Below are 230,686 nucleotides of genomic sequence, written 5' to 3'. Positions count from 1 at the left end.
AAGGTGGAAGTGGGCGGCGCGGTCGAATCCAGCGCCGAGGCGCAGGGGCCGATTGCAGCGGTCGCTCCGCTGATGCTGTTTGCGATGGCGACGATCCTGATGATCCAGCTGCAAAGCTTCAGCCGCCTCTTTCTGGTGTTCGCCGTCGCGCCGACGGCCCTGATCGGCGTGGTCGCGGCGCTGCTGCTGAGCAATTCCCCTATGGGCTTCGTCGCGATCCTCGGCGTGCTTGCGCTCATCGGCATCCTGATCCGCAACTCCGTCATCCTGGTCGTCCAGATCGAACATCTGCGCAGTGAAGGAATGGCGCCCTGGCAAGCGGTCATCGAGGCCACCGAACACCGCATGCGGCCGATCATGCTGACGGCCGCGGCAGCCACGCTGGCGCTGATCCCGATCTCGCGCGAGATCTTCTGGGGCCCTATGGCCTACGCCATGATGGGCGGCATCGTCGTCGGAACCGCGCTCACCCTGCTGTTCCTGCCTGCGCTCTACGTCGCGTGGTTCAGGATCCCGAGGGATAAAGGCGGTGAGGCCGCTGCCGTGGCAGACGCGTGAGCACGGGCTTCGACATCAATCGCATGCGGCCGCCGTGGCGGCCGCTGCAGGTCCTGGCTTCCAAGGAGAGAACTGGATGACGGAACAGCGTTTGAACGAGTTTCCGATGGGGGCTAAGGCGATGCTGGTCGCGATTGGCCTGGCGATGCTCGCCGGTTGCGCCACGAGGCCGTCGGCTGGTGTGTTGAAGCCGGTCCATCTGCCGGTTCATCTCAATGCATCCGATGAAGCCGCCTCGAACCACGTAAACGTGCTCGCTGCGACAAACAGGAACCCCGACACCGCGCGCGGCGGGTTCGGGAGCGCCTGGGCTGACAATCTCACCTACGAGCAATATGCGTTTTCGGTCCCTCCCAACCGGAAGGACACCGCGATCACATATCCGACCTCGAGGCCGGATCCCGAACGCCAATTTGCCGTCATCAGGCGCAAGCAGCTTCCAAGGGACGCATTCGTAGAGGAGGCCCTCCGCTCCACGCAGTCAGATGGCACCGTCGGCATCTTCGTCCATGGCTACAATTATAGTTATCAAGAGGCGTTGTTCCGCACCGCGCAGATCGCCGCGGACGCCAATATTCCGGGCTCTCCTATTCTGTTTTCGTGGCCTTCGGCCGCCGCCGTCGCCGGCTATGTCGCCGACCGCGATGCGGCGCTGTCCTCGCGCAGCGACCTCGACTCGCTTGTCACCTCGCTCTCGGCTTCAGGAAAGGTGAAACGCATCATCCTTTTCGGACATAGCATGGGCGGATTCCTGGTCATGGAGACCGTGCGCCAGCTCAAACTGCAGCATCGCGACGACGTCATCGGTAAACTGGCGGTGATCCTGGCCGCCCCTGACATCGACGTCGATGTTTTCCGGTCCCAGCTGAAGGATATCGGGCGAATGCCGGTCCCGATATCTCTTCTCGTTTCGAAGGACGATCGGGCGCTGGTGGCCTCGAGCTTCATAGCGGGAGAGCGGGCGCGCGTCGGACGCCTCGATATCGACGATCCCGTCATCAGGGAGGCTGCCTTAAAGGAAAGGCTTCGGGTCATCGATATCACGTCGATCCAGGCGTCCGACGGGTTAGGGCACGACCGCTACGCATCGCTTGCCAAGTTCGGCGCCCAGCTTGCCTCCTTCGAAAGTGGGAGACGGTCGAGCGCCGGCGACGTTGGCGCCTATGTCTTCGATGCCGCCGGCGCCGCAGTCGCAAGTCCGTTTCGCCTGGCCGGACGTGTCGTCGGCTCGCAATGATGAGAACTGGTGTCTCAGGAGGCGTCCGTGGCTAATCCTGAGGCATCGTCAAGAGATGTGTATAATGTGACTATTAAATTGTCAGCTGCACAAATGAAGAGCAGACTTCCGCCTGTGGTCGATTTGGCCTCAGGGATAGGGGAGGGCATTCATGAGCGTACGAAATCCATCTCCCTCGTTATACAACGAGGATCTTGCACCCGCCGAGGAGCGCAAATGGGGTGCATTCAGCATCTTTAACGTCTGGACATCGGACGTCCACAGCCTGTGGGGCTACTATCTGGCGGCGAGCCTGTTCCTGCTGTGTGGCAGCTTCGTCAATTTCGTCATCGCCATCGGCATCGGATCTCTGGTCATCTTCATTCTGATGAGCCTGGTCGGCAATGCCGGCGTGCGCACCGGTGTACCCTTTCCGGTTCTGGCGCGCGCCTCCTTCGGCACGTTCGGGGCGAACGTGCCGGCACTGGTCCGGGCTGTGGTCGCCTGCTTCTGGTATGGGGCGCAGACCGCCGCCGCATCCGGCGCCATCGTTGCCTTGCTGATCCGCAACGACAGCCTGCTTGCCTTTCACCAGAACAGCCACTTCCTCGGCCACTCGACGCTCGAGGTCATCTGCTACGTCATCGTCTGGGCGCTGCAGCTGCTGATCATTCAGCGCGGGATGGAAACGGTTCGCAAGTTCCAGGATTGGGCCGGTCCGGCCGTCTGGATCATGATGCTGGTGCTCGCGGTCTATCTGGTCGCCAAATCAGGCACCTTCTCCTTCGGGTCCGAAATCCCGCGCGACGTGCTGATCGAAAGGACCAAGGATGCGGGCGTGCCGGGTGAGCCTGGTTCGATTGCAGCGCTAGCTGCCGTGGCCGCCACCTGGATCACCTATTTCGCAGCGCTCTACCTGAACTTCTGCGATTTCTCGCGCTACGCAACGAGCGAGAAGGCGCTCAAAAAGGGTAACCTCTGGGGGCTGCCGATCAACCTCCTGGCGTTCTGCCTCGTCGCAGGTGTGACGACCACCGCCGCCTTCACCGTCTACGGAGAGGTGCTGCTGCATCCGGAACAGATATCGTCGAAATTCGACAGCTGGTTCCTGGCGCTGCTGGCCGCGCTGACATTCGCGATCGCAACGCTCGGCATCAACGTCGTGGCGAACTTCGTGTCGCCGGCCTTCGACTTCGCCAATGTCTTCCCGCGCCAGATCAACTTCAAGCGCGGGGGATATATCGCCGCTCTGATCGCTCTCGTGCTTTACCCGTTTGCTCCCTGGGAGACGGGTGCGGCGCATTTCGTCAATTTCATCGGATCGACGATGGGGCCGATCTTCGGCATCATGATGGTGGATTACTATCTCATCCGGAGAAGCCAGCTGAACGTCGAGGCGCTCTATCATGAGAATGGCGAGTTCCGGTTCCAGAACGGATGGCACGGCAATGCCTTCATCGCATTTGCGGTGGGCGTGCTGTTCTCCTCGATCCTGCCGACCTTCACCACCATCCTGCCGGACTGGTGGGGAACCTACGGCTGGTTCTTCGGCGTCGCCATCGGCGGGGCGATCTATTTCGTGTTGAGAATGGGCGCGCGGCGCAATCCGGCCTTCGCGTCGTGACCGAATAAAAGGCGCCCGGCAATCGCCGGGCGCCTTTTCATGTCTGGTTTTTTGCTGTCGCCTGTTTCAACGGCGAGCGGCAACCGCATGCACGGCTGCACGAGCCGCGGGCTGCGCCATCGTTCTCGCCGTCGAGCGAAGGGCTGAGGAATGGCTGGAGGCCACATCATCGAGCTTGAACTGGGCGATGAGTTCGCGAAGCTTCTGGGCTTCCTGGGCGAGCGAATCGGATGCCGCCGTCGACTGTTGCACCATGGTTGCGTTCTGTTGCGTGGTCTGGTCCATCCGGTTGACCGCGACGTTGACTTCGCTGAGGCCGATGGACTGCTCCTTCGCTGAGGTGGCGATCGAATCCATATGGTGATTGATCTGGGTGATGAAGCCGCCGATGGTCTTCAAGGCCTGGCCGGTATCGCGCACCAGCTTGACGCCGCCTTCGACCTCCTTCGAGGAGTTCTGGATCAGGCCCTTGATTTCCTTGGCAGCACTTGCCGAGCGCTGGGCGAGTTCGCGGACTTCCTGGGCGACAACGGCGAAGCCCTTGCCGGCCTCGCCGGCTCTTGCTGCTTCCACACCGGCATTCAGGGCGAGAAGGTTGGTCTGGAATGCAATTTCGTCGATGACGCTGATGATATTGGAAATCTGCTGCGACGAGGTCTCGATGCGTTCCATCGCCTCTTCGGCGTGGGAAACGACCTCAGCGGAGACCCCGGCGCTGCGATTCGCCTCCGTGGCCACCGTGCGCGTCTCCTCGGTTCGCTTACTGGAGTTCGATACGTTCGCCGTGATCTCCTCCAGCGCGGCTGCCGTCTCTTCGAGCGAGGCTGCTTGCTGCTCCGTGCGCTTTGCAAGATCGCTCGCCCCGGAAGAAATTTCCCGCGTGCCTTCGTCGATCGTGCCGATGCTGTCGGAAATTGCTCTCAGCGTCGCGCCAAGCTGGTTGACGGACTGGTTGAAGTCATGGCGAAGCGCCTCGAAGTCGGGGGCGAAGGTGTCGTTGAGCTGGAAGGCGAGGTCGCCTGCTGCCAGCCGCTTCAAACCGGCGGCGAGACCCGAGGTAGCAATGCGCAGCCGTTCCGAGGCGTCAGCTTCCGCCTGCTGCTGAGCGGCAAGGCGATCGGCTTCCGCCCTGTTGCGATTTTCGTCGGCTTCGATTGCCATCCGCTTGTTGGTGATCGCTGCCTGGCGAAAAATCTCTACCGCTCCCGCCATCGATCCGATTTCGTCGGCGCGGTCGGCAAACGGAATCTCTGAACCGGTGTCTCCCTCGGCCAGCCGCCGCATCGAGGCGGTGATGCCGGTAATCGGATTGGCGATGCCAGTCAGTACGAAGGCGACTGCGCCAAGAACGAGCAATCCCGCAAAGCCGATCGCGGCAAGCAGGTAGAATTCTATGGAATCGAAGGCTTCCTTGCTAAGCTCGGCAGCCTTGTTGCTGCCACTGACGTCCAATTGGACCAGGGTCGCCGTGGCTTCCTTGAGCTTATCCGAATAAGAGCGCATCTCGCCGCCCAGATATTGCCCGGCTTCTTCGGTCTTGTTGGCGCGGGAAAGTGCGAGCAGTTGCGAGCTGCTGGCGATGTAGCCTCCAACGCTCTCCTTGATCGTCTTGATCAGTTCGCGCTCGTGGTCGGACGACGCCAGCGGAAGATAGGCGTCCACCGATTTGCCAACTGTATCCTCGGCGACTTTAATGGCCTCTTCGCGCGTTTTCTTTTCCGCATCCGACTGCGCGATGATGTGATCACGATAGGCGAGGCGCAAATTCGTCATGGCGAGATTGATCGCCTGCGACGCCTGCACGCTCGGCAGCCAATGGGTCGCAATTTCCTCGGTGGAGCCGTTCGTCTTTCGAAGACCGTCGACCGCAAGATAAGCGACAAGCCCGAAAAGAAGAGCTGTACCGCTGAAAATCAACAGCAAACTCGATTTTATGTTTGGACGACGCATTGAAAGTCCCCATCGAACATCCGGTTTCGTACCGGATTGGCCAAGGACTTTTGTATCGAAAAGAATTTAACGATTTGTTCCATATGTAAAAACGCCGTTTACCAGTTTTCCGGAAAACTGCCGCCGCCTTCGGGCTCCGGCTCCCTCAACAGCCGCAAAATGCCTATCGATGCTGCGTCAGGGATGAGAGGAGCCAGATATGATGAAGCGCATATTTTCCGTCCTTCTTGCATTGATCCTTCCGGTGCAGGCAGCCGTTTCGCAACCCGCTGACGAGGCCGGGGCGCGCAAAGCCCGGTCTATCGCCCAGCTTCAGTCGGAAGGCGTGCCGACCATCGATCATCTGCCGACCATCGAGCCCGAAAGCGAGAGCACTCGCCGAGATACAAAGGCTGTCGTTCAGCGCACGATTGCGCTTGCGATCGTTGCCGTGAAAGGCGAGACCGGCGACCACGAAATGGGTCAGGCTCTCATCCGCCAGTTCGACGCGACAAGTTTTCTCACCCCGAAGGAACGGGCCTTCATGGACGATCCCGATCCCTCGGATCAGGACCGGACCAACTTCACCTGGCGTTACGAGGGTGTGCACGTCATGTTATGGGCGCTCGGGATCACCTCTGAGCTTGAACGCCCCGACCATATTTGCGACGTGCCATTCATTGCCAACACGCTTCGTGAACTAGGGACGGACGGCTTGATGCGTCGTGGCAAGCTTCGTCCGCAGAAAGAACTGCTCGACGCCGCCGACCTCATTTACCGCTACGATTGGGCCGCAGTGAACGCGCGGCTGAAGGGCGAAGAGCCCCCTGCCGGATTGGACAAGGGCGTGGTTTATGAACGGCATTATGCCCTCAACTGGCTGACCGGCTACATGGATCAGGATTGGGACGATATTTCCACGGACACATGACGCCGGCCGGCGCCTGGCCACGACGAAGGCGCCTGGTCAGATCCACACCGACGCGGATGATGCATGTTTTACGAAATAGCATTATGATCGGCTGAGCGCCTGACTGGCGGAGGGGCTGGCCGCGGATATGTGATCCGTGCGGAATGGAGGACGGCAGGATTTGGAACGGCTAAAGGATCTTGACGGTATTTCCGCGCGAGCAGGTGGCGGTTCTACATCGCCTCCGATTGAACGGCCTGGCGTGGTGGCTGCAGCCGTTTACCAGCATGGGCAACGCATTCGCGACATCAGGATAGAAGAGGCCGGCGAATGGCGAAGCCGGGAGAATGCCATCGTCTGGATCGGTCTGCACGAGCCGGATGAAGTGTTGCTGCACCAAGTCCAGGCCGAGTTCAATCTCCATCCGCTGGCGATCGAGGATGCAGCGCAGCCCCACCAGCGCCCGAAGCTGGAGATTTATGGGGACGCGATGTTCATCGTCGCCCGGACCGCCCATATGAAGGATGACGAAATCATCTTCGGCGAAACGCACCTGTTCGTCGGTCGCGGTTATGTCGTCTCCGTTCGCCACGGGGACTCGTCCTCCTACCTGGCGGTGCGGCAGCGATGCGAGGCGACGCCAGCCGCACTTGCCCATGGCGAGAATTATATCCTCTACTCCATCCTTGATTTCATCGTCGACAACTATATGCCGGTGATCGAGGTCGTGCAGGAGGAGGTCGAAAAGCTCGAGGATCTGGTGCTGCGCGAACAGCTGGCAAAATCCGATATCGAGCGGCTTTACCTGTTGCGGCGCAAGCTGCTGCGGCTGCGCAATGCCGTGGTGCCGCTGGTAGACGTCTGTCGGCGATACGAGCACATCGATCTTCCCGGCATGGATCCGACGCTCCAGTCGCTGTTTCGCGATGTGACGGATCACGTGCGCCGGGTTCAGGAAGATATCGATGCGCTGCGCGAGGTTCTCGCCTTCGCCTTCGAGGCCAGCGTGATGATTGGCCAGACGGAGCAGACGGCGATCGCCCGCAAGCTTGCCGCCTGGGCGGCGATCCTCGCCGTTCCCACCGCGATCGCCGGCATCTACGGGATGAATTTCAGCGATATGCCGGAACTGAAAACCCAGTATGGCTATTTCGTCGTGCTAGGCGTCATCGCCTTCTTGTGCCTGTTCCTCTTCGGTTTCTTCCGTCGGAAGAATTGGCTCTAGATATGTGACGTAGAGGGCACGGACGGGTTATGCGGGGAACCGGTTGGCGAAGGCGCGTCAGCAGAGGGTCTTCAGCAGTCGATCCCGATAGCTTCTGACATAGTCGATATCGCGCAGATACAGTCGGGCGTCTCCAGCATTCACGTCTTCCGTGAATGTCGCATCTCCGGCCGCGGCGCTTGCCAGCATGAAATCGACGAGCGCCTGAAGCCGCCGGCAGATCATCTCCGGGAGCTGGAGCCGGTCTTCCATCGTCGCCCCATATGCCGTGCAGAAGATTTCCGCCCGCCGTAACTGATCGTCGAGGCCGAAGGTCACATCAGGATTGGCGGGATCGGATAGAGGCGCCCAGCGGTAAACCGAATAGGCCAGATCCCATATGCGCGGCGCGGGATGGGCGGTGTCGAAATCGATGATCCCGACAGCCGTATGACCTGCAGTGGCGACGTTATAGGGCGCGTAATCTCCGTGGCATACGATCTCGTACGGTTCCTGCGGCGGCAACATCCATGTCTGGACCTCGCGATCCGATTCCAGAAAACCTTGAGACGCTGAATGAAATTCACGCAGAAGATTGGCTGCGGAAAGAAGCATGCGCTCCGATCCGACAAACTGGTCGCTCAAGTCTTCGCAGACGCGCCCGGTGACGTAACTGACCACTTCCTGGTTCCCGGTTATTTCAATGGGATCAGGCGCTCCCGAAAAGCCTCTGCTCCTCAGATGGCGCAAAAACCGGTGCGCGGTCGGCGTCCACGCGCCGGAAGGCCTGATCACGGTGTTGCCGTCACGCCAGATCTGCCCGGCTCGTCCGCCCTCCAACAGTTTCATTTTCCGGTCTCCAGACGTCCGCTAAGCGAATTTCAGTTTTCGAGATGGGCCTGAACCGTCGCGCCAAGGTTTGTCTTATGGCAGTTCCGGTAGAACGCCACCACGTCGGAAGGCATTCCGTCGGGGATGGGGACGAAGTCTTCAAGCCGCAGGCCGCTTGAACTGGCGAGCTGCGGATCGGCCAGCTGGCTCTCGCTCAAACTGCCGACGCGATCGGCCAGGGCTTGGAAATAGGCGAGGTTCTCATCCACCGCCGAAGGGGAGTACGTCCGGCCATGCGCTGGGATGATCAGTCTTGCATACAGGTCACGTATCCGCTCGAGCGAGGAACGGATAAGGCGGAGATCATCAGCACTTTTGCTCCAGACTTCGGGAACGGGATACTCCACCGCGTCGACGGCCAGGCAGATGCGAAGTTCGGGAATCCATACGGCGATATGGTCGGGCGTGTGTCCCGGCGTATGAATGAGTTCCAGCGTCAGATCGCCGCCGTTGAGGGTCATCGAGCCTGTGAACGTGATATCGGGACCGATGAGGTCGACATTCCGAAACCTCGAATCCTGGCTTGCCTTGTCCCTCAGGACCTCGCGTGCGGAAGGGTCGCGTAAACGGTCGAGCGCGGCGGCATGCGCGATAATCGGAGCGCGCCCCGCAATGGCGGCATTTCCCCAGAAATGATCCCAATCCATGTGCGAATTGATGACGATCAGCGGGCGAACTTTCATCTGTTCCTCGAGCAGGTCCAGCGCCGTCAGGCAGAGTTCCGGCGTTCCGAGCGTATCGATCAGCACATTGAACCTTTCGGTCCGGACAAACACGGCATCAACCTCATCCCCCGCCCTGACGATCACGATTCGATCATCGAGTTCGGGATATGAACACAATTCCACCGATGGATTCACGTCTGGTTGCCTCTATCTCAAACACAGCGATTTCATTCGGATACATCAAGTCTCGTTGGGGCGCCCGATCTTTCAGAACGGTGCGGGGCGGCGGAGGGGCTTCCCGTCTAATTTGGCTTCCGCTCTACCGGAACATGTACATCCCAACGTCTCATCACGCTGTTCGGCACTGCGACCGTGCATATCACCATCACGCTCAGTTTCGAGCGGCCAAGGCTCTTCGGCGTCCACTGTGTTTCGAGCGGGACCGCACATCGGGGAACCAGCGTCTTCAGGTTGGGCTCCAGCACGTCCCATTGCTCCTGCCCCTTGGCGTTCTCGTGCGAAATGAAGCGCCTGGCCTCCTCGCGGATTTCGAACAGGCCATGCGTGTGCTCCGTGGAACGATCGGTCTCGATGCTCCAGGAGGCCAGGCACAACGCGCATGCCGACAAGGCGGCGCTGAGGAGTATCGATCGAAGCAATGGTGCGCCGTCAGCAGCCAAGTGGGTCACCCTCCCGGGAAGTGAAAGACTACCCATACGGCACCAACCTTCAAGGTCTCTCTGCAGAGCGAGGGCCCGGGAACGCCTCTCATCGATCCCGCGCCAATACGGCCGACGATGTCCGGCGCATCGCGAATTGGCAGTTTCGGTGGAACAACCTCCGCCAAGAAAAGTTTGCCTCTAAAGCAACTCGAGGCGGCGGACGATGTCATTCTCTGCAAACCAGGGTGTGTTGAGCACCCCACCCCGGATCTATTATGTCAATCCACTCCTTCTTCAGGGTATCGATGCGTGGCGCGAGGTTTTCGACCATGCGGCGGATACGGGTTTCGACCGCGTGCTGACGGCGCCTCTTTTCGATAGGGGCGGGGAGCGCAGCGTCTTTGCCTCCCAGGATCTGAATCTCCTCGATCCTCAACTGTCGCTCGGAAGCGCAGTCAAGTATGGGGTGGGACGCCTGGCAGAGGCCGCCCGCAAGAGCGGCGTCGCCTTGATGATGGACCTGATGCTCGACGGTAAGGCTCAGGATCCCAAGGCGGGCTTTCACCCTGTCGATCCGAGGCGCTCGCCGTTGGACCCGGCGGAACCCATGACTGCGATGAGGGCGGAGTCTCAATCCAGGCTGTTGGAAGAATGGACCGAACGGCTGCGAGGATTGACCGGCCTCGGCATCTCCGGCTACCGGGTGCTCGGGATCGATCGCATTGCGCCGGCGGCTTTCAAATCGCTGATTTCGGCGGTGCGCGAGAAGGCGGACGCACAATTCCTCGCCTGGACGCCCGGCACTGATTTTGGCGCCAGGGCCGCGGTCAAGGATACAGGCTTCGACGGATGTTTTTCATCGATGGCCTGGTGGGATTTTGATGAGAGATGGTTCATCGAAGAACACCGCGTCCAGGCGCAGCTTGGCTGGCAGATCGCCTTTCCGGAGCCGCCCTTCGCCAGGAGGATCGCTCACGGAACCGAGAGTCGCGAAATCCTCGAACGGCGCGCCATAAGGGCGCTGCGCCTGGCTGCCTCACTCGGCGGCGGCCTGATGGTTCCGATGGGCTTCGAATATGGCGCAGCCGCGCCGCTCGATCCGACCCATGGGAATGGAGCCGGCTTGCGGGGGCTGCGCCATGATCTGGCTTTCGATATTTCCTCCGAAATTCGCCTTGCGAATACCGAGATCGGCAAGAAACGCCATGCGCCGGCCCCATCGCTTCGGCTCATCCGCAACGCCAACGGACCGGTCTCCGCGCTGCTGCAGGCTGAGGTGGAAGACCTTCGTAGCACTGAGAATGTGCGGTTCATCCTGCTCAACAGGGACCTTCGGAAAAGTGCGCCCGCTCCGGTGACCGCACTGCGCGAAGCGGCCTCCGGTTTCCTTCCCGCCGCAGCCGACGGCACGGCTCTGCGGCTGCGGGCAGGGGAGACCCTGGTGGTCGAAGGCCAGGCGCCAGCACCGATCACATCCCGGCCGATCCTCGACGTCGCGCAGGCGATAGCATCACCGCGGCTCGCCATCGAAAATATCCTGCCGCGGGTCGACAACGGGCGCTTTCCCGTGAAGCGGGTGGTCGGCGACATCGTCACCGTCGAGGCGGATATATTCGCCGACGGCCACGACCCGATCGCCGCGGTCCTGCTCTGGCGGCCGCTCGATGCGACGGACTGGAATGAGACGGAGATGCAATTGGTCGAAAACGACCGCTGGCGCGCCGAATTCCTGCTGGAACGCATCGGACGTTATGAGTTTGCCGTCGAGGCATGGAAGAACCCGTTTGCGAGCTTCCGCTACGAGTTGACAAAGAAGAACGATGCCAGGCTGGATCTGAAACTCGAACTCCAGGAGGGGATAAAGCTCGTCCGCTCGGCTGAGGTGCATGCAGGCGCAACGCTCAATGCTGAATTGAAAGCCCTCGGCGACAGTCTCGAAAATGCTTCGGATGCCGAGCGCGCGGCGATCCTGCTCGATGCCGGAACATCCGAATTGATGAACAAGGTGGACAGGCGGCCATTTCGGCTTCGCTCGACGGCAAGCGCCGTCGATGCCGAACGCAAGGAGGCTGCCTTTGCCAGCTGGTACCAGATCTTCCCGCGCTCGCAGAGCGGCGATCCGGACCGACACGGCACTTTCGACGACGTCATCCCGCGACTGCCCACCATTCGCGACATGGGCTTCGACGTGCTCTATTTCCCGCCGATTCATCCGATCGGTTCAACCAACCGGAAAGGCCGCAACAACAGCCTGAAAGCCGCGCCCGGCGACCCCGGAAGCCCCTATGCCATCGGCTCCGAGGATGGCGGCCATGACGCCATCCATCCCGAGCTCGGCGAGTTCGAGGATTTCCGCCGGCTGGTCGAGGCGGCAGGCCGGTATGGCCTGGAGATCGCTCTCGACCTCGCGATCCAGGCGTCGCCGGATCACCCCTGGTTGAAGGAGCATCCCGGCTGGTTCGACTGGCGTCCCGACGGCACGATCAAATATGCCGAAAACCCGCCGAAGAAATACGAGGACATCGTCAACGTCGATTTCTACACGAAAGATGCCCTGCCTTCGCTGTGGGTGGAGCTCAGAGATGTCGTGCAGCTTTGGGTGGACCAGGGCGTCAAGCTGTTTCGCGTCGACAATCCGCACACAAAGCCCTTTCCGTTCTGGGAATGGCTGATCGGCGATATCAGGGCCCGTCATCCCGACGTCGTCTTCCTGTCGGAAGCCTTCACCAAGCCGAAGGTGATGTACCGGCTGGCAAAGATCGGCTTCTCCCAGTCCTACACCTACTTCACCTGGCGCAATGCCAAATGGGAACTCGAGCAATATATGCGAGAGCTGACCGAGACGGCGCCGAAAGAATTCTTCCGCCCGCATTTCTTCGTCAACACCCATGATATCAATCCGGATTTCCTGCAGAACGCGCCGCGCCCGGCCTTCCTGATCCGAGCTGCACTTGCCGCCACCCTTTCGGGATTGTGGGGCGTCTATAACGGTTTCGAACTTTGCGAGGGGCGTCCTGATGCCAAGCGCAAGGAATATGCCGACAGCGAGAAGTACGAGATTCGCGCCTGGGACTACGACCGGCCGGGCAATATCATTGCCGAAATCAGGACGCTCAACCGCATCCGGACCGAAAACACCGCGCTGCATTCGCATCTCGGGCTGACGCTGCTGAACGCGCGAAATGACAATATCCTGTTTTTCGAGAAGGCAAGCCGCGCCCGCGACAACGTCCTGCTGATCGCCATCAGCCTCGACCCCCACAATTTCCAGCAAAGCGACGTCGAGCTGCCGCTCTGGCACTGGTCGCTCGGAGACGGCGGCACGCTGGATGCCGAAGATCTGATCGGCGGGCATCGTTTCAAGTGGACCGGCAAATGGCAGAGCATCGGGCTCAATCCTGAGGTCCTGCCCTATGCGATCTGGCGTATTCGCTCAAGGGAGGCATGAATGGACACGATGAATGCAGATAGCGCGCCGCAGCCGCTCTGGTACAAGGATGCGATCATCTACCAGCTGCACATCAAGTCGTTCTACGATGCCAATGGCGACGGGGTCGGCGACTTCGCCGGCCTGCACCAGAAGCTCGATCACATCGCAGCCCTCGGCGTCAACGCCATCTGGCTCCTGCCCTTCTTTCCCTCTCCGCGTCGCGACGATGGCTACGACATAGCCGACTACGGCAATGTCAGCCCCGATTATGGGACGATGGAGGATTTCCGCGCCTTCGTCGACGCTGCTCACCAGCGCAATATCCGCGTCATCATCGAGCTCGTCATCAACCACACCTCCGATCAGCATCCCTGGTTCCAGCGCGCCCGCCAGGCGCCGGCAGGATCGCCGGAGCGCGACTTCTACGTCTGGTCTGATACCGATCAGAAATTTCCGGAAACGCGCATCATTTTCATCGATACGGAAAAATCCAACTGGACATGGGACGCGGTCGCCGGCGCCTATTACTGGCACCGCTTCTATTCCCATCAACCCGACCTGAATTTCGACAGCCCTCTTGTCATGGAGGAATTGCTGAGGGTGATGCGCTTCTGGCTGGAAACCGGCATCGACGGGTTTCGTCTCGATGCGATCCCCTACCTCGTTGAGCGCGAGGGGACGATCAACGAAAACCTGCCGGAAACCCACGTGATCCTCAAACGCATACGCGCCGCGCTCGATGCCACTCATCCCGGCGTGATGCTGCTTGCCGAGGCCAATCAATGGCCGGAAGATACGCGCGAATATTTCGGAGAGGGTGACGAATGCCACATGGCCTTCCACTTCCCGCTGATGCCGCGCATGTATATGGCGATCGCCAAGGAGGACCGGTTTCCGATCACCGACATCCTGCGCCAGACGCCGGAGATTCCAGACAACTGCCAATGGGCGATCTTCCTTCGCAACCACGACGAGCTGACGCTCGAAATGGTGACCGACGCCGAGCGGGATTATCTCTGGGAGACCTATGCATCCGACAAACGCGCCCGCATCAATCTCGGCATAAGGCGGCGCCTGGCGCCATTGATGGAGCGCGACCGCCGGCGGATCGAGCTGATGAACGCGCTTCTTCTCTCGATGCCGGGAACGCCGGTGATCTATTACGGTGACGAGATCGGCATGGGCGACAATATCTATCTCGGCGACCGGGATGGGGTGAGGACGCCGATGCAATGGTCTCCGGACCGCAATGGCGGTTTCTCCAGGGCAGATCCGGCGCGTCTCGTCCTGCCGCCCGTCGCCGACCCGCAATACGGTTTCGAGGCCGTCAACGTCGAGGCGCAGAGCACGGACGCGCATTCGCTGCTCAACTGGACGCGCAGAATGTTGGCGTTGCGCGGCAGGCATCCCGCCTTCGGACGTGGCACGCTGCGGTTCCTTTCACCGGAAAACCGCAAGATCCTTGCCTATCTCAGGGAGTATGAAGGCGAGGTCTTGCTTTGTGTTGCAAGTCTGTCGCGGCTGCCCCAGGCCGTCGAACTCGACTTGTCGAGCTTCGAGGGGCGCATTCCCATTGAACTGACCGGCATGTCGCCGTTTCCGCCGATCGGCCAGTTGACCTATCTGCTGACCTTGCCGCCCTACGGTTTCTTCTGGTTCCAACTGACGGCTGATGCCGACCCGCCGGCGTGGCGCACCGCACCGCCGGAACAGCTTCCCGATCTATTGACGATGGTCATCCGGCGTAGCCTGCTCGACCTCGTGGATGAACCGGGTCATGCACGCATCCTGAGCGGCGAAATCCTGCCCGCCTATCTCTCCAAGCGGCGATGGTTCGGGGCAAAGGACCAGGCAGTTCAGGCCGCTCGACTGATCTCCGCGACACCAATCCCATTCGCCGACGGCGTCGTTCTCGGCGAATTGGAGGTCGTGCTGCCGAACCACAGCGAATCCTACCAACTGCCGCTCGCGGTCGCCTGGGACGATGCGCACCCTTCCGCGCTTGCCCAGCAGCTTGCGCTTGGAAGGATTCGCCAAGGTAGACGCGTCGGTTTCCTCACAGACGGATTTGCCGTGGAGGCAATGGCGCGCGGCGTTCTGCAAGGACTTCGCGACCGCTCGCGCACCACCGGCCGAACCGGCACGCTCGAATTCCTTGGGACAGAACTGCTCGACAGTCTCGATATTTCAAGCGAGCTGCCGGTGCATTGGCTATCGGCTGAACAGTCCAACAGCTCGCTGCTCGTCGGCGACGTAGCGATGATCAAACTGATCAGACACATCTTCCCGGGCATCCATCCGGAAGTCGAGATGACGCGCTATCTCACCCGCGCCGGCTACGACCATACGGCGCCGCTGCTCGGCGAGGTCGCGCATACCGATTCCAGCGGACGCCGTTCCACCTTGATCATCGTCCAGGGCGCGATCCGCAATCAGGGCGACGCCTGGAACTGGATGCTGAACAATCTACGCCGTGGGGCCGACGAACTTGTGCTGAACGATCCGGCGGTCCAACCAGACGACGACGTCTTCCGGTCGCTGATCAGTTTCGTCGCGATGGTGGGTCTCAGGCTCGGCGAATTGCATGTCGTGCTCGCTGCGAAGACCGGGGACGAGGCCTTCAGCCCGGTGGTATCAGGCGACAGCGAGGTCGAGGCCATGAGGAAGGCCGTTGCCGGGGAGGTCGCCTACGCCATGTCGAAGCTCGAGGAACGCGACGAGAATGCCGACCCCGCAATCGACCTGCTCGCAGCACCGCTTCTCGAGCGTCGTTCCGAACTCGCAGAGCTCGCCGGGAGGCTGGCGGAGAGCTCGCGCCATACGCTGATGACACGCACGCATGGCGACTTCCATCTTGGCCAGATCCTCGTCAGCGAGGGTGATGCCGTCATCATCGACTTCGAGGGCGAACCTGCGAAAAACCTGGCCGAGCGCCGCGCCAAGACGAACCCGCTGCGTGATGTCGCCGGGCTTTTGAGATCGCTGAGCTACCTCGTGGCCACCGCCCAGCTCGATAACGACGCGGTCATCGAACACGAGAACGAAGTCCGCCGCGAGGCGATCGCCCGCTTCGGGCGCCATGCCGAGGAGGCCTTTCTCGATGCCTATTCGCAGGCGGTTTCCGTATCGAAGGAGCTTGACATGCCACCCCATCAAAGACGCAGGGTTCTCGATGCCTTTCTTCTCGAAAAGGCCGCCTACGAGATTGCCTATGAAGCCCGCAACAGGCCGAAATGGCTTCCGATCCCGCTATCCGGCCTTACCGAAATCGTATCGCGACTGGCGGGAGTCAAGGCATGAATGTTGAGCGCTCGGAACTCCTGGCGGGCATCGGACAGGATGCGCTATTGGCCTTGATCGAGGGGCGCCACGGCGATCCCTTTTCGATCCTCGGTCCCCACCAAAGCGGCGGCATGACGATCGTGCGGGTATATCTGCCCGGCGCCGAAGCGGTCGATCTCATCGATGCGACGAGCGGCCGGGTGGTGGCGCCGTTCAGCATCGCCCACCCGTCCGGCCTGTTTGCGGCAGCGGCGGCCTCGAGGACGGGATACCGGCTGCGGATCACATGGCCGGATGCAATCCAAATCACCGAGGACCCCTACAGTTTCGGCCTGCTGCTCGGAGAGCTCGACCTCCATCTGATATCGGAGGGTACCCACTACAGTCTGAGCCGGACACTCGGCGCGGTTGATATGTCGATCGAGGGGATACCGGGCGTTCGTTTCGCCGTGTGGGCTCCGAATGCGCGCCGCGTCTCGGTTGTCGGCGACTTCAACGCCTGGGACGGGCGGCGCAATCCGATGCGGCTGAGACAGTCGGCGGGCGTCTGGGAGCTGTTCGTTCCCCGGCTGGCCCCCGGCGAAAGATATAAGTTCGAGATCGTCGATGCTGAGGGGACCTGTTTGCCGCAGAAGGCCGATCCGGTCGCGAGGGCAAGCGAGGCGGCTCCGTCCACCGCCTCCATCGTCGCATCGTCGACGCCGTTTCGATGGACCGATGACGGCTGGATGAAGGGCCGGTCCCGTCAAGACAGGCTGGAGGGCGCGTTCTCCATCTATGAGGTGCACGCCGGCTCCTGGCTTCGCGACCAAAAGGACGGCAACAGGTCGCTCGACTGGGTTGAACTCAGCCAGCGGCTGGTTCCCTATGCCAGCGACATGGGCTTTACTCATATCGAGCTGCTGCCGATCATGGAGCATCCGTTCGGTGGGTCCTGGGGCTATCAGCCACTCGGGCTGTTTGCCCCGACCGGCCGATATGGGACGCCTGAGGATTTCGCCTATTTCATCGACCGGTGCCATGGTGCCGGGCTCGGTGTCATCCTCGACTGGGTGCCGGCCCATTTTCCCACAGACGTCTGGGGGCTCGCCCGCTTCGACGGCAGCGCGCTCTACGAGCACGAAGATCCGCGCGAAGGCTTTCACCGCGACTGGAACACGCTGATCTACAATCTCGGCCGCAACGAGGTGAAAGGGTTCCTGATCGCCAGCGCGCTGGAATGGCTAGAGCGCTACCATATCGACGGTTTGCGGGTCGACGCCGTGGCCTCGATGCTTTACCGCGACTATAGCCGCAACGAGGGAGAATGGATTCCCAACCAATATGGCGGTCGCGAGAACCTGGAAGCGGTCGAATTCTTCAAGCACCTGAACAGCATCATTCACGAGCGCTGCCCGCACGCGATGACGATCGCCGAGGAATCGACGGCCTGGCCCGGGGTGACGAAGCCGCCCGAGCAGGGGGGGCTGGGGTTCGATATCAAGTGGAACATGGGCTGGATGCATGACAGCCTGAGCTACATCGAGAAGGATCCGATTTACCGGAGCTACGCCCATGGCACGATGACCTTCGGCATGCTCTATGCCTATTCCGAGCGCTTCATTCTGCCGATTTCACATGACGAGGTCGTCTACGGAAAGGGCTCGCTGCTGACGAAGATGCCGGGCGACGAATGGCAAAAATTCGCCAATCTGCGCAGCTATCTCGCCTTCATGTGGGGTCATCCCGGCAAGAAGCTCTTGTTCATGGGGAGCGAAGTCGCCCAGCCGGGCGAGTGGAACCATGATGGTTCGGTGACCTGGGATGTGCTGGACCGGCCTCAGCATGTGGGGGTTCAGCGGCTGGTGAGGGATCTGAACAGCCTTTACGGGCAAGAGCCGGCATTGCAATTCGGCGACTTTCATCCCGAGGGCTTCGAATGGGCAGCAGCCGACGACGCCGTCAATTCCGTCCTCGGGATGCTGCGTTATGCACCCGATCGCGCTTCGTCGATCCTGGTCATGTCGAATTTCACGCCGGTGCCGCGTTACGGCTACAGGGTCGGGGTGCCCAGCGACGGTGTGTGGATCGAGAAGATGACGACGGATGCACGGGAATATGGCGGCTCGGGCCTTGTCAACGGCGCGGTGTCGACCGAACCGGTGCCCGCCCACGGCAGGCCCGTCTCCCTGTCGCTGACGCTGCCGCCGCTATCGACGATCTTTCTGCAGGGGCCGTCGCCTTGAGCGGCTTCAGCCCTTGCCGCTTCATTCGGTGTGTGGAGCCGGATGAATGAAAGGCCAAGGGCTCGCCTCGGATCCCTTCTCGATGGGAACCTCGATGAGAACGGGTTCATCGAGAGATAGGGCTTTCTCAAGCGCGTCTTTCAATTCGCCAGGGCTCGTCACCTTGAATGCGCGAATGCCGAAGCTCTCGCCCAGCGCGACAAAGTCTGGGTTGGTGAGTTCAGAGCCAAGATAACGGCCTTTATACGCCTGCTTCTGGTCACGCAGCACGTTGCCATAGGCCGAATTGTTGAAGACGATGGCGATGACATTGATCTTATGCTGGACGGCGGTGGCAAGTTCCTGAACGCCGAACATGAAGCCGCCATCGCCGGAAACAGAAACCACTGCCTTGTCGGGATTGGCTATTTTCACGCCCAAGGCCGTGTTGAAGCCGAAACCCAGATTGTCCTGATAACCGCATGTGACGTACTGACGAGGGGCATAGACCGGGAATGCAAATCGGGCGGTAAAGCCCATCTGGCAGATTTCCTCGACGAAGAAGCCGTCCCTCGGGAGAGCTTCGCGGATGGCATCGAGATAGGCGAGCTGCGGCTGCACTGCCGAGAAGCGAGACCTAGCCTGTTTGTTGAGCTCGGCAAATTCGCGCGTGCGATCCGTGCGGCTGGAACCTGCCAGGGCATCGAGAAGAGCCTGCGTTCCAGCTTTGGCATCGGCGACCACCCCAATGTTCGGCTTGAGACGGACCATCTCGGTCGGATCGATATCGATGCGGATCACCTTGAGATGCTTGGGAAGCCACTTCCACCGCATGAATTGCAATTCGAGGCGGCTACCCACGCCGATCAGAACATCGGTGTTCTTCCAATATTCGTAGGCGGCGACGAAATTCAGGTAGTTCGGGTGATCGTCGGCGACGATGCCCTTGCCGGAGCGATGGGACGTGACGGGTGACTGCAGCAATTCCGCAAGAGCAGCGATCTCCGCTCCAGCATCCACCGCGCCACCACCAATCATGATCATCGGATTCCTGGCGCCTGATATCAGTGCCGCCGCGGCAGCGATCTCATCAGGGTTCACGGCCGGATGAGACGCTGTCATGCCGACCGGCAGATCGATTTCGGGGCCGGATTGCCCAAACACGTCCCAAGGGGTTTCGACCGCTCCCGGACCCTGGCGGCCGGAGAGCATTTTGGCGACGATCTCGGCCATGACAGGACCGGTTTCGGACTGGTGATTGATCCGCTCCGCCGTCTTTGTGATTCCGCGCATCGTGGCGAGTTGATCCGGCAATTCGTGCAACTGCCCTCTGCCTTGACCGATCAGGTGGGACATGATGTTGCCGGTGATGCACAGCACCGGGGCATTGGCGCCGTAAGCGGTGCAGAGAGCCGCACCGGAATTGAGGACGCCTGGGCCCGGAACGACAGTATAGGCGCCGATCTGGCCGGTGGATTTGGCATAGCCATAGGCCATGTAACCGGCGCCCTGCTCGTGCCTGGTGTGAATGAACCGAATTTTGTCACCGGCACCGTATAGGGCATCGTTAAAATCATACATGTGGGCGCCCGGGATGCCGAATACGGTATCGATCCCATGGGCGACGAGGGAACGGGTCATCGCCTGACCGGTCGTTTCTTTCCTGCTCATCCGAAGGCTCCAATTTCTTGAATTCGGTCAGGCGACCGTCGGCAATTTCAGGCAGCCTTCGGCTCTGAGCGCCGCGACGATGGCGTCGGCGTCGGTGGGTTGCATGCCGGCAAGGTTCATACGCCCGGAATCCGCCATGTAGATGCCGTGGCTCATTCTGAGCGCCACTGCCGTTTCCCTGGACACGGAGAGATTGGAGAACAGACCGCGTTGCCGGCTTATGAAGGCCAGATCAGGGGAGGCGGCGGCCAGCGCCGCACGATTGCCGTTGACGCGCAGGCACATCTCTTCAAGCTCAGCGTGCCACATGGCCGACATCTCTTCGCTCTCGAGAATGGTCCTGACGATCGCGGCTCCATGATCGGGCGGCATGGACCAGTTCACGCGGGCAAGTGCCGCCATGTTGCTTTCGACCTTCCCGATGTCATCGACATTGCGGGTCATGACATAGAGCGCTCCGACGCGCTCGCGATAGAGGCCGAAATTCTTGTCGCAGGAATAGGCGATCAGCGCCTCATCGACCACGTCGAGGATCATGCGCGTCGGCGCGGCGTCCTGTTCGAGACCGTCACCAAGGCCCTGATAGGCGAGGTCGATGAACGGCACCAGCCTATGCGTAACAAGAAGCTCGGTGATCCGCCGCCACTGTTCCATGGTAAAATCGATACCGGTCGGATTATGGCAACAACCGTGAAGGAGCACGACGTCGCCTTCCCGAGCAGAAGACAAGGCGTCGACCACGCTTTCGAATTTAACTTGCTGCGACATCAGGTCAACGAAAGCGTACTCCTTTACCGGCAGGCGCGCCGAGCTAAAGATCGGCGCATGATTTGGCCAGCTTGGTGTTCCGAGCAGAACCTTCGCCGATGGATTTGCCGCTTGGATGAGCTCAGCACCGAGACGCAGGGCGCCGCTTCCACCGGGTGTCTGAATGCCGACAAGGCGTTGAGTAAACTTTGGCGATTTTCCGAAGATGATGGGTTGCAGGAGGCGCACGAATTGCAGATCACCTTCCGGGCCAAGATATTTCTTGCTGTCCTGGGTCTCCAGGAGAAACTGCTCCGCTGCCTTCACGGCACGCATCACCGGCGTGCGTCCCATAGTGTCACGATAAACGCCGACGCCGAGGTCGATCTTGCCGGGGCGATCGTCGGCCTGGAAGACCTTGATGAGTGCAAGCAGGCTGTCGGCTGGCCGGCTGTTCAGTTTGTCAAACACAAGTCCACCTCGTTTTCGTAACTCTAAGTCGGAGACTAACGGAGCTTTCGCGGCGAATTTCTGCGATTATCTCCCCGTGACGGCGCATCCATGCAGACAATCGGCGCAACATGGCTATGATGTGCAGAAATTCTCCGTCTCGGTGTGGTCATGCTTGATCAGTTCGATATCAAATTGCTCGCCGCTCTCCAGCAAAACAGCGAGGTGACGCAGAGCGAACTGTCTCAGAAGGTCAATCTCTCCGCGACCCAATGTGCGCGCCGATTGGAAAGGCTGCGCAATGAGAAATATATCCAGAGCGTCGTGGCCATCCTCAATCCCGTGAAACTGGGTTTCACCGTCGTTGCTCATACTCTTGTCAGCTTGAGAGCACATACCGAAGGCGGAAACGAGCAGCTTCATCGCTTTATCGAGACCGCGCCGGAGATTCTGGAGTGCTATTCGCAGACCGGCGACGCCGACTTTCTGATGAAGGTCATGACGCGTGACCTCGAACATCTCAGCCAGTTTCTCGAAAGAATGATCCGGGTCACCGACAATCTGGCGTCGGTCAAGTCAAGCATCGTCCTCAAGACACTGAAAAAGACGACCGCTTTGCCTCTGCAGATCGTGACGTGAGAGCCGCTCTCACCTGAGATAATGGATATGCGGGCGCGAGTGATAGGGTGAGGCTTCGATGCGGGCTTCGACGGAGAAGACGTCCCGCAGAAGGTCTTCGCTCAACACATCCTGCGGCGCGCCGGAGGCGACGATCCTGCCCTGCTGCATGATGATCAGCTGGTCGCAGAACATGGCGGCATGGTTGAGATCGTGCAGGGCGACGATGCTGGTGATCGGCAGACCGGAGACGAGCCGCATCAGGCCGATCTGGTGCTGGATATCGAGATGGTTCGTGGGCTCGTCGAGGATCAGTTCCTGGGGCGACTGAGCGAGCGCCCTTGCGATATGGGTGCGCTGCTTTTCGCCGCCCGACAGGCTCTGCCAGCGATCGTCGCGCTTCTCCGCCATGCCGGCGCGCGCGAGCGCACTTTCGACCGCTTCTTCGTCGACCTTCGTCCAGCCTGAAAACATCGATCGGTGCGGGAACCGGCCGAGCTTGACGACGTCAACGACCTTCAGATTGGCATTTGTCGTGGCGTGCTGCTCGACGAAGGCGATCCGCCGGGCGATCGAGCGGCGGCTGATCGTGCCGATGTCGCTCCGGTCGAGCGTAACGCGGCCGGAATGCGGCCGCTTCAGGCCGGCGAGGAGACGCAGGAGCGAGGTCTTGCCCGAGCCGTTCGGCCCGAGCAGGCCGAGCATCTTGCCCGGCGGCGCGTCCAGGGAAACGCCGTCGAGGATGGTCTTCCTGCCAATCTTCCAGATGAGGTTGTCGGCCTTGATGCTCATGATGCGCGCTGGAACCGGTAGAGGATGATCGAGAAGAAGGGGACGCCCACCAGCGCCGTGACGACGCCGATCGGCAGGATCTGGTTCGGAATGAGGGCGCGCGCGGCGATGTCGGCGAGCACCATGAAGATCGCCCCTGTTATGGCGCAAGCCGGCAGGAGGCGGACATGCAGCGGCCCGACGACAAAGCGGGCGACATGCGGCACGACAAGGCCGACGAAGCCGATCGATCCCACCATGCTGACGATGGTCGCCGTCATCATTGCCGTCAGCGCAAAGAGCGCCATCCGCGCGCGGCCGACATTGACGCCGAGCGAGGATGCCGCCTCGTCACCGAAAGCGAAGGCGTCGAGCACGCGCGCGTAAAACAGGCAGCCGACAAGGCCGATGCCGACAACGATAGAAACCAGCGCAAATTCCGGCCAGCGCACGCCGCCGAAGCTGCCGAGCAGCCAGAACATGACGTCGCGGGCCTGCTGCGCATTGGCCGATGTCGTGACGATATAGGACGTTGTGGCATTGAATAGCTGCGATGCGGCGACACCGGCGAGGATGGTGCGATCCGCTCCGCCGCGCGTGCCGTTCGACAGGAGGGCGACGAAGAAGAAGGCTGCGAAGGCGCCGGCAAAGGCGCCGGCGGAAAGCGAGACTGCGCCAGCGCCGACGCCTAAGATGACGATCGCGACGGCGCCGGAAGAGGCGCCAGCCGAGATGCCGAGAACATAGGGTTCGGCAAGCGGATTGCGCAGCAGCGACTGCATGATCGCGCCCGACAGCGCAAGGCCCGCGCCGCAGAAGGCGGCAACGAGCGCTCGGCTGAGACGATAATCCCAGATGACAGTCTCATGGATGCGGTTCAGTTCGACCGCGGTCCATCCCAGCCGGTTGGTGACGGCCGAAAACGTGGTTGCAAGCGGGATCGGCAGGTCGCCGATCCCGACGCTGACGCCAATGGCGACGGCGATGAGGCAGAAAGAGGCCAGTAGCAGTGCGAGGACGGCTCCCAGCTGCCGGAGGATACGGCCCGCTTCCGTCACTTCAACAGACCGAGAGCCTTCAGTTGGCCAGCCACCTGCTCGGCGCCGTAGACCGTGCGGACGGTCGGGTTCATGGCCTGGCCGTCCATGATCACGATCGCCTTGTTCTTGACGGCAGGGATCTGGCTGACGGCCGGATCGGTGTTCAGGAAATTGATCTTGGCCTCCGGCTTGTCGAGCTCCCAACGGTTACGGTCGAGACTGGCGACGACAACGACGTCGGGATTGGAGGCGATGATGCCTTCCCAGCCGAGCGTCGGCCATTCCGCTTCCGCTGATATCGCGTTGTGACCGCCGAGCAGATCGGCGATGAAGCCGGACGCGCTGTTCTTGCCGCCGAGATAGGCGTCAGCCGACGGGCTGGGGCTGGAGAACCAGAAGACGTAGGAAAGGTTCTTGCCGTCCTTTGAAACGCTGGAGCGAAGCTTGGCTTCGCGCGCCTTGAAGTCGGCGATCAGCGCCTGGCCGCGATCGGCGACGTCGAAAATCTCAGAGAGTTCGTCGATCTCCTTGTAAAGAAGATCCATATTCCACAGCTCGGCGCGGCTGCCGTACTGGTCCTTGACGTCCTTGGTGCTGAGGCAGGTGCTGGGAGAAAGATAGGTCGCGACGCCGACCTTGTCGAAATCCTCGCGCTTGGCGACCTTGCTGTTCGGCCCGACCAGGCTCGGCAGAGCCGCCGCCACGAAGTCGGGATTTTCGGCGAGGATCGATTCGAAGGTCGGCATCTCGACGGTCAGAAGCTTGACCTTGGCATTGGCTTCCGCGAGCTGCGGCAGAACTTTGCTCGGCCAGAAGGCCGTGCCGGCCATCTTGTTCTGAAGGCCGAGCAGCAGCAGGATTTCAGCGCTGTTCTGGCCGAGGCCGATCGCCCGTTCGGGCGCCTTCTGGAAAGTCACCTGCGCGCCGCAGTTTTCCAGGGTCAGCGGGTAGGTCGTCGAACCGGCCAAAGATGGATTTGCGGCAAGGCCGATCATGGTTGAGAGGCCGCAGGCGGCCAGAAGCGATTTGAGGCTGGTCACGAAGAAATTCCCGATGCGTGAGTATATGCGGCCGGGGTATAGCCTCAGGAATAGGCGGAAAACAAGACGAAATAAATCAACTTATCGCAAAATTGATAGCGCATTGCTGCGGGGCAATGTGCCATCGCCGTCGAACTGCAGCCGCGTTCGCCGTCTAAACGGGGCCGACCGGTGACAGCGACTTGCCGTAGACCTCGAGGATCGCGGCAATCTCCTTGAGGATACCGGAGAGCGGAAGCGTGCCCTTTCTGTCGAACGTCATGTCGCTGCGTTCGAAAAGGGCGAGGCAGATCTCGCCCGAATCATGGCGCGATTGGTAGGCGAGGCCATCCGGCCGGTCGGCATGGTCCCAAAGCGCGTCGGTCCAAAGGCCGCATGGTCCGTAGGGGCCGGTGGAGATGGCATTATCAGTGCCGAGGGCCTGCAGGCCGGTTCCGCGCATGCGCACGATCCTCAGCGGTCTGATACAGCTGAGCTCGCTGATGGCGCGGGTGGTGATTTCGGTCATGGACACCATCAACCGCTGGGGATTGCGCAGGATCGTTTCCGCAAGCGCTCCCGTGCGGCTCATCCCGACATAGAGAATTCCGAAACGTCCGCTGGCGCTGTCGAAGCGATTGGTGGCGGCAATCCCGGGGCCGGGTCCAAAGAAGATGGGATCGAGATGCGTCCGATGGACCCTATGGAGGACCTGCCCGGCCGGAATGAGGTCGATCGGCAATGACGAATGGGCGAGCCAAGGGGGCGGGGGCAGGGCAGCTCCCGACGGCCCTCTGCCTGCATTCGCCGGCATCAGGCAAAGCCGTCGGAGGTTTCAATCCGGATCAGACGCTGGACTGCTTCACGATCGCCGTCGCGCAGCGCCTGCAGAGCTGTCCGACCACCGAGAACCGTATCGGAAGCAAGCAGAAAATCCAATGCGATCCAGGGACCGGCGGCGGCAAAGCCACGCACGACATCGGAAATCCCTGCAATCACCTCACCTTCAACCAACTGGCAGAGCGGATAGCGCCAGTCGCTGCCCTCGCGCACGGCAAGCAGCGTGCCGGCTCGCCGCCTCTTATCGACGGCCTGTCTGCTGATACCGAGGATCCGTCCGGCGTCCTCGGCCGACATCGTCCCGCCGGCCCGTTCGACGAGATTTTGCCGATGCTCGACGTTGCGAGCCAATGCCGGAACCAGCGGATCGAGATCGTTTATCGCCGCGCCCACCATATCCGAGCGGCTGAGAAGCTGTGCCAACGATCCGGCGTCGGTCGGGGCTGAAAGCGCGTCGGCCAGATCCTTTGCCGGCACATTTGCAGAAATGCGCTCGAGCGCCGACGTCGCGCGTCGCAGAAACGCGGTCCTGATGGAATTCGGCTCGTCCTGTGCGGCGGGAGTGGAGACGTGGCGGGCCATGGAGCGGCTCCTTGGTTGACAAGGTATTTATACGGCTCATGCTGATATGAAGTCAACCACATGTGTAGAGGCCAAGCGCACCAATCGGCTTCCCAAAACCCCGATTGCCCGGGAGGGAACATACCGGTTTTCGTCAGCGAAGCCTTCGAAAATGTTCAGGTCATCTTTCCCACGAGCTTGGCATAGTCCGAAAACGTCAACCGTTCGCCTCTCCTGCCTGCCTCTTCGGCAAGCTGCAGCACGCGGATGGGGAACAGGATCGCGGCGCGGTTGGCATCCGACAGTTCATGGTCGTCGTCATCCTCGACTGCCTTCTTGGCTTTCGAGAGCGCGGCATTGAGTTCCCCGCTGGTCAGCAGTTCCTTCTCGACGATTGCATCACATATCGACGCCATTGCCATGATGAGGCCCTTGAGTTGAAGGTTGGCCGTATTCATGAGAACTCCAGGGGAACGAGGGACCTATGATGGTGACGCGCCAGCGCCTCGCCGATTGCGTCGGTAATTGCTACGTCAGTCCGATTGAACCGGCCGGATCGTGTCGACGGCGACCGCACCGTCGAGGATCCCGCGCGTAACATCGCGCCTGTTCCGCTCGATCTCAATGACGGTGTAAAGCTTGTCGTCGCGAAAGGCGCTGGCATTGACCGTCGTGACATCCTCGGCGGGAGCCGCGTCCACTTCCATGAAGTCAAGCTCACGAGCCGCAGCGACGATCCTGGCGTCGCCGGCCGTTCTGGCGGCGACGACGACGGTACCATGTCCGGGGGAGTTGTCCCATCTCGGATCGCCGGGTGCCGCGATCGGCTCCAACCGGTAGATGTTGAGCATCTCGCCGCCAGCGTCGGGCGACGATTGCGCAGCCGCATCCTCGATCTGCGCCTGGCTCTCGACAGACTTCCCGAAGGTGGTCTGGCTGGTCGCGTTGTTGATCTCTTCCTTGCCTGTCCTTGAGACGTTCGACATATCGCTCTCCATTGTCAGGACGGAAACGACAGCCGGCAGGCAAGTGTTCCCCCACGCACGAAAAACCGCAAATTCCACCGAGACGATGTCCGGCGAGCACTTTGGATATCTGCAACTATCAGGCTCATTTTCGGCGCTGAATCATGTTAGTATGGACACGGGACGGCCATACCATTTTCCTAGTCGAGCACTAAATTACCAGTCGTCGAAGAGGGGGATTCTCGTGAACAACCAAACCAGCGAATTCGCGCGCGACAATGCCGCGGCAGGCAACGTCAATGGTCAGGACCACAAAGCAATGGCGTTGGACGAGGCCAGTGCGCTTCTGGAGGTGCTGGTCGCGGTAAGACGGGGCGATTTTTCGGTGCGGATGCGGTCGGATCTGACCGGTGTCACCGGCAAGGTCGCCGACGCTCTCAATGACATCATCGCCGCCAATCAGCGCATGGCCCAGCAGCTCGAGCATGTCGGGCAGGTGGTCGGCCGGGACGGGCGAACGAGCACGCGCGTGCGCTTCGGCCTGTCGGACGGCTCCTGGTCCGAAATGGAAGGATCGATCAACGGTCTGATCGACGATCTCCTGTGGCCGACGACGGCCGTGACCCGGACAATCACCGCGGTCGCCAAGGGTGATCTTCTGCAGACCGTGCCGCTCGATGTCGACGGGCGGGCGCTCAAAGGTGAGTTCCTGCGCTCGGCCGATATCGTCAATACGATGATCAAGCAGCTGAGCGTCTTCACATCGGAAGTGACGCGCGTCGCACGCGAGGTCGGCACGGACGGAAAACTCGGCGGCCAGGCGCAGGTGCCGGAGGTGACGGGTGTCTGGAAGGATCTCACCGAAAGCGTGAACTCGATGGCGTCGAACCTGACGGCGCAGGTGCGCAACATCGCGGAAGTGACGATCGCCGTTGCGAATGGCGATCTTTCCAAGAAGATCACCGTCGACGTGCGCGGCGAGATCCTGCAGCTGAAGGAGGCGATCAACACCATGGTCGACCAGCTCAGGTCCTTCGCCTCGGAAGTGACGCGCGTCGCCCGCGAGGTCGGCACCGAGGGCAAGCTGGGCGGCCAGGCGCTGGTGCCGGGCGTCGCCGGAACCTGGAAGGACCTGACCGATTCCGTCAACGCCATGTGCGGCAACCTGACCGCCCAGGTCCGCAACATTGCTCAGGTGACCACGGCCGTGGCGCGCGGCGACCTGTCGCGCAAGATCACTGTCGACGTTTCCGGCGAAATCCTGGAGCTCAAGGAAACCATCAACACGATGGTCGACCAGCTCAACGGGTTTGCGGGCGAGGTGACGCGCGTGGCGCGTGAAGTCGGCACCGAAGGTCGGCTCGGCGGACAGGCGCAAGTGCCCGGCGTCGCCGGCACCTGGAAGGACTTGACCGACAACGTCAATTCCATGGCCTCGAACCTCACTGCGCAGGTGCGCAACATCGCCGAGGTCTCGACTGCGATCGCCAATGGCGACCTGTCGAAGAAGATCACGGTCACGGTGTCGGGGGAAATCCTCGAGCTGAAGGAGACGATCAACACGATGGTCGATCAGCTGAACGCTTTTGCGTCGGAAGTGACCCGTGTGGCCCGCGAAGTGGGCACGGAGGGCCGGCTTGGCGGCCAGGCCAATGTGCGCGGCGTCGCCGGCACCTGGAAGGATCTTACCGAGAACGTCAACTCGATGGGCGGCAACCTGACGGCGCAGGTGCGCAATATCGCGGAGGTCTCGACTGCCATCGCCAACGGCGACCTGTCGAAGAAGATCACCGTCGACGTGAAGGGAGAGATCCTCGAATTGAAGGAAACCATCAATACGATGGTCGACCAGTTGAACGCCTTTGCGTCGGAAGTGACCCGCGTCGCCCGCGAAGTGGGCACGGAGGGCCGGCTCGGCGGACAGGCCAATGTGCGCGGCGTCGCCGGCACCTGGAAGGACCTGACAGACAGCGTCAATTCCATGGCTTCCAACCTCACCGGGCAGGTGCGCAACATCGCCGAAGTCGCGACCGCCGTCGCCCAGGGAGACCTGTCCAAGAAGATCACCGTCACCGTGTCGGGCGAAATCCTCGAACTGAAGGAGACCATCAACACGATGGTCGATCAGCTCAACGGCTTTGCCGGCGAGGTGACGCGTGTGGCGCGCGAGGTCGGCACGGAAGGGCGGCTCGGCGGCCAGGCGAACGTGCTCGGCGTCGCCGGCACCTGGAAGGATCTGACGGACAGCGTCAATTCCATGGCGGGCAATCTGACGGCGCAGGTGCGCAACATCGCCGAAGTCTCGACTGCGATTGCCAATGGCGACCTGTCGAAGAAGATCACGGTGTCGGTCTCGGGTGAAATCCTTGAGCTCAAGGAAACGCTGAACACCATGGTCGATCAGCTGAACCGCTTCGCTTCCGAAGTCACGCGCGTTGCCCGCGAGGTTGGCACCGAGGGCAAGCTCGGTGGCCAGGCGCAGGTGCCGGGTGTCGCCGGTACCTGGAAGGACCTCACCGAAAACGTCAACTCCATGGCCTCCAACCTTACCGGCCAGGTTCGCAACATCGCCGAAGTCACGACGGCCGTGGCGCGCGGCGACCTGTCGCGCAAGATCACTGTCGACGTGAAGGGGGAAATCCTCGAACTGAAGAACACCATCAATACGATGGTCGATCAGCTCAACGCTTTTGCCGGCGAAGTGACGCGTGTCGCCCGCGAAGTCGGCACCGAAGGCAAGCTCGGCGGCCAGGCGCAGGTGCCCGGCGTCGCCGGCACCTGGAAGGACCTGACGGACAGCGTCAACTCAATGGCGGGCAATCTGACGGCGCAGGTGCGCAACATCGCCGAGGTGGCCACCGCCATCGCCAATGGCGACCTGTCGCGCAAGATCACGGTCGACGTGCGCGGCGAAATCCTGCTCCTGAAGGATACGCTGAATACCATGGTCGATCAGCTTCGCTCTTTTGCCGGCGAAGTGACGCGTGTCGCCCGCGAAGTCGGCACCGATGGCAGGCTGGGCGGCCAGGCCGTCGTTCCCGGTGTCGCCGGCACCTGGAAGGACCTGACCGACAACGTCAACCTGCTCGCCGCCAATCTGACGACCCAGGTTCGAAACATCGCCGAAGTCACGACGGCCGTGGCGCGCGGCGACCTGTCGCGCAAGATCACCGTCGACGTGAAGGGGGAAATCCTCGAACTGAAGAACACCATCAACACGATGGTGGATCAGCTCAACGCCTTCGCCGGCGAAGTCACGCGTGTGGCCCGCGAAGTCGGCACCGAAGGCAAGCTCGGCGGCCAGGCGCAGGTGCCGGGCGTCGCCGGCACCTGGAAAGACTTGACCGACACCGTCAACGTCATGGCCGCCAACCTGACCGAGCAGGTCCGCGGCATCGTCAAGGTGGTGACGGCGGTGGCAAACGGCGACCTCGAGCAAAATCTCACCGTCGCATCCAAGGGCGAGGTGGCAGCCCTTGCCGAGACCATCAACAACATGACCAACACGCTTGCGACCTTTGCCGATCAGGTGACCACGGTTGCGCGTGAGGTGGGCGTGGAAGGCCGTCTCGGCGGTCAGGCGAATGTTCCCGGCACCGCGGGAACCTGGAAGGACTTGACCGGCAACGTCAACCTGCTGGCAGCCAATCTGACGACGCAGGTGCGCGCCATCGCCGAGGTGGCGACCGCCGTCACCAAGGGTGACCTGACGCGCTCGATCAAGGTCGACGCGCGCGGCGAAGTGGCCGAGCTCAAGGACAACATCAACACGATGATCGACAACCTCAGGCTCACCACCGAGCGCAACACCGAGCAGGACTGGCTGAAGACCAACCTGGCGCGCTTCACCAACATGCTGCAGGGGCAGCGCGACCTGACGCTGGTCGGCAAGATGCTGCTGTCGGAGCTGGCGCCTCTGGTCAGTGCCCATCAAGGGGTCATCTACCAGGTGGATGCCGACGAGCGGCAGCCGGTATTGTCGCTGCTCTCCACCTATGCGCAAGGCGGCGAGGCCGCGCACCCGGCACGTCTCGAGTTCGGCCAGGGACTTGTCGGCCAGTGCGCCAGCGACGCTCGCCGCATCCTGGTCACCGACCTTCCCGACAATGTCGTTCCGATAAGCTCCGGCGTGTTCACGACCTTGCCGAGAAGCGCCATCGTGCTGCCGGTGCATTTCGAGGGGCAGGTGAAAGCCGTGATCGAGCTGGCCTCCGCCGGCGAATTCACCGAGTTGCAGCTGTCGTTCCTCGACCAGCTGACGACATCGATCGGCATCGTCCTCAACTCGATCGAAGCGACCATGCAGACCGAAGGCCTGCTCAAGCAATCCCAGCAGCTTGCCGCCGAGCTTCAGACGCAGCAGCGCGAGCTGCAGCAGACCAACGAGCAGCTCGGGCAGAAGGCGCAGCAGCTGGAGGAACGCAACGTCGAAGTCGAGGCGAAGAACCAGGAGATCGAGCAGGCCCGGCGCGCGCTGGAGGAAAAGGCAACCGAGCTGGCGCTGACATCGAAATACAAATCCGAATTCCTCGCCAACATGTCGCATGAGCTGCGCACGCCGTTGAACTCGATCCTCATCCTCGGCCAGCAGCTGGGAGAAAATCCGGATGGCAACCTGTCGGGCAAACAGGTCGAGTTCGCCAAGACGATCCACGGCGCGGGAACCGATCTGTTGAACCTCATCAGCGACATCCTCGACCTGTCGAAGATCGAGTCCGGAACGGTCTCGGTCGATGCCGAGGAGATTTTTGTCAGCAACCTGCTCGAGATGATGGCGCGGCCATTCCGGCACGAGGCCGAAAACCGGAACCTGTCGTTCTCGGTCGACGTCGGCGCCGATGTTGCCAAGAGCCTCATCACGGATTCGAAGCGACTGCAGCAGATCCTCAAGAACCTGCTGTCGAATGCCTTCAAGTTCACCGCGCAGGGCGGCGTGACGCTTCGCGTCGCCTCGGCAACGACCGGCTGGTCGTCCGATCACCCCTCGTTGAAGCATGCGCCTTCGGTCATCGCCTTCGAAGTCGTCGACACCGGTATCGGCATACCCCCGGAAAAACAGCGCATCATTTTCGAGGCGTTCCAACAGGCGGATGCCTCGACAAGCCGCAAATACGGCGGAACCGGCCTCGGCTTAGCGATCAGCCGCGAACTGGCAAACCTCTTGGGCGGCGAGATCCAGCTGCGCAGCACCCCCGGTGTTGGCAGCACCTTCGTTCTCTACCTGCCTCTGACTTATGTGGGCGCCGGCGCGGTTGCGCCGAAGTCGGTTCCGCCGGCAAATGTCGTGGAATTTGCCGAAGCGGCAGCAAACCGCCGTGCCGACAAGCCAACCGAACATGTCGAAGACGATCGCCACCAGATAACGGCCGGCGACTCGGTGCTGCTCGTCGTCGAGGACGACGCGCATTACGCCCGCGTCCTGGTGGATCTCGCCCGCGACAACGGATTCAAGGTTCTGGTGGCGATGCGCGGCAGCGATGCTCTCGCACTCGCGCAGGACTACAGGCCGGCGGCGATCTCGCTCGACATCTTCCTGCCCGACATGCTCGGCTGGACGGTGCTGAGCCAGCTCAAGCAGAATCCGCAGACGCGGCATATTCCGGTCCAGATCATCAGCCTCGACGAGGATCGCCAGCATGGGCTGACCCGTGGCGCCTTCGCTTTCATGAGTAAGCCGACGACGCCGGAGGGCCTCGGCAAGGCGCTGTCGCGATTGAAGGCCTATGCGCAGCCGCGTCGCAAGCATCTGCTGCTCGTGGAAGACAACGAGGCCGAGCGTTTGAGCGTCACCGCCCTTCTCGGACACGACGACATCGATATCACCAGCGTCGGCTCAGGATCGGAGGCTCTCGCCGCCCTTCGGCAGAATGCCGCCGACTGCGTGGTGCTCGACCTTTCCTTGCCCGATATGTCCGGCTTCGAAGTGCTGGAGCAAATACGCGACGACGCCGAGATCGGCGAGGTGCCGGTGGTCGTGTTCACCGGCCGGGAGCTTTCCGCTGAGGAAGACGCGACGCTGCACAGCATGGCCCGGAGCGTCGTGGTGAAAGGGGTCGAGTCGCCCGAGCGTCTGCTGGATGAGACGGCCCTGTTTCTGCACCGGGTGGTCGCCGACCTGCCGGCAGCAAAGCAGGCGACGCTGCAGGACCTGCATAGCTCGGACGAGGATCTGGTCGGCGAGACCGTGCTGCTCGTCGACGACGACGCCCGTAACATCTTCGCGCTGAGCAGCGTCCTCGAACGCCGGGGAATGAAGGTCCTGACCGCGACGACCGGCAGCGAGGCCATTGACGTCATCAACAACGAACCCTCGGTCGCGATCGTGCTGATGGACATCATGATGCCCGGAATGGACGGCTACGAGACGATGCAGGTCATCCGTTCGGAGCCCCGGTTCCGGCGGCTGCCGATCCTGGCGCTGACGGCCAAAGCGATGAAGGGCGACCGCGAGAAATGCCTGGAGGCGGGCGCATCCGACTACCTGGCAAAGCCGGTCAATACCGAACGGCTTCTGTCGGCTCTTCGCATGTGGCTGCATCGCTGAGGACCTGGCCATGAACCCCGTCAACATCCTTCTCGTCGACGACCAACCGGCAAAGCTCCTGAGTTACGAGGTCATTCTCGAAGAGCTCCAGGAAAACCTCATCAAGGCGCAATCCGCTCGCGAAGCCTTCGAGCACCTGTTGCGCACCGAAATCGCGGTGATCCTCGTCGATGTCTGCATGCCCGAACAGGACGGGTTCGAGCTCGTCAGCATGATCCGGCAGCATCCGCGCTATCAGAACACGCCGATCATCTTCGTTTCCGCCGTCATGCTGGCGGAACCCGACCGGCTGCGCGGTTATGCGGTGGGCGCGGTCGACTATGTCTCCGTTCCGATCGTCCCCGAGGTGCTCAGAGCCAAGGTGCGGGTCTTTGCCGATCTCTACCGGAAGACGAGGGAACTCGAACGCCTGAACGCCGAGCTGGAGGCCCGCGTTCACCAGCGCACCGCCGAGCTCGAGGCCTCGGCAGCGCAGTTGCGTGAGCTCAACGAGGAACTCGAACACCGGATCGATCAACGAACGCGGGAGCGCGAAGAGGCGCTCGCACAGCTGTTCGAGGCGCAGAAGCTCGACACGATCGGCCACCTGACGGGTGGTGTGGCTCACGACTTCAATAACCTGCTGATGGCAGTTCTCGGCAGCCTGAACCTTCTGAAGAAACGGCTTCCGGCCGATGAACGCAGCGAACGCCTGGTGACGAATGCGATTCAGGCGGCCGAGCGCGGTACCGCGCTGACCCAGCGCCTGCTTGCCTTCGCGCGCCGCCAGGAGCTGAAGCCACAGGCGGTCGACTTCCTCCGGCTGTTCGAAAACGTCGAGGATCTTCTCGCCAAGGCGGTGGGGCCGCGCATCGAAATCCACAAGAGCATCCCGGCGGATCTCGCACCTCTTCTGGTCGACAGCAACCAGTTGGAACTGGCGCTGCTCAACCTGTTCGTCAATGCCCGGGATGCGCTCGAAAGCGGCGGAGCCGTGACGGTGGCCGCGGCGGCAGCCGAAGAAGCCCTGCCGGCCAGCCTCGCAGGTGGAAATTACATCAGGATATCGGTGTCGGACGATGGCGAGGGGATGGACGAGGCAACGGTCTCGCGTGCCGCCGAACCGTTTTTCACCACCAAAGGGGTCGGCAAGGGCACCGGTCTCGGCCTGTCTATGGTGCATGGCCTGGCAGCACAATCCGGCGGCTCGATCCAGATATCGAGCGCCAGGGGCAAGGGCACGACCGTTTCCCTGTGGCTGCCCGTTGCCGAGACATTCGTCAAGGTGCAGCCGGCCGTCGAGCCTCCGGCGACGGAGCCTTTAAAACCGGCGTCGCGGCCGCTCGCCATTCTCGTCGTCGACGACGACGCCCTTGTCAGGACGGGAACCGTAGCGATGCTGGAGGATCTGGGGCATCTGCCGCAAGAGGCGTCTTCCGCTTCCCAGGCTTTGGAATTTTTTGCTGACGGACAGGGTTGTGATCTGGTCATCACCGATCATGCCATGCCGGGCATGACCGGCGCGGAGCTTGCGCGTCACCTTCGCTCCTCCTTTCCAGGCCTGCCCATCATCCTTGCCTCGGGCTATGCCGAGTTTTCCGAAGACCATGGCCTCGGCCGGATGCTGCGGATGAAGAAGCCGTTCACGCAGGAACAGCTTCAGGCGGCCATGGATCAGGCGCTCTCGGGCAAAGTCGCGGCGGCCTGACGATCAAAGCGTAAACATGCCGAGCGGCCATCCTGGTGACAGCGGCCGCTTTCGTGCGTCCGCTTGCGGACGAAACTTTTTGCTCCCGCAAAAGTTACCCAAATCGCATCCCAATTTCATCGAAGGCTTTCCCTTGACCAAAATGACGTTCGGCCCCGCATTCACCGAAGAGGGCATTCTGTTTCGCCTCTGGGCTCCCTTGCATGAAAGCGTGTCTCTGAAGCTGGAAGGTGCTCCCCCGCGCCCAATGCAGGCGGCTGGGGACGGTTGGCACCGCCGTACGGTCGCGCAAGCCCATGCCGGTACGCTTTATCGCTTTGTCCTGCCGGACGGTTCCGAAGTTCCTGATCCCGCCTCGCGGTTCCAGCCACAGGATGTGCACGGGCCGAGCGAAGTGGTCGACCTTTCCACCTATCGCTGGACGACGAGCGACTGGACGGGTCGGCCCTGGGAAGAGATGGTCATCTACGAGATGCATATCGGCTGCTTCACGCCGGAGGGCACTTTCAAGGCCGCGATCGAGCGGCTCGACCATCTGCAAGCGCTGGGCGTTACAGCGCTGCAGATCATGCCGCTTAGTGAATTTCCTGGCCGTTACAGCTGGGGCTATGACGGTGTGCTGCCCTACGCTCCGGACAGCAGCTACGGCCGGCCGGAAGATTTCATGGCGCTGGTGGACGCGGCGCATGAGCGCGGCATCTCGGTTTTCCTGGACGTGGTCTACAATCACTTCGGGCCGGACGGCAATTACATCCCCGCCTATGCGCCGCTCTTTACCGAGCACCACAAGACGCCCTGGGGCAACGGCGTCAATTACGACGGCGATGGATCGGAGATGATCCGCGAATTCATCATCCAGAACGCCATCTACTGGATCACCGAGTTCAGGCTAGACGGTTTCCGCTTCGATGCGGTCCACGCTATCAAGGATGACAGCGCCGAGCATCTGCTTCACGCACTTGCCCGCCGCGTCCGGGCCGCGGCGGGCAGTCGGCATGTTCACCTGATCGTCGAAAACGAGGAGAACGACAGCGACCTGCTGAAGCGTGACGAAAACGGGGAGGCGAGGCTGTTCACCGCCCAGTGGAACGATGACGTGCACCATGTGCTGCATATCACTGCTACGGGCGAAACCTTCGGCTACTATGCCGACTACGCCGGTGACGCCGGCAAGCTCGGCAGGGCGCTGGCGGAAGGTTTCGTGTTTCAGGGTGAACACATGCCCTACCGCGGCGGAAGCCGCGGCAGGCCGAGCGGCCACTTGCCGCCCACCGCTTTTATCTCCTTCATCCAGAACCATGACCAGATCGGCAACAGGGCGCTGGGGGACCGGGTCCTGGCTTCAAGCCCGGCTGATGTCGTCAAGGCTGTCGCTGCGATCTACCTGTTGGCGCCCGAGATCCCGATGTTGTTCATGGGCGAGGAATGGGGCGCCAAAGAACCTTTTCCCTTCTTCTGCGATTTCGACGAGGACCTGAACGAGAAGGTCAGGAAAGGCCGTCGTGAGGAGCTCTCCCGTCTGCCGGGCTTCGACGCAGACGACCTTCTCGACCCGACGGCGCCATCGACCTTCGCGGCTGCCAAGCTGGACTGGTCGAAACTCGCCTCCTCCGATGTCCTCGATTTTTACAGGACGCTTCTCGACCTCCGACACCGACGGATCGTGCCATCGCTGAAAGGCGCCGGCGCCGGAAACGCGGTCTATCGCTCGGCAGGAAGCGCGCTCGCGGTGGATTGGACCCTGGCGCAAAACCGACGTCTTCATCTGCGCGCCAACCTCGGCACCGAGGCGGCTACGCTCGTCTCGCAGCAGGACGATGGCGAGACGATCTTCGGTCTCGGCGGCAGCGATGGCGACAATCTCGCGCCCTGGACGGTGATCTGGAAAATCAGCGAGGCGTGACGGCGTGCTGACAGGAAGGCGATCGAACGATGAAATCCGCTGAGCTCGACAAGCTCGCCCGCCGGCACGGCATCAGCCCGACCAGGCCCAGCCCCGACAATCGGGAGGTGGCGATATCAGGCGAGACCAAGCGCAAGATCCTCTCGGCATTGAAGATCGACGTGCCGGGAGCGGCCGATCACGAGACCGGCACGCCGCGGCGGGAGCCCAAGCCGGCGGCTGAGAAGATTGCCACGTCATTTCTGCCGGATTTCCTTTCCGGCACGCGGGTATGGGGTGTGAGTCTACAGCTTTACGAACTCCGTTCGGCACGCAACTGGGGCATAGGAGACTTCGAGGATCTGGCCGATATGGCGGATCTCTTGGGTTCACTGGGCGCCGATTTCATCGGCCTCACCCCGCTTCACGCGCCATTTCTCGCCGATCCCGAGCGTTGCAGCCCCTATGAGCCCTCGAGCCGCCAGCATCTCAACCCGCTCTATATCGCGGTCGACCGGTTGCCGGGTTTTGTCTCTAGTCCGGAACTCGAACGGCAATTGGCAAGCCTTCGCCAAACCAATCTCGTCGATTACGCCGGCGTCGCACAGATCAAGCTTAGGGTCCTGCGCGATCTCTGGCCGGCCTGGCGACAGCGCAGCGTGATTGACGAGGCCTATGATCCGGCCGATTTCGATGCCTTCATCACGCAAGGCGGTAACAGCCTGCGGCTGCACGCGCTTTTCGAATGCCTCTCATTTTCCATGGTCGAGCGCGGGGCAGGCGCCGGCTGGCAACGGTGGCCGGCCGATTTCCAACGCTTCGACAGCGCCGCTGTCGCCGAATTTGAGCGCGGACACGCGGAGGATGTCCGCTTCCATATGTGGCTGCAGTGGCTCGCTCACCAGCAGCTGATGCAGGCGGCGGACCGGGCTGGGAAGGCCGGTCTGCGGATCGGGCTCTATCTCGATCTTGCCGTCGGGGAGGCGGTCGATGGCTCGGCGACATGGAGCGAGCCGGATATCTATGTCTCCAAGGCCACGATCGGCAGCCCTCCCGATCCCTTCGCCGTCGACGGGCAGGACTGGCACCTTGCCGGATACCTGCCTTCCGCGATCGCCGCAGGCGAGATGTCTCCTTTCCGGCGCATGGTAAGCACTGCCATGCGATATGCGGGCGCCATCCGCATCGACCACGCCGCAGCGCTTCGCCGCCTCTTCCTGGTGCCACTGGGCAGCAGGCCGGACGGCGGCGCCTATGTCCGCTATCCCAAGGATCGGCTGCTGCAGATCCTTGCCGAAGCGTCCGCCGAGCATCGGTGCCTCGTCATCGGAGAAGACCTGGGACTGATCCCCAAGGGATTGCAGGACGATCTGGCAGCGGCCCACATTCTCTCCTACCGCATCCTATCCTATGAACAGGACGAGAAGGGCTTCAAGCCGGCGGACGTCTATCCCGTCCTGGCTTTGGCCTGCATTTCGACGCACGACCACCAGACCCTTGCTGGCTGGTGGCGCGGCGCCGACATTCAGGCCCGGTGCGACCACGGCATCGTGCCGCCCGATCTCACCGAAAGACATCTCGAAGACCGCAAGCGCGAGCGGAGGAACCTGAAGACGGCGCTCAAGGCTGCCGGCCTCGACCTGCCGGCCCGGCTTTCCCAAGCGAGGGCAAGCGACGAGACGCTGAGGGAACTGACGGTCGGCGCCTACCGCTTCATCGCCAGGACCCCGTCGCTTCTCGCCGTGGTCCGTCTTGCCGATCTCACCGACGAGAAAAGACCGACCAATGTTCCGGGCACCAGCGACAGCTATCCGAACTGGAAGCCGAAGCTATCGGTTTTGCTCACGGATCTGGTGTCGAGCCCGCTGCTTAAGGGCGTGACGGCGGCAATGCGGGAGGAGAGGCCGCGGGCGTGACTAAGGCCGGGCGAGCCGTCAATTTCGTCCTTGTCGTTCGATCGGGTCCGCCGCGCGTATGGAAATCGATCAGGGAGGGAACGAATAGGAAGCCGGCGAATTTTGAAGGAACAAGGACAGGCATTGCCGAGATGAGGACCCGTCCGCTTTCGCCGCGTCAGATGCGGCGACTATATTGATGGAAAAAGACCATGACGACCGCATTCATCCTTATCGCATTGGCTCTGATCATCTACGCCGGCCCGACGCTGCTGTTCATCTGCGTCGGATATGCCGACTATATGCTGGAGCGGCGAAGGCATATGGTGGCTCTGAAGCACGCCGTGAAGCGTCGCAGCGACGAGTTTTAGCGCAATTCGCGGGAAAGCCGCTTCGCACCTCTCCTTGAATTGCTCGAGGCGGTGGACACCTTCGCCGGCCTTGGACGTTACCCGGCTTTCCCAGAGAAATGGATCCAGAGGCGGGTCGGCAAAATCCGCCTCTGGCAACCGGCGTTGATGAAGCGCCTCTCCGAATGGTTAGTCGTTCGCCGTGACCTTGACGCCGAGCACGGAAGGAATGGTGTTCGGTGCACCCATGGCCGCGCCGATGATCATCGGGACGGGAACCGGCTTTTCCGGTGCGGCGCTGATCGTCAGGCTTTTCGGTCCGTCGAGATAGGTGTTGACGGCAGCCGACACCTGGTTTTGCAGCTCGGGCATGTTGAGCTGCGCCATCATCATCGGCACGAGACCTTTCAGCGATTGCGCCAACTGGTCGCCCGTGACGCCCTGCTGCGAGCCGGCATAATCGAGTGCCTTCTTGGTGATCGAGGCATCGTCGAAGCGGATCGAGGCGCTGTTGATCGTCAGCTGCTGCATCAGCCCCAGCATCGCAAGGCCTACGGCCTGATTGGCCTCTTCCTTGTTCGGATTGGCCTCGGCGGTCTTCACCGCCTCCTGCAGCGACTTGATGAAGCCCAGCGTGTAACCGGAGAAGTCGACGGCGAAATTCAGCCGGCCGATATTCTTGAAGTCGAAAGCATATTCGTCGACAGCGACCTTGCCGCTTTCGATTTCCCAGATGCCCTTCATCGTCACCGTGCCGTCGAGCGTGGTCAGGCCCAGTTTCTCGATAGCCTCCTTCGCGTTCGCATCCTCGACTTGCGACAGGTCGGCCTTGAGGCCGGCGACATTGGCGTCATAGGAAAAGCCGCCATCCTGGCGTCCCAGGTTCGACTCGATGCTCTCGATCGCAAGCACGTCCTTGCCCTTGATGTTGAGAGCGATCGGTCCGGTGCTGACGGTTTCATAGAGGAGGATGTCGTTCAGCGTATCGCCCGTTGCATTGGCGGGAATCGTGAGGCCGGTGATCTGGATCTCGTTTGCGGAAAAGCGTCCTTCCTCCTGGCTGATGTCGATATCCGGGAAGGAGACGGTCTTGGCGTGATAGCCACCGCCTTCGATTTCCTCAACACCCTCGAAGGTGAGATCGCCGATCTTCAAAGTGTCGCCGGGTAGGCTCGAAGATCCCACCTGGACACCGGTCGCCGTTACCGTGTCGCCATCGGCTTCCGCCTTCTCGAAGGTGATGACCGTACCGCCGGCACTGGTTGCGGCATTGAGCTTCTTCATCATGTCCGTGCCATCAAGGGCAAGCGCCGGGCCAGCCAGCGTCAGGAACGCGGTGCTTGCCATCATCAGGTGGAGATTGCGTATATGCTTCATGGAGATGTCCTTATGTAAAAAATAGATGCGAGGATTTCGAAATTCCCAGATGTGCCAACTTCCGGTCTCAGGTCGGAAAGACGGGAGGACACGAAGAGCGCCGCTGGATATCACGGCTTTCATCTGGTCAGCTAATTTGGAGGCTGTGAGGTTAGGATCAGCCGGAACGCTTGGGCTGAAAAAATATAGTCATCCTTCCGCCGGCGACGGGCGGCAGTATTTTCTCTAGCAGGGGTAGCGTTTCGACTCATCCGCTACACAGAAAGTGTATTTCTTCGATTCTTGCAACCCTTCGAACTCGGATGCCAAACCGGGAAACGTTCGACTGGATTTAGTGCGCATTTCGAACGCCCGTGGAAACGGCCAGTCCGCCTGAATGCCACCTTCCAGTGTCCCTATGCCTGCGACACTCGCCCGCGCAACAAATAGGCGAGCGAAAAGATCACCAGGAAGGGGTAGACGAGCGCGATCAGCGGCAGACCGGCAGCCAGCGCATCGTCTTGAACATAGATGTTGAGGACTCCAGCTCCGAGCACCAAAGGATAGAGCGGGGCAAACCTGTCGAACCACATCCTGAAAGGCCCCGCCAGGAGCAGAACGAACGCCGGCAGAATAAAAATGCCGAGATTTCTCGCAACATTCAGGAACTCAGGACCAAACGGTTCGGTAAAGGAATAAAGTCGGCCGACTTGGCGGGCCGCCCACAGAGCAGCGATTGTGGCCCCTGCATATCCTGCTGGTCTTGCCAACATGGCCGAACTTCCTTTTGTTCACACTCCCGCGTCGATAGGGTCCGTTCCTGTGACGATATCCGCGCGCCTACAGTGCCGCGCGTCTTTTCAGTATGCACTGACGTTCATGGGTGCATATTGTCCAGCGGCGCCAACGCATTCAAGAATTATCGTGCGACAAACGCCGGCCTCCTGCCGCATGACAGGTTGCGCGCCAGCCCGTAGGCGATCCGGAATTCGATGTCCTTGTAAAAATAGGTCTTGGCTTTTTGTCTCAGGCGGCTCCTGTCGAAAGCGTCTGCCGTTACGACAACATGTGCGGCAAGCCGTTTGAATTGCATGGCGGAGAACCTCGCTCCTTCTCGATCAGCTCGAGATGGTAATAAGGATCGTGATCGGCGGGCTCCGGATGCTTTTAGACGGTGGCCCAACGAACGGTCCGTGTTGAAAACATCTGGTGGTTCAACCGCTCCGGCACACGCGAAGACCGGTGCGCCCAAAATGGTTGCGACAGCCAGAAGGATAGCTCCAGGACTTATTCGCATGTTCTGGAACAATGTCTGTCGTCCCCTGTTACATTGACGATGAAAACGAGTGCCGCGCGAAAGACGAAGCAGCTGGAGGGCTCGATGAAGCGGAGCATAGGATTTGGGCTGGTTTTTGCCGTTGTGCTGACCGGCTGCACGACCAGCGCAGGCAGTTATTCGTCGGCGGGACTGGCCCCCATTCCCGGCAGCATCACGTATAATGGCCAGCCTCGCACGAAGTTGACGAAATCGCCCGTGGGTTCTTCCTTCCCGCATGATTTCACAGATCAATGGGGACGCCAGGTTGAGGAGATCTACATCATCCGGCCCGACAGGAGCTTGCTGATCGCCGAGCGCCACTACCGGCCGGTCTTCGCCCTCGACGACGACTAGACAGGATGACTTTAGGCCCACTCGGCTTAAAGTTTGAATCCTGTTTTAAATTCAATAGTTAGAACATGATGTTGTCCGAAAATCGCTGACATTTTTCGGTGTCATGTTCTAGGAAGGGGAAATGATCATGCCACGCCGCAAGAGCACTGAGACGACGACCCTCGATAGCAGAGGAGCCAAGATCGGCGAGCCGGTTCCGAAGGCCGTCATCGATACGAACACAGCCTCCGTCGGCGTTCCCCGGCAGCCTGATCATGACCTGGGCGAAGAACTGAGCGTGCTGCGAAAGCAGATCGGCGCGCTTCAGCAACAAGTCCTCGATGCTGCCCGGTCGGCAAAAGGAAGTGCCGGGAAAGCAATGCGTCAGACGGAAGCGGCGGTGAAGCTCTACCCGGCCTCGACGCTCCTCCTCGTCGCGGCGGTCGCCGGCGCGCTGGCATTCGCCGGACGTCGCGCCGCACTACCGCGCCATCGGCCCCAACCCGCACTGCGTGAGTTGAGGGATCTCTACGACATGATTCGAGGCCGCGTCTGACAAGATTTCAGGATTGTCAGCGTCACGATTATGGCCGACGCTTCGTTATCGAAGCGAGGGGACATTCATGTTGGATATCATCATACGCAGCGCTCTTGATGTCGTTGGGCGGACTGAGCGCCTTGTCGAAGCAATGAGGCGACTGCTCCAGAGTGACGACCTCGACGAAGTCGAGGTCTATGAGCTCGATTATGAGATCGAGCGCCTCGGGGACGTGGTTTTCAATGTGGACGAAGCCGTTCGATCGCTAGCTCGCACGGTTGAATGCTGGTCGCAAACCGCTCTCGCACACGAGATCCGTAGGACATTGCATTGACGGCTGATTCTGCGTGTCACGCTGATGTCACGCGACCGTCGCAGCAATATGTGCTTGATTGGCGCAGTTAGGCTCAGACCAGGGCAGGGTCGAGCCAAAATTGCTTTTTCGTTGGGGCATCGCAATGAGCTTGAACACTTCGGGGGAGGAATCTCAACCCCATGAATTCATCTTTCCGGTTCACACCCGGACGATCGCAGAGATCAGATACGATAGTCTGAGCCGCGTCATGACGGTGGTCTATCACGACGGCCACTCTTGCACGACTTCCGGCATACAAGGCCCGGCGATGCTGAGAATCCTCGCCCAGCGTCCGTTGGAGCGCTCTCCGTTTCTGTTGAAGACGGTCATCTGAGGCGGAAAGACGTCGCCAGTCGTTGCCGGTATAGCGGGGCAGGGCATCGGTTTGTTAAATCAGCATGGTCGTGCATCCATTTCCGCTGGGCCGCGTTCATCCACAATAGCCGGACCTATGGAGGGAACGCCGATGACCTTTCCACCGCCGAAGACCGAATCTCCCGCGCAGCGCTTCGAAGAGGCGACCGTAGCCGCGCGCGACGCTTTGGAAAGGCTGATTGCAGCCGCCAATGAAGCCGGATGGGGCGCCGAGGAGATAACCGCGGCACTCCTTAAGGCCGCGCAGTTTCTGAGCGATGCCAACAAGAGAGAGCCCGATCCGGCCGACGACCCCTCAATCAGCGATGCGCCTGCCAGGGAGCAGATTGGTCATGGCGAACTCTATGATTAGAGGGCGTAGCGCTGGTTTTTCCGACGCAATGAGTTTGAGTGTTGCGCCTCTCGGAACCCGTTCCCAATATGCAAAGGCTAGCTAGCCATGCGGGCGGTAGGAGACGAATTGCAAGTCTATCGTCAGCGCATGAGCAGCGCGACCAAACCAACCCGGGAGTTTACCCCGAGCTTGGAATAGATGTTTCTGAGGTGGGTTCTGACCGTTTCGTAGCTGATGTGATCGGCTATGGCCACCTCCTTTGGAGAATGGCCGGAGGCAATGCTTGAGGCGATCCGAATCTCCGTCGCAGTCAGTTTGTAGGCTTCCATTAAGAAGTCTCGCCGCTCATTGAGTGGCGTGGCCACCATCGGCTCGACAATGACGGCCACGGTCGGCCCCTCCAAGAACTCAGTGAATGCATCGGACTGGAGCCGAAGGAGTGTGATGCGATAACTAGCCTTGTCCTTCCCCTTTGCGATCGCCGTATGCGGCCTTGTTTGCACACCCTTTCTTGACGTCAGGAAATCGAGAACGGCAGTCGACTTCTCGCATTAAAGTTCGAGCTTGCCGCTTGGGGCGACATGCATAGGAAAGCCAGCCGCCATTAAGGCTTCTGCGCTCTTATTCCATTGGCGTGCTCGCCCATGCTCCGAAACGTAGATCAGTCCGACGCCGATGCTATCAAACAGGGTTTGCGTTGTCTGTCTTTCCGGGGCGAGAAGATCGCGCTTCCGGATGAAGTCGAAAGCCCTTTTCAAATGCGGAGCGAGTAGCGTGTAGCGCCCGGCTGCTTCTTTGTTGAAATCGGGGTCCGCTGACGACGTGCAGGTCGATAGGACGAAGGTGCGGGTTTCCTCCCGAATGATGGAGACACCGATGCTCGTCTCGCATTGGGCCTGCCCCTTCAGCCAATCATTGTAGAATTCCGATTTGAGCAAGTCCTCGCGTGGAAAGATTTCGTCTCCACAGACACCCTGACCGACGGGCACAAAGCTCAATCTCGGAATCCAGGGGTTCACTGCGGCAAAGTGGCTGCTGAACTGGTCGACCTCGGTCCTCGAGAACCCCGACACGTAAGGAACATGGGCCACAGGCGAGGCCAGATCGTGGTAATGGAGGGCAGCCTTTCCATTCGGCGAAGTTTGCGCCACGCGATCCAGAAAATCCTGCCAATCGCACTCACCGAATAGACTTCCATAGATCAAATCTATCAGCTCAGATGAAGCGTCTTTTGACTGGAGCATGATCTTTCCGAAAATCCAACAGCGAGTATTTCCGGTATTAAATAACGTTGGTCAGGCAAAGACAACAGCAACCCCATGTAATATCAAATCGGCGGACATGGGCATTCGTGACCAATCGCAATGCGGTACTACTCGCTACTTCGCAAGCGATGCAGGTATGGCCAACTCCATAGTTCTCACCGGTCGATCGTTGCGACGGAGCCGCGCACGACGAGGCTCGTGCTGACGCGCAGGCGTTCGACGGCAAGCGGGGCGCGTTCGATACGGGCGATGAGCCGCTCGCCGGCGAGCTTGCCCATCTCATAGACGCGTTGGTCGACGATAGTGATCGGCGGAACGGTAACGCTGGTCCAGTCGGCGTCGAGAAACGAAATCATCGAGACGTCCTTGGGGATCGACAGGCCGAGCGACTGCAGCGACTTGAAGATACGCAAGCCGACGAGGCTGTCTGAAGCCAGCAGTGCCGTTGGCGGCGATCCCTCCGAGAGCAGGCGTTTGATCACGCTGTCCGTCTGTTGCTGGTTCGTGGCGCCGAGCCTGATATAATGAAGAGGGTTCGGCAAACCCGCCTCGGTCAGGACGCTGACAAAACCCTCCACGCGTTCGCGGACGGCGGAATTCGAGATCCGCCCGATATCGGTGAGCCCACCATCCTCGGCATCCATGGCAGAGACGTAGGCGAGGCGGCGATGTCCTTGCCCGATCAGATAGCGGGTCGCGGTGATGGCCGCATCCCGGTCGTCGCCGGTCACGGCGTCGACATCGAGTTCCGGGATAGCCCGGTCGAACAGGACCAGCGGCACGCCGGCGCGGCGGACGTGCTGCAGATGTTCGATGCTGTCGCAGCGGGCTGGCGTGACGATCAGGCCATCGACACGTTTGCCGATCAGGAGGTCGACGGCCGATTTTTCCGCATCGAGCTCTTCGCCCGAATTCGCGATGATGACGTTGAATCCAGCAAGACGGGCCGCGTCGCTGATGCCGCGTACCGCCAGACTGAAGAAAGCGTTCTCGATATCGCCGACCACGACCCCGATGATGCCGGACCTTCCGGTGCTCATGCTCCGGGCGAGCTCGTTCGGGCGGTATTCGAGGGCGGCGGCCGCCGCCATGACCTGATCTGTGATCTTGGCGCTGACCACGCCGTAGCCGCCGAGCACACGGGCGGCCGTCGCCTTCGAGACCTTTGCGGCCTTCGCGACGTCGGCGACCGTGACTGCACGTTTCGAATGAGCGGAATCTTCCATGAGCCGAGGACTACAAGAGTTGTTGACGACCGGTCAATTGACGGATATCAAATATGTTGTGAGACCGGTCTCTTTATACAGGAGACCGGTATCTTGTCCAGAAATCTCTATCGCAATGCGCGGTGGGGCAGGGCGACCCGACGATGCCGACAAGAGCATTCCTTTCAGAGCGGAGAACGAACATGAAGCCTTTTGAATCATTCGTGGCCACCCTCGCCCCATTGCGGGCCGGCCTTTTGACATGCCTTCTTGCGATGGGCGCAGGCTCTGCGGCCGCCGCCGACAATCCCTATAACCTCATCGAGCCCGGGGTGATCAGCGTCGGCACGATGGGCGATTCCAAGCCCTATACGTTTGCGACGGCGGACGGCCAGTTCACCGGTTTCGATATCGAGCTGTTTCTCAACGTCGTCTCCCGCCTCGGCTTTCAAAAAGACAAGGTGACGTTCACGGGCCAGGAATTTTCAGCACTCCTGCCGTCGGTCGCAAACGAACGGTTCGACGTTGCCGTTGCGGCGATCGGGACAACCGAAGCCCGCAAGAAGACTGTCGATTTTTCCGACGGCTATCTTGCCGGTTATCTCTCCGTCCTGACCCCGGATGCCGGTATCAAGGATGCCGATGGCCTCAAGGGCAAGCGTCTCGGCGTCGTGCAGGGGACCTTGCAGGAAGTCTATGCAGCCAAGAATTTCGGGGGGACTGATCTGGTGAAATTCCCCGACAACAATTCTGCCGTGGCCGCGCTCAACAACGGAACGGTCGATGCGCATTTTCTCGACTACGAGGCCGCCAAGCAATATGGCGAGCGCTATCCCGCTCTGAAGGTTGCCGTGAATATCCCGTCCTTCGATGCGCCTGCTGGCTTCGTGGTCCGAAAGGGAAATGATGCCTTTCGCACGGCGCTGGACGGCGCGCTTCACGATGCGATGCAGGACGGCACCTGGAAGACCCTTTATGAAAAGTGGTTCCCCGGATCGCCAATGCCGGAACAGTATCTTCCCAAGAAGTGACGCCGTGAGCCGCCCGCTCATGGCGGGCGGCTTACCGAGGCTCTGCCGGACGGCGGCGTCTGCGCCGGGCAAGAATTCATGGGGATCTGAATGAACTGGCTTGAAAATCTGCGCCGCAGCTTCCTGGACTGGGATGCCATGGCGGAAGTTCTGCCGAGCATGATCAGCGTCGGCCTGAAGAATACGCTGATCCTGGCCGCCGCCTCGACCGTGCTCGGCGTCGCCATCGGCATGGCTCTCGCCGTGATGGGCATCTCACAGTCCCGCTGGCTGCGGCTGCCGGCGCGCATCTATACCGATGTTTTCCGCGGGCTGCCGGCGATCGTCACGATCCTGATTATCGGCCAGGGTTTTGCCCGGATCGGGCGGGAGATCTTCGGTCCATCGCCATTTCCGCTCGGCATCCTGGCACTCAGCCTGATCGCCGGAGCCTATATCGGCGAAATCTTCCGATCGGGCATCCAAAGCGTCGAGCGCGGCCAGATGGAAGCCTGCCGGGCGCTCAGCATGAGCCACGGGCAGGGCATGCGCCTGATCGTCATCCCACAAGGCATCAGACGTGTTCTGCCGGCGCTGGTCAATCAGTTCATCGGAAACGTCAAGGATTCCAGCCTTGTCTACTTCCTGGGATTGCTCGCCTCCGAGCGTGAGATCTTCCGTGTCGGGCAGGATCAGGCTGTCGTCACAGGCAATCTGTCACCGCTGCTGCTGGCGGGCGTCTTCTACCTCGTCATCACCGTGCCGCTGACCCACTTCGTCAATTATATCGATGCGAGACTGCGGCTCGGAAAACAAGGCCGCGGCTCAGGTGCTGCGAGCGGATTGGTCGAGGTGAGCGAGTTGCAGGCCGCCGCCGGCCCTCATCCCGCGGTCAAGGCGGCCGAGGAGAGTACGCCGCGCTTCAAAGGCGGCGCCCTGAACATCCGGGACCTCACCATGGCCTATGGCGATCTCGATGTGCTGAAGGGTGTCGATCTCGACATCGCCACCGGTACGGTCACCTGCATCATTGGCCCTTCCGGCTCGGGCAAATCGACGCTGTTGCGCTGCATGAACAGGCTTGTCGAACCGAAGGGCGGCGACATCCTGCTCGATGGCGAGAGCATCCTGGCGATGAAGCCGGAGAGGCTGCGCCGGCGTGTGGGGATGGTGTTCCAGCACTTCAACCTGTTCCCCGACCACACGGCACTCGAGAACGTCATGCTTTCGCTGACCAAGATCAAGAAGATGCCGAGGCAGGAGGCGCGGCGCATCGCCGAGGCGCGTCTGGCCGATGTCGGTCTTGCAGGGCGTAGGGATCATCGGCCCGCAGGTCTTTCGGGTGGGCAGCAGCAGCGCGTCGCCATCGCACGCGCGTTGGCCATGGATCCGGAGGTCATGCTGTTTGACGAAGTGACGAGTGCGCTCGATCCCGAACTGGTGAAGGGCGTGCTCGACCTGATGGCGGCTCTCGGCCGCCAGGGCATGACGATGGCCGTGGTGACGCACGAGATGGGATTTGCGCGCAGGGTGGCCGACCAGGTCGTCTTCATGGATGAGGGCCGCATCGTCGAGGCCGGCTGCCCGCAGCAGATCTTCGACAATCCCCGAAGCGAGCGGCTGAAGCGCTTCCTTGCTGAAGTTCTCTGAAGCGCCTGAGGCAACGCATGGTGCCCCCGGTCGTCCTCACGCCGGATGCGCCGGATTTCGTTCGATGTAGCAAGAGCAGAAAACAAGGTTATCGACATGAATGCTTCCACCAAACCTTCGAAGGTCGTCGTCATCGGCGGCGGGATCTTTGGCGTCTCGACCGCTGTCCATCTGGCACTGCTCGGGGTCCGCACCGTGCTCATCAATGACGGCCCGCTCGCCAACGGCGCCTCCGGCCGTTCGCTCGCCTGGCTCAACTCGGCGCGCAAACGCTCCGATGCCTATCACCGTCTGCGTTTGGCGGGCATAGATCGCTATCGCACGCTGGCGGTGAGGTATCCCGATGCGTCGTGGCTGCGCTTCGACGGCGGCTTGACCTGGGATGCGGACGATGCCGCCAACGAGATCGCCGAGATCTTCGGCTATGAGCGAGATCTCGGCTATCACGCGCAATGGCTCGCGCCGCAAAGAATTGCCGCCGTGACGCCGGGTGTCGATGCAAGTGCGGTGACGCGGCAAGGCGCGATCTTCAACCCCGGGGAGGGCTGGGTCGATCTTCCGTCCTTGATCGGCACGCTCGTGGAAGAATTCCGCACGCTGGGCGGCGAGATCGTCACGGACGCGGGTCGCGCGAGGGTCGATGTCGAAGGCGCGGGCGTCCGCGGTGTGATCACGGCGGACGGCACGCGCCGCGATGCGGATGCCGTGCTGCTTGCTGCCGGAAGCGAGGTTCCGGCAATCGTGGCCGAGGCCGGCCAGAATATCGGCGATGCAACGCCTGTCGCCCTTCTCGTCCGGACCAAGCCGATCCGCCACCCGCTGAAGGCCGTGCTCAACACCCCTCGCGTCGCCATCCGGCCGACGCCCAACGGCGGCTTCGCGCTCGACGCCGCCTGGTCCGAGGAAGAGGTGAGCGTGAAGCCAGACGGCAGCTATGATGTCAGACAATCGACGCTGGAGGGGCTGCTGCGCGAGGCCTCCAGGGTTCTCGAAGGCAATCCGGCGCTGGAGGTCGAAGATTACGGGGTCGGCCCGAAGCCCATCCCGGGCGACGGCGAGCCCGTCTTCGGCGAGCTGCCGTCGATCTCGGGTTATTTCGTCGCTTTCAGCCACAGCGGCGCCACTCTCGGCCTGATCGCCGGCGAACTGCTGGCGGACGAGATCGTCACCGGACGCCGCCATCCGCTGCTGGCGGACTTTCGGCCGGAGCGTTTCAGCGCGTCGTGAGGTGAAGGCGGCAGCAGGAGCAGCCAATGCATCCTTCTGAGCCGTCGAGCGTTCTATCGCCAGGAAACAACTGGAGACGCATCATGTTCAAGGACGATCTCGGGGACACCGGCACAAACAAGGATATGCGCGACGGTGTAGAAACCGCGCCGGCCTCCTTCGAAGAGGCGAGCATCAACCCTGATCTTATCAGACGTGAGGGTTTCGCCAGCGAGGCTGAATATCGGGCGTATATTGCGACACTCGGTGGTCATGCTTCCGTTGGAGGCACCGTCGAGGAGCCTCTCCCGATCTACGAAGGTCATGTCCTGGAAGGCCGTCTGCAAGAATTGAGAGAGGAACTCGAAAACCTCCGCGCTCGCCTTCATGTGATCCAACATCAGGCCGCGACCGTGGTTACGGAGAACGTCCGATGGGCCGATGCCAGCGCCCATGCGCAGCTCGGCAATCAGCCCTGGCTCAAGCTGGCAGGCGCAATGGCGGCGACCTTCGTCGTCACGAGGGGCATCAGGCGGTTGCCTCTAGGAGCCGTGGCGACGACGGCGCTACCGTTGGTGGCGGCGGCGATGAACCGGAAGCTCGTCCGGTGAAAGTCGTCAGCGTCGAGGATGGTCAAGCGAAACCGATTTCTGCAAGGACAGGCAGGTGGTCCGAGGCAATCCTTGTCAGGCGGTTTTCCAGGACCGCCGCCTGTTTGACGATGAGATCGTCAGTGACGAAGATGTGGTCGAGGCGCATCAGCGGGTAGCGAGAGGGAAAGGTCGCTCTCGGCGCGGTGCCGCCTGCGAGCTGGGCGTCTTTCAATGACCGCGCGGCAAGTCGGTAAGTCGCCGATGACGGAATGGCGTTGAAATCGCCGCAGAGGATGGTTGGAAGAGGTTCATCCGCCGTGCCGCGCAGCCAGCCGGGGTTCAGCAATGTCGTCATCTGTCGGATGCGCTCGCGGCCCCGAAGGCCGAGATGGGTGTTGACGACCAGCAGTTTTCTGTCGCCGACCAGTATTTCGACGGAAATGGCGCCGCGCTGTTCGCCGATGGATGGCAATGGTCCGGCCTTGACCGCGCCTGTCGGCAGCGAAGTGATGATCGCATCGCCATACTGCTCCTCGGCAATCGACAGGGCCGGATGGAAGTGAGCCTGCATGTTCAGAAGCGAGGCGATCGCATGGGCCTGATCGACGCCGCCGGTCCTGCGCCTGAGGACATCGACCTCCTGAAGCGCGACGATATCGGCTTCAGCCTCGGCGATGACAGAAGCGATGCGGCCGGGATCGAGCTTCCGGTCGCCCCCGATACAACTGTGTACGTTATAGGTCAGGAGTTTGATTGATTTATCCGGCATGGCCCCGCTGAAAGCTCGTTCCCCCCGGAGAACATAGAACTTGTTCTCCAGGGAACACAAAACTCGTTTGATCGTTCCCGATTATCGAACCATGGCGCTCGCACTTCTGAGGACAATCGATGAGCTTGAAAAGCATGATCTGGAATGGACTGCTCGTCGCTGCCCTTTGTCTCGCAGTCTTTCTCCTCTATCGGATCTTCCAACAATACAGCCTCGATCAGATCGTCCAATCGGTTCGCAGCATACCTTTTTCGACCTTTTGCACGGCACTTCTCTTTGCGGCGGCGTCCTATCTGTGCCTCAGTTGCTTTGATCTCCTGGCGATCCGTTCGCTCGGCAAATCCTTGCCCTATTCCAGGATCGCGCTGACTTCTTTCATCAGCCTTTCGCTCGGTCACAATATCGGCTTTGCCGGCCTGAGCAGCGGGGCCTTCCGCTATCGCTTCTATTCTCGCTGGGGGCTGACGGCGGAGGACGTGGCGAAAATCATCCTGTTTTGCGGTGTCACGGTGGGGCTTGGGCTGATTACGCTGGGTGGTCTTGCCATGATCGTCAATCCTGGCGATGCCGGGCGCCTGCTGCGCATCGACCCGGCAAGTGTGCGCATCTTCGGTTCGCTGGCGCTCGTCGTGCCGGTGGTCTATGCGGGCCTGGGGTTCTTCATTCGCGGCACGTTGCGGCTGTGGCGCTGGTCGTTTCAGCTGCCGCGATTTTCGATCGCGGTCGCGCAGGTCGGGGTCGGGACGCTCAACTTCATGCTCGTCTCCGCCTGCCTGCACCAGATGCTCTCTGCCTTCGGCGACGTTGCTTTCTTCAGGTCGGTGACGGCTTACGTGCTCGCCAATTCGGCAATCCTCGCAACGCATGTTCCGGGCGGTCTCGGCGTGCTCGAGGCGACCGTCTCCTATGCCGTGCCGAAGGAGGCCTCGATCGGCGCGCTGATTGCGTTTCGCTGTGCCTATTTCTTCATTCCGCTGGCGCTCGGCACGACGCTTCTCGTCATCAGCGAGGTCGTTTTCCGGCGGACGTCACGCGGGGCGGATGAGGAGGCGGACGAGCGCGCCGAAGCCCAGTCGGTCTAGGGGCGCGAAGGGTCGAACCGGATCGAAGAGGGCGGTGCCTGAGATCGGCGAAATGCTGCCCGGCAGCTCGACGGTGAACTCCCGCAAGCCCCGAGGCCCATCATTGAGCGCGTCGACCGCCTCGATCAACGAGCCGCTTTGCATAAAGGCTGCGGCAAAGCTTTCCGGGGTGGTTCCGAGATATTCCGAAAGCAGGCGATTGCGCAGATCCGCGATCGCGCGGCGGTGCTCGCTGTTGCCGGCCTCGAACAGCATGTCGCATTCGCAATCCAGCCCTTCCGAACGATTGTTGAGGTTGGAGGAGCCTATGCGGACCAGCTCGTCATCGGCAATCATCAGTTTGGAATGGACGAGCACCTCCACCTCGCCGTTCTCTCCGGGCGTGACTGGCCCGGGCACGATTGGCCCGGGCACGACGGCATAATAGACGCGCAGGCGGTCCGCACGATCGGCGCGTTTCAGGCGGCGGATGACCCGGTCGCGATTGCCACCCATGACAATCCTTTCGATCAGCCCGTGAGAGCTGCGCGTACAGATAATGACGACTTCAGGCCCGTCTTCCTCCTGCAGCCGCGCGGCAATGGCGTCGGCGACGCGGAAGGAGGCGAGATATTGCGCCTCGATGTAAAGCTGCCGCCGTGCCCGGGCGATGACGTCCAATGTCATGGCGATGCCGTCGCTGATGCCGGGGCGAAGTGCGGTCGAGGGCTCCGTCAGCGCGAAGCTGACCGCGGTCTCCCTCATGGAAACGCCGAGATCGTCCGGCCAGGCAAAGGGGACGTTTTCGGCCAGCGGCAGGTGGTTTTCACCGGTGGTGTTTTCCCAGCGCCGCCTGGCGATATCGCCGATCAACCTGGCAGCGTCGCCGGTGACCATTGCCTGAACGTCGTGCAGCGGATCATAGGAAACACCTTTGGGGTCACGTCGCAATTTATCCTTGGCGCGGTGGAGCCAGGTGTCCCACCGGCGCGACGTCAGGTCTATGCCGCCGATGAAGGCGACGGCGTCGTCGATGCAGACGAGTTTCTGATGGTGGCAGCCGCGCAATGTCGGCTGAAGCTCGAAGCGTAGGTCGATCCGCGCGTTTCTAGGAAAGCTTTTCTTCCGCAGCATCTGCAGGGACTTGCCAGAATAAACGGGGCCGAGCGCCCAGATGAGGATGCGTATTTCGAGCTCCGGATTTGCCGCTGCCAGGGCATGCAACAGGTCGGCCAGCGTTTCGTCGGACTTATCGGGTTCCAACCGGATGTTCGGATTGAAATCCCACCCGACGATCCAGATGGTGCGCCGCGCCTGCCGCAACGCACGCGCCAGCTCGGCGAAATAGCTGTTGCCGTTGATCAGGAAGGCCGCCTTGGCAGCGCTCCCTTCCAGGCACAAGGCGCTGCCCTCCTGTTTTTGGCGGTCGCCCGGCCGTTGTGATTTTGTCTGGGGCAAGCTCGGGTTATTGAAGATGGTGTCGAATGTCGTCATGATTGCCTCGGCCTCTAACTGGAGCACAAACGCCCGGAATTTGCCTGGGTTCCCCGATGGCGTCGGACGGCGACCGCCTGCGACGCAGAATGCAAGGAAACGAGATGTCACAGCGAGCAGGCAGCGCCGATCTTCCCCTTCACGGGGGACGCGTGCCGCATTGGCTCGGCGACCGGATGACGCGGTTGGGAACGCTGATCACCGAGGCGATCGTCCATCACTATGGCCGCGACGAATTCCTGCGCAGGCTCGCGCATCCTTTCTGGTTCCAGTCCTTCGGCTCGGTCATGGGCATGGACTGGCATTCTTCCGGTATCACGACCAGCGTTCTCGGCGCGCTGAAGCGCGGGCTAAAGCCGCGTGCCGGCGAGCTCGGCCTGCATGTCTGCGGCGGTCGTGGCGCGCATTCTCGCAAGACACCGCAGGAACTCGTCTCGATCGGCGAGCGTGTCGGCCTCGACGGGGAGGGGCTCGCGACCACGAGCCGTCTCGTCGCCAAGGTCGACAGCGCCGCCCTTCAGGACGGGTTCGACCTTTATCTGCACGGGTTCATCGTCGCCGATGACGGCCATTGGGTGGTTGTGCAGCAAGGCATGAACGGCGACAAGCGTCAGGCCCGGCGGTATCACTGGCTGTCCGAAGGACTGGAGAGCTTCGTCGACTCGCCGCATGCGGCAATCGAGGGAAGGAGCCAGGGCGAGATCGTCAATCTGGCCGACAGGCGCGCCGAACACTCGCGGCGCGGTCAGCTCGATCTGCTGGCGACCCTCGGGCCCGACCGGATCATCCGCGAAGCCGCCGCACTGCTGCGTGCCGAAGCGCCGGCGCCCGAACCCGCCGAACAGCCGATGCTGCCGCACCTGATCATGCCTGCCCATCACGATGTCCGCGAGAGTGACGTCAACATGCGGCGCCTGCATGGAAATCTGGCTGCCGCGGCCGACCGCGGGCCGGCGGATTTCGCAGAGCTTTTGCTCGTTCCAGGCGTCGGCGCCCGCACGGTGAAGGCGCTGGCGATGGTGGCGGAAGTCGTCCACGGCGCGCCCTGCCGCTTTTCCGATCCGGCGCGCTTCTCGATCGCCCATGGCGGCAAGGATCGCCATCCTTTTCCGGTCCCGCTCAAAGTCTATGACGAGACGATCGCCGTGATGAAATCGGCGGTGCAGAAGGGCAGGCTGGGACGCGAGGAGGAGTTGCAGGCATTGCGGCGTCTGGACGACCAATCCAGGCAGCTGGAACGCTATGTGACAGGTCCCGACCTCAAGGAAATCATCGCCGGCGAGTTTCGCCAATCCGCCGATTTCGGCGGCCGCAGCGTCTTCGGTTGGGAGGAGCCGTCCGCGGAGTAGGGCATCCTTTATGCCATTACCTTAACTTGCTGAGCCAGGCAGGACGACCTCGCCGTTTTCCTCACCATCCCAGTACCGGATGGAGGACGCTGAAACCTTTATGAGAACGATCCCAGGAGTGTCCACTCCTTCGGGAAACCACCGCTCGAGATCGGGGATCCAATGTTCTTCGAGTGCCGCCTTGTCCCGTACCAGCGACGCGACGCCCTCGACAGCGATGAAAATCCCCGGCTTGCCGAGGAGGCTGAGAGGTGCCGTGAACGTCAGCGAGACGGTGTCGATGCCTTCGATCTCCGTGATTTTCCTGCTGTCTTCATAGGAAAAGAACCAGGAATCCCCGTCATATTCGACGTCGCCGTTATTGCTCATCGGTCGGGCCGAGATGCGGCCCGACCCGGCGTTCGTCGACAGCATGCAGAAATCGATCTTCTTCAGTTGCGAGGACAGGTCTTCGAGGGTCATGGATGCCATTGCGATCTCCGATGTTTGAATGCTTGGGAGTAGCGTGCAAGCGTCCAGATTGTTCCGTGGAAAGTCCACGCGACTACGTCTCTATCCGTTTGACTTTTAGCTTCCACCCGCGGTTCCAAATCCACGGGTTACAATGTCCTCTGTGAAGCTAAAGACAGGCAGCGCTATAACTTCAATGGCCGTCGGGCGGGACGGCTTCAACCGGAACCGTCTCTTTCAGATTCTTCCGGTGGAAGATGAAGAGCCCCGCAACGACGATGATTGCGGCACCGATGATGATCTGCGCATCGGGAATGTCGTTGAAGAAGAGGTATCCGAGGACGATCGCCCAGAGCAGCAGCGTATATTGCAGCGGCGCAAGCAGCGATGCCGGTGCGAGCTTCAGCGAGCGCGTGATGAGCAGATGCGCGCAGGAGGCGACGATGCCGAGCAGCAGCATGCCGGACCAGTCGATGAGCGTTGCCGGCTGCCAGTGACCGATGCTCAAGACGATGCCGGTGACGAGCGCGGCGATCGTCTGCCATGTCACCAGCGTCGTGTCGCTGGTCGAGCGCAGATAGCGGCTCATCACCAGCGACAGCGCAAAGGCAAGGCTGCCGGCAAGACCGAAGAGCGATGGAAGCGACAGCATCGCCGTGGACGGACGCAGCGCGATGACGACGCCGGCAAAGCCGATCAGAACGGCCAGCCAACGGCGCCAGCCGATCTTCTCTCCGAGAAAGAAATGCGAGAGCGCCGCGATATAGATCGGTCCGGCCATATAGAAGGTCATGACGTCTGCGAGCGGCAGATAGGCGACGGCAGCGTAGAATAGGGCGACATCGCAGGTCGCCATGAAAACACGGATGAACTGGAGGCCCTTCTGCTCGACGCGGAACAAGGCCATCGGCCCTTGCCGGAGGATCATTGGTCCGAGCACGATGAAAGCGCCGACCGAGCGGATCACCAGCACCTGGCCGACGGCAAAGCTCGCGACCAGCCACTTGCCCATTGCATCGTTCAGCGCAAAGAGCAGATCGCCGAGCAGCATCAGCACGACGCCAGTCATGATCAGGTTTCCGGCATTGGCGACACCCGTCTGGGTCTTCATCTCTCGCATCCTCGCAAAAACGGCCGCGCATGCGCGGCCGACTGCGGCTTCTGCCTTAACACTGCCGATGTCAATGGTCAGTTTGAAGCGATTGCATTCGAATTGGGCAGAGAGATGTGTCTTTAGGCACTTGTGCCCACTTGTCGGCAGGTTCTGGATGCAGGCCTGCCGACAATCTGGCCGTCAATCAGCCTTTTTGCGATACAGCAACGTCATGAGTGCGAGAATGCATCCCAAGGCTGCTACCGATGCGAAGATGTAGAAGTTCCACTGCGGAGCAAGGCCTGCACCCAGAACCGCACCGCCGATGGCCGGTCCTATCATGCCTCCGATACGGCCGATGCCGAGCGAGAAGCCAAGGCCGGTTCCACGGATTTCGACCGGATAGAGGTTTCCAACGAGAACGTTGGCGAGGATCTGCGTGCCGATCGTTCCCGTACCGGCAAGTGCGACGAGACCATAGACCTGGAGGCCCTGATCCACCTGCGTCAGCAACCAGATCGAGCAGGCTCCGAGAAGAAACATACCGGCCACGACTATCTTGACGTTTCCGCGGTCGGCGATCCTTGCGCCGATCAGGAGGCCGACTGCGGCTCCGAGATTGAGCGTTACGGAGAAGAGCAGGGCAGACCCCAGGTCATAGCCCATCTTGTTCATGATGGTCGGAAGCCAGTTGACCATGCCGAATGTGAGCAGAAGCGAACAGAAGTGGATGCCCCACGCGTTCAATGTCGGCAGCAGGCGACCTTCGGAAAACAGCGACCGGATGCCCACCTGGCGTGACGCAACAGGCCTGGCTATGGGATCGGGCAGCCCGTACTGGTTTGCAATCTGGTTGGCTTCGGTCTGGCGGTTCTTCGTTGCCAGCCATTCGGGGGATTCTGGGATGAGGCGGATGAAGAAAGGCAGAAGCAGGATCGGTGCGCCGCCGATGATCATCAGGGGACGCCATCCGTATGTCTGCACCAGCAGCATTCCGAGGATACCCGAGATGATGCCGCCGGCCAGATAACCGAGAAGAGCAATCGAATAGGCTATTGCCTTCCGCTTCGGCGGAGAAAACTCGATGATTAAAGCGGTTACCGTGGGAAAGAGAGCTCCAAGGCCCAGACCGGCGAGAAAGCGTGTTCCCTCGAAAATGAGAAAGCTCGGCGCAAGACCGCTACCGATCATCATAACGGAGAAGCTCAGCAGACTGCCTATGATGACCTTGCGGCGACCTATCTTGTCAGCAAGTGTTCCGGCAACGAGAGCGCCCAGCAGCATACCGAACAGAGTGATGGAGGCCGCGCGTCCGACCAGGCCGGGCGTCAGGCCCCAACTGGCTTCGCCGAGCAGCGCCGGCGCGACTGCGCCATAGACGATCAGGTCATAGCCGTCGAACAGGATCAGCAGACCGCAAAGGGCGATGATAATATTCGGGCTGCGAACGTGTTCCTTGATAATAGCGAGATCTTGTATGGCCAATTTTCCCTCCCCATACATTGAGTACAGGAAGTACGCTCCTGCCAGCGGCAGGTCCGCGTCGATCCATGTACAAATCCTCCTGGATCGTTGCCGGCGTGGTTCCTCCCAGCGCCAGACTCACCCGTGAGAGGGCGATGTCAAGACAACGATGACACGCTATTAAATACTTGCGAATAAAATATTTGCAACTGCAAACTTTTCAGTTCGCAACTTTTCCCTTTCCGGATATTGCCGGCAGGTTGCTGTGCATGCGGCGCAGCGCCTTCTTCAGGGCCGCGACCTCTTCGTCCGACATGTCCTGAACCGCGGTGCGTTCAAGCTCCACGGCAAGCGGCATAAGCCTTTCCGTCAGCTCCTCGCCCTGCGGGGTCAGTCTTACGATGACGATACGGCCGTTATCTTCCGGACGTGTTCGCGACACCAGCTTACGCTTGGCCAGTGTGCCGACGAGCCGCGAAAGCGTCGAAATCTCGACAGAGACGACGTCGGCGAGATCCCCCAGGGTGCTCTCCCGGCGCTCCTTGAGCATGGCCAGGACCCGGTACATCGCCACGCTGAGATTGTCTTCGGCGATTCTCTGCGCGAATACCTCGGCTATCCGCACGCCGGCGCGGTTGAGAAGATAGGGAACGGAATCGGTAAGTTTGTACATGTCTCTGTCTGCTGGCGGGATTCGGCTTGCTGAGGGCTCTCTCCGACATGCACCTAAATGACCGGGATGACAACATGATTGGCTTTCGGCCGCCGAGAACGGCTGGGTAGATCAAGCATTTTCCCGCCTAATTTATAAATTTGCATTGACAATAGTTGCAAATGCAATAATTTGGACACCAAGGAGACACGGGAGGAAATCATGTCTGCCACTGCTGCCCTCGGCATAGCGCCGGCCCCCGCACCAATCAGCGATGCGTTTCGATCGACCATGCGCCGTTTCCCGGCGACGGTGACGGTCATTTCCGCCTGTCGCAACGGTGCGGATCATGGAATGACGGCAACCGCCGTCACATCCCTTTCGATGGATCCGCCATCTCTCATCATCTGCCTGAACAATCGCACCTACCTGCATGACATGCTGCTCGAGGTGCCGGAATTCGCCGTCAGCGTTCTGACCGACAGGCAGGCAGCCGTATCTGAAGGTTTCAGCGGCAAGATTGCGCCTGAGCGTCGGTTCGACGCTGCCGATTGGATTCGCCATGAGCGCGGCATGATGGTGCTGGGCTCCGCTCATGCCTCGGTTGTCTGCCGCCGTATGGGCGCAGTTCCCTATGGAACGCACACGATCTTCATCGGGCAGGTGGTGGATACACGCCATTCCGACGACACGACCGCGCTGATGTACGAGAACTCGAAATATTGCGCGCCACAGCACGCGCTTCCTGCATCCCAGAACTGAAGGAAGTTCCATGAACAATACAGCTGCCCTGTTTCCCGCCTCGGCGCGGGTTGAGAACGCATGTCTTGCAGATCGTATCGCCCCGGTGCTGGACGAGATCCGTGCCGGCGCGCGCGATACCGAAAAATCCGGCCGCGTGCCGGCGCGCAATATCGATCTGCTGCGCTCCGCCGGCTATTTCGATATCGTCAAGCCTGCCCGTTTCGGCGGCGACGAGGGATCGTTTGCCGAGCTTGTTGATGCAAATATCGAACTGTCGTCGGCCTGTGCCTCCACCGGCTGGGTTGCCGGCCTTCTTTCCGCGCATCAATGGCTCCTCGCCATGTTCGATGAAAGGGTTCAGCAGGAGGTGTGGGGCAGCAATCCGGATGCGCTGCTCTGCGGTTCCTATGCGCCGGTCCGCATGGCGGAACGCGTCGAGGGTGGTTTCCGGTTATCCGGCGATTGGGCCTTTGCGAGCGGTTGCGAAAATGCCCAGTGGGCGCTCTGCGCGGCGATCATTCCGCCAAACGGCGAGGGGGAGCGTCCCGTACCGGCGTTCCTTCTGGTTCCCGCCAGCGATTATGCCATTGCCGAGACCTGGGATGTGGTCGGCCTCGCGGGCACCGGCTCAAAAAGCCTGATCCTCAAGGATGTCTTCGTTCCGGAATATCGCATGCTGAGCTTTCCGGATGCGACCTCCGGCAGAACGCCGGGCGGACGTGGCTACAAGGGTATCGGCCTTTTCAACATTCCGTTGCTCATGGGAGTTCCGTTCTGCCTCGGCAGCGCAGCCGTCGGTGCGGCGAAGGGCGCATTGGAGAGCTATATCGACCACATGGGAGCCCGTGTGACACGTGGTGCAGTGGCCGGTGGCAACAACAAGATCGCGGAATTTCCAACGATCCAGCTTCGCGTGGCGGAAGCCTCCGCATCCCTGGATGCCGCCCGCGAAATCATTCTGCGCGATATTGCCCGGGCGCAGCAACTGGCCCAGGCCCGCGAGGATGGCACTGGCGAGATCACCGAAGAAGATCGGATTCTCGCCCGTCGTAGCCAGTCCTTCGCGGTCAGCCTGGCCCTTCGGGCCGTGGAAGCACTCAATGCATCGACAGGCGGCCTCGGCCTCCAGATGTCCAACCCCGTCCAGCGGGCATGGCGCGATGCAAATGCCGTCGGGCGCCATATTTCCATGAACTGGGATGCCGTGGGCACCATGGTCGGCCAGCAGCTGCTCGGTCTTCCGCCCAAGGGACAATTCTAATCCGCCATCCCCATTATTTCGATTTAAGCCAGGAAAGAGAGCATATCGTGCAAGGCAAGATCGCGCTTGAAGAACATTTCGCCATTCCCGAGACGCTGCAGGATTCGGCTGGATTCGTGCCGGGCGATTACTGGACGGAGCTGTCCGCCCGTCTTCTGGATATCCAGGACAAGCGTCTGCGGCTGATGGATGCCCACGGCATCGAGAAAATGATCCTGTCGCTGAATGCTCCGGCCGTGCAGGCAATTCCGGATAAGGCAAAGGCCCTGGAGATTTCCCGGCGCGCCAACGACTTTCTGGCGGAGCAATGCGTCAAGAACCCGAACCGTTTCCTGGGATTTGCAGCTTTGCCCCTGCAGGATCCGGATGCGGCTGCGCAGGAATTGCAGCGCTGCGTGACAACGATGGGTTTCGTCGGCGCGCTGGTCAATGGCTTCTCGCAGGAAGGCGACGGAACGACGCCGCTTTACTACGACCTGCCGCAATATCGTCCGTTCTGGGCCGAAGTCGAAAAACTCAACGTTCCCTTCTATCTGCATCCGCGCAACCCGCTGCCGCAGGATAGCCGCATCTATGCTGGCCATTCCTGGCTGATGGGTCCGACATGGGCGTTCGCCCAGGAGACCGCTGTTCATGCGCTACGCTTGATGGGATCCGGCCTGTTTGACGAACATCCGGCTTTGCGGATCATCGTTGGTCACATGGGCGAGGGGCTGCCATACATGATGTGGCGCATCGACAACCGGAATGCGTGGGTCAAGGTGGAAAAAAACTATCCCGCCAAACGCCCGATTGCCGATTATTTCAACGAGAATTTCTACATCACGACGTCGGGGAACTTCCGCACGCAATCGCTTATCGATGCTATGCTGGAAATCGGCGCGGACCGAATTCTGTTCTCGACAGACTGGCCATTCGAGAACGTCGACCATGCTGCAAACTGGTTCGACAGCACGACCATCTCCGAAGCCGACCGTCTGAAGATCGGTCGCACCAACGCGGTTTCACTATTCAAACTCGATCGATAGCATGGTTACACCTTTCAGATACACGGCCAGCGCGGCCCAGATATTCTTCGGGAGCGGCTCGTTGAACCGTCTCCCCGAGGCGATTGCGGGGCAGGGCGGCAAGCGCGCCCTGATCCTTTCGACCCCGCACCAGAAAGCGGAGGCGGAACGGATCGCTGCTTCGCTCGGCCCGCTTGCGGCGGGGCTATTCCACGATGCGACGATGCATACGCCGGTCGATGTGACCGAGCGCGCGATGGCGGCATACAACTTGGCCGGGGCCGATTGCGTGGTCGCGATCGGCGGTGGATCTACGATCGGTCTCGGCAAGGCGATCGCCTATCGCAACGACGCGCCACAAATCGTGGTGGCGACGACCTATGCGGGATCGGAGGTTACAACGATCCTCGGCCAGACAGAAAACGGGCAGAAGACGACGGTCCGCGGGCCCGGCATCCTGCCCGAAGTGGTGATCTACGACCCTGAATTGACATTGAGATTGCCGGTCAGCATGAGCGTCAGCAGCGGGCTCAATGCAATGGCGCATGCGGTCGAAGGTCTCTATGCGCAGGATCGCAATCCCATTTCGTCAATGATGGCGGTCGAGGGCCTGCGCGCGCTGAAGCAGGCCTTACCTCAAATTGTCAATTCACCTGGGGACATCGAGCCGCGAAGCGAAGCGCTTTACGGTTCCTGGCTGTGCGGCACGGTGCTCGGAGCGGTTGGCATGGCCCTGCATCACAAGCTCTGCCATACGCTGGGCGGTAGCTTCGATCTGCCGCATGCGGAAACCCATGCGGTCATTCTTCCCCATTCTGCCGCCTACAATGCGGAGGCCGCAGCGGATGCGCTAAAACCCGCTGCCGATCTTTTTGGCGGCTCGCTGGGCGGCGGTCTTTATGATTTTGCCGCTTCGGTCGACGCCCCCTTGGCGTTGCGCGATCTGGGTATGAAAGCAGCCGATCTGGACCGTGCGGCGGAACTCGCCGCCCAGAACCCCTACTGGAACCCGCGCCCGATCGAACGGGAAGCGATCCGGGCTTTGTTGCAGAGCGCCTGGGAGGGCGCGCGGCCGCGTTAACGGCTTAGGAGGATGGCCACGTGCCTGAATATTTCAGCGAAGAGAGATCCGCGGAAGCCGTCAACTCGAGGATGGGGCGGGACATTAATCCGCGTCTGGCCGAAATCATGGCGTCGCTTGTCAGGCACCTGCATGCCTTTGCCAAGGATATCAGCCTGACCCAGGAGGAATGGGAGCTGGCCATCGGCTTCCTGACCCGAACCGGCCATCTCTGTCATGACGAGCGACAGGAGTTCATCCTGCTCAGCGATACGCTGGGTTTGTCGATGCTGGTGGATGCAATCAACAACCGGCGTCCGCCGGGCGCCACGGAAAATACCGTGTTTGGACCGTTCCATGTCGAAGGCGCGCCCATAAGGCAGATGGGTGAAAACATCTCTCTCGACGGCAAGGGCGAGAGCTGTCTCTTCATCGGGCGAGTGCTGGATCTTAACGGCAATCCGATCGAGGGAGCCCAGATCGATGTATGGTCGGATAATTCCGATGGTTTCTACGACGTCCAGCAGCCGGATATCCAGCCGAAGTGGAACAACCGGGGCATCTTCGTCACCGGCGCAGATGGCACCTATAGTTTCGTCGGCATAAAGCCGGTTTCCTATCCGATCCCGGATGACGGTCCGGTCGGGCAGATGCTGACGTCCCTCGGCCGCCATCCCTACCGTCCTGCCCATACCCATTACCTGATCACGGCTTCGGGTTATCAGAAGCTGGTAACCCACACCTTTGTCGGCGACGATCCCTATCTGGAATCCGATACGGTGTTTGGGGTGAAAAACAGCCTGGTTGCGCCTTTCGAGCGTGTCGATCGTGCGACGGTCTGGCGTTCCGATTTCGATTTCGTGCTGACGCCAGTGGACAATAGTCAATGATCGTTGCCCGCTATGCGGTATCCGACCCCGGCAAGTCTGCCGAACGTTCCCGATTGATCGAGGAACACAAGGCCTATCTGCGGGGCGCGCCGATCCGCATCCTGCTTTCCGGACCTTCTGCACCGTCGGCGGAGGGCAGAGATTCTACTGCCTTAGTGATCGCGGAAGTCGAAACGCTTGCCGAGTTCGAGGCGTTCAGCGCAGGAGATCCCTTCGTCCGCTGCGGTGTTTACGGCAGCGTCGATGTATTCGAATGGCGGCCTACTTTTGGGGTTCTTCTAGAGAGTCTCTGACCAGCGTTTCGACCTGCCGAAGGCGATGAAATGCAGAATTTGCGGAGTCGAGACAATCGTCCATCAAAGGCTCCGGCGGTCTTGGTCTTTATCTTTCGGATCCTTGCCAAAACGGCCGCGCATGCGAGGAAGGTCCGCTTCTGCCGAAGCGGTGCCTTCGAGCGCAGGAAGGCGGGCATCAATCGCCATTCAGGCCGTCGATACCTGAAATATATTTCATAGTGTGAATTATATTGACAGCACTCCGTCGTTGCGATTATCTGACCTCACCGGACTTCGAGGAGGAACTCCGGTCTTCAATGGATCATCGGCAGCCGCTGAGGCGCCGCCGGATATTTGGGAGGGGCTTCGGCCTCGAGGAGGAAACTTGCGCAATTTTCTAAGCACGACCGCATTGGCGGTCCTTGCATCGACGCTTTTTGCCGGCGTGGCCAGCGCGGACACGGAAAATCCGTTCCGCTGCAAGCCGGGTGAAAAATACGTCATGAACGTCATGGTATCGGGCGTCGAATATTGGTTCCCGGTCTATGAAATGTTCAAGCAGGCCGGTCAGCAGCTCGGTTGCGAGACGGCCTACACCGGCACGCCGGAATATGACGTCAACAAGCAGATCGCCACCTTCGACCAGGCGCTGGCCCAGAACCCGGCCGGTATCCTCGTTCATCCGATGAACTCCGATCCGTTCATCGAGCCGATCAACCGGGCGATCGACCAGGGCACGGCGGTCGTGACCTTCGCAGCCGATGCGCCGCTTTCCAAGCGCATCTCGTTCGTCACCTCGGACAATACCCGCGAGGGCACTTATGCGGCCGACGCGATTGCCGAAAAGATGGGTGGCAAGGGTGAATATGCCGTTCTCGAAAATCCGGGCCAGGACAACCACGACAAGCGTATCGCCGCCTTCATCGCCCGCATGGAGGAAAAATATCCTGATATGAAGCTGGTCGGCCGCGCTGCGTCCAATCAGGACCCGAACAAGGCCTATCAGGGCCTGATGAGCCTGGTGCAGGCACATCCGAACCTTGGCGCCGTCTTCATGCCGGAAGCGAACTCGGCCATCGGCGCTTCGCAGGCCAACAAGGAAAGCGGCGGCAAGATCCTCGTGATGTGCGCCGACGTCAACGCCAACATCCTCGACATGATCAAGGCGGGCGAAGTGTTCGGTTCGATCAACCCGAACCAGGGCATGCAGGGTTACATGGGCTTCATGCTCCTGTGGCTTGCCAAGCATCCGGAACTCATCGACCCGATGAACGACGCCAAGCGAGCCGGCTTCAACCCGATGAGCATTCCGTTCGTCGACAACGGCCTGTCGATCGTCACGGCTGATAATGCCGACGACTTCTACTGGGACAAGTATCTGAAGCGGCGGGGCACCAAAGGCATCGAGGAGTAAACCTTTGTGCCGGCTGTCCGGGGGCAGGAAACTCCGGACAGCCACCGCGAGCGTGAGGAGGAGACGATGATGGCGTCGGTGCCGGTTCTGGAAATCCGCAATGTCAGCAAGCACTTCGGTGCGGTGAAGGCGTTGACGGATGTGAGCTTCAGCCTGGAGAAAGGCGAGGTTCATGCGCTTTGCGGCGAAAACGGCGCGGGCAAATCGACGTTGATGAACATCATTGCCGGCGTGCTGCAGCCGACCGAGGGGGACGTTCTCGTCGATGGCGCGCCGGTAAAGGTGACGTCGCCGGCGGTGGCGCAATCGCTCGGGCTTGGCCTCGTGCATCAGGAAATCGCGCTCTGCCCCGATGCGACGGTGGCCGAGAACATGTTCATGGCCGCGACCAACCGTCGCCGCTCGCCTTTCATGAATTATCGCCGGCTGGAGCGGGATGCGCAGGTCGTGATGAATCGTCTGGCGCCGATCGACGTGCGCCGCAAAGTTGGCGACCTGTCGATTTCCAGCCAGCAGCTTGTCGAGATCGCCAAGGCTCTGACGCTCGATTGTCGGGTGCTGATCTTCGACGAACCGACGGCGGCATTGACGGAATCGGAGACGCAGATCCTGTTCGGAATCATCCGCGACCTCAAGGCGCAGGGTATTTCGATCATCTATATCAGCCACCGCATGGCCGAAATCTTCAGCCTGTGCGACCGGGTCACCGTGTTTCGCGATGGCCGCTATGTCTCGACGGAGAAGGTGGTGGACCTGACGCCGGATGATGTCGTGCGCCGCATGATCGGACGCGAGATCACCCAGCTCTATCCGGAAAAGCAGACGCTGGCGGAGCGAACCGACGAGATCATTCTGAGCGTCCGCGATCTCGGCGACGGCAGCCGCTTCACGGATGTGAGCTTCGAACTGCGCAAGGGTGAAATTCTCGGCGTCGGCGGGCTCATCGGCTCGGGCCGCACCGAGATAGCCGAAGGTATTTGCGGATTGCGGCCGGTAATCGACGGCGAGGTGCAACTGCATGGACAGCGGCTGCGGGCGCGGTCCTATGCGCAGGCCGTGCAGGCAGGCCTCGTCTACCTGTCGGAAGATCGGAAGGGCTCCGGCATTTTCCTCGATCTTTCCATCGCCCAGAACATTGCCGTTCTCGATTTGAAGTCGCTGACCGGACCGCTGGGACTGTTGAATTCCAAAGCCGAGGCGGATCGGGCTCGCGACCTTGTCCGGCGGCTCGGCGTGCGGATGGGTGGCATCGACATGCCGGTGTCGTCGCTGTCGGGCGGAAACCAGCAGAAGGTGGCGATTGCCAAGCAGTTGGCGGTCAATCCCAAGGTCATCCTGATGGACGAGCCGACCCGCGGCATCGATGTCGGCGCCAAATCGGAAATCCACCGGCTGCTGCGCGATCTCACGCGCTCCGGCATCGGCATCGTCGTCATCTCGTCGGAACTGCCGGAGCTTCTCGGTCTGTGCGACCGGGTGCTGGTCATCCACGAGGGCACTGTTGCAGGCGAGGTCGTGGGCGAGATGATGACGGAAGAAGCGATCATGCGGCTCGCGTCGGGTATCGGCGGTCATAACAATTCAAAGGCATCAGAGCATGCCGCATAAAGAAAACGCAGGGGCAGGAGACAAGGTCATGGCGGACGCTACATTGGTAACGGTACATCAGGCACGCGCGCCCGGCTGGAAACGGCTGGGGACGATGCGCGAGGCGGGATTGATCGCGATCATCCTGGCGCTCTGCATCGTCATGAGCTTTGCCTCGCCGCACTTTCTGACGCTCGGCAACTTCCGGGCGATGCTGATGTCGTTCTCGGTGGAAGGGATCGTCGTCGTCGGCATGACCATCCTGTTGATCGTCGGCGGCATCGACCTGTCGGTCGGCTCGGTCGTCTGCTTTTCGATGGTGCTGTCGGGCTCGCTGTTCCTGATGGGGCTCGATCCATGGAGCGCTTCCCTGATCGGGATCATTGCCAGCGGCCTGATCGGCTGTGCCATGGGCTTCTTCGTCACCGTCGTCGGGCTCAACCACTTCATCACCTCGCTTGCGGCGATGGTCATCGTGCGCGGCATCTGCCTGATCATCACCAAGGGTACGCCGCTGTCGCTGTTCACCTTGCCGCCCTCGTTCAAGGCGGTCGGGCAGGGCACATTCTATGGCGTCCCCTATGTGATCCTGATTTTTGTTGCGGTCGTCGTGCTGTTCGATTTCCTGCTGCGCCGGGCAACCGCCTTCCGCACGGTGTTCTACACCGGCAGCAACGAGAAGGCGGCGCTCTATTCCGGTATCAAGACCAACCAGGTGAAGTTCTGGGTGACGGTGCTCTGCGCCACGCTGTCCGGTGTTGCCGGTGTGATCTACATGTCCCGATTCGGTGCCGCGACCCCGACTTTCGGCGTCGGCATGGAGCTCAACATCATCGCAGCCGCGGTAATCGGCGGTGCTTCGCTGAATGGTGGCTCCGGCACGATCCTCGGGGCAATTCTCGGCATTGCCCTTCTGTCGGTCGTAACAAGCTCGTTGATCTTGCTCGACGTGTCCGTCTATTGGCAAGACATGATCAAAGGCTGCATTCTGCTTGCCGCCGTCTCGATCGACCATTTCCTGCACAAGCGGAAGGCTGCCTGATATGCCGATAGCCAAACTCAAACCCGCAAATGCGCCGCGCGAGGAAATTGTCATCGCCCGGCAGATGCACCAGGCTCTGGTGCTGCATTTCCTCGAAGGGCTGACACAGGCGCAGATTGCCGATCAGCTCGGCATCTCGCACGCCACCGTCAACCGCCTGATCAAGCGCGGCCGCCAACTCGGTCTGGTCGAGATCAAGATCAAGTCGCCGGTCGAGCCGCTGGTCGATATGGAAGAACGGCTACGAGCGCTTGGCGGCATCGGCCGCGCCGTGGTGGTGCCGACCGTCTCCGACAATCCGCAGACGGCGCTTCAAGCCGTCGGCGAAGCGGCAGCGCGGTTGCTTCTGGAAGAGATCATCGACGGCGATACGATCTGCATCACCGGTGGCAAAGGGGTGAGCGCCGTCGTTGCCGGTCTGCAACCGCCGCGTCGGTTCAATGTCGAGGTCATTCCAGCAACCGGCTGCGTGCAGGGTAAACACTATACCGACGTCAACCACGTCTCGACCTTGATGGCCGACCGGCTTGGGGGACGTTCCTACCAGATCCACGCGCCTCTCTTTGCCGATGATGCCGAGCAGCGGGCGATGCTGATCAACATGCGTTCCGTCGCAGACGTTTTCAAACGGGCGCGCGAGGCGAAGGTGGCGGTGGTCGGCATCGGCTCGATCCTGTCGGACGATTCGAGCTATTACGACCTGCATCCGTCCTCAAGCACCGACCGTGCCGCGATCGAGCGGTCCGGCGCCTCCTGCGAATTGCTGGCGCATCTGCTCGATGATCATGGCCAAGTCTGCGACTACAGCCTCAACCGTTCGCTGGTGTCGCTGACGCTGCCGGAATTCGCCTCGATCCCCACCAAGATCGGTGTGGCGAGCGGGCCGAACAAGGCGGGCCCGATCCTCAGCGTTCTGCGCGGCAATCACCTGGATACGCTGGTGACGGATGAGGCGACGGGTGCGCGGGTGCTGGCACTGGCGAATGGCGAAGGAAAATGGGCATGAGCGGACAGCAATTGACACGTGAGATCGGCAAATCCGGCGTTTCCGCCTCGGCGGTGGGACTGGGCACCTGGGCGATCGGCGGCTGGATGTGGGGCGGGACCGATGAGGCCGAATCCATCGCCGCAATCCAGGCATCGCTCGATGCCGGCGTCACGCTGATCGACACGGCGCCAGCCTATGGGCTTGGACGTTCCGAGGAGATCGTCGGCAAGGCACTGGCTGGGCGCCGCGACAAGGCTGTCATCGCCACCAAATGCGGCCTTGTCTGGCATACGCAGAAGGGCCATCATTTCTTCGACCAAGACGGCAAGCCGGTCCATCGTTATCTCGGCCGCGACGCGATCCTGCATGAGGTCGAGCAAAGCCTGAGGCGGCTCGGAACCGACTATATCGACCTCTACATCACCCATTGGCAGGATCCGACGACCCCGATCGAGGAAACGATGCGGGCGCTAGAAGACCTGCGCACATCGGGCAAGATCCGGGCGATCGGCGCAAGCAATGTCAGCCCCGACGACCTCAATGCCTATATCGCTGTCGGTGGTCTCGATGCGATCCAGGAGCGGTTCAGCATGATCGACCGGGAGATCGAGGCGGAGCTTCTGCCGCTGACCAAGGCCAATAGCATTGCGACGCTGAGCTACTCGTCGCTGGCGCTGGGGTTGCTATCCGGCACCATCGGTCCCGACCGCGTGTTTTCCGGCGACGACCAGCGCAAGGACAATCCGCGCTTTTCAGTCGGCAACCGCCAGAAGGCAACGGCGCTGGCCAACGACATCCGGCCGGTCGCAGAAGAATACGGCGCCAGCATCGCCCAGATCGTGATTGCGTGGACGCTGGCGCAGCCGGGCATCACCTTTGCACTTTGCGGGGCGCGCAATCCGGCACAAGCGCTCGACAATGCGCGGGCCGGGACCATCCGGCTGGATGCGGCCGATCTTGCGGCTATCGATACGGCCATAGCGGCGAAACTGACTGACATGGACAGGTAGCGGATCGCCATCATGAAACGGCAAGAGATATTGGACGGGCTCCGCCAGAGCCCGAAGGTGGACGTGTGCGTCATCGGCGGCGGCATCAACGGCATCAGCGTCTTTCGGGAACTGGCGCTGCAGGGGCTGAATGTGCTGCTCATAGAGAAGCACGACTATTGCTCCGGGGCCAGTTCGGCGTTGTCGCGCATGGTGCATGGCGGACTTCGCTATCTTGAAAACGGCGAATTCAAGCTGGTGCAGGAATCGCTGGTCGAGCGGGATCGGCTGTTGCGCAACGCGCCGCATTATGTCGCGCCGCTGCCGACGACGGTGCCGGTGTTCGATATCTTTTCCGGCCTCGGCAATGGCATCGTCCGCTTCCTGGGCCTCAGCCGCCGCCCGAGCCGCCGCGGCGCTGTTGCCATCAAGGCAGGCCTGAGCATCTACGATTTCCTGATGCGCAAGCGGGCATTGATGCCGCGCCACCAGTTTCGCGGCCGGCGCACGACGCTTGCCAAGTGGCCGGCGCTCAATCCCGACATCAAGAGTTCCGCCACCTATTTCGACGCCTGGGTCAGCCATCCGGAGCGGCTGGGCATCGAGCTCCTGCAGGATGGCCTTTTAGCAAAGTTCGGGGCGATGGCGCTGAACTATGCGGAACTGCGGCGGACAGAGGATGGCCAATATCGTGTCGAAGACCAGATCGGCGGCGCGTTCGTTGCCGTCGAACCGGCGCTGATCATCAACGCCACCGGCGGCTGGATCGACCTTGCCAATCAAACCCTGTTTTCGCCGGAAGCGTGGCCGGCACCGCTGATGGGCGGCACCAAGGGCTCGCATCTGATTATCGACAATGCGGACCTGCGCGACGCGCTCGCGGATCACATGATCTACTACGAGAACGAGGACGGGCGGATCTGCATCCTGTTTCCCTATCTCGGCAAGGTTCTGGTCGGTTCCACGGATATCCGCGTCGATGATCCGGAAACGGTGCGCTGCGAGGCGGACGAGCGGGATTATATCCTGCAATCGCTTGCCTTCGTGCTGCCAGGCATCGCCATCCGGCCCGAACAAATCGTTTTCCAGTTTTCCGGCGTGCGGCCGCTGCCGGCCAGCACCGACAGTTTTACCGGCCGCATCCCGCGCGATCACTTTTGCACCGTGTTGGAGCCTTCCGAGGGTGGTCCGCCGGTGCTCTGCATGATCGGCGGCAAGTGGACGACATTCCGGTCCTTCGGCGAACTGGCGGCCGACATGGCTCTGGAAAGGCTAGGCAGGTGCCGCCGCATTGCGACAACCGATCGGCCGATCGGCGGCGGGCGGGCATTTCCCGCCAACGCGCTCGCCTGGCTAACGCAGATGGCGGCCAGCAAAGGCCTTTCCGGAGGGCGCATGGCTGAGCTGTTTGCCCGATACGGCACGGATGCCGAGGCGATTGCCGGCTTCACCGCGGCAGGCCCCGATGCGGCGCTGCCGCACGCCGGCTACTCGATGCGCGAATTGCAGTTCCTGATCCGCGAGGAAGCGGTGGAACATCTCGACGACCTGCTTTTACGGCGCACGACGCTTGCCGTTTCGGGCGAGCTTACGCTCGACATGATGGATGCCGCACTCGACCTGCTGGCGCAAGAAAAGCATTGGACGCTCGCGCATCGCGCCCGTGAGCGCGACCGTTTTCTCACCCTTCTCACCGAACGCCACGGCGTCGACGAAAACATGCTTTCCGCAAGGAACGAACCAAGGAGCACAGAATGCGACACACCAGCAAAGTCCGGATGAACCGGCTGTTCGGCGGCGGCCGCTGCCTCGATGTGGCGATCGATCACGGCGTCTGCAACGAACCATCCTTCCTCAACGGGCTGGAGGACATTCAGGCCGTCGTCAAGGCTCTGGTTTCTGCAGGGCCGGACGCGATCCAGATGAATTACGGCCAGGCAGACCTGCTGCAGGATGTGCCGGGCAAGGACAAGCCGGCGCTGGTCATGCGCATCGACATGGGCAATCCCTATAACCGGATCCGCCACCGCGACATGTGGGCGGTGCTGCAGAACGAGGCCGAACCATTGATCGGCGCGATCGAGATGGATGCCGCCTGCGTCGTCGTCAACCTGTTCATGCTGCCGGACGAGCCGGACCTGTTCCGTCAGTGCGTGCAGAACATTTCCCGCGTCCGGGCCGATTGCGACAAGTATGGCATGCCGCTGATGATCGAGCCGCTGGTGATGCAGCCGGTCACCGACAAGGGCGGCTACATGGTCGACGGTGATGCCGACAAGATCGTTACGTTGACGCGGCTCGCCCGCGAGATGGGGGCGGATATCGTCAAGGCGGACCCAACCACCAATGCCGAGGATTTCCACAGAGTGGTGGAAGCAGCCCGTTGCCCGGTTCTGGTGCGCGGCGGCGGCAAGGAAGATCTTCGTGCCGTCTTCGACAAATCCGGCGCCTTGATGCGACAGGGCGCAATGGGCATGGTCTATGGGCGCAACATCTATCAGCACGCCAATCCGAGTGCCGTGGTGCGCGGGCTGATGGCGATCGTGCACGAGGACGCGAGCGGCGACCAGGCCTTTGCGCTCTATCAGCAGGGCTGAGCAGCGATTTCGAATCTCGGGAGGGTTCTGCATGGGAGAGTATCTTTTGGGGCTCGACGCCGGAAACACCGTTATCAAGGCGGTGATTTTCGACCGGCACGGCAACGAGATCGCGGCTGCGTCCGAAGAAGGACACAGCCGCATGCCGAGCCCGGGGCATGTCGAGCGAGGGCTGGACGAACTCTGGACGAATGCACGGCAGGTCATCCGCACCTGCATCGAAAAGGCAGAGATCCAGCCGGAGGAAATCGCCGCGATCGGTTGCGCCGGGCATGGCAACGGTCTCTATGCGCTTGATCGCGAAGGCGCTCCGCTGCTCGGCATCCAGTCGCTCGACACGCGGGCGGCCGGGTTGGTCGATGAATGGCGAGAGGCCGGCGTTGGTGACCGGACCTATCCGATTGCCCGCCAGCGTCCGTGGCCATCCCAGACGCCGACATTGCTTGCCTGGCTGAAGCGTCACCGGCCGGATCTGTTCAACCGCATCGGTACGGTGTTTTTCTCCAAGGATTTCGTCGTCAACCGCCTGACCGGCCGCCGCGTCAGCGAGGTGTCCGACATGTCGGGGGCCGGTCTGCTGGATCTTGCCGCGCGCCGCTACGACAAGGCGCTGATGGAAGCCTATGGGCTGGGCGATTGCATGGACCTCTTGCCGCCGCTCATCGAAAGCGCCGACATTGCCGGTGCGGTAACGGAAGAAGTGGCCGGGCAAACCGGGCTCGCCGCCGGTACACCTGTGGTCGGCGGGTTGTTCGACGTCGTCGCCTCGGCGCTCGGCTCCGGCGTTGCGCGCACCGGCAGCGCCTCGATCATTGCCGGCACCTGGAGCATCAACCAAGTCATCATCGATAGCCCCGACCTCGACGGGCCGGTCTTCATGTCCTCGACCTTCGATCGCAGCCGCTACATGGCGATGGAGAACAGCGCCACCTCGGCTGCCAATCTCGAATGGCTGGTGCGGGAGTTTTTCGAAGGCGAGCATGCGGAAGACGTTTCGCCCTTCGATGCCTGCTGCGCGCTGGCCAGGGCGATCGAGCCCGCGGCAGACGATCCGCTCTACCATCCGTATCTCTATGGCGCCCAGCAGGACGGCCATGCGCGCGCCGGCTTCTACGGTCTTGCCGGTTGGCACACCAAGGGGCATCTCGTTCGCGCGCTTCTCGAAGGTGTCGCCTTCGGTCATCGCCAGCACATTGAGACGATCCGAAAGGCGGGCGCGGTCTTCAACGAAGCCGTGCTGTCCGGCGGCGGCTCGCGCAGCCTGATCTGGCCGCAGATCTTCGCCGATGTGCTCGGCGTTCCGGTCAGCGTTGCACGCTCGCGTGAAACCGGTGCGTTGGGAGCGGCGATTGCGGCCGGAACCGGCGTCGGCATTTTCGCGGACTTCGGCGCTGGTGCTACGGCCATGGTTCGGGCAGAGCGGTATTATCGTCCGGATGTCTCGCTCGAGGCACATTATGCGCGGCGCTACGCTCTCTATCAGGATATCGCCGAAGCGATGGCACCGCTCTGGCGGCGTCTGACGGCGGTCCCACTGGCGGCAGCGGGAGTGGCGGCATGAACATGCGTGTGAATGATGCGGCCATCGATGCGGGAAGCTACGACTTCATCATCGTCGGCGCGGGATCGGCGGGATGCGTTCTGGCCAACCGGCTGTCGGCCGATCCGAAAACCCGCGTCCTGCTGCTCGAAGCCGGCGGCAGCGACCGGTATCATTGGGTGCATGTGCCGATCGGCTATCTCTACTGCATGGGCAATCCGCGCACCGATTGGATGATGAAGACGGCGGCGGAGGCCGGACTGAATGGCCGGTCACTGCCCTATCCGCGGGGGAAATTGCTGGGCGGCTGCTCGTCGATCAACGGCATGATCTACATGCGCGGCCAGGCGGCCGATTACGACGGGTGGCAGCAGGCGGGCAATTCCGGCTGGGGTTGGGACGACGTGCTGCCCTATTTCCTGAAATCCGAGGACAACTATCGCGGCAAGTCGCGGATGCACGGGGCAGGCGGCGAATGGCGGGTGGAAAAGCAGCGGCTTTCCTGGCCGATCCTCGATGCCTTTCGCGATGCAGCCGAAGAACTCGGCATCCCGAAGACCGACGATTTCAACGATGGCGACAATGAGGGCTCAGGCTATTTCGAGGTCAACCAGCGCGGCGGCCTGCGCTGGAATACGACCAAGGCCTTTCTCCGCCCGGCGATGAAGCGGCCCAATCTGCGTGTGCTGACCAGCGCCGAAACCGAGCGGCTGGAATTCGACGGCAGAATGGTGACCGGCGTGCGGTTCCGGCTGAACGGGCAGAATCATCTGGCTCGCGCCGGTCGCGAGGTCATTCTGTCTGCCGGTGCGATCAATTCACCGAAAATCCTGGAGCTTTCCGGGGTCGGTCGCCCGGATGTGTTGTCCGCTGCCGGACTGGACGTCGCCCATGAACTTCCGGGTGTCGGCGAAAACCTGCAGGACCATCTGCAAATCCGTACGGTCTTCCGCATCGAGGGCACAAAGACGCTGAACCAGCTCTATCACAACCTGTTCACCCGGGCGGGCATGGGACTTGAATATATGTTGCGCCGGTCCGGGCCGCTGTCGATGGCGCCGAGCCAGCTCGGTATCTTTGCCAAGAGCGATCCGGCTGTTGCGACCGCCGATCTCGAATATCACGTGCAGCCCTTGAGCACCGACCGGCTCGGCGAGCCGCTGCACAAATATCCCGCCGTCACCGTCTCCGTCTGCAATCTGCGGCCGGAAAGCCGGGGGACCGTGCATGTCGGCGGCCCGGACTTTTCCGTAGCGCCGGAAATCCGCCCGAATTATCTTTCGACCGTCGGCGACCGGATGGTTGCGACGAAATCGATTAGGCATGCTCGCCGGCTCATGGAGGCCGGTGCGATCGCCAAGTACCGGCCGCAGGAGATGCTGCCGGGCACGGAATACCGGAGTGACGACGAGCTGATCCGTCGCGTCGGCGATATCGCCACGACGATCTTCCATCCGGTCGGCACCTGCAAGATGGGCAGCGACGTGATGGCGGTTGTCGATCCGCAATTGCGGGTGCATGGGCTGGCGAAACTGCGGGTGGTCGATGCCTCGATCATGCCGTCGATCGTCTCGGGCAACACCAACTCGCCGGTGATCATGATTGCCGAGAAGGCTGCGGAGAGCATTCTATCACATGTGTGATTAGCTCTTCGCCGCGATGAGCCCCTCGCATTGTCTAAAGCGAATGCGTGGAACATCCTTTTGTCAGAGACAAAATGCTCTGGTTGCCGCCACTGGGCCGGCATGAGCGTCGTCACGCGTAATTCGGGATTTCAAAGGCGCGGGCGTTAAACAACAGACCCCGACCTCGATCGCCGTGGTTTCGGCTTAGAGTACGAAGGCAGTCGAGCCTGCGGCTCGTGATGATGAGCCCAACCCGCTCAACGCAGGCTGGGCCATCTTCGATTTTCAATCAGAGGGTCGAGACGTTCTCAGCCTTCGATTTTCCGGTCTTGCGATCCTGTCCAACTTCGAAGCTGACTTTGTCGCCTTCGCGGAGCGACCCGCCGCTTTGCAGCGCAGACACGTGAACAAAAACGTCCTGTCCGCCACCCTCAGGGGTGATGAAGCCGAAGCCCTTGTCGTCATTGAAGAATTTAACGGTACCTGTCGGCATGAGATAACTATTTCCTTGTGTCGTTCGACGATTTGCGAAGGCGAAACTATAGCTTCGGCGCTTCTCTATCAACCCTTTAGCACACTGGCGGCTTTTTAAACGCAAAAAGAGATCAGCTCCGACGAAGGTCAATGCGGCTCGTAACAACCGAGCGACCTGTGGCGGGGTCGGTATCGATGGTTGTGAGACGCATGCCCGATGCTCCGGTTTTTTCGATCGTCATCTGCGCACGCCGATCGCCGTTGACTTCTTTCGCCCATTTGATCGCGAGGCTTATGGCATTACCAGCGCGCTTTCCGCCAAGACCCGCGGTGCCGGTGCCCGCGCCCACGTAGGAGCCAGTATAGGTGTCGCCGTTGGCCTTGAGGTTAGCGCTGATGACGCGGGAAAAAACGACAAGGCTGGTACAGCGCCCATTGAGTGCGAGGGAGCTTGCATTCGCATCCGATTTGAAACGGCAAGTGACTTTAATGGTGGGTGCATTTGTCCGCACTTTCACCGTCCCGTTACCGCTCCAACTTCCCGCCAGTGTTTTCAGAAAGGCGGATTCGTCGGCGTTGGCGGCACCGGCCATGAGCATTGACGCCGTCGCAACGGCGATGGAGCATGCAAGGACCTTGATCATCTGAGTAACTTTCGATCGCGGTACATCAGGACCGCCACGCTCGGCTGTTGAGGAGGAAGGCGGTCATATAACCGCCGCACGTTGATTTCGTTCCATACGGGAAGCATCGGCTGGGCTCGCAGCAACCACTATCTCGCGAAAAAGAACCTTCGCCGGGGCCGTCGTGGGCTCGTCCGCACGGCAGCCTGAAATCAAAAACACCCATCAGTCGCCTCGGCCTCAACCGAGACAACCTCTTGAGGATCCACACCTAGAGCGCCCAGTCCTCCCCATTTTTGATTTCAGCGGCTTTATCCTCGCGGCAAATCGTTTCTAGCGCCAATGAAGCGCGACTGGAGTGCCTTTGCTTGTGCCGCAGGATTGCAAATTGACGCGACGGCAGAGGAAAGCGCACCTTCACCAGCAGACCTTGCGTCAAGAGCGGCGCGGCCACGGCACCTGAGACGACCGTTGCGCAGAGGCCTTCTCTTGCTGCCGATATGACCGCCTCGTTCGACGGCAGCTCAAGCGCGACAGCCAGATCTCCGGGGGCTATGCCGAGATTGGATATCGCCGCGTCGAAAGCCGACCGGGTTCCGGACCCTTTTTCCCGCATGACCCATTTCGTGCCTGAAACCAGCTCCGTCGGTGCAATTGGTTTGCCACGCGCCCAGGGATGGCGCGGACCGACGACGACAAGGAGTTCGTCCTCGGCAAGCGGCTGAATATTCAGCGCCGGCTCATCAACGCTGCCTTCGACGAAACCGACTTCGGCCAATCCATCGAGAACCGCTTTTGCCGCCGTGGTCGTGTTGCCAATCATCAGCTTCAGGTCAATGCCTGGGTAGCGGATCTTGAAACGCATCAGCATCGCCGGTAGCCAGTAACTTGCGATCGTCTGGCTTGCAAAAACCACCAGTTCACCCTTTTGCAACCCGCCGAGATCGGACAAGACAAGCGCCGCGGCCTTTGCGCGCGCCAGCGTCGCTCTTGCCTCCCCAAGAAACACCCGTCCTTCATATGTCAGCTCTATGCGGCGTCCGACGCGGTGGAAAAGTTCGACGCCATAGGAGGCCTCGAGATTGCGGATCGCCGAACTCACAGCCGATGGCGTCAGCCCGATCGCGGAGGCAGCGTTGGTCAGATGTTCGCGTTCCGCAACCGCGACGAAAATAGAAAGCTGTTCAAATGTCATGATTCAATCGTTCGATTTTACCGAATGAATCATACTAAACTATTCAATGGAAGTCGATAATTGAGTGTGGGACAGTGCAGTCCTTCCGCAAGGTCTTGCCGATGCTCGTTTCCGCCTCCCGTTCCCTGTCGTTTCCTGCCGTCCTGCCGGGACTTGTTCTTTGTGCGGCGGTCACGCTCGCTGCGCATCTGCTTGAGCGGCTGCAGTTGATGATCTTCGGCGCGCATTGGATCGAGAGCCTCGTGCTTGCCATTCTGATCGGCATTGCCGTGCGCTCCTCGGTCTGCCTGCCGCAGACGTTCATTCCCGGCATCCAATTCGCCGCCAAGACGCTTCTCGAAATTGCCGTCATGTTGCTCGGCGCTTCGCTCAGCACGGCTGCCATCCGGCAGGCCGGACTGCCGCTTGTCGGTGGAATTGCCGTTCTGGTTGCTCTGTCTTTGGCCGGCAGCTTTCTGATCGGGCGGCTCTTCGGGCTGTCGGCCAGTCTCGCGACCTTGGTTGCTTGCGGCAACTCGATCTGCGGCAATTCTGCGATTGCCGCGGCAGCGCCGGTGATCGGCGCCAAACCGGATGATATCGCGGCCTCGATAGCCTTTACCGCGCTGCTCGGCATCGGGGCAGTGCTGACGCTGCCGCTTCTTCATCTGCTCTTGGGTCTGAGCGACGTACAATATGGCGTTTTCGCAGGCCTGACAGCCTATGCCGTTCCGCAGGTATTGGCGGCCACGGCCTCTGCCGGAGCCGTCAGCACCCAGGTGGGCACGCTCGTCAAACTGATCCGCGTGATGATGCTTGGACCGGTCATCCTTCTGCTTGGCGCAGTTCACGGCCGTCGCGCTGGCGGCTCCACAGTCAATCTCCGCCATGTCCTCCCATGGTTCATCCTCGGTTTTGCAGCCATGGCGACGCTTCGCTCCTTTGACGCGATCCCAGCCGCGCTGCTGGCCGGGATGTCGGCTGTCTCCGCCGCCTTTACCGTCACAGCCATGGCCGCCTTGGGCCTCTCCGTTGATGTCAGATCCGTTGCCCATACCGGCGGTCGGGTCCTCGCAGCGGCGGCGCTGTCGCTATTGGCGCTGGCGGTTCTTGGGCTTTGCCTGATCGGACTGCTGAATATCGTCTGATCGAAGGTGATATGCCCAAAATAGTTGCAAAGATTCCAGTTGCCTTCCAAACGATCGACGGCTAGCCTGTATATACAGGCCGGGGAAGCAAAGATCGTCATGCGGGTCATCTCTTCACAGCAAGCTGCGGATCTTCTCGAAGACGGGATGACTGTCGCTGCTTCGGGTTTTGGAGGATGCTGTCATCCCGAGGCCATCACGGCTGCGGTGGAAGAGCGTTTCCTCGCCTCTGGAAAACCCCGCAACCTGACACTTCTGTTTGCAGCCAGCACGGGCGATCGTCAGACGCGCGGCATGGGGCATTTTGGCTATGAAGGCCTCGTCGCCTGCGTGATCGCCGGGGGATGGCGCGGAACGCCGCGCCTTGGCAGGCTGGCGATCGAGGAAAAGATCGAAGCGCATTGCTGGCCGCAAGGCGTCATCGCGCAGCTCTATCGGGCGATTGCCGCCGGTCAGCCTGGAGTGGTCACCCATATCGGGCTTGGCTCTTTCATGGATCCGCTGCATGGCGGCGGCCGCATGAATGCGACGACGCCGCGCGCGCTTGTCGAGCGTGTGTCGTTGCGCGGCAAGGAATGGCTGCTTTATCCGTCGATGCCGCTCGACTGCGTGCTTTTGCGCGGAACGACGGCCGACGAAGACGGCAATATCACCCTCGAGGAGGAGGCCTTCCCGCTCGACGTGCTCGCCATGGCGCAGGCAGGCAGAAACTCCGGCGGCATCGTCATCGTCCAGGTCAAGCGGATTGCCGAGCGCGGCTCGCTGCCGGCCAACGATGTTCGTATCCCGGCGGCGCTGGTCGATTACGTCGTCGTCTGCGATGATCCGGCCCAGCACGGCGTCAGTTTCGCCGAGACGGACAATATCGCCTATACCGGGCGCGTCCGGATGGCGATGAGCCGCCTGCAGCCGGCGCCACTGTCGGTCGATAAAATTATTCAGCGACGTGCCTTCATGGAGCTGGCGCCGCTCAATCGTCCGACGATCAACCTCGGCATCGGCATTGCGGCCGGGATCGGCCGCATCGCCAGCGAAGAGGGATTCGACGATTATACGGTGACGATCGAGTCCGGCGTCATCGGCGGCGTGCCGGCCGAGGAGCTGTCCTTTGGCGCCGCCGTCAATCCGACCGCCATCATCCCACAGGCATCGCAGTTCGATTTTTACGACGGCGGCGGCCTCGATATCGCCTTCCTCGGCATGGCCGAGGTGGATCGGCACGGTGCGGTCAATGTCAGCCGATTCAATAATTCCATCGTCGGGGTCGGCGGCTTCACCAATATCTCGCAGACAGCCAAGCACGTTGTCTATCTCGGTGCATTTTCAGCCGGCGGCGCGGAAATTGCGGTCGCCGACGGCAGGCTCGACATCGTCAGGGACGGCAGAGTTTGCAAGATCGTCGATGATGTCGACCAGATCAGTTCGAGCCCCGCCTTTGCGCCCGAAGGGCAATCACAGCTCGTCGTCACCGAGCGGGCTGTCTTTCGGGTAATCGACGGATGCCTGACGCTGACGGAGTTTGCCCCCGGCATCGATCTTGCGGCGCATGTTCTCGACCGCCTGCCGAAGGGCGTGGCTGTGTCGGACCAGTTGAAGCAGATGGATGCGCGTTTGTTTTCGACCCATGCGATGAAGGACTTTGCCCCATGAAAATCGAGGGAGCCGCCATCATCGTCACGGGCTCGGCAACGGGCGTCGGGGCCGCATGCGTGAGGCAATTCGCCGAGGGCGGTGCCAGGGTGGTCGTCAACTACAGCCGCAGCAAGAAAGAGGCCGATGAGACCGGCGATATCTGCCGCAGCCTGGGCGCGGAGGTGGAGATCGTCCAGGCCGACGTTGCCGATGACGCGGCTTGCCGCCGAATGGTCGCGACCGCCGTCAACCGATGGGGGCGGCTCGACGCCTTGGTGAACAATGCCGCAATGACGGTCAAATCCGATCCTTTCGATCTGGAGACGCTGTCGGCCGAAGATTTCCAGAACGTTTTCGGGGTCAACGTCATCGGCGCCTATCAGATGTGCCGGGCGGCGGTGCCTGCGATGCGTGACAGCGGCGGAGGTGCGATCGTCAATGTCTCATCCAATGTTGCCTTTACCGGCGGCGGCAGCTCGCTTGCCTATACGGCCTCCAAGGGCGCGCTGAATGCGCTGACCTTGGCTTTGGCGCGCACCTGCGGTCCCGATATCCGTGTGAATGCCGTTTGTCCCGGCATCATCGATACGCGCTGGATGCGCGATACGCTCGGATCGGATGCTTATGGAGCCATTGCCAAGCGATTTTCGGAAACCGCGCCGCTCGGCCGGGTCGCGACGCCCAAAGACGTTGCCGGCGCTATTGTCTGGCTTGTTCAGGGTGCAGATTTCGTTACCGGCGAATTGCTTTCCGTTGACGGCGGCATCCGCCTGTCCGGTGGCGTTCGCAAACCCGCGACATCTGGCGGAGCCGCATCGTGACGCTGTCGGCCCAATCCATCCTCGACTTCCCGGTGCCGCAAGCAACACATGTGGTTACCGCAAGAGATGCCATCCTTTACGCCCTGTCGGTTGGCTACGGCACCAATGCGCTCGACGAAAAGGCATTGAACTACGTCTATGAACGCGATCTCGTGACCTCGCCGACCCTTGCCAATATCGTGGCCCATCCGGGCCCATGGATGCAACAGACAGGCGTCGACTGGGCGCGTCTCGTGCACTCCGAACATCGCCTGACGATCCACCGGCCGGTCCCTCTCGATGTGCAGCTGATCTCCCGGTCGCGCGTCTTATCGGTGGTCGACCGCGGCGTTGAAAAGGGGATGTTCGTCAGCTTCGAGCGCCTGATCGTAACCAAGGACGGTGATGAGCCGATCGCGACGATCGTCCAGACGAACGCCTGCCGCGGCGACGGTGGGTGCGGTTCGGCGGGATCTGCGCCTGAGCCTCTGTCCAAAGTCCCGGACGGAGAGCCGGACTTCGAATTCCATGTCGACATTCCTGGTAACGCCGCTCTGCTTTATCGCCTGAACGGCGATCTCAATCCGCTGCATATCGACCCGCAGGCAGCTGCTAGGAGCGGCTTTGACCGGCCGATCCTGCATGGACTGTGCAGCTTCGGTTATGCGGGCTACGCCATCGTCGCTGCTATCGATTCAGGCATGGCTATCGGCTTGAGCGCGATTGCGGCGCGTTTCAGCGCGCCGATCTTTCCCGGGGAAACGATCACCGTGCAGATATGGCGCAACAATGCCGAGATCCGCTTCAGGGGGCTCGTTGCTTCTCGGGACGCTATCATCCTCGACAATGGCATGGCGAGGCTGTCATGACGAAAGCAGTCAAACCGGCCGCCGGTGAAGCGCGCCATTATATCAGGATCAAGGAGCAGATCCTGGCCGACATCACCGAGGGCAAGCTGCAGCCGGGGGACCGGGTATCCTCCGAAAGCGAATTGGTGGCGGCATTCGGCGTCAGCCGCATGACGGCGAACCGAGCACTGCGGGAGTTGATGTTCGAGGGTGTTCTCAAGCGATCCGCCGGCATCGGAACCTTCGTGTCGCCAAAGCACCTCGACGTGGATCTGCTTCAAATCCGCAACATAGCCGACGAAATACTTGAACGGGGTCACAAGCATAAGGCAGCAGTCGTCAAGGCTGACTTGATGAAGGCGGATGCCAACGTTGCCGACGCGCTCGAACTAACCCTCGGCGTTGAAGTGATGCATTCGCTGATCGTGCACATGGAAAACGACCAGCCCATTCAGGTCGAGGAGCGCTACGTCAATCCCCTGGTCGCTCCCGACTATCTGTCGACTGATTTCCGCAGCATGACGCCGCACGAATATCTGACGAAAGTGGCGCCGATAACGGCGTTCGAACATATCGTCCAGGCCGTCAAACCGGATACGACCATACGCAAGTATCTTGGCTTGAAGAATGACCACCCTTGCCTGCGCGTCTTTCGAAGAACCTGGTCGGGCGAGGCCGTCGTGACCTGCGCGCTGTTATACTATCCCGGCGCGCAATATCGGCTGGAAGCACGGTCCACCAAGGGTCCCTCCAAACCCGTTGCCATTCTCGGAGAGAAACAGTGAGCGCCACCAATTCTCCATCGATCATCTTCAACGCGGCGCCGCCGACGATCGAGGACATCGCAGCAATTGCCCATCGTCACGCCAGGATCGAGATATCGGCCGAGGTCGAGGCCCGGATCGTGGCCGCGCGCGCCGTCGTCGACCGCTATACGGAAAGAGATCTGCCGGTCTATGGCCTGACGACGGGACTTGGGGCGGGGGTCGACACCCGACTTGCAACGGAGGATCTGGTGGCGTTCCAGATGCGTGTGCCGCAAGCTCGCGCGGTCGGCGTCGGACAGCCGCTCGCACAGGATTCCGTGCGGGCGATGATGGCCGTCAGGGCCGCCGGCATGGCGGCGGGCGGCTCCGGCGTTTCGCTGAAAGTCTTCCAGGGTCTGATTGCCGCCATCAATGCAGGTGTCCATCCTGTCGTCCCGTCATTGGGCTCGATCGGTGCGGCGGATTTGGCGCCGCTTGCCCATATGAGCCACGGCCTTATGGGCTTCGGTGAGATCGAGCTTGGCGGCGAAGTGCTGCCAGCCGCCATCGCCCTTGAAAGGGCCGGCCTGAAGCCTCTCGAATTCGCGCCGAAGGACGGGCATGCGCTAGTTGTGGCCAACAGCCTCTCCATCGGCCTCGCCTGCTTGACGCTTGTGGATATCGAGCGGCTCTTCGATTGGTCCCTGAAGGCGATTGCCGTTAATTTCGAAGCGTTCCGGGCCAATGTCAGTGCCTTCGATGACCGCGCTCTGGCTGCGAGACCGGCCTTTGGGCAGCGCCGCGTCGCCGCTCAGCTGATGGAGCTTCTTTCGGGCAGCTCCTTGCTTGCCGCCGATGCAGCAAGACGTCTCCAGGATCCTTTGAGCTACCGCTGCACACCGCAGGTCTGGGGCGCGTTGAGGCATGCGATCGATGAGGCAAGGCAGGCGACTGACATAGAGCTCGTCAGCTCCAGTGACAATCCCGTCGTGATCGCATCCGAGGGCGTCATTCTTTCACACGGCAATTTTGACATGACCGCGTTTGTGCTCGCCTGGGAAAGGCTGGGGCAGGCGATGGCGCATTGTGCGGCAGGCACCGCCTATCGGATCATGAAGATCATGTCGCCTGGCATGTCCGACCTGCCACGCTTCCTGACCCCGATGGGCCAGAGCCGTACCGGATTTGCGACCGTGCAAAAGACCGTCTCGGCCATGGAAGCCGAAATCCGCCATCTGGCCATGCCGGTTTCGCTTTCGCCCTTTCCGGTTGCCGATGGCGTCGAAGACCAGGCATCGATGGCCCCGAGCGTTTTGGCAAAGACGCAGGCGATCGTCGAGCGCCTGCGCTATCTGGTCGCCATCGAACTGATTGCTTCGGTACAGGCCGTCGAGCTGCGCGGCGTCTCAGGCGATTTGGGCAAGGGATCGGCGGAAGCCTATGCCTTTGTCCGCAACCACGTCCCGCCGCTTGAAGAGGATCGCGCGCAAGGGCCGGATTTTGCGACGATTGCCGCATTGATCGGGCGTGGCCCGCAATAAGCCGGTTCGCCACCGCCCCGGCAAGAAGGGCAGGGCGCCGACCGGTCATGCCGACGGTTATTCCGGGGAATGCCGTCGGTTCGTTCATTGAAAAGTCAACAAGAGGGAATGACTATGAAAAATTGGACAAAAGGCATCTTTGCAGCCGGCATCGTGGCAGCCGGCATGTTCCAGTCTGCATCCGCGGAGACCATCAAGGTCGGCAGCAAGAATTTCACCGAGCAGTTCATCCTCGCCGAAATGTATGCCGCCGTTTTGGAAAATGCCGGCATCACCGTCGAGCGCAAGATCAACCTCGGCGGCACGCTGATTGCTCACCAGGCATTGGTAGCCGGCGAGATCGATCTCTATCCGGAATATACCGGCACGGCGCTCGCTTCTGTCGTCAAGGGTGAGATGTCGACCGATGCCGAGAAGGTTTACACCCAGGTCAAGGATTTCTACGCCAAGCAGTTCAACCTCACCTGGCTGAAGCCGAGCGGCATCAACAATGGCTATGTCATCGTGGTCCGGCAGGAAACTGCGCAGGCCAACAATCTGAAAAGCCTGTCGGATCTCGCCAAGGTTTCGAAGACCCTGGTCTTCGGCGGCGGCGCTGAATTTCCGGACCGCGCCGATGGCCTGCCCGGCCTGAAGCGTGTCTACGACGCCGAGTTCAAGGAGTTCAAGCAGTTTGCCAAGCTTGGCCTTCGTTATGACGCGCTGGAACAAAAGGACATTGACGTCGCCAATGGCGCCGCGACCGACTGGCAGATCGGCTCGAAGAACCTCGTGCCGTTGGCAGACGACAAGGGTCTGTTTCCGCCCTACTACGTGGCTCCCGTTGTCCGCCAGGACGTGCTGAAGGCCAATCCGAAGGTTGCCGAACTGCTGGAAGCCGTCGGCACCCATCTCGATAACGAGAAAATGCGCGTCCTCAATGCCAAGGTCGAGACTGATCACGAGGAAGCCAAGGACGTGGCGGTCGAATTCCTCAAGGAAAACGGCCTGCTGCCGAAATGATTGTCACGCCCGCGGCCGGATATCGATCCGGCCGCGACCTGGCGTGGCGATCTTCTTACGGTGTTTGTTCGAAAATCCGTCCGTTCAGCAGCCGGATAGGAATGTGGAGAAGCAGGAAATGCAGGAAATCTGGATCGATTATCTCAACGCCCTCGATGCCAAGGCGCTGGCGCTGACGAATGACGAGATTCTCGATGCGGTGTCGAAAGCGCTGGATGCGCAGGGCAGGGGCGAAACCGTCATCGAGCCGCGTGTTCATCTTGTGCCGGAGAGCTCCGACAAAGGCCATTTCAACGTGCTTCGCGGCTATGTCAAAGCGCTGAACTATGCCGGCGTCAAAGTCGTCGGCGACTTCGTCGACAACTACAAGGTCGATCTGCCCTCGGAGCTTGCGGTCCTCAACCTGTTCGACCCGAACACCGGCGTGCCGAAGGCCATCATCGACGCAACTGCTATCACCGATATGCGCACCGGCGCCGTGACCGCCCTTGGCGCCAAATATCTCGCCCGCAAGAACAGCAAGATTCTCGGCCATATCGGTGCCCGCGGAACCTCTTACTGGAATGTCCGCCTTCTCGATCATCTCTTCGACTTCGATGAAATCCGCGTGCATTCGCGCCGCCCGGAAAGTCGCGACGCATTCGCAAAGCGTCTTGAGGCAGATCTCGGCAAGAGGATCATCGTCACCGACAATTGGCAGGATTGCCTCAAGGGCGCCGATATCATGGTCGAGGCCAGCCGCCTGCCGGAACCGGCGCCGCTGTTCAAGACCGAATGGGTGAAGAAGGGAGCCTTCGTCGTGCCCTATGGCACGATGAGCGCGCTTGAATTCGATCTCACCGATATCATGGACAAGGTCGTCGTCGACGATTGGGGACAATGCGGCCCCGGCAAGCCTTTCGGAGCGCTTCGTCGTCATGTCGATGAGGGCAAGGTGACGGCCGAGAATTTGCATGCCGAAATCGGCCAGATCGTCTGCGGCATGAAACCCGGCCGCGAGAGCGACGAGGAGACGATCCTGTTCTGGCATCGCGGCCTCAGCACGACCGACGTGGCGCTCGGCGCCGCCATGGTGGCGAAGGCCAGGGAGATGAACATCGGCCAGCGGCTGCGGTTCGCATAGTCGCCATGGTGATGTCCAAGCCGGTCGCCTGTTCGAGAATGTATAATCTCAGCCCGCGCATTCGCGGCCTGTGGGACGCGCTGTTCGCGCTGGTCAGCTTGCAGTCCGGCATAGAACTCGAGATCATCGCTCATGCAGCACCAGCCCCCCTGTCGGAATTGTGGGCGAGGCCGGACATGGGCGCGGTCTTCATGTGCGGTTATCCGTTTTCGCGCATGCCCGTGGCTGCTGCGCGACCGACGATGCTTGCCGCACCCGTCTCGAGCGAGGCATGGTCTTTGGACCAGCCGCTCTATGCTAGCCACATTCTCGTCGCCTCCACCGGGCCGGTGAACGCGGTGGCCGATCTCGCTGCGGCACGCTGGGGCTGGACCGTGCGCGATTCCCAATCGGGCTACCACGCGGCGCGTTCCTTCCTTGCCGGCCAGTTTGCCGGGAAAATGAAGCAGAGCATGACGGCCGGACCGCTGCTCAACCCTCCAGGCATCGTCGCAGCCCTCAAGGATGGCAAGATCGATGCGGGCGCGATCGACGCTTACGCCTTCCAATTGTTATCGATGCACGAACCCGACGCGATCGATGGTCTTCGTATTCTGGCGACGACCGATCCGCTTCCCGCGCCGCTATTGGTTGCCGCGCAGACATTGCCTGTGGACATCATCACAGCATTACAGCAAAGCCTCGTGACGTTGCATGAAACGCCGGAGGGAAGGGCCGCTTTGGAACGGCTCGGCCTCAGACGATTTTCTACGGTCGCTCCGTCTACCTACGATGTCCTGCCGCAGAGAGCCGACGACGCCGATCGCAGATTGGGGATCCCATGGTAGACAGGCGAGCGAGCGCCCGGACGCGGAGGTCTCGACGATGAAATGGGTCCCTAAACACCTCGACCGGCTATTCGAAGCGCTGTTGGAGCACCTGTATCTCGTTTTTTCCTCGGTCGGCATTGCCCTGGTGATCTCGCTGATCGTCGGGATATGGGCGGCAAGGCGACCGCGGAGCTTCGCGGTTATCATCATCTTCACCGGTATCCTGTTCGCCGTGCCGAGCCTGGCGCTGTTTGCGCTTCTCATCCCCATCATGGGGATTGGGGCGGCACCCGCCATTACTGGTCTTGCCGCCTACTCGCTGATGATCCTGATCCGCAATATCGGCATGGGGTTTCAGGCAATTCCGCGTGACATACTCGAAGCTGCCGATGGCATGGGCTACGGCACGGCGCGGCGGATCTGGGAAGTCGAGCTGCCGCTGGCGATGCCCTATATCGTCGGTGGTATCCGCATTGCCATGGTGACGGTGATCGGCATCGCGACCGTTGCCGCCTATATCAATGCCGGTGGGCTCGGCGTCATCATTTTCGAAGGCATCGACCAGCGGTTTCCCGAAAAGATCATCGCCGGCGGGCTGCTGACGTCATTTTTGGCGCTCTTTGCCGACTACTGTTTTGCATCCTTCGAAAAGCTGCTGCGCCGGCGCAGTGGAGGTAAAGCAGCATGATCGTTATCGATGCATTCAGCTGGATCTTCAACAACTCCAGTAGCTTCTTCAATGCTTTCAATCGCCATCTTCTGATGTGCGTCCTATCGCTCGGCATCGCTTTTGTGATTGCCGTGCCACTCGGATTTACCGTCGCACGGGCACCTCGCGCCGCCTTTGCAGTGGTCAATATTGCCGGCGCCTTGCGCTCCATACCGAGCCTTGCGATCCTGTCGGCGGCGATGCCGTTTCTCGGCATCGGATTGTTGCCGTCGGTGGTGGCCCTCATCGTCCTTGCCGTGCCGCCGCTGCTGTTGAGCACGATCATCGGCATCCGTGAGATCGACGCCTCCGTGATCGATGCGGCAGATGGAATGGGCATGAGCGCCGGGCAGATGCAGTGGGAGATCGAACTTCCTCTGGCCGTTCCGTCCATCCTATCAGGCGTCAGGACGAGCGCCATCCAGGTCATCGGCGGGGCGGCGTTAGCCTCCTTCATCGGCGGCGGCGGGCTTGGCGATTTCATCAATGCTGGCATTGCGATCATGAACATGCCGCGCCTTCTCGTCGGGGCGGTTCCGATAGCCCTGCTTGCGATCATTGCGGAATTGGCGTTCGGCGCCCTGGAGCGCGTCTTCACTCAACGGCGCTAAGCGGCCGAAAGCGGATATCAGGATGATTCATCTCGACCATGTTACGAAGAATTACGACGGAAGCGGCCAGCATGCGGTCGACAATCTCGATCTCCTGATCGAGACCGGTACGACAGTTGCCCTGATCGGTCCTTCGGGTTGCGGCAAGACCACGACCATGCGCATGATCAATCAGTTGGAGACCCCCACGACGGGACGCGTGCTGGTCGATGGCAGGGATATCGCCCAGGTCGATCAGAAGGAGCTTCGTCGCAGCATCGGCTATGTCATCCAGCAGGTTGGTCTGTTTCCGCATATGTCGATCGCACGCAACGTCGCAACCGTGCCGCGGCTTCTCGGTTGGGAAAAGGCGCGCAGCGATCGCCGCGTCGACGAGCTCCTGGATCTCGTCGGTCTTGATCCGGCCATCATGCGGCAGCGCCTGCCGCACGAATTGTCGGGCGGGCAGCGTCAGCGCGTCGGTTTCGCCCGCGCTCTCGCCGCCGATCCGGCGATCATGCTGATGGACGAACCGTTCGGCGCCATTGATCCGATCACCCGCGTCCGGCTTCAGGACGAATTCCGCGATATTCTGAGGAAGGTGAAGAAAACAGTCGTCATCGTCACGCATGACCTCGATGAGGCAATCAAGATGGGTGATCGCATCGCGATCATGCGGGATGGCCGCCTCCTTCAATATGATAGCCCGCAGGAGATCCTTGCGCGTCCCGTCAATGAATTCGTCAAGAGTTTCCTCGGCCCTGACCGAGCCATAAAAAGGCTGAGCTTGATTGCCGTATCGATGATTATGACCGCGCCGGAACCGTCCAACGGCGATGCCGAGATCGCCGCTGACGCCACGGTTCACGATGCCTTGGCGCTCATCCTCTCCGGTGAGATGCCAGGCCTGCACGTCAGAGCCGCCGATGGCACGCTTGCGGGATATCTGTCGCGAGACACCTTGTTGCGCGCCAATCGGCTGTAGGGCAATTCCGGTAAAGGTGCGCAGCGGTTTTGCTCGACGCGGAACAAGACCACCGGCCCTTGCCGAAGAGATCAACATGCCAATGCTACCCGCGCGTGTTGAAAGGGATTGCCGATCGCCTGTCTCAGGCTGTAGATGGGTTTCGCACAATGGGATTGTGCAAGCGGCCGGAATGACGTCAACTCCGCTCGTTCGTTATCGGCCACTGTCTGAAGCTTTCCCAGCGCACTGCGCTGTCACATGAGGGGACCTACGCCATTGTCTTCGCTTGTTCTCCCCAGTCGCCCGCTTTCGTTGGCGCGCAACGTCATCTCCACGCCGAATGCTTACTTCTGGGCAACGCCGATCATCCTGGCACTGGCTGTCTTTCTATTCGTCTCGGAAGCACCAGGCGTGATCCGCGATTTCCAGATCAGCCAGAATCCTTTGACGCTGGAAAATGGCGACGTGCAAAACGGGCGATGCACGACACGTAGGGCAGTCTTTACCGATTGCGAGGCACGCCTTGTCTACAGCTACGGCGGACGAGACTACGACACCGAAGTCGAGGTCATGTTCGTCGATTTCCATACTGGCGACTACGAAACCGGTCTTGTGATATCAGCAGATCATCCGGAACTTGCGACGATGAGCCTGGGTCTGGACATGCTCTGGAACCGGATCATCACGCTCACTGTGTTCGCGCTACTGCTTGGCGGCATGGGCCTGGGGATGATTTTCCTCGCTATCCGCATTTGGTGGGTCAAGGGCCAATTGCTTCGGCCTGCCATGCTGACCCCCGTTCCGGTCGAGGTCACCGCATTCGACCGCAGGCGCGGTGTCCTTTCCATCACCTACAATGACAAGATTGCCGACGATAAAACGGGGCGATCGGCTTACACGCGCATGAAGAATGGAGAGGAGCCTCTGATCGTCGGTGAAGCCAATGGCAAAGCGATCGGACTGGCTGTCAGGCACGGCAATACTGCCCTGCCAGTGCTTCTGGACGATCGTCTGCAGCGCGTGAAGCTTACGGATGATGAGCGCAACGCGGCTCTTGCACCTTTCGCGTATCAGCAAGAAAGCGATCGGGATGTGTCGGTTTTGATTGAAGACCCCAAGCAGGCGGGGGTATCGATCTGGAGGCGGTTGCAGGTTTTCTTCGGTATGTTGCTTCTGATCCTCGTCGGTGTGGTCGGCTTCTGGCTTTGGTACGTCACGACCTCCACGACACCATTCCAATCGCCTGGCATGGACATCAACAATCTCATGCCGGCGCCGTTAAACGAATGGGGATGCGAGCAGCTCAAGAAGCGGTTTGGTCAGGATCGCGCGCCGCTTGGTTGCGTCGCCGAGGATTACACGAGCTGGAAATGAGGTTGCCCCCTTTTTCGCCGAGTTCCGGTCTGCCAAGGACCGGTATCTTCGAACTTAGCCGTTTTCGTTGGCTGCACACTTGCCGGCAAAAAAACTTGCGGATGGCAGGTAACACCCCGTTGCGGAACCAGGAGTGCTTCGGCAAATGTCACCTTACTTAGCGTGAGGTGAGTTTATGTCATTTCGGATCGAGCTTCTGGTTGCAAAACACGTCAGCGGCGCGGCCGATGTATTGGTAAACGCCTATGCCCTGCCTCCGTGGAACGAGAACTGGTCCCTTGAAGCGGCAGCTGAAAATGTGACCTATGTGCTCCAAACCCCTAGATCGGTTGCACTTGTGGCAGTTGATGAAGGCAAGGTGCTCGGGATTGCACTGGGCATAAGACAGCGGCGCCATACCGGCCCGGTCATTTACCTGGACGAGCTTTCAGTGCAGCCCGACGCGCAGGGCAAGGGAATAGGGACCGCTCTACTTTCTGCAATGTTTGAAACAGCCAAGGCTGAAGGATGTAGCAGCGTTTGGTTGATCTCACAGCGAGGAGGCGCGCTCTCGGAGTTCTATCAGCGTAGCGGATTTGCGATGAGAAGCGACCTTGGCATCTACTCAAGGTCGAGCGGATAACGCTCGATTGGGAACCTCCGATCCGCCGGCGAAAATCCTGAGCATGCATGGTGGAAATGCGGTGGCCGAGCATCGTTCAAAGGTTGCGCAACATCATCGGCGATCGCTGCTGCCATTGGTTTAGGCAGCCGCTTTGGCTTGATGTGGATGCCGCCGCCGCGTATCAATCGAGAATTACGCCTTTCCATACATCCTGCTCGCGCGCAGCAGGCGTTGCGAATAGGGGTGTTCGACCGCACCTTTTCGCAAGGCGGCGACATCGACCTGTTCGACGATCTCGCCCGCTTCCATGATGGCGACGCGGCTGCACATGTGCGAGACGACGGCGAGATCATGACTGACGAGCAGATAGGTCAGACCGCGATTGGTGCGCAAATCCTGGAGGAGATTGAGGATTTCGGCCTGAACGGACACATCGAGCGCCGATGTCGGTTCGTCGAGAAGCAGAACGTCCGGATCCAGCATCAGCGCACGGGCGATCGCCACGCGCTGCCGCTGGCCCCCAGACAGCTGGTGCGGAAATCTGTAGCTCAGCGCCGGGTCAAGGCCGACCGATCTGAGGACCGCGTTCATGTCGACAGAATTCGTATCCAGCCCCTGGTTGCGCAGCGGTTCCTTCAGCTGCGAGCGGATGGTCTTGCGGGGATGGAGGGATCCGTAGGGATCCTGGAACACCATCTGCACCCGGCGGAAGAAAGGCCGGCTGCGCTGCTGATTTAACGGCTCGCCGTGGAGCTCGATCCGGCCGTCATAGTTGGCGTTGAGGCCGGAAAGCGCCCTCAGGACAGTGGACTTCCCGCAGCCGGACTCGCCGACCAAGCCGAAAGCAGTTCCTTTTTCGATGGCGAAGCTTACGTCTCGAACGACAGGTCGCTGCCCGGGTCCGAAACGGACCGTAAGATTGTCGATTTTAATCACCGCGGCGGCTCCAATGCGAATTCTTCAAGCCAAGCCGGATCTCGTTTCAGGATCGGCAGCCGGGCAGGGGGATCTTCGATCGTCGGCAAGGATGCCAGCAACCCTTGCGTATAAGGATGTCTGGCCTTGTCGAGATCGCGCGCCTCCAGCACTTCCACCACCCGCCCCGCATACATGATGAGGACGCGATCGCAGAAATTCCTGATGAGATTGAGATCGTGACTGATGAAGATCAGGCCGAGATTGCGGCGCAAGACGAGTTCATCGAGGAGGGCCAGAATTTCGAGCCTCACCGTCACATCGAGCGCTGACGTCGGCTCGTCGGCGATCAGCACTTCGGGTTCGGCAATCAGCATCATGGCGATCATCGCCCGCTGGCCCATCCCGCCCGAGATTTCGTGCGGATAAAGGCGGGCCACACGCTCCGGGTCGCGGATCTGGACGGCCTCGAGCATATCGAGCGCCTGCTGCCAGGTCTTTGCCCTGCTCGTCCTCGGATGATGGAAGCGGTAGGTCTCGGCAATCTGTTCGCCGATCCGCATGACGGGATTGAGCGAATATTTCGGATCCTGCAGGATCAGGCCGATCCGCCGTCCTCTGATCGTCATCATCGTCTTTTCGGTCGCCTTGAGCAGATCGACGTCGCGAAAGCGCATCCGCTCGGCACTGACGATCGCGGTCGGCGGCAGCAGCTTCATGATCGCGCGGCCGACGGTCGACTTTCCCGATCCGGATTCACCGACGATCCCGAGCTTTTCCTGTCCAAGCGAAAAGCTGACGCCGCGCACGGCCCGCACCTGTCCGCCGCCGAAGGCGATTTCGAGGTTCTGAATATCGATCAAGTCCGTCATTCTGAACCTCGGGGATCGAGAACATCGCGAAGCGCATCGCCAACGAGGTTGAAGGCGAGGCTGACGAGCGCAATGGCAATGCCGGGTGCTGCGATGACCCAGGGGCTGTCGAGCATGAATTCACGTCCGCTGGCGGCCATCGAACCCCATTCCGGCCAAGGCGGCTGCGCGCCAAGGCCGAGGAAGCCGAGGCCGGCGGCGGTGATGATGATGCCGGCCATATTGAGGGTGACACGGACGATCACCGAGGGAATGCACATCGGCAGAATGTGACGAGTGATGATTGCGAGTGATGTCGCGCCCTGCAGGCGCACGGCGGCGATGTAGTCCGCCTTGCGCAGGCTGAGCGTCTCGGCGCGCGCCAGGCGCGCGATCGGCGGCCAGGCCGTCAGCGAAATCGCGATGATCGCATTGGTGATGCCTGGACCGAGCGCTGCGGCAAAACCAAGCGCGAGGACGAGGCCGGGAAAGGAAAGGAAAATGTCGGTGACGCGCATCAGGATTTCATCGACGATGCCGCCGAAATAGCCTGAGACCGTGCCGATCAGCAGGCCGAGCGGTGCGACGATGACCGTGACGAGCATGATGATGTAGAGCGTCGTGCGGGCGCCATAGATCACTCGGGAAAAGACGTCGCGGCCAAAATTGTCTGTGCCGAGCCAATGGCTCGCGGATGGCGGCGCAAGCCGCCCGGCCATGTCCTGAACGATCGGATCATAGCTCGTCAGCAGGGGGGCGGCCAGCGCGACGACGATCAGCACGATGATGATGGCTAGTCCGGCCAATCCAAGCGGGTGCAGGCTGAATTTCCGCCAGCCCTGATGAATTTGCTGCGCCGATGACTGGAACCAACCTCGAGGCTCCGGCGCGAGCAGCCAGTTGCGAAGGCCGCCAGTGTTAGCGCTGTCTGCGTGCTCAGAGGAGATCGTCATGGCGTCACCGTGTCCTCGGATCAAGAATGCGATAAAGGAAGTCCGACAGGATGTTGATCGTCAGGAAGACGGCGCCAATCGTCAGGACGGAACCCATGACCACGTTCATGTCGTTCATCTGCAGCCCCCGGGTCAGGTACTGGCCGAGCCCCGGCCACCCGAAGACGGTTTCGATCAGCACCGCCCCCTCGAGCAGCCCGCCGAAGGTCAGCGCCATGATCGTCAAGAGCTGCACCCGGATGTTCTTGAATGCATGGCGCCAGACCACCTTACGGGTGCCGAGCCCCTTTGCCCGCGCCGTGATGATGTATTCCTGGCTTAGTTGCTCCAGCATGAAGCTCCGCGACATGCGGCTGATATAGGCGACGGAATAATAGCCGAGGATCGCCGCCGGCAGGATGATGTGGCCAAGGGCGTTGTGAAACACGTCCCATTGCTGCTCTATCGCCGCGTCGATCAGAAGAAAGCCGGTCACCGGCGTGACGAGACCCTCGTAGAAGACATCGATCCGGCCCGATGCGCCGACGAGCTTGAGCTTTGCATAGAAGATGAAGAGCGCCATCAGCCCGGTCCAGAAAATCGGGATAGAGTGGCCGGCAAGGGCAACAATGCGGGCAACGTGATCGATGATCGTTCCGCGCCTGACGGCAGCCGTGATCCCCAGGGGAACGCCGATGATCGCCCCGATGATCATGGCGATGACCGCTAATTCGATGGTGGCGGGAAAAATCGTCAGGAGATCGGTGAGGATCGGCTGGCCGGTCGTCGCCGATGTGCCGAGATCGCCTGTCGCGATCTTCCCGACATAGGCGAGGAACTGCATCCAGACAGGTTGCCCGAGCCCCAGCTCATTATAGACGCGATCATAAACCTCCTTGCTGACCTCCGCCCCGGTGATGGCAAGCACCGGGTCGGCAGGCAGCAGGCGACCCATCGAAAAGGTCAGAAAGAGCAGGCCGAGCAGCGTCGTCACGACCGCGACGGCGCGCCCTGCCAAGCGCCGCAACAGGCTCATTAGAGGGTGCGGGGCCGCATCGGCGAACCCGCCCTCCGTAGAAAGACGGCTGCTCTCCGGCTTCGATGTCAGATCGGCGCTCGCCACGGCGTTCTACTCCTTGGTCACGTCATGCCAGCGAGTCGACCATGTCGTGTGCCCATGATAGCCCTTGACGCTGGCGCGCATGACATAAGGGTCGGTTCGCTGGAAAAAGATGACGAGCGGCGAGGCCATGCCACTGTAAATGCCGTCCATCTTCTTGAAGATATCCGTGCGCTTGCCGGTATCGCGCTCCTTCATCGATTGGTCGACGAGTGTGTTGAGCTCGTCCACCTTCATGCCTGTGCGCCAAAGATAATAGCTGCCGAGGCGCGCCTCGTCGCTATTGTCGGGATTGTAGGCATATTGCGTGGCTACCGCGAAAGGATCAGGTAGTCGCGCGCCGGAATTGCCGAGCAGCACTTCGTATTTGCGCTCACGAAATGCCGGCGTGAATTCGCCTGGCACGAGATCGAGATCGAGGCCGGCAGCACGGGCGCTCGCCTGCAGCGCTTCGGCGAAGGGCAGTGTCGCCGCACCCGACGGATTGAGCACCTTCTTCAGGCCATTGGGGTAGCCGGCTTCCGCCAGCAACTGCTTGGCTTTGGCAGGATCGTAATCGTAGTGCGAGGCAGCTTCATCAGGGGCGCCGATCATGCCGCGCGGGATCATCGACTGCCAGGGAAAGCCGGTATAGCGCATGATGTTGCCGGAGATCGCCTTCCAGTCAAAGGCATGCTGGAAGGCCTCGCGAACCTTCGGCTTCTGCAGATCCGGGTCTTTCTGGTTGAGCGCGATATAATAGAAACCGAGGCCCGGAACGCTTTCGATCACCATGTCCTTTTTGTTGGACAGGGCATCGAGGTCGCCGCTTGCGAGGTACTGGCCGACATCGACGTCTCCGGCTTCGAGCTGCAGTCTGAGGTTACCGGATTCTGGAATGTGCCGGGCGACGACGCGAGCCATGGCCGGCGCCCCACCCCAATAGTCCTTCCGTGCGTTGAAGATCGCAACGTCGTTCGGCCGCCATTGCGTCAGCGCGAACGGGCCGCTGCCGGCCGAATTGGCAGAAAGCCAGGCACCGCCGAAGTCGCCATTTGCCTCATGCGACAGTGCGGTTTTCTTGTCGATGATGCCGATCGATGAGCCGGCAAGCGAATAGAGCACCAGATCGGTGTTCACGGCCTGCGGCAGTTCGATTTCGAGCGTATGTTCGTCCTTTGCCCGAACAAGCTTTTCGACGTTGTCGGGTGTAAAGCCCCAGAGGGCGACGTCGGTGGAGCCGACCTGGCCCATCTTGATGACGCGCTGGATCGACCAGGCCGCATCGTCGGCGGTTACCTTGTTGCCGCTCTGGAAGGTCGCATCGTCGCGCAATGTCAGCGTGATAATCTTACCATCCGCCGAGACGCTCCATTGCGTCGCGAGCATCGGCTTCAGCGTTTTAAGGTCGTCCGGCGACAGCTGCACGAGGTTGTCGTAAATGTTCGAGATCAGTTCGGAAACCGTGCGGGCATTGTTCTGCGCCGGATCGAGCGTCCTTATGCCGGTGAGATTGGTGCCGATCACCAGCATATTGGGCGGCGACGCCGCGAAGCTGGGCTGCGCCGTCATCATGGCGCCGGTAATTGCGATCGTCGTCAGTACCTGTCTCAACATCTCAAGACCTCCCAATCCTGTTGTTTGCGGAAATAGAGCAATTCCAGGAAAAGTGCGAAGCGGTTTCCGTCCGGAATTGCGTAAAAACAAATGGTTAGAGCGGCTCTGCACTTCCATGAAAAGCTGAGCCGCTCTCATGTCGAACTCAGCCGGCCGCCTTTGCGGAATCCTGCTGGGGTGGATGGATCTGGTTGTTGCCGGCGGCATCCCAGCGCTGAAGCAGCCGATGAAGTTCTTCGCGATCATGCCGATCGAGCAGCGGCAATCCCGGCACGCGCACGGGGCCCACATCGAGGCCGGAATAGGTGACGGCCTCCTTGACGACAGTCACGTTCGCGCCATTGCGGAATTTGGTCCGCATCCGCTCGAATGGTTCAAGCTGGTTGACGATAGCCCTTGCCGCGCCGAAGTCTCCTCTTTCCAGTGCATCGTGAACCGCAAGCGACAAATGCGGCGCGACATTGACGAGACCGGATGTGAAGCCGCGCGCGCCAGCAGCCGTAAATGTCGGCGCCCAGCTCTCCGCCAGGCCGCAGACGAACAGCGCGCCGGCCGGATCGGCTGCCGCGATCGCTCTGGACAGTAGCATCAGATCGGTCGTGGCAAATTTGATGCCGGCAATATTGCCGTGGTTTGCGAGACGGGTGATATCTTCGACACTGAAACCCTCGGCCCTGACATAGGCGATGAGGGGCAGGGTGGAAGCATCCGCAAGATTGCAGAAATAGTCGATCTGGGACGAAGGTGCTGCGAAAGGATCGACGGGCTGATGCGACATGACGGCGGATGCGCCGATCGTGGCCGCATCTCTCGCCATGCCGATCGCCTCGCGCAGCGATCGGCCGATTGCCGCCGTCACCGGCGCCTTGCCGTTGACGCCGGAAACCGCCGCCTCATGGACGATCCTGATTTCCTGCGGCGTCAGCGCATAGAATTCCCCGGTATTGCCGGCAGCGACGATGTTGTGAATGCCCGCTGCCGCCACCCGCTCATAGACTTTCGCCGTGATCCGAGGTTCGACATCACCTTTGCCGTCATAGGCAGTGACGGGAACACCCGATACGCCTGTAAGCGCCTTGCGCATGGTTGCGATGCTCATCTTTCTTCCCCGTTACCTTTCCATCTATTCGCTGTCATTTCGAAGGGATGATCGGTTCGCTGTCATCCCGGAGGGTGTCCGGCCCCGAAGCGGAAGGGCGGTAGACCCTCTGCATCCACGTCGAAGGCGATGACCGTCCCCGCCTCGAAACGTCCGGTGCGGTCCGTCGACAGGCTAGTGACAAAGAGGGTGCGCAGATCCGGCCCGCCGAAACACGGCATTGTCGGTGCCGCGACCGGCAGAATGTAGATCTCGACGATTTCGCCTTCGGGCGATATTCGGTTGAGGCGACCGGCGGAAACGCCGGCGCTCCAGTAGAACCCGTCACGATCGGTTGTCGCGCCGTCGGGCCGACCCTCGTCTTCCGTGAAGCTGCGAAGCCGGCGCCCATCGCCGAGGTCGCCCGTATCAGGATCGAAGTCGAATGCCTGCAGGAAGCATTGCCGGCTGTCGGAGTGATACATCCGCCGGCCGTCCGGCGACCAGGCAAGGCCGTTGGAACTCGTCAGTCCGGTTGCAACGGTCCGCGTGCGGCCATCGGCGCCCACCCGGTAAAGTGCGGCCTCATCGGTCTGCGGCTTGGCTTCGCTGAACGAGCCGATCCAGAAGTGCCCGTCGGGGCCGACCTTTCCGTCATTGAGGCGGCAGTTGATGTGGCGCCCGACCGGATCGGACACGAGCTCAAAATCTCCAGAGACGGGATCGAAGAGATGGACGCCCGTCTGAAGCGCCACCACGATCCTGTGATCGCGGCAAAGCCCAAGGGCGCCGATTGCGGCCGGCATGTCGAAGCGGTCGATCTTTCCTGAAGCCGAGAGCCGGACGAGTGCTGGCGCCTGAATGTCGACGAACCACAAAGTGCCGGTCTCTTCGTCCCATACAGGAGATTCACCAACCGTCAGCGGCTGCTGGATCACGGAACGGACGTCCGGGCGGATGATCCGCGGGGCCGTCATTCAACCGTCTCCAGGCTCTTGGCCAGACCCTCGGCGTCGCGCATGCGGATGGTGCCGTCGTGATTGATCTCACAGAACCCACCGCCCTGGAACGCAAGCGCGACCGGCCCTTCCGATCCCTCTTCGATGCGCGCGTGATCGCGCGGCCGGTCCTGTGGCTGGTAGCCCAATCGGGCCGCCAGACCGTTGTCCCACCAGATCTCCTCGGCATCAGAAACGCCGTAGACCACCGTTGCTGCGATCAACGGGTGCGACAGGCCGATCCTGACCAATTGCGCCAGGTCTCGGGCGCTGATCCAGATCGCAACGGATCGCTCGCTGTTGGGATAAGTGCCCGCATTGCCGATGCGGATGGAAAGAGAGCGAATGCCTGATGTGTCGTAATACAGCCCCGCCACAAGTTCGCCCCAGCATTTGGAAAGTCCATAAGGGCTGTCGGGGCGCATCGGGTCGAGCGGCGACACGAGCTGGCCGCGCGGATAAAAGCCCGTGGCATGGTTGCTCGATGCATAGACGACCCGGTGGACCTTGTTGGTCCGCGCCGCTTCGTAAAGATTGTATGTTCCAAGCACGTTCGCGTGCAGAATGGCGTTCATATCGATGCCGCTTGCAATGCCGGCAAGATGAACCACACCGTCGACATCCTTCAGCGCAGCCGTCGCCTCGTCGAGCTTTGTAAGATCGGCCTTGACGAAGCTCTCGTTTTCGCCAAGCCCGTCAGGCTCCTGGAGATCGATCAGGCTGAGGTGCTCGACATGCGACCGAAGGAGCGGGCGCAACAGAGTTCCTACACGTCCGGCAGCACCCGTCATGGCGACCCGTTTCATCATTTCTCCTCCCATTGTCGCTCAAACGCCCTGGAACATGCGGGCGCGAGCATTCAGTATGTGTTTCTTCATCGCATCGTGCGCTTCGGTTTCCCGGTGCGCGAAGATCGCCTCGACGATCACCGCATGTTCGTCCTGAACGCTGCGGATCTGTTCCGGCGTCCGCTTCAAGCTCAAGCTTCGCGTAACGGAATGCCCGATGGCGAAATGCGGCTTGAACCACTCGCGTAGCGTGATGTGGAACTGATTACCGGTCGCCATGGCAATTGCGTCATGCAGAGCTTGGTCCTCCTCGGCACCAAGCTCTCCGTTACGCAGACATTGTTCGATCGAAAGAAGCGCTGCCGTTATCCGCTCCTTGTCGGCCGGCTGCCAGTTTCGTGCGGCAAGCTCCGCCGCCTCGGCTTCGAGACCGGCGCGGAATTCGAAGAACCGCTGGACATCGGCCAAGGAGCCGACCGGCACCATTTTCAGCATCGACGAATCCGGCCTTTGCCTGACATAGGAACCGGAACCCTTGCGCGAAACGACCAGGCCATCGGCTCTCAAGCGTTCAAGCGCTTCGCGCACCACGGGCCTCGATGCGCCGAAATCAGCGGCGAGCTTCGTCTCCGGCGGCAGTCGTTCGTTCACCGGAAAATTGCCGTCGGCGATCATCCCCACGATCTTCTCGTAGATGATGTCGCTGAAGCGCGTTGCGCCCCTGTTCGAAACGGCATCGACCATAAAAGTCATTCCGGTCCTTTTCTCTCGTCTCTCGACGCCATGCGACGGCGTTGACGGTCGCACCCTGGCTGTCGCCGTCCATGATGTTCAGGGCAGCGCGCAGCATCTGACAGATCGAACGTTTTTCATCCTGCTGACCGTATTTCAGCGGCACAACATCGTATTTCGATGCTGCATCGCTACGAAATTTGTAATTATCTGTCAACTCTTGTAATCATTTGCGAACGTGTCTATGGTTCCGGTCGTAGCGCCGAGGAGGGCGTCAGCGGCGGGTCGGGAGCCCGCCGCATCAGCCGGGGCAAAGGCTGCTCCGGCACAAAAGGGAGGAATTCGATGGCCAATGAAATACTGTCGCGTGGTGTCACCCGCCGCGCCGTACTTGGTGGCATGGCTGGTGTCGCGGCGCTGTCTATCGCCGGTCGCGTCTCTGCCGCAGGTGGCGAAGCGCCAGCACTTGCGCAGCTCGCCAAGGATGGAAAGCTGCCGCCGCTCGCCGAGCGCCTGCCGAAAAAGCCGATGGTCGTGACGCCATTCGAGAAAGTCGGCACCTATGGCGGCTCGCTGCGCCGAGGCCTTCGCGGTTCATCCGACCATAACGGCATCCTGCGCATGGTCGGCAACCAGAGCCTCGTGCGCTGGAATCTCGATTTTACCGCCGTGCAGCCGAACCTTGCCGAACGCTGGGAAGTCAGCGATGACGCAACGCAATTCACGTTCCATCTCATCGAAGGCGTGCGCTGGTCGGACGGTCATCCCTTTACGGCCGATGACGTCGTCTTCGCGATCGAAGACTGCGTCAAGAACACCGAGCTTTACAGCTCGACACCGGCGCAGCTTGCGGTCGCCGGCAAGCCGGTCACCGTCGAGAAGATCGACGATTATACGGTGAAGTTCACCTTTGCGGCCGCCAATGCGCTTTATCTGGAAAACCTCGCCACGCCACTTGGTCAGCATCCGACGCTGTTCCCGAAGCACTACTGCAGCCAGTTCCTGCCGAAATATAATCCGAATATCGAGGCCGATGCGAAGAAGGCCGGCGTCACCAGCTGGACGGAGCTATTCCGCAGCCGTTGCGGCGACATCGAGATCCCGTCGCGATGGGGCAATGCCGACAAGCCGACACTCGATCCATGGGTGATCAAGGAGCCCTATGCCGGTGGCGCGACGCGCGTCGTCATGACCCGCAATCCTTATTTCTGGCAGGTCGATACCGAGGGCAATCAGCTTCCCTACATCGATGAAATCAACTTCGGCATCTCGCAGGACGTCGAATCGCTGATGCTCAACGTCATCTCCGGAAAGATCGACATCCAGGAACGCCATATCAGCGTCCTCGCCAACAAGCCGACGCTGTCCAAGAACATGGAAAAAGGCGATTATCGTCTGCTGACGCTCGTGCCTTCGGCCTCGCAACAGTGCCAGATCTACTTCAACATCACCCACAAAGATCCTGCCATGCGCAAGATGTTTGCGGATAAGGCGTTCCGGCAAGCGCTCTCGATCGGCATCAATCGCCCGGAGCTCATCGACATCGTCTATTTCGGACAGAGCGAGCCCTACCAGGCCGGGCCGCGTCCGACCCATCCCTGGTATAACGAGAAATATGCGCGCCAGTTCACCGAATATGACGCCGACAAGGCAGGCGCGATGCTCGACGAGGCCGGCTACAAGAAAGGCGGCGACGGTTTCCGGCTGCGGCCCGACGGCCAGAAAGTATTCTTCTCGATCGACGTCATTCCGACGCTCTATCCCGACCTCGTCGATGCCCTGGAACTGGTCAAGACGCATTGGGCCCAGATCGGTATCGACATGAAGGTCAACACGATCGAGCGGGCGCTCTATTACACCCGCGGCGACGACAACGCCCATGATGCTGCGGTATGGCCGGGCCCCGGTGGTCTCGATCCGATGCTCGACCCGCGCGATTTCTTCGCCTTCCATCCGCAGGGCTCGCGTTACGCCATTCCGTGGACGCTTTGGTACACCTCCAACGGTGCGCGAGGTGAAGAACCGCCGGAAAGCCAGAAGAAGCGCATGAAGCTCTTCGACGAAGCGCGTTCGACGGCCGATCTCGACAAGCGCGGCGCGATCATGAAGCAGATCTTTGACATCGCGGCGGAGGAGTTCGAGACCGTCGGCCTTTGTCTTGCCGTCGGTGGTTTCGGCATCATCCGCAACAATCTGCGCAATGTTCCCGAGAAGGAGCCGGATAGCTGGTCCTGGCCCAATCCCGGCCCTGCAATGCCGCAGCAATTCACCTTCACGAGCTGATTTTCGTCTTAAGCGCCGTGCCCGACGGTACGGCGCTTTCTTTCAGTTCGCCCTGCGAGATGCCTTGCCGGTCCTGACGGCCGACAAGGCCCGGAGGGCGGCGTTCAATGCAAGAGGCGCCTTATGCTGGTCTTTATCGCCAAACGCTTCCTATGGATGATTCCATCGCTGTTTGCCGTCAGCTTCCTCGCTTTCGTGCTGATCCAGCTGCCGCCGGGCGATTATGTCACGACCTATATTGCGACGCTGGCAGCATCCAACGAGATCGTCGATCAGAACACGGCGGCGCAATTGCGTGAGCGCTTCGGCCTCGGCGACCCGATGCTCGTCCAATATTTCAAGTGGATATGGGGCATTCTCACACGCGGCGATTTCGGCATTTCCTTCGAATGGCAGCAGCCGGTCTCTGACCTGATCTGGGAGCGCATGGCGTTGACGCTCGTGTTGGCCCTGTCGACATTGATCGCCACCTGGGCGATCGCGCTGCCGATCGGCGTCTTTTCCGCGGTGCGCAAATATTCGATCGGCGACTATTTCTTCACTGCCTTCACCTTCTTCGGCCTGGCCGTTCCGTCCTTCCTGCTGGCGCTGGTGCTGATGTATGTCGCGGCGGTCGAATTCGGACAGGATGTCGGCGGGCTCTTTTCGCCGGAATACGAGAATGCGTCATGGAGTTTCGCCAAGATGGTCGACCTCTTCTCGCATCTCTGGCTTCCCGTCATCATCCTTGCCGTCTCCTCGACGGCAAGCCTCATCCGCGTCATGCGCGCCAACATGCTTGATGAATTGCCGAAGCCTTACGTCACAACGGCACGGGCTAAAGGTCTCTCAGAGTTCCGGCTGCTGATCAAATATCCTCTGATGATCGCCCTCAATCCGTTCATCTCGACGATTGCCTGGCTGCTGCCCAACCTCATCTCCGGCTCGGTCGTCGTCGCCATCGTCCTCAATCTGCCAACGGCTGCTCCCTTGCTGCTGCAGGCGCTGATGGCCCAGGACATGTATCTCGCCGGCGCCTTCGTCCTGCTGATCTGCGCGCTGACGCTGATAGGCTCTTTGATCAGCGACATCCTGCTTGCGCTGGTCGATCCCCGCATCCGGCTGGAATAGGAGCCTTACATGGCCGACATCACCGTTACGAACATTCCGCCGGATCGCGCCGCCGTCGCGTCGCAGTGGCAGCTCATCTGGTGGGCTTTCCGCCGGCATCGCCTGGCCATGGTGGCGCTCGTCGTCACCGTGCTGATGTATATCGTCGCCCTGCTTCCCGGCTTCTTTGCCATCAACGATCCGAACCTGCAAAATGCGCGGGCGACCTTTCATCCGCCGCAGAAATTGCATCTGATCGATACGCAGACCGGGTTCTCCTTCGGCCCGCATTATTATCCGATGAAGCTGACCCGCGATCCGGAAACGCTGGCCGCCATCTTCAAGGAAGATACGACGAAGCGTGTCGACGTCCAGTTCTTCGGGCGCGGCTACGAATATTCCGTGTTCGGCCTGTTCAGGACCAACATCCACCTGATCGCCTCGCCCGACAAGACCACGCCGCTGCTTCTCTTCGGCGCCGACAGGCTTGGGCGCGATGTCTTCAGCCGTACGGTGCAGGGCTCGCAGATCTCGCTGTCGATCGGCCTCGTCGGTGTCTTCTTCTCGCTCATGCTCGGCATCGTGCTCGGCGGTATCTCGGGATATTACGGCGGCCGCATCGATTTTTTCCTGCAGCGGGTGATCGATTTCGTGCTGTCGTTGCCGACGATCCCGATCTGGCTGGCAATGGCCGCGGCCCTGCCGCAGGACTGGCCTGCGACGCTGCAATATATGATGATCACGATCATCCTGTCGCTGACCGGTTGGGCGCAGCTCGCCCGCGTCGTTCGCGGCCGTTTCCTGTCTTTGCGCACTGAGGAATTCGTCGCCGCAGCCAGGCTCGACGGTGTTCGCGAAAGGCGCATCATCTTTCGCCACATGCTGCCGAGCTTTGCCAGCCATATCATCGCGTCGATTACGCTTGCGGTGCCGGCGATGATCCTTGCCGAAACCTCTCTCTCCTTCCTGGGGCTCGGTCTGCAGCCGCCGACCATCTCCTGGGGCGTGCTTCTGCGCGAGGCCCAGAACATTCGCTCGATCGCCACCGCGCCATGGCTCTTCATGCCGGGCTGTGCCGTCGTGGTCGCCGTGATGGCGCTCAACCTTCTCGGCGACGGCCTGCGCGATGCGGCCGATCCCTACAACAAATGAGGCCGGCATGACCGATATCGTTCCCATTGCCGGCAGGCCGCTGCTCCAGGTGAAAAATCTGACGGTCGAGTTCCCTCTGCGCACCGGCGTTTTTCGCGCGGTCAGCGATCTGTCTTTCTCGATCGAGCCGGGCAAGACGCTCTGTGTCGTCGGCGAAAGCGGATCCGGCAAGTCGGTGACGGCGCGTTCGATCCTGCAGATCGTCGATGCGCCCGGCCGCATATCCGGCGGATCGATCATACTGAACGATCAGAACGGCGGCTCGATCGATCTGACCAGCCTCAATCCGCGCGGGCGCCAGATCCGCGCGATCCGCGGCCGCGACATCGCGATGATCTTCCAGGAGCCGATGTCGTCGCTGTCGCCGATCCACACGGTCGGCAACCAGATCGTCGAGGCGCTTCGCCTTCACACCAGGATGAGCAAGGCAGAGGCGCGCGCTGAAGCCATATCGCTGCTCAAGCAGGTCGAAATTCCCTCGCCTGATAAAGCGCTGGACCGATATGCCTTTCAATATTCCGGCGGGATGCGCCAGCGCGCGATGATTGCAATGGCGCTCGCCTGTAAACCGCAGCTGCTGATCGCCGACGAGCCGACCACGGCCCTCGACGTGACGACCCAGGCCGAAATTCTCGACCTGATCGCCCGGCTGCAGAAGGCCAAGGGCATGGCCGTTCTGTTCATTACGCATGACATGGGAGTCGTGGCGCAGATCGCCGACGATGTACTCGTCATGCACAACGGCGTCGCCAAGGAATATGCACCGGTCGAGCAGATTTTTCATGCGCCGAAAGACGACTATACTCGGATGCTGATAGGCTCGGTGCTGAAGCTGGAAGCGAAGGCCGAAATCCGGCTGGCGCGCCCGCCGCTCGACACGACGGCGCCACCGATCCTCGAACTCCGCAATGTCTCGATGGATTTCGGCGAGGTGAAAGCACTGGACGATGTTTCCATTTCGCTTCTGCCGGGCGAAACGCTCGGCATCGTCGGCGAGAGCGGATCCGGCAAGACGACGATGGGTCGCTCGATCATGCGGCTGATCGATCCGACTGCAGGCGAAATCCTCTATCGCCGTGCCGACGGCGACATCATCGATCTGGCAACGGCAAAAGGTCAGACGCTCGCGGCCGCACGGCGGGAATTGCGTATGGTGTTTCAGGATCCTTTCGGCTCCCTCAACCCGCGCATGACCGTCTCCCAGATCATCGGCGAGCCGCTGCTCGTCAATGGCGTCGCAAAGGGGCGGGCGCTGGAAGAGCGGGTTTGCCACCTGATGGAGCAGGTTGGTCTCGACCCGAGGGCACGCGAACGCTATCCGCACGCATTCTCCGGCGGCCAGCGTCAGCGCATCGGTATTGCCCGCGCCATCACCCTCAATCCGCGCGTCATCGTTGCCGATGAGGCAACCTCGGCGCTCGACGTTTCCGTGCGCTCGCAGGTGCTCGATCTGTTGATGCGCCTGCAGGACGAACTCGGCCTCGCCTATATCTTCATCAGCCATGACATCGGCGTTATCCGCTACATGTGCGACCGTGTCGGCGTCATGTACAAAGGCCAGCTCGTCGAAATCGGCGATGCGGAGAAGGTCTGCCGCACGCCCGAGCACGCCTATACGCAGGCGCTGATATCAGCGATCCCGCGCCCCGATCCGCGTGATCGCGATCAGTCGCGGCGTTTCCGCTACGTCGCGCCGGACATTCTGAAGAATGGGAGTTCTCTGCGATGAAAATCACCGGGATCCGCACTTTTCTCATGCATGTCGGTCAGCCAGACCCCTCGAAATGGGCTTCCGACCAACGTGCGGGTGATGGCGCCTCCGAGCAGTTCGGCGGTACCAGAAACTGGCTCTTTCTGAAGATCGATACCGACGAGGGCATCACCGGCATCGGTGAATGCTCCGGCTGGCCGCGCGTCGTCGAGACGGCGATCCATGATCTCGCCCCACTCCTGATCGGCGAAGATCCGGCTCATACCGAGCGGCTGTGGCAGAAGATGCATATCGCGATGATGGGCCATGGCATGCTCGGGACGGTCGGTGGCGGTGCGATGACCGGCATCGACATGGCGCTATGGGACATCAAGGGCAAGGCGCTCGGCGTGCCTGTCTGGATGCTGCTCGGCGGCAAGGTGCGCGACCGGATCCCGATCTATTCGCATGCGAATACACCCGAGCGCGCGCTTGCCCTCAAAGCGCGCGGTATCAAGGCGATCAAATGCGGCGGGGTCGCCGATCCGGTCCGCAAGGTTGCCACCCTGCGTGACGCCGTCGGCGACGATATGGACATTGCCATCGATCTGCATGGGCCGCCATGGCTGACGCCTGCGGATGCCTGCCGGCTGGTGCGGGCGCTCGAACCCTATGAATTGATGTGGGTGGAAGATCCGATCGCGCCGGAGAATATCGACGGCTACCGGCGCATCCGCGACGCAGCACATGTGCCGCTTGCCGCCGGCGAGCGCTCGGCGACCATCTTCGGCGAGCGCGAGCTCATCGAGAAGGAGTTGGTGGACGTGATCCAACCCGATACCGGCCGGGCCGGCGGCATCACCCAGATGAAGAAGATCGCTGCCATGGCCGAGGCGCATCATATCCAGATGGCGCCGCATTCGGGCTCGCTCGGGCCGGTGGCGGAATATGCGGCTTTGCATCTGCTTGCGGCGATCCCGAACGCCCTCATCCTCGAGCGCCTCGACGATGACTGGGACGGCCGCCGCCAGACGATCGTGCCGCACCCGCAACAGGTCGACGGCCTGATCGCCGTTCCTGATGGCCCGGGACTTGGCTGCGATATCGACGAGGCCTTCGTGGCGCGCTTCCCCAGCAACGGCAATGTCTCGGTCCCGCAAAGTGCCGGCGCCTATAATCCCGGAACCGACAACGAGCATCTCTACGTGCAGACGCGCCAGTCGCGCCGCAGCTATTTCAATCGCTAGAAGGACAGAAAGATGAAGATCGACCGCATGCGGGTTTTCATGACCCGCGACAAGGACCGTCCGCGCGTGATCGTCGCGCTCGACACCGATGACGGACTGACGGGCTGGGGCGAATGTTACAATCACGGCCCCGACAAAGCGCTTCCGCCGCTCCTGGATTATCTCTACGAATTTCTGTCCGGCCAGGATCCGACACGCGTCGACTATCTCGTCAATCTGTTGATCCAGCAAAGCCGGTTCCCGCCGGGCGCGCTCGGTCTTGCCGCGATCTCCGCGCTCGATCACTGCTTGTGGGACCTTGCCGCCAAGGCGGCGAACGTCCCGGTCTACAAGCTGTTGGGCGGCGAAGTACGTGACCGCATCAAGGTCTATGCCGGGGTCTATACCGCACCGGATGCGCCTGCGGCCCGCGACGAGTTCGATCGTCTGAAGGAGGGGTGGGGTTTCACCGCCTTCAAGCTCAGCCCCTGGCGTATCGACATGCATTCCAATCGCTGGGGCAATGTCGTCAAAGCCTCGGCGGATTATTTCCGCTCGCTGCGCGAAACGGTCAATGACGAATACGAGATCGCCTTCGACGCCCATGCGAAGATTTTCGAGCCGATCGCAGCAAGGCAACTCGGCAATGCCTTGGCACCCTACGACCCTCTGTTTTTCGAGGAGCCGCTGCGTCCTGAAAATATCGAGGCCTGGGGTGATCTGAAACAGGGGCTCAACTGCGTGCTGGCGACCGGCGAGTCGCTCTATAACAGAAACGAGTTCCTGCGCCTGCTGCAGGTCAAGGGCGCGGACCTCATCCAGCCCGACATCTGCGTGGTCGGCGGCATCAGCGAAATGCGCCGTATTGCCACGCTCGCCGAAGCCTTCTTCGTCGGGGTGGCGCCGCATAACCCGATGGGACCGCTTGCGACGGCGGTCAATGTTCATTTTTCGGCGGCGGCACAGAATTTCCGCATCCTCGAATACCGGCTGCCAAAGGGACAGGCCTACGTCTATGGCGGCCTCGATATCGAGAAGCGGGAGGGGGAAACCCGTTACGTCGTCGATCCCTATCTGCCGAAGGACGGCTATCTGGAGCTGCGTCCCGACCGGCCGGGCTGGGGCGTCGAAATGGACGAGAAGGCGATGGAAGAGGAAGGCTACATCCATTGGCAGCGGCGCGTGCCGAAGCGGCCCGACGGCTCTTACGCGTTCGCCTGAGGGTATTGCGCGCTTTAAAAACAGAAGCTGGCCGCCCGGATGGACGCGGCCAACTCCCGCAGGGCGACGCTTCTAGAGCATGATGCCGAAAAGTGTGAGCGGTTTTCGGGTGACATCATGCTCTAACTATTTAATTTAGAACAGGATTCAGATTTTAGGCCGACCGGCCTAAAATCATCCTGTTCTAGGCATCTTTCGGCAGCACTGAGCGAACCCTTGCGATGAAGACATGGAAGTCCTGCATGAAAGTGCGAAGGAAATCGGCGGTGGTGTCTTTCGTGACCTCGCCGTCATCGGTGATCAGCCCCGGCGTGAACTGGATGTAGGCTTCCGGGGCATTCATCTGGGGAGAGTTGCAGAAACTGAGCACGCTGCGTAAATTCTGCTGGGCGACTGCTGTGCCTATCGCGCCCGGCGACGTGCCGATCACCGCTGACGGCTTACGTGTGAACGAGTTGGTGCCGTAGGGGCGGCTCGCCCAGTCGATTGCGTTTTTCAGCCCGCCGGGTATGGATCGATTGTATTCGGGCGTGACGAACAGCACGGCGTCGACAGCCGCGATTGCCGCCTTGAATGCCTTGCCAGCCGGAGGGTAGTCGGCGTCGTAGTCGTAGCTGTAGAGCGGCAGGTCCTTGAAGGATATCTCCGACATTTCAAGTTCCGGCGGGGCGAGCCGCGCCAACGCCTTGGCGAGCTTGCGGTTGATCGAGCCCTTGGCGAGGCTGCCGATGAGATAGCCTACTTTATGCGTGGTCATGGCGTTCTCCAATATCTCGCATGATGATGGCAAGTCACTAATCACCGAGGAACGTGACCGTCTCGCCGAGCGCGGCGCGGCCTGTACGGGCGTAACTGACCGTGGGGTCCTCGTAGCCGATCGACATGCCGCAGAAGAGGATGAGCCCGTCCGGGGGTGAGAGGACCTCGGCGACCGTCTCGCGAACCTGCGACCACGCCATCTGCGGGCAACTGTGCAGACCTTCGGCGCGGAGCAGCAGCATGATGGTCTGCAGATACATGCCGACGTCGGCCCATTGGGGCAGGCCCAGGTCACGGTCGATGTAGCAGAACAGGGCGGCGGGCGCGCCGAAACAGTTCCAGTTGGCGATTGCTGCCCGCTGGCGCGCCTCCCAGTCCTCGCGCGCTATGCCGAGCGCGCTGTAGCGCTCCTTGCCGAAGGCGGATCGGCGCTCCCCGTAGGGGGGCTTCAGCTCGTGCGGGTACATCTCGTACTGCCGCTTGTCCCAGGGGTCACCATGGGCCACGCGCTCGACGGCGGACGTCTTGAGCTCTGCCAGCGATGCGCCGGTCATCACGTAGGTATTCCACGGCTGGATGTTCGATCCTGACGGCGACCAAGCTGCGGCGGACAGCACACGCTCAAGCACCTCCCTCTTCACAGGCTCGTCTTTGAACCCGCGCACCGACCGTCGACTTTTGACTGCCTCATATACGTCCATGATCGCCTCCGTCCGCCCGGACGGCCGGGGCAGCGTTGTGGCCCAACATCGCGCCTGGCAGCATTAGCACGCCATCGCTGACCACCTTTACGTCAATCTCGCCGATATCAAGCGCATAACGCAGCGGAGCCAGCTCGCCGGGTTCCGGTCTGCCGGGGTATGAGGTATTGTCCATACTCATGGTCGTTCGTCCTGAATGTTCCGTTCCTGATGTGGTTCATTATCTCCATTCGCGATGGAGGCGTAATCACACCGTGGTCTAGGAGGGGTACATCAAACGTACATCAGGGATCGATGCGTTCGAGGGCATGTAGGCGAAACATCGCGGGACTTGGCGCTTACGCTCAAGCCGCAGTCATCTCCGCGAAACCGCGTTCTTCGCCATTGCGCTGCTCTTCGCTGCCGCGGCGCCAATCATCAGCTGCAGGATCAATGTTTCGTCATGTTCATTGGGTGCCTATGGCTCGGACACATTCAACCTCGGTGCGAGAATACGATCCGAAGATGTCAGCGAGCGTATCGAGCATGGCCCTGGCCGCGCCGGATTGAAGTGAATAGTAGATCGTCTGGGCAGCCCTTCGCGTCTGCACGAGTTCCTGTTCTCGAAGAATTGCCAAATGCTGCGAAGTTGAAGATTGGCTCAATCCCACCTCGTCGGCCAGGACGCTCACGGACATTTCTCCCTCGGCCAGCAGATGCAGAATGTGAAGCCGTTTGGCGTTCCCCATGGCCGACAAGAAGTTTGCTTCGTTTTCGAAGGCGTTGGTTTCAGGGGAAGGCGCGGTTGACGATTGATTGTTCACGGCGAGATCTCCTTGGGGAACCAAAGCCGGGCACCAGGTCATATCGCCGAGCTTTAATTTAGGAGTAGCGCATGGGTGCGAGAGCGAAACCCTTTACCGGCGCCGCGTCGTCTTTTTTGGCGCAAATCGGATACGACTCGCCTCAAATGGACAGCGGCCGCAGATGATGTTCGAGGCCGGCATCTTCCACCATTGGAAGACACGCGGCTAAAAGCATAAATCAAAGACTTGAAGCGCGCGTCGATGATCCGGATCGATGCTGCGCGTTTTAGCGCGCGCCGGCCTGGCGCATTTGCGCGGGCAGTGTTTCCCACGCTCGGATCAATTCGCCGATGGAGGCGGCCTCCATCTTGTGCATGACATTGCTGCGATGCAGCTTGACCGTCACTTCGCTGATGCCGAGATCGAAGGCGATCTGTTTGTTGAGGCGACCGTGCGCCACTTCATGCAGAACCTCGCGCTCGCGCTGCGTCAGCGTCTCCAAGCGCTTGATATTGCGCTCGGCGACCGCGGCTTCCGCCCTTCGTTCGGCATCCATCGCAATGGCCGCTGTGATGGCGTCGAGCAGGGTCTGGTCTCGCACCGGTTTGGTGAGAAAGTCTACAGCGCCGGCCTTCATCGCCTGAACGGTCATCGGAATGTCGCCATGCCCGGTCAGGAAGATGATCGGCTTGGAAATGCCCTTTTCGGCCAGATGACTCTGCAGGTGGAGACCGCTTGCTCCCGGCATGCGCACATCGAGGATCAGGCAGCCGGGGCTATCCAAGATATCGGCGTCAAGCAGTTCGCGGGTCGAGGCAAAACTGGTCGACTGGAAACCCGTCGACAGGATCAGCTCCGACAGCGCCTCGCGAACGGCGGCGTCGTCATCGACGATAATGACGAGCGGTTGGTTCTCCTCATAACCGCATTGCAATGATAACGGCGCCGATCTCCGCAGCAACGGCTGGTCAACTCTCATGTTACCCTCCATCTGTCGATTTATGCAAAGCTTTGGCGATGGCCGCCAGCAGGGCCTGGGCATCGAAAGGCTTGCGGAAAAATCCGCCCACGCCTTGAGCGCGCCCCTGATCTGCTATCTCGTGGCGGCCCGTGATCAGGAATACCGGCAGCTCCGGCCGTGATTTCCTCACCAGGTCGCGAAGTTCGAAACCGTCGATGCCAGGCATTCCGATATCGGTGATGAGCAGGTCGAGGTCCGACAGCCCGTTGACGAGCAGCGAGCCCGCCGACGAGAAGCTGCGAGCCACATAACCTGCGGATTCCAGAAGGTCGCCCATCGATTCAAGCAACCTTGGATCGTCATCGACAATTGCCACGACGTGTCTTGTCTTGTTCATGTTCAATTCCCTCCCACTCGGCGCGAGTGGGTTATCGGTATTTCCAATCTCTCCGCGATCCGGACGAGATCGGCGAGCGATGCCGCCGCCATTTTCTGCATCACATTTCTTCTATGGATCTGCAGCGTCACTTCGCTGATCCCCAATTCGGCTGCTGCCTGCTTGTTGAGAAGGCCGCTGACGACGAGCGGCAGCACCTCGCGCTCTCGCGGCGTCAGGTCGAGATAGTGTTGCCTCAGCATGTGGAGTTCGGCGCGTTGCGACCTCTTTTCCCGATCCTCAGCGATCGCCGCATGAATTGCCGCCATCAGGTCCGCGTCGCTGAAGGGTTTGGTCAGGAAATCCACCGCGCCATGCTTGATCGCACGCACGGAGGAGGGGATGTCGCCGTGTCCTGTGATGAAGACGATCGGCGGATGGTCCCTGTCGGCGATCTGTTTCTGCAGATCGAGGCCGTTGATGTCGGGCAGCTCGATATCGAGGATGAGGCAGGCGGGCACGTCAGGCTTTTCCGCCCTGACGTAATCGCAGGCCGATTCGAAGGCGATGGCGCGCATGCCGTGCGATTCCAGCAGCTCGCCGAGGGCTTCCCGAACGCGTTCATCGTCATCGACGATGAAGACAATATGGTCATCCGCCGTCATGACGCCACCTTCATTTCTATGGGCAAGGTGAAGAGCAACGTCGCTCCGTGCGGATTGTTCTTCTCCGCCCACAATCGTCCGCCATGCAGCTCGACGATCGAGCGGCAGATTGCCAGCCCCATGCCCATGCCATTTTCCTTCGTCGTGAAGAACGGCTCGAACATCCTCTCGGGAAACGCGATACCCTGGCCGCGATCGCTGATTTCGGCCTGGATGGCATTCCCCACCTGGTGCACGCGCATTTCGATCACCTTGTCGCCCGTAATGGCTTCCATCGCCTCGATGCCGTTGCGGATGAGATTGATCAGAACCTGCTGGATCTGGACGCGGTCGATTGCGACGAGGGGAAGGTTGCCGTCGATGCCCACGTCGATCCGGACGCGACGCCGCGACGCCTCGTCGGCCATGAGGTTGCGCGCTTCATCGACCATGCTGGAGAGCGTCGTGTGGATCCTCCTGTCTACGGATTGTTTGAACAAGGCGCGAATGCGGCTGACGACATCCGCCGCCGAGTTGGAATCCCGGATGATACGCTCGACCGTCCTTTGCGCCCGCTCGATATTCGGCGGGTCGGCTGTCAGCCAGCGCTGGCAGGCGTGCGAGTTGGCCACGACGGCCGCCAGCGGTTGGTTCACCTCGTGCGCAATGGAGGCTGAAAGTTCGGCCAGGCTCGCCACTTGGCTCGCGCGTGCAAGATCCTCCCGCGCTCGACGCAGATCTTCCTCCGCGTGAACCTCACCGTCGATATCAAGGCAGATGACATTCCACTGGACGATGACGCCTTCGGCATTGCGCATCGGTGCCGCACGCGTCTCGACCCAGCGATATTCACCATCATGGCGCCGTAGACGGTGCCTACGCGCATAGGGCTCGCCAGTGGACAATGAATGGGCATAGTTTTCTTTGACCCCTGCCACATCGTCGGGATGAACACCGGCATCGAGTGTGCCGTCCAGCCGGGTTTTGCCCGTTCCGTCCAACTCCTCGAGATTATAGCCGAGGAAGTCGCGCAGTTGCTGGCTGCGATAGATCGGTTCTCCATCAGGTGCTGCGCAATCGATCATCGCCGGCAGCGTTTCGACAAGCTGCCAGAGGGAGCGTTCTCTCTCTCGCAGCGCTTCCTCGACGCGCAGTTGATCGTCGATGTCGTGCGAGAGGCCATACCACTGGACGATCCGGCCGGTCTGATCCCGCAGCGGCTCCGCGCTGCCTTTCACCCAGCGGTAGACACCATCGGCGCGGCGCAGGCGATACTGGCTGGAGAAGCGCTCGCCGGTGGCGAAGGAATGGTTGAGTGCTTCTTCGAGGGTTGCCGCATCGTCGGGATGGACCGCGGCCTCGATGAGAGCCGCCAGCCGGCTCATGCCCGGCCTGTCCATATCCGCCATATCAAGACCGAGAAAATCGACCAGGCGCTTGTTGAAGAAGGTCGGAGCGCCTTCCGGATTGAGCCGCCAGAGCAGGCTGGGAACCATATCGACGAGTTGCGAAAGTTCTCGCTCCCGGTCGCGGAGCGCTTCCTGCGCGCGCATCTCATCGTCGATGTCAACTGAGATCACGTACCATTGCATGATCGCGCCGCTTTGATCCCGCAGCGGTTCCGCGCGACCGTCGACCCAGCGATAGGCACCGTCGACGCGACGCATGCGGTATTTTATCGAGAAGGGATCGCCGCTGGCGAGGGAACCGTGAACCGTCTCCAGCAACCTCGATGCGTCATCGGGATGGACGAGGGTGTGAATGACCGAGGAGAGGCGGCTCATGTCGGGCCTGTCCATATCGCCCACGTCGAGACCGAAAAAGTCGATCAGGCGTTTGTTGAAGAAGACCGGCTCGCCTTCCGGCGTCAGGCGCCTGATCTGAACCGGGACCATGTCGACGAGCTGCGAGAGTTCTCGCTCCCGATTGCGCAACGCCTCCAGCGCGCGTACCTCATCGTCGATGTCGAGAGAAACGCCATACCATTCCGCGACCGTTCCGTCTTCGTCGCGTCGGGGCTCCACCCGGCATTCCGCCCAGCGGTAGACGTCATCCTTTTCGCGCCAGCGAAATCGCATCGCGGAGCCGTCGCCGGTTTCGAAGCAGTTCCTGAGTGTGCGCTGGATATCCGAAGCGTCTTCGGGATGAACCAGCTGCTGGAGCAGATCGTCGATGCGCGGTTCACCGAGAGCGTCGAAATTGGCGATAACGGAGCGGAAATGATCCTGATACCGCTTGTTGAAATAGAACGAGCCACCGGTGGGCTCCACACTCCAGATGCGGACCGGCACGGCGTCTATGATCTGCTGAAGCTGTTGTTGGCTCCGCCGCATAGCCTCTTCGGCATGAACCTGATCGTCGATGTCGTGACAAAGACCGTACCACTGGACGATGCGCCCCGACTGATCCCGCATCGGTTCGGCACGGCTCGACATCCAGCGATAGAGGCCGTCGGCGCGGCGCAGCCGATACCGCATGGCGAAGCTCTCGCCGGTGGAGAGGCAATGGCGAAGGGCATCTCCGAACCCCGCCGCATCCTCGGGATGAACGGTGGCCTCCAGGACGGCCTCTAGCCGGCTCATGCCGGGATTGTCGAAATCCGCCACATCGAGACCGAGAAAATCGACCATCCGTTTGTTGAAGAATGTCGGCTCGCCGTCAGGGGTCAGACGCCAGACGTGGCTCGGAACCATATCCACGAGCTGCGAGAGTTCCCGCTCACGGTCGCGCAGCGTATCCAGGCTTTGGCGCAATGTAAGCACTGCCAGCTGGTGCTGCCGGGATATGGCGGCCACGATGAGCGCCGAAAATGCCGAGATGGCCAGAAAAAGCTGCAGCATGACCTGCTTGTGCTTCTGGAACTCGGGATCACCGGCAAACTGGCTGGTGCCTGTTATCGTAAACAGCGCCGTGATCAGGGCGAGGAGAGCCAAGGATACGGCAGCGCCTTTGAACTCGAAGCGAACCGCAGCCCAAAGAAGAGGCGGCATGATAATGTATGCGAAGGGGAGGTAGCCGCTCAGAGAAAGAGCGGCAACGCCGAGAAAGATCAACCCCAGGACGCAAGCTTCTACCCATTGCGCTGCTGAGAGCCGGGTCTTGCCGCGCCAGCTTTGAAGCACAACCAGTGCCAGCGGCGCTACGATCAAGACGCCGGTGGCGTCTCCGATCCACCACAGAGGCCAAGCTGTGGAGAAAGACTGCGATTGTATGCCAAACCACGCCAGTGTCGCACTTCCCACGGTCGCACTGACGATGGGCGCAATCCCGGCGCCCAGTACGACAAATGCGAAAACGTCCTGCAAGGTTTCCAACCGAACTGGCCGCGTCAAGGTCCGGTTGACGAGCCATGCCCCGGCCACCGCTTCAAGGGCGTTGCCGATGTAGATCAGAAAGGCCGCAGGCAGGGGGCTGTGGAACCATAAGTAATTGCTGAACAGTTCAGCCAGGCAGCCCCCCAGTATCCACCAAGGCCAGCTGTAGCGGGAGGCGAGGACAAGTGTCGCGATGAAAAGCCCCGCCGCGGGCCAGATGGAAATGCCGGTTCCAGGGACGATTGCGAGCGACTGCGCGAATCCGCAGGCCAGCACATAGGCCACGATGAAAACCCCCAGATGCAGGGGGCGGGGGCGGTGCGACCAGACGCTCATCATCAGCTGCTCCTGCTGGACAGAGAAAGCCAGCGGATCGTCGGCGTTTCGTATTGTAGTTCTTCTCGATTTCGGGGCTGGCGAGCGCATGTTCAAACCGTACCCCCGCCACATTACAACCGCAACTCATGGAAACCCATGCATTGCGCGGGGATGTAGCCGCCGGGCCGGATCGGTACTTCGGCGCGAACGAGGAATTGGAGACCTGCTCTGCCTTCGTGGTGCGGCATCCTAACCCTTGGGTTGGCTTCGCTAGACCTACGGCTAAAGCGACCGGACCCCATGCACGATAGAGCGCGCCCGGCTTTCCAATCATTGTCGATGCAATCGATCGCCAAAGATTGAAGTCGATAAGGAGCAGTTCGCGATCTTGTCGTCATTCGCGCGGCGCAATGCAACAAAGGGATGCTGAGATGAAAATCACCGTAGCGGGAGCAACCGGTGTTATCGGAACACGGCTCAGTGAAAACTTGCGCCAGTCCGGTCATCAAGTCACGACCGCATCGTCGTCGCTTGGCGTCGACACGGTTAGCGGAAAGGGCCTTGAAGCGGCCTTGGCGGGGACTGAAGTCATTGTCGATGTCTCCAACGCGGCGTCTTTCGGCGACAGTGCGGCGCTGGATTTTTTTAGAGCTTCGACCAAGAATTTGCTTGCCGGCGCGGCTGAGGCCGGTGTCAGGCACTATCTTGCACTTTCGGTCGTCGGCACGCCGCGTCTCGTGGAAAGCGACTATTTCCGCGCGAAAATGGTACAGGAGAATCTCATCATGGCGTCAAATCGACCCCATACTATTCTCCGCTCCACACAGTTTTACGAGTTCATCAGCGGATTGATCGATAGCGGTGCTGACGGTGATGTGTTTCGATTGCCCCCGGCGTTCATGAGGCCGGTCGCAGCGAGCGACGTCGCCGCATTGCTGGCGCAATTGGCAGTCGGAGCGCCGTTGGACGATATCGCCGAAATCAGTGGCCCGGAACAATTCGGTATCGATGAAGTCGCCCGGATCTATCTCGCCGCGAATGAGGACGAGCGGCAGGTGGTGACGGATCCATCCGCATCGTATTTCGGGGTTGAATTGACTGAAGGCGCGCTGCTTCCTGAAGCAGGTGCGCGGATGGCGACCGAGAAACTATCCGACTGGCTCTACCAATCGATGGGGGAGTAGGCCGTGCGGTTTTTCTTCCGGCCGGTAGAAGACTTAAAATTGACCTGCCACTGAACTTTCACCGGGCTGCGATTAGAACCCCTAAAGGCTCACCGCAATCTTCAAATCGAGGTGAACGGTGGTTTTCAGGCTTGTCTTCTTAAAGATTGTGCAGTAACTAATCGTGTACGATTCAAAAGGAGTTAAACTATGTTGAAGATGTTTGTCGCCGCCGCCGCAATCTCTGCGGGAAGCTTTTTGAATGCCTACGCGGCTGAGAAGCCGACGGTCGTCCTTGTGCATGGCGCATTCGCCGACGCCTCCAGCTGGAATGGCGTAATTACACGTCTCGAAAAGGATGGATATCCAGTGGTGGCGGTTGCTAATCCGCTTCGAAGCGTAACGTCGGATGGCGATTACGTGCGCAAAGTGGTCGCGGGACTGAAGACGGACGTTGTTCTCGTCGGTCACTCCTACGGTGGCTCAGTCATCAACGAGGCCGCAGCAGACAGCGCCAATGTCAAATCACTCGTCTTCGTCGCGGCCTTCGCGCCTGATGTTGGGGACACTGCCCTCGCGCTTTCAGGTAAGTTTCCGGGAAGCACGCTCGCGCCGACCCTTGCTGAACCCGTCCCGTTGGATGGTGGAGTAAAGGACCTGTACATCAAGCAGAGCGCGTTTCACGATCAATTCGCTGCAGATGTATCCAAGGCGGAGGGTAAGCTGATGGCCGCAACACAGCGCCCCATCACTGATAAGGCTCTTGGCGAGGCCTCGACTGCGGCGAGCTGGAAGAAGATCCCTTCCTGGTTCGTCTATGGTGACGCGGATAAGAACATACCGCCGGCAGCGCTCGCATGGATGGCGGATCGGGCGGACTCGAAAGAGACGGTCGTGGTTAAAGGCGCGTCTCACGTCGTGATGGTCTCTCATCCCGATAAAGTCGCGAAGGTCATCGAAGACGCTGCGTCCAGCAAATAAACGGCGTAGCTGCGGTTCCGCGGCCGGATCAGCACTGATCCGGTCGTGGTGCGACGATGTGGTAAGGCATTACACAGCGCGGGATACGAGGCTGCTGCCGGGCCGTTGGCGACCTTTATTGGCGAGAAAAACGTGCTGCACTTGCATATCATTGATTTTGGAGCGCTTCACGTGGTCCGCGGGTCGCTCTCGATGCCGGTCATCTAGTCGTTGAACTGTGGCTTGTTGTCGTAGCGCGCAGACAGCGAAGCGTGGGTTTTCAGTTCCTTCACGGTGACCCGCATAGGGGTCTGTCTGTCCGCAAGCCGTCAGCCAGAAAAACAGGTCATCCGTTAATCGGTTGCAAACGAAGGATTGGCAATGTGACCTCTGGTGGTAGGGCCGGCAAATTGACGAACCACATTGCGTTTCTGGACGAACTTCGAGGGGTAGCTGCGCTATCCGTCGTCCTCTTGCATGCGAGCCAGATCTTCGGTTTCGGCCTTGGTTCTTACGCCTATCTCGCCGTGGATTTCTTTTTTTGCCTTAGCGGTTTTGTTCTCGCAAACGGGTATGACCAAAAACTTAGGTCCGGTGGTTTGCGGAGCAGTGCATTTTTCCTGAAGCGCTTGGCGCGCCTCTATCCCATGATCGTGGTCGGTGTTGCCGTAGGCGTTCTTGCGGCGGTATTTGCTTCAGAACCGCATATTTCTCTCCACGACATCCCAATTCTTACCGTGGGTGCATTACTTCTACTGCCCTTGGGGCTTCTGGCGGGGCAAGAAGCGTTCTCGATTAACAGCCCACTCTGGTCACTCTGCTTTGAAATGATCGCCAGCGTCGTTTATGGATCGGCCGCTCGCCGTAAAATTCGTTTATGGGGCGATGTCGCGTTTCTCGCATTGTTCGCGGTCGCGCTTTTCCAAGTTGTCGGCATCGAGGGTACAATTGGTCCAGTTGGATTTTCGAGTTGGCGAACATTCCTAGAAGGTTTTGTCAGAGTCGGTTTTTCGTTTTTTGCCGGTGTTCTGATTTTTCGCTGGAACATCAATCATCACGTTGGGAGAGTCCCGCCTCAGATTCCGCTTTTTATCCTGATCGTGGTTCTGTTCCTTCCCTTTTCCGTCCCCAGGGGGTTATACGATTTTTTCTGTATCACGATCATAATTCCAGTCGTTGTCGCGCTGGCAGCTGCAGTTCCGCCCAACCAGGAGCGGCCACTCGCGGCATACTTCGGATTGTTGCCTTATCCGCTCTACGCTATTCATCAGCCTATTATTCGACTTGGCGCTCAGTTCCAAAGCCTTACCGATGGCGTCATACCATTGGCAATCACGGTGAGCGGCACGCTCTTAGCTGCTATTGCTGCGGCACATTTTCTATTCACCCACTTCGATAAACCTATCCGTGCTTACATGGGCAGGAAGTTTTCCGTAAATTAGCTTAAGCGCGCTTTCCCAAAGATCGTCAGCTGTGAGCAACCCAGAGCGCGTCCGACGGATGCGGGCGAGCTCATGCGGCCAATAGTTTGTGTAGGGGACGACTGTCGCGATTTGGCGGCTCTTTTTCCGAGGGAGGACAAGGCCCATGGCCCCAGGGCTGTCGCGGCTCTCACGGACAGGTGATCCTGTAGACCAGCAAATCATCCGAATCCACAAGCTTGCGGGTACAATAATGAGCGAGCATATTTCCATGTCAGTTGAACAGCGTTCAACTCCAGCAGCCTAGATCAGTGCTTCGGGGATGCCCCAAGCTTGACAAAAAGACATCCGTTGCCGACCTCTATTTGAGTCAGAAGGTCCGCCCTTACCTCTTCGCCAACAACCGCTTTTATGTGCCGCCACTTTTGACTCTTTGGATGTGCGGGCACCGCTACGCCCTCTCGTAAGAACAGCGTTACTTCAGGAACTTCATCTGATTTGTAGATGCAAATTCTCACCGGCTCACGTCCCTGTTAGCAGCAAATATTGTGCACTGCAAAACAAGAAATGGCAAACATTCATTTGCCGGGTAAGTCAAAGTTGGGCCGGTGCAGATCCTGAGGTTCGCCCTGCCGTCCGATGCTGAGGACGGCGTCCGTCGGAAGGTCGAGGAGCACGACGCCAGAGGTTTGGATGTTTTCGCCTAAGTCGCCGGGCTTCACCGCCTCGAAGCGTTCAAGAAACCTTCATGAAGCTCAGGGTTGAACTCGTCGCACCCCGCCCCAAATCCCGTCGGCGGCGGTCGAAAAGGAGGGGAGGCGCACATGGGCAACGCACAGATCGATCGGGTCGGTCGGGTGAGATCAGGCTTGGGTTTCATTCTCGTCCTCGTTTCCCTCCTGTTCAGCCCTCAATCCTTCGCCGCACCCGCCGATATCGGCGGCCTGACGGTGACTCTGCCCGGCCCTGCCTCCGGTTGGAGGAAGGCGGGCAAGGGCAACCTCTTTATGCTGCAGAAAGATTTTCCGGAAACGGAGGACGACAAGCGCGGCAATGCTCTGATTCAGATCACCAAGCCGCTCCCGGCAGCGCGCAGTTCCCTGCAGGCCGGCATGAAGACCTTCGTCGCGACGCTGCCCGACATGGCGAAGGAAGATATCCTGATCAAGCACTACGGGGTCACGGTGAACGGCTATGACATCCGCGTGGAAGAACGCTGCTGCGTCCATCAGAAGAACGTCAGTATCAGCCAGATCGTCGTCGGCATCGCCGGCGACAAGCGGCAGGCCTTTCTGCAGCTCGTGCTGCTGAATGTGAACGGTGACAGAAGCAGTAGCGCCGAGGCCGATTTCGCGACCCTCGTGCGTTCGGTGAAGCTTGATTCCTCAGACAAGGATTTCGACCTTGCGCCGACGAGCGCTGACGGTGGGCTGGACGGCGTCTTCACCCATCTCGATACCGGTGTCCGGCCGAATGTCTTTGGCGGCATGGATTTTTATTCGGACAGCACGATCACCATGTTCGACCCGAAGGGGCTGTTCAGCACGGAACTGCCGAAGGGCCGCCGGAGCATCACCGAACATTGCAAGGAGACCCCGACCGATTGCGGCCTCTACAAGCTTGCTGGCGGCGGTTTTTTCTCCTCCGCCGGGTCGCTCGAAATGCGTAGTGTCACCTCTGCCTACGGCACGATCGAGATCGAGACGAGGACATTCTCGAAAAAAGGTCAGGACCTGATGATTGCCGACGCCGACTATCGCGTTGTGCCGCCATTTGATGAGGGCGCGGCGCTCGACGGCGAATGGGTATCTACCTTCGCCTCGAGCGGTATGACCGCGACCTCATCGGGATCGGTGGCGTCCAGCCATACGCTGACCCTTCATCGAAACGGTACCTTCGAACGCACTGGCTGGTCCGGCGCCTCGATGACGAACGAAATCGGCGGATCGCGATCGGGCGTCACCACGTCAAGCAACCGGCCGGGCGCAAGCGGACGCTACAAGCTTTCCGGCTATCGCCTCGACCTGACCGACGCCAGCGGCAAGACGGAAAGCATGAGCATATTCGAACCGGACAAAGGTTCCGACGGGCTTCTGGTGATCAACGGCAGCAACTACCTGAAGGACGATGAGAAATAGAGAGGCAGCGCCCAAGCTATTGATAAATTGGATTTATACGGCGATGTCATTGACCTCCCGGTCGGCTGAAAAGCCACCGTGGGTATCAGTTACTTCGAGCCGTCGGTAATGCGCGAATCACCTGAAATCTGTGTCATGTCGCCAATGGCCTCGGCCGCCTAAAAAGCGCGGTTTGGTTAAGCATTTGTAAATTGGTAACGAATCGAGGCATATAGTAACTGCGCAACTGAAGCGCTTTCGTTTAAAATTGCGCAGTTACCTGGGAAAAAGATCATGCAGCCGAGCCTTGCTCTTCAGGACGATCAAGAGCACCTGCCATCGCTTCTGGCAACAGATGCGAAGGAGTTATCCTATCAACTTCAGCAGCATCAGGCAAAAATCTTCCCCCCCCTGTCGCAAAAGACCATCAGAACATTTTCGCCGGCGGAAGCTGCGGCTTTCATCGGTATCGGCGAAGGTTATCTCCGCCAGGTAGCCGCCGACGGCCATGGCCCCGATCCGCTCGCAAACGGACGGCGGCTTTACAGTGCAACGGATATGGATCGGATTCGCCGGGTCCTCGACGAGCGAAACGGAACGCCGAAATATGTGCCGGCGCGCAGGCCGGGCGAAAAGCTCCAGATCATCTCCGTCATGAATTTCAAGGGCGGCTCGGGCAAGACCACCACCGCGGCCCATCTGGCGCAGTTCATGGCGCTGCGGGGCTACCGCGTGCTCGCCGTGGACCTCGATCCGCAGGCCTCCTTGTCCGCCTTGTTCGGCCATCAGCCGGAGTTCGATGTCGGAGAGGGCGAAACGATCTACGGTGCGATCCGATATGAGGATCCGCGCCCCATCGCCGACATCGTGCGCGCCACCTACACGCCCAATCTCCATCTCATTCCGGGCAATCTCGAGCTGATGGAATTCGAGCACGAGACGCCGAAGGCGATGGCGTCGGGAACGGCGGAGACGATGTTCTTTGCCCGCATCGGCGAGGTCCTGACGGAGATCGAAAGCCTTTACGACGTCGTGGTTATCGACTGCCCGCCACAGCTGGGGTTCCTGACGATGTCGGCGCTCTGTGCGGCAACCTCGGTCTTGATCACGGTCCACCCGCAGATGCTGGATGTCATGTCGATGTCGCAGTTTCTGACGATGACGAGTGAGCTGATGTCGGTCGTGGAAAAGGCTGGCGGACGTACCAGCTATGATTGGATGCGCTATCTCGTGACCCGGTTCGAGCCGAACGATGGACCGCAAAGCCAGATGACCGGCTTCATGCGGGCGATCTTCGGCAATCGAATGCTGCACAATGCCATGGTGAAATCGACGGCGGTCGCCGATGCCGGCGTCACCAAGCAGACTCTCTACGAGGTCGAGCGGTCGCAGTTCACACGCGGAACCTACGATCGGGCGCTGGAATCCCTCAACCTCGTGAATGGCGAGATCGAAGCGCATATTCGCTCGACCTGGGGAAGGAAATAGATAGATGGCGCGCAAGAACCTCATCGAAATTTCCGCTCCGAACCCGGAAAGGATGGACGCGGTCGCACCGCGCGACAATCGTCCGATCGCCGGATTCGTGCCGCAGGAGCGCAGTGCCGCGCCCGTCGGCGGCATTACGAAGACGCTCGGCAACATTACCGAGAAAATGGAGCGTGCGAGTGAACTGGAACGGCAGCTTGCCACCGGCCAGACCATCGTCGAACTCGATCCCGGCCTGATCGACGCTTCCTTCGTCAGCGACCGATTGGCGATCGATGCGGCCGAACTCGCACAGCTCGTCGAGCAGATCCGGGAGCACGGACAGCAGGTTCCGATCCTTGTCCGCCCACATCCCGAAACCAGGGGACGCTATCAGGTCGCCTACGGCCATCGTCGCCTGGCTGCGGCTCGAGAAATCGGCATCCGGGTGCGTGCGGTCGTTCGCGATCTCACCGACGGTCAGCTGGTCGTCAGCCAGGGACAGGAAAACAGCGCTCGAACCAATCTCTCCTACATCGAGCGCGCGCTCTTCGCATCGCGGCTCGAAGAACGCAGCTTTGGCCGCGATGTCATCATGGCGGCTCTCGGTGTGGATAAGGCGGCGCTGTCGAGAATGCTGATCGTCATACGACAGGTCCCCCTGGGGCTCGTCAACGCCATCGGTGCAGCACCTGATATCGGCCGCCGCCGATGGTTGGAATTGGGCGAGCGGCTCGAGAAAGCCGACGTCGAGAAGATCATCGCGGAGTTGTCCGCGGACGACGCGCGCAAAATTTCGAGCGACGAGCGGTTTCAGCGAGCACTTGTTCTGGCAACGAAGAAGACGGCAGCGCCGAAGCCGGTGGTGGCCAAAACCCAGGTTAGCGGCGTGCCTGTCATGATCAAGAAGACAGCGTCTGGCGCAACCTTCGTCTTCGACGGCAAGACCGCACCCGGTTTCGATCAATTCGTCCAGGAACGGCTGAAGGGCCTGTTCCAGGAGTTCAACAAGGACAGAGGAGCGTAGCGCGCAAAAGAAAAAGGCCCCCAACGACGCCGTCGTGGAAGCCCTTCTCAGATCTTAAGCACATCGAGAATCGCATTTCCACGAATCACAGTCAAGCGTCTTAGGCACCAAATTGGTGGATGGTTTTCTTTTGCCTGAACGAAGGTGAAGGCAAATGGAGAGTGGATATGTAACGACGCCCTTTGGGCGGCGGCCGATGTCGCTTGGCATGCTGGCAAGCCAGCAACTGGCCGAGACCATCGAGCCGGGGATGAAGCGCAGCAAGTGGAAGCTGTTCAGGGCAATCTGCGAGGCGCGGCCGGCGCTCGGCGTGACCGATCGGGCGCTGACTGTGCTCGATGCGCTTTTGACCTTCTACCCAGACGACGAGATTTCCGAGGAGAAGGGCCTGATTGTCTTCCCGTCGAATGCGCAGCTTTCGCTTCGCGCCCGCGGGATGACGGCAGCCACCCTCAGGCGGCATCTTGCCGTCCTGGTCGACGCCGGCCTGATCCTGCGCAAGGACAGTCCGAATGGAAAGCGCTATGCGCGCCGCGACAGGGCAGGGGCCATCGGCGAGGCCTTCGGCTTCAGCGTCGCGCCGCTTCTGGCGCGTGCTGTCGAGATCGAAAGCCTGGCCGCCCAGGCGGTTGCCGGTCGGGAGCTGTTGCGGGTGACCAGGGAACGTCTGACGGTGTGCCGACGTGATATCTCCAAGCTGATCGCGACGGCTATCGAAGAAGGAGTTTCCGGTGATTGGGAGAGTATTTCAGCGATGTTTCGAACGCTCCTTGCCCGGATTCCTCGCGTGGCGACTGCAGAAGAACTGGCACCGTTGCTTGACGAGATGGGGCTGCTGCGCACCGAGATCGTCAACGTGCTGGAAAGACGGATAAAAACACAAAAAATAAACGCCAATGAGTCTCAAATTGAGCATCACAAACAGAATTCAAATCCCGACTCCATTTATGAACTTGAACCAAGCTTCGAACCGAAGCAGGGCGAAAGGGCAGCAGCCGATCATGAACCGAACGCCGGGCCGCCGGACGAGCGAAGATTGAAACAGCCGAAGCCGTCCGGCGGGATGAGCAGCAGGGCGGGAGGCGCGGTCGATCCAGGGGCCGGGCCAAGCCTGAAATCCTTCCCGCTCGGCCTCGTCCTCCAGGCCTGCCCCAGTATTCTCGACTACGGGCCTGGCGGAACCATCGGTAACTGGCGAGACCTGATGTCGGCCGCCGTCGTCGTGCGCTCGATGCTCGGCGTCAGTCCCTCGGCGTATGAGGAAGCCTGCTCCGGCATGGGGCCGGAAAACGCCGCAACCGTGATCGCCTGTATCCTGGAAAGGGGAGGGCACATTAACTCGCCCGGCGGTTACCTCAGAGATCTGACCCGAAGGACCGAAAGTGGCGAGTTTGCGATCGGCCCGATGCTGATGGCGCTCGTTCGGGCGAACGGGCGGGCAGCGAGGCATGCCAGTTGATCGTCAGCAAGCTAGGACCGCGACAATCGTGTAACGAGGAGGTGTGTAATCATCTCTTTACAGCTAACATGTTAGTCTGCTACGTCTGACGCGGTAATTGGGAGGAAGCATAGTTGACACAGAAATTCGGGCTCTCGGTCGCGCTTGCGACACCGTTCGACAGCAATGGCGATATCGCGATCGAGGCGATGATCGAGCAGGCGCGGCGCAGCCTCGCGGCCGGATGCTCGAGCGTTACGCTGTTCGGGACGACGGGTGAAGGCTCTTCCATCGGAACGCAGGAACGTGAACGTGTCCTCGCTTCCATGCTTGATAGCGGGATAGCAGCAAAGCAAATCATCGTCGGCGTGCTGGTCGACGCGGCCCAGGATGCCGCGATGCTGGCGGGTCACGCGCTTTCCAAAGGAGCCCGAAATATCCTTCTTGCTCCCCCTTCCTACTTCAAGAACGTGAGTGATGACGGCGTCTTCCAGTGGTTTTCGGCTGTATTCGCCATCCTCGGCGACAAGGCGCGAGACATTATCGTCTACAACATTCCCTCGCTCACCATGGTTCCGCTGACCGTATCGTTGATCGGCCGGCTGCGGATCGCCTTTCCCAACATCGTTATAGGCGTCAAGGATTCCTCCGGCGACTGGCCTTTCACGGAAACACTATTGAAGGCGCATGGCGATCTCGTCATCCTGGTGGGGGACGAACGTCACCTGGCGAAGGGCGTGCGGCTTGGCGGCCAGGGTGCGATCTCCGGCATGGCGAATTTTGTGCCACGCGAGGTCAAGCTGATGGCGGAGGAAGGCATGGACGATTCCCGCATCGAGGATTTTGTGGAGGAACTGCTAAAATTTCCGGTGACTGCCGCCGTGAAAACCATGGTCACTCACGTGACGTCGGATGAAATCTGGCTTGCGGTTCGTCCGCCACTCGTCTCAATATCCGCAAAAGGGCAGGCGCAACTCTTTCTTGCCTTCGACACTCTTTTCCGCTCGAAAGCGGCATAGGGCGGACATGTTTCTGGGAGAGGCGATGGACGGAACCGACGAGCAGCCGACACTGCGGGAAAAGGCGTATGAAAGCTTCACACGCCACCTTCTTGCGCGTGATGTGCGTCCCGGCCAGTTCGTTTCGCAGCGTCGCCTCGTCGAGCTGACGGGGCTGACGCTTGGCGCCATCCGCGAACTTATCCCGAGGCTCGAAGCCGAAGGTCTGATCAAGACAGTGCCCCAGCGGGGTTTGCAGATCGCTCATATCGACCTTAACCTCATTCGCGAGGCGTTCCAGCTGCGCGTCTTCCTGGAGAAGGAAGCAGTCGCGCTTTTCACCCGCTCTGCGTCTGACGAGACGATCGCCAGGCTTTTGAAACAGCATCGGGATATTGCCGACGCCATTCGAAACGGCGATGGATCGCACGAATTGGAAGTGCACGCGCAAGCTGTCGATTGGGGCATGCATGACGCCTTTATCGATGCTTTAGGAAATACCATCATCTCGAACGCCTACCGGGTGAACTCGATCAAGATGCGCCTGATCAGTCAGGATCGTTTTCGAATTGATGGTCACGTCGGACCTGTGATGGGCGAGCACCTCAAGGTGCTCGAGGCAATCGAACGACGATCGGCGGCGGACGCCGTCAACAGCCTTGTCGCACACATCAATCATGCAAGAGATCGTGCGCTCAGGATATAATCGGAAATAAACAGCCGGGGGTGAGGAGATCGCCGGCAAAAGGAGGAGGAATCACATGTCATCGTTTTTAAATCCGACGAGACGCGGCTTTCTGGCGGGTACGGCCGCTTTTGGCGCCAGTAGCATGCTCGGGGTGCGGCTGGCATCGGCTGCCGTCGATTGGAAGCGCTTTGCCGGCACGACGCTCGAAGTCAACCTGGTCAAGAGCCCACGCAGCGAGATACTGCTGAAGTACCTGTCCGAATTCGAGGAGCTCACCGGCATCAAGGTCAATGCCGAAGCGACGCCCGAGCAACAGCAGCGTCAGAAGACGACCATCGAGCTGAGCTCCGGCAAGCCGAGCTTCGATGTCGTGCACATGAGCTATCATGTCCAGAAGCGACAGTTCGAAAAGGGCGGTTGGCTTGCCGATATCGGCGGTTTTCTCAAGGACCCCTCTCTGACCGACCCGTCTCTGGTTGAAAGCGACTTTGCCGAAGCCGGCCTGACTTTTGCCAAAGATCCGGACGGCGTTCTGCGTTCGCTTCCATTCTCGGTCGATTATTGGATCATCTATTGGAACAAGGCGCTGTTCGAGAAGAAGGGGCTTGCCTACCCGACGACGTTCGAAGAACTCGCCAGTGCTGCGGAGGCGCTCACCGATCCTTCCACCAACACCTACGGCTTCGTCGCCCGCGGCCTGAAGAACGCCAATACGCCGGTCTGGACGTCGCTGCTGCTCGGATATGATTCGAGCCCGCTCGGCCCTGATGGCAAGCTGCGCACGACATCGCAAGAAGCGATCGATGCGGCCAAGCTTTACCAAAGGCTGATGACCAAGACCGCCCCTCCCGGCGTCTCCGGCTTCAACTGGGCCGAGGCGCAGTCGGCTTTCCTGCAGGGCAAGATCGGCATGTGGCTGGACGGCGTCGGTTTTGCGCCGCCGATCGAGAATCCGGAAAAGTCGCGCGTCGTCGGCCAGGTCGGTTACGGCATCATGCCGAAAGGTCCGAAGGTACAGGCCGCAGGCACCTTCGGCGACGGGCTTGGCGTCGTCGCGGCAAGCCAGAAAAAAGAAGCCGGGTACCTCTTCTGCCAATGGGCGATTTCGCATGAAATGGGCGCACGTCTGCTGCAGGCCGGCGCCGGCGTTCCTTTCCGCCAGTCCGTCCTTGAGGATGCGAAGGTCCGCGAAGGCGTCAAGATGCCGGGCGCATGGCTTGATGCCGTCGTCGGTTCCGGCAAGATCTCGCGGCTCGCGCTGCCGGTCATCATTCCGGTCACCGAGTTCCGCGACGTCTATGGCGTCGGTCTTACCAACATGATCGGCGGCGCCGATCCCGAAACCGAACTGAAGGCAGCGACGGCACAGTTCGAACCCGTCCTGGCGAAGAGCGAGGGATAATGGCCTCGACAAGCATCGAAACGACCGCAGTGGCCAAGACGTCGAAAGGAAGGAGCAAACCGGATCGGTTTGCTCCCAACTACTGGCCCTTCGTCATCCCGGCGCTCATCGTCATAGCCGCGGTCATCGTCTTTCCATGGGTCTTTACGATATGGATGAGCGTCAACAGCTGGACGCTCGGCCAGTCCCAGGTCTTTGCAGGGCTGGACAATTACGCGCGCCTCGCCACCGACATGCGCTTTTGGGAGTCTCTGTGGCATACGGTGCTCTATACGACGCTCTCCGTGGTGGTTCCCCTTTTTCTGGGGACGCTCGCGGCGCTGATCTTCGATGCTCAATTTCCACTGCGCGGTCTTATACGCGGCATATTCGTGATGCCGATGATGGCCACACCGGTCGCCATCGCACTCGTCTGGACGATGATGTTCCATCCGCAGCTCGGCGTCCTCAACTATCTCCTCTCCTTCATCGGCATCGGCCCGCAGGAGTGGATCTATAATCAGAGCAGCGTCATCCCCTCGCTGGTGCTGGTCGAGACCTGGCAGTGGACGCCGCTTATCATGCTAATCGTGCTCGGCGGTCTGGCGGCGGTTCCGCGCGAGCCCTATGAAAGTGCTGAAATCGACGGAGCCAACGTCTGGCAGAAATTCCGCTATCTGACGCTGCCGATGATCGCGCCGTTCCTGATGATTGCCGTGATTATCCGCAGCATCGATGCGGTGAAAAGTTTCGACATCATCTATGCCATGACCCAAGGCGGCCCCGGCACGGCGTCGGAGACGATCAACATCTATCTCTACAACACCGCTTTCGCCTACTACGATATCGGCTATGGCTCGGCCATGGCGGTTGTCTTCTTCATCCTCATCGTCCTGCTCTCCTTCGTCCTTATGATGCTCCGGCAGCGGGTGAACTGGTCCGACGGGGAGGCACGCTGATGAAGCGCAAGACACTCGATCGCATCGGACTGCTGTTTGTTGCTTTGGTGATGATCTCGCCGGTCGTCCTGTTCTTCCTCTGGATGATCTCGCTGTCGCTGAAATATGAGATCGACAACGGCGCCTATCCGCCGATCTTCATCCCGGAGCGCTTGGCCTGGTCGAACTATCTGAAGGTCTTCGAAGAGAACAACTTCTTCCTCTATCTCTGGAATTCGGTGCTGGTGACGGGTGCGGCTACGCTTCTGGCGTTGCTGATCGGCGTGCCCGCCGGATATGGCATCGCGCGGCTGAAGGCGGAGAAGTCCGCGATGGTCATCATGATCGCGCGCATGACGCCCGGCCTTTCTTTCCTGATCCCGCTCTTCCTGCTGTTCCAGTGGCTGAACCTGCTCGGCACGCTCGTGCCGCAGATCATCATCCATCTCGTGGTTACCGTGCCGATCGTCGTGTGGATCATGATCGGTTATTTCGAGACGACGCCGATGGAGCTGGAAGAGGCTGCAAGCATCGACGGCGCAACACCCTGGCAGGTTTTCCGGCTGGTCGCCTTGCCGATCGCAAGGCCGGGCATCGTGGTCGCCTTCATCCTGTCGGTCATCTTCTCGTGGAACAACTTCGTCTTCGGCATCGTGCTCGCCAGCCGCGAGACACGCACGCTTCCGGTCGCGGTCTACAACATGCTCTCGTTCGAGCAGGTCAGTTGGGGTCCGCTGGCGGCGGCGGCGTTGATTGTCACTTTGCCCGTGCTGATATTGACGGTGTTTGCGCAACGGCAGATCGTGGCGGGCCTGACGGCCGGAGCCGTCAAGTGAACGGGTGAGACAACGGTTTTGACGACTTCTGCCTTCGACCCGCCTCCCGGTCAGGCGCGCCACGTTTTGTGTGTCGGCGCGGCGGTTATGGACACGTTGTTTCGTGTGCGCTCGTTACCGACCGGCCAGGGCAAAATTCTGCCTTACGATATGCTGCAGATTGCCGAAGGCATGGCGTCGAGTGCTGCCTTTGCGGTCACCCGGCTGGGCGGCAAAGCCAGCCTCTGGGGTGCAGTCGGCGGTGACGCCATCGGCGAACGCATTATTGCCGACCTCAGCGAGAGCGGCATAGACATGAGCGGCATGGTGCGCGTCGAAGGCGCCCGCTCGGCCGTCTCGACGATCCTTGTCGATGATCAGGGCGAGCGCTTGATCGTGCCTTTCTACGATGCAGGCCTGCACGAGACGATCAAGCCGGTCACAAAGCAGGATGTTTCTGTTTTCGATGCGGTGCTGGTCGACGTCCGGTGGCCGAAGCTTGCACTGCGGACGCTGTTGGCAGCGAGAGAAGCGGGCAAGCCGGCCATTCTCGATGGTGACGTTGCAGGCGATGGCGTGATCGAGATGCTTGCACCGGCCGCTAGCCATATCGTGTTCTCGCAGCCGGCCGCCGAACGGCTTGCCGGAACAGCCGAGCTAGTGAAGGTCGTCGGTCTTCTGAAGCGAAAGTTCGAGCATGCCTTCATCAGCGTTACCGTAGGCGAAAATGGCTGCTTCTGGTTCGATGACCGAACCGGCGAAATTGTCCATCTTGCCGCTCCGAAGGTGAGAGCCGTCGACACGCTCGCAGCCGGCGATATCTTCCATGGCGCTTTTGCGCTGGCTACTGCGGAAGGCTTGCCGATCGAAGAGACGATGCGATTGTCATCCATGGCGGCAGCACTCAAATGCCAGGTTTTCGGCGGACGTATCGGCGCGCCCACCAGAGCCGAAGTCTGCAAGGTGCTGCAAGCTTGGCACCCGCCGGTGGCGACCATGAGAGGTCACCATTGGGAGGTCGGAAGGCCGATAAAGTGATCACAACAGAGAGTTGTGACAATCCAGGCACCAACAGCCGTTAACGGTGAACGCCATGGAGGCGTTCGCTGGATCACGCTTGTGCTGTCACCCAAAGGTGACCAAGCCCATGCCGCCAGTCACACGGCGCTTAATCCATATCCTCGACCTAAGAACCGCGCACCTTGAACCAGAAGCTGTTGCCAGCGCCAATTCGCACGGGTGATCGCCGGTCGGAAATGTTCATTTGAACATTTCATTCTTGCAAAGTGAAACTCGCCTGTTACCATCGCGCTCACGTTCGTAGCGGGAGGCTTCGGACCGACAACAAGTGGGAGTGAGGATGAAAAAGATCGCTTTTTTCCTGTCCGCAGGATTGACCAGCCTATCGTTATCCGTTCCGGCAATGGCAACCACGAAGATCCAGTGGTGGCACGCGATGGGAGGCGAGAATGGCGCGAAGCTTGAACAGATCGCCAAGGGGTTCAACGCATCTCAATCTGACTATGAGATCGTCCCGGTATTCAAAGGCACCTATGACGAGACGCTGACGGGCGCCATTGCTGCGTTCCGCGCCAACCAGCAGCCCGCAATCGTACAGGTCTACGAAGTCGGCACTGGCACTATGATGGCAGCACAGGGCGCGGTCTATCCCGTTTACCAGTTGATGAAGGACGAAGGGGAGGCCTGGGACCAGGGCAAATTCATTGCTCCGGTCGTCGGTTACTACTCAGACACCAGCGGCAACGTTCTGTCCTTGCCGTTCAATTCCTCGACGCCGATCATGTATTACAACAAGGATGTCTTCAAGAAGGCGGGGCTTGATCCGGAAACGCCGCCGAAAACATGGGCGGACGTTGAAGCCTTTTCGCGGACGATCATGAAGTCCGGTGCAGCCAAATGTGGCTTCACCAGCGCCTGGATCTCCTGGATCCAGACTGAGAATCTGAATGCCCTGCACGATAAGCCGTATTCCACCAAGGCCAACGGTTTTGGCGGCTTGGACGCAGAATTCACCTTCAACAACGATCTCACGATCCGCCATTGGGGCAACCTGAAGAAGTGGCAGGACGAGGGGCTCTTCAAATTCGGAGGACCTGGCGGCGGCGATAACGCTCCTCCGATGTTCTATTCTCAGGAATGCGCGATGTACATGAACTCGTCCGCCGGTCGGGCAGGGGTCATCAACAACGCAAAGGCATTCAAGGTCGGTTTTGCGCCTCTTCCCTACTATGACGACGTTATTCCGCAGCCGCTCAACTCGATTATCGGTGGCGCCACGCTCTGGACGCTGAAGGGTCGCCCGGAAGAGGAGTACAAAGGTGTCGCGAAGTTCTTCACCTACCTGCAGAAGCCGGAAGTCCAAGCCGATTGGCATCAGTTCTCGGGCTACCTGCCGATAACCGAGGCTGCCTATAAGCTGGGCCAGGATCAGGGCTATTACGAGAAGAATCCCGGAGCAGATATCGGCATCAAGCAGCTGACGCGGGTGATACCCACCGACAATTCCAAGGGCATCCGTTTCGGCAACTACGTCCAGGTGCGAGGCATCATCGACGATGAGTTTGCGGCCTTGTTGGGCGGGAAGAAGACGGCGAAGGAAGCAGTTGATTCCGTGGTCGCACGAGGCAACGAACAGCTTCGCGATTTCCAGTCCGCCAACTAATGGGCTCCGTGACGGGCGCTGGTGAAAGACCGGCCCCCGTTTCCCATCCGTCAGTGTGAGGGCCCATGCAAACCAAACGGACCGTATTTCCCAACAAGCTTTTGCCTTACCTGCTCATCGCCCCCCAAATTTTCGTGACCGTGGTATTTTTCCTCTGGCCTGCGGGAACTGCATTCTGGCAATCTTTCCTGCGCCAGGACGCTTTCGGCTTCAAAACGACCTTCGTCTGGTTCGAAAACTACCGTCGGCTCTTTGCCGATCCGATCTACATCAATGCCTTCGGCCACACGCTCATCTTCGCCATACTCGTGACGGTCCTATCAACGTCGATCGCGCTGCTCCTGGCTGCAGCGGCGATGCGTGTGTTGCGCACCTCTCGAATTTATTCGACCTTGCTCATCTGGCCCTATGCCGTCGCTCCCGCGATCGCCGGCATTCTTTGGTGGTTCATGTTCAATCCGTCGATCGGTATCGTCGCCTATATGTTGCGGGCGATGGGGATCAACTGGAACCATCTGATCAATCCCGACGATGCCATGATCCTGATCGTGATCGCGGCGACGTGGAAACAGATTTCCTATAACTTCTTGTTCTTCTTGGCTGCGCTGCAATCCGTCCCGCGCTCGCTTCAGGAAGCCGGGGCCATCGACGGAGCCGGTCCGATGAAGCGTTTCTGGACGATCGTGTTCCCGCTGATCTCACCGACGACCTTCTATCTGATCGTCATCAACATCGTTTACGCGATGTTCGATACGTTCGGCATCATCCATGCGACCACCCAAGGCGGACCGGCGCGCGCGACGGAAATCCTTGTCTACAAGGTCTATTTCGACGGCTTTATCGGACTGAATTTGGGCTCGTCGGCGGCGCAGTCGGTCATTCTCATGGTGATCGTCGTCGCTCTGACGGCGGTCCAATTCCGTTTCATCGAACGCCGCGTGCAATATTGAGGAATTCCAAGGATGGTTGAAAATCGCCCCTTCCTAAATTTCCTGGCGCACCTTGTCCTCATCATTGGCGTCACGATCGTGGTATTTCCCGTCTACGTGGCTTTCATCGCATCGAGCCACGGCCCAAATGACTTCTTGTCAGGCGTCGTGCCGCTGACACCAGGTAGCCACATCATCGAGAACTATTCGACGATGCTCTCATCGGGAATGACAAGCTCCGGGGCGCCGCCGATCGGGCCGATGATGATCAACTCGCTGATCATGGCGGTTGGCGTCGCCGTCGGGAAGATCGTCATTTCGATCCTTTCGGCCTTTGCCATCGTCTATTTCCGATTTCCGTTCCGGACCCTGGCATTCTGGATGATCTTCATCACCCTGATGTTGCCGGTCGAGGTGCGCATCGTGCCGACCTACAAGGTCGTCGCCGACCTCGGAATGCTGAACAATTATGGCGGCCTCATCATTCCGCTGATCGCCTCGGCAACGGCAACCTTCCTGTTTCGTCAGTTCTTTCTAACAGTCCCTGACGAACTGATGGAGGCCGCCCGCGTCGATGGAGCGGGACCGATGAAGTTCTTCCGCGATATTCTGTTGCCGCTGTCGATCACCAATATCGCGGCGCTCTTTATCATCCTCTTCGTGCTCGGCTGGAACCAGTATCTCTGGCCGCTCATCACAACGACCGACCAGAGCTTTTATACCGTCGTGATGGGAATCCAGCGCATGGCAGCGGTTGCCGATGCCGAGCCGCGCTGGAACCTCGTGATGGCAGCGGTCATTCTCGCCGCCCTGCCACCCGTCCTCGTCATCGTCGCCATGCAACGCCTTTTTGTCAAAGGCCTGGTCGAAACGGAGAAATGAAATGGCAACGATCAACATCATCGACGTCAAGAAGAATTATGGCGCCGTTCCGGCGGTCAAAGGCATCAACCTTTCTGTTGCGGATGGCGAACTCATCGTGCTCGTCGGCCCGTCCGGCTGTGGCAAATCAACTTTGCTTCGCATGATTGCCGGGCTGGAAACCATCAGCGAGGGCCATGTCGAGATTGCCGGCCGCAATGTCAACAAGGCAGAGCCCGCCGACCGCGATATCGCCATGGTCTTTCAAAACTATGCGCTTTACCCGCATATGACCGTGCGTGGAAATCTCGAATATGGTTTAAAAAATCGCGGCACGGAACGGGCCGAAATCAACCGCCGTGTGGCGGAAGCCGCCCAGATCCTCGAAATCGGGCCGATGTTGGATCGTAAACCTCGCGAGCTGTCCGGCGGGCAGCGCCAGCGGGTTGCGATGGGGCGCGCCATCGTTCGCGAGCCGGCCGCCTTCCTGTTCGATGAGCCTCTGTCCAATCTCGATGCCAAATTGCGGGTACAGATGCGCGTTGAAATACGCCGGCTGCAACGGCGCCTGAAGACCACCAGCATCTATGTCACCCATGACCAGCTTGAAGCTATGACGCTGGCAGACCGGCTGGTCGTCATGAACGGAGGACTTGTCGAACAGGTCGGCTCGCCCGTGGCGGTCTACGATCGCCCGGCGAGTTTGTTTGTGGCCAGCTTCATCGGCTCACCGCCTATGAATCTTGTGCCGATCGACGTCCTCAGGGCGGCCGACAGCGAAAGTGCCCTGGCATTGCCCGCCGGCACCGACATGATCGGCCTTCGCCCAGACGCGTTGCTCGTCACCAAGCCGGTTGAGCCTTCCGTTCGTCTCAATGCAACGGTCGAGTTGCTCGAGCCAATTGGGGGAGAAAGCCATCTGCATGTGCGATTGGGTGGGAGCCAGCAGACGGTCGTCCTGACCGTACCGGGTCGTCCGGACTTTGCCGAGAATGCGAATATCGACATCTTCGCACGTGTTGACGCGATGCATCCTTTCAACAGCGATACCGGAAAACGCACAGATTGACTCCGCTTTATTCTTTCTCCATCCAACCCCGAAGAAGACGAAAGAGATGATACGATGACGACCGTAGAGTCGCGATCCGGCCCGAGACGCGGTGAAGTTCAGGCACATCGAGGCGCCTCTGCCGTCGCGCCTGAAAATACGATTGCTTCCTTTCGAGCGGCCGCGGGCCAGGGCGCGGAATGGGTCGAACTCGACGTTGCACTTCTTGCCGACGGTACCCCGGTCGTCATCCACGACGTTTCTATCGATCGCTGTTCCTCGTCAAAGGGAAATCTTGCCGACCTCACCGCATCGGATCTCGAAGCCATCGACGCGGGCTCATGGTTCAGCCCGAAATTCAAAGGCGAACCACTGCCAACGCTGGCCCGCGTTGTTTCGGCGCTGGGCGAACTCGGCCTCAACGCCAATGTCGAGATCAAGCAGCATGCCCATCACAAGTCACTCGACCAGTTGGTCAAAGTCGTTGATCAACATCTGAAGGCGCGGGCGGCGCACACCAAGATCATGATCTCAAGCTTTGATGCCGTTGCGTTGAAGCGAATGCAGGAGATTGATCCAAGCTACGAACTTGCCATGCTGTGGAGCAAGTTGCCTGCGGATTGGCTGGATGTCCTTTGGTCGATTCCCGCAAAAACCATCCATCTCGACTACAAGGCTCTGAGTATCGGGTTTCTCGAGGAGGCCGTGCATCGCGGCATCTCGGTGCGGGCGTGGACCTGCAACGATCCCAAACGGCTCGCATCTTTCTGGGATGTGGGTTTGACCGGTGTGATAACAGACGACCCCAGTGTCTACCTCACGTAAGGAGCGGCGATGGGGCAGCGGATCATATCGAGCCGACAACGTGAGATCCTTGCGCTGATCGAAACGGACGGTGTTCAGTACATCGAGGAGCTGGCACGTCGGTACGATCTGACGACGCAGACGATCCGTCGCGATATCAATGCATTATGCGATCTCGGGCACGCGCGCCGCTTCCACGGCGGCGTCGACCTGCCGGTCGAGGGCAGCAACATCTCACTCAATGCTCGCGCCCAGCTCAACCGGCGGGCCAAACGGCTGATCGCCAAGCGCGTCGCCGCCGACATAGGGGCAGAGGCGACAGTGTTCCTTGGGATCGGCAGCACAGTTCGGTTCGTTGCCGAGGCGCTACGTGATCACCAGGGCCTGACGGTAATCACCAACAACATCCACGTCGCCTTGAGCCTTTGCGATGCACCGAGTGTCGAGGTGCATTTGACGGGCGGTCTTTTGCGTCACGACGATCGCGACGTGGTGGGCACGGATGTGATCCGGTTCGTCGAAAAATTCTATGCGACTTACGCAGTCGTCGGCGCAGGCGCTTTAAGCCCGCTCAACGGTCTGATGGACTTCAGCTATAGCGAAGCCCAAATTACCAATGCCCTCCTTGAGAATTCGCAAACGCAGATTCTGGCCGCAGACGTCAGCAAGTGGACGCGAAACGCTTCCGTGCGTGTGGCGCCATTCAGCAAACTCACCCGTTTTTACACCGATCGGCTGCCTGGCGAAGCGGCCGCCACCAATGCCCTCGCCGAGAGCGGCTTGGACGTGGTCACATGCAGCGAGGACATGACATGAGCTACGTAGACCTGGCGCCATCAGCTCGTGAGTTACAGGATGTGCGCTACCTGTTCACCGACATCGACGATACCCTGACGACAGAAGGTAAACTTCTGCCGCAAACCTACGAAGCTCTCTGGGATCTCAGCCGGGCGGGTATTGCCGTCGTGCCGGTGACGGGCGGCTCCGCCGGTTGGTGCGAACATATCGTTCGTGCCTGGCCGGTGGCCGCAGTCATCGGCGAAAGTGGCGCATATTGTGTCACTCGTCGGGACGGTGCTGTCGCCTTCGACTATTGGGAGGACGCCGCCCTCCAGGCCGAGCGCCAGCGCCAGCACCTCCAGGCAATCAAAGAGCTGGTCTCGCGAAGGGGCACGGCGTTCAGAATTGCCCACGACCAGGTTTTTCGGCTGGCGGACGTCGCAATCGATATTCAGGGTCACGACCCGCGTGAGGTCGAGGATCTCGCGTCCAGTATAAAAGCCATTGGCGGAACGGTTGCGATCAGCTCCATTCACATCAACACGTGGATCGGCGATTACAACAAGCGCTCGATGAGCGAGCGCGTTTTAACCGAGATGTTTGGTGTCGATCCCGATGAAACAGCCGCTGTGACCGCCTTCGTCGGTGACTCTCGAAACGATGCACCGATGTTTGGCTTTATCCGCAATTCCTTCGGGGTCAACAACATCATCCCGGTTCTGTCACAATTGCAATACGCGCCGAAATGGGTCTCCTCGCAGCCCGCCGGGCTTGGCTTTGCCGATATTGCCCAAACGATATTGGACGCGGCTGGCGCAGGTTCTGAGACGTCTCATCAGCTTTTGACTGAGCCGGCGGTCATGCCTGCCAGGAAGTAGCGTTGAGCGACCAGGTAAAGGACCAGAAGGGGAAGGGAACCGAGCACGCTCATCGCCATCATCTCGTTCCATTCGAAGGCGTGCTGACCCATCAGAAGCTGGATGCCGATCGGAACGGTTCTGAGGTCCATCGATTTCGTCAGCGTCAGCGCGAAGAGGAATTCGTTCCAGGCCAGCAGAAACGTGTAGACCGCCGTGGCAACGATCCCGGGGATGGAGACCGGAACGATGACGCGCCAGAGTGCTGTCCAGCTCGAGCCGCCGTCGACAAGGACGGCCTCGTCCAGCTCTTTCGGCAAGGTGTTGAGATAGCCTGTCATCAGCAGGATGGCATAAGGCAGCGTGAAGACCATGTAGGTCAGGATCAGTGCCAGATAGGTATCGAAGATCCTGAAGGCGACCACCATTCCGAAATAGGGGATGAGAAGGGTGATCGGCGGAACGGTCTGGGTGCTGATGATGAAGATGTTCAAGGTGTTCTTGAACCGGAACTGATAGCGGCTGAAGCCGTAGGCGGTCACGATCGCGACGACGAGGGTCAGGCAGGTGACGACACCAGCAACGAAGTAGCTGTTGATGAAGAACCGCACTTTCACCGGATCGTTGAAGATCGTCAGATAGGCGGCCACCGTAAAATCCTGCGGAAAAAGCCGCGGCGGAAGGGCGAAGATTTCCGTATTCGATTTCAGCGAACTGAAAAACATCCACACGATCGGAAAGGCCGAAAAGACCAGGCCGATCGCCAGGCCGAGATAGGTCAGGATGGTCGGCAATACGGAGCTCTTGAAGGAACGTTTTGCCATGGCGATCACCTGCGCTGCTGGTGTTTGATGTAGAAGTAGGTGACGCTCATCGAGATGATGAGGATGATCATCGCGCTCGCCGAAGCCAACGAGAATTCGTACTGGGAGAAGGCGAGCTTGTAGGTGAAGGTGGAGAGCACTTCCGTCGAATAGATCGGCCCGCCCCCCGTCGTCATCCACACCAGCGGAAAAACCTGCATCGTCCAGATGAAGTCGAGAAGCGCAATGCTGATGATGATCGGCATCAACTGCGGAATGGTGATGTACCAGAACTTTTGGAGTTCGTTGGCGCCATCAATACCGGCTGCCTCGTAAAGCTCCTTCGAAATGCCCTGGAGGCCGGCAAGCAGGCTGACCATGTAGAGCGGATAACCCGCCCAGATATTTGCGAAGGTCAAAGCGTGAATGGCGGTGCGCGTGGATGAAAACCACTCCACCTTGAAGTTGATGATGTGGAGCGCCATCAGCACGCTGTTGACGACGCCGTTCGGGTCGAGCAGCAAGCGCCAGATGATGGCGATGATGACGGCGGTGAACAGCCAGGGCAGGATGAAGAGCACACGCAGGATGCTGCGAATGAGCGGATCGACGCGGTTGGTGTTCAACAGCAGCGCGAATGCCAAGCCGATGATGAAGTGGAAGACGACGCTCATGATCGTGAAATAAAGCGTCTGCACGACCGACTGCCAGAAGACGGGGTTCTCGAAGATGGTCACATAGTTCTGGACACCCGCGAACGCCGCGCCCTTTTTCATGATGGCGCCGTCCATCAGAGAATATTTGAAGACCATCACCATCGGGAACAGCATCAGCAGAACAAGCAGCAGGGTCGCCGGCGACACGTAGAAATACGGCACCAGCTTCCTCAAAGTGCTGTAACGAAGCCATCCTTTTCTTCGCGCTTTGGTATGCGCGGCGACCAGAGCCGTAGCCGAATGATTCATGAGCTGTGACTTTCCGTTCTGCCGAGTTGACGACTTGCACCGGCAGCGCCACGTGGCGCTGCCGGTGATCCGTGAAAGCGACGTGCTTAGAACTTCGCGAGCCAGGCCTTCTGGGTATTGGCAGCCGCGTCCTTGGCAGACTGCCCGCCATCGAACATCTTCTGAACTTCGACGTTCATGTCGCGCATCAGCTCTTCGGCGACCGGAAGGCCGACGAATTCGTTCGCAGGATAACCGCTCTGGAAGATTTTAAAAGCTTCCGCGAAGATCGGGTCCGATGCCACGAAATCCGGCTTGGCATGGACGTTGCCGGGGAAGGCGTTGGCAATCGAGACCAGACGGCCGTTGACGTCAGGGCTCATCAGATATTCGACCAGCTTCCAGGCTTCTTCCTTGTGCTGGCTGCCCTCGCTGATGCCGATGCCCCAGGAGGCATAGGGCATGCCGCGCTTGCCGGTGTAGCCGTCGGTGGCCGGCAAGGCTGATATGCCGAAGTTGAGCTTCGGATTACGCTCGCGGATGAGGTTCACATGGGCGAGGGAATCCACCATCATGCCAACGCGGCCGTTGACAAATTCCTCGACCTTGTCCTGTTCCTTCTTGGCAAAAATGCCGGGAGAAATCACGCCTTCCTTGTTGAGGGAAGCGATATAGTCGAGCGTGCCGACGACGGCGTCATTTTCGAGGTCCGGCTTGCCGTCCTTCAGCATCGAGGCCCCGGAGGCCCAGACCCAGGACATCACGTCGTTCTGGATTCCGCTCGGAGACTGTAGCGACAGGGGCAGAACCCAGCCGTACTGGTTCTTCGAAGCGTCGGTCATCTTCTTCGCGGCTTCAGCAAATTCCGTGCGCGTGGTCGGCAACTTGTCGACGCCAGCGGCCTTGGAGATATCGAGGTTCACGAAGACGGGGTAGACGAAGGATGCGAGCGGGAACATCACGCTCTTGCCATCGACCTTGACGATATCGGTGATCTGGCTCTTGTCGTACTTCGCCTTCTCCATCATTTCGTCCATCGAGGCGATCGCGCCCTGTTTGGCGAGCCCGTTTACCCAGGCACCATCCAGGCCCACCACGTCGCTCAGCGTACCGGAGGCGGCGCCGACGACGATCTGGTCACGCGTCGTGGCATAGGGACCGCTGACCAGCGTCACCTTGATGCCGGGGTTTTTGGCTTCGAAATCGTTCATAATGCCGCGCAAGGCGCCGGACGGCATTTCAGGTTCCCACCATTGAATGAATTCGATGGTGGTGTCGGCAAACGCGGATGTGGCGCAGAGCGCCCATACCGCTGCGGCAGCCCGCATGGTCACGCCAAATTTTCTGATATTCATCTGTGCCTCCCAAAGATTGTCAGTAATCGATCCTCCTCAAGATCGTAGGCAAAGTAGGTTCCCTGAAGCCCCTATCTGTCAATGAAGAACTGCGATCGGGAAAAGATGGGAAGCCGGCATTCACGGCGTCTGTTGAGTTAAATCATTGATAGAAAATAATAAAATTGATTGACATCACCAGTATTTTTCTGCAGCATTTGTGTTGCTTGTGACGCATTTTTTCTTTACTTTCGTAAACAAATGAAAGTTTAGCCAATAAAATGAAAAGCGTGGCACCCGGCGTCTTTACTGCAAATTTTTCGGATTTTGGTGCTGAAACAAGCGCCTTTTGCAACCACGCGGCGCAGATTGCGCAAGTCGCAGATGAAGCGAATATTTCGATTTTCGAAAGGGAGGGGATGGCCCGTACCAAAAATGACGGCTCACGCGTTGATTTTCGACGATCCCGGAAAACGAAGATCACCCTGTACAAATTTTCGAATGCGTGATTTGGCGCGTCAGTGGATCTTCCGTTGAGTGCGAAATCAGTTGTCTTCGTCCCGCCAATAAGGAATTGAATGGCCAAGAAAAGTTATAAATCGATGGACGACTTCGCGACCGCCGCCGGCGTATCGCGTCCGACATTGTCGAAATATTTCGATGATCCCTCGCAGATCAAGGAGGTGACCCGCAAGCGTATCGAGGCGGCTCTCAAGAAGTCGAATTTCGAGCCGAACCTTTTCGCGCGGCATCTCAATCGCAAACGGACGAGGAATATCGGGATTCTGGTCCCGACCATGTCGGATCCCTTTTATGTGCAGGTCGTGTCACTGATCGAGCTGGAGTTGCGCGAAAAGGGATTCTGGCCCGTCCAGATCTCTTCGCACACGCGGCCGGAGCTGGAGGCGGAGGCCGTGCGGACCCTGCTCTCGCTGAAGGTTGCAGGTGCGATCGTGGCGCCGCTCGGGGCCGGTTCTCGCCGTTCCGCACTGGAGAGACTAAGCGACGCAATCCCTGTCGTCTGCTTCGACAACCCTGCCAGCGCTGACCTTCCTTATGTCGGCAACGACAACGCGCAAAGCATGGCAGCCATTGTGCAATATCTCTGCCGGTCCGGTGAGCCGCCGATATTCCTGGAAATTCCGCATTTGACCGAAAATGCCGGCGAGCGGCAGGCGAGCTACCGTGCGACCATGGCGAGGGAAGGGCATTCTCCGCTGGTCATCGATTGCGACGCACCACCTTCCTGGGAATTCGAGCGTCTCGGATACGAGCAGATGCAGAGAATTCTTGCGAATGGCGGTCTTCCCGGCAAAACGCTCCTATGCGCCAACGACCGCTTCGCTTTCGGCGCGATGGCAGCCGCATTCGCGTCGGGACTGAAAATAGGCCGGAACGACGTCTGTGATGTGCGCATCGCCGGGCACGATGATCACCCGCTGAGCCGATATACCTGTCCGTCGCTGACGACCATGGCCCAGAACGCGCCCGAGATCGCGGCGAAATCCGTGGAGCTTTTGCTGGCGCATATCGAGAGCGAGGATGATGGAACGACCCCTGTGACGAACAGGGTGATCCTCGAGGCGACGCTGGTCATGCGCGACTCGGCGTGAGTCAGTCGCGGTTGCGCCTCAACGGGCAAGCGCAGGGTCCATGGTGCGCCAGGCCATTGCAATGGCTTCAAGGGCCTCTTGCGCCTCCGGAATGGCTCGTCGCTTCGATACGAAGCCATGGATCTGTCCGGGCCAGGTCCGGCTTGTGGCCTGCGCTTCCAAGCTGAGCCGCTCGGCATAAGCGGCCCCTTCGTCGAACAGCACGTCGTATCCGGCAAGGATCACGAGGGCCGGCGCCACGCCTGCCAGCGACGCCACGCGCAGCGGCGAGGCGCGCCAATCCGGCCTGCTCGCGGCTTCCGGCAGATAGTGGTCTCGGAACCATTTCATCGCTGCGGCCGTCAGGCCGAAACCCTCCGCATAACGCAAGTAGCTGTCGCTTGCCTGCAACTGGTCGGTCACCGGGTAGATCAGCACCTGTCCGATGACAGGCGGCACCTGCCCGTCCCGCGCCAGCAGGGCGACGACGGCGGCAAGATTGCCGCCGGCGCTATCGCCGGCGACGACAATTCTCACTGGATCGATGCCGAGCGCATCAGCTTGATCGGTCATCCAGACGAGTGTGGCGGCGCAATCATCGATCGCTGCCGGAAAGGGATGTTCCGGGGCCAGGCGATAGTCGGGTGAAACCACGACGGCGCCTACCATATTGGCAAGCGTCCGGCAGATATCCTCATGGGTTTCCGGCGCGCCGATCACAAAGCCGCCGCCATGGAGATAAAGCAAGGCGGGTGCGGCCTGGCGCGGCGCGGTCCGTCCGCGCCATATCTTCAACCTGATTGCGCCCAGATGCCTTTCCAGGATCTCGGCCACGTCTTCGAGCGGCCGCTGGATGTCTGCGAAACTATCCAGATATTGCTGCCGCGCCAGCGCCGGCGTGCAGCTTTCGACCGGCGTTTCCGGATCGCCAGGCCATGCAAGCGCGCGTTTGGCGGATTCATCCAGTTCTGTCATGCCAGCAAACTCCTCGCTTCGTCTTCCCGCAATTCCCTCGGCTGCACGACGATACCCGAAATCGTCTGCGCGGCACCGGTTTCGCCGGCACGCAGGATCGCTTCCATGACTTCGAGCACATGCAGCGCGAGATCGCCCGAAGCGCGGGGCTTGCGGCCTTCGATGATTGCGTGTGCCAGATCGGCAAGACCAAGCATGCGATAGTTGGCACGATCAGGCGCTGTGATCGGCCAATTGACGGCTCCGAAAAGTTCGCCTGATGTATCCGTTTCTTGCCAGGGAACGCCACGGCTGGAGAGCCCGACGGAGCCGCCGAAATTGTCGGGGTCGGGCAGGCGCAGCGAGCCTTCGGTACCGTGGAGCTCGATGGGGTGGTTGGAGTGGCGGAATACGTCCCAGGAGCTGCCGAAGGTGACCGTGGCGCCGCAATCGAATTCCAGCAGCGACAGCACGCTGGTCGGCGTACCGACCCTGAATGTGGTGCCCTGTTTCGGCCCCTCGGCGGTGATGAGCCGCTCTTCCTGCCCGCTTGTGGCGACGGCCTGCACACGGCGGATCGGCCCCATCAGATTGACCATCATCGTAAGATAGTAGGGTCCCATATCCATGACCGGGCCGGCGCCGGCCTGGTAGTAGAAGCTGGGATCCGGATGCCAGTGCTCCATGCCGCGCCCCATCATGAAGGCTGTTCCCGTCACCAGCTTGCCGATAGCGCCGGCTTCCATCTGCCGCCGGGCATGGCGTCCGGCCGCTCCCAGGAAAGTGTCTGGGGCCGAGCCGAGCATCAGGCCCTTCGCGGCGGCGGCATCCACCAGCCGGCGTCCTTCCGCGGCCGTGACGCCGAGCGGCTTCTCCGTGAAGACATGCTTGCCTGCCGACAGCGCCCGCATCGAAACGTCAAAATGCGCAGCCGGGATCGTCAGATTGAGGATGAGGTCGATGTTCTTGTCGTCAATGAGGCTATCGACGTCAGCCGCCCGCAGATCGAATTCCGCTGCGCGGCGCGTGGCGGCGTCTGCGTTGAGATCTGCACAGGCGATGATTTCGACACCGCGGAACAGCGGCGCGTTGCGCATATAGGCGAGCGAAATATTGCCGCATCCCACAACGCCGATCCTGAGTTTCATGTCATTGGTCTGTGCCATCTAAGAACCTGATTTTGCCGTTGCGGGTGCGAAGGGTTGAGGGGCGTGTTACATTTTAATCGCAAGGAATAAAATATATTGACGCACGGTAACATTTGACCGTAGGTAATGGCAAGACGCTGGCGTCGCAATCCCCGCTGAAGAGCCCGCCGTTCCGGTCTTCGGCCGCCTCTCCAGGCGGAAGGGGCTTTCGGCAAGGCTAGCTAAGCCCCGAGGATTGCCCGTGCGGGGAAGCCGCCGGCTTCGGTATCGGCTGTCATCAACGAATAGGTCAGGACCGAGATATGAAAAATGCTGAGCCGCAGATCGGCTGCCAAACATTCACCTGGGAGATGCTGGGTACCGGTTGGAGCGGCGGTCCGGACGATCTGGTGCGCGCCATTGCCGATGGCGGATATGCCGGTATCGAAATCACCGACACGATGATCGATCATTACGCGCTCAAGCCTGCCGACTTTGCCCGCACCCTGACGGATGCCGGTTTGGCGCTGGTTTCCTTTGCCTTCGGCTCCGCCAGCGGTTTCACGGTGGCGGAAAAGATTGCCTCCGATCTCGACGCGGCGCGGCGATGGGTCGATTTCGCGGCGAATTTTCCCGGTGCGCTGGTATCGATGGGATCGGCGACGGTCGTCTCGGATGGTCCACTCGATGAGAAGTTCGCCATTGCGGCCGAGTGCTACAATCGTGCGACCGAGATCGGACAGTCGGCTGGCGTCGCCGTTGCGGTCCATCCTTCCTCGCACCACAATACGCTCCTCTTCACCCGGAGCGACTATGATCGCCTCTTTGCTCTCTTGGATCCAGGCGTGGGTTGGGTGCCGGATACCGGCCATATCCTGCGTGGCGGCCAGCAGATCGGCGACACGCTGGCGGCCCACCGGGACCGGATCCGCTACGTGCATCTGAAGGATGTCGACGCCGGCGGGACCTGGGCGATGCTCGGCGAAGGCGTCTGCGACGTGCCTGCCGTCATATCGGCCGTTCGGGATGCGCCGAACTTTATCGGCTGGATCGTGGTCGAGGAAGAATCGGACCATGCCGGAACCGATCCTGCCGCGGCCGTTCGCGCGAACCGCGAGACGCTTCGACGTCTGGGATTTTAGCCCTTCTCGTATTCCATGGCGTCGGCCAAAGCCATCCGTCGACGCCAAAGCCTCTCCTGTCTCTCTTGTAAATTGGAGAGGTGGACTGCAGATCACGCGTAGCGAACCTCCACGCCCAGCTTGTCCAGCCGGTGGCGAATGCTGTGCGGCATGTTGCTGTCCGTGATGATCAGGTCGACGCGCGATAGCGAGAAGGCTTTGGAGGAGGCGCCGATGTCAAATTTGCTCGAATCCGCCACGAGGACGACACGCCGGGCCATGCGAACCAGGTTGCGCTTGGTCCGCGCAATATCCTCGGAGACATCGACGACGTCGAAGGCCTGATCGATCGCGTGGGCGCTGACAAAGGCCTGGTGGGCGACGAGGCCGCCGACCGCCTTGTCGGAGTCCGACACGATCGTGCTCACGGTGCTGGGAAATACGCGGCCGCCGATCATGTGTACGTCGAGCCCTGGCCGGTACATCAGATGCTGCGCGATGTTCATCGCCGTCGTCGCAACCACGACGTTGTTGACCGGGGGCATCTGCATGGCCACTTGCAACAGCGTCGAACCGCTGTCGAAGACGATCGACTGATTGTCGATGATCTGCCGCGCGGCCATCTGGGCGATGCGTCGCTTCGCATCGAAATTGCGCTGCATGCGTTCCTCGAAGGCGGCCGCCGGCGAGTCGGACGGCAGGGCGATTGCTCCGCCATGTGTTTTGATCAGTTGCTTCTTCGCGTCCATGATTTCGAGGTCGGAGCGGATCGTCACTTCCGAGACCTCGAAGAATTCCGCGAGCTGGCGGGTGCGTGCCTGACCGACCCGTTGAAGTTCCAGCATGATCTGCTGCCGCCTCTGCTCTGCAAGCATTTGTGATCCCGACCTGTCGCCCCTTGCGGCCATATGACTTTTGAAAAACGAAAGTTCGCCGCCTTATCCTGCGGCTCTTGCTACAAAAATAGCCGCAGGATGACGAAAATGCACGTCAAAAATTCATCATCCATGTAAAAACGAAAGAAATCGAAATATTGAATATTTGTTTGTTTTCGAGTTAGGGTTTCCTCAGCATCGGCGCCAGCAATCGCAGAGCCGGCAATCACAAAGGAAGTATCGCCATGGGTCTCGGAACCAAAGTCCGCCTCGCACGCCTGTTCTCGAACCCATCGGGTCATCTGTTCGGAGGCGCCGTCGATCATTTTGTCGGTTACGGCAATGTGCGTGAGGGCGGGCTTGCCGACCTGCCGGGTGCGCTCAGACGCGTCATGGCGGGAGGCCCCGACTACATCAGCATCCAGCCTGGCGCGGCGCGCCACCTCTGGTCGGAATATGCCGGAAAGGCAGCGCTCGTCATTCAGGGCGGTTGCTTCACCGCCGACGACCGTATTCGCCAGCTCATTGCGACCCCGGAAGACGCGGTGCGTTATGGTGCGGACGCACTGGCTGTCGCCATTCCTGTGCGCGGCGCCACCGAAGGAGAGTATATCCGCTGGCTCACCGATACGGTCAATGCCGCCGCCCGCTTCGAGATGCCGGTCGTCGCCCATGTTTATCCCCGCGATTTCTCCGACGGCGGTAAGATCGTGTTCACCCCGGATGAGATTGCCTATGCGGTGCGCATCGGCTTCGAGGCCGGTGTCGACGTGATCAAGGTCGGCTACACCGGCGATTTCGAATCCTTCCGCGAGACCGTTGCGACCTGCCCGATTCCGGTCGTGATCGCCGGCGGTCCGAAGACCGATACGCTGCTCGGAGCGCTCGTCCAGACCTCGGAGGCATTGCGCGCTGGAGCCAAGGGCGCGGTCGTCGGTCGTAACCTTTGGGGTCACGGCGATACGACCATGGCCGCGCGCGCCTTCAAGTTCGTCATTCATAACGGGATGGCGCCGGAGGATGCGCTGGCGGCGGCCGGTGCCTGAGACGTGTCGCGCCCTTTCCAGGTTCTGGGCTTCGGCGCGCTGGCAATCGATGACATCATCTATGTCGATCGGGGGCTGACGGCCGGCAAGGGAAAAGTGACGAAGCGTGCCACCGACCATGGCGGCAACGTGGCGACGGCCCTGGTTGCCGTCGCCCGGCTTGGCGGGCGCGCTGGCTTCATCGGCTGGCTCGGCGATGAGCCAACGGCCGATGTGGCGGGTTGCGAGCTCGAGCGGGACGGCGTCGATATATCGCTGGCTCCCCGCCACGCTGATGCCGCTCCGATCCGCTCCGTGATCACGGTCGGTCCCGGCGGCGACCGGTTCATCGCTTATGATGACGATGTGCTGCACGGCACGTCGGATGCGCTGCCCGACGATGTTCTGATGCAAGCCCCGGTACTGCTGATCGATGGTTATGCCACGCATTCCGAAAGTGTCGTGGCGCGCGCACGCGGCTTGGGCCTGGCCGTGATTGCCGATATCGAATGGACGGTCGGTGCCGCGACCGACCGGATCCTGGCTTTCGCCGACCATCTGGTGCTGCCGCTCGCCTTTGCGCAGGAGTACACCGGCGAAGATGATCCTACGATGATCCTGGACAAACTTTGGTCCGGGGATCGATCCGCGGTTGTCCTCACCGACGGCGAACGAGGGACTTACCTCCGCCAGAAAGGCGATGCGACCCGGTGGCATGTGCCGGCCTATCAGGTTCAAGCAGTCGACACGACCGGCGCCGGGGATTGCTTTCACGGTGCTTATGCTCTTGCCCTCGCGGAGGGCAAGAGCCCGCTTGATTGCACTGCCTATGCCACGGCGGCGGCCGCCATTTCCGTGACCGCACGGGGAGGGCGCAAAGGCCTGCCAGATCACCGGACGTGCCTGGCATGGATGGCGGCGGAGAATGCGCCCGCGCCGCTCCCGATGCCGGGATGCCGGAAATGAGCGCGATGTGGCCGGTGTCGACGCTGGTCGACCGGCCGAGCGGTGCGTCGCCGATCTGTAATTGAAGCGCCTTGCGAGATCTCTTGACAGTCATGACGCCGGCCATAAAAGTTACGCGCGATAAAAAATATAATTCCGCAAATGAATATTGATTTCATTCGAAATATCTCTATTTTTCAAATAGATATGATTGGTCGCTGATAGTTCGTGATGAATTCACCTCGATTCTTTTGTTGACTTTGAAGCTCAGGCCTGAGCTTTCTTGTCAAAAGGATCTGAGACGGCGGGGAGCGCCGTCTGAAGATGTGATCCGGACTGGTACGGGAGGACGAGACGTGGCTGTGGTTGTACTCGACAAAATCTGCAAGACCTATGGAAACAGCTACCATGCGATCAAGGATCTGAGCCTGACGATCCATGATGGCGAGTTTCTGATTCTGGTCGGGCCGTCCGGATGCGGAAAATCGACCGCTCTGCGCATGATTGCCGGGCTCGAGGAAATCAGCAGCGGAACCTTGAGCATCGGCGGTCAGGACGTCGTGGATCTCGCGCCCAAGGACCGGGACATTGCCATGGTCTTTCAGAGCTATGCGCTTTATCCGCACATGACCGTCTTCGACAACATCGCCTTTTCGATGAAGCTGGCCGGAAAGAACAAGGCCGAACGCACCAAACGTGTCCATGAGATCGCCAAGATCCTGCAGCTGGAATCCTTGCTGGGCAACAAGCCCGCACAGCTTTCCGGCGGCCAGCGCCAGCGTGTTGCGATGGGCCGCGCCATGGTCCGCGAGCCCGCGGCATTCCTCATGGACGAACCGCTCTCGAACCTTGATGCGAAACTGCGCGTTCAGATGCGGGCGGAGATCGCCAGCCTGCAGAGACAGCTGGGCGTGACGACGATCTACGTGACGCACGACCAGACCGAAGCGCTGACCATGGGCGATCGGGTCGCGGTGCTGAAGGGCGGCGTGCTTCAGCAGGTGGATACGCCCAAGGCTCTGTATCACCGTCCGCTCAATGCGTTTGTCGCCGGCTTTATCGGTTCGCCGTCGATGAACCTTTTCGAGGGACGTCTGGAGGGCGGGCGCATCCATCTGCCGGGTTTCTCCATCCCCTTGTCCGACGGCGCTTTCGAGCGCGCTCCCGGTCTTTCCGCCTTCGAGGGAAAGGCTGTGATCTTTGGGGTCAGGCCCGAGGACCTCTACGACAGCCGGTTGCCGTCAGGAGCCTCCCATCCGACGATCCCGGTTATCGTGAAGTCGATCGAGGAACTCGGGTCCGAGCTGATCGTGCATTTGAAGATCGACGCGGTCCGGATCGACTCGGGCGACCCCGATGCCGTCGAGGATCTGAGCGGTGCCGCCAACGCCGTCGCGCGGTTCGAAGCCGTCAGCACGGTCGAGACGGGCCAATCGATCGATGTGGCAATCGACCCGGCGAAACTGCACTTTTTCCATCCTCAAACGCATATGGCGCTCTGAATTGACGAGGGAGCAGCGGGCGGCGCTGGTGGCGGCCCGGCCAGAAGACGTCGTCGATGTTTGAAAACATTCCATCCGACGCCGAAACCGGCGTTCACTTCAATATCCGACCCGAAGGGCTTTTCAATGCCAGCAAAACAGGAACGACGTCTCCGCATCGGCGTATTGGGAGCGGGCCAGATTGCCCAGGCCGCGCACTTCGAGAGCTGCACGAAGGCAGCCAATGCCGACCTCTATGCGATTTGCGACGTTGCCGAGGATCTCCGCGAACGTATGGCAATCACCCATGGGGTGGAAAAAACCTATGACGATTACGACAAGATGCTGGCCGATCCCGACCTCGATGCCGTGGTGATCGCGACCGCCGATGCCTTTCACGTCCCGGCTTCCATTCGCGCCCTTCAGGCAGGCAAACATGTCCTGTGCGAGAAACCCGTCGGTGTCACCATCGAGGAATGCCTTGAACTGAAAGCTGTAGTCGACAGGGCGGGAAAGGTGTTTCAGGTCGGGCATATGAAGCGTTTCGACGCGGGGCTCCAGGCTGCCAAATCCTTCATCCGCGATGAAATGGGCGAAATGGTTGCTCTGAAAGCATGGTATTGCGACAGCACGCACCGCTATCCGATGACCGATGCGGTTCAGCCCCTGATCGTCACCAGCGCCAATGCGCGCAAGCCCTCCGCCAATCCGAAAGCCGACCTGCGGCGCTACTACATGCTTGCCCATGGTTGCCATCTGATCGACACGGCACGTTACTTCGCCGGCGACATCGTTTCCGTCAACGCTCGCCTGTCGGAGCGCGCCGGAATCTGGTGCTGGTTCGTGGATGTGGAATTTGCCTCCGGCACGCTTGGCCATCTCGATCTCACCGTCCAAGTGCGCATGGACTGGCACGAAGGCTTTCAGATCTATGGTAAGAACGGCAGCATTTTGGGCAAGACCTATAACCCCTGGTACTACAAGACCAGCGAGGTGGACATTTTCCGAGAAACGGACGGCGCCACACATCGCGTGCTCGGTGCTGACGGCCATTTCTACCGCCGTCAGGTCGAAGGCTTCGCCCGCACCATTCTGGATGGCGCAGTGATGGAAGGCGCCGATATCGATGATGGCCTGGCATCCGTACGGGCGATGGTCGCCGTCGCGCGTTCGGCCGAAAGCGGCAAGGCGGTTGCGCTGGCCGACGTCACGGGTGGCGTGTGATGAAGCTCGGCATCTTCGCAAAGACCTTCGAGGGAACGGAACCCACAACCGTTCTCAATTCGGTCGCCGCGGCCGGGTTCACCTGCGCCCAATATAATATGGCCTGCTCGGGCCTTGCGCCGATGCCTGAGATCATCACGGAAGCCCAGGCCCGCTCGGTTGCCGGAGCGGCGCGCGCGAGCGACGTCGAAATTGTCGCCGTTTCGGGCACCTTCAACATGATCCATCCAGATCGCTCAGTGCGCGAGGCCGGCCTTCGTAACCTCGCGACGCTGGCCGAGCGCAGCGCCGGCATGTCGACCGCGCTGATCACGCTCTGCACCGGCACACGCGACCCCATCGACCAGTGGAAGGCCCACGCCGACAACAATACGCCGGAGGCCTGGCGGGACCTCCTCGAAGCCATGGGAACGGCCATCGAGATCGCCGAGCGTTATGATGTGGATCTTGGCATCGAGCCCGAGCTCGCCAATGTCGTCAACTCGGCTGAGAAAGCCCATCGGTTGATCTCGGCATTAAAGAGCTCCCGCATCAAGATCGTGCTCGACCCGGCCAATCTCTTCGAGTTCGCGACGCTGGATGAGCAGCGGAGCATCGTGTCTTCTGCCATCGACGTTCTGGCAGATCGGATCGTCATGGCGCATGCGAAAGACCGCAATCCCGACGGTAGTTTCGCGACCGCCGGCAAGGGCGTCCTCGACTACGCGCATTATCTCGGCCGTCTCAAGGCGATTGGCTTTAACGGCAGTCTCGTCACGCATGGTCTTTCGGCCTCGGAGGCGGCCGGTGTGGCAACCTTCCTGAAGAATAGCCTCGACGGTCATTCTGCGGGGGCAGGAAGATGAGACGGGCGCAACCGTTCGAAACCAGCGACGGGACCATTCTCAATGTGGATATGGCGGGCGAAGGTGCATCCGTCATATTCCAGCATGGCTTATGCGGAGACGCGGCGCAGACCGACGAAGTCTTTCCGCTCGAATCGGGTTTTCGCCGGGTAACGATCGAAGCGCGGGGCCACGGCCACTCCCAAGCCGGCAATCTCGAGCAGTTGTCGATAGCGACCTTCTGCGATGATATCGCCATCTATATCGAGAAAAACCTTATGCCGCCGATCGTGATCGGCGGCATCTCGATGGGTGCGGCGATCGCCTTGCATCTCGCGGTCAAGCGGCCCGATCTTGTCAAGGCTCTGATCATCGCAAGGCCGGCCTGGCTGACGGCACCCGCGCCTGAGAATATGGCACCCAACGCCGAAGTCGGGCGGCTTTTGAAAACTCTGCCGCCGGATGAGGCAAAGACCACGTTCCTGGCCGGGCCGGTGGGCGTGCAGCTCGCCGCCGAGGCGCCGGACAATCTGGCGTCGCTTGCCGGCTTTTTCTCCCGCACGCCTTTGGATGTGACCGCCGACCTGCTCACCCGGATCTCAAATGACGGTCCTGATGTGACCGACGAGGAAGTCGGCAATCTCGCCGTACCGACGCTCATCATCGGCCATGATCGGGACAGCATTCATCCTCTCGCCTATGCGCGCGCTCTTGCTGAGCGGATTGCCGGTGCGCGCTTCGTGCAGATCACGCCGAAGACTGAGAGCCGTCCGCAATACGTCGCCGACTTCCGGCTTGCCATGGGCCATTTTCTGAAGGAGCTCTGAAACAATGACGACCCCCTCCAAGACCTGGATCGCGGATCTTCCAAAGGATCGCCTGATTGCCGAATTCTCCGTCTGGTCGGCTGATCTGGTGCATTTGGCGGATGAACTGGCGCGTGTCGATCCTCACGTCGACATCCTCCACATCGATGTCGCCGACGGTCATTTCGCGCCAGCCATGTTGTTTTTCCCCGATCTCGTTGCCGGGGTGCGCAAAGTTTCCGCGCGCCCGATCCATGTTCACCTGATGGTCGCCGACAGCATCATCCTGTCACAGATCGATCAGTTCGCCGATGCGGGCAGCGACCTGATCAGTCTCCATGTTGAAAACGAAAGCGTCGCCGACGAGGCTCTCGATCTTCTCGACCGCCGCGGTGTTGCCGCCGGCATGGTCCTCAAGGTCGATACTCCCGTCGAGCGGGTCGAAAGATACGTTTCTCGGCTGAGCTTCGTGACGCTGCTCGGCACGGCGATCGGCGTGAAGGGCCAGGGCCTCGACGAAAAGGCCGGCGCCCGGCTGCAACAGGCCAAGCAGATCATCGCCGACTGTGGGGCGGCGCATCGGATCGTGCTTGCGGCCGACGGCGGTATTCGCGAGCACACCGTGCCTCTGCTGCGCCAATCGGGTGCGGAGACCATCGTTCTCGGCTCTCTGGCTTTCAATGCGCCATCGCTCGACGAGCGGATGGCATGGGTCCGCGCACTCTAACTCATGGTCTTCACATGCAGCAGGTTGCCATTGGAATCGACCTCGGTGGGACGCAGGTACGCGCTGCCCTCGTCGATGAGCAGGGCCGGATTCTGGCGCGTGCAGCCGAACCAACGGATGCGCTGGCGGGTCCCGACCGCGTGCTCGCCCAGATTTGCGGCCTGGCGGATGGACTGCTTGCTGCATCGAACTCTGCTTCGGTGGTGGGCGTCGGTGTATCCGCTCCGGGTCCGCTCGACACGGTCGCCGGTGTCGCGACTGATATCCCGACCCTCTCCGGCTTCGTCGATTTTCCGCTGAAGGCGGAGTTGCAGAAGCGGTTTCCGTTTCCGGTAGACCTTGAGAATGATGCTATTGCCGCTGCCATTGGTGAGTGGCAGTTCGGAGTTGGCAAGGGAGTTGATAACCTGGTCTATGTCACCGTAAGCACCGGCATTGGCGGTGGCGTTGTTGCGGATGGTCGCGTGGTGCGCGGTCGCAAGGGCATGGCAGCCCATGTCGGGCACATGTCGGTCGTGCCGAACGGAGAGCTTTGCCCTTGTGGCAATAGGGGCTGTTTCGAGGCCTACGGATCCGGACCGGCTTTTGCACGACGCGCCCGCATAAGGGCCATGGAATCTAGCGGGACGACGATAGGCAGCGATGGCGGCGCCATCGACAGCCGTAGCATCTTCGCGGCCGCGAGAAATGGCGATCGTCTGGCAAATCAACTGGTTGACGAGGAAGCGGAAATTCTCGGTCGCGGCTTCACCAGCCTGATCCATATCTTCAGTCCCGATATCATTGTGATGGGAGGCGGGCTTTCCCACGAGTTCGACCGGCTGCAACCGGGCATTCAAGGCTACATCACGCAATGGGCAATGCCGGCATTCAAGGATGTCAGGGTAATGCTGGCGGCGTTGGATCAGAACTCGGGCCTCGTTGGCGCAGCGGCTCTGGCGTTTCTGACCGGCAAGGTTCCTTCGATCGATCAGCTTTAGAAAAGCAGGCCGATCCTGCGTGCATCGGTAAACGCGCTAGCGCAAGACCCCCTTTCCGTATCGAGAGGTTGCTCTCCGTCAGGGCGGCGGGGCGGTACTTTCCCTCAGGATCAGTTCGACTGGCCACAATTCGTGGACCTCATCCACGGCACGTCCAGCGATAAGCTGTAGCGTTAGCTCAGCGCAGCGCGTGCCCGCGGCACGCATGGACGATCGTGTTGTCGAGAGCGACGGCGCCATGTTTTCTGCCGTCAGATAAGGGAAAACGTCGTCATGAGCGATAACCGACACATCCTGACCCACCGTCATCCCAAGCGAACGGACGGCACGGTAAACACCAAGCGCTGTCATCGTGGAACCGGCAACGATGGCGGTCGGAGCATTCGCGCTCTCCAGAAAAGAGCGGGCATGACGAAAGCCGCTCTCGTCGGAGAATTTATCGCAGACCATCAGGTTGGGATCGACGACGAACCCACGCTCCTGATGGGCAATCCGAAAACCATGTTCGCGATGGATTGAATACGTCTTGCCCCGCAGGCCATTGACCATGGCAATGCGGCGGTGCCCGAGATCGAGCAGGTGTTCGGTGGCTCTACGCACCGCATTTTCATTATCGATATCGAGCCACGCGTGAACGTGCTCGGTCTCCGAGCGGCCGTGAACCAGGAAAGGCAGGCCCAAGCTGTTCAGCAGCTCGATCCGCGGGTCCTTGGGGCGAGGCGAATGAATGATCACTGCATCCACTCGGCGACTTTCGACGAGGCGTCGGTAGGCCTGCATTTCGTCGTCATCATTGTGCGCGGTAATAGGCGTGATGAGAATATCGGTATCGGCCGTTTCCAGGCGCTGCGCCATCCCCGACATGAATTCAGCGAAATGGATTTCTCCCGAACGCGCCATCATGACGCCTATCGCTCCGGCTCTCCCGGTCTTTAGCCGCACGGCATTGATATCGGGGCGATAGCCAAGCCGCATTGCTTCGCTCGCAACCCGGGCGCGCGTGGCTTCGCTCACCTCGGGATAGCCGCTGAGCGCACGGCTGACCGTCGTCGGAGAGAGCCCAAGCTGCTTTGCAAATTCACGAAGTTTCATCGGATGTCTTCTTTTTCCCGGCAATCAATGGACGAAGCGTTGGCGATGCGCAACGGGCAAGTATCAGTCCGGCAAAAATTGAAATCGGTTTCAATTTTGGTGCTTTGAATCTCAGCTCGAAGGGGTAAAAAATACCTCTAATCACTGTATATCGGCCATTTTCCCATCGGAATACAACTGAGGATCGTTAATCGTGACGGCTTGACGCCTCTGCGACGTTCTGCAATGGTTTGGTGGCCAAATCGATTTCAATTTCTGGGAGGAGATTATGAAAAAGTTTGCTTTAGCTTTGTCGGCACTCAGCGTCGCTATCGCTGCCGGCTCCGTCCGTGCCGCTGAAATTTCGTTTGCCGCAAATACCACCGGCAAAAACGTCGAATTCCTTCACAACCAGCTCGCAATTTTCGAGAAGAATACCGGCAATCATGTCAAGTTCGTCACCATGCCGTCATCAAGCAGCGAGCAGTTTTCTCAATATCGCCTGTGGCTTGCTGCTGGAAACAAGGACGTCGATGTCTATCAGACCGATGTCATCTGGGCACCGCAGCTTGCCGACCAGTTCGTCGATCTGAAGGAGGCAGCCAAAGACGTGGTCGGTCAGTTCTTCCCGTCGATCGTCGCGTCTCAGACTGTCAATGGCCGGCTTGTGGCGCTGCCGTTGTTTACCGATGCTCCGGCGCTGTTTTACCGAAAGGACCTGCTGGAGAAATATGGAAAACAGCCGCCGAAGACCTGGGACGAGATGGCCGCAACCGCCAAAGAGATTCAGGATAAAGAACGCCAGGCCGGACAGAAGGACCTCTGGGGCTACGTTTTCCAGGGCAATTCCTACGAAGGGCTTACCTGCAACGGACTGGAATGGGTGAAGTCGTCGGGCGGCGGCCAGATCGTCGAGCCGGACGGGACGATCTCGATCAATAACGAGCAGGCGGCAGCAGCGCTTGAACGGGCCAAGGGCTGGATCGGCACGATCTCACCGCCGGGAGTGCTCGCATATCAGGAAGAAGAATCGCGCGGCGTCTGGCAGACCGGCAACGCTGTCTTCATGCGCAACTGGCCTTACGCCTATTCTCTCGGAAACGGTGCCGACAGCGCGGTAAAGGGCAAGTTCGACGTGATGACGCTACCGGTTGCGGCCGTCGGCGATAAGCCGTCTTCGACACTTGGCGGCTGGAACCTGGCGGTTTCGAAGTATTCCGAAAAGCAGGACGCAGCCATCGCGCTCGTAAAATTCCTGGCGTCGAAGGACGTTCAAAAGGCACGTGCCATCGAACTCTCCAATTTGCCGACCCTGACGGATCTTTATGACGACAAGGATGTTGCTGCCGCGCAGCCCTTCATGCCGAACTGGAAACCGATTTTCCAGGACGCGGTGCCACGCCCTTCGGCGACGGCCAAGGTAAAGTACAATGAGGTGTCCTCGAAGTTCTGGACTGCAGTGCACAATACCCTGTCAGGCAGCGGCTCAGCTGCCGAGAACCTCGAGCTTCTCGAAGCCGACCTAACGACCCTCAAGGGCGACGCTTGGTAGGTATTCCGACCGGCGGCTGTCAGGCCGCCGGTCCGGTCTTCGGACGCGCTAACGAGGGATAGACGGTTCATGAGCGAAATCGTAGTTCCACAAGCAGTCAAGCCCAGGGTTTCCCATGTCAGAGCCTCCACGGAGCTGCGTTCCGAGCGCATTCGATCGGCATGGATGTTTCTGGCGCCGACGCTGTTGATCTTGGCAATCGTCGCTGGCTGGCCGCTGTTCAGAACGATCTATTTCAGTTTTACGAATGCGTCGCTGAACGACCTTGGCAATGCGCAGTTCGTCGGCTTTGACAATTATTTGTCGTGGGTGACGCTGAAGAGCGGAAGGACCGTCTATCGCGGGCTGCTTGCCGATCCGGTCTGGTGGAATGCCGTCTGGAACACTGCCAAGTTTACCGTCCTTTCGGTGGTAATCGAGACCGTGCTCGGGCTGATCGTCGCCCTGGTGCTGAACGCACGGTTCGTCGGGCGTGGGATCGTACGGGCCGCAATCCTCATTCCTTGGGCGATCCCAACAATCGTCTCAGCAAAGATGTGGGCCTGGATGCTCAATGATCAGTTCGGCATTCTGAACGATATTCTGCTCAACTTTGGTCTTATCAGCGAGAAGATTGCCTGGACCGCCAATCTGGAAACGGCGATGATCGCAGTGCTGATCGTCGATGTCTGGAAGACGACGCCCTTCATGGCGCTTCTGATTCTTGCGGGACTACAGATGGTTCCGGGAGACATCTATGAGGCTGCCAGGATCGACGGCGTCAATCCGGTCAAGGTTTTCTGGCGTCTGACGCTGCCGCTGATCCGACCGGCTATCATGGTTGCCGTGATCTTCAGGATGCTGGATGCGATGCGCATCTTCGACCTGATCTATGTACTGACGCCCAACAATGCGCAGACGAAGACCATGTCGGTCATGGCGCGCGAGAACCTGTTCGACTTCGACAAGTTCGCCTACGGCGCCACCGCGTCAACGGTGCTTTTCCTCATCATTGCCTCCGTAACCGTCCTTTATATCTGGCTCGGTCGCGTCAAGCTCGGCGGGGAGGAACGTTGATGCTGCTTTCGATCGCCAAAAATACGCTCTTCTACCTGCTCGTCACAATCATCGTGATCGTTGCGGTATTTCCGTTCTACTATGCAATCCTTACGAGCCTGAAGACCGGCACGGCCCTTTTCAAAGTCGATTATTGGCCGACCTCGATCTCCTTCGGCAACTACACTTCCGTGATGGGCCAGGGCGGTTTCGTCCGCAGTCTGGCGAATTCCGCGATGATCGCCTGCGTCGTGGTTTCAGCATCGCTGCTACTTTCGATCACCGCTTCCTTCGCTTTGGCCCGGGTGCACTTCCGCGGGCGGGCACTGTTGATGTTGACCATTCTCTCGGTGTCGATGTTTCCGCAGATTGCCGTTCTTGCGGGCCTCTTCGAACTCATCCGCTGGATCGGCATCTTCAACACGCCCTTCGCGCTGATCTTTTCCTACATGATCTTCACGCTCCCCTTCACCGTCTGGGTGCTGACGACCTTCATGCGGGAATTGCCGATCGAGATTGAGGAGGCGGCGATCGTCGACGGCGCCTCACCATGGGTCATCATCACCCAGGTGTTCATGCCGTTGATGTGGCCGGCGCTGGTAACAACCGGACTGCTCGCCTTCATCACCGCCTGGAACGAGTTTCTTTTCGCGCTGACATTCACGTCGTCGGATACGCAGCGAACCGTCCCGGTGGCGATCGCCCTGCTATCGGGCAACAGCGAATTCGAGATTCCCTGGGGCAACATCATGGCGGCTTCGGTGATCGTCACCGTGCCGGTCGTCGTGCTTGTTTTGATATTCCAGCGCCGGATCATTTCGGGGCTGACCGCCGGCGGCGTCAAGGGTTGAGGGAGTAGGACATGGCAGAAATCCGACTGGAGAATATCCGCAAGAGCTTCGGCGCTTTCGAGGTGATCAAAGGCGTGACGATGGACATCCGCCGGGGCGAGTTCATGGTGTTCGTGGGGCCGTCGGGATGTGGCAAGTCCACGCTGCTGCGGCTTATCTCCGGGCTCGAGGACATCACGTCGGGAACCCTCTCCTTCGACAACAAGACGGTGAACCAGCACGCGCCGTCGAAGAGAGGCATCGCCATGGTGTTCCAATCCTACGCGCTCTATCCGCATATGACGGTCTTCGACAACATGGCTTTCGGCATGAAACTCTCCGGCAGCACCAGAGACGAATGCCGCCAGCGTGTTGAACAGGCCGCCGGCATGCTGCAGCTCTCACCCTACTTAGATCGCTTGCCGCGACAGCTTTCCGGCGGGCAGCGTCAGCGCGTCGCAATCGGCCGGGCGATCGTACGCGATCCCAAGGTCTTTCTCTTCGACGAGCCGCTGTCCAACCTCGATGCGGCGCTTCGCGTCGCGACGAGGCTGGAAATCGCGAAGCTTCATCGCAGCATGCACAACACGACGATGATTTATGTGACCCATGACCAGGTCGAGGCCATGACACTCGCCGATCGGATCTGCGTGTTGAGGGACGGCGTCGTCGAGCAGATCGGCACGCCGCTGGAGCTCTACGAAAGCCCCAATTCGGTCTTCGTTGCCGGCTTCATCGGTTCGCCGAAAATGAATTTCCTCTCGGGCGGGCTGGCGCAACCCTATGATAGCCATACGATTGGCGTGCGCGCAGAGCATGTTCGCATCACGCCCGAGTCGCCCGTTTGGAGCGGCACGGTCATCCATTCAGAAATCCTTGGCGCCGATAGCTTCGTCTATCTGGATATCGGGGCGGATGAGCCGTTCGTCGTGCGTGAAGCCGGTGTCTCCCGCCACGCGCCCGGCCAAACACTTGGCCTTGTGCCGCTTGCCGGCCACGTTCACCGTTTCGACCGGTCGGGCCGGGCGCTTGAGCGAGCATCCATGCGGGCTGCCTGATTTTCCCAGGGTCGATGTTCCTCCCAAGGCTCGATCCGTTTTTAACTAAGGAGAGAACGACGTGACCATTCGCACCGTTGTGTGGGGAGAGAATATCCACGAGAATAGCAATGAGATCGTCCGGGGCATCTACCCCGAAGGCATGCACACCACGATCGCCAATGCGCTGAACACCGATCCAAGTATCTCGGCGACGACAGCGACGCTGCAGGAGCCGGAACACGGCCTCAGCGAAGCCCGCCTAACTGAGACCGACGTCTTGACCTGGTGGGGCCACAAGGATCACGGCGCGGTCTCCGACGTCGTCGTCGAGCGTGTCGCCAAGCGTGTCTGGGAAGGCATGGGCCTGCTGGTGCTGCATTCCGGCCATTTCTCCAAGATCTTCAAGCGGCTGATGGGCACGCCCTGCGCGCTGAAATGGCGCGAGGCCGGTGAGCGTGAGCGTCTGTGGACGATCAACCAGCGCCATCCGATTGCCGCCGGTATCGGCGAGCATTTCGTGCTCGAAAACGAAGAAATGTACGGCGAGCAGTTCTCGGTGCCTGAACCGCTCGAAACGGTGTTCATCTCCTGGTTCCAGGGCGGCGAAGTATTCCGATCGGGCCTGACCTGGCGGCGCGGCGCCGGTAACATCTTCTATTTCCGCCCCGGCCACGAGACCTATCCGACCTATCACGACGTCAATGTTCAGAAGGTGCTGATCAACGGCGTCAAGTGGGCCTATAACCCCGAGGGGTCGTTGACTGGTATCACCGATGCTCCAAATGTCCCGGTAGAAAAAGCACTAGAGCCGATCGTCGAACGCGGCCCGAGACTGCACCAGGCCGGCGAAGCCGGTTACCGCTGAGGAACTGAAACACCTTCCTTGGGCGTGGACGCCACGTGTGCGATCGGCCCGGGAAAACACTGCGCTGACAGTCGTCGCTCTCCATTTGGCAAGACCATCTGGCGCTTGTGAAAGTCGACGGTTCTGGCGCTAATGATTTCGATAAACGACCATGAGGACAAAAATGCGCTTGATCATTCTCGGAACCGGAGGATGGGCAAACACCCATGCCATGAATTTTTCCGAAATCGCCGACGTAAAAATTGTTGCTGCTGTCGATACGGACGAGGTCCGGCTGCGGGCCTTCGCGCTCAGGCATGGTATCCCCCTTACCTTCACGTCGCTTGATGACGCCCTTGCCTGGGGAGAGTTTGACGCCGTGACCAATGTCACGCCGGATCGCGCGCATTACTCCACGACAATGAAGATACTCGGCGCCGGCAAGCATGTCCTCTGCGAGAAGCCGCTGGCGGTAAACTACCGCGAAGCCAAAGAGATGGCCGACGCTGCTGCTGCGTCCGGCAAGGTCACGATGGTAAACCTTACCTATCGTAATGTAGCGCCGCTGCAAGCAGCGCGTAAGATGGTGCTGGACGGACGCCTCGGCGCGATCCGCCACTTCGAAGCGTCCTATCTCCAGAGCTGGCTGGTCTCAAAGGCGTGGGGCGACTGGACCAAGGAATCGCAATGGCTTTGGCGGCTGTCGACAAAGCACGGCTCCAATGGCGTGCTGGGCGATGTCGGTATCCATATTCTCGACTTCGCGGTTTTTGCCGCCGGAAGTGACGTCAAGGCGGCCGCATCGCATCTCAAGGTGTTCGACAAGAGCCCCGGGAACCGGATCGGCGAGTATGATCTCGACGCTAACGACAGTTTCCTGATGATGGCTGAACTCGAAAACGGTGCCGCTGGCGTCATCCACGCAACGCGCTGGGCAACCGGCCATCTGAACGAATTGCGCCTGCGCCTGCATGGAGACAAGGGCGCGCTGGAGGTGGTGCATACGCCTGAAGGTTCGACGCTCAGGGCCTGTGAAGGCCCCGATGCCGACAAGGCAATCTGGCGTAAGATCGAGGTCGAACCGGTTATCACCAACTTCCAGCGATTTGCAAATGCCGTGCATAAGGGGCAGCCGGATGAGCCTGGTTTCGGCCACGCAGCCAAGCTGCAATTCGTTCTTGACCACGCAGTGAAGACGGCCGGCGCTCTGACCGAACTTTAAGCGAAGGCGCTCGAGTTCAGTACTACCTCTGCAGGTTGCTCATCGTTTTAAGGCGAGGGCACCGGTTGCGCGGGCTGGTTGGAACCGGCGCCGACAGCCTCGTGCAAATTCCTCGACAGGGGAGTTGCAAAGGGACGTCGGCTTGGTCAGATGCGCCGGTTCAACTCGTCTTCGCTGATCCCAAAGTGGTCGAGAATGATGCCGACGTTTCGGCGATGAGATTTGAAATAGACGTCGAAGAGATCGCCAAGCAGCGGAACCGTCCCGCCGGCGGCGTCGATCCCGAGATTGACGGCCATGCGTGCGAGCTTGTGGGTGGGAATGCCGAGGCGTCTTGCCTCATCGATGATGAAAAGACCGATCAGGGATCCGGCAATGTCGCCGACGGCCGGGATGAGGCCGAGAACCGAGTCCGCGCCGATACGCACGCCGATGACAGGCAATCTGACCGCGGTATCCATCAGGCGCGCTATGCCGACGGCGCGCCGAATTCTTCCAAGTTCGATGGACGTCAGGTGTTTCGTGTTGGCGGAGGCTGGCATCAGCGACCTTTTGGCGCGAACGACCGTTCCGCCTCCTCGAGTGAGGGCGCGGGAAGGATGTCGTCGCAGTGCGCCGAAATAGTCCGACGCAACGAAAGGCAGGTGCCGTCATGATGTTCCATGGCCGTGAAACGCTGCAAACCCGATAAGGTTCGCCCGCGAAAGCAAGGATCATCTCTCGTCGGGAACCACGACCAATTTGCCCACGAAGTTCTTCGCCATGAAATCGGTCTGCGCGCGGTGGAATTCCGACAGTGGATAGACGCCGCCGACGAGAGGCCGGATCTTCCGGCTTTCGATATAGCCGACGATCCGGCGGAAGTCGGCGCGGCTTCCCTGGCTCGAGCCGTGCAGCTCCAGCTGCTTCAGATACATGGTCCGCAAATCGAGCTGAACGACCGGGCCGGCGATGGCGCCGGCTGTCGTGTAACGGCCTTCGGGGCGCAGGATCTTCAGGAGGTCGTTGAACAGCTGTCCGCCGACGAGATCGGCGACGACATCGATCGGTTGGCCACGGCTGGCGGAATGGACGGCTTCGACCAGATCGCCCTTGCCGCGGGTCACCACCGCTTCGGCGCCGATATCGAGCATCGCCGCCTCCTTGCCAGGACCTGCGACCGCGATCGGGATGGCGCCGCGGGCCCGCGCGAGCTGGATGATCGCCGAGCCGACGCCACCCGAGGCGCCGGTCACCAGAACGCGTTCGCCGGCCGACAGCCTTGCCCGTTCCAGCATGCGTTCGCCGGTCAGATAGGCGCAGCAGAAGGTGGCGAGTTCGACGTCGGTCAGATCGGTTGCGACGACATGGGCGTTCTCGGCCGGCAGTGCCATGTATTCGGCATAACCGCCGTCGCGGCCATGGCCCATGTAGTCGATGTCGGCGAGGCTGTCGTCGTCTCGGTTGTAGATCGAGAAGTCGACCATGACGCGTTCACCGATGCGTGCCGGATTAACGCCGGCGCCGACGGCGACGATATGACCGACTGTATCGGTGCCTTGGATGCGCGGGAATGTCAGCGTGTTGCCTTGTCTGCGCCATGTGGAGACGGCCGACGGATCGTCCTCGGTGCCGTAGGCGCCTTGGCGGACCCAGACGTCGGTATTGTTCATGCCGCAGGCCGTGACGCGGATCAGAACCTCGCCATCGGCGGGCGTCGGGACGGGCACGTCCCTGTCATAGAGGAGCTTGTCCAGACCGCCATGGCCGGTGAGCAATACGGCCGCCATCTTTTCCGGGATCGTCATGCTGATCTTCTCCCTCAGATGTTCTTGAAGACGGTTTCGATCGCATCCGCCGCGGCCTTGACCACGATGTCGGCCTCCTCGCGTGTCAGGCAAAGCGGCGGAGCGAAGCCGAGGATGTCGCCCTGCGGCATGGCACGGCCGATGACGCCGCGTTCGAGGAGGGCAGAAGCAACCTGCGGGCCGATCTTGCGGCCGGCATCGAAGAACGTGCGGTCGTCCTTGTCCTCGACGAATTCGACGGCCGTCATCAGCCCGTCGCCGCGGACTTCGCCGACGTTGCGGTGGCCGCCGACCGCCTTTTGCAGTTCCGAGCGGAAATAGGCGCCGGTCGTGCCGGCATTCTCGACAATGCCGAGTTCATCGATCAGTTCGAGATTGGCAACGCCTGCGGCGGCACAGATCGGATGGGCGGAATAGGTCCAGCCGTGACCGATCGCTCCCAGCTGATCGGAACCCTGCACCAGGACTTGCCACATCTTGTTCGAAACGATCGTGCCGGAAAGGGGAGCGTAAGCCGAGGTCAGCCCCTTGGCGATGGTGATCAGGTCCGGCTTCATGCCGTAGTGATCCGAGCCGAACATCGTGCCGAGACGGCCGAAGCCGGTGACGACTTCATCGGCGACGAGCAGGATGTCATATTTGTCGAGCACGGTCTGGATCTTCTGCCAGTAGCCGTTCGGCGGCGGCACGATGCCGCCGGTGCCTAGGATGGGTTCGCCGATGAAGGCGGCGATCGTTTCCGGGCCTTCGGCGATGATCATCTCCTCGAGCTTGTCGGCGCAATATTGCGAGAACTGCTCCTCGCTCATCGACCGGTCGGGGCGGCGGAAATAATAGGGTGCTTCGGTGTGCAGCACCGGTGCCCGCGGCAGATCAAAAGCGTTGTGAAAGAGCGCCAGGCCGGTGAGGCTGCCGGTCATGATGCCGGAGCCGTGATAACCGCGCCAGCGCGAGATGATCTTCTTCTTTTCCGGACGGCCGAGAATGTTGTTGTAGTACCAGATGAGCTTGATGTTGGTCTCGTTGGCATCCGAGCCCGAGAGACCGAAATAGACGCGGCTCATGCCGGTGGGGGCACGGTCGATGATCATTTTCGACAGCGTGATCGAGGCTTCCGTGCCGTGTCCGACATAGGCGTGGTAATAGGCGAGGTTCTTCGCCTGTTCGGCGATCGCGTCGGCGATCTTCTGGCGGCCGTAGCCGACATTGACGCAATAGAGGCCGGCAAAGGCGTCGAGGCTTTTGCGTCCTGTCGTGTCGGTGATGTAGACGCCTTCGCCGCCGGCAACGACACGGGTCGGCGTCTCGCCGCGGGCATGCCCGCCCATATGGGTCGAGGGGTGGAAGAAGTGATCGCGGTCCCAGGCGGTGAGTTCGTTGCTTCTGTCGAGCATGTCGTAGCCTCTTTCTTGAAATGGGGTCTCACTTGAAATGGAGTCAGGCGGCCGTATCGATGCAGAGATATTTGAGCTCGGTGAAGGCCTCGAGCCCGTGGCGTGACCCCTCGCGGCCAAGGCCGGACTGTTTCCAGCCGCCGAAGGGAATAGGCCCGCCGGTGATCTTCACCCGGTTGACGGCCACCATGCCGTATTCCAGCGCACGGCCAAGCCGCATCTGGCGGGCGCCGTTTTCTGTGACGATATAGGCGACGAGGCCGTATTCGGTATCGTTGGCGCGGGCGACGACCTCTTCTTCCGTGTCGAAGGTGGTAACCGCCGCCACCGGCCCGAAAGTCTCCTCGCGCATGATCAGCGCATCCGCCGGCACATCGGTCAGCAGCGTCGGCTCGTAGAAGAGCCGGCCGGCCTTGTGGCGCTTGCCGCCGGTGACGAGCCGCGCGCCGCGCGCCAGCGCGTCGGAGACCTGCTCCTCGACCTTGGCGACGGCGCGTTCATGCATCAGCGGCCCGATTTCGGCGCCATCCTCAAGCCCCGCACCAACCTTCAGTTCGGCAATGCGGTGGGCGAAGGCCTTGACGAAGCCATCGGCGATCCGTCGCTGGACGAAGATGCGGTTGGCAGCAAGGCAATCCTGGCCTGATGTGGCAAACTTGGCGTTGACGGCGATCTCGACCGCCTTTGATATATCGGCGTCATCGAAGATGATCAGCGGGGCGTGGCCGCCGAGTTCCATCACCAGCCGCTTCAGGGTCGGCGCGCACTGGGCGGCAATCAGCCGTCCAATCCCGGTGGAGCCGGTAAAGCTCATGGCACGCACGCGGGTGTCGGTGCACATCCGTCCGACGATCGTTGCGGCATTGCCGGTGACCACGTTGAAGACGCCGGCGGGAATGCCGGCACGCTCGCCGAGCTCGGCAAGGGCAAGGGCCGAAAGCGGCGTCTCGGAGGAGGGATGGGCGACGACCGTGCAGCCGGCGGCCAGCGCTGCGGCAGCCTTTCGGGTGAGCATGGCAGAGGGGAAATTCCAGGGCGTGACGATGCCGACGACGCCGAGCGCCTCGCGCCGGACGATCATTTCCGCGCCGGGAAGATGGCTGGTGACGCTCTCGGCGTTCAGGCGCTTGCCTTCCTCGGCATACCATTCGACGAAGGAGGCGGCGTAATCGATCTCGCCACGCGATTCCGCGATCGGCTTGCCCTGTTCGAGCGTCATGATCAGCGCCAGATCCTCCTTGGCCGCCAGCATCAGCTCAAACCATTTGCGCAGGATCGCCGCGCGGTTCTGCGGCAGCATCGCGCGCCAGGCGGCGAAAGCCTCTGCCGCTGCATCGATCGCCACCGCCGTCTCATCGGCGCCAAGGCTTGCAACCCAGGCCAGCGTCGTCGATGAGGCGGGATCTGTGACCTCGAAACTTTTCCCTGATTTGCCGGCGATCCATCGGCCGCCGACATAGGCGAGATCGCGCAGGAGATGACGGTCGCCAAGCCGCGACAGCGCGTCATGATAGGCGGGGCGGGCAAAAACGGCGGTCATGTCCATTCTCCTCGTGGCGGTTGACGTCAGTCTTCCATAGGAGCGGGCGAGAGATTGTCTGTTGGCGGATGCGAAAAGAGAGAGATGGTCTAAAGGACGGCGGCCTGGCAGAGAGATTGTCTACGACGTGGTCTGGTCTTCCTCGGCGGCAGTGAAGGAAGAGACCGGAAGGACTGTTTCCTCCTTCACCGTCTTGGTGACGATGTAGGTGAAGTAGCGGTCGATGCCGAGTTCGCGGTCGAGAAGCCCGTCGACCAGCCGCTGATAGGCGTCGATATCGGGCGCGATGATCTTCAGGATGTAATCGACGCCGCCGCCGACCGACCAGCAGGCGACGATCTCCGGGATTGCGCTGATGGCGCGCTCGAAGCGTTCGAAATCCGCCTGGCGATGATTGGCGAGCGTCACTTCCATCATCACGCTGGCGACCGGCGCGATGCGCCGTGGCGCGACGCGCGCGTGGTAACCTGTGATGATCCCGGCCCTTTCGAGCTTGCGCAGCCGCATCCAGCACGGCGTCGGCGACAGTCCGGCCTTTTCGGCCAGCGCCAGTTTGGTGATGCGGCCGTCGCGCTGGACGGCGTCGAGAATGCGCAGGTCGATGGCGTCGAGCTTCATGGTGCTTTCTTTAGAAAGAAATCATTTCAAACGCAGGGAAAAGACAATGGGAGCGCATTTTTGCATTGTCAATTGAACTGATTTTCAGCAGTGTTAAAATCATGACAAAGTGGCGCCCCGATCCCTCGCAACTCCGCCGTCCGGCCTATCTCTCGCTTGCCGAGCAGATCGCAAACGCGATCACGGACGGCAAGCTCACCGATGGCACACAATTGCCGCCGCACCGGAAGATGGCGGATGATCTGCATCTCTCGGTGCAGACGGTCAGCCGCGCCTATGACGAGTTGATCCGCCGGGGGCTGATATCAGGCGAGATCGGACGCGGCAGCTTCGTCCAGACCAGGCCGCGTGAGCCGGAGCCGCCTTATCTGCCGGAACGGCTGGGCGAGGTGATCGATCTGTCGATCCTGAAGCCGGTCTGCGAGCAGATCCATTTGGAAAGGCTGCGGCAGGCCTTCGGCTGGCTTTCGGAAAACTTGCCCTCCAGCTCCGCCCTTTCCTTCAGGCCGAACATGGTGTTTCCGCGCCACCGCGCCGTCGCCACGGAATGGCTGGCGCGCTGCGGGCTGGAGGTGTCGCCGCTGAACATCAGCGTGACGAATGGTGCGACTTCGGGCATGACGGTGGCGTTGATGAGCGTCGCCCCGCCCGGCTCGACGGTTGCGACCGAAGCGATCAGCCATCATACGCTGGTGCCGCTCTCGACCTATCTCGGTCTTCATCTCGAAGGGCTGGCGATCGACGAGGAGGGCATGATCCCCGAAGCGCTGGACGAGGCCTGCCGAAAGGGACCGATCCGGGCCATTTTCCTGCAGCCCTCGGTGATCAATCCGATGGCGGCGCTGATGAGCGCGGAACGTAGACAGGCGCTCGCCGCTGTCGCCGCCAAACATGATATCGCGATCATCGAAAACGACATTCTCGGCCCGATGGTTGAGAACCGTGCGCCGCCGATGGCCGCGTTTGCACCGGAGCGGACACTCTACGTCACGAGCTTCACCAAGATTACCGTTCCGGGCCTGCGGATCGGCTATCTCACCGCGCCCGACCGTTATGTCGCCGCCGTCGCCAACCGGCATCTCGTCTCCAACTGGATGGCGACGCCTGCCATGGCCGAGATCGCCACCCGCTGGGTCAGCGACGGCACGGCAATGGAACTGGTCAACTGGCAGCGCCGTGCCCTTTTGAGCCGGCACGCGATCGCGGCGGAAATGCTGGCCGGCCTGCCTTACCGGGCGCATCCGCAAAGCCTGCACGTCTGGCTGCCGCTCTTCGGCAACCATACCGAGGACGGTTTCGTATCGCAGGCAAGGCTGCGTGGTGTGGCGATCGCGCCTGGCAAATCCTTCCACACCGCCGATCAGGGCTGGACGCCGGCCGTGCGCATCTCGCTTGGTTCGACGACGGAAAGCGAGTTGCGGACCGGGCTCGGCATCGTCGCCTCATTGGCGCAAGGAAATCCGGAAGAGCTGCTGCTCGCGATCTGATGCCGCTGCCTTGTATTTGAGCGTGCGCAGAATAATTGTCATGATATTATTTTACGAATTGACATGATTTTGATGGGCCGTCATCGTTAGGACATTGCTTGTCTCAACAGGGAGAGACATGAATGCTTCCGCCCATCATCCGCATCGACAACATCGTCAAGAAATACGGCCCGCTGACCGTGCTCGACGGCCTGTCGATGAATGTCATGCCGGGCGAGAAGCTGGCGCTGATCGGACCATCCGGCTCCGGCAAGACGACGATCCTGCGCATTCTGATGACGCTGGAGACGATCAGCGGTGGCCATATCGAGGTCGACGGCGAACAGCTCTACCATATGCCGAATGGCAGCGGGTTAGTGCCGGCCGATGAGCGGCATCTGCATCGCATGCGCGAAAAGATCGGCATGGTCTTTCAGCATTTCAATCTGTTCCCGCATAAATGCGTGCTCGACAACGTGACGCTGGCGCCAATGCTGACCAAGGGCATCAAGCGGCCCGCGGCAGAAAAGCGGGCGATGGAGCTTCTCGACATGGTCGGCTTGGCCGACAAGGCAAAGAGCGTTCCGGCGCAGCTTTCCGGCGGGCAGAAGCAGCGCGTCGCCATTGCCCGGGCGCTGGCGCTGTCGCCGAAGATCATGCTGTTCGACGAGGTCACGTCGGCGCTCGACCCGGAACTGGTCGAGGAGGTGCTGAACGTCATGCGGCGGCTGGCGTCCGAAACCGACATGACCATGCTTCTCGTCACTCATGAAATGGGCTTTGCCCATGACTTTGCCGACCGTGTCCTGTTCTTCGATCGCGGCAAGATCGTCGAGGAAGGCAAACCGGGCGACATCTTTCGCAATCCGACGCAGGAGAGGACGCAGACCTTCCTGCGCAAGATCATTGCGGCGGGGCACCGCGTCTGAGCTCAGACATTGCCCGCAAGAACAAGACTCAAGGAAAGTCAGAGGAGTTGGGAACGATGAAAGCAGGATATTTTTTGAGCGCCGCCAGCCTGTCGGCGCTTCTGATCACGGCGGCCGCTCCGGCCGCCGCCGATGACAAGCTCGAGCAGCTGAAGGAGCAGGGCTTTGCGCGTATCGCCATCGCCAACGAGCCGCCGTTCACGGCCGTCGGCGCCGATGGCAAGGTGTCCGGCGCGGCCCCCGATGTGGCGCGTGCAATCTTCGAAAAGCTGGGCGTCAAGGAAGTGGTCGCCTCGATCTCGGAATATGGCGCGATGATCCCCGGCCTGCAGGCCGGCCGCCACGACGCGATCACCGCAGGCCTCTTCATGAAGCCTGAGCGTTGCGCTGCCGTCGCCTATTCCGAACCGATCCTCTGCGACGCCGAGGCTTTCGCTCTCAAGAAGGGCAATCCGCTGAAGCTGACGAGCTACAAGGACATCGCCGACAATCCGGACGCCAAGATCGGCGCGCCGGGCGGCGGGACCGAAGAGAAGCTTGCGCTCGAAGCCGGCGTGCCGCGCGATCGCGTCATCGTCGTTCCGGATGGCCAGAGCGGCATCAAGATGCTGCAGGACGGCCGCATCGACGTCTACTCGCTGCCGGTTCTGTCAATCCATGACCTGATGGCCAAGGCGAATGATCCGAACCTTGAAACCGTCGCACCCGTCGTCAATGCGCCGGTCTATTGCGATGGCGCTGCCTTCCGCAAGCAGGACGTCGCCCTGCGCGATGCCTTCGATGTCGAGCTGAAGAAGCTGAAGAAGCTGAAGGAATCGGGCGAATTCGCCAAGATCATCGAGCCCTACGGCTTTTCGGCGAAGGCCGCAATGTCGACGAGCCGTGACAAGCTCTGCGCCGCGGCGAAATAATCGAGGGGTTAGCAGCCGGCCATGCCATCGGCATGGCCGGATTGTCCCCGAACGATCTCCTAAAGCGCGTCGCGATCTTTCAGATTCGCTCTCTCGCGCTTTAGGCCCTTGTTTTTACGCATGTCGTTATCGCAAAACCGCTGCACAGTTTTGCGCGACATGCTCTAGGAAGTGAGTTGCCGATGTCGGTAGGGTCCGGCTATCTGACACTGATCCTTCAGGGCGCCCTGGTGACGCTCGAACTGACGGTCATGGGGTCTGCGCTGGCGCTGGTGATGGCCTTCCTGGCGGGCCTCGGCCGCCTGTCGCGCTTCTTTGCCGTGCGGGCTCTGGCGACGGCCTATATCGAATTCTTCCGCGGCACCTCGATCTTCGTCCAGCTTTTCTGGGTCTATTTCGTGCTGCCTTTTGCGGGTTTGACCCTGACGCCGCTGCAGGCGGGCGTGCTGGCGCTCGGGCTGAACGTCGGCGCCTATGCGGCGGAAGTGGTGCGCGGCGCCGTCAAGGCCGTCGGGCGCGAACAGTCTGAAGCCTGCATCGCGCTCAACCTTTCGCGATACCAGCGTATGCGCCACGTCATCCTGCCGCAGGCACTGCCGCTGATGCTGCCGACCTTCTGCAACAATGCGATCGAACTCCTGAAGGGCACGGCCGTCGTGTCGCTGATTTCGCTGACGGATATGACGTTCCAGGCGCAGGTGGTGCGGGCGCAGACCGGCAATACGCTCGTCCCCTTCGCGACGATCCTCATCCTCTATTTCCTCATGGCCTCGGCGATCTCCGCGACGATGCGCTGGCTGGAGCGGCGGATGGCGCGCAGCCTCGACGGCATAAGGACCTGATCAGATGGAATGGGATTGGGACTTCGTCTGGCAGATCATGCCGACCCTTCTGGAAGGGTTCAAGATCACTCTTCTCGCCACCATCCTCGGCGCAGCCGTCGCCATGATCGTCGGCCTGGCTCTTGCCATTGCGCGGCGGTCACCGGTAGCCGCCATTTCCAGGACGGTCGGCTTCGTCTCGGAATTCATCCGCGGCACTCCGCTGCTGGTGCAGCTCTACTTCATCTTCTACGTGCTGCCGGATATCGGCATCCGGCTGGCACCGCTGGTCGCAGGCGTCATCGGTATGGGCATTCACTATGCTACCTATACCGCCGAGGTCTATCGCGCCGGCATCGAGAATGTGCCGCGCGGACAATGGGAGGCGGCCAAGGCCACCAATCTGTCGACGCGCCAGGCCTGGATCCACGTGATCCTGCCGCAGGCGATCCCGCCGATGATCCCGGCGCTCGCCAACTATCTCATCGCCATGTTCAAAGAGACACCGCTGCTTTCGGCGATCACCGTGCTCGAACTCATGAACCAGGCAAAGAGCATCGCCAACAGCAATTACCGCTACATCGAGCCGATGACGCTGGTCGGCGTCTTCTTCCTCGTCATCAGCCTGATCTCGGTCGTGGGATTACGCTGGCTGGAGGAACGCTACGCAAGGATAGATGACTGACCATGACCGTAGAGATTGAGATCATTCCCGCCGGCCGGCCGCCGCGGCTGGAGGATCGGCCGCTGGAAAAGCGTATCGGCCTGGTCATCCTCGCGACCGACCACACGACGGAAGTCGACTTCCAGCGTATGGTCGCCGGCGATCGCCTCGGCGTCTATGTCAGCCGAATCCACTATGCCAATCCGGTCACACCGGAAAACCTCTTGCGGATGCAGCCGTCGTTGACGGAAGGCGCGGCACTGATCCTGCCGGACGAGGCACTCGATGCCATCGTTTATTCCTGCACCTCCGCCTCGGTGGTGATCGGCGACCGGAACATCGAGGCGGCGATCCATGCGGCCAAGCCCGGGGTTCCCGTCGTGACGCCGACGGCGGCTGCCGTGAAAGGTCTGAAGGCGCTTGGCGCCAGACGGATTTCGGTGCTGACGCCCTATACGATCGAGACCAGCCGGCCGATGGCCGACTATTTCTCGGATCTCGGCTTTGCGATCGACCGCTTCACCTGTCTCGGCCTGACCGATGATCGCGAGATGGCGCGGATCGCACCGGACGAGATCCTTGCCTTCGGGCGCGAGGCGCTGGCGCCGCAGTCCGATGCGCTGTTTATCTCCTGTACGGCGGTGCGCGCCGCCCAGGTCGCCGCCCGCATTGAAGCGGAGACCGGCAAGCCGGTGATCACCAGCAATCTGGCGACCGCCTGGGCCTGCCTGAGGCTTTGCGGCGATGATCAGGCGCGGCCCGAACTCGGTCAATTGATGACCAAGCCTTATCGGGAAGGCTGAGATCATGGTGAGCACCTTGCCTGTTTCGCTGGAGGATATCCGCGCAGCGGCGCGCCGGATTGGCGGCCGCGTGCTTAGCACACCGATGGTGCAGTCCGCTTCACTTGGCGAATTGGCTGGCGTGCCGGTCCATCTCAAGCTCGAACATCATCAGACGACCGGAAGCTTCAAGCTGCGCGGGGCAACCAATGCGGTGCTCTCCTTGTCACCGGCCGGGCGCGCGCATGGCGTCGTCGCGGCCTCGACCGGAAATCACGGCCGGGCGCTTGCCTATGCGGCAAAGGCGGAGGGTGCAGTCGCGACCATCTGCATGTCGCGGCTGGTGCCGGAGAACAAGGTTTCGGAAATCCGCCGCCTCGGTGCCGATATCCGCATCGTCGGCGTATCGCAGGACGAGGCGCAACAGGAGGTCGACCGGCTGGTCCGCGAGGAGGGGCTGGTGATGGTGCCGCCCTTCGATCATCCTGATGTCGTGGCCGGGCAGGGGACGCTGGGGCTCGAAATCATCGACGCCATGCCGGAGGCGGCAATCGTGCTGGTGCCGCTCTCGGGCGGCGGCCTTGCGGCGGGAGTTGCGGCTGCGGTCAAGGGCATCAGTTCGAAGGCCAAGGTGATCGGCCTGACGATGGAGAAGGGCGCTGCAATGAAGGCAAGCCTCAATGCGGGGCAGCCGGTGCAGGTCGAGGAAGTGGCGAGCCTTGCCGACTCGCTCGGCGGCGGCATTGGCCTCGACAATCGCGTCACCTTTGCCATGTGCCGCGAACTTCTCGACGACGTCATCCTGCTGACCGAGGCGGAAATCGCCGCCGGCATGCGTCATGCCTATGCCTGCGAACGCCAGATCGTCGAAGGCGCGGGCGCGGTCGGTATCGCCGCGCTGCTTGCCGGAAAAATCAGGCGCGGCGGTCCCATCGTCGCGATCTTATCCGGGGCGAATGTCGACATGGAGCAGCACCTGCGGGTGATCAACCGGACACAGCCACTCTACGGCGAGGAGGGACCATGAGCCGGATGATCATTCTGACGGAAGCGGAATTGAGGAACGTCATCGGACTCGACCGAGATACGGTCGCCTGCATCGAGGAGGCTTTCGCAGCGCTTGCGACCAAGGCTGTCGCCATGCCGCCGATCCTGCGGCTCGACATTCCGGAATATCGCGGCGAAGTCGATGTGAAGACGGCCTATGTGCCTGGCATCGAGGGCTTCGCGATCAAGATCAGCCCCGGCTTCTTCGACAACCCCAAGATCGGCCTGCCGAGCACCAACGGTATGATGGTGCTGCTGTCGAGCCGAACCGGATTGGTGCAAGCACTGCTGCTGGACAACGGCTATCTCACCGACGTGCGCACCGCGGCAGCGGGCGCCGTCGCGGCAAAACATCTGTCGCGGCAAAATGCATCCGTGGCCGCGATCTTCGGCGCAGGCATGCAAGCGCAGCTGCAGCTCGAAGCGCTGACGCTGGTCCGGCCGATCCGCGAGGCGAGGATATGGGCGCGCGATGCCGCCAAGGCGCAAAGCGTGGCAGCCGAATTGGCCGCAAAGCTCGGGTTTCCCGTCATCGCGATAGCGGACGCGAGAGGTGCAATGACCGGCGCTGATCTCATCGTAACCACCACGCCGTCGGAAATCCCGATCATCGAGGCCGGGTGGCTGGAACCCGGACAGCATCTGACGGCCATGGGCTCGGATGCGGAGCACAAGAACGAAATCGATCCGGCCGCCATTGCGGCTGCCGACCTCTACGTCGCCGACAGCTTGAAGCAGACGCGGCGCCTCGGCGAATTGCATCACGCAATCGACGCCGGCCTGGTTGCGGCCGACGCGGTCTTTGCCGAGCTCGGCCAGATCGTCGCCGGCATGGCGCCGGGACGGACGCGCAACGACCAGATCACCATTGCGGACCTGACCGGGACCGGCATCCAGGACACCGCCATCGCCACGCTCGCCTTTGCCCGCGCCGGCGCGGCGAAGGCCGGGACCACGTTCGAAAGCTGACCGGCGCGGCGCCGGAAAAGAAGGGAAGAAACATGACCCAGCCCAATCTCAAATTCTCGCTCGGCGAATATGCCGCGCGGTTGGAAAAGACACGGCGTGCCATGGAGGCGAAGGGCGTAGACCTGCTGATCGTCAGCGACCCGTCGAACATGGCCTGGCTGACCGGCTATGACGGCTGGTCCTTCTACGTGCACCAGGCGGTGATCGTGCCGCCGCAGGGCGAACCGATCTGGTTCGGACGCGGCCAGGATGCCAATGGCGCCAAGTTCACCGCCTATCTGAAGCACGACAACATCGTCGGCTATCCCGATCACTATGTGCAATCGACCGAGCGCCACCCCATGGACTACCTCTCGGGCATCCTGACCGAGCGCGGCTTCGGCAAGCTGACGATCGGCGTCGAGATGGACAATTACTGGTTTTCGGCAGCCGCCTTTGCGGCGCTGCAGAAGCATCTGCCGAATGCGCGCTTCGTCGACGCGACCGCGCTCGTCAACTGGCAGCGAGCGGTCAAGAGCGAGACCGAGATCGGCTACATGCGCAATGCCGCCCGTATCGTCGAGGCGATGCATGCCCGTATCTTCGACAAGATCGAGGTCGGTATGCGCAAGTGCGATCTGGTTGCGGAAATCTATGATGCCGGCACCCGTGGCGTCGACGGCATCGGCGGCGATTATCCGGCGATCGTGCCGCTGCTGCCGTCCGGCGTCGAAGCGTCCGCACCACATCTGACGTGGGACGACCGGCCGATGAAGAAGGGCGAGGGCACCTTCTTCGAGATCGCCGGCTGCTACAACCGTTATCACCTGCCGCTGTCGCGTACCGTCTTCCTCGGCAAGCCGACGCAGGCCTTTCTCGACGCTGAAGAGGCGACGCTGGAGGGCATGGAAGCCGGTCTTGCGGTCGCCAGACCCGGCAATACCTGCGAGGATATCGCCAACGCCTTCTTCGCGGTGCTGAAGAAATACGGCATCGTCAAGGATAACCGCACCGGCTATCCGATCGGCCTTTCCTATCCGCCGGACTGGGGCGAGCGCACCATGAGCCTGCGACCGGGCGATCGGACGGAGCTGAAGCCCGGTATGACCTTCCATTTCATGACCGGCCTCTGGCTCGACGACATGGGTTTCGAGACGACCGAGAGCATCCTCATCACCGAAAGCGGCGTCGAGTGCTTCGCGAACGTGCCGCGCAGACTGATGGTCAAGGATTGAGGCGGCGATGAAAGAGATTGGCTTGCGGCCGTCGCCGATCAGCGCGACGGTCAATTTCGCCGCCGAGGGCGTCCAGCACGGCTTCCTGCGCCTGCCTTACAGTCGCGACGATTCCGCCTGGGGATCGGTGATGGTGCCGATAACCGTCATCAGGAACGGCAAGGGGCCAACAGCTCTTCTGACCGGCGGCAATCACGGCGACGAGTATGAAGGGCCGATCGCGCTCTTCGATCTTGCCCGCACGCTGAAGGCCGAAGAGGTGAACGGCACGGTTATCATCGTGCCGGCCATGAATTATCCGGCATTCCTGGCGGGAACCAGAACCTCGCCGATCGACAGGGGCAACATGAACCGCAGCTTCCCGGGCCGGCCGGACGGCACGGTGACCGAGAAGATCGCCGACTATTTCAGCCGTGTGCTTCTGCCGATGGCGGATCTCGTCCTCGACTTCCATTCCGGCGGCAAGACGCTCGATTTTCTGCCGTTCTGCGCAGCCCACATCCTGCCGAACAAGCAACAGCAGGAAAAAGCCTTCGAATTCGTCAGGGCCTTTGCCGCTCCCTATTCGATGAAGATGCTGGAGATCGATGCGGTCGGCATGTACGACACCGCAGCCGAGGAAATGGGCAAGATCTTCATCACCACGGAACTCGGCGGCGGCGGCACCGCCACGGCCAAAAGTGCGGCGATTGCCAAGCGCGGCACCATGAACGTGCTGCGCCACGCAGGGATTGTCGCCGGCGCCGTCGATCCTGGTCCGACGACCTGGCTCGACATGCCGGACGGCCGCTGCTTCTCTTTCGCAGAAGAGGGCGGGCTGATCGAACCTGTCATCGATCTCGGTGAAGCGGTCACCGACGATGCCGTCATCGCTCGCATCTATCCGACCGGGCGGACCGGGGTGGCGCCGCGCGATATCCGCGCCGGCATGGACGGCATTCTCTGTGCCCGGCATTTCCCGGGGCTGGTCAAGGCTGGTGACTGCGTTGCCGTCGTGGCGATTGTTACGGCTAGAACAGGATGATTTTAGGCCGGGTCGGCCTAAAATCATCCTGTTCTAAATTAAATAGTTAGAGCATGATGTCGTCCGAAAACCGCGCACACTTTTCGGCATCATGCTCTAGGTGGTCGGACAGGCAGAGGCGGGATCAGTTTCGACTGCTGCCTCAAGCAGCTTTCTGCGGTCTGGACGTGCTGGCTCCCGCATCGACCTGAAAGCGGTTGACGACCCCCTCCAGCGTCTGCGTTTGGCTGCCGAGGGCGCGGCAGGCCGAGGCAGTTTCGACGGCCATGGCTGCGTTGCGTTGGGTTACCTGATCCAGGGCGTTGACGGAGGCGTTGATCTCGCCGATCGCTACCGCCTGTTCGGAGGACACCGAAACGATGCGGGCGATCAGGCCGGCAACCTGCTCGACCTGGCCTTCGATTTCCAGGAGCGCCTTGCCGGTTCGGTTGACGAGCTCCACACCGGTGGAGACTTGGGCCGAGGAGGTGGAGATCAGAGCTCTGATCTCCTTGGCGGCGTTGGCCGAGCGCATGGCAAGTTCACGCACTTCCTGCGCTACGACGGCAAAACCCTTGCCTGCTTCGCCCGCGCGCGCTGCTTCAACCCCGGCATTGAGCGCCAGAAGATTGGTCTGGAAGGCGATTTCATCGATGACATTGACGATGGCGCCAATCTGGGAGGACGAGCCTTCGATCCTTTCCATGGCGGCGATTGCTTCGCGAACGACGGCTGCCGAATGTTCGGCGCTGGTGCGGGTCTGAGCCATCATGCCGGTCGCCCTGCCGGCATGGTCGGAGGCGTCTTTGGCTTTGATATTCATTTCATCGAGCGCGGCTGTCGCCTCTTCGAGCATCGCGGCCTGCTGTTCCGTGCGCGACGCAAGACTGTCGGCTGCGTCGGTGATGCCGGCCGAGGAGCTGCCCACTTGCTTGGAGGTCTGGGCGATCTCCGCCATCGAAGCGCAAAGCGCGTCCATACTGTCGTTGAACTTTGCGCGCAAAGTCTCGTAGGCAGCGGCGAAGGGTGTATCGATCCGGCAATCGAGATTGCCAGTCGATAGCTGTTCCAGTCCATATGTCAGCTGATCGATCACCGTTTCGCGGATCTGCTCCTCGGTGGCCTTTTCGGCCAGCTGGCTGCGTTCACGCTCGAATTCCGCATCGCGAAGTGCGGTCTCGCGCTTCTGTGCGTCCTGCCGCTCAAGTGCGTTGCGGCGGAATACCGCGACGGCCTTGGACATGGCGCCGATCTCGTCTGAACGGTTGGCATAGGGAACGTCGCTCGAAAAATCGCCTTCGGCAAGATTGCCCATATAGGCCTTCATGCCATCGAGCGGCACGATCGCCCGGCGACGCAAGAGATAGAGTCCCACCAGCAATAGCCCGAACGATCCGAAGCCCGCAGCGCCCGCATAGATCGTCCAGGTCACGATCTCCGAGGCCGCATTGCGTTCCTCACCCTTCAGGAAGGCGTCGGAATTGGCAACGAGTTTCTCGACCGCGTCCTGATGCGAATGAAAGGCGACGCGCAGCTGCTCGATTGCACCATGTGCCTTGTCTTCATCCCTGGCATTCAGGGCCGGGATGATCTCACGGTTCATCACCCCCCAGAATGTATCGCCCTTGGCGATGACATCGTTTTCAAGCTCGTCCTTCAAAGCTTGCGGCAGCCGGGCGGTTTTCCAATAGGCGCGGCGGTCGTCGTAAGCGGCCTTGAGATTTGCGATCTTGGCAAGATTGGTTTCTGTGAGTTCGGGAAATTTGCTTGCCTCGAAGGACAGCATGTAGGATTCGACCACAAACAGCGGCGGCGGCAGAATATCGGCGATCAAATCTTTGCCGTAGACGACCTGCTCGTAAACCGGCCCGTTGACTTTCAGCCGTTCGAGCGCCGATTGCTGCAATCCAATCGACATGAAAAGGCCTGCCGAAACGGCGACGCCGAACGCCACCAAACTGCGAGCAATGGTGAATGCCAAGACTGTCTCCAAATAACTTTGGCTTCTCTACTTCGAGAGGCCTGATCTACGTATGGCATTATTTCGCAAGAACACTGAAATATGGTTAATTCTTTTGACATCGGAGCTTAGCAAGCTGTTGTAGGCCCAGGGCAACCGTCCAAAATTGGGTTGATGATTTGCGAAAGCAATGATATCAAGCCATCACTAGCCATCTTGATGGCTAGCGGCGGCTTTATATTCCATTGTAAAGGAGATCCGCATGGCCGAACCTCAGCTTTCTGTACGGAGCGCAAAAGCGCGTGATCTTGCTCACCGGCTTTCCCGACGTGAAAACCGCTCGATAGCCGACATCGTCGAACGGGCCCTCGAATCGTATGAAATACGCGAAGCCGGAAGAGAGCCAGCTGCGTCCTTCTATGCCAGGCTTTCCCAGCAAAGCGGGACGGACCTCGACCTTGAAGCCGTTATCAAGGAAGGCACGCAGGTTCATAAGGGCATCGAGCTTTGATTTTTCTCGATACCAACATTGTTTCGGAAACTTTAAGAAAATCCCCCAATGAAGCGGTGATCGCATGGCTCGTCCGCCACGATGCTGAATTGGCTCTGCCGACGGTTACGATTGCCGAGATCGCTTTCGGTATCCAGAAGATCCGGCCTGATCAGCGAGCCGAACTCCTCGAGCAGGGACTGTCGGACTGGTGTCGTCGCTTTGCAGGTCGGATTTTTGGCCTGACCGAAGAGGCCGCTCTTGCTTATGGCGACATTATGGGTTCGGCCACTCGTCAGGGACGCGGGATGTCAGCGCCCGATGGCATGATCGCCGCTATTGCACAGGTCAATGGTGGTCGACTTGCGACGCGAAATCTGAGCGATTTTGCGACCACAGCCCTTCAATTGATCTCACCATGGGAGTTTTGACTCTCGGAACATGCGTGGCGCTGTTACTTGAGTATCGACGCTTTTCAGGCCAATCGCATGAGAGTTTCATTAAGGTCGCCGATCTGTCGCAGAAGCGCGACCAGCTTATCCGTGTCGTCTTGACTGAGCCGGCCCGTGCCGCCGCTGCTTTTCCAAAGATATTGAAATTGTTGGCTCGTCTGAAGCGCGCTGCTCATGATTTCGATGATTTGCGCGCGGTTTTCCCAGGTTGCAACGACGGTCGATTCGTTCATTTCCATCGACATGTACGGTTCGCGTTCCAGCAAAAGCAATTCCTGATTCCTCTTGGCGACGGCGGGTTGGTTCGGCAGTCAGCAGCGGATGTCTGGACACCGCCGGAATTATAATTGCCCGAGGAAGACGGCAGAACCAGTGACGAGAAGGACGTGGAAACGGCTTTGTAGCCGGTGGTGTTCGCGTTGGCGATATTGTCGGAAACCGTGCTCAGCCGGTTTGCCTGGGCGCTCATGCCGGAGACGGCGGTTTTCATGCTTCCAAAAATGCTCATGGCTCGATCCTTTAAGGTTTGGGAACATGCCATGTGACGAGGGGCTTCCAGAGCCCGGATGGCGGGCGCACGACATCGCTGGCGCCGGGCAAAGGCCGACACCGGTCGATGATCTGATTGTCTGGACTAACCCCGTGATGGCGATAGGCGCTTCGGCTCATCCGCGCGCTGGTTATCCGTGCGCCTGCGACGACGCACCATTCGAACGTTTCCATATTTCAGTAGCGACCCGACCGAAGGCTCTGCCGGCTCGACTGCCGGGTCGCTTTCAAACCGTCTCAGTGCAGATCCTCCAGCGACCGCAATGGCGACGGCTTAACGACCGTCAGCTCGTGGACTGTGCAGACAATGAACCGGTGCCTGACGTGTCGAGCAGACTAAAGAGCTGGCTTGCCTGGCTTTCGGTGGCGTCGTCCGGCTTACCCGCCATGAATTCGTCCAATGTCACGAGCCCGTCTCCGTCCGTATCGAGATCGGAGAGCAGAGATGCAAACTGGTCGTCGTCAGCGGACGGCGGCGGTCCTTCGGGACGTTCCGACTGCTGAGCGGACATGGCCTCGGTCAACGTATCGACCGATAGCGAGCCGGAACCTTCGCTGTCGAAGCTGTCGAACAGCGTGCCGGCCTGCTCCTCGCTCACATCGGACGGCCGACCTGCAACGAACTCGGCTTTGCTCACGAGCCCGTCGCTGTCGGTATCGAGATCGGAGAGCGGGGATGCAAGGTCGTCATCGTCGGAGGGTGGCGGGGGCGGCGGTCCGTCGGCACGTTCCGGCTGCTGAGCGGACATGGCCTCGGTCAGCGCATCGACCGATAGCGAGCCGGAACCTTCGCTGTCGAAGCTGTCAAACAGGGTGCCGGCTTGATCCTCCGACACATCGGACGGCCGGGCTGCGACGAACTCGGCCTTGCTCACGTACCCGTCGCCATCGCTGTCCAGCTGCGCGACGTCCATGTCTGCGCCGCCGTCCTGCTGCTCGCTGGAAGCGGACTGATCGGCGAAGCCGTTCATCGTCAGCGACATCAACTGCGACATGAGTTTCTCGGCGCTGTTGGTCGCGTCTTCGCTGCGCTGCTGGGTTGTGGTTGATTTTTTTGCCGAAACCGTATTACAGGATAGGACGTCCTGGGATGCTGAGGTCGAACTCTTGCTATAGGAATAGGGAGAGATAGACGTGGCGGCGGAAATGGTCGTCATAAGCGCTCCATCGATAGAGGGTGGGGATGCAACGCATTACAGAACTTATGAGTTCTCTAAATCGAAATTGCTAATGCCACAACCGAAAAAATCGTCCCTCAGAAATCGTAGTCTCCTTTCTGCGGATGTCGGCTTGTGCTTCGATGAGGCGGTCTAGATCATCATGGATGTTGCCGACGAGCCCGCAGATGAGCCGCGCAAGCGCGGCCGGCCGAAAGTCTCCAGTGACGATGACAAGCGGGCGCATATCGTCGAAATCGCCCGCCGCGTTTTTGTAAAATACGGTTATGCCGGTAGCACGACCGCCGTCGTCGCCACCGAGGCGGGTGTTTCAAAACAGACGCTCTACAAGCTGTTTCAGAGCAAGGAAGAGCTGTTTGCCGCAGTGGTCGGCGCACATCGGCGCCTGATGCTCGACCTACCGCGGCCTGCTGAAGATCTCTCGATCGCCGAGAGCCTCGAACGTATCTTCATGATCGATATGGATGAGGACAAGGACGCGGATCGTGCCGGTTTCCTACAGCTCGTCTTTCGCGAAGCGGGGCAGTTTCCCGAACTCGTCGACATTCTGCAGCGTGAAGGCATGCTTGCCAGCCGGCAGGACCTCACCGACTGGCTGAGCGACCGCAGGGCGGAAGGCAAGTTGTCGATTGATGATCCTGACAGCGGGGCCCGGATGCTGATGGATATGATCTTTGGCGGCATGGGTCCGCCGGAGGGGCGCGCTCAGGCCTGGCCTGACCGGGCGGCGCTGCTTGCCCATCTCAGGCGTTGCATTGCAATCTTTGCCGCGGGCGTCGGCGCCGCGTGACCCGGTAAGGCGGCGATCCCTCGAATTTTGACGTCCAATTGCACTTTTGAAATAATTGCAGTACTATATAGTTCCATTAAGTTGATTCGGCCGCATGAATGCGGCTGCATGCGCCATGAGCGGCGGCACATCTCAGCAAATCAGAAGTTTCACCCGTGGCTGCCGGCAGGCTTTCGCGCGCGCTGCCGTGCTCATGAAAGGGATAGAAGTTGGTTTCCACCTATGTGAGCTATCTCGCGGTCGCGCGAAATCTGGGCGCCAGTCTCTCGAGCGTAGCTTCTCAGGCAACGGTTGCCCGCGACAGCAGCTATTACAAGGAAAACATCGGCAAGGTCACGACAGTCGATGAATTCATGGGCGGTTACAAGCTCTACTGCTGGAAAGCGATCTCAGCGATTCATCCAGCTTTGCCAATAGTCTGAGCGATGGCCGCTATGCCGAGTTTGCCGCCGCTTTCAAATTTTCCGGCGAGACGAAGACGGCGCAATCGGATGTGCAGCGGGACAATCTGCTCGATGGTTATTAGGAGTCCTTCGACACCGAGGCGGACGACATCGCGGATGAGACGGACTATTTCGAAGAGAATATCTCGTCGATCACCTCGGTCGACGAACTCCTGTCGAGTTCGAAGCTGAAGAACTATGTGCTGGCGGCTTTCGGCCTCAGCACCGAATACACCTCAACCAGCTTCCTGAAGAGTGTTTTGACGAGCGATCTCGACGATGCCGACAGTTTCGTCAACCAGCTCGACGACGATGTCTATGTCAACCTGGCGAAGGCCTTCAACTTCAACGAGGATGGCTCGACCGACGGCGAGGTGATGTCGGAAGATCAGCTCTCGCTGGTCACAAGCGCCTATGCGGTGGCCTCGGCGACGATCGCTTCCTCGGAAACCGGGGAGGCCTATGACACTTATTTCGCTGCGCAAATCGGAAACATCACCTCCGTCGACGAGTTGATGAGCGACGACAAGCTGGTTTCCTATCTGAGAACTGCCTACGGGCTTACCGATAGCGAGACCGATAACTTCATTTCCGCCGCGCTGAAAAGCGCCGACCTCGCCGACACGATCGGCTTATCTGAACTGCACGATGCCTTTAATTTCGATGAGGACGGCGCGCTTGCCGATGGCGACACGGCCCAGACATCGGAACAGACCGCCGCGACCACGGCGGCCTTCGATGAAAATTACCAGGTGCTGATCGCCAATACCGACACCGAAGACGCCGCCGACAACTATACGACGCGTATCGCCAGCGTCACCTCGATCGATGATTTCCTGATGTCGAACGATGACGACGACGATGACGACAACGACGATCTCCCGGAACTGTGGGAAATGGCGTTGCGAGCCTATGACATAGACCCGGACAGCGTTTCGAGAAGCGAGGTCCGGAAAATTCTCGAAAGCGATCCCTCGGACTCGAAAAGCTATGTCAACAGCCTCGACGACGATCGGTTCGTAGCCTTTCGCAAGGCCTTCAACTTCGACAGCAATGGCGACGTGACCGTTCCGCTGCAGGCCATGTCGGAATCCGTCGTCGACGACTATGCTGCCTATTACAAGCAGAACAAGATCCGATACCTCGAGGGTGACGAACTTACCGAAGCGACCGATGCGGCGGACGAGGAGATCACCTATTTTCGCGAGCAGATGGCGACGATCACCACGGCCAGCGAATTTCTGGCCGACGATCGCCTGGTTTCCTTCGCGCTCGAGGCGAAGGGGCTCGATCCTGATGATGTCACGTCCGACGAGCTGGAGAAGATGTTTTCTTCCGATCTCGACGACGAAGATAGTTATGTCAACAAGCTGGACGACAATCGTTTCGCCGAACTCGTCGGCTCGTTCAATTTCGATCAGGACGGCAATATTTCCACTGATCCGACCGGGACTGTGCAGCAGCGCGGCGATGTGCTGGAGACGATCGACGCCTATGTCAGGCTAACGCTCGAAGACGACCAAGGCGACAACAACACCGGCGTGCGCCTTGCCCTTTACTTCGAACGCAAGGCGCCGGAGATCTCGAACGCCTATGACATTCTGGGCGACAGCGCGCTCTTCGAGTTCTTTACCACGACCTTCAACCTGTCCAGTTACGTCTCGAACATGGACGTCGACAAGCAAGCCGAGATGGTCGACAATTTCATCGACATCAAGGATCTGTCGGATCCGGAAAAAGTCGACGATCTGATCAAACGCTTCACCGCCATGTATGACATGGCCAATGGCACGGGCACCACCTCGACAGCCCTTTCGATCCTGACCGGTTCAGCGACGATAAGCGCTGACACGCTGCTGGCGATTGCGCAATTGAAAAGCGGCTGAGTGCCCGGTAGGCCGCCGGTCCGGGAGAACCTGACGGAAATTCCTTATCGCCCAACGCAGGACAGGGATCGGCCCGTTGCGCCCACGCGCGTCGTCACGACGCGGCTTACTGATACAACGCTCATTAGAAACGAAAACATACCTGTACGTTCAGTCATAATTAAATATCCATTAATGATGATAAGCGAATATTCGGAGCATGGTTGGATACACAGCAGTGAAATCTAGGGGGATTGCGCGTGAATATTCTTGATCGTGGTGCAAATGCTGTCGCGGTTCTTGCCGCTTTGTCGAATTCGCAAGCCATGATCGAGTTTGACTTGTCGGGCCGGATCCTCACTGCGAACGAAAACTTCTGCAGGGCGCTCGGCTACGAGTTGAGGGAGATTGTCGGAAAGCATCACAGCATGTTTGTCGAACCTGCCTATGCATCATCGGCAGAATACAAGGCTTTCTGGACGAAGCTGTCAGCCGGGAAATTCGATCAACAACAATATAAGCGGGTTGGAAAAGGCGGGCGCGAGGTCTGGATCGAAGCATCTTACAATCCGGTGTTCCGACGCGGGAAGCCGGTCAAGGTCATCAAGATTGCAACCGATATCACCGCGCAGAAGCTGAAATCTGCCGAGGATGCGGGCAAGATCGACGCATTGTCCCGGGCCCAGGCGATCATCGAATTCACGCCGGCCGGCGAAGTCTTGACTGCGAACGATAATTTCCTGACTGCGCTTGGTTATTCGCTGGCTGAAATCCAGGGCAAACATCATTCGATGTTCTGTGAAACCGACTACTCGAGGTCGGAGGCCTACAAGGAATTCTGGCGGAAACTTGCGAGCGGCCAGTTGGTTGCCGACGAATTCATGCGTGTGGGCAAGGGCGGACGGAAGGTTTATATCCAGGCTTCCTACAATCCGATCTTTGACCTGAACGGCAAAGTGTTCAAAGTCGTGAAGTTCGCAACCGATGTCACGGCGCGCGTCGAGAACGTCGAACAACTTGCCCGTTGCCTGACGAATTTTGCAGACGGCGACCTGTCGCAGACGATCCAGAAACCTTTCATCCCTTCACTGGAAAGGCTGCGTGCCGACTTCAACAGCGCCTCGGAGAAGTTGAAGGGCGCGATGGCAACGGTCGCCGAAAATGCCAAGGCGATATCGGCCGGTTCCAACGAAATCCGCACAGCGGCCGACGACTTGGCAAAGCGTACCGAGCAGCAAGCGGCCTCCGTCGAAGAGACGGCGGCCGCCCTTGAGGAAATCACGACGACGGTCAAGGATTCGAGCCGCCGCGCCGAGGAGGCCGGTCAACTCGTGGCGCGTACCAAAGATCATGCGGAGCACTCCGGCCAGGTGGTTCGTGACGCGATCGGTGCGATGGACCAGATCGAAACCTCGTCGCGCGAAATTTCCAATATCATCGGTGTCATCGATGAGATTGCCTTCCAGACGAACCTTCTGGCGCTCAATGCCGGCGTAGAGGCGGCACGAGCAGGGGAGGCCGGCAAAGGTTTTGCGGTCGTTGCCCAGGAGGTCCGCGAATTGGCGCAGCGGTCGGCGAAAGCGGCGAAGGAGATAAAGAGCCTGATTACCGCGTCCGGCTCTCATGTCGCAAACGGCGTCGCCCTCGTCACGAATGCTGGGTCCGCACTTCAGGAAATCGCCGGTCAGGTTCACGAAATCAATACCAACGTCACGGCGATCGTAGAGGCGGCGCGCGAGCAATCGACTGCACTCGGCGAGATCAACCAGGCCATCAACACCGTCGATCAGGGTACGCAGCAGAATGCCGCGATGGTCGAGGAGCAGACCGCGGCAAGCCATGGGCTCGCACGAGAGGCCGCCGCGCTTTTCAAACTTCTTGAACAGTTCCGTTTCGACGATGCACCGAGATCGAGGTCGTCGTTCGCGCAGACGGACCACCACGCCGCCGCACCGACGGCTTTGAAAGTCGTTCGTACCTCGACTGCCGCGTCCGCCCAGCGCGGATCGGCGGCCGCCGCGCTGAAGTCTGATTGGGAAGAGTTCTGATCTACCCGAATTGAGCCCATGTTCGAACAGTATCGGTGACGGCAGAACGTCAGCGTGATCGAAAGACCGAAGCGGTACACGATCATAAAGCTCACGAACAGCGCAATGGCCGTATACACATTGCCATGCAGCGCCCAGTACGGCTGGGCGGCTATCTGCTTGGCTGGTTGGCTCCCACAATCAACCATGATGCCCGCGGTTCAATCGAGCGACCACGAACCGGGATAGTTCGGCTTGCGACGCTCGATCCAGGCATCGAGCCCTTCGCGCAAATCGGCAGCCCCTCCGCAATGCTCTGATTGATGCCTGGTTACGGGTCACGTTCGAGGCGGCAGGAATCAAGGCGGAAGCGCCGCAGTTCGCCCGACAGATCGTCCTGCTGCTCGATGGCTCGCTCGCCGTCATTCTGTTGCATCGCGACCCGACTTATATGGAAGCCGCAGGCGAGGCGGCTGGTTCACTGATCCGCGCTGCGCCCGCAAACGCGTAAGGCGGCCGGATCCTGAGGCGCTGGCTCTAAAGGCCACATCTTCCGCCCTCGGCTTAGCCGTCAGGTCGCTGAGCGGGAAGGGCAATGATGTTGAACCTCCGAACAAGAGAACAATGCTGCACTGCCGAAAAAATCGCCACGCGCGCCACTGCGCATTTTTTCGGCATGACCCATTGACAATTCACCCTTGATGGCACTTGATAACGTTGTTCCAGTAAAGCAGACATGCGTCCATTATACTGGAATGATAGGAACCATCCATAAGGGGAACGCCATGACCACTTCCTTTCGCACCGCCGTGATGTCGCTGGCCGCCGCCGCGCTGCTGTCCACGCCTGTGCTGGCCGAAGGCAGCAAGCTCGATGAAGTGCTGGCCCGCGGCCACCTCGTCCTCGGCACCGGCAGCACCAATGCGCCCTGGCACTTCAAGAGCGCGGACGACAAGCTTCAGGGCTTTGACGTCGACATGGGCCATATCATCGCCAAGGCCCTCTTCGGCGATCCTGAGAAGATCGAGTATGTGAACCAGTCCTCCGACGCCCGCATCCCGAACATCACCACTGACAAAGTCGACATCACCTGCCAGTTCATGACCGTTACCGGCGAGCGCGCCCAGCAGGTTGCCTTCACCATTCCTTATTATCGCGAGGGTGTCGGCCTGATGCTCAAGGCGGACGGAAAATATGCCGACTACGCCGCCCTCAAGGCGGCCGGTTCTTCCGTCACCATCTCGGTTCTCCAGAACGTCTATGCCGAGGCGATGGTGCATGCGGCATTGCCGGAGGCGACTGTCGACCAGTACGATTCCGTCGACCTGATCTATCAGGCGCTGGAATCGGGACGCGCCGATGCAGTCGCCACGGACCAGTCGTCGCTCGCTTGGTACATGACGCAGAACCCGGGTCGCTATAAAGATGCCGGCTACGGCTGGAACCCGCAGACCTATGCCTGTGCCGTCAAGCGCGGCGATCAGGATTGGCTGAACTTCGTCAACACCGCCCTGCACGAAGCCATGACCGGCGTTGAATTCGACTTTTACGCCAAGTCCTTCAAGACCTGGTTCGGCAAAGATCTGACGCCGCCGCAGATCGGCTTTCCCGTCGAGTTCAAGTAACAGCCATGCGGAGCGGGACTTTTCTCCCGCTCCGCTAGCAGGATGATTTCAGGTCGGGTCGGCCTAAAATCTGAATCCTGTTTTCAATTGAAGAGTGAGAGCATGATGCCGAAAACCGCTCACACTTTTTGGCATCATGCTCTGGTCTGAAAGGGCGGCCCGTATGGGTTACACGTTGAATTTCGCTGCCGTCTGGCGCAATTTCGATTTTCTTTTGAGCGGGCTTGCACTCAGCCTCGGTCTTGCGGTGATCTCGATCCTGATCGGGGCCGCGATCGGCCTCGTCGTGGCCTTCGCGCTAACGTCCAAAAGCCGCTTTGCGATCGTGCCGGCGCGGGTCTATGTCACGGTCATTCGCAACCTGCCGATTCTCGTCCTGGTGCTTTTCGCCTTTTTCGCGCTGCCGCAGATGGGTTTGCGCCTCGACAAGATTAAAAGCTTCGTCCTGGTTCTATCCCTCTATTCCGGCGCCTATCTGGCAGAGGTGTTCCGCGCCGGGCTGTTGTCAATTCCGAGAGGACTGACGGAAGCGGGTCTTGCCATCGGCCTGACGGGGATGCAGATCCGCAGCTCCATCATCGCTCCGCTTATGCTGCGCAACGTGCTGCCATCGCTGTCCTCGACGATCATTTCGCTCTTCAAGGACACCTCGCTCGCCGCCGCCATCGCCGTGCCCGAACTGACGTTTGCTGCCCGCAAGATCAATGTCGAGAGCTTTCGCGTCATAGAGACCTGGATGGTGACATCAGCCCTCTATGTCGCGACCTGTTTCCTCATCGCCGCCGTGATGCGCTTCGTCGAGCGCCGTCTGGCCCTGCCGAGATAAGCCCTGATGTCCCACACCTTTCTCGAACAACTCTGGATCGCCCGATACGTCATCATGAACGGCATTGGCGTGACCGTGTCGATCTCTCTGCTGGCCATCCTCGCGGGTTCCGTACTTGGCGTTTTCGTCGGCTTGGCGCTCGTCTATGGTGGCGTTGTTTTGCGTCTGGCCGCGCGCGCCTATACGGATATCATCCGCGGCACGCCGGTGCTCGTGCTCGTGCTGGCGAGCTATTATGTCTCTGCCGCCGTCGGCCTCGATCTCGGGCCGTTCTCGGCCGGTGTACTCGCCCTTGCCATCTTCTGCTCCTCCCATGTCGGTGAAATCGTGCGCGGAGCGCTTCAGGCGATCCCGAAGGGGCAGACCGAAGCCGCCAAGGCGATCGGCCTGACCTTTACCCAGACCTTCACCTCGGTACTGTGGCCGCAGGCCATGCGCCAGTGCCTGCCGGCTTGGGTGAATACGGCTGCCGAGATGGTGAAAGCCTCGACGCTGCTCTCCGTCATCGGCGTCGCCGAACTTCTCCTGCGCACGCAGGAGATCATCTCCCGCAATTTCATGAGCCTCCAGTTCTATTTCCTGGCCGGTGGTCTCTATTTCATCATCAACTTCGGCATCGAGCACTTCGGCAAATATGTCGAGCGCAAGACCGCCCTGCCGTCCTGAGGAGTTCCCCCGATGGCCAAGACCATTCTCGACATCCAGGGTCTGCGCAAGACTTACGGCATCCACGAAGTCCTCAAGGGCGTCGATTGCGCCGTGCAGGAAGGCGAAGTCATTTCCATCATCGGCTCGTCCGGCTCCGGAAAGACCACCTTGCTGCGTTGCATCAACATGCTCGAGGAATTCCAGGGCGGCACGATCAGCCTCGACGGCGAGGAGATCGGCTACCGCGCCGAAGGCGCGACACGGCGCCGCAAGAGCGAGAAGGAGATTGCACGCCAGCGCGCGCTGACCGGCATGGCGTTTCAGCAGTTCAATCTTTTCCCGCATATGAGCGCCGCTGAAAACGTCATGCTCGGCCTCGTCAAGGTGAAGAAAATGACGAAGCCGGATGCGCGCGCCATCGCGGAAAAGTGGCTCGATCGTGTCGGCCTTTCCGCCCGCTCGAACCATTATCCCGGACAGCTTTCCGGCGGCCAGCAGCAGCGCGTCGCAATCGCTCGCGCCATCGCCATGTCGCCGAGGCTGATGCTCTTCGATGAAGTGACCTCCGCGCTCGACCCGGAACTGGTGGGCGAAGTGCTCCAGGTCATCAAGGGGCTTGCCGCCGACGGCATGACCATGCTGCTCGTCACGCACGAGATGCGCTTTGCCTACGACGTTTCGTCACGGGTCATCTTCATGAACCAGGGCGTCATCTGCGAGGAGGGCGATCCGAAGGACATGTTCGTGCATCCGAAGACCGAACGACTGGCAGAATTCCTCAAAACCTCGAGTTTCAACTAGACGAAAAGAGAGATCCCGTGACGGTCCGCTCTGCGGATCGTCACGGGCGCTCGGCCCAAGGATCGACGAGCTCGATCCCAAAGCCCTCGAAATCCCTTATATTGCGAGTGGCGAGGGTGAGATCGTGAGCAATCGCGGTGGCGGCAATCAGGCCGTCCATTGACGACAAGTCGCGTCCGCTTCGCTTTGCGAGCCCCATCAGGTCGCCCCAGGCTATCGCAACCGGCTGGTCCACAGGGATGACGCGCTGCTCGAAGCGCTGCGGCAGCTCCTGGGCAAGCCATTCAGCCAGCGCGTCGCGCTTCCGACCGCTTTCCATCAATGCAACACCACGCCGAATCTCCGCGATCGATACGACGCTGATGAATGAGCGATCCTCGTCGAGACTGTCCAGCCATTGTAGGGCATGTACATCGGGACGCGGCCTTGTCACCTCGGAAAGCACATTGGTGTCCAGCAGAAGTCTCACAGCTGGAGATCACGCGGTTCGTCGCGCTGCCTTTCGAGGTCCAGATCGGCGCCACGCAGCGGCGATTGCATCAGAAATTCTGCAAGGGTGCCCTTGCGCGCGGTCTTCCGCTGCCATTCCTCGGCCGAAACGACGACGACGCTTGGTTTGCCATTGCGCATGATCGTTTGCGGCGTTGCTTGCGCGCGTTCGATAACCTCAGACAGCTTGGCCTTCGCACTGGCGACGGTCCAACTTCTATCCTCTGGTCGTGATGGCTGCATTCGCTATATCCTGACTATAGTGACTATCATGACTATATAAGCCGAGGCGGTCTAGCCGCAAGCAACTTTTCGAGAGGGAGAGGCTTTGCCGGCTTTGGGCGGCCGACGCTGATCGGGGTTTGCAAGGAATTGCGGGCACTCGCTCAATTTGTTCGCAGTCTGCATTCCCAGCGTGCAAATTCCGGGGGGAGGGATCCGAGACATCTTGGAAATCCTGAACGCAGAATTTTTGGCACGAGCTTTGCTTTCCTGTCTTGTATGCAAGATAGCCAGACATCTGAGACCACGCAGAAGACCATCGAGGAGACGATCGTCTCCGGGATTCTTTCAGCCAAGATCCGGCCTGGGACGCGGCTCAGCGAAAACCAGCTGGCAACGCTCTTCAGCGTCTCTCGAACCCGCGTTCGTGAAGCCATGATGCGCCTGGAAACGCGCGGTATCGTGCATGTAAGTCCAAGACGAGGTTGGTTTGTCGTCGAGCCGTCCGCTGAAGAGGCGATCGCGGTCTATGAGGCACGGCGCGTCATCGAGGCCGGGTTGCTGCGCAGCATGCGCGCCCTGACGGACGAGGGAGGCAAAGCGCTCGACGCGCATTTGAACGAGGAAAAAAGCGCAATGGCTGCGGGCGACCGCCAGCGCCTGACTTATTTGATGGGTGATTTCCACATCCGCATCGCAGAATTGAGCGGGAACGCCATCATCGTTGATATCCTCCGCGATCTCACCGCGCGGACGATCCTCATCTCGATGCTCTATCAGTCTGAATTTCACGCAGCACAATCCCATGACGGGCACTGCCGCATCTTCGAGGCCATGCAAGCGGGCGATTTCGTCAGAGCTGCCGAGCTCTCCATCGAACATCTGGATGAAGTGGAAATGGGCCTCGACCTGACCACGCGCCCGGATCCGCTCTCGGAACTGCGCAGTTCCCTGTCACTCCCTCCCAAGGCCGTGCCCTCCGGCCCAACTGTCAGAGCCAAGAAACCACAACTTCAAAGGAGCAATTAAAACATGCTGACAAGACGAGTATTTTTCGCAATCGCGACCCTGGCCGCAACCTTCGGCTTCGGCTCCGCGTCTTACGCCGATGCTCTCGCCGACATCACGGCGCGCGGTACGCTGCGTGTCGCCGTCCCGCAGGATTTCCCACCCTTTGGCAGCGTCGGCACCGATATGGCGCCGATGGGCTACGATATCGATGTCGCCAATCTCATTGCCGAAAAGCTGGGCGTCAAGACCGAACTCGTGCCGGTCACCAGCGCCAACCGCGTCCCCTATCTGCAGACGAATAAGGTCGATCTGGTCATATCAAGCCTCGGCAAGAATGCCGAGCGCGAAAAGGTGATCGATTTCTCGGTAGCCTACGCACCCTTCTTCAACGGCGTGTTCGCGCCGGCCGATCTTTCGATCGCCAAGGTGGAAGATCTCGCGGGCAAGAGCATCGGCGTCACGCGCGGCGCTGTCGAAGATCTCGAGCTGACGAAGATCGCGCCGGCCGACGCGACGATCAAGCGTTACGAGGACAACAACGGCACCATCTCGGCCTTCCTGTCTGGCCAGGTCGACACCATTGCGACCGGCAACGTCGTGGCTGCTGCGATCCTTGCCAAAAATCCCCCCAAGCGCCCTGAGATGAAGTTCCTCATCAAGAACTCACCCTGCTACATCGGTCTCAACAAGGAACAGGCAGCTCTTCTGGAGAAGGTGAACGGCATTATCGCTGCGGCCAAAACCGATGGTGCGCTGAACGCCATATCGCAGAAGTGGCTCGGCGCCGATCTCCCGTCGGATCTCTAGGGAAGCCGGTCTCACGGATGTCATCCCGCGCCGCGCGCGGGATCACATGACGCTCCGTCACCGCAAGAGGGGACAATTCCTTGAGTTACCATTTCGAATTCGGCTGGCTGCTTGAATATTATCCTGACATCATCAAGGGCATACTGATCACCCTGGAGCTTATCGCGATCGGCGGCGTGCTCGGCATTTCGCTCGGCATCTTCTGTGCCTGGGTGCGCGCACTCGGCCCGGCCTGGCTGAAGCCTGTCGTTGCGACCTATGTCGAACTGATCCGCAACACGCCGTTCCTGATCCAGCTCTTTTTCATCTTTTTCGGTCTGCCGTCCCTCGGCCTCAAGCTTTCCGAACTGACGGCCGCCAACCTCGCGATGGTCGTCAACCTCGGCGCCTATAGCTGCGAGATTATCCGCGCGGGCATCCAGGCAACCCCAAAGGGCCAGTTCGAGGCAGGCGAGAGCCTTGCCATGACGCGCTTCGAAACCTTCCGGCATGTCGTTCTCGTGCCGTCCCTGCAGCGCATCTGGCCGGCGCTGTCGTCGCAAGTCGTCATCGTCATGCTCGGCTCATCGGTCGTGTCGCAGATCGCCGCCGAGGATCTGACCTTTGCCGCGAACTTCATACAATCGCGAACCTTCCGCGCCTTCGAGGCCTACATCGTCTCGACAGCCATCTATCTTGTGCTGGCGATCCTGCTTCGACAGGTGCTGGCGGTGGTAGGCGGGTTCATTTTCCCGAGGAGAGCAGCACGATGATCGAGTTCACACTCTGGGACATCCTGCGTAACCTGCTGCTCGCCACCCGCTGGACGATCCTGCTTTCGCTCGTCTCGTTCATCGGCGGCGGCGCGGTCGGACTGGGGCTGCTCTTCCTGCGCATCAGCAAGCGCAAGGCATTCAGGGCGCTTGCGAAATATTATATCGAGCTCTTCCAGGGCACGCCGCTGCTGATGCAACTCTTCATCGCTTTTTTCGGTCTCGGCCTTTTCGGGATAGATGTGCCGGCCTGGCTTGCTGCGGGATTGGCGCTCACTCTGTGGAGTGCCGCCTTCCTCGCCGAAATCTGGCGAGGCTGCGTCGAAGCGGTCGCGAGGGGTCAATGGGAAGCCGCCGCCAGCCTCGGTATGGGGCGGTTGCAGCAGATGCGCTACGTCATCCTCCCGCAGGCGCTGAGGGTTGCCATACCGCCCACGGTCGGTTTCTCCGTTCAAATCGTCAAGGGAACAGCGCTGACCTCGATCATCGGTTTCGTCGAATTGTCGAAAGCCGGCACGGTTGTCACCAATGCCACCTTCCAGCCCTTCACCGTCTACGGGCTCGTCGCCCTCATCTACTTCGCCCTTTGCTGGCCTTTGTCAAAAAGCAGCCAGATCCTGGAAAGGAAGCTCAATGTCGCTCATCGAAATCACTGAAGTCCGCAAGAGCTTTGGCACCACCGAGGTGCTGAAAGGCATCAATCTCGATGTGGAGGCCGGCGAAGTCATCGCCATTATCGGCAAGAGCGGTTCGGGCAAATCGACCCTGCTTCGCTGCATCAACGGCCTGGAGACCATCACCGACGGGTCCATCTCCGTGGCCGGCGCGCAGCTCCTCGATGACGAAGTGCATCTGAAGGCACTGCGCCTCAAGGTCGGCATGATCTTTCAGCAGTTCAACCTCTTCCCGCACCTGACCGTCGGTGGCAACGTCATGCTGTCGCAGACCGTGGTCAAGAAGACCCCGAAAGCCGAAGCCGAGGCTACCGCCCGCAAGATGCTCGAGCGGGTAGGGTTGGGCCACAGGTTCGACGCCTATCCCGACGAGCTCTCGGGCGGCCAGCAGCAGCGCGTCGCCATCGCCCGCGCGCTCGCCATGCAGCCGACAGCACTTCTCTGCGACGAGATTACCTCCGCGCTCGATCCGGAACTGGTCGCCGAAGTTCTGGCCGTAGTGCGCGAGCTTGCCGCCGAGGGGATGACGCTCCTGATGGTAACCCACGAGATGAAGTTCGCCCGCGACGTCTGCAGTCGCGTCGTCTTCATGCACCAGGGCCGTGTCCACGAAGTAGGCCAGCCGGAGGACGTCTTCGCCAATCCGCAGACAGCAGAGCTGAAGCAATTTCTCGGCGTCAGTTAAGAAACGACGACATGCTCTCGCTTATACCAGCCGGCATCGTCGACGGGGATGGCACGCGAGCGCCGCTTTGCTCGAGCGGAGGAAGACGAGGGAGAGGGCAACGAATGCCAGACTAATATGTCCGGTGGGCTGCTCATGGTCTACCGTCCTCAGGACTTCGACCGAGGTTGTCCCATCAACGCTTCATACTCTCTGTCGGTCAATCGTTCGATTGCCCGCAGCTGTGCGGGAATGTCCATCCGCTCGTGCAAGACTGCGGCAATGACGAAGGTTGCATCGTCAGCGACAATGTAGACGGCGTAATGGTGCTCGATTTTGTGCAATCGGAAGAGCGAGTTCCCGACGCGCTCGTCGCTCTTTGTCCTCACGCGGGCATAGGCTTCGGGGATGCCTTCAAATCCTGCCCGCAGCAGGCGGCCGTACGCCTTTGCCTGTTCGGGGGACCATTTGCGCGCCGTTTCGCGGACGGCCAGACGATAGTTATCAAGTGCGGCCGGCAGGATGAGAACGCGTGGAGCCACTAGCGCAGTTCTTCATCCAGTTCCGCGTCGATGGCATCAAGAGCCGAAAGGGGCAGCATTTCTCCGCGCAGGAATTCTTCTTCCGCCCGCAGCAGTGAGCGGATGGCATAGCGGCGATCTTCTTCGCGTGCCATATCTTCGCGAATAAGGGCGCGCACATATTCACTCGGCGTCGTGTACTGGCTCTTCCCGTTGGCGCGCATATCGACAAAGGCGCGCATTTCATCGGGCAAGCTCACATGCAGGCTGCTGGTCATGCCGCACCCTCCTTCAAATTTCTGAATGAATTGTTCTGTATCCATACCTCAATGTCAATATTTGACATTGAGACGTTCGGTTGCAGACCGGGATGCTCGCCTGGATCACGCCGCCGACACCAACGTCATGCGGCCCGCGATCACCTTCGACAAAATCTCGATCCGCTGCACGTCGCGCTCGCTCATCGCTATCAGTCCCATCCGCAATCTCCACCGTCATCAAACCCGGGGGAGTGTGACATTCCAACTTTGCAGAAACAGGACACTTCAACTTTGTGTGAGTTCATGCTGAGACGCGACTTGCGGAGCACTTCAAGCTATCCGGCATGTCTCATCTGGGCGAGCAATTTCTTTCGAAAGACCTCTGCCGGTGTTCGGTAGCCGAGGCATTTCCGCGGTGTTGAGTTCAGCCGGTTGCAAACCGCAAGAAGGTCTGCGTCCGTCACCGACAAGGGATCGACCTCTCTCGAAAGCCATTTGCGAACTCGCCCATTGGTGTTTTCGACGGTGCCTTTCTGCCAAGGCGATTGCGGATCGCAGAACCAGGTCTGGGTGCCGATGTTTGCTTGCAGATACGGCCAGTCGGTGAACTCGGTGCCGCGATCGAAGGTGATCGAGCGGCGGGCAAGATGGGGCAGGGATTGCAGCGCGCGGATCAGCCCGTCCATGACAGGCCGGGATTGCCGATCGTTGTTGCGAAGGAAGATCGCAAAGCGGCTGACCCGTTCGACGAGCGATGTCACATTGGCCTTGCCGAATTTCTTGCGAAACTGGATCAGGTCGCATTCCCAGTGCCCGAACTGCTTGCGATCGGCAACGACGTCCGGGCGGCGCAGGATGTTCAATTCTGGGCTGAAGCGCTGGCCGTGTCGACGTCGAGCATGCCGCGGCCGGCGCCTGGCCCGGTTTTCCGGCAGGTGCCGCCACAGCTTGATGGCCTGACCATCTGCGGAATAGGCGAACTTGTAGATTGTTTCGTGGCTGACCGAGATCGGATGACGCTCCAGCCGCATGCGACCAGCGATCTGCTGGGGCGACCATCCGTGCAGGATCCGGTCGATCACGGACTGCCGCACATGTGAGAACCGCGCCAGCTTTCGCAACTTGGCACGACGCTCACAAGCCATGTCATGGGCCGTCACGCAGTAATAGCCGTTGAGATCCGGTATCAGCTTGTCGACGAACGTGTTGCGCTTGAGCTCACGAAAGATCGTTGAGCGATGCCGCCCGAGTTTCTCGGCGATGATCTCGACGCTGATGCCGGCCGTCCGCCAGCGAGCGATCTTGCGGCGTTCATCCAGGTCGATATGGGAGTAGGTGTGTCTCATTGCGCTTTCCTTGCGAGCGATAACCCATTGGCATCTTTCGCAAGTCGCACTTCATCCTTGAACCCACCCCCTTACAAACATTGTGGCGGGGAAGTTGGAATGTCCGTTTGTGTGCAAAGTAGAAGTGTCACTTTGGGCGCGTCTTCAGCTATTTAGAAATGCGACACTCGGCATGTCCACTTGCGCTTAGGCAAGCCCCCGAGCGGACCGGCTGGACCGGGTTGCAAGGGAAGGGAGGGGGCGGGTGAGATGCTCCCCTTCGGCTTTAGCTTTGACAGTTGGAGCAGCCAGTCATTCCGCCGCATCGAGGCCAGAGAGCGCTTGTCGCCGTCGGGCAATGACGGCGGGATCGTTCATGAAATCCGTCTTCCGACCCGGCTTGCGGCCCCGCGGCGTGTAGCCATTCTTCTCGCTGTTGGTCCTGACCTTGGGCGCCGGCAGTTGCTCCTGACGCTCCTTGATATAGGCCAGGACATCGCCGAGCCGCTTGTTCTCGGTGATCGCCGCATGCGTCACCCGCTGGTCCTTATCGAACGTCTTGTAGGGCAGGGAATGACCTTTCCAGCGCACGTCCAGCCGGCCATCGGCATAGGCATAGGTCTCGACATAGCGGCCAACCAGGCCACGCGTCACCTCGGTCTCTTCCAGCATGATCCGCTGGCGCTCAAACGAAAACGTCAACTGCGACCCGACATAGCGCTGCTCACGCTTGCACAGGATCTCGTGTAGTCGATCCGGCGCCAGATTTATCGGCCGATGCAGGTCTTCCGACCGGGCAGGGGCAATCGCAAAGCGTGCGTTGTAGTCTTCCATGAAGCCGGGCAAAAACGCATTGCCTGCCGCCATGTCGGCTATCCCGGCCAGCCGCAATTCCTTGACCAACCGATCCTGCAGCGTCCGGTTCATCCGTTCGACACGGCCTTTGGCCTGGCTCGAATTTGCGCAAAGAATCTCGATATTTAACTCACACAGTGCACGCCCGAACTGGGTCATGCCCTGGCCACCCTTGGCGTCCTTCTTCGCCACCCGGAATACCGAATGCTTGTCGGAGTAGAAGGCTACAGGCGCGCCGTAATCGCGCAGGTAAAGCGCCAGCGCCTCGAAATAGCTGAAGGCGCTTTCCGAGCGCACGAAGCGCAACTGCATCAGCTTGCCCGTCGCATCGTCGACGAACACCAGCAGCGAGCATGGATCACCGCGGTCCTCGAACCAGCGATGCTCGGACCCGTCGATCTGCACCAGCTCGCCATAGGCTTCACGCCGCAAGCGCGGCTGATGAAACGTCCGCCGCTGCTTGCGCGAGAGCCACAGGCCCGCATCCACCATCCAGCTGCGCAACGTCTCGCGCGACACCCGCAACCCATCGCGCTCGGCAAGCTTCTCGGCCGCCAAGGTTGGTCCGAAGTCTGCATAGCGTTCGCCAACCAGCGTCACGGCGTAATCCCGTACACCGTCGCTGATTCGGTTGTTCGACGGCCGGCCGATCGCCTTGTGCCGGATCGACGCCGCACCACCCGTGTTGATCCGCTCCAGCAGACGACGCACCTGGCGCGTACTCAGATCAAGCAGATGTGCCGCCGACACCATCGTCATCCGGCCGGCGATCACTTTCGATAGAATCTCGATCCGCTGCAAATCACGCTCGCTCATCGCAATCAGTCCCATCCGCAATCTCCCAGGTCACCAAACCCGGGGAGAGTGACATTCCAACTTTGCAGAAACAGGACACTTCAACTTTGCGGCTACAAACATGTATCGCATAACGTAGTTTATGGAACTATGTGCCGATGTACTTTCGGCGGCCGCCCCAGTCGTCAAACCGGCTGAAGGCAACGCGAAAAGGGTCTTCGTCAAAGACATTATCTTCTGCCTGTGATAACGACCTGCAGTGCGCTCCTCCGACGCGACGGCTTATGCGATGATGCGCGAAAGCTCTTTCGCCATGCGCGCGTCCTTTCCTTGGGACGACGGAAGGTGAGCAACGTAACGACAGCGAAATCACTGAATACGTCGTCTGGACAGAATTTCCCGCCTTGAACGGCATCGACCGGCGTTGGCTAATCGTAAAGCACCTGATAGATCATAGACTGCCGAGTATGAGGTCTTGGCGCGATCTTCAGAGAGAACCCTCGGACCGGACTGGAGCTTTTGATGGGCTGGAAAACACCGAAGATCGAATACGTGAATGGCTATAAGATCGTTGAAGTTGAAGGGCCTACATTCAAAGTCTACGATGGCGACCGTCAGCTCGGGGACGATTTCCCCTATCCCGGCGAAGCTGCTGCTTACGCAACCTCTTTGCCAAAACGGGATCATCCACGCAGCTAGGCGAGAGGCCGCGGAAGATCATTGAAAAACCCTTTAAGGCAGCCTTACCGAATGCGGAACAAGATTTGACCAGCTCCCAACTTTCTTCACCGCTGGAACTGCTTGGGTGGTCTGAATTCTTCGCGGACCAGGTCCAGCCCAGCGAAGCGGACTTGATCCCCAGACGCATCGCTTCAGTTCACCGGGCACGCGTCGAGGCGATCGATGTCACCGGACCGGTCGGACTGGAATTTCCATCCAATACGAATACTGGTGACTACGCGGTGGGCGACTGGGTTCTTGCCGATCCACTGACTGACATGCTTATCAGACGTCTCGACCGAAAAAGCGTCTTTCAACGACGCCCGGAAGGCGGACGTGGCCAGCAACTCGTTGCCGCCAACATCGACACCCTGTTGATCGTGACCTCGTGTAATGCCGATTTTAATCTTGCTCGGCTGGAACGTTACCTGATCATGGCCAACCAGGCCGGGAGCAATCCGGTGATTGTGCTGACGAAGGCTGACACCGCGGAAGATGCCGGCATGTTCCAGGCGCAAGCCGAGGCTTTGCAGCGCGATCTGCCTGTCATTGCCTTGAATGGGCGCTCCGCGGACGCCGTTTCGCTGTTGAGGCCCTGGTGCGGCGTTGGCCAGACGGTTGCGCTGGTGGGATCCTCTGGTGTCGGAAAATCAACGCTGGTGAACACCATGACTGGGCCTGAATCTGACACAAAGCAAAAGACAGGCACCATCCGCGAATATGACGCGCAGGGCCGACACACAACCACGGCACGATCGCTGCATGCAATTTCAGGCGGCGGCTGGGTCATCGATACACCGGGAATAAGAACGCTTTACGTGAGTGATGTTGCCGACGGTATAGACACCCTCTTTGCTGAAATAACCGAACTGGCGCCGCTTTGCCGCTTTCGCGATTGCACCCACGCCCATGAACCCGGGTGCGCGGTTCAGGCAGCTGTCGCAAGCGGTGCCCTGGTCGCCGATCGCCTGGAACGCTGGCGGAACCTGCTTGCGGAAAACCGCGACCGAACACCGGTCGTGAGCGGACCCCGCGGCAACAAGATCGTTCGCAAGAAGAAATATTGAAAGTGTTGAACATTTGCGACGCTGCTCATCGGCGTCAGCCACGATCCGCCACCTGAATTGGCTGGCCTGTGGTGACAGCGTCAGCGCTCAATGTTTGGGATTGCGGTCAAGAAGAAGACCCTGCAAGCGGCCGCTCCCGCTTGTGAGGGGAATGTCTTTGAACAACCGCGATATGAGGCGCGGTCGCAATCCTTGCCTCTCATCGATGAGGAGGAATGACATCCTCTTTATCTCGATCGTGATCACGCCTGCATTGTCATGGCGACGATAATTCCCCGAATCGATTGCTTGGAATCCATTTTCCACCGCCCAGGCGGCTATCATATCCGCGTTCATCAAGGTCCTGCTTTAGGAGATGCGGACTTGCTTTTTCTAGCTGTCCCGCTCGTGCAAATCGCTTTGCAGTCCTACGGATACCGTAACTGAAACGCTCTAATCCAGCCAAATCCGTCCAAGATTCCAGTTCCCGCTCAGGTGTTGCGAGAAAGACTCGGAGCAATCGGTGTCAATCGGTACGACTTCAGCCGAGGCCCCGCCCGTTGAGTGCTCTTGAAGGGATCTGAACCGGCGGCGCCTTAACTCGGTAAGCTAAGTGCCAGATAAACCGAAATTCACGGCATAACAATGATTTATGGGACTGGAGGTAGCGGGCTATTTTTAGCGTGCTCATCGTGTTCGGAGCCGCCGTGTCCAACCGCAGGGTCGAGGTGGAAGCAAAACCCTCGAAAATCTACAGACAGTAGCGCCTGCGCCGAAGGTTGGGCTGTTATCGCGGGTGTTGAACCGCCACAGCCGGTTTTAGAGTGCGGCGCCTAGCGCGCAATCGTGGTCACAGTCAACATTGGCGCGGGGACCGTGCCACTCATCTCAGTTGATTGGCAAACGCGCATCGATGTGACCGGGCGGCAAACTTGGCTGACCGATCCCGAAGAACTCGCGCGCGGTCAAGCAAGCGCCATCCCCTGGGACGCAGGCGCGGCAGACGTCAGGCCGAAGATCGTACACTTGACAGGATGTCTCTGAACCGACGCGACCGACCAGTGCGGAGCAACGCGCACCGTCGCAACGCATTCCCTGCTCGTTCGCGGCTACGAAGTGCGCTGGCAGCAAATCGAGAGCAGCTTCTGTTTCGGTGGAAAATCTGGGCCAGGTCGACGAATAGGAGCAGCAAGCTCCGCAGCTTCGGCAATCAAAATCGATCAGTGATGTCATGACCCGCTCCTACCACACAGCCTGCTAATGATAAAGCTGCCGGCTAACTGCTCCTCTTGGAGCGAGCGCATCCATCTTCATCAGGGCTCCTCGTCCTGACGTTGGGCGGTGAAATTCCACCTTAAGAATGTGTTTTCTAAATTAGAGGTCAGTCGCGGGGATATCACGAGGGTATTAGAACAGCTGCAGCCTGGTCGGCAGCCCGCAACCCGCTTTCCCATGCCCCATGCGCGGTGGAAAAGTCGGACGGGTGCGTCGCCTCGCCGGCGAAAAACAACCGGTCGCCGACCGGGCGCGCCAGGACTGCGCGTGCGTCCGCATGGCCGGGCAGCGCATGGCTGTAGGAGCCGCCTATCCAATCGGTGCGACACCAGGAAGAGGCTGCCAGGGGCCGCAGGTGGCGGCGGATGTTGCTGCCGAGCTGCGATGACAGCTGGTCGAGCGCGAAGGCAAATGCCTCCACTAAACCCGTGCGTTCGATGACGACAGCGCCGTTTCCGCCGAAGAAGCCTTCGAGGATCGGCCGGCCGAGCGGCCGGATATAATAGCTGCCGGTCTCGGCATTTTGCGGGTCGCCGAGCAGATGGGTTTCCGGCTCTAAACCATGATTGCCATGGAGTTCCAAAAACAGCTTGTCTGCGAGGCCAAGCGGCAGCTGACTTGCTGCATGGAGGTGATCGGCGGCCTCCGGGTCGAAGATAATGGCTCCGCAGGCCAGAACGGTGGTCGATGCCGTGATGATCGCAGCACCTGATGTGACAGGACCGCGGTCGGTCTCAAGTCGGATGCCGTTTGCGGTCATTGCCACGCGTCGAACGGGCGTCGAAAGGCGCAAGGCCACGTTCGGAGCGGCCGCGCTGATCAGACTTCCATAGCCTTCGTGCACCCGCCAATTGGCGTCGGTCGCCGCATTGTCATAGGCAAGAAAGTCAGCGATCGACAATCGATCGAGCGGTGCGCCGTTCAGATATCCGCTGAGGGACTGGCAATAGGCGTTCCATTTGCCGCCGGGCTCCAGCGCGTCTGACGCCCTGTCGCTGGCGGGGGGGCTGGTCCGCATCCGCTTCTTAAGTGCGTTCCAAGCCGCCGCGGCCGCCGCGCGCTCATCCCGTGTGAAGCCGAGATCGCGCCACTGGCCTTGCCACGCCGTCGGCCCGCGCTCGATATTGAACCCGGCTGCACGGCCAATGGCGACGAGAGGATTGCGCTCGGCAGAATGTAGCCAGCCGCAACCCATATCCAGCGGCATTCCGGCCAGCTCGATTGTCCACGCTCGTCCGCCCACGCGGCTGCTGGCCTCCAGGATGATGACCGAGTGGCCGGCATCGGCCAGTCCTTTTGCTGCTGCAATGCCGGCTGCGCCAGCGCCGACAATCGCAACCTCGTAGTCCATCGTCGCCCTCCGCCACTGCGTCAGCAGCTTGATACGACACAAGCTTTACATCGGGGCTGCACCCGCTTCAATGTGTCCGAAAGCCTGCTAGTATGCTGAAATGACGTTCTTCGAAACACTTGTTGCATTGCTTGCGGTTGCCATCCTGTTGCTGCAGGTGACGCGTCGCACGCGCCTGCCCTACCCCGGCATCCTGGCTGCCGCTGGCGTCGCGGTGGCGATGCTGCCCGGCGCGCCCGCGATCCCGATCGATCCACCGACGGCGCTCGCCTTGTTCATCGCCCCCGTTCTTGTCGACTCGGCCTATGATTTCCCGGTTGGTGCGGCGCGGCGCATGCTGCTGCCGCTGTTCTTCTATGCTGTCGTCGCCGTTCTCGTCACGACAGGCGTCGTCGTGTCGATCAGCATGCTGACTGTCGGGCTTCCGATTGCGGTTGCGGTCACGCTGGGCGCAATCGTTGCGCCACCCGATGCCGCAGCCGCCACGGCGGTCCTTTCCAATTTGCCCGTTGCCCGCCGTGTGGATGCCCTGCTCAAGGGAGAAAGCCTGTTCAACGACGCGACCGCGCTGCTGCTTTTCGGGGCCGCGCTCACTGTCCAGGCGCGGGGTGGGCTGGATGCCGGGACGGCGCTTCAGGTGGGGTTCGCCGCACCCGGAGGAATCCTGTTCGGTATCGCCTTCGGCTTTCTCGTCTCGCGGCTTCGACCGATAACCGAAAACACGGTTGGTGGGACCCTGCTTCAGTTCGTCTACGCCTTTTCGACCTGGTTGATCGCCGAGCATCTTCACCTGTCGGCTGTCCTTGCCACCGTGGCGAGCGCAATGACCATCGCCACCCTGACTTCGGTCGAGGATTCGCCACGGATGCGGGTGCATTCCTTCGCGGTCTGGACAACAGTCGTCTTCCTGTTGAACGTGGTGGCTTTCTTGCTGATGGGGCTGCAGGCGCGCCGCATCCTTGAAGCGATGTCGGCTGAAGAGCTTCAGCGGGCGATGGGATTTGCCGCCATCGTGGTGGTCGGCGTTATTCTGGCGCGCATGGCGATGGCGTTCCTGCTTCACGCCGTCGTCGCGTCTCGCCACCGAAGCGGCCATGAATTGGCGCCTTTCACATCCGGGGAAACCTTGCTGGTGGGTTGGGCCGGTATGCGCGGCCTCGTTACGCTGGCGACGGCCTTCGCACTCCCTGCCGACTTTCCCGAGCGAGACCTGGTCGTGCTCACGGCCTTTACGGTGGTGCTCGCAACCCTGGTCATTCAAGGGGCGACCTTGGCACCGATGATCCATTTCCTGAAACTCGGTCGGCAGGGAGAAGTCCGCGATGAACTCAAGGCGGCCCGAAGATCGCTCGCCGAAGCGGCCTTTCAGCGGCTCGAGAAGGAAGACGGCATCGAGGCCGAAGCGATCCGGACGATCTGCAAGGATCATTGGACCGCATCAACCGATGCAAACAAGACCTCGCCGCTCGATCGCCGCCGTCACCTGACGATCGCCGCCGTCCTTGCCCAGCGTCAGCGCCTCGAGGAATTGCGCGACGCAGATCAGATCGGCGCGGCGCAATATCTCGAGCTGCAGGAGGACCTGGACTGGAAGCAGCTCTCCGTCGGCTCCGATGAAGATCGCCGCATCACAGAAAGCTAGATCCGATAAGGCAGTTGTCGATGCCAACGCGATCGGCATCAAAGGGTCTGCTGCTCCGTCAGCCCGGCATTTCCAACGAGGCGGGACGCCTTACTCGATATCCTTCAGCGCATCGAGTGGGCCGGTCAGCGCCGTGCGCGGAGGGACGAGGGTCGGCCGCACCAGATGCGTGATTGGCGGGCCGCGGTCCGCATCGAGGATCGCAAACCCCTTGGCGATCATCGCCTCGCTGTCCTGCCGGACCATGAAGACGGGGAAAGGCAGGAAGGAGCCGAAGGGATCGTAGTCGTAGCAGCCGACGATGATGCCGGCGAAGGTCTCATGCGGGTGCAGCGCGAGGAAGCGCATCAGCCCTTCGAGATTGATCGAGGAATTGACGAAGAATGTGCGTGGCAGCTTTCCGTGGCCCTCGTAGAAGGCTTCGAAGGCACGCGCCGTCATGGCAGGGGAATAGCCGGTCGGCTGGATGCAGACGTCCGGATCCGCGCCCAGCAGCGCGCGCTTTACGTCGCGGAAACCGCGAATTCGCTCATGACTGGCATGGTCGTTGCGGCCGCCGAATAGGTACAGATCGTCAGGTAAAAGCGGTCCATCCTCCTGCGCGCGTTCGATGATCGCCTGTGTCAGCATGCGCGCACCCTCGTAATTGTCGCTGATGACCGACGGCGCCAGCGTGCCGGGCAGATCGATGTTGACGTGCTTCAGCCCTGCCTTCTCGCAGACTTTGTGCACGCCATCCGGATCGGTTGCGCCGGCGATGAAAAGTTCGTCGATTGAATAGGAGATCAGTGTCTCGACGACCTGGCGCTCCTCGTCCGGATCGCGACAGGCGCTGACGACGAGGGGGCACTGGCCGCGGCTTCTGACCTGTGCCTCAAAAGATTGCGCCATGGAGGAGAAATAGCGGTTGTCGTGCACCGGCAGCAGAAGACCGACGAGGCCGGAGCGGGACGAACGCAGGCCGCGGGCCTGCAGATTTGCCGTATATCCGTGCTCGTTCGCCAGGTTCTGAATGAGCTGGGCCGTCGCTTCCTTGATACGCCGCTTCCGCCAGCTTCCGTTCAGCACGGCGCTTACGGTGGAAGCCGACGCACCCGATAGGATCGAGAGATCGTAGATTGTCGCCTTCTTCTTGCTGATGTCTGCCATATCTCGCCTTTTCCGCTGTCGTTCCCTTAGAAACAAACCCCTCTTGACGAAAGTCCTACCTTGATCGATAGTCATTGCACCATCGATTGTGCAAAAAAGAAAGATCGATTGCGCAAAAATGGTTCGCCGGAGGAGGCGGGACGGGAGGCAAGGGTATTCCCTCGCCGTGAAGCAACCAGGAACAACCTGCCGCAAAGCGGCCGGTGGTCGTCGTTCGCCATGAACGACCTTGAGGAGGAGTGAAGATGAGGAGACTTATCGTAGCGGCATTTGCCGCATCGCTGTCGCTTGCCGGGGCGGCGGCGGTCGCGTTTGCGCAGGACGCACCGAAGGTCGGCGTTGTCGTCAAGATCGGCGGCATTCCATGGTTCAATGCGATGGAAGCCGGCATCAAGGAACAGGGCAAGAAATTAGGCGTCGATGCCTTCATGATCGGCCCGACCAGCGCCGACCCGGCGCTGCAGGTGCGCGCCATCGAGGACCTGATCGCCCAGGGCGTCAAGGTTATCGGCGTGGTTCCGAACGATGCCAAGGTGCTCGAGCCCGTGCTCACCAAGGCGCAAGCCGCCGGCATCAAGGTAATTACGCATGAATCGCCCTCGCAGAAGGGCGCCGACTGGAATTTCGAACTCGCATCGTCGACCGGTTTTGGTGAGGCGCATGGCAAGCTGCTCGCCGAAAAGATGGGCGGCAAGGGCGAATATGCCGTCTTCGTCGGCTCGCTGACCGTTCCGCTGCACAATGCCTGGGCGGACGCCGCAATCGCCTATATCAAGGCGAATTATCCGGACATGAAACTCGTCGGCGACCGTTATGGCGTCGCAGAAGATGTCGACAAAAGCCGCTCGACGGCGCTCGATCTCATCGCTGCCCATCCGGATCTGAAAGGCTTCCTCGCCTTCGGCAGCCAGGGTCCGATCGGCGCCGGGCGCGCTGTCGAAGAACGCCGCAAGACCGGCAAAATCTTCGTGCTCGGCCCGTTCTCGCCCGGCCAGGGCCAGAAGCTGATCAAGTCCGATGCGATATCGGGCGGCTTCATGTGGAATCCGAAGCAGGCCGGCGAAGTCTTCGTCACGCTCGCAGATCGCCTGATCAAGGGCGAGAGCGTCAAGGAAGGTGATGACATTCCGGGTCTCGGCGTGATCAAGCCTGTTGGTAACGACATCATCGTCGATCAGCTGCTGCCGATCAACAAGGATACGGTCGACGACCTGGCCGCAATGGGCCTCTGAAGAGGCCCCCTCCCCGGGTGTCGGGCCGGTCGACATGGACCGGCCCGACGTTCGGGAAAAAGAGCGGTTTCCGGCCATGGCTGGACCATTGACCTTTCATGGCATTCGACTGGACAGGCAACCGGCATGAGCATGGCAACGGATGATGGTGTGAAGGCCCAGCCGCTTCTTTCGCTTCGCGGCATCAACATGACATTCGGCGGTGTGAAGGCGCTGAAAAACGTCTCCTTCGAAGTCTTGCCCGGTGAGGTGCATTGCCTGGCCGGCGAGAATGGTTCCGGCAAGAGCACCCTTATCAAGGTGATATCAGGCGTCTATCGGCCTGCAGACGGCGCCGAGATCGTCTTCGACGGCGAGACGATATCCCACATGACGCCAGGTATGGCCCAGTCCCGCGGCATCCAGATCATCTGGCAGGACCTCGCGCTCTTTCCGGAAATGAGCGTGGCGGAAAACATCGCCTTCCAGACCCTTTCTGGTTCGCGCCCGCGCTTCGTCAATTATGCCGCGATCCGCGGAATAGCCGAGGAGGCGCTCGCCCGGCTCGGCATCACCCTCGACGTCGACAGACCCCTCAAGGACTTCGCCATCGCGCAGCGTCAGATCGTCGCCATCGCCCGAGCGCTGGTCGGAGAGGCCCGGATCGTCTTCATGGACGAGCCGACCGCCTCGCTCACCCAGTCTGAGACCGATCATCTGCTGGCGATCGTGCGCACGCTGTCGGCTTCGGGCGTTGCCGTGGTCTTTGTCAGCCATCGCCTTGCGGAAGTGCTGGAAATCTCCTCGCGCATCACGGTGCTGCGCGATGGCGCGCTGGTCGGGGTCTATCCGGTGGAAGGCATGACCCAGTCTAGGATCACCGAGCTGATGACCGGGCGCACCTTCGAAAAGAATGTTCGCGCCCGCGACGCATCGCAGAATCCGGTCCTGCTTTCTGTCAGCAAACTTTCCCGGCCTGGCGAGTTCGAGGACATCTCCTTTGATCTGCGCCGTGGGGAGACGCTCGGGATCACCGGCCTGCTCGGCTCCGGGCGCACCGAACTTGCGCTCACGCTGTTCGGCATGCGCCGGCCCGCCGCCGGCACGATCGTGTTGGAGGGAAAGCCGATGCGCTTTGCTTCCAACCGCGAGGCGATCGCCGCCGGCGTCGCTTATCTCTCCGAAGACCGCCTTTCGCTCGGTCTCAACCAGCCGCAATCCATCGCCGACAATCTGGTCATGGCCTCGCTCAACCGTATCCTGAGCGGCGGGCTCATTTCGCCGGAAAAGAAGCGCTCGCTGGTCGCGCGCTGGATCGCCGATCTCGGCGTCAGGATCGGCAAGCAGGAGGATGCGATCTCGACGCTTTCGGGCGGCAACCAGCAGCGCGTCGCGATCGCCAAATGGCTCGCCACCGATCCCAAGGTGCTGATCCTCGATGCGCCGACGGTCGGCGTCGATGTCGGCGCGCGCGCCGGTATCTTCGAAATCGTTGCGCGTCTCGCCGAGGCGGGGCTGGCGATCATCCTGATTTCGGACGAGGTGCCGGAGGTCTATTTCAACGCCGATCAGATCATCCATATGGAAAAGGGCCGCATCGCCGGCTGGCATGCTCCGCGCGCGACCACACTGAAGGACCTGGAGGCGGCGGTCTATGCGTAAGCTGTTCCTGTCCCATACGACTGAATTCGTGCTGTTTGCCGTCATCATCGCGATGAGCATTGTCCTGGCTTTCATGACCGACCGTTTCTTGACGCTCGGCAATGTCTTCGACCTGCTCAATATCAGCGCGGTCAACATCATCTTCGCCGTCGGCCTGCTCGTGGTGCTGATATCAGGCGGGATCGACATCTCCTTCGCGGTCGCCGCCTCGATCGTGCAATATGTCACTGCACTTGCGCTCGAGAGGATCGGCGGGGGTGGATGGGTATCCGGCTTCCTGATTGCGGCCGGCATCGGCATCGTGCTCGGCGTGATCAACGCCTTCCTGATCCACCGCTTCCGCATCATCTCGATCGTCGCGACGATCGCGACCTTCAACGTCTATTTCGGCTTGCTGATGTTTTTCACCAAGGGGGTGTCGATCTACAATCTGCCCGACTGGCTGACGAGCCGCGTCATCATCTACGAGCGCGAAATGGCCGATGGGAGCTGGGCTGAGATCACGTTGCCTGTTGTGGTCATGGCCGTCTGCACGCTCGCCACCTGGTTCTTCATTACCCGCACGACGACCGGCCGGCAGCTGTATGCCTTCGGCGACAATCCAGAAGGCGCGCGCCGCTTCGGCATCAATATCGGCGCCATGCAGTTCATCGCCTTCGGCTGGCTTGGATTAATGGCAGGCATCGCCGGTCTCATGCAGGCGCATTATGCGCAGGAAGTCGTGCCGAACGCACTTTATGGCCGCGAGCTCGATGTCCTGGCCGCAGTGGTGCTCGGTGGGGCGCGGCTGGGCGGCGGCAAGGGCTCCGTGCTCGGTTGCGTGCTGGGCGTGCTGCTCGTCTCGATCACCCAGAACGGCCTCAACCTGATGGGCGTCTCGCCCTTCGCCTTCAAGATGATCGTCGGCGCGATCATCCTCGTTGCGATCACCTTGTCGAGCGCCCGCATCGGCAATCTGGTGCCGGTGTTTGCGACCCGCAAATCGACCGGTGACAGGCCTGCAGACAGGGGAGAGAGCTGATGAACGCGCTCGCCGCCCGCCTCAACGCCATCTTCGGGGCCGACATGGCCGGTCCCCTCGCCGCGCTGGCGGCGGTGCTTGTCGTCTTCAGTTTCGCCTCGCCGCATTTCCTGACGGGCGCGACCTTCGGATCGGTTGCCTTTCAGCTTCCCGAGCTTGGCGTTCTGACGCTTGCCATGCTGATGCCGATCCTCACCGGCGGCCTCAACCTTGCGATCACCTTCACCGCCAACATCGCCGGCCTGACGCTCGCCTGGACGCTGCAGGCCAATGGCGGCATCGATGCCAGTCCTGGCGCCTTCCTGCTCGGCTCGGCTCTGGCGCTTGCCGTCGGCGCCGCGAGCGGCCTGGTCATGGGCCTCGTCATCGCCTTTACCCGCGCCCATCCGATCCTCGTTTCGCTGTCGATGATGATCTTCCTGCGCGGCCTCGGCGAGTTCCTGACGCGCGGCGGCGATATCTCGGGTTTCCCCACCTTCGTCGCTCCGATCGGCCACGGCAGCATCCTCGGCATCCCGGTACCTTTGTTGATCCTGATCGCCTGCGTGATCGCCAGCCACGTCCTGCTCTCGCGCTCCAAGCTTGGCTTTTCCACCTATATGATCGGCTCCAATATCGAGTCTGCCCGCTATTCCGGCATCAACACCCGCAAGGTTCTGGTGCTGGTCTATATGCTCTCCGGCGTGATGGCGGCGGTTGCCGGCATTATCATGCTTGCGCGCTTCAATTCGGTGCGCGTCGGCCACGGCGAGTCCTATCTGTTGATCACCGTGCTCGCCTGCTTTCTCGGCGGCATCAATCCTTTCGGCGGCTTCGGCCGCGTCCTGCCCGTTTTCGTGGCGCTCATCGTGCTGCAGCTTCTCTCTTCGGGACTCAACCTGCTCGGCGCCAACCAGCACCTCACCACTGCCGTCTGGGGCATCCTGCTCATCGTTGTGATGGTGCTGCGGTGGTTCTCGGCCAAGTTCATCAGAATCGTGAAATAGGAGATACGAATCATGGAAGGTTTCGGCGTTCACACCAGCATGTGGACCATGAACTGGGATCGCGCAGGCGCCGAGAAGGCGATTGCCGGAGCCGTGCACTACAAGATGGATTTCATCGAGATCGCGTTGCTGAACGCGCCTGCCGTCGATGCCAAACATACCCGCGACCTGCTTGAAAAGAACAAGCTGCGCGCCGTCTGCTCGCTCGGCCTGCCGGAACATGCCTGGGCCTCGGTCCGCCCGGATGCGGCGATCGAGCACCTGAAGGTTGCGATCGAAAAGACCGCAGAAATGAACGCCGAGGCCCTGTCCGGCGTCATCTTCGGCGGCATTGGCGAGCGCACTGGCGTGCCGCCGACGCAGGGCGAATACGACAATATCGCCAAGGTGCTCGACGCAGCGGCAAAGCATGCGAAGAAGTACGGCATCCAGCTCGGCGTCGAGGCCGTGAACCGCTATGAGAACCACCTGATCAACTCGGCGCAGCAGGCCGTCGACATGGTGGAGCGTGTCGGCGCGGACAATATCTTCGTTCACCTCGACACCTACCACATGAATATCGAGGAGAAGGGTGCGGCAAACGGCATCCTGATCGCCCGCGATCACCTGAAGTACATCCATCTTTCAGAAAGCGACCGCGGCACGCCGGGCTACGGCAACATTCCGTGGGATCCGATCTATGCTGCGCTCGCCGCAATCGGCTTCAAGGGCGGACTTGCGATGGAAAGCTTCATCAATATGCCGCCTGAGGTCGCCTATGGCCTGGCCGTCTGGCGCCCCGTTGCACGCGATATGGAAGAGGTCATGGACAAAGGCCTGCCGTTCCTGCGCAATAAGGCGGAACAATACGGTCTCATCTGACCCCGTGCCGGATATTCCGGATTCCACTGTTGGCCGACTGCCATCAACCACGAGCCATAACAGCAGCGGCCACATGGGTGTCTGGTTGAAGAGTTCTCGCCATCACCGGCAAGGGGCATGACGCCTCATCTCTTTAGCACAGGCACTGAATTTCATTCGGCTCGTGCACGCGAAATGACTCTTGAGAAATATCATACTGTTTGTGATATTGTTATTGCCGCTTGTTACATTCCTCCTCCTATGCCATTTTGCCTATTAAAATAAGACGCTTGAACGGCTCACGCCCGGGCTCTAGTTTCGAAAAGATGGCGGCGTTTCGATCGACCATCGATATGGGGGAATCTTGGATGGCACGCATTACGCTGAGGCAACTGCTCGACCATGCTGCGGAGGAAGGTTACGGCGTTCCCGCTTTCAACATCAACAACATGGAGCAGGCGCTCGCCATCATGGAGGCCGCGGACGCGTGTCAGGCGCCGGTTATCATGCAGGCGTCGCGCGGAGCCCGCGCCTATGCCCATGACATCATGCTGAAGCACATGATGGATGCCGTCGTTGAAATCTATCCGCATATTCCGGTCTGCGTGCATCTCGATCACGGCAACGATCCGTCCAACTGCATGACGGCGATCCAGGCGGGTTTTACCTCGGTGATGATGGATGGTTCACTGAAGGCGGACGCCAAGACGCCCGCCGACTGGGCCTATAATGTCGGCGTCACCAAGATGGTGACTGATATGGCGCATTTCGGTGGCATCTCGGTGGAAGGCGAACTCGGCGTTCTCGGTTCTCTCGAGACCGGCATGGGCGAGGCCGAGGACGGCCACGGCGCCGAGGGCAAGCTTTCGCATGACCAGCTGCTGACCGATCCGGACGAAGCGGTGAAGTTCGTGCGCGAAACCAAGGTCGACGCGCTCGCCATCGCGATGGGCACATCGCATGGCGCCTACAAGTTCACCCGCAAGCCGGACGGCTCGGTACTGGCGATGAACGTCATCGAAGAAATTCACCGTAAGCTCCCGAACACACATCTCGTCATGCATGGCTCGTCCTCGGTCCCGATCGAACTGCAGGAGATCATCAACAAGTATGGCGGCCAGATGAAACCGACATGGGGAGTGCCGGTCGAGGAAATCCAGCGCGGCATCAAGAACGGTGTTCGCAAGGTCAATATCGATACCGACGGCAGAATGGCGATGACCGGGCAGATCCGCCGCGTGCTGCAAGAGGACCCAAGCGAGTTCGATCCGCGCAAATATCTGAAGCCGGCGATGACGGCGCTGACCAAGCTCTGCAAGGAGCGCTTCGAACAGTTCGGCACTGCCGGCATGGCCGGCCGCATCACGCCCCTTCCCGTTTCGGAAATGGCGAAGCGTTACAAGTCCGGTTCCCTCGATCCGGCTTTCTCCTGAAACTGGGTTAGCCCGACGCCGGGCGCGGTGCCTTTTCCGGCTCGGCGGCAACCTTGCCTGTCAGCGCTTGGCCGTGGAAGCGGCTCAGCTGGCTGACAACGTCCTGAATTTCGCTTGCCGTTCGTTCGGCATTCCAATCGAGCGTTGCCCCGGCAACGCCGGCGATTTCCCGCAGGCCCGCCAGCGTCAACCGGCCCTCGATCGCAAGCGTCGTGCGGCGCATCACTATGTCCGACAGGTGGACGACGATTTCGTTCCGGACGATCCAGTCGATTTCCCGGAGACTGTAACGCGGCGCACCCGTCAGGCGCTGCTCGTCGGTATAGCCTGAAGCAGAAGAAAGCAGGGCTGCGGCCGTCGTGCCGTAGCGGCGGAGCAGTTCGTCGGCACGCTCGGCGGCAACGCCGCTGCGTGACGCGGTATCCCTGATCCAGGCGCTACGTTGCTGGGCATCAGCCGGAAAGGCCTTACCGCCGCCGATCGCCAGATAGCGTGTCGACTGGCTGCGGCTGCGCTGCAGCCGGGAGAGAACGGTGTCGGCGACCTCTTCGGCAAAGCCGCGGAACGTCGTCCACTTTCCTCCGACCAGCGAAATGATCGGAAACGGTCTGCCGCTCTCTGGCTCCTTTACCGGCGCAGAGTGATCGCGGCTGATCAGCCCCGGTGCTGCCGCATCCGATGCCGGCAGCGGACGGATGCCGCTATAGCTGTAGACGATCTGGTCGCGATCGAAGCGGAGCGTCGGCAACAGCGAGCGGACGCTTTCGAGGAAATACTCTGTTTCCGGCTCCTCGCAGCGGACATTGTCCGGATCGTTGGCCGGAATGTCGGTTGAACCGACCAGTGCCAGCCCGAGATAGTCGTAGACCAGGCAGATGCGGCCGTCGTCGGCCTCGAAATAGATCATGTGGCCGTTGAGGCTTCGCACCAATTCGGGATGGTCGAGCAGGATATGGGAACCCTTCGTGCCGCCGATCAGGTGCGATGTAGCGCCGAGCAAATTGTTGACGTGATCGATCCAAGGGCCTGCCGCATTGACGACCAGGTTGGGAGCAACGGTGAACTCACGACCATCGGGCTGCCGGAAGGTCAAACGCCCTTCTGAAACGGCAGCCAGTGTCGCGAAATTTGCCGCGAGGCTCCTCGCATTCGCATGGAGGCCATCGCTCACGAGCTCATAGACGAGCCGCTCCGGTCTGCTGATCTTGGCATCGTAATAGATGCCGCCGGCGACGATGGCGGGGGTGACATGCGGCATTTCCTTGCGCGCCTGTTTCTTCAGGATCAGCCGGTGGCGCGGCATGACCTGGTCGCGCGAACCGAAAAAGTCGTAGAGCCGAAGCCCGATCTTGATGAGCACGGCTCCACGGCTGCGTGGCGCCGTCTTCGACCCGAAGAGCGTCCTGATCGCTGCCCAGATGCCGCGGGTCCAGGAAAAGACTGGAATGAAGGTCGGAAGCGGCTCCACGCAATGCGGCGCGTTCTTGAGCAGGAGGTTGCGCTCAAGCGTCGACTGCGCAACCAGTCCGAACTCACCCGTTTCCAGATATTTCAGGCCACCGTGAATGAGCCGCGATGGTGCAGCGCTCGTGCCGGAACCAAAGTCGGCCTTGTCGACGATCAGGCAATTGACACCCTGTATCGAGAGGTCGCGGAACAGGCCGGCGCCGTTGATGCCCGCCCCGATGATCAAAACGTCGATATCGTTCTCGCCGAGATTCGAGAAGCGCTGCTGCAAATCGGGGGTCATGCTCGTCGTCCTAAATTGCCCGCCGCAGCAGGCATCTGTCTTTTCAGTTTGCCGATTGTTCCGGCGCAAGCGCGGCAATTTTCGGCCAAAGGGGGATCATCGCGTCGGCAATGTCGCGGAACACCTGGTAACGCTTTTCATAATCCGCGCTGCGCGCCGCATCGGGCCGGCAAGTCTTTGCGATAGAGGCAGTGTCGCGCGGATCGCTCTGCGGATCGGCGAAGACCCCGGCGCCCGACCCGGCACAAAGCGCAGCACCCCAGGCGGCCGCCTCATCCGTCTCGGTTACCGTGACCGGCATGCCAAGCACATCGGCAAACATCTGCACGACGGCAGGGTTGCGCGAGATGCCCCCGGCGAGCCGCGCCTGATCGAAGGCAAAGCCGTCGCGAAGCGCGTCGACATGAATGCGATGATTGAAAGCGATGCCCTCAAGCACGGCGCGCAGCATGTCGCCGCGGTCGTGCCATCCACCGAGCCCGAAGAAGCCGGCGCTGGCCGCCGCGCCATAAGGCGAGCCGAACAGATAGGGATGGAAGAGCGCGGTCGAGGGGCGCTCGAAAGCGGCCGCGATCTCGGGCGCCAGCAGGCCGTGGATCGAGTTGCCTTGCACCTCGCCATTCTTCCGTTCGGCAGCGCAGAGCGTGTCCAGAAACCAGTCGTAATTCGCTGTCGATGCAGGCGAGATCGACATGCTGTTCCAGATGCCGGGTGCAATCCCGTTGCGGCAGAACCAGCGCCGGTCGACACGCGGTTCCGACGAAAGCGTCTCGTTGATCGAATAGGTCCCGGCAATGACCGCGACAACGCCCTTGGTATAGCCCCCTGCCCCGAGCGCCGAGGCCGTGACGTCGTGCAGACCGGCAACGACAGGCGTTCCCTCGGCAAGGCCCGTCAGCTGCGCGGCTTCACGGGTCACGCGTCCGACGATCTGGTCGGAGCGCGAGGCTGGTGGCAGCGCGTGGACGAGATCCTGCAAGCCAAACAGCCGCAGGGCATCCTCACTGTAGTTCTGCGTTTTGACATTGGTGAAGGAGGTGCTGGCTTCGGTGCGGTCCGTACCGATGGTCCCGGTCAGGCAGAACCGCAGCCAGTCCTTGCAACTGATGAAATGGCCGATGCGCTTGTAGCGCTCAGGCTCCATTTCGCGGATCCAGGCAAGCAATGCCGATGGCGCGGAGACGTGCGGGATCTGTCCCGTCAGTTCGATCGCCAGGTCGGCGACGTCGCTTTTCGTCCACCGGTCGACGATCGCCCCTGCCCGGCTGTCCAGCGAGAGAATGGCCCGGCCGAGCGGCTTCCGGGCGTCATCGAGCAGGTAGATGCCGTCTCCATGCGCGGTAGCGGCAATGCCCTCTATGTCGCTTGCCGGTCGCCCGCTGAGTGAAATCGCTTCCCGGATGGCATCGGCCGTCGCGTTCCACAATTCATCCATGTCGCGCTCGATATGGCGGGCCTTCGGAATGAACTGCGTGACGCGGCGCCGGGCGGCTGCAAGCGGCGTGCCGTCGATATCGAAGATGACCGCCTTGGTGACTGTCAAACCACTATCGATCCCGAGCAGTGTCGGCATTCACGTTTACCTCACGAGGGACAACCGGTCCGCGCCGTCAGGAGCGCCCTCCGGCGCCCTTGGCGATGACCAGGTTGATATCTCTGGACCGCATGCGGTCGATGTGCACCGGCTGGGTCTTGTCGTCGACGATAACGACGTCGAACTCATCCAGTGCTGCGAAACTGTGGAGTGCACGCCGTTCGAACTTGGTATGATCGGCAAGCAGGATGCGTTTTACGGAACAGTCGAACATGGCGCGCTTGGTATCGACTGTTTCAGGAGACTGGTGCAGCACCGTGCCATCGCTGATCGCCGACATCGAGATGAACGCGACATCTGCCCTGAGAGCCTTGATCTCGTTGATGGTTATGCGACCCATGAAGGCATTGCACCAATTGTAATACTGGCCGCCGAGGGCGAGCAGCGTCACGTCGTGCAGGCCCGTCAGCGCATTCATCAGCGTCAGGGAATTGGTAATTGCGGTGACCGGCACCTTCGAAGGCAGATGCGCCGCCATCTGAAGTACCGTGGTCGAGTCATCGAAAAAGATCGCCTGTCCCGGTTCGACGAATTGCATTGCCGCCTCGGCGATCAGCTTCTTTTCCACCGACTGACGGTTGGAGCGGTAGACGTCGCTGGATTCGATGAGATTGGTCGCCGCCGCAGTGACGATGCCGCGCGTCTTCCTGAAGAGGCCGCGGCTGACGAGTTCATCGACATCGCGGTGAGCCGTCATCAGGCTGATCCCAAAGCGGTCTGTCAGGTCTTCAATCCGCATCGAGCCTTCACCCATCACGGCCTCCGCAATCATGCGGCGGCGCGCGATCTGGCGCGTCTGCCGGCTGTCGCTGGTGAGCTGGTCCAACAGATCGTCGTCCCGGCTGGTCTTCTGTGTCACGGGTCACCCCTGTCGCTGAATTATGGATCCCAGCTTCGTACAGTGATTGCCGCGCCAAGGCAAAAAGGCGAAACGCAACCGGCGGTTGGGCCGCCGGCCATCGCTTCCGGCATGAAAATGAGGGCGCTCTTGCGAGCGCCCTTTACCGTTTACTGCGCCAGAACGAACGGGCCGGTGTACTTGTCGATGTTGTCCTTGGTGATCAACAGGCAATCGAAGAGCTGCTTCTCGCTCTTGGCACCCGTGTTACCCGTCTTGATCAGGTTATCGGCCTGCTTGACGGCTTCTTCGGAAAAGACGGCAACCGGTTGGAGGACGGTGTACTGGAGTTCGCCTGCCTTGATGGCAGCAACGGCATCCGGCGAACCGTCGAAGCCGCCGACCTTCACATTGGCAAGCTTGCCGGCTTCCTTGAGTGCGGCGATCGCACCGAGCGCCATTTCGTCATTGCCCGAGATGACGCCGACAATATCCGGGTTGGCCTGCAGCATGGACTGCATCTTGTTGTGGCCCTGGGTGCGGTCCCAGTTGGCAACTTCCTTGGCGACCTTCTTCAGATCCGGATACTGCGAAAGGACAGTCTCGTAGCCATTCGACCGCGTTGCTGCGTTGTTGTCGGACGGCGCGCCGAAGAGTTCGGCATAGTTGCCCTTGTCGCCGATCGCTTCGACCCATTGCTGTGCGCCGAGGGCGGCACCCTGCGCGTTGTTGGACACAAGCTGCGCCTTGGCCAGGCCTTCCTGGTTGATTTCGGCGTTGACGAGGATGACCGGGATGCCGGCAGCAACGGCCTTCTTGACCGCACCGACGGAACCGTCGGCGTTTGCCGGGTCGAGGATGATTGCCACCGACTTGTTGGTGATCGCCGTGTCGATCAGGTTGCTTTCGGTATTGGTGTCACCCTTGTGGGCGTTGACCGAGGCCGTGTAGCCCAGCTTTTCGGCGGTTGCCTTGGCGACATTGCCTTCCGTCAGCCAATAGGGATTCGACGGATCGTTGACGATGATCGTCATCATGCCAGCCGCCCAAGCGGAGCTTGCAAGAAGCGGTGCCACGGCCGCGGCGGCCAGAAGTATGCGCATGCCTTTCTTAAACATAGTCTCTCTCCCATTCGTGAGTTCAGTTATTGCCGGGGATCCGGCACTGCTTTCCCCAATCGGCTTCGTGGACTCCAGCCTGCCGTCGTGGATAAGTTTCGGTCTCAGCCGTCAGGACGATTTGACCCGGCGGCCGTATTGGATGCTGTTCATGAGGACGGCGAGAACGATCACAGCGCCGGTGAATACCGTCTGCCAGTAGGCCGAGACGCCGATGATCACGAGGCCGTCCGAAAGGAAGCCGATGACGAAGGCGCCGAGCATGGTGCCGCGAACCGTACCGCGGCCGCCGGTCAGCGCCGCGCCGCCGATGACCACGGCTGCGATCGCCGTCAGTTCGTAGGTTGTGCCTGCCGTCGGACCGGCGGAGGTCAGCTGCGAGGAGAGGACCAGGCCGGCGATCGCGGCACAGACGCCCGAAAGCACATAGACGATGATCTTCACGCGCTTGACCGGGACGCCGGAGAGGTCGGCGGCACGCTCGTTGCCACCTGAGGCGTAGAGCCAGCGGCCGAAGGCGGTGCGGCTCAGCACGATGCCGCAAACGATGGCGAGAACCGCAAGCACAATGACCCCGATCGGAATGCCTGCGAGCCGGTTGAAGCCGAGCCAGTCGAAGCCGGTATTGCCGAGTTCCGGACGGCCGCCGAGATTATTGTAGGTCAGGCCGTTGGTCATCAGCAGCGCGATACCGCGGGCCACGTAGAGCACGCCGAGTGAGGCGACGAAGGCCGGCACCTTGAGATAGGCGATCAGCACGCCGTTGACCGCACCGACCAGCGCACCGAGCGCACATGTGATGACGACGACGGCCCAGACCGGCGGATAGAGGATGACGCCGAAATAGGTGAGCGTGACGCCGTGCATCAGGAAACCGGCGATGCAACCTGCAAGCCCCAGCGTCGAGCCGACCGACAGGTCGATGCCGCCATTCAGGATGACGAGCAGCATGCCGATCGCCAGAATGCCGAAGATCGCGACGTGCGACGCCATGATCAGGAAGTTGTTCAGCGTGAAGTAATAGGGCGACAGGAACGAGAAGACCGCGATGATGACGATCAGCGCGAAGAAGGCCCGGCCCTCCAGGATGAGACGCACGATATTGGTATTGCGCTTCGGCCCGCTGGAAACTGATTTCTTTTCGGTGACGTTCGTGACTGACATAATCAGTGCTCCATAATCCAGGCTAGTGCGCGATCACGGCTTCGCCGGAGGCGGCCATGATCTTTTCCTTGGTGACATCCGAGCCGAACTCGGCCGATATCCTGCCACGGTGCATGACGATGATGCGGTGTGCGATACTCAGGCATTCATTGACTTCGGACGTCGAATAGATGACCGCCAATCCCTGCTTGGCGCGCTCCGCGAGCAATTTGAAAACTTCCGCCTTGGCGCCGATGTCGATGCCGCGGCTTGGCTCATCGAGCAGGATGACCTTCGGCTGGGTTGCCAGCATCTTGCCGATGACGACTTTCTGCTGGTTGCCGCCGGAGAGCGAGCCGATCGAAGCCGCACCGCCATCGGTTTTCACATGCACCCGCCGGATCGCGTCATTGACGAGATCGCGCTCCCGATGGCCGGAGGTGAAAAGCCCTTTGGTGAAGGCGCGGATACTCGCAAGCGACAGATTGGAGCCGACCGTCATCGTCTGGACGAGGCCGTCGCGCTGGCGATCTTCCGGTACAAGCACGAGACCGCTGGCAATGCGCCCGGCGATGCTGAGCCCGCTGACGTCCTGTCCTTCGAGCAGAACCTGTCCGCCACTTGCGCGCAGACGTCCGGCAATGCATTCGAGCAGTTCCGTGCGCCCCGCGCCCATCAGCCCGTAGATGCAGACGATCTCACCGGCACGCACCTTGAGAGACAGACGATCGACTGCATTATAGGCAGCGCCGGAGGGACCGGGGACACTGAGGTTTTCGATGGAAAGCGAGAAGTCACCGAAGGGGTGACCTTGCGGCGGGCTGCCAAGGTCGAAGTTCTCGCCGACCATGTTGCGGACGATCCATTCGAGATCGATATCCTTGCGCTCGGCATAAGCCGTCATGTTTCCGTCGCGTAGAACGACGGCGTGATTGGTGATCTGCAGCGCCTCTTCCAGATGATGCGAGATGTAGACGATCGACACGCCGCGGCTCGTCAGGTCGTGGATGACCTTGAAGAGCACTTCCACTTCCGTCGCGCTCAGCGCCGAGGTCGGCTCGTCCATGATCAGGATGCGCGAATTGACGGAGAGGGCTCGTGCAATCTCGACGATCTGCTGCTGGCCGAGGCGAAGATCCTCGACGCGCGTCAGCGGATCGATGTCTTCCTCGAGCTCTTCCATGAGCGCCCGGGTCTGACGCTCCTCTTCAGCGAAGTCGACGACACCGCCCTTGATGATCTCCCGGCCCATGAAAATATTGTCGCGGACACTGAGATTGGGGGCGAGGCTGAGCTCCTGGTGAATGATCGAGATCCCGCACTCGCGCGCATGGGTCGACGAGCTAAAGCTGATCGGCGAGCCGTCGAGAATGATCTCGCCGGAGCTTGGCTGCGCCACACCCGAAAGGATCTTCATCAGGGTCGACTTGCCCGCGCCGTTCTCTCCGAACAGCGTTGTGACCTGGCCACGGTGGATGTCGAAGTTCACTCCTTTCAGGGCGTGAACGCTGCCGTAGGATTTTGCGATGTTGCGGGCGGCGAGGACGACCTCGCCTTTCGCCCCGTTGCTGCGTTGCGGCTGGCTCATTTGAGCTCGACCTTCACCGGCGTGACGAGCCAGTTCTTCGGGTTGATGAGTTTGAAGACGCCGACGACGGTCGCCTGCTTTCCGTCCAAGGCGTCAGCATCCAGGCCCGCAAAAACCGCCTTCTTCATCTCGTTATTGATGGCCGAGCCGGCATCCTGATACTGGATCTGGTTGGTAAATTGGCCGAATTCGATGGTGCCGGTTGCATCGCGGAGGTCCGTGCCGTTGACCGCAGGGCCGGTCTGGACACGGACCACCGTCTCGGGAGGCAACCCATCGATCTTTATTTCGTTGGTGTTCGACTTGCGGGCGCCGAAAACGCCGGTCAGCGTAACGGGAATGACCGGTCCGGTGCTCGTCGCAGTACCGTATTTCTCGGCCGCCGCCTTCTTGTCGGCGGCAATGGCGGCCGCGAGATCGGCGGCCGCAACGGCCCGCTCCTCGACATTTGCCTTGATCTTCGGGAACTGCTCGGCGCCGAAGGTTTCCGGAGAGAATGCCTGCTGGCGGACATCGTTTTCGGAACCGATCTTGACGACCGTCGTATCGAACGCGATCGCTGCAACGACGATGACCGCCACCGCCGCGCTGACAAGGAGCCCGCGATTGCCGCTGCTCGGCTTTGATGCTGCATGATCGGGCGAGGTACTCATGTCGGACGGCCTTTGGCTTGGAATGGCAAGATGGGAGGGCTAGCGCGATGATGATCGCAGGCGCGCTGAAGCATTGCGTCGCACCGGAACAGAAGCCGGCGGGCCACCCGCAAGAGCGCAACTCTGGACGAAAATTCGCATCGGAAGCCTCCTCAACAAGACCGGCGGCTGTCTCCTCCAACCGCCTGGGCCTGCAAATTCTCCATCAGGAAGCGCACTTCCGTGATAGAAGTATGTTACTTATTCCGTAAATGATGTTATATATTTTATAAGCTGTCAACGGCACTTTAACGGCAGATCGTCTGAAATGCATGACCTTACATCTTGTTCATCACGCTGCGGTGCAGCAAAAACTGACAGCAAATGCAGGCGCCTTCTCACTTGTCATTCTACCGAATTATAGCAACATCTCTCTGTTTTTCATGCAAAATTTTACAGATCGAGCATTGCGCGCATTACCGTTTTCGATGCTGCGCGCCGATAGCTTGATGGCACGGACGTAAACTCCTTGCTCTCCTATTTTAAATGAAAAAAATTACATCGCTAGAAAAATCTTACTGGCATTGTGGTATCTTTATGTTATGTTTTCGAGCGAACTTAGGGAGGTTTCGGCTGCACGCCAGATCTGAGATTTGCCAAAGGCGGAGCGCTTGCCGTTACCCGTGAAAGGACCGACGTTTTCAGCCGGATGCATCATCCCAGAGAGTTTAGGGATCGGGAGGACTTCAGATGAATTTGATGCGCGTATTGCCCGCCGAGGCGCTTGCGATGGTGGCGAGATAGGCCTGCGATGATATCGACCCAGAAGATCATCATTGGCATAGATGCCGGCACCTCGGTCATCAAGGCCGTCGCCTTCGATCTGTCCGGACGCCAGATTGCCACGGCCTCCGTTCGCAACAGATACACCACCGGAGACGATGGCTCGGCAACGCAGTCGCTGGATCAGACCTGGCTCGATTGCGCCAGTGCGTTGCGTGGCCTTAGCGAAAAAGTCCCTGATCTTGCATCACGCACCGCAGCCATCGCCGTCACCGGACAGGGCGACGGCACATGGCTCGTCGGCCGCGGCAATACGCCGGTCGCCGATGCCTGGCTGTGGCTCGACGCGCGCGCCGCGCCAACGGTTAAGTCGCTTGCCGGCGGAACCCAGAACCGTGCCCGCTTCGAGGCAACGGGCACTGGCCTCAACACTTGCCAGCAGGGCGCGCAACTTGCCCATATGGACCGCTTCACGCCGGACCTTCTCGATCGGGCGGAGACGGCGCTGCACTGCAAGGACTGGCTCTATCTCAACCTCACTGGCGTGCGGGCAACCGATCCATCGGAGGCAAGTTTCACCTTCGGCAATTTCAGAACGCGCCAGTATGATGCAGTCGTGATCGAGGCGCTCGGCCTTGACCATAGACGCGGGCTCCTGCCCGAGATCATCGACGGCAGCGAGATCAGCCACCCGCTGACCTCGGAGGCGGCGAAGGCCTGCGGGCTTCTTGCCGGAACGCCGGTCTGTCTCGGCTATGTCGATATGGTGATGACGGCGCTTGGCGCAGGCGTGCGCAGCGGCGCTCGCAACGCCGCCTGCTCGACGATCGGCTCGACCGGCGTGCACTTGCGCGCCAAGTCCGTTGCCGACGTTCAGCTCAATCGTCAGGGCACCGGCTACGTGATCGCCCTGCCTATCCCCGGCATCGTCACCCAGGTCCAGACCAATATGGGCGCCACGATCAACATCGACTGGATCCTTGGTGTCGCCGCCTATCTCATGTCCGAGGCAGGCAAGCCTGCTTCGCATGCAGACCTCATTGCACGCATCGATGGCTGGTTTGCAGAAAGCCGACCGGGGTCGGTGCTTTACCACCCCTACATTTCCGAAGCGGGCGAACGTGGGCCTTTCGTCAACGCCAATGCGCGCGCGGGCTTCACCGGGCTTTCGATGCGTCACGGCTTCCCCGACTTGCTGCGCAGCGTGGTCGAAGGGTTGGGGCTTGCCACCCGCGACTGCTACGCGGCGATGGGCGCGATGCCCGAAGAGCTGCGGGTCACGGGCGGGGCAACACGCTCCGTCGCTCTTCGCCGTTCACTCTCGGCCGCCGTTAACGCACCGATCCGCCAGTCGCGCCGTGAAGAGACGGGGGCGGCCGGCGTGGCGATGATGGCGGCGGTGGCTGTCGGCGTCTATTCGAGCATGGACGATTGTATTGCCGACTGGGTGACGCCGCTGCTCGGCGATTCGGAGACACCGGACGCCAGCGAGGCCCACCGGTTCGACCGGCTCTTTTCCGCCTATACCGATGTGCGCCAGGCAATGACGCCCGCCTGGGACAAGCTTGCCGAAGCCGCAACGACGTCGCCGGTGGGCGCGTAATTCTGATGCAGCAGGCATCGAAGGAGCATGACATGACCGAACCCGAACTCCTGGATCTCTTCGTCATCGGCGGAGGCATCAACGGCGCGGGAATCGCACGCGATGCTGCGGGTCGCGGCCTGAAGGTCGTGCTGTGCGAAAAGGACGATCTGGCTCAGGGAACCTCGTCGCGTTCAGGCAAGCTGGTGCATGGCGGTCTGCGTTACCTCGAATATTACGAATTCCGCCTGGTGCGTGAGGCGTTGATCGAGCGTGAAGTGCTGCTCAATGCCGCGCCGCATATCATCTGGCCGATGCGCTTCGTCCTGCCGCACAGCCCTGAAGATCGCCCCGCATGGCTCGTGCGGCTCGGCCTCTTCCTCTATGATCATCTCGGCGGCCGCAAGAAGCTGCCAGGGACCCGCACGCTCAACCTGCTCCGCGACCCGGAAGGCACGCCGATCCTCGATCAATATACACGCGGCTTTGAATATTCCGATTGCTGGGTCGACGATGCCCGCCTCGTGACCTTGAATGCGGTCAGCGCAGCGGAAAACGGCGCTCTGGTGCTGACCCGCTCGCCAGCCGTGTCGGCCCGCCGCGAGAATGGCGGTTGGACCGTGGTCACGAAAAGCAACTCCACGGGAGAGACGCGAACCTTCCGTGCCAAATGTCTGGTGAATTGCGCCGGCCCCTGGGTGATGGACATCATCAATCGCGTCGCCGGTTCGAACTCCGGTCGCAATGTCCGCCTCGTCAAGGGCAGCCACATCATCGTGCCGAAGTTCTGGGCGGGCGCCAATGCCTATCTGGTGCAGAACCACGACAAACGTGTCATTTTCATCAATCCCTACGAGGGCGACAAGGCGCTGATCGGGACGACCGATATCGCGTACGAAGGCCGGGCCGAGGATGTTGCCGCCGACGAGTCGGAGATCGAGTATCTGCTCAAGGCGGTCAATCGCTACTTCAAGGAAAAGCTGCGCCGCCACGATGTGCTGCACAGCTTCTCGGGCGTGCGCCCGCTGTTTGACGACGGCAAGGGTAACCCGTCGGCCGTTACCCGCGACTATGTCTTCGATCTCGACGAGACAGGCGGCGCTCCGCTGCTCAACGTCTTCGGCGGCAAGATCACCACATTCCGCGAGCTCGCCGAACGCGGCATGCAGCGCCTGAAGCACATCTTCCCGAACATGGGAGGCGACTGGACGGAGAAAGCGCCGCTGCCGGGCGGCGAAATTCCGAATGCCGATTACGAGAGCTTTGCCAACAGTCTGCGCGATATCTATCCCTGGATGCCGCGCAAGCTCGTGCATCACTATGGCCGTCTCTATGGCGCCCGCGCCAGGAACGTGGTTGCCGGCGCGACAGGCATGGAAGGGCTCGGGCGGCATTTCGGCGGACAGCTCTATGAGGCCGAGGCCCGCTATCTCGTCGCCATGGAATGGGCCGAAACGGCCGAGGACATCCTCTATCGCCGCACCAAACACTACCTCCATCTGAACGAAGCGGAGCGCGTGGCCTTTGGCGAGTGGTTTGCTTCAACCCGCCTTGCCGCCGCCTGAAGGATGCCTCCATGCCGCTGACCCTTTCGCTCAATACCAATCCGCTGGTGAACCGCTTCGCCGACCCAGACGATCTCATCGACACGGTTGCGCATGATTTGCGGATCCGCGACCTCCAGCTGACCCACGAGTTCATCAATCCGAGCTGGCAGGCGCCCGTCATCCACCGCCTGACGCGCACGATGAGCGCTGCGCTGAAGCGCACCGGCGTACGGGTCACCTCGGGCATGACAGGCCCCTATGGGCGCCTCAACCATTTCGGGCATCCGGATGCCGATGTGCGCCGCTACTACGTCGACTGGTTCAAGACCTTTGCCGACATCACCGCCGATCTCGGCGGCCACTCGGTCGGCACGCAATTTGCGATCTTCACCTACAAGGACTTCGACGATCCAGCCAGACGCGAGGAACTGATCAAGATCGCCATCGATTGTTGGGCCGATGTCGCCGAGCACGCGCGCGCCGCAGGCCTCTCCTACATGTTCTGGGAGCCGATGAGCATCGGCCGCGAGTTCGGCGAGACGATCGCCGCCTGCCTGTCGCTGCAGGAGCGGCTGACATCCGCCGGAATGGCCATCCCGATGTGGATGATGGCGGATATCGATCATGGCGACATCACCTCCGCCGACCCCGATGACTACGACCCCTATGCCTGGGCACGCGCCGTCCCGCCGGTATCGCCGATCATCCACATCAAACAGAGCTTGATGGACAAGGGCGGGCACCGGCCCTTTACCGCCGAATTCAACGCCAAGGGCCGCATCCAGCCGGCACCTCTGCTGCAGGCGCTGGCCGAAGGTGGGGCGAAGGACAATGAAATCTGCCTGGAACTCTCCTTCAAGGAACGCGAGCCGAACGATCGCCAGGTCATCTCGCAGATCGCCGAAAGCGTCGCCTTCTGGGCGCCGCATATCGACACCGGCGTCGCTGACTTGAACATCTGAGGCAGAGATCTTTAAAAGGCAGCACTGCGATACGGCGGAATCGCCGCATGACCTTCGAAAAGGAGCCGTGATGACGGACGCCGATGATACGCTTGCCGTGCGTGCTGCCTGGCTTCACTATGCCGGTGGCCTGACGCAGTCCGACGTTGCTCGCCGCCTCGGCGTGCCGTCGGTAAAGGCCCACCGCCTGATCGCAAGAGCGGTTGCCGACGGCGTCGTCAAAGTCACCATCGACGGGGATATCGTCGAATGCGTCGAGCTGGAGATGCGGCTTTCGGAACGGTTCGGGCTTCAATATTGCGAGGTCGCACCCGATCTCGGCGAGGAAGGCTTGCCGCTGCGCGCACTCGGCCATGCCGGCGCCGGCTATCTCAAGCGCGAGATCGAGCGCGGCGACAATACGGTGATCGGCCTTGGTCATGGCCGCACGCTTTCCGCCGCCGTCCAATATATGCCGAGGGTGAGCGCGAAGAACCTGCGTTTCGTCTCGTTGCTTGGCGGGCTGACACGAAACTACGGCGCCAATCCCTATGACGTGATGCATCGCATCGCCGAAAAGACCGGCGCCCATGCCTATGTCATGCCGGTTCCCTTTTTCGCCAATACCGGCGAGGACCGCGAAGTGCTGAAGGCGCAGCGTGCCGTCAAGGAGGTCTTCGATCTTGCCAACAATGCCGACCTGAAGCTCGTCGGCCTGGGCACCGTCGATGC

208 protein-coding genes and 4 pseudogenes (2 of these 212 only partly in view) are annotated in these 230,686 nt (G+C 60.5%); 135 read left to right on the top strand and 77 right to left on the bottom strand.

Annotated elements, in window-relative coordinates; genetic code table 11:
• The 3 genes from ELH03_RS26060 to ELH03_RS26050 all read left to right on the top strand — a co-directional run.
• Positions 1-558, top strand: the 3' end of a protein-coding gene (locus tag ELH03_RS26060) for an efflux RND transporter permease subunit (RefSeq protein ID WP_128401433.1). Its footprint begins 2,514 nt before the window's first position; only the last 558 of its 3,072 coding nucleotides appear in the window; the start codon falls outside the window, past its left edge; it ends in the stop codon at positions 556-558.
• Between the two features lie 76 nt (positions 559-634).
• Positions 635-1,795 (top strand): alpha/beta hydrolase, encoded by a 1,161-nt coding sequence (locus tag ELH03_RS26055; RefSeq protein ID WP_128401432.1) that lies wholly within the window; start codon positions 635-637, stop codon positions 1,793-1,795.
• A gap of 151 nt (positions 1,796-1,946) precedes the next feature.
• Entirely contained in the window at positions 1,947-3,398 is a 1,452-nt protein-coding gene (locus ELH03_RS26050; protein ID WP_128401431.1) for an NCS1 family nucleobase:cation symporter-1, read from the top strand.
• Positions 3,399-3,464: 66 nt separating this feature from the next.
• On the opposite strand, the gene ELH03_RS26045 is transcribed toward ELH03_RS26050, so the two are convergent.
• Positions 3,465-5,348 (bottom strand): HAMP domain-containing methyl-accepting chemotaxis protein, encoded by a 1,884-nt coding sequence (locus ELH03_RS26045; protein ID WP_128401430.1) that lies wholly within the window; start codon positions 5,346-5,348, stop codon positions 3,465-3,467.
• Positions 5,349-5,547: 199 nt separating this feature from the next.
• On the opposite strand from ELH03_RS26045, the gene ELH03_RS26040 reads away from it, so the two are divergent.
• Positions 5,548-6,258, top strand: coding sequence for a DUF4272 domain-containing protein (locus ELH03_RS26040; protein ID WP_128401429.1), 711 nt, complete (start codon positions 5,548-5,550; stop codon positions 6,256-6,258).
• 160 nt (positions 6,259-6,418) lie between these two features.
• On the top strand, positions 6,419-7,462 hold the full coding sequence (gene corA / locus ELH03_RS26035) for a magnesium/cobalt transporter CorA (RefSeq protein ID WP_128401428.1): 1,044 nt from the start codon (positions 6,419-6,421) through the stop codon (positions 7,460-7,462).
• Positions 7,463-7,519: 57 nt separating this feature from the next.
• Here corA and ELH03_RS26030 read toward each other — a convergent pair whose 3' ends face one another.
• The 3 genes from ELH03_RS26030 to ELH03_RS26020 form a co-directional block, all read right to left on the bottom strand.
• On the bottom strand, positions 7,520-8,290 hold the full coding sequence (locus tag ELH03_RS26030; protein WP_130766902.1) for a phosphotransferase enzyme family protein: 771 nt from the start codon (positions 8,288-8,290) through the stop codon (positions 7,520-7,522).
• A gap of 32 nt (positions 8,291-8,322) precedes the next feature.
• Positions 8,323-9,192: an MBL fold metallo-hydrolase gene (locus ELH03_RS26025; RefSeq protein WP_128401426.1), complete on the bottom strand. Its 870-nt coding sequence runs from the start codon at positions 9,190-9,192 to the stop codon at positions 8,323-8,325.
• A 107-nt stretch (positions 9,193-9,299) separates the two neighbouring features.
• Entirely contained in the window at positions 9,300-9,656 is a 357-nt protein-coding gene (locus ELH03_RS26020) for a hypothetical protein (protein ID WP_128401469.1), read from the bottom strand.
• A gap of 226 nt (positions 9,657-9,882) precedes the next feature.
• Here ELH03_RS26020 and ELH03_RS26015 point away from each other — a divergent pair, with 226 nt between their 5' ends.
• The 3 genes from ELH03_RS26015 to glgB are packed head-to-tail and all read left to right on the top strand — an operon-like array spanning position 9,883 to position 18,596.
• Positions 9,883-13,107: an alpha-1,4-glucan--maltose-1-phosphate maltosyltransferase gene (locus ELH03_RS26015; RefSeq protein ID WP_130766901.1), complete on the top strand. Its 3,225-nt coding sequence runs from the start codon at positions 9,883-9,885 to the stop codon at positions 13,105-13,107.
• Positions 13,108-16,389 (top strand): maltose alpha-D-glucosyltransferase, encoded by a 3,282-nt coding sequence (gene treS / locus ELH03_RS26010; RefSeq protein ID WP_128401424.1) that lies wholly within the window; start codon positions 13,108-13,110, stop codon positions 16,387-16,389.
• On the top strand, positions 16,386-18,596 hold the full coding sequence (glgB, locus tag ELH03_RS26005) for a 1,4-alpha-glucan branching protein GlgB (RefSeq protein ID WP_128411473.1): 2,211 nt from the start codon (positions 16,386-16,388) through the stop codon (positions 18,594-18,596). Before treS ends, glgB begins: the two co-directional genes overlap by 4 nt.
• 21 nt (positions 18,597-18,617) lie before the next feature.
• On the opposite strand, the gene ELH03_RS26000 is transcribed toward glgB, so the two are convergent.
• Together ELH03_RS26000 and ELH03_RS25995 are read right to left on the bottom strand one after the other, a co-directional pair.
• Positions 18,618-20,246, bottom strand: a complete 1,629-nt coding sequence (locus ELH03_RS26000; RefSeq protein ID WP_130766900.1) for a thiamine pyrophosphate-dependent enzyme — start codon at positions 20,244-20,246, stop codon at positions 18,618-18,620.
• A gap of 27 nt (positions 20,247-20,273) precedes the next feature.
• The gene (locus tag ELH03_RS25995) at positions 20,274-21,464 is read right to left on the bottom strand and encodes an amino acid aminotransferase (RefSeq protein ID WP_130766899.1); all 1,191 of its coding nucleotides are present in this window, start codon (positions 21,462-21,464) and stop codon (positions 20,274-20,276) included.
• 150 nt (positions 21,465-21,614) lie between these two features.
• Here ELH03_RS25995 and ELH03_RS25990 point away from each other — a divergent pair, with 150 nt between their 5' ends.
• Positions 21,615-22,082 carry an Lrp/AsnC family transcriptional regulator gene (locus tag ELH03_RS25990; protein WP_018073018.1) on the top strand — a complete coding sequence of 156 codons (468 nt, stop codon included), beginning with the start codon at positions 21,615-21,617 and terminating at the stop codon, positions 22,080-22,082.
• 9 nt (positions 22,083-22,091) lie between these two features.
• Here the strand turns inward: ELH03_RS25990 and ELH03_RS25985 are convergent, their stop codons facing one another.
• From ELH03_RS25985 to ELH03_RS25955, 7 genes are all read right to left on the bottom strand, one after another.
• Positions 22,092-22,853, bottom strand: coding sequence for an ABC transporter ATP-binding protein (locus ELH03_RS25985; protein WP_128401420.1), 762 nt, complete (start codon positions 22,851-22,853; stop codon positions 22,092-22,094).
• Entirely contained in the window at positions 22,850-23,890 is a 1,041-nt protein-coding gene (locus tag ELH03_RS25980) for a FecCD family ABC transporter permease (protein ID WP_128401419.1), read from the bottom strand. Before ELH03_RS25980 ends, ELH03_RS25985 begins: the two co-directional genes overlap by 4 nt.
• Entirely contained in the window at positions 23,887-24,912 is a 1,026-nt protein-coding gene (locus ELH03_RS25975; RefSeq protein WP_128401418.1) for an ABC transporter substrate-binding protein, read from the bottom strand. Before ELH03_RS25975 ends, ELH03_RS25980 begins: the two co-directional genes overlap by 4 nt.
• A 154-nt stretch (positions 24,913-25,066) precedes the next feature.
• Complete coding sequence (locus ELH03_RS25970) at positions 25,067-25,705, bottom strand: RES family NAD+ phosphorylase (protein WP_130766898.1); 639 nt, start codon at positions 25,703-25,705, stop codon at positions 25,067-25,069.
• Positions 25,705-26,313: a helix-turn-helix domain-containing protein gene (locus ELH03_RS25965; protein ID WP_128401416.1), complete on the bottom strand. Its 609-nt coding sequence runs from the start codon at positions 26,311-26,313 to the stop codon at positions 25,705-25,707. Before ELH03_RS25965 ends, ELH03_RS25970 begins: the two co-directional genes overlap by 1 nt.
• 155 nt (positions 26,314-26,468) lie before the next feature.
• A complete protein-coding gene (locus tag ELH03_RS25960; protein WP_128401415.1) occupies positions 26,469-26,750 on the bottom strand; it encodes a hypothetical protein in 282 nt (93 codons plus the stop codon).
• Between the two features lie 75 nt (positions 26,751-26,825).
• Positions 26,826-27,290 carry a hypothetical protein gene (locus ELH03_RS25955; RefSeq protein WP_128401468.1) on the bottom strand — a complete coding sequence of 155 codons (465 nt, stop codon included), beginning with the start codon at positions 27,288-27,290 and terminating at the stop codon, positions 26,826-26,828.
• Positions 27,291-27,501: 211 nt separating this feature from the next.
• Here ELH03_RS25955 and ELH03_RS25950 point away from each other — a divergent pair, with 211 nt between their 5' ends.
• The 5 genes from ELH03_RS25950 to ELH03_RS37540 all read left to right on the top strand — a co-directional run bounded on the left by ELH03_RS25950 (position 27,502) and on the right by ELH03_RS37540 (position 39,636).
• Positions 27,502-33,801 (top strand): HAMP domain-containing protein, encoded by a 6,300-nt coding sequence (locus ELH03_RS25950; RefSeq protein ID WP_130766897.1) that lies wholly within the window; start codon positions 27,502-27,504, stop codon positions 33,799-33,801.
• A 10-nt stretch (positions 33,802-33,811) separates the two neighbouring features.
• Positions 33,812-35,488 carry a response regulator gene (locus ELH03_RS25945; RefSeq protein ID WP_128401413.1) on the top strand — a complete coding sequence of 559 codons (1,677 nt, stop codon included), beginning with the start codon at positions 33,812-33,814 and terminating at the stop codon, positions 35,486-35,488.
• Between the two features lie 133 nt (positions 35,489-35,621).
• On the top strand, positions 35,622-37,391 hold the full coding sequence (treZ, locus tag ELH03_RS25940; RefSeq protein ID WP_128401412.1) for a malto-oligosyltrehalose trehalohydrolase: 1,770 nt from the start codon (positions 35,622-35,624) through the stop codon (positions 37,389-37,391).
• Between the two features lie 29 nt (positions 37,392-37,420).
• A complete protein-coding gene (malQ, locus tag ELH03_RS25935; RefSeq protein ID WP_128411476.1) occupies positions 37,421-39,286 on the top strand; it encodes a 4-alpha-glucanotransferase in 1,866 nt (621 codons plus the stop codon).
• A 191-nt stretch (positions 39,287-39,477) separates the two neighbouring features.
• Entirely contained in the window at positions 39,478-39,636 is a 159-nt protein-coding gene (locus tag ELH03_RS37540) for a hypothetical protein (RefSeq protein ID WP_164902050.1), read from the top strand.
• 168 nt (positions 39,637-39,804) lie between these two features.
• Here the strand turns inward: ELH03_RS37540 and ELH03_RS25930 are convergent, their stop codons facing one another.
• The 3 genes from ELH03_RS25930 to ELH03_RS38070 all read right to left on the bottom strand — a co-directional run bounded on the left by ELH03_RS25930 (position 39,805) and on the right by ELH03_RS38070 (position 42,064).
• A complete protein-coding gene (locus tag ELH03_RS25930) occupies positions 39,805-40,992 on the bottom strand; it encodes an aq_1923 C-terminal domain (RefSeq protein ID WP_130766896.1) in 1,188 nt (395 codons plus the stop codon).
• A 395-nt stretch (positions 40,993-41,387) separates the two neighbouring features.
• Positions 41,388-41,744, bottom strand: a complete 357-nt coding sequence (locus ELH03_RS25925; RefSeq protein ID WP_130766895.1) for a hypothetical protein — start codon at positions 41,742-41,744, stop codon at positions 41,388-41,390.
• Positions 41,745-41,890: 146 nt separating this feature from the next.
• The gene (locus ELH03_RS38070) at positions 41,891-42,064 is read right to left on the bottom strand and encodes a DUF5086 family protein (RefSeq protein WP_245461672.1); all 174 of its coding nucleotides are present in this window, start codon (positions 42,062-42,064) and stop codon (positions 41,891-41,893) included.
• A 288-nt stretch (positions 42,065-42,352) separates the two neighbouring features.
• Between ELH03_RS38070 and ELH03_RS25915 the strand changes: the two genes are divergently transcribed.
• The 5 genes from ELH03_RS25915 (at position 42,353) to ELH03_RS25895 (ending at position 44,242) form a co-directional block, all read left to right on the top strand.
• Positions 42,353-42,643, top strand: a complete 291-nt coding sequence (locus tag ELH03_RS25915) for a hypothetical protein (RefSeq protein ID WP_026188716.1) — start codon at positions 42,353-42,355, stop codon at positions 42,641-42,643.
• Between the two features lie 127 nt (positions 42,644-42,770).
• Entirely contained in the window at positions 42,771-43,178 is a 408-nt protein-coding gene (locus tag ELH03_RS25910) for a hypothetical protein (protein ID WP_128401467.1), read from the top strand.
• A 67-nt stretch (positions 43,179-43,245) separates the two neighbouring features.
• Entirely contained in the window at positions 43,246-43,494 is a 249-nt protein-coding gene (locus ELH03_RS25905) for a hypothetical protein (protein ID WP_047620680.1), read from the top strand.
• 124 nt (positions 43,495-43,618) lie between these two features.
• Positions 43,619-43,849 (top strand): hypothetical protein, encoded by a 231-nt coding sequence (locus ELH03_RS25900; protein WP_026188714.1) that lies wholly within the window; start codon positions 43,619-43,621, stop codon positions 43,847-43,849.
• Between the two features lie 132 nt (positions 43,850-43,981).
• The gene (locus tag ELH03_RS25895) at positions 43,982-44,242 is read left to right on the top strand and encodes a hypothetical protein (RefSeq protein ID WP_128401408.1); all 261 of its coding nucleotides are present in this window, start codon (positions 43,982-43,984) and stop codon (positions 44,240-44,242) included.
• Positions 44,243-44,364: 122 nt separating this feature from the next.
• Here the strand turns inward: ELH03_RS25895 and ELH03_RS25890 are convergent.
• Together ELH03_RS25890 and ELH03_RS25885 are read right to left on the bottom strand one after the other, a co-directional pair.
• Positions 44,365-45,468, bottom strand: a pseudogene (locus ELH03_RS25890) (helix-turn-helix transcriptional regulator).
• Positions 45,469-45,644: 176 nt separating this feature from the next.
• Positions 45,645-46,715, bottom strand: coding sequence for a LacI family DNA-binding transcriptional regulator (locus ELH03_RS25885; protein ID WP_128411477.1), 1,071 nt, complete (start codon positions 46,713-46,715; stop codon positions 45,645-45,647).
• A gap of 182 nt (positions 46,716-46,897) precedes the next feature.
• Here ELH03_RS25885 and ELH03_RS25880 point away from each other — a divergent pair, with 182 nt between their 5' ends.
• The 4 genes from ELH03_RS25880 (at position 46,898) to ELH03_RS25865 (ending at position 51,171) form a co-directional block, all read left to right on the top strand.
• Entirely contained in the window at positions 46,898-47,725 is an 828-nt protein-coding gene (locus tag ELH03_RS25880; RefSeq protein WP_018245873.1) for an ABC transporter substrate-binding protein, read from the top strand.
• 90 nt (positions 47,726-47,815) lie between these two features.
• Positions 47,816-49,354, top strand: a complete 1,539-nt coding sequence (locus ELH03_RS38535) for an amino acid ABC transporter permease/ATP-binding protein (RefSeq protein WP_128401406.1) — start codon at positions 47,816-47,818, stop codon at positions 49,352-49,354.
• Between the two features lie 96 nt (positions 49,355-49,450).
• A complete protein-coding gene (locus ELH03_RS25870; protein ID WP_130766894.1) occupies positions 49,451-50,581 on the top strand; it encodes an NAD(P)/FAD-dependent oxidoreductase in 1,131 nt (376 codons plus the stop codon).
• Positions 50,582-50,664: 83 nt separating this feature from the next.
• Positions 50,665-51,171: a hypothetical protein gene (locus tag ELH03_RS25865; RefSeq protein ID WP_128401404.1), complete on the top strand. Its 507-nt coding sequence runs from the start codon at positions 50,665-50,667 to the stop codon at positions 51,169-51,171.
• 22 nt (positions 51,172-51,193) lie between these two features.
• On the opposite strand, the gene ELH03_RS25860 is transcribed toward ELH03_RS25865, so the two are convergent.
• Positions 51,194-51,922 (bottom strand): endonuclease/exonuclease/phosphatase family protein, encoded by a 729-nt coding sequence (locus tag ELH03_RS25860; RefSeq protein ID WP_130766893.1) that lies wholly within the window; start codon positions 51,920-51,922, stop codon positions 51,194-51,196.
• 119 nt (positions 51,923-52,041) lie between these two features.
• Between ELH03_RS25860 and ELH03_RS25855 the strand changes: the two genes are divergently transcribed.
• A complete protein-coding gene (locus tag ELH03_RS25855) occupies positions 52,042-53,004 on the top strand; it encodes a lysylphosphatidylglycerol synthase domain-containing protein (RefSeq protein WP_130766892.1) in 963 nt (320 codons plus the stop codon).
• Here the strand turns inward: ELH03_RS25855 and ELH03_RS25850 are convergent.
• The gene (locus ELH03_RS25850) at positions 52,951-54,477 is read right to left on the bottom strand and encodes a phospholipase D-like domain-containing protein (RefSeq protein ID WP_128401401.1); all 1,527 of its coding nucleotides are present in this window, start codon (positions 54,475-54,477) and stop codon (positions 52,951-52,953) included. The two genes, ELH03_RS25855 and ELH03_RS25850, sit on opposite strands and share 54 nt — an antisense overlap.
• Positions 54,478-54,581: 104 nt before the next feature.
• Here ELH03_RS25850 and ELH03_RS25845 point away from each other — a divergent pair, with 104 nt between their 5' ends.
• Positions 54,582-55,826: a DUF763 domain-containing protein gene (locus tag ELH03_RS25845; RefSeq protein ID WP_128411480.1), complete on the top strand. Its 1,245-nt coding sequence runs from the start codon at positions 54,582-54,584 to the stop codon at positions 55,824-55,826.
• Between the two features lie 21 nt (positions 55,827-55,847).
• On the opposite strand, the gene ELH03_RS25840 is transcribed toward ELH03_RS25845, so the two are convergent.
• The 4 genes from ELH03_RS25840 to ELH03_RS25825 all read right to left on the bottom strand — a co-directional run bounded on the left by ELH03_RS25840 (position 55,848) and on the right by ELH03_RS25825 (position 59,506).
• Positions 55,848-56,297, bottom strand: coding sequence for a pyridoxamine 5'-phosphate oxidase family protein (locus ELH03_RS25840; RefSeq protein ID WP_128401399.1), 450 nt, complete (start codon positions 56,295-56,297; stop codon positions 55,848-55,850).
• Positions 56,298-56,469: 172 nt separating this feature from the next.
• Entirely contained in the window at positions 56,470-57,387 is a 918-nt protein-coding gene (locus ELH03_RS25835) for a DMT family transporter (RefSeq protein ID WP_128401398.1), read from the bottom strand.
• A 183-nt stretch (positions 57,388-57,570) separates the two neighbouring features.
• Positions 57,571-58,872, bottom strand: coding sequence for an MFS transporter (locus ELH03_RS25830; protein ID WP_197730013.1), 1,302 nt, complete (start codon positions 58,870-58,872; stop codon positions 57,571-57,573).
• A gap of 181 nt (positions 58,873-59,053) precedes the next feature.
• A complete protein-coding gene (locus tag ELH03_RS25825; RefSeq protein ID WP_130766890.1) occupies positions 59,054-59,506 on the bottom strand; it encodes a MarR family winged helix-turn-helix transcriptional regulator in 453 nt (150 codons plus the stop codon).
• Positions 59,507-59,707: 201 nt separating this feature from the next.
• Here ELH03_RS25825 and ELH03_RS25820 point away from each other — a divergent pair, with 201 nt between their 5' ends.
• The 15 genes from ELH03_RS25820 to ELH03_RS25750 all read left to right on the top strand — a co-directional run bounded on the left by ELH03_RS25820 (position 59,708) and on the right by ELH03_RS25750 (position 76,522).
• A complete protein-coding gene (locus tag ELH03_RS25820) occupies positions 59,708-60,247 on the top strand; it encodes a flavin reductase family protein (RefSeq protein ID WP_027686487.1) in 540 nt (179 codons plus the stop codon).
• Between the two features lie 10 nt (positions 60,248-60,257).
• Positions 60,258-61,490, top strand: coding sequence for a flavin-dependent monooxygenase (locus ELH03_RS25815; protein WP_130766889.1), 1,233 nt, complete (start codon positions 60,258-60,260; stop codon positions 61,488-61,490).
• Positions 61,491-61,537: 47 nt separating this feature from the next.
• Complete coding sequence (gene tsdA / locus ELH03_RS25810; RefSeq protein ID WP_130766888.1) at positions 61,538-62,518, top strand: gamma-resorcylate decarboxylase; 981 nt, start codon at positions 61,538-61,540, stop codon at positions 62,516-62,518.
• Position 62,519: 1 nt separating this feature from the next.
• The gene (locus ELH03_RS25805; RefSeq protein ID WP_130806819.1) at positions 62,520-63,578 is read left to right on the top strand and encodes a maleylacetate reductase; all 1,059 of its coding nucleotides are present in this window, start codon (positions 62,520-62,522) and stop codon (positions 63,576-63,578) included.
• A 20-nt stretch (positions 63,579-63,598) separates the two neighbouring features.
• Complete coding sequence (locus ELH03_RS25800; protein WP_128401392.1) at positions 63,599-64,447, top strand: intradiol ring-cleavage dioxygenase; 849 nt, start codon at positions 63,599-63,601, stop codon at positions 64,445-64,447.
• Positions 64,444-64,740, top strand: coding sequence for a YciI family protein (locus ELH03_RS25795; RefSeq protein ID WP_128401391.1), 297 nt, complete (start codon positions 64,444-64,446; stop codon positions 64,738-64,740). The genes ELH03_RS25800 and ELH03_RS25795 overlap by 4 nt, the downstream gene beginning before the upstream one ends.
• Before the next feature lie 367 nt (positions 64,741-65,107).
• Positions 65,108-66,136: a substrate-binding domain-containing protein gene (locus ELH03_RS25790; protein ID WP_128401390.1), complete on the top strand. Its 1,029-nt coding sequence runs from the start codon at positions 65,108-65,110 to the stop codon at positions 66,134-66,136.
• A gap of 69 nt (positions 66,137-66,205) precedes the next feature.
• Positions 66,206-67,744: a sugar ABC transporter ATP-binding protein gene (locus ELH03_RS25785; protein ID WP_128401466.1), complete on the top strand. Its 1,539-nt coding sequence runs from the start codon at positions 66,206-66,208 to the stop codon at positions 67,742-67,744.
• Positions 67,745-67,772: 28 nt separating this feature from the next.
• Entirely contained in the window at positions 67,773-68,765 is a 993-nt protein-coding gene (locus ELH03_RS25780) for an ABC transporter permease (protein WP_128401389.1), read from the top strand.
• Position 68,766: 1 nt separating this feature from the next.
• Complete coding sequence (locus ELH03_RS25775) at positions 68,767-69,771, top strand: sugar-binding transcriptional regulator (protein ID WP_017991367.1); 1,005 nt, start codon at positions 68,767-68,769, stop codon at positions 69,769-69,771.
• Positions 69,768-70,763 (top strand): aldo/keto reductase, encoded by a 996-nt coding sequence (locus tag ELH03_RS25770; RefSeq protein ID WP_130766886.1) that lies wholly within the window; start codon positions 69,768-69,770, stop codon positions 70,761-70,763. The genes ELH03_RS25775 and ELH03_RS25770 overlap by 4 nt, the downstream gene beginning before the upstream one ends.
• A gap of 12 nt (positions 70,764-70,775) precedes the next feature.
• Entirely contained in the window at positions 70,776-72,524 is a 1,749-nt protein-coding gene (locus tag ELH03_RS25765) for a glycerol-3-phosphate dehydrogenase/oxidase (RefSeq protein WP_130766885.1), read from the top strand.
• Positions 72,497-73,339, top strand: a complete 843-nt coding sequence (locus ELH03_RS25760; protein WP_130766884.1) for a class I fructose-bisphosphate aldolase — start codon at positions 72,497-72,499, stop codon at positions 73,337-73,339. Before ELH03_RS25765 ends, ELH03_RS25760 begins: the two co-directional genes overlap by 28 nt.
• A 31-nt stretch (positions 73,340-73,370) precedes the next feature.
• Complete coding sequence (locus ELH03_RS25755) at positions 73,371-74,900, top strand: FGGY-family carbohydrate kinase (RefSeq protein ID WP_130766883.1); 1,530 nt, start codon at positions 73,371-73,373, stop codon at positions 74,898-74,900.
• A complete protein-coding gene (locus ELH03_RS25750) occupies positions 74,897-76,522 on the top strand; it encodes a GMC family oxidoreductase (protein WP_130766882.1) in 1,626 nt (541 codons plus the stop codon). The genes ELH03_RS25755 and ELH03_RS25750 overlap by 4 nt, the downstream gene beginning before the upstream one ends.
• A gap of 271 nt (positions 76,523-76,793) precedes the next feature.
• On the opposite strand, the gene ELH03_RS25745 is transcribed toward ELH03_RS25750, so the two are convergent.
• The 3 genes from ELH03_RS25745 to ELH03_RS25735 form a co-directional block, all read right to left on the bottom strand.
• Complete coding sequence (locus ELH03_RS25745) at positions 76,794-76,997, bottom strand: cold-shock protein (RefSeq protein WP_003550088.1); 204 nt, start codon at positions 76,995-76,997, stop codon at positions 76,794-76,796.
• Positions 76,998-77,109: 112 nt separating this feature from the next.
• Complete coding sequence (locus ELH03_RS25740) at positions 77,110-77,622, bottom strand: hypothetical protein (RefSeq protein ID WP_128402376.1); 513 nt, start codon at positions 77,620-77,622, stop codon at positions 77,110-77,112.
• A gap of 250 nt (positions 77,623-77,872) precedes the next feature.
• On the bottom strand, positions 77,873-78,796 hold the full coding sequence (locus tag ELH03_RS25735) for a LysR family transcriptional regulator (RefSeq protein ID WP_130766881.1): 924 nt from the start codon (positions 78,794-78,796) through the stop codon (positions 77,873-77,875).
• Positions 78,797-78,897: 101 nt separating this feature from the next.
• Between ELH03_RS25735 and ELH03_RS25730 the strand changes: the two genes are divergently transcribed.
• The 14 genes from ELH03_RS25730 to ELH03_RS25665 all read left to right on the top strand — a co-directional run bounded on the left by ELH03_RS25730 (position 78,898) and on the right by ELH03_RS25665 (position 92,686).
• Complete coding sequence (locus ELH03_RS25730) at positions 78,898-79,923, top strand: YeiH family protein (RefSeq protein ID WP_130766960.1); 1,026 nt, start codon at positions 78,898-78,900, stop codon at positions 79,921-79,923.
• A gap of 99 nt (positions 79,924-80,022) precedes the next feature.
• Positions 80,023-81,573, top strand: a complete 1,551-nt coding sequence (locus ELH03_RS25725) for an acyl CoA:acetate/3-ketoacid CoA transferase (RefSeq protein WP_130766880.1) — start codon at positions 80,023-80,025, stop codon at positions 81,571-81,573.
• Complete coding sequence (locus tag ELH03_RS25720; RefSeq protein WP_128411665.1) at positions 81,570-82,376, top strand: SDR family NAD(P)-dependent oxidoreductase; 807 nt, start codon at positions 81,570-81,572, stop codon at positions 82,374-82,376. Before ELH03_RS25725 ends, ELH03_RS25720 begins: the two co-directional genes overlap by 4 nt.
• Positions 82,373-83,224, top strand: a complete 852-nt coding sequence (locus ELH03_RS25715) for a MaoC family dehydratase (RefSeq protein ID WP_128402372.1) — start codon at positions 82,373-82,375, stop codon at positions 83,222-83,224. The genes ELH03_RS25720 and ELH03_RS25715 overlap by 4 nt, the downstream gene beginning before the upstream one ends.
• The gene (gene hutC / locus ELH03_RS25710) at positions 83,221-83,988 is read left to right on the top strand and encodes a histidine utilization transcriptional repressor HutC (protein WP_128402371.1); all 768 of its coding nucleotides are present in this window, start codon (positions 83,221-83,223) and stop codon (positions 83,986-83,988) included. Before ELH03_RS25715 ends, hutC begins: the two co-directional genes overlap by 4 nt.
• Positions 83,985-85,490: an HAL/PAL/TAL family ammonia-lyase gene (locus tag ELH03_RS25705; RefSeq protein ID WP_128402370.1), complete on the top strand. Its 1,506-nt coding sequence runs from the start codon at positions 83,985-83,987 to the stop codon at positions 85,488-85,490. Before hutC ends, ELH03_RS25705 begins: the two co-directional genes overlap by 4 nt.
• A 114-nt stretch (positions 85,491-85,604) precedes the next feature.
• Positions 85,605-86,492: a glycine betaine ABC transporter substrate-binding protein gene (locus ELH03_RS25700; RefSeq protein WP_130766879.1), complete on the top strand. Its 888-nt coding sequence runs from the start codon at positions 85,605-85,607 to the stop codon at positions 86,490-86,492.
• Positions 86,493-86,610: 118 nt separating this feature from the next.
• Positions 86,611-87,615: an ornithine cyclodeaminase family protein gene (locus ELH03_RS25695; protein WP_128411669.1), complete on the top strand. Its 1,005-nt coding sequence runs from the start codon at positions 86,611-86,613 to the stop codon at positions 87,613-87,615.
• A gap of 5 nt (positions 87,616-87,620) precedes the next feature.
• The gene (locus ELH03_RS25690; RefSeq protein WP_130766878.1) at positions 87,621-88,442 is read left to right on the top strand and encodes a phosphate/phosphite/phosphonate ABC transporter substrate-binding protein; all 822 of its coding nucleotides are present in this window, start codon (positions 87,621-87,623) and stop codon (positions 88,440-88,442) included.
• A 37-nt stretch (positions 88,443-88,479) separates the two neighbouring features.
• A complete protein-coding gene (locus ELH03_RS25685) occupies positions 88,480-89,112 on the top strand; it encodes an ABC transporter permease (RefSeq protein WP_003550062.1) in 633 nt (210 codons plus the stop codon).
• Positions 89,109-89,744 carry an ABC transporter permease gene (locus ELH03_RS25680; protein WP_130766877.1) on the top strand — a complete coding sequence of 212 codons (636 nt, stop codon included), beginning with the start codon at positions 89,109-89,111 and terminating at the stop codon, positions 89,742-89,744. Before ELH03_RS25685 ends, ELH03_RS25680 begins: the two co-directional genes overlap by 4 nt.
• A 22-nt stretch (positions 89,745-89,766) precedes the next feature.
• Positions 89,767-90,708, top strand: a complete 942-nt coding sequence (locus tag ELH03_RS25675; protein ID WP_130766876.1) for an ABC transporter ATP-binding protein — start codon at positions 89,767-89,769, stop codon at positions 90,706-90,708.
• A 240-nt stretch (positions 90,709-90,948) separates the two neighbouring features.
• Positions 90,949-92,064 carry a hypothetical protein gene (locus ELH03_RS25670; RefSeq protein WP_197727799.1) on the top strand — a complete coding sequence of 372 codons (1,116 nt, stop codon included), beginning with the start codon at positions 90,949-90,951 and terminating at the stop codon, positions 92,062-92,064.
• Between the two features lie 175 nt (positions 92,065-92,239).
• Positions 92,240-92,686 carry a GNAT family N-acetyltransferase gene (locus ELH03_RS25665; RefSeq protein WP_128402364.1) on the top strand — a complete coding sequence of 149 codons (447 nt, stop codon included), beginning with the start codon at positions 92,240-92,242 and terminating at the stop codon, positions 92,684-92,686.
• Between the two features lie 174 nt (positions 92,687-92,860).
• Here ELH03_RS25665 and ELH03_RS25660 read toward each other — a convergent pair whose 3' ends face one another.
• From ELH03_RS25660 to ELH03_RS25620, 9 genes are all read right to left on the bottom strand, one after another.
• Positions 92,861-93,604 (bottom strand): ABC transporter ATP-binding protein, encoded by a 744-nt coding sequence (locus ELH03_RS25660; RefSeq protein WP_128402363.1) that lies wholly within the window; start codon positions 93,602-93,604, stop codon positions 92,861-92,863.
• Positions 93,601-94,455: an ABC transporter ATP-binding protein gene (locus ELH03_RS25655; RefSeq protein WP_128402362.1), complete on the bottom strand. Its 855-nt coding sequence runs from the start codon at positions 94,453-94,455 to the stop codon at positions 93,601-93,603. Before ELH03_RS25655 ends, ELH03_RS25660 begins: the two co-directional genes overlap by 4 nt.
• The gene (locus ELH03_RS25650; RefSeq protein WP_128402361.1) at positions 94,452-95,387 is read right to left on the bottom strand and encodes an ABC transporter permease; all 936 of its coding nucleotides are present in this window, start codon (positions 95,385-95,387) and stop codon (positions 94,452-94,454) included. Before ELH03_RS25650 ends, ELH03_RS25655 begins: the two co-directional genes overlap by 4 nt.
• Before the next feature lie 4 nt (positions 95,388-95,391).
• On the bottom strand, positions 95,392-96,489 hold the full coding sequence (locus tag ELH03_RS25645; RefSeq protein ID WP_128411661.1) for an ABC transporter permease: 1,098 nt from the start codon (positions 96,487-96,489) through the stop codon (positions 95,392-95,394).
• A 6-nt stretch (positions 96,490-96,495) separates the two neighbouring features.
• The gene (locus ELH03_RS25640; protein ID WP_128402359.1) at positions 96,496-98,082 is read right to left on the bottom strand and encodes an ABC transporter substrate-binding protein; all 1,587 of its coding nucleotides are present in this window, start codon (positions 98,080-98,082) and stop codon (positions 96,496-96,498) included.
• Positions 98,083-98,227: 145 nt separating this feature from the next.
• The gene (locus tag ELH03_RS25635; protein ID WP_128411660.1) at positions 98,228-99,181 is read right to left on the bottom strand and encodes a dihydrodipicolinate synthase family protein; all 954 of its coding nucleotides are present in this window, start codon (positions 99,179-99,181) and stop codon (positions 98,228-98,230) included.
• Between the two features lie 62 nt (positions 99,182-99,243).
• Positions 99,244-100,137: an SMP-30/gluconolactonase/LRE family protein gene (locus ELH03_RS25630; RefSeq protein ID WP_128411659.1), complete on the bottom strand. Its 894-nt coding sequence runs from the start codon at positions 100,135-100,137 to the stop codon at positions 99,244-99,246.
• The gene (locus tag ELH03_RS25625) at positions 100,134-100,964 is read right to left on the bottom strand and encodes an NAD-dependent epimerase/dehydratase family protein (RefSeq protein ID WP_128411668.1); all 831 of its coding nucleotides are present in this window, start codon (positions 100,962-100,964) and stop codon (positions 100,134-100,136) included. The genes ELH03_RS25630 and ELH03_RS25625 overlap by 4 nt, the downstream gene beginning before the upstream one ends.
• 21 nt (positions 100,965-100,985) lie before the next feature.
• Entirely contained in the window at positions 100,986-101,699 is a 714-nt protein-coding gene (locus ELH03_RS25620) for a FadR/GntR family transcriptional regulator (protein ID WP_128402355.1), read from the bottom strand.
• Positions 101,700-102,023: 324 nt separating this feature from the next.
• On the opposite strand from ELH03_RS25620, the gene ELH03_RS25615 reads away from it, so the two are divergent.
• From ELH03_RS25615 to ELH03_RS25590, 6 genes are all read left to right on the top strand, one after another.
• Entirely contained in the window at positions 102,024-103,961 is a 1,938-nt protein-coding gene (locus ELH03_RS25615) for an ABC transporter substrate-binding protein (RefSeq protein ID WP_128402354.1), read from the top strand.
• Between the two features lie 123 nt (positions 103,962-104,084).
• Positions 104,085-105,071, top strand: a complete 987-nt coding sequence (locus ELH03_RS25610) for an ABC transporter permease (RefSeq protein WP_105009214.1) — start codon at positions 104,085-104,087, stop codon at positions 105,069-105,071.
• A 9-nt stretch (positions 105,072-105,080) separates the two neighbouring features.
• Positions 105,081-106,202: an ABC transporter permease gene (locus ELH03_RS25605; RefSeq protein WP_128411658.1), complete on the top strand. Its 1,122-nt coding sequence runs from the start codon at positions 105,081-105,083 to the stop codon at positions 106,200-106,202.
• Positions 106,203-106,209: 7 nt separating this feature from the next.
• On the top strand, positions 106,210-107,931 hold the full coding sequence (locus ELH03_RS25600; protein WP_128402352.1) for an ABC transporter ATP-binding protein: 1,722 nt from the start codon (positions 106,210-106,212) through the stop codon (positions 107,929-107,931).
• Entirely contained in the window at positions 107,928-109,139 is a 1,212-nt protein-coding gene (locus tag ELH03_RS25595; protein WP_130766875.1) for a mandelate racemase/muconate lactonizing enzyme family protein, read from the top strand. Before ELH03_RS25600 ends, ELH03_RS25595 begins: the two co-directional genes overlap by 4 nt.
• Before the next feature lie 12 nt (positions 109,140-109,151).
• Positions 109,152-110,339, top strand: coding sequence for a galactarate dehydratase (locus tag ELH03_RS25590; RefSeq protein WP_018245802.1), 1,188 nt, complete (start codon positions 109,152-109,154; stop codon positions 110,337-110,339).
• A 184-nt stretch (positions 110,340-110,523) separates the two neighbouring features.
• On the opposite strand, the gene ELH03_RS25585 is transcribed toward ELH03_RS25590, so the two are convergent.
• The 7 genes from ELH03_RS25585 to ELH03_RS25550 form a co-directional block, all read right to left on the bottom strand.
• The gene (locus ELH03_RS25585; RefSeq protein WP_128402350.1) at positions 110,524-111,096 is read right to left on the bottom strand and encodes an NADPH-dependent FMN reductase; all 573 of its coding nucleotides are present in this window, start codon (positions 111,094-111,096) and stop codon (positions 110,524-110,526) included.
• A gap of 37 nt (positions 111,097-111,133) precedes the next feature.
• The gene (locus ELH03_RS25580; RefSeq protein ID WP_128411656.1) at positions 111,134-111,799 is read right to left on the bottom strand and encodes a nitroreductase; all 666 of its coding nucleotides are present in this window, start codon (positions 111,797-111,799) and stop codon (positions 111,134-111,136) included.
• Between the two features lie 446 nt (positions 111,800-112,245).
• Positions 112,246-112,602: an ArsR/SmtB family transcription factor gene (locus ELH03_RS25570; RefSeq protein ID WP_128402347.1), complete on the bottom strand. Its 357-nt coding sequence runs from the start codon at positions 112,600-112,602 to the stop codon at positions 112,246-112,248.
• Between the two features lie 268 nt (positions 112,603-112,870).
• Entirely contained in the window at positions 112,871-113,563 is a 693-nt protein-coding gene (locus ELH03_RS25565) for a response regulator transcription factor (protein WP_128411654.1), read from the bottom strand.
• 1 nt (position 113,564) lies between these two features.
• Positions 113,565-113,942, bottom strand: a complete 378-nt coding sequence (locus ELH03_RS25560) for a response regulator (protein ID WP_105009143.1) — start codon at positions 113,940-113,942, stop codon at positions 113,565-113,567.
• Positions 113,943-113,944: 2 nt separating this feature from the next.
• On the bottom strand, positions 113,945-114,586 hold the full coding sequence (locus ELH03_RS25555; RefSeq protein WP_128402345.1) for a response regulator transcription factor: 642 nt from the start codon (positions 114,584-114,586) through the stop codon (positions 113,945-113,947).
• Positions 114,583-118,218 (bottom strand): PAS domain-containing protein, encoded by a 3,636-nt coding sequence (locus ELH03_RS25550; protein WP_128411653.1) that lies wholly within the window; start codon positions 118,216-118,218, stop codon positions 114,583-114,585. Before ELH03_RS25550 ends, ELH03_RS25555 begins: the two co-directional genes overlap by 4 nt.
• 410 nt (positions 118,219-118,628) lie before the next feature.
• Here ELH03_RS25550 and ELH03_RS25545 point away from each other — a divergent pair, with 410 nt between their 5' ends.
• From ELH03_RS25545 to ELH03_RS25450, 20 genes are all read left to right on the top strand, one after another.
• A complete protein-coding gene (locus tag ELH03_RS25545) occupies positions 118,629-119,381 on the top strand; it encodes an SDR family oxidoreductase (RefSeq protein WP_130766874.1) in 753 nt (250 codons plus the stop codon).
• 189 nt (positions 119,382-119,570) lie between these two features.
• Positions 119,571-120,341 (top strand): alpha/beta fold hydrolase, encoded by a 771-nt coding sequence (locus tag ELH03_RS25540; protein ID WP_128402342.1) that lies wholly within the window; start codon positions 119,571-119,573, stop codon positions 120,339-120,341.
• 389 nt (positions 120,342-120,730) lie between these two features.
• On the top strand, positions 120,731-121,762 hold the full coding sequence (locus tag ELH03_RS25535; RefSeq protein WP_245504892.1) for an acyltransferase family protein: 1,032 nt from the start codon (positions 120,731-120,733) through the stop codon (positions 121,760-121,762).
• 803 nt (positions 121,763-122,565) lie between these two features.
• On the top strand, positions 122,566-123,879 hold the full coding sequence (locus tag ELH03_RS25530; RefSeq protein WP_130659613.1) for a hypothetical protein: 1,314 nt from the start codon (positions 122,566-122,568) through the stop codon (positions 123,877-123,879).
• A gap of 273 nt (positions 123,880-124,152) precedes the next feature.
• Positions 124,153-125,346, top strand: a complete 1,194-nt coding sequence (repA, locus tag ELH03_RS25525) for a plasmid partitioning protein RepA (RefSeq protein WP_003562607.1) — start codon at positions 124,153-124,155, stop codon at positions 125,344-125,346.
• Positions 125,347-125,350: 4 nt separating this feature from the next.
• Entirely contained in the window at positions 125,351-126,352 is a 1,002-nt protein-coding gene (gene repB, locus ELH03_RS25520) for a plasmid partitioning protein RepB (RefSeq protein WP_128411649.1), read from the top strand.
• Between the two features lie 154 nt (positions 126,353-126,506).
• Positions 126,507-127,811 (top strand): plasmid replication protein RepC, encoded by a 1,305-nt coding sequence (gene repC, locus ELH03_RS25515; RefSeq protein WP_130766872.1) that lies wholly within the window; start codon positions 126,507-126,509, stop codon positions 127,809-127,811.
• Positions 127,812-127,924: 113 nt separating this feature from the next.
• Complete coding sequence (locus tag ELH03_RS25510) at positions 127,925-128,809, top strand: dihydrodipicolinate synthase family protein (protein WP_128411647.1); 885 nt, start codon at positions 127,925-127,927, stop codon at positions 128,807-128,809.
• A gap of 7 nt (positions 128,810-128,816) precedes the next feature.
• Complete coding sequence (locus ELH03_RS25505) at positions 128,817-129,494, top strand: GntR family transcriptional regulator (protein WP_197727798.1); 678 nt, start codon at positions 128,817-128,819, stop codon at positions 129,492-129,494.
• Between the two features lie 55 nt (positions 129,495-129,549).
• A complete protein-coding gene (locus ELH03_RS25500) occupies positions 129,550-130,878 on the top strand; it encodes an ABC transporter substrate-binding protein (protein ID WP_128411645.1) in 1,329 nt (442 codons plus the stop codon).
• The gene (locus tag ELH03_RS25495; protein ID WP_128411644.1) at positions 130,878-131,816 is read left to right on the top strand and encodes a carbohydrate ABC transporter permease; all 939 of its coding nucleotides are present in this window, start codon (positions 130,878-130,880) and stop codon (positions 131,814-131,816) included. The genes ELH03_RS25500 and ELH03_RS25495 overlap by 1 nt, the downstream gene beginning before the upstream one ends.
• Positions 131,816-132,631, top strand: a complete 816-nt coding sequence (locus ELH03_RS25490) for a carbohydrate ABC transporter permease (RefSeq protein WP_128411643.1) — start codon at positions 131,816-131,818, stop codon at positions 132,629-132,631. The genes ELH03_RS25495 and ELH03_RS25490 overlap by 1 nt, the downstream gene beginning before the upstream one ends.
• Before the next feature lie 18 nt (positions 132,632-132,649).
• The gene (locus ELH03_RS25485; protein ID WP_128411642.1) at positions 132,650-133,648 is read left to right on the top strand and encodes a sugar kinase; all 999 of its coding nucleotides are present in this window, start codon (positions 132,650-132,652) and stop codon (positions 133,646-133,648) included.
• A 322-nt stretch (positions 133,649-133,970) separates the two neighbouring features.
• Positions 133,971-135,293, top strand: coding sequence for a sn-glycerol-3-phosphate ABC transporter substrate-binding protein UgpB (gene ugpB / locus ELH03_RS25480; protein ID WP_128411641.1), 1,323 nt, complete (start codon positions 133,971-133,973; stop codon positions 135,291-135,293).
• Between the two features lie 65 nt (positions 135,294-135,358).
• Positions 135,359-136,243: a sn-glycerol-3-phosphate ABC transporter permease UgpA gene (gene ugpA / locus ELH03_RS25475; protein WP_128411640.1), complete on the top strand. Its 885-nt coding sequence runs from the start codon at positions 135,359-135,361 to the stop codon at positions 136,241-136,243.
• A gap of 12 nt (positions 136,244-136,255) precedes the next feature.
• Complete coding sequence (ugpE, locus tag ELH03_RS25470; protein ID WP_130766871.1) at positions 136,256-137,104, top strand: sn-glycerol-3-phosphate ABC transporter permease UgpE; 849 nt, start codon at positions 136,256-136,258, stop codon at positions 137,102-137,104.
• 1 nt (position 137,105) lies between these two features.
• Complete coding sequence (locus ELH03_RS25465) at positions 137,106-138,152, top strand: sn-glycerol-3-phosphate import ATP-binding protein UgpC (RefSeq protein ID WP_128411639.1); 1,047 nt, start codon at positions 137,106-137,108, stop codon at positions 138,150-138,152.
• 54 nt (positions 138,153-138,206) lie between these two features.
• Positions 138,207-138,956, top strand: coding sequence for a glycerophosphoryl diester phosphodiesterase (locus tag ELH03_RS25460; protein ID WP_130766870.1), 750 nt, complete (start codon positions 138,207-138,209; stop codon positions 138,954-138,956).
• A 9-nt stretch (positions 138,957-138,965) separates the two neighbouring features.
• The gene (locus tag ELH03_RS25455; RefSeq protein ID WP_128411637.1) at positions 138,966-139,751 is read left to right on the top strand and encodes a DeoR/GlpR family DNA-binding transcription regulator; all 786 of its coding nucleotides are present in this window, start codon (positions 138,966-138,968) and stop codon (positions 139,749-139,751) included.
• Positions 139,748-140,593 carry an HAD-IIB family hydrolase gene (locus ELH03_RS25450; protein ID WP_128411636.1) on the top strand — a complete coding sequence of 282 codons (846 nt, stop codon included), beginning with the start codon at positions 139,748-139,750 and terminating at the stop codon, positions 140,591-140,593. Before ELH03_RS25455 ends, ELH03_RS25450 begins: the two co-directional genes overlap by 4 nt.
• Here ELH03_RS25450 and ELH03_RS25445 read toward each other — a convergent pair.
• The 4 genes from ELH03_RS25445 to ELH03_RS38055 form a co-directional block, all read right to left on the bottom strand.
• Complete coding sequence (locus ELH03_RS25445; RefSeq protein WP_027686420.1) at positions 140,551-141,396, bottom strand: carbohydrate ABC transporter permease; 846 nt, start codon at positions 141,394-141,396, stop codon at positions 140,551-140,553. The two genes, ELH03_RS25450 and ELH03_RS25445, sit on opposite strands and share 43 nt — an antisense overlap.
• A gap of 5 nt (positions 141,397-141,401) precedes the next feature.
• On the bottom strand, positions 141,402-142,340 hold the full coding sequence (locus ELH03_RS25440) for a carbohydrate ABC transporter permease (protein WP_128411635.1): 939 nt from the start codon (positions 142,338-142,340) through the stop codon (positions 141,402-141,404).
• Positions 142,341-142,426: 86 nt separating this feature from the next.
• Positions 142,427-143,674 (bottom strand): ABC transporter substrate-binding protein, encoded by a 1,248-nt coding sequence (locus tag ELH03_RS25435; RefSeq protein WP_128400173.1) that lies wholly within the window; start codon positions 143,672-143,674, stop codon positions 142,427-142,429.
• Between the two features lie 142 nt (positions 143,675-143,816).
• Positions 143,817-144,239, bottom strand: a complete 423-nt coding sequence (locus ELH03_RS38055; RefSeq protein ID WP_245485442.1) for a hypothetical protein — start codon at positions 144,237-144,239, stop codon at positions 143,817-143,819.
• Here ELH03_RS38055 and ELH03_RS25425 point away from each other — a divergent pair.
• The gene (locus ELH03_RS25425) at positions 144,232-145,266 is read left to right on the top strand and encodes a LacI family DNA-binding transcriptional regulator (protein ID WP_128400174.1); all 1,035 of its coding nucleotides are present in this window, start codon (positions 144,232-144,234) and stop codon (positions 145,264-145,266) included. The two genes, ELH03_RS38055 and ELH03_RS25425, sit on opposite strands and share 8 nt — an antisense overlap.
• Before the next feature lie 18 nt (positions 145,267-145,284).
• Here the strand turns inward: ELH03_RS25425 and ELH03_RS25420 are convergent, their stop codons facing one another.
• Complete coding sequence (locus ELH03_RS25420; RefSeq protein ID WP_128411634.1) at positions 145,285-146,220, bottom strand: alpha/beta hydrolase; 936 nt, start codon at positions 146,218-146,220, stop codon at positions 145,285-145,287.
• A complete protein-coding gene (locus tag ELH03_RS25415; protein ID WP_128411633.1) occupies positions 146,217-147,365 on the bottom strand; it encodes a Gfo/Idh/MocA family protein in 1,149 nt (382 codons plus the stop codon). The genes ELH03_RS25420 and ELH03_RS25415 overlap by 4 nt, the downstream gene beginning before the upstream one ends.
• 284 nt (positions 147,366-147,649) lie before the next feature.
• On the opposite strand from ELH03_RS25415, the gene ELH03_RS25410 reads away from it, so the two are divergent.
• A complete protein-coding gene (locus ELH03_RS25410) occupies positions 147,650-148,468 on the top strand; it encodes a sugar phosphate isomerase/epimerase family protein (RefSeq protein ID WP_128411632.1) in 819 nt (272 codons plus the stop codon).
• Positions 148,469-148,560: 92 nt separating this feature from the next.
• Here ELH03_RS25410 and ELH03_RS25405 read toward each other — a convergent pair whose 3' ends face one another.
• A complete protein-coding gene (locus tag ELH03_RS25405) occupies positions 148,561-149,322 on the bottom strand; it encodes a DeoR/GlpR family DNA-binding transcription regulator (protein WP_018245741.1) in 762 nt (253 codons plus the stop codon).
• A gap of 245 nt (positions 149,323-149,567) precedes the next feature.
• On the opposite strand from ELH03_RS25405, the gene ELH03_RS25400 reads away from it, so the two are divergent.
• The 8 genes from ELH03_RS25400 (at position 149,568) to ELH03_RS25365 (ending at position 157,334) form a co-directional block, all read left to right on the top strand.
• Positions 149,568-150,368, top strand: coding sequence for a beta/alpha barrel domain-containing protein (locus ELH03_RS25400; protein WP_017956604.1), 801 nt, complete (start codon positions 149,568-149,570; stop codon positions 150,366-150,368).
• 3 nt (positions 150,369-150,371) lie between these two features.
• Positions 150,372-151,313 carry a PfkB family carbohydrate kinase gene (locus tag ELH03_RS25395; RefSeq protein WP_128411631.1) on the top strand — a complete coding sequence of 314 codons (942 nt, stop codon included), beginning with the start codon at positions 150,372-150,374 and terminating at the stop codon, positions 151,311-151,313.
• Positions 151,314-151,648: 335 nt separating this feature from the next.
• Complete coding sequence (locus ELH03_RS25390) at positions 151,649-152,794, top strand: ABC transporter ATP-binding protein (protein WP_128411630.1); 1,146 nt, start codon at positions 151,649-151,651, stop codon at positions 152,792-152,794.
• Between the two features lie 126 nt (positions 152,795-152,920).
• Positions 152,921-153,997, top strand: coding sequence for a Gfo/Idh/MocA family protein (locus ELH03_RS25385; protein ID WP_128400180.1), 1,077 nt, complete (start codon positions 152,921-152,923; stop codon positions 153,995-153,997).
• Positions 153,997-154,842 (top strand): sugar phosphate isomerase/epimerase family protein, encoded by an 846-nt coding sequence (locus ELH03_RS25380; protein ID WP_128411629.1) that lies wholly within the window; start codon positions 153,997-153,999, stop codon positions 154,840-154,842. The genes ELH03_RS25385 and ELH03_RS25380 overlap by 1 nt, the downstream gene beginning before the upstream one ends.
• Positions 154,839-155,648, top strand: coding sequence for an alpha/beta fold hydrolase (locus ELH03_RS25375; RefSeq protein ID WP_130766869.1), 810 nt, complete (start codon positions 154,839-154,841; stop codon positions 155,646-155,648). The genes ELH03_RS25380 and ELH03_RS25375 overlap by 4 nt, the downstream gene beginning before the upstream one ends.
• A gap of 4 nt (positions 155,649-155,652) precedes the next feature.
• Entirely contained in the window at positions 155,653-156,354 is a 702-nt protein-coding gene (locus ELH03_RS25370) for a ribulose-phosphate 3-epimerase (protein ID WP_128400183.1), read from the top strand.
• A gap of 14 nt (positions 156,355-156,368) precedes the next feature.
• A complete protein-coding gene (locus ELH03_RS25365) occupies positions 156,369-157,334 on the top strand; it encodes an ROK family protein (protein ID WP_128400184.1) in 966 nt (321 codons plus the stop codon).
• 78 nt (positions 157,335-157,412) lie between these two features.
• Here ELH03_RS25365 and ELH03_RS25360 read toward each other — a convergent pair whose 3' ends face one another.
• Positions 157,413-158,426, bottom strand: a complete 1,014-nt coding sequence (locus tag ELH03_RS25360; RefSeq protein WP_128400185.1) for a substrate-binding domain-containing protein — start codon at positions 158,424-158,426, stop codon at positions 157,413-157,415.
• 268 nt (positions 158,427-158,694) lie between these two features.
• On the opposite strand from ELH03_RS25360, the gene ELH03_RS25355 reads away from it, so the two are divergent.
• The 6 genes from ELH03_RS25355 (at position 158,695) to ELH03_RS25330 (ending at position 164,928) form a co-directional block, all read left to right on the top strand.
• Entirely contained in the window at positions 158,695-159,957 is a 1,263-nt protein-coding gene (locus tag ELH03_RS25355) for an ABC transporter substrate-binding protein (protein ID WP_130766868.1), read from the top strand.
• A gap of 69 nt (positions 159,958-160,026) precedes the next feature.
• Positions 160,027-161,013, top strand: coding sequence for a carbohydrate ABC transporter permease (locus ELH03_RS25350; protein WP_128400187.1), 987 nt, complete (start codon positions 160,027-160,029; stop codon positions 161,011-161,013).
• Positions 161,013-161,843: a carbohydrate ABC transporter permease gene (locus ELH03_RS25345; protein ID WP_128400188.1), complete on the top strand. Its 831-nt coding sequence runs from the start codon at positions 161,013-161,015 to the stop codon at positions 161,841-161,843. Before ELH03_RS25350 ends, ELH03_RS25345 begins: the two co-directional genes overlap by 1 nt.
• 11 nt (positions 161,844-161,854) lie before the next feature.
• Positions 161,855-162,880, top strand: coding sequence for an ABC transporter ATP-binding protein (locus ELH03_RS25340; RefSeq protein WP_017991311.1), 1,026 nt, complete (start codon positions 161,855-161,857; stop codon positions 162,878-162,880).
• Between the two features lie 61 nt (positions 162,881-162,941).
• Positions 162,942-163,727 carry a ThuA domain-containing protein gene (locus ELH03_RS25335; protein ID WP_128400189.1) on the top strand — a complete coding sequence of 262 codons (786 nt, stop codon included), beginning with the start codon at positions 162,942-162,944 and terminating at the stop codon, positions 163,725-163,727.
• Between the two features lie 163 nt (positions 163,728-163,890).
• Entirely contained in the window at positions 163,891-164,928 is a 1,038-nt protein-coding gene (locus tag ELH03_RS25330; RefSeq protein ID WP_128400190.1) for a Gfo/Idh/MocA family protein, read from the top strand.
• Positions 164,929-165,074: 146 nt separating this feature from the next.
• Here ELH03_RS25330 and ELH03_RS25325 read toward each other — a convergent pair whose 3' ends face one another.
• The 5 genes from ELH03_RS25325 to ELH03_RS25305 form a co-directional block, all read right to left on the bottom strand.
• Entirely contained in the window at positions 165,075-165,470 is a 396-nt protein-coding gene (locus tag ELH03_RS25325; protein ID WP_128400191.1) for a DUF4112 domain-containing protein, read from the bottom strand.
• A 171-nt stretch (positions 165,471-165,641) separates the two neighbouring features.
• Positions 165,642-166,715 (bottom strand): alcohol dehydrogenase family protein, encoded by a 1,074-nt coding sequence (locus ELH03_RS25320; RefSeq protein WP_128400192.1) that lies wholly within the window; start codon positions 166,713-166,715, stop codon positions 165,642-165,644.
• Positions 166,716-166,729: 14 nt separating this feature from the next.
• Positions 166,730-168,109 (bottom strand): aspartate aminotransferase family protein, encoded by a 1,380-nt coding sequence (locus ELH03_RS25315; RefSeq protein ID WP_130766867.1) that lies wholly within the window; start codon positions 168,107-168,109, stop codon positions 166,730-166,732.
• 43 nt (positions 168,110-168,152) lie between these two features.
• The gene (locus tag ELH03_RS25310) at positions 168,153-169,649 is read right to left on the bottom strand and encodes an NAD-dependent succinate-semialdehyde dehydrogenase (protein WP_128400194.1); all 1,497 of its coding nucleotides are present in this window, start codon (positions 169,647-169,649) and stop codon (positions 168,153-168,155) included.
• Positions 169,650-169,769: 120 nt separating this feature from the next.
• Positions 169,770-170,267, bottom strand: a complete 498-nt coding sequence (locus ELH03_RS25305) for an Lrp/AsnC family transcriptional regulator (protein ID WP_128400195.1) — start codon at positions 170,265-170,267, stop codon at positions 169,770-169,772.
• Positions 170,268-170,368: 101 nt separating this feature from the next.
• On the opposite strand from ELH03_RS25305, the gene ehuR reads away from it, so the two are divergent.
• The 10 genes from ehuR to doeB all read left to right on the top strand — a co-directional run bounded on the left by ehuR (position 170,369) and on the right by doeB (position 180,094).
• Positions 170,369-171,754, top strand: a complete 1,386-nt coding sequence (gene ehuR, locus ELH03_RS25300; RefSeq protein ID WP_128400196.1) for a MocR-like ectoine utilization transcription factor EhuR — start codon at positions 170,369-170,371, stop codon at positions 171,752-171,754.
• 122 nt (positions 171,755-171,876) lie between these two features.
• A complete protein-coding gene (ehuA, locus tag ELH03_RS25295) occupies positions 171,877-172,662 on the top strand; it encodes an ectoine/hydroxyectoine ABC transporter ATP-binding protein EhuA (RefSeq protein WP_128400197.1) in 786 nt (261 codons plus the stop codon).
• Positions 172,663-172,718: 56 nt separating this feature from the next.
• A complete protein-coding gene (ehuB, locus tag ELH03_RS25290; RefSeq protein WP_130806817.1) occupies positions 172,719-173,573 on the top strand; it encodes an ectoine/hydroxyectoine ABC transporter substrate-binding protein EhuB in 855 nt (284 codons plus the stop codon).
• A gap of 182 nt (positions 173,574-173,755) precedes the next feature.
• A complete protein-coding gene (gene ehuC / locus ELH03_RS25285) occupies positions 173,756-174,415 on the top strand; it encodes an ectoine/hydroxyectoine ABC transporter permease subunit EhuC (RefSeq protein ID WP_128400199.1) in 660 nt (219 codons plus the stop codon).
• 4 nt (positions 174,416-174,419) lie between these two features.
• Entirely contained in the window at positions 174,420-175,079 is a 660-nt protein-coding gene (ehuD, locus tag ELH03_RS25280) for an ectoine/hydroxyectoine ABC transporter permease subunit EhuD (RefSeq protein ID WP_128411625.1), read from the top strand.
• Between the two features lie 2 nt (positions 175,080-175,081).
• A complete protein-coding gene (gene eutA, locus ELH03_RS25275; RefSeq protein ID WP_128411624.1) occupies positions 175,082-175,861 on the top strand; it encodes an ectoine utilization protein EutA in 780 nt (259 codons plus the stop codon).
• Positions 175,862-175,865: 4 nt separating this feature from the next.
• A complete protein-coding gene (gene eutB / locus ELH03_RS25270) occupies positions 175,866-176,867 on the top strand; it encodes a hydroxyectoine utilization dehydratase EutB (protein ID WP_128400202.1) in 1,002 nt (333 codons plus the stop codon).
• A complete protein-coding gene (gene eutC / locus ELH03_RS25265) occupies positions 176,864-177,856 on the top strand; it encodes an ectoine utilization protein EutC (protein ID WP_128400203.1) in 993 nt (330 codons plus the stop codon). The genes eutB and eutC overlap by 4 nt, the downstream gene beginning before the upstream one ends.
• A gap of 32 nt (positions 177,857-177,888) precedes the next feature.
• Positions 177,889-179,070: an ectoine hydrolase DoeA gene (gene doeA / locus ELH03_RS25260; protein ID WP_128400204.1), complete on the top strand. Its 1,182-nt coding sequence runs from the start codon at positions 177,889-177,891 to the stop codon at positions 179,068-179,070.
• Positions 179,071-179,077: 7 nt separating this feature from the next.
• Positions 179,078-180,094, top strand: coding sequence for a N(2)-acetyl-L-2,4-diaminobutanoate deacetylase DoeB (gene doeB / locus ELH03_RS25255; protein ID WP_128400205.1), 1,017 nt, complete (start codon positions 179,078-179,080; stop codon positions 180,092-180,094).
• A 142-nt stretch (positions 180,095-180,236) separates the two neighbouring features.
• Here the strand turns inward: doeB and ELH03_RS25250 are convergent, their stop codons facing one another.
• Complete coding sequence (locus tag ELH03_RS25250) at positions 180,237-182,054, bottom strand: methyl-accepting chemotaxis protein (protein ID WP_128400206.1); 1,818 nt, start codon at positions 182,052-182,054, stop codon at positions 180,237-180,239.
• 241 nt (positions 182,055-182,295) lie between these two features.
• Here ELH03_RS25250 and ELH03_RS25245 point away from each other — a divergent pair, with 241 nt between their 5' ends.
• Together ELH03_RS25245 and ELH03_RS25240 are read left to right on the top strand one after the other, a co-directional pair.
• Entirely contained in the window at positions 182,296-182,544 is a 249-nt protein-coding gene (locus ELH03_RS25245; RefSeq protein ID WP_128400207.1) for a plasmid stabilization protein, read from the top strand.
• Positions 182,541-182,954 carry a type II toxin-antitoxin system VapC family toxin gene (locus tag ELH03_RS25240; protein WP_128400208.1) on the top strand — a complete coding sequence of 138 codons (414 nt, stop codon included), beginning with the start codon at positions 182,541-182,543 and terminating at the stop codon, positions 182,952-182,954. The genes ELH03_RS25245 and ELH03_RS25240 overlap by 4 nt, the downstream gene beginning before the upstream one ends.
• Before the next feature lie 44 nt (positions 182,955-182,998).
• Here ELH03_RS25240 and ELH03_RS25235 read toward each other — a convergent pair whose 3' ends face one another.
• The 3 genes and pseudogenes from ELH03_RS25235 to ELH03_RS25225 all read right to left on the bottom strand — a co-directional run bounded on the left by ELH03_RS25235 (position 182,999) and on the right by ELH03_RS25225 (position 184,681).
• On the bottom strand, positions 182,999-183,247 hold the full coding sequence (locus ELH03_RS25235) for a hypothetical protein (RefSeq protein WP_128411623.1): 249 nt from the start codon (positions 183,245-183,247) through the stop codon (positions 182,999-183,001).
• 47 nt (positions 183,248-183,294) lie between these two features.
• Positions 183,295-183,483, bottom strand: a pseudogene (locus ELH03_RS25230) (flagellar basal body protein); the annotation flags it as partial.
• Positions 183,484-183,808: 325 nt separating this feature from the next.
• Complete coding sequence (locus tag ELH03_RS25225) at positions 183,809-184,681, bottom strand: EF-hand domain-containing protein (RefSeq protein ID WP_128411622.1); 873 nt, start codon at positions 184,679-184,681, stop codon at positions 183,809-183,811.
• Between the two features lie 163 nt (positions 184,682-184,844).
• On the opposite strand from ELH03_RS25225, the gene ELH03_RS25220 reads away from it, so the two are divergent.
• The 8 genes and pseudogenes from ELH03_RS25220 (at position 184,845) to ELH03_RS25185 (ending at position 193,727) form a co-directional block, all read left to right on the top strand.
• The gene (locus ELH03_RS25220) at positions 184,845-185,492 is read left to right on the top strand and encodes a TetR/AcrR family transcriptional regulator (RefSeq protein WP_128400216.1); all 648 of its coding nucleotides are present in this window, start codon (positions 184,845-184,847) and stop codon (positions 185,490-185,492) included.
• 209 nt (positions 185,493-185,701) lie between these two features.
• Positions 185,702-187,821 (top strand): annotated as a pseudogene (locus ELH03_RS25215) (DUF1217 domain-containing protein).
• A 239-nt stretch (positions 187,822-188,060) separates the two neighbouring features.
• Entirely contained in the window at positions 188,061-189,848 is a 1,788-nt protein-coding gene (locus ELH03_RS25210) for a methyl-accepting chemotaxis protein (RefSeq protein WP_128412616.1), read from the top strand.
• 301 nt (positions 189,849-190,149) lie between these two features.
• Positions 190,150-190,338 (top strand): annotated as a pseudogene (locus tag ELH03_RS38050) (TetR/AcrR family transcriptional regulator); the annotation flags it as partial.
• A 274-nt stretch (positions 190,339-190,612) separates the two neighbouring features.
• Complete coding sequence (locus tag ELH03_RS25200) at positions 190,613-191,452, top strand: transporter substrate-binding protein (protein ID WP_128412617.1); 840 nt, start codon at positions 190,613-190,615, stop codon at positions 191,450-191,452.
• A 163-nt stretch (positions 191,453-191,615) separates the two neighbouring features.
• Entirely contained in the window at positions 191,616-192,278 is a 663-nt protein-coding gene (locus ELH03_RS25195; protein WP_047622998.1) for an amino acid ABC transporter permease, read from the top strand.
• Positions 192,279-192,284: 6 nt separating this feature from the next.
• Positions 192,285-192,944: an amino acid ABC transporter permease gene (locus ELH03_RS25190; protein ID WP_128412618.1), complete on the top strand. Its 660-nt coding sequence runs from the start codon at positions 192,285-192,287 to the stop codon at positions 192,942-192,944.
• 12 nt (positions 192,945-192,956) lie between these two features.
• Positions 192,957-193,727 carry an amino acid ABC transporter ATP-binding protein gene (locus ELH03_RS25185; RefSeq protein WP_018480586.1) on the top strand — a complete coding sequence of 257 codons (771 nt, stop codon included), beginning with the start codon at positions 192,957-192,959 and terminating at the stop codon, positions 193,725-193,727.
• A gap of 40 nt (positions 193,728-193,767) precedes the next feature.
• Here ELH03_RS25185 and ELH03_RS25180 read toward each other — a convergent pair whose 3' ends face one another.
• Positions 193,768-194,196 (bottom strand): type II toxin-antitoxin system VapC family toxin, encoded by a 429-nt coding sequence (locus ELH03_RS25180; RefSeq protein WP_128412619.1) that lies wholly within the window; start codon positions 194,194-194,196, stop codon positions 193,768-193,770.
• Positions 194,193-194,459: a type II toxin-antitoxin system Phd/YefM family antitoxin gene (locus ELH03_RS25175; protein ID WP_128412620.1), complete on the bottom strand. Its 267-nt coding sequence runs from the start codon at positions 194,457-194,459 to the stop codon at positions 194,193-194,195. Before ELH03_RS25175 ends, ELH03_RS25180 begins: the two co-directional genes overlap by 4 nt.
• Before the next feature lie 258 nt (positions 194,460-194,717).
• On the opposite strand from ELH03_RS25175, the gene ELH03_RS25170 reads away from it, so the two are divergent.
• From ELH03_RS25170 to ELH03_RS25150, 5 genes are all read left to right on the top strand, one after another.
• Positions 194,718-195,467, top strand: a complete 750-nt coding sequence (locus ELH03_RS25170) for a GntR family transcriptional regulator (RefSeq protein ID WP_128412621.1) — start codon at positions 194,718-194,720, stop codon at positions 195,465-195,467.
• Positions 195,468-195,470: 3 nt separating this feature from the next.
• Positions 195,471-196,256, top strand: a complete 786-nt coding sequence (locus ELH03_RS25165; RefSeq protein ID WP_128400222.1) for a transporter substrate-binding domain-containing protein — start codon at positions 195,471-195,473, stop codon at positions 196,254-196,256.
• A gap of 80 nt (positions 196,257-196,336) precedes the next feature.
• Positions 196,337-197,008, top strand: a complete 672-nt coding sequence (locus ELH03_RS25160; RefSeq protein ID WP_018245709.1) for an amino acid ABC transporter permease — start codon at positions 196,337-196,339, stop codon at positions 197,006-197,008.
• Positions 197,005-197,664, top strand: coding sequence for an amino acid ABC transporter permease (locus ELH03_RS25155; protein ID WP_128412622.1), 660 nt, complete (start codon positions 197,005-197,007; stop codon positions 197,662-197,664). The genes ELH03_RS25160 and ELH03_RS25155 overlap by 4 nt, the downstream gene beginning before the upstream one ends.
• Entirely contained in the window at positions 197,642-198,367 is a 726-nt protein-coding gene (locus ELH03_RS25150) for an amino acid ABC transporter ATP-binding protein (protein WP_003562518.1), read from the top strand. The genes ELH03_RS25155 and ELH03_RS25150 overlap by 23 nt, the downstream gene beginning before the upstream one ends.
• A 149-nt stretch (positions 198,368-198,516) precedes the next feature.
• Here ELH03_RS25150 and ELH03_RS25145 read toward each other — a convergent pair whose 3' ends face one another.
• From ELH03_RS25145 to ELH03_RS25130, 4 genes are all read right to left on the bottom strand, one after another.
• Positions 198,517-198,888, bottom strand: coding sequence for a type II toxin-antitoxin system RelE/ParE family toxin (locus tag ELH03_RS25145; RefSeq protein ID WP_128412623.1), 372 nt, complete (start codon positions 198,886-198,888; stop codon positions 198,517-198,519).
• On the bottom strand, positions 198,888-199,145 hold the full coding sequence (locus ELH03_RS25140) for a ribbon-helix-helix domain-containing protein (RefSeq protein ID WP_128412624.1): 258 nt from the start codon (positions 199,143-199,145) through the stop codon (positions 198,888-198,890). Before ELH03_RS25140 ends, ELH03_RS25145 begins: the two co-directional genes overlap by 1 nt.
• Before the next feature lie 317 nt (positions 199,146-199,462).
• On the bottom strand, positions 199,463-200,473 hold the full coding sequence (locus ELH03_RS25135) for an IS30 family transposase (protein ID WP_130766866.1): 1,011 nt from the start codon (positions 200,471-200,473) through the stop codon (positions 199,463-199,465).
• 291 nt (positions 200,474-200,764) lie between these two features.
• On the bottom strand, positions 200,765-202,138 hold the full coding sequence (locus tag ELH03_RS25130; RefSeq protein WP_130766260.1) for an ISNCY family transposase: 1,374 nt from the start codon (positions 202,136-202,138) through the stop codon (positions 200,765-200,767).
• Between the two features lie 486 nt (positions 202,139-202,624).
• Between ELH03_RS25130 and ELH03_RS37535 the strand changes: the two genes are divergently transcribed.
• Both ELH03_RS37535 and rsgA read left to right on the top strand, forming a co-directional pair.
• Complete coding sequence (locus ELH03_RS37535; RefSeq protein WP_164902139.1) at positions 202,625-202,801, top strand: hypothetical protein; 177 nt, start codon at positions 202,625-202,627, stop codon at positions 202,799-202,801.
• A gap of 20 nt (positions 202,802-202,821) precedes the next feature.
• On the top strand, positions 202,822-203,889 hold the full coding sequence (rsgA, locus tag ELH03_RS25125) for a ribosome small subunit-dependent GTPase A (RefSeq protein WP_128403986.1): 1,068 nt from the start codon (positions 202,822-202,824) through the stop codon (positions 203,887-203,889).
• 87 nt (positions 203,890-203,976) lie between these two features.
• Here rsgA and ELH03_RS25120 read toward each other — a convergent pair whose 3' ends face one another.
• From ELH03_RS25120 to ELH03_RS25110, 3 genes are all read right to left on the bottom strand, one after another.
• Positions 203,977-204,225, bottom strand: a complete 249-nt coding sequence (locus tag ELH03_RS25120) for a hypothetical protein (protein WP_128403987.1) — start codon at positions 204,223-204,225, stop codon at positions 203,977-203,979.
• Between the two features lie 531 nt (positions 204,226-204,756).
• Positions 204,757-205,101, bottom strand: a complete 345-nt coding sequence (locus ELH03_RS25115) for a YkgJ family cysteine cluster protein (RefSeq protein WP_128403988.1) — start codon at positions 205,099-205,101, stop codon at positions 204,757-204,759.
• 163 nt (positions 205,102-205,264) lie between these two features.
• On the bottom strand, positions 205,265-206,494 hold the full coding sequence (locus ELH03_RS25110; protein ID WP_128403989.1) for a flavin monoamine oxidase family protein: 1,230 nt from the start codon (positions 206,492-206,494) through the stop codon (positions 205,265-205,267).
• A 100-nt stretch (positions 206,495-206,594) separates the two neighbouring features.
• Here ELH03_RS25110 and ELH03_RS25105 point away from each other — a divergent pair, with 100 nt between their 5' ends.
• On the top strand, positions 206,595-208,136 hold the full coding sequence (locus tag ELH03_RS25105) for a cation:proton antiporter (protein WP_128403990.1): 1,542 nt from the start codon (positions 206,595-206,597) through the stop codon (positions 208,134-208,136).
• A gap of 90 nt (positions 208,137-208,226) precedes the next feature.
• On the opposite strand, the gene ELH03_RS25100 is transcribed toward ELH03_RS25105, so the two are convergent.
• Positions 208,227-209,285: a LacI family DNA-binding transcriptional regulator gene (locus ELH03_RS25100; protein ID WP_128403991.1), complete on the bottom strand. Its 1,059-nt coding sequence runs from the start codon at positions 209,283-209,285 to the stop codon at positions 208,227-208,229.
• 245 nt (positions 209,286-209,530) lie between these two features.
• On the opposite strand from ELH03_RS25100, the gene ELH03_RS25095 reads away from it, so the two are divergent.
• From ELH03_RS25095 to fba, 6 genes are all read left to right on the top strand, one after another.
• Positions 209,531-210,517: an autoinducer 2 ABC transporter substrate-binding protein gene (locus ELH03_RS25095; RefSeq protein ID WP_128403992.1), complete on the top strand. Its 987-nt coding sequence runs from the start codon at positions 209,531-209,533 to the stop codon at positions 210,515-210,517.
• 126 nt (positions 210,518-210,643) lie between these two features.
• Complete coding sequence (locus ELH03_RS25090) at positions 210,644-212,158, top strand: sugar ABC transporter ATP-binding protein (protein ID WP_130766864.1); 1,515 nt, start codon at positions 210,644-210,646, stop codon at positions 212,156-212,158.
• On the top strand, positions 212,151-213,179 hold the full coding sequence (locus tag ELH03_RS25085; RefSeq protein WP_130766863.1) for an ABC transporter permease: 1,029 nt from the start codon (positions 212,151-212,153) through the stop codon (positions 213,177-213,179). The genes ELH03_RS25090 and ELH03_RS25085 overlap by 8 nt, the downstream gene beginning before the upstream one ends.
• Complete coding sequence (locus tag ELH03_RS25080; protein ID WP_128411058.1) at positions 213,179-214,165, top strand: ABC transporter permease; 987 nt, start codon at positions 213,179-213,181, stop codon at positions 214,163-214,165. Before ELH03_RS25085 ends, ELH03_RS25080 begins: the two co-directional genes overlap by 1 nt.
• Before the next feature lie 12 nt (positions 214,166-214,177).
• On the top strand, positions 214,178-215,026 hold the full coding sequence (locus tag ELH03_RS25075; protein ID WP_105008368.1) for a sugar phosphate isomerase/epimerase family protein: 849 nt from the start codon (positions 214,178-214,180) through the stop codon (positions 215,024-215,026).
• A 347-nt stretch (positions 215,027-215,373) separates the two neighbouring features.
• A complete protein-coding gene (gene fba / locus ELH03_RS25070; protein ID WP_003550843.1) occupies positions 215,374-216,438 on the top strand; it encodes a class II fructose-bisphosphate aldolase in 1,065 nt (354 codons plus the stop codon).
• A gap of 7 nt (positions 216,439-216,445) precedes the next feature.
• Here the strand turns inward: fba and ELH03_RS25065 are convergent, their stop codons facing one another.
• The 7 genes from ELH03_RS25065 to ELH03_RS25035 form a co-directional block, all read right to left on the bottom strand.
• The gene (locus ELH03_RS25065; protein WP_128403996.1) at positions 216,446-218,188 is read right to left on the bottom strand and encodes a glycerol-3-phosphate dehydrogenase/oxidase; all 1,743 of its coding nucleotides are present in this window, start codon (positions 218,186-218,188) and stop codon (positions 216,446-216,448) included.
• A 43-nt stretch (positions 218,189-218,231) separates the two neighbouring features.
• On the bottom strand, positions 218,232-219,761 hold the full coding sequence (locus tag ELH03_RS25060) for an FGGY-family carbohydrate kinase (RefSeq protein WP_130766862.1): 1,530 nt from the start codon (positions 219,759-219,761) through the stop codon (positions 218,232-218,234).
• Positions 219,762-219,798: 37 nt separating this feature from the next.
• Positions 219,799-220,641 carry a DeoR/GlpR family DNA-binding transcription regulator gene (locus tag ELH03_RS25055; RefSeq protein WP_128403998.1) on the bottom strand — a complete coding sequence of 281 codons (843 nt, stop codon included), beginning with the start codon at positions 220,639-220,641 and terminating at the stop codon, positions 219,799-219,801.
• 149 nt (positions 220,642-220,790) lie between these two features.
• Entirely contained in the window at positions 220,791-221,738 is a 948-nt protein-coding gene (locus tag ELH03_RS25050) for a D-ribose ABC transporter substrate-binding protein (protein WP_003550839.1), read from the bottom strand.
• Between the two features lie 111 nt (positions 221,739-221,849).
• Positions 221,850-222,902 carry an ABC transporter permease gene (locus tag ELH03_RS25045; protein WP_033183190.1) on the bottom strand — a complete coding sequence of 351 codons (1,053 nt, stop codon included), beginning with the start codon at positions 222,900-222,902 and terminating at the stop codon, positions 221,850-221,852.
• A 22-nt stretch (positions 222,903-222,924) separates the two neighbouring features.
• Positions 222,925-224,469: a sugar ABC transporter ATP-binding protein gene (locus ELH03_RS25040; RefSeq protein WP_128403999.1), complete on the bottom strand. Its 1,545-nt coding sequence runs from the start codon at positions 224,467-224,469 to the stop codon at positions 222,925-222,927.
• Complete coding sequence (locus ELH03_RS25035; RefSeq protein WP_128404000.1) at positions 224,466-225,122, bottom strand: DUF2291 domain-containing protein; 657 nt, start codon at positions 225,120-225,122, stop codon at positions 224,466-224,468. Before ELH03_RS25035 ends, ELH03_RS25040 begins: the two co-directional genes overlap by 4 nt.
• A gap of 47 nt (positions 225,123-225,169) precedes the next feature.
• On the opposite strand from ELH03_RS25035, the gene ELH03_RS25030 reads away from it, so the two are divergent.
• From ELH03_RS25030 to ELH03_RS25010, 5 genes are all read left to right on the top strand, one after another.
• Positions 225,170-225,373, top strand: a complete 204-nt coding sequence (locus tag ELH03_RS25030; RefSeq protein WP_128411054.1) for a hypothetical protein — start codon at positions 225,170-225,172, stop codon at positions 225,371-225,373.
• Between the two features lie 539 nt (positions 225,374-225,912).
• On the top strand, positions 225,913-227,487 hold the full coding sequence (locus tag ELH03_RS25025) for an FGGY-family carbohydrate kinase (protein WP_233943661.1): 1,575 nt from the start codon (positions 225,913-225,915) through the stop codon (positions 227,485-227,487).
• 32 nt (positions 227,488-227,519) lie between these two features.
• Complete coding sequence (locus ELH03_RS25020; RefSeq protein ID WP_128411053.1) at positions 227,520-229,031, top strand: glycerol-3-phosphate dehydrogenase; 1,512 nt, start codon at positions 227,520-227,522, stop codon at positions 229,029-229,031.
• Between the two features lie 11 nt (positions 229,032-229,042).
• Positions 229,043-229,975 (top strand): sugar phosphate isomerase/epimerase family protein, encoded by a 933-nt coding sequence (locus tag ELH03_RS25015; protein ID WP_128411052.1) that lies wholly within the window; start codon positions 229,043-229,045, stop codon positions 229,973-229,975.
• A gap of 70 nt (positions 229,976-230,045) precedes the next feature.
• Positions 230,046-230,686, top strand: the 5' portion of a protein-coding gene (locus ELH03_RS25010) for a sugar-binding transcriptional regulator (RefSeq protein ID WP_027686361.1). It continues 295 nt past the right edge of the window; only the first 641 of its 936 coding nucleotides appear in the window; the start codon lies at positions 230,046-230,048; its stop codon lies off the right edge, out of view.

This window comes from Rhizobium beringeri (assembly GCF_004306515.1).
GTDB lineage: Bacteria > Pseudomonadota > Alphaproteobacteria > Rhizobiales > Rhizobiaceae > Rhizobium > Rhizobium beringeri.
This window is presented reverse-complemented; position numbering and strand designations above follow the sequence as displayed.

Excerpts from the sequence above, each read along its gene's own strand:
- ELH03_RS26055 (WP_128401432.1), top strand. The coding sequence starts at position 635 with ATGACGGAACAGCGTTTGAACGAGTTTCCGATGGGGGCTAAGGCGATG.
- ELH03_RS26050 (WP_128401431.1), top strand. The coding sequence starts at position 1,947 with ATGAGCGTACGAAATCCATCTCCCTCGTTATACAACGAGGATCTTGCA.
- ELH03_RS26045 (WP_128401430.1), bottom strand. The coding sequence starts at position 5,348 with ATGCGTCGTCCAAACATAAAATCGAGTTTGCTGTTGATTTTCAGCGGT.
- ELH03_RS26040 (WP_128401429.1), top strand. The coding sequence starts at position 5,548 with ATGATGAAGCGCATATTTTCCGTCCTTCTTGCATTGATCCTTCCGGTG.
- ELH03_RS26030 (WP_130766902.1), bottom strand. The coding sequence starts at position 8,290 with ATGAAACTGTTGGAGGGCGGACGAGCCGGGCAGATCTGGCGTGACGGC.
- ELH03_RS26015 (WP_130766901.1), top strand. The coding sequence starts at position 9,883 with ATGTCATTCTCTGCAAACCAGGGTGTGTTGAGCACCCCACCCCGGATC.
- treS (WP_128401424.1), top strand. The coding sequence starts at position 13,108 with ATGGACACGATGAATGCAGATAGCGCGCCGCAGCCGCTCTGGTACAAG.
- glgB (WP_128411473.1), top strand. The coding sequence starts at position 16,386 with ATGAATGTTGAGCGCTCGGAACTCCTGGCGGGCATCGGACAGGATGCG.
- ELH03_RS26000 (WP_130766900.1), bottom strand. The coding sequence starts at position 20,246 with ATGAGCAGGAAAGAAACGACCGGTCAGGCGATGACCCGTTCCCTCGTC.
- ELH03_RS25990 (WP_018073018.1), top strand. The coding sequence starts at position 21,615 with ATGCTTGATCAGTTCGATATCAAATTGCTCGCCGCTCTCCAGCAAAAC.
- ELH03_RS25985 (WP_128401420.1), bottom strand. The coding sequence starts at position 22,853 with ATGAGCATCAAGGCCGACAACCTCATCTGGAAGATTGGCAGGAAGACC.
- ELH03_RS25970 (WP_130766898.1), bottom strand. The coding sequence starts at position 25,705 with ATGCCGGCGAATGCAGGCAGAGGGCCGTCGGGAGCTGCCCTGCCCCCG.
- ELH03_RS25965 (WP_128401416.1), bottom strand. The coding sequence starts at position 26,313 with ATGGCCCGCCACGTCTCCACTCCCGCCGCACAGGACGAGCCGAATTCC.
- ELH03_RS25960 (WP_128401415.1), bottom strand. The coding sequence starts at position 26,750 with ATGAATACGGCCAACCTTCAACTCAAGGGCCTCATCATGGCAATGGCG.
- ELH03_RS25955 (WP_128401468.1), bottom strand. The coding sequence starts at position 27,290 with ATGGAGAGCGATATGTCGAACGTCTCAAGGACAGGCAAGGAAGAGATC.
- ELH03_RS25945 (WP_128401413.1), top strand. The coding sequence starts at position 33,812 with ATGAACCCCGTCAACATCCTTCTCGTCGACGACCAACCGGCAAAGCTC.
- malQ (WP_128411476.1), top strand. The coding sequence starts at position 37,421 with ATGAAATCCGCTGAGCTCGACAAGCTCGCCCGCCGGCACGGCATCAGC.
- ELH03_RS37540 (WP_164902050.1), top strand. The coding sequence starts at position 39,478 with ATGACGACCGCATTCATCCTTATCGCATTGGCTCTGATCATCTACGCC.
- ELH03_RS25930 (WP_130766896.1), bottom strand. The coding sequence starts at position 40,992 with ATGAAGCATATACGCAATCTCCACCTGATGATGGCAAGCACCGCGTTC.
- ELH03_RS25925 (WP_130766895.1), bottom strand. The coding sequence starts at position 41,744 with ATGTTGGCAAGACCAGCAGGATATGCAGGGGCCACAATCGCTGCTCTG.
- ELH03_RS38070 (WP_245461672.1), bottom strand. The coding sequence starts at position 42,064 with ATGCAATTCAAACGGCTTGCCGCACATGTTGTCGTAACGGCAGACGCT.
- ELH03_RS25915 (WP_026188716.1), top strand. The coding sequence starts at position 42,353 with ATGAAGCGGAGCATAGGATTTGGGCTGGTTTTTGCCGTTGTGCTGACC.
- ELH03_RS25910 (WP_128401467.1), top strand. The coding sequence starts at position 42,771 with ATGCCACGCCGCAAGAGCACTGAGACGACGACCCTCGATAGCAGAGGA.
- ELH03_RS25905 (WP_047620680.1), top strand. The coding sequence starts at position 43,246 with ATGTTGGATATCATCATACGCAGCGCTCTTGATGTCGTTGGGCGGACT.
- ELH03_RS25900 (WP_026188714.1), top strand. The coding sequence starts at position 43,619 with ATGAGCTTGAACACTTCGGGGGAGGAATCTCAACCCCATGAATTCATC.
- ELH03_RS25895 (WP_128401408.1), top strand. The coding sequence starts at position 43,982 with ATGACCTTTCCACCGCCGAAGACCGAATCTCCCGCGCAGCGCTTCGAA.
- ELH03_RS25885 (WP_128411477.1), bottom strand. The coding sequence starts at position 46,715 with ATGGAAGATTCCGCTCATTCGAAACGTGCAGTCACGGTCGCCGACGTC.
- ELH03_RS25880 (WP_018245873.1), top strand. The coding sequence starts at position 46,898 with ATGAAGCCTTTTGAATCATTCGTGGCCACCCTCGCCCCATTGCGGGCC.
- ELH03_RS38535 (WP_128401406.1), top strand. The coding sequence starts at position 47,816 with ATGAACTGGCTTGAAAATCTGCGCCGCAGCTTCCTGGACTGGGATGCC.
- ELH03_RS25870 (WP_130766894.1), top strand. The coding sequence starts at position 49,451 with ATGAATGCTTCCACCAAACCTTCGAAGGTCGTCGTCATCGGCGGCGGG.
- ELH03_RS25865 (WP_128401404.1), top strand. The coding sequence starts at position 50,665 with ATGTTCAAGGACGATCTCGGGGACACCGGCACAAACAAGGATATGCGC.
- ELH03_RS25860 (WP_130766893.1), bottom strand. The coding sequence starts at position 51,922 with ATGCCGGATAAATCAATCAAACTCCTGACCTATAACGTACACAGTTGT.
- ELH03_RS25855 (WP_130766892.1), top strand. The coding sequence starts at position 52,042 with ATGAGCTTGAAAAGCATGATCTGGAATGGACTGCTCGTCGCTGCCCTT.
- ELH03_RS25850 (WP_128401401.1), bottom strand. The coding sequence starts at position 54,477 with ATGACGACATTCGACACCATCTTCAATAACCCGAGCTTGCCCCAGACA.
- ELH03_RS25845 (WP_128411480.1), top strand. The coding sequence starts at position 54,582 with ATGTCACAGCGAGCAGGCAGCGCCGATCTTCCCCTTCACGGGGGACGC.
- ELH03_RS25840 (WP_128401399.1), bottom strand. The coding sequence starts at position 56,297 with ATGGCATCCATGACCCTCGAAGACCTGTCCTCGCAACTGAAGAAGATC.
- ELH03_RS25835 (WP_128401398.1), bottom strand. The coding sequence starts at position 57,387 with ATGAAGACCCAGACGGGTGTCGCCAATGCCGGAAACCTGATCATGACT.
- ELH03_RS25830 (WP_197730013.1), bottom strand. The coding sequence starts at position 58,872 with ATGTATGGGGAGGGAAAATTGGCCATACAAGATCTCGCTATTATCAAG.
- ELH03_RS25825 (WP_130766890.1), bottom strand. The coding sequence starts at position 59,506 with ATGTACAAACTTACCGATTCCGTTCCCTATCTTCTCAACCGCGCCGGC.
- ELH03_RS25820 (WP_027686487.1), top strand. The coding sequence starts at position 59,708 with ATGTCTGCCACTGCTGCCCTCGGCATAGCGCCGGCCCCCGCACCAATC.
- ELH03_RS25815 (WP_130766889.1), top strand. The coding sequence starts at position 60,258 with ATGAACAATACAGCTGCCCTGTTTCCCGCCTCGGCGCGGGTTGAGAAC.
- ELH03_RS25805 (WP_130806819.1), top strand. The coding sequence starts at position 62,520 with ATGGTTACACCTTTCAGATACACGGCCAGCGCGGCCCAGATATTCTTC.
- ELH03_RS25795 (WP_128401391.1), top strand. The coding sequence starts at position 64,444 with ATGATCGTTGCCCGCTATGCGGTATCCGACCCCGGCAAGTCTGCCGAA.
- ELH03_RS25785 (WP_128401466.1), top strand. The coding sequence starts at position 66,206 with ATGGCGTCGGTGCCGGTTCTGGAAATCCGCAATGTCAGCAAGCACTTC.
- ELH03_RS25780 (WP_128401389.1), top strand. The coding sequence starts at position 67,773 with ATGGCGGACGCTACATTGGTAACGGTACATCAGGCACGCGCGCCCGGC.
- ELH03_RS25775 (WP_017991367.1), top strand. The coding sequence starts at position 68,767 with ATGCCGATAGCCAAACTCAAACCCGCAAATGCGCCGCGCGAGGAAATT.
- ELH03_RS25770 (WP_130766886.1), top strand. The coding sequence starts at position 69,768 with ATGAGCGGACAGCAATTGACACGTGAGATCGGCAAATCCGGCGTTTCC.
- ELH03_RS25765 (WP_130766885.1), top strand. The coding sequence starts at position 70,776 with ATGAAACGGCAAGAGATATTGGACGGGCTCCGCCAGAGCCCGAAGGTG.
- ELH03_RS25760 (WP_130766884.1), top strand. The coding sequence starts at position 72,497 with ATGCGACACACCAGCAAAGTCCGGATGAACCGGCTGTTCGGCGGCGGC.
- ELH03_RS25755 (WP_130766883.1), top strand. The coding sequence starts at position 73,371 with ATGGGAGAGTATCTTTTGGGGCTCGACGCCGGAAACACCGTTATCAAG.
- ELH03_RS25750 (WP_130766882.1), top strand. The coding sequence starts at position 74,897 with ATGAACATGCGTGTGAATGATGCGGCCATCGATGCGGGAAGCTACGAC.
- ELH03_RS25745 (WP_003550088.1), bottom strand. The coding sequence starts at position 76,997 with ATGCCGACAGGTACCGTTAAATTCTTCAATGACGACAAGGGCTTCGGC.
- ELH03_RS25740 (WP_128402376.1), bottom strand. The coding sequence starts at position 77,622 with ATGATCAAGGTCCTTGCATGCTCCATCGCCGTTGCGACGGCGTCAATG.
- ELH03_RS25735 (WP_130766881.1), bottom strand. The coding sequence starts at position 78,796 with ATGACATTTGAACAGCTTTCTATTTTCGTCGCGGTTGCGGAACGCGAA.
- ELH03_RS25730 (WP_130766960.1), top strand. The coding sequence starts at position 78,898 with ATGCTCGTTTCCGCCTCCCGTTCCCTGTCGTTTCCTGCCGTCCTGCCG.
- ELH03_RS25725 (WP_130766880.1), top strand. The coding sequence starts at position 80,023 with ATGCGGGTCATCTCTTCACAGCAAGCTGCGGATCTTCTCGAAGACGGG.
- ELH03_RS25720 (WP_128411665.1), top strand. The coding sequence starts at position 81,570 with ATGAAAATCGAGGGAGCCGCCATCATCGTCACGGGCTCGGCAACGGGC.
- hutC (WP_128402371.1), top strand. The coding sequence starts at position 83,221 with ATGACGAAAGCAGTCAAACCGGCCGCCGGTGAAGCGCGCCATTATATC.
- ELH03_RS25700 (WP_130766879.1), top strand. The coding sequence starts at position 85,605 with ATGAAAAATTGGACAAAAGGCATCTTTGCAGCCGGCATCGTGGCAGCC.
- ELH03_RS25695 (WP_128411669.1), top strand. The coding sequence starts at position 86,611 with ATGCAGGAAATCTGGATCGATTATCTCAACGCCCTCGATGCCAAGGCG.
- ELH03_RS25690 (WP_130766878.1), top strand. The coding sequence starts at position 87,621 with ATGGTGATGTCCAAGCCGGTCGCCTGTTCGAGAATGTATAATCTCAGC.
- ELH03_RS25685 (WP_003550062.1), top strand. The coding sequence starts at position 88,480 with ATGAAATGGGTCCCTAAACACCTCGACCGGCTATTCGAAGCGCTGTTG.
- ELH03_RS25680 (WP_130766877.1), top strand. The coding sequence starts at position 89,109 with ATGATCGTTATCGATGCATTCAGCTGGATCTTCAACAACTCCAGTAGC.
- ELH03_RS25675 (WP_130766876.1), top strand. The coding sequence starts at position 89,767 with ATGATTCATCTCGACCATGTTACGAAGAATTACGACGGAAGCGGCCAG.
- ELH03_RS25670 (WP_197727799.1), top strand. The coding sequence starts at position 90,949 with ATGAGGGGACCTACGCCATTGTCTTCGCTTGTTCTCCCCAGTCGCCCG.
- ELH03_RS25665 (WP_128402364.1), top strand. The coding sequence starts at position 92,240 with ATGTCATTTCGGATCGAGCTTCTGGTTGCAAAACACGTCAGCGGCGCG.
- ELH03_RS25655 (WP_128402362.1), bottom strand. The coding sequence starts at position 94,455 with ATGACGGACTTGATCGATATTCAGAACCTCGAAATCGCCTTCGGCGGC.
- ELH03_RS25650 (WP_128402361.1), bottom strand. The coding sequence starts at position 95,387 with ATGACGATCTCCTCTGAGCACGCAGACAGCGCTAACACTGGCGGCCTT.
- ELH03_RS25640 (WP_128402359.1), bottom strand. The coding sequence starts at position 98,082 with ATGTTGAGACAGGTACTGACGACGATCGCAATTACCGGCGCCATGATG.
- ELH03_RS25635 (WP_128411660.1), bottom strand. The coding sequence starts at position 99,181 with ATGAGCATCGCAACCATGCGCAAGGCGCTTACAGGCGTATCGGGTGTT.
- ELH03_RS25630 (WP_128411659.1), bottom strand. The coding sequence starts at position 100,137 with ATGACGGCCCCGCGGATCATCCGCCCGGACGTCCGTTCCGTGATCCAG.
- ELH03_RS25625 (WP_128411668.1), bottom strand. The coding sequence starts at position 100,964 with ATGAAACGGGTCGCCATGACGGGTGCTGCCGGACGTGTAGGAACTCTG.
- ELH03_RS25620 (WP_128402355.1), bottom strand. The coding sequence starts at position 101,699 with ATGACTTTTATGGTCGATGCCGTTTCGAACAGGGGCGCAACGCGCTTC.
- ELH03_RS25615 (WP_128402354.1), top strand. The coding sequence starts at position 102,024 with ATGGCCAATGAAATACTGTCGCGTGGTGTCACCCGCCGCGCCGTACTT.
- ELH03_RS25610 (WP_105009214.1), top strand. The coding sequence starts at position 104,085 with ATGCTGGTCTTTATCGCCAAACGCTTCCTATGGATGATTCCATCGCTG.
- ELH03_RS25605 (WP_128411658.1), top strand. The coding sequence starts at position 105,081 with ATGGCCGACATCACCGTTACGAACATTCCGCCGGATCGCGCCGCCGTC.
- ELH03_RS25600 (WP_128402352.1), top strand. The coding sequence starts at position 106,210 with ATGACCGATATCGTTCCCATTGCCGGCAGGCCGCTGCTCCAGGTGAAA.
- ELH03_RS25595 (WP_130766875.1), top strand. The coding sequence starts at position 107,928 with ATGAAAATCACCGGGATCCGCACTTTTCTCATGCATGTCGGTCAGCCA.
- ELH03_RS25590 (WP_018245802.1), top strand. The coding sequence starts at position 109,152 with ATGAAGATCGACCGCATGCGGGTTTTCATGACCCGCGACAAGGACCGT.
- ELH03_RS25585 (WP_128402350.1), bottom strand. The coding sequence starts at position 111,096 with ATGACCACGCATAAAGTAGGCTATCTCATCGGCAGCCTCGCCAAGGGC.
- ELH03_RS25580 (WP_128411656.1), bottom strand. The coding sequence starts at position 111,799 with ATGGACGTATATGAGGCAGTCAAAAGTCGACGGTCGGTGCGCGGGTTC.
- ELH03_RS25565 (WP_128411654.1), bottom strand. The coding sequence starts at position 113,563 with ATGAGAGTTGACCAGCCGTTGCTGCGGAGATCGGCGCCGTTATCATTG.
- ELH03_RS25560 (WP_105009143.1), bottom strand. The coding sequence starts at position 113,942 with ATGAACAAGACAAGACACGTCGTGGCAATTGTCGATGACGATCCAAGG.
- ELH03_RS25555 (WP_128402345.1), bottom strand. The coding sequence starts at position 114,586 with ATGACGGCGGATGACCATATTGTCTTCATCGTCGATGACGATGAACGC.
- ELH03_RS25550 (WP_128411653.1), bottom strand. The coding sequence starts at position 118,218 with ATGATGAGCGTCTGGTCGCACCGCCCCCGCCCCCTGCATCTGGGGGTT.
- ELH03_RS25545 (WP_130766874.1), top strand. The coding sequence starts at position 118,629 with ATGAAAATCACCGTAGCGGGAGCAACCGGTGTTATCGGAACACGGCTC.
- ELH03_RS25540 (WP_128402342.1), top strand. The coding sequence starts at position 119,571 with ATGTTGAAGATGTTTGTCGCCGCCGCCGCAATCTCTGCGGGAAGCTTT.
- ELH03_RS25530 (WP_130659613.1), top strand. The coding sequence starts at position 122,566 with ATGGGCAACGCACAGATCGATCGGGTCGGTCGGGTGAGATCAGGCTTG.
- repA (WP_003562607.1), top strand. The coding sequence starts at position 124,153 with ATGCAGCCGAGCCTTGCTCTTCAGGACGATCAAGAGCACCTGCCATCG.
- repB (WP_128411649.1), top strand. The coding sequence starts at position 125,351 with ATGGCGCGCAAGAACCTCATCGAAATTTCCGCTCCGAACCCGGAAAGG.
- repC (WP_130766872.1), top strand. The coding sequence starts at position 126,507 with ATGGAGAGTGGATATGTAACGACGCCCTTTGGGCGGCGGCCGATGTCG.
- ELH03_RS25505 (WP_197727798.1), top strand. The coding sequence starts at position 128,817 with ATGTTTCTGGGAGAGGCGATGGACGGAACCGACGAGCAGCCGACACTG.
- ELH03_RS25500 (WP_128411645.1), top strand. The coding sequence starts at position 129,550 with ATGTCATCGTTTTTAAATCCGACGAGACGCGGCTTTCTGGCGGGTACG.
- ELH03_RS25495 (WP_128411644.1), top strand. The coding sequence starts at position 130,878 with ATGGCCTCGACAAGCATCGAAACGACCGCAGTGGCCAAGACGTCGAAA.
- ELH03_RS25490 (WP_128411643.1), top strand. The coding sequence starts at position 131,816 with ATGAAGCGCAAGACACTCGATCGCATCGGACTGCTGTTTGTTGCTTTG.
- ugpB (WP_128411641.1), top strand. The coding sequence starts at position 133,971 with ATGAAAAAGATCGCTTTTTTCCTGTCCGCAGGATTGACCAGCCTATCG.
- ugpA (WP_128411640.1), top strand. The coding sequence starts at position 135,359 with ATGCAAACCAAACGGACCGTATTTCCCAACAAGCTTTTGCCTTACCTG.
- ugpE (WP_130766871.1), top strand. The coding sequence starts at position 136,256 with ATGGTTGAAAATCGCCCCTTCCTAAATTTCCTGGCGCACCTTGTCCTC.
- ELH03_RS25465 (WP_128411639.1), top strand. The coding sequence starts at position 137,106 with ATGGCAACGATCAACATCATCGACGTCAAGAAGAATTATGGCGCCGTT.
- ELH03_RS25460 (WP_130766870.1), top strand. The coding sequence starts at position 138,207 with ATGACGACCGTAGAGTCGCGATCCGGCCCGAGACGCGGTGAAGTTCAG.
- ELH03_RS25455 (WP_128411637.1), top strand. The coding sequence starts at position 138,966 with ATGGGGCAGCGGATCATATCGAGCCGACAACGTGAGATCCTTGCGCTG.
- ELH03_RS25450 (WP_128411636.1), top strand. The coding sequence starts at position 139,748 with ATGAGCTACGTAGACCTGGCGCCATCAGCTCGTGAGTTACAGGATGTG.
- ELH03_RS25445 (WP_027686420.1), bottom strand. The coding sequence starts at position 141,396 with ATGGCAAAACGTTCCTTCAAGAGCTCCGTATTGCCGACCATCCTGACC.
- ELH03_RS25440 (WP_128411635.1), bottom strand. The coding sequence starts at position 142,340 with ATGAATCATTCGGCTACGGCTCTGGTCGCCGCGCATACCAAAGCGCGA.
- ELH03_RS25435 (WP_128400173.1), bottom strand. The coding sequence starts at position 143,674 with ATGAATATCAGAAAATTTGGCGTGACCATGCGGGCTGCCGCAGCGGTA.
- ELH03_RS25425 (WP_128400174.1), top strand. The coding sequence starts at position 144,232 with ATGGCCAAGAAAAGTTATAAATCGATGGACGACTTCGCGACCGCCGCC.
- ELH03_RS25420 (WP_128411634.1), bottom strand. The coding sequence starts at position 146,220 with ATGACAGAACTGGATGAATCCGCCAAACGCGCGCTTGCATGGCCTGGC.
- ELH03_RS25415 (WP_128411633.1), bottom strand. The coding sequence starts at position 147,365 with ATGGCACAGACCAATGACATGAAACTCAGGATCGGCGTTGTGGGATGC.
- ELH03_RS25410 (WP_128411632.1), top strand. The coding sequence starts at position 147,650 with ATGAAAAATGCTGAGCCGCAGATCGGCTGCCAAACATTCACCTGGGAG.
- ELH03_RS25405 (WP_018245741.1), bottom strand. The coding sequence starts at position 149,322 with ATGCTTGCAGAGCAGAGGCGGCAGCAGATCATGCTGGAACTTCAACGG.
- ELH03_RS25400 (WP_017956604.1), top strand. The coding sequence starts at position 149,568 with ATGGGTCTCGGAACCAAAGTCCGCCTCGCACGCCTGTTCTCGAACCCA.
- ELH03_RS25385 (WP_128400180.1), top strand. The coding sequence starts at position 152,921 with ATGCCAGCAAAACAGGAACGACGTCTCCGCATCGGCGTATTGGGAGCG.
- ELH03_RS25380 (WP_128411629.1), top strand. The coding sequence starts at position 153,997 with ATGAAGCTCGGCATCTTCGCAAAGACCTTCGAGGGAACGGAACCCACA.
- ELH03_RS25375 (WP_130766869.1), top strand. The coding sequence starts at position 154,839 with ATGAGACGGGCGCAACCGTTCGAAACCAGCGACGGGACCATTCTCAAT.
- ELH03_RS25370 (WP_128400183.1), top strand. The coding sequence starts at position 155,653 with ATGACGACCCCCTCCAAGACCTGGATCGCGGATCTTCCAAAGGATCGC.
- ELH03_RS25365 (WP_128400184.1), top strand. The coding sequence starts at position 156,369 with ATGCAGCAGGTTGCCATTGGAATCGACCTCGGTGGGACGCAGGTACGC.
- ELH03_RS25360 (WP_128400185.1), bottom strand. The coding sequence starts at position 158,426 with ATGAAACTTCGTGAATTTGCAAAGCAGCTTGGGCTCTCTCCGACGACG.
- ELH03_RS25355 (WP_130766868.1), top strand. The coding sequence starts at position 158,695 with ATGAAAAAGTTTGCTTTAGCTTTGTCGGCACTCAGCGTCGCTATCGCT.
- ELH03_RS25350 (WP_128400187.1), top strand. The coding sequence starts at position 160,027 with ATGAGCGAAATCGTAGTTCCACAAGCAGTCAAGCCCAGGGTTTCCCAT.
- ELH03_RS25345 (WP_128400188.1), top strand. The coding sequence starts at position 161,013 with ATGCTGCTTTCGATCGCCAAAAATACGCTCTTCTACCTGCTCGTCACA.
- ELH03_RS25340 (WP_017991311.1), top strand. The coding sequence starts at position 161,855 with ATGGCAGAAATCCGACTGGAGAATATCCGCAAGAGCTTCGGCGCTTTC.
- ELH03_RS25330 (WP_128400190.1), top strand. The coding sequence starts at position 163,891 with ATGCGCTTGATCATTCTCGGAACCGGAGGATGGGCAAACACCCATGCC.
- ELH03_RS25325 (WP_128400191.1), bottom strand. The coding sequence starts at position 165,470 with ATGCCAGCCTCCGCCAACACGAAACACCTGACGTCCATCGAACTTGGA.
- ELH03_RS25320 (WP_128400192.1), bottom strand. The coding sequence starts at position 166,715 with ATGACGATCCCGGAAAAGATGGCGGCCGTATTGCTCACCGGCCATGGC.
- ELH03_RS25315 (WP_130766867.1), bottom strand. The coding sequence starts at position 168,109 with ATGCTCGACAGAAGCAACGAACTCACCGCCTGGGACCGCGATCACTTC.
- ELH03_RS25310 (WP_128400194.1), bottom strand. The coding sequence starts at position 169,649 with ATGACCGCCGTTTTTGCCCGCCCCGCCTATCATGACGCGCTGTCGCGG.
- ELH03_RS25305 (WP_128400195.1), bottom strand. The coding sequence starts at position 170,267 with ATGAAGCTCGACGCCATCGACCTGCGCATTCTCGACGCCGTCCAGCGC.
- ehuR (WP_128400196.1), top strand. The coding sequence starts at position 170,369 with ATGACAAAGTGGCGCCCCGATCCCTCGCAACTCCGCCGTCCGGCCTAT.
- ehuA (WP_128400197.1), top strand. The coding sequence starts at position 171,877 with ATGCTTCCGCCCATCATCCGCATCGACAACATCGTCAAGAAATACGGC.
- ehuB (WP_130806817.1), top strand. The coding sequence starts at position 172,719 with ATGAAAGCAGGATATTTTTTGAGCGCCGCCAGCCTGTCGGCGCTTCTG.
- ehuC (WP_128400199.1), top strand. The coding sequence starts at position 173,756 with ATGTCGGTAGGGTCCGGCTATCTGACACTGATCCTTCAGGGCGCCCTG.
- ehuD (WP_128411625.1), top strand. The coding sequence starts at position 174,420 with ATGGAATGGGATTGGGACTTCGTCTGGCAGATCATGCCGACCCTTCTG.
- eutA (WP_128411624.1), top strand. The coding sequence starts at position 175,082 with ATGACCGTAGAGATTGAGATCATTCCCGCCGGCCGGCCGCCGCGGCTG.
- eutB (WP_128400202.1), top strand. The coding sequence starts at position 175,866 with ATGGTGAGCACCTTGCCTGTTTCGCTGGAGGATATCCGCGCAGCGGCG.
- eutC (WP_128400203.1), top strand. The coding sequence starts at position 176,864 with ATGAGCCGGATGATCATTCTGACGGAAGCGGAATTGAGGAACGTCATC.
- doeA (WP_128400204.1), top strand. The coding sequence starts at position 177,889 with ATGACCCAGCCCAATCTCAAATTCTCGCTCGGCGAATATGCCGCGCGG.
- doeB (WP_128400205.1), top strand. The coding sequence starts at position 179,078 with ATGAAAGAGATTGGCTTGCGGCCGTCGCCGATCAGCGCGACGGTCAAT.
- ELH03_RS25245 (WP_128400207.1), top strand. The coding sequence starts at position 182,296 with ATGGCCGAACCTCAGCTTTCTGTACGGAGCGCAAAAGCGCGTGATCTT.
- ELH03_RS25225 (WP_128411622.1), bottom strand. The coding sequence starts at position 184,681 with ATGACGACCATTTCCGCCGCCACGTCTATCTCTCCCTATTCCTATAGC.
- ELH03_RS25220 (WP_128400216.1), top strand. The coding sequence starts at position 184,845 with ATGGATGTTGCCGACGAGCCCGCAGATGAGCCGCGCAAGCGCGGCCGG.
- ELH03_RS25200 (WP_128412617.1), top strand. The coding sequence starts at position 190,613 with ATGACCACTTCCTTTCGCACCGCCGTGATGTCGCTGGCCGCCGCCGCG.
- ELH03_RS25195 (WP_047622998.1), top strand. The coding sequence starts at position 191,616 with ATGGGTTACACGTTGAATTTCGCTGCCGTCTGGCGCAATTTCGATTTT.
- ELH03_RS25190 (WP_128412618.1), top strand. The coding sequence starts at position 192,285 with ATGTCCCACACCTTTCTCGAACAACTCTGGATCGCCCGATACGTCATC.
- ELH03_RS25185 (WP_018480586.1), top strand. The coding sequence starts at position 192,957 with ATGGCCAAGACCATTCTCGACATCCAGGGTCTGCGCAAGACTTACGGC.
- ELH03_RS25175 (WP_128412620.1), bottom strand. The coding sequence starts at position 194,459 with ATGCAGCCATCACGACCAGAGGATAGAAGTTGGACCGTCGCCAGTGCG.
- ELH03_RS25170 (WP_128412621.1), top strand. The coding sequence starts at position 194,718 with ATGCAAGATAGCCAGACATCTGAGACCACGCAGAAGACCATCGAGGAG.
- ELH03_RS25165 (WP_128400222.1), top strand. The coding sequence starts at position 195,471 with ATGCTGACAAGACGAGTATTTTTCGCAATCGCGACCCTGGCCGCAACC.
- ELH03_RS25155 (WP_128412622.1), top strand. The coding sequence starts at position 197,005 with ATGATCGAGTTCACACTCTGGGACATCCTGCGTAACCTGCTGCTCGCC.
- ELH03_RS25150 (WP_003562518.1), top strand. The coding sequence starts at position 197,642 with ATGTCGCTCATCGAAATCACTGAAGTCCGCAAGAGCTTTGGCACCACC.
- ELH03_RS25140 (WP_128412624.1), bottom strand. The coding sequence starts at position 199,145 with ATGACCAGCAGCCTGCATGTGAGCTTGCCCGATGAAATGCGCGCCTTT.
- ELH03_RS25135 (WP_130766866.1), bottom strand. The coding sequence starts at position 200,473 with ATGAGACACACCTACTCCCATATCGACCTGGATGAACGCCGCAAGATC.
- ELH03_RS25130 (WP_130766260.1), bottom strand. The coding sequence starts at position 202,138 with ATGGGACTGATTGCGATGAGCGAGCGTGATTTGCAGCGGATCGAGATT.
- ELH03_RS37535 (WP_164902139.1), top strand. The coding sequence starts at position 202,625 with ATGGGCTGGAAAACACCGAAGATCGAATACGTGAATGGCTATAAGATC.
- ELH03_RS25120 (WP_128403987.1), bottom strand. The coding sequence starts at position 204,225 with ATGAACGCGGATATGATAGCCGCCTGGGCGGTGGAAAATGGATTCCAA.
- ELH03_RS25115 (WP_128403988.1), bottom strand. The coding sequence starts at position 205,101 with ATGACATCACTGATCGATTTTGATTGCCGAAGCTGCGGAGCTTGCTGC.
- ELH03_RS25110 (WP_128403989.1), bottom strand. The coding sequence starts at position 206,494 with ATGGACTACGAGGTTGCGATTGTCGGCGCTGGCGCAGCCGGCATTGCA.
- ELH03_RS25105 (WP_128403990.1), top strand. The coding sequence starts at position 206,595 with ATGACGTTCTTCGAAACACTTGTTGCATTGCTTGCGGTTGCCATCCTG.
- ELH03_RS25100 (WP_128403991.1), bottom strand. The coding sequence starts at position 209,285 with ATGGCAGACATCAGCAAGAAGAAGGCGACAATCTACGATCTCTCGATC.
- ELH03_RS25095 (WP_128403992.1), top strand. The coding sequence starts at position 209,531 with ATGAGGAGACTTATCGTAGCGGCATTTGCCGCATCGCTGTCGCTTGCC.
- ELH03_RS25090 (WP_130766864.1), top strand. The coding sequence starts at position 210,644 with ATGAGCATGGCAACGGATGATGGTGTGAAGGCCCAGCCGCTTCTTTCG.
- ELH03_RS25085 (WP_130766863.1), top strand. The coding sequence starts at position 212,151 with ATGCGTAAGCTGTTCCTGTCCCATACGACTGAATTCGTGCTGTTTGCC.
- ELH03_RS25080 (WP_128411058.1), top strand. The coding sequence starts at position 213,179 with ATGAACGCGCTCGCCGCCCGCCTCAACGCCATCTTCGGGGCCGACATG.
- ELH03_RS25075 (WP_105008368.1), top strand. The coding sequence starts at position 214,178 with ATGGAAGGTTTCGGCGTTCACACCAGCATGTGGACCATGAACTGGGAT.
- fba (WP_003550843.1), top strand. The coding sequence starts at position 215,374 with ATGGCACGCATTACGCTGAGGCAACTGCTCGACCATGCTGCGGAGGAA.
- ELH03_RS25065 (WP_128403996.1), bottom strand. The coding sequence starts at position 218,188 with ATGACCCCCGATTTGCAGCAGCGCTTCTCGAATCTCGGCGAGAACGAT.
- ELH03_RS25060 (WP_130766862.1), bottom strand. The coding sequence starts at position 219,761 with ATGCCGACACTGCTCGGGATCGATAGTGGTTTGACAGTCACCAAGGCG.
- ELH03_RS25050 (WP_003550839.1), bottom strand. The coding sequence starts at position 221,738 with ATGTTTAAGAAAGGCATGCGCATACTTCTGGCCGCCGCGGCCGTGGCA.
- ELH03_RS25045 (WP_033183190.1), bottom strand. The coding sequence starts at position 222,902 with ATGTCAGTCACGAACGTCACCGAAAAGAAATCAGTTTCCAGCGGGCCG.
- ELH03_RS25040 (WP_128403999.1), bottom strand. The coding sequence starts at position 224,469 with ATGAGCCAGCCGCAACGCAGCAACGGGGCGAAAGGCGAGGTCGTCCTC.
- ELH03_RS25035 (WP_128404000.1), bottom strand. The coding sequence starts at position 225,122 with ATGAGTACCTCGCCCGATCATGCAGCATCAAAGCCGAGCAGCGGCAAT.
- ELH03_RS25030 (WP_128411054.1), top strand. The coding sequence starts at position 225,170 with ATGATGATCGCAGGCGCGCTGAAGCATTGCGTCGCACCGGAACAGAAG.
- ELH03_RS25025 (WP_233943661.1), top strand. The coding sequence starts at position 225,913 with ATGATATCGACCCAGAAGATCATCATTGGCATAGATGCCGGCACCTCG.
- ELH03_RS25020 (WP_128411053.1), top strand. The coding sequence starts at position 227,520 with ATGACCGAACCCGAACTCCTGGATCTCTTCGTCATCGGCGGAGGCATC.
- ELH03_RS25015 (WP_128411052.1), top strand. The coding sequence starts at position 229,043 with ATGCCGCTGACCCTTTCGCTCAATACCAATCCGCTGGTGAACCGCTTC.